Genomic DNA, 225,673 nt, shown 5'->3' on the forward strand with positions numbered 1-225,673 from the left:
AAAGCGACGGGTCATGCTGGAATCGGCCTGGGTAAACGGTTCGAAAATCCTGTCGATGCGATCGGCAGAAATGCCAATGCCGGTATCCTCAACCCGGATAACGACCTTGCGCGCAGCCGGTTCCCGCACCTGCAGGGTGACGCCGCCTGTCTGGGTGAATTTTACGGCATTGCTTAACAGATTCAGCACCACTTGCTGAATGCGCAAGGGATCGCCCTGATAGTATTCTCCGGCCTGGTAATCCAGTGTCAGATACAGCCCTTTGCGCGCGGCATTCAGGGATTGGGTGGCAATCACCTGGTCACAGAGGCGGCGCAGGTTGAAATCTTGCAATTCGAGTTCGGTATGACCACCGTCCAGTTTGGCGGTGTCCAGAATATCGTTGAGCAGGTTAAGCAGAGACCGGGCCGAGGTTTTTACCACGCCAAGATGCCGTGCTTGAGTTTCATCCAGCGGTGCGTCCAGTACCAGGTCGGTGAAGCCGATAATGGCGTTCATCGGGGTGCGGATTTCATGGCTCATGTTGGCCAGAAACGCACTTTTGGCGGCGGCAGCCTGTTCTGCGTCCTCTTTTGCCTGGCGCAGATCGGTTTCCATGCGATGCCGTTCGGAAATATCAGTGATGAAGCCTACAAAGGTGCTGATGCCGCCCAGCCGGGATTCACCAATGCCCAGACGAACCGGAATCTGGTGGCCATCCTTATGTAGCGCCCAGACTTCGCGACCAGAGCCGATGATTTTACGTTCCCCGGTGCGCAGGTAGTTTTTCAGATAGCCGTCGTGGGCATCACGATGGGGGTTCGGCATCAGCATGCTGATATTTTTGCCCACGACCTCATCGGCGCGGTAACCGAAAATGCGCTCAGCCGATTCGTTAAAGGAAAGCACAATGCCCCGGTCGGAAATTTTGATAATGCCATCTACGGCGGCATCGACAATGGTGCGCAGTTCGCTGGCGGTTTCCTGACTTCGCCTCATCAGGGCGCGATAACGGGCTACCGCGTTGACCCCGGATGCGAGCAGGCTGAGGGTTACCGTTACGAATGCAATGGTCAGTGCCAGAACGGTGTGGCTGTTGCTCCCGGGCAGAAAATCCGGGGCGGGCTGGCCGATAAACCGGGCGGCTTCCATCGCAGTGTAATGCATGCCGGCGATGGCCAGCCCCATCACGGTACCGGCGAGTAAACGGCGCTTGTACCCACGCAGGCGAGTTCTATGGCGCAGCCCGAAGCTGATCCACAGCGCCAGGGTGCCCAGCATCACCGCCACCACAATCGACAGTGCGAATAACGTTGGGTCGTAGCGAAGTGCCGGCCCGATCTCCATAGCGGCCATGCCGAGATAGTGCATGGCACCGATGCCGGCCCCGACCACCACGCCACCACCGATCAGTCGCGGCCCGGTCAGTTCGTGCCGGGCCAAAAGGCTGAGTGCCACCCATGAAGCAAACAGACTTGGGACGGCGGATAGTGCGGTAATCCAGGGGTGAAAATGCACATGGGTAGGCATTTCAAAGGCTAGCATGCCAATAAAATGCATGGTCCAGATGCCAAAGCCCAAAGCGGTTGAACCGCTGAACAGATGGAGGCGCTGCATATAGAGGGTATTGCTGCGGCGCGCAGCGGCAACCAGGGTTAGCCCCAGGTAGGAAGCGCCCACAGAGATCAGCAGAGACAACATCACCAGGCCATAGTCGTATTGGCCCGATACCAGTTTGTCAGTCTCGGGATTCAGAACAAAGAAATGATCAAGCGTCAGCAAGCGAGATTCCTGTAAAAGTCGGGGAAAGCTAAGGTGTGTACGGTATCAGTACGGGAATGGCTCAAGTATCGTCTTTTTGTTTAACTTGTATACGCCAGGTCACGGTTGATACTGACAGTATTCACCGGGGTAATGTGGAACATTCACGGGACTGCAGTTGAACTCTCGCCATTCGATGCAATAGTTAAAGGAGATTTCCGACGAGGAGGCATAGCATGTCGAGTTCATCCCTGAGTAAAGACAGCCTGAATACCCTCTCCACCCTGAACGCGGGTGGCAAGACCTATCACTACTACAGTCTGTCCAAGGCGGCCGACACCCTGGGCGACCTGAACCGCCTGCCGTTCTCCTTGAAGGTCCTGTTGGAGAACCTGCTGCGCAACGAAGACGACGTCACGGTGGACCGCTCCCATATCGATGCCATGGTGCAGTGGCTGAAAGACCGAAGCTCCGACACTGAGATTCAGTTTCGCCCGGCCCGGGTATTGATGCAGGATTTCACCGGCGTGCCCGGGGTGGTGGACCTGGCCGCCATGCGCGAGGCCGTGAAGCAGGCGGGTAAAGACCCGGCCCTGATCAACCCCTTATCCCCGGTAGACCTGGTCATCGACCACTCGGTAATGGTGGACAAGTTCGGCAATCCATCTGCCTTCAAGGAAAACGTCGCCATCGAGATGGAGCGTAACCAGGAGCGTTACGAATTCCTGCGCTGGGGCCAGCAGGCCTTTGATAACTTCAGGGTGGTGCCGCCGGGCACCGGCATTTGTCATCAGGTGAACCTGGAGTATCTGGGTAAGACCGTCTGGCAGAAAGAGATCGACGGCAAGAACGTGGCCTATCCAGACACTCTGGTGGGCACCGATTCTCACACTACCATGATCAACGGCCTGGGCATTCTCGGCTGGGGTGTCGGTGGCATTGAGGCCGAAGCCGCGATGCTGGGCCAACCGGTTTCCATGCTCATACCCGAGGTGATTGGCTTCAAGATCACCGGCAAGCTGCGGGAAGGCATCACCGCCACCGACCTTGTGCTGACGGTCACTGAAATGCTGCGCAAGAAGGGCGTGGTGGGCAAATTCGTTGAATTCTACGGCGACGGTCTGAAGGACATGCCGGTGGCTGACCGGGCCACCATCGCCAATATGGCGCCCGAGTACGGCGCTACTTGCGGCTTCTTCCCGGTTGATGAGCAGACCATCAATTACATGCGTCTGACCGGCCGGGATGAGGAGCAGCTTGCGCTGGTGGAAGCCTACGCAAAGGCCCAGGGGCTTTGGCGGGAGCCAGGCCATGAACCGGTCTATACTGATAACCTGGAACTGGACATGGGCGATGTCGAAGCCAGCCTGGCCGGTCCGAAGCGGCCCCAGGATCGCGTGGCTCTGAAGAATATGAAGTCGTCCTTTGAACTGCTGATGGAAACCTCGGAAGGCCCAGGAGAAAACCGCAAAGCCAACCTGGAATCCGAGGGTGGCGGCACTGCCGTGGGCGCCCAGGATGCCTATTTTGAGCACCCGTCGAGCCAGCCGTTGCATATGAATGGCGAGAAGGCCCGGCTCGACCCCGGGGCGGTGGTGATTGCCGCCATTACCTCCTGCACCAACACCTCGAACCCAAGTGTGATGATGGCCGCAGGCCTGATTGCCCAGAAGGCCGTGGAAAAGGGTCTGAACACCAAACCCTGGGTGAAGACCTCGCTGGCGCCGGGTTCCAAAGTGGTCACCGATTACCTGCGCGTCGGTGGCTTCCAGGACGACCTGGACAAATTGGGGTTCAACCTGGTGGGTTACGGCTGTACCACCTGTATCGGTAACTCCGGCCCGCTTCCGGAGGAGGTAGAAAAAGCCATTGCCGACGGCGACCTGACCGTTGCCTCGGTGCTCTCGGGCAACCGGAATTTCGAAGGCCGGGTGCATCCGCTGGTGAAAACCAACTGGCTGGCGTCCCCGCCTTTGGTGGTGGCCTATGCCCTGGCGGGCAATGTGCGTCTCGATCTCGAGAAAGAGCCGCTCGGAAATGACAAGGCTGGCAATCCTGTCTACCTGAAAGACCTCTGGCCCAGCCAGCAGGAGATTGCCGAGGCTGTGGAGAAGGTGAAAACCGACATGTTCCGCAAGGAGTATGCGGAAGTGTTCGATGGTGACGCCACCTGGAAGTCCATCAAGGTGCCCGAGAGCAAGGTGTACGAGTGGAGCGACAACTCCACCTATATCCAGCATCCGCCGTTTTTCGAAGGCATGGGTGAGCAGCCCGAGGCCATCGAGAACATCAAGGATGCCAACATCCTGGCTCTTTTGGGTGATTCGGTCACCACCGACCATATCTCCCCGGCCGGTTCCTTCAAGGCCGACACTCCTGCTGGCAAATACCTGCAGGCACACGGTGTGGAGCCGAAAGACTTCAACTCCTATGGCTCCCGCCGGGGTAACCACGAAGTGATGATGCGCGGCACCTTCGCGAATGTGCGCATCCGAAACGAGATGCTCGATGGTGTGGAAGGCGGTTTCACCAAGTTTGTGCCCACCGGCGAGCAGATGGCCATCTACGATGCCGCCATGAAGTACCAGGAGCAGGGCACGCCGTTGGTGGTGATTGCTGGCAAAGAGTATGGCACGGGCTCAAGCCGCGATTGGGCGGCCAAGGGTACCCGGCTGCTGGGCGTCAGAGCCGTGGTGGCGGAATCCTACGAACGTATCCATCGCTCCAACCTGATCGGTATGGGCGTGATGCCCCTGCAGTTCCCGGAGGGTAGCGATCGCAAGAGCCTGAAACTGACGGGTGAGGAAACCATCAGCATCGAGGGGCTGTCTGGCGAGATCAAGCCGGGCCAGACCCTGACCATGACGGTGACCTACAAGGATGGATCAACACAAACCTGTGAGCTGAAATCACGGATTGATACCGCCAACGAGGCGGTGTATTTCCAGCATGGTGGCATTTTGCACTATGTGGTTAGGGAGATGCTGAAAAACGCCTGAGATACAGGTGCTAAGGCAGGAGGCTGGGGCTCTGTTCTCAGCCTCCTTTGTTCAAGTTTTTCCGGGCCCTTCGTCGTCCGATGATGCGCTCGTTGTCTGTTCCTCTTCGGTTAATTCCAGCCAGAATGTGGCGCCGTGTCCAGGTCGGGAGATGAAGCCAACCGCCCCATGCATTTTGAGCATCAACTCACGGGTAATGGCCAGTCCGAGCCCGGTTCCGGCTTTTGAACACCGGCCATCGGTCTCGGCCTGGGCGAACTTTTCGAACACCAGGGGCTCGAATTCGGGTGGTATCCCTTTACCAAAATCCTGCACCAGGATTCTTACTTTGCGGCCCTCCCGTTCCGTGTAGACGTGCACATCGGAATGCTCTGGTGAAAACTTGATGGCGTTGGAAAGCAGATTGTTCAGGGCCTGCATCAGTCGTCGCTTATCGGCGGTCACTTTCACATCTGCAAGTTGCCGGATATCCACGGTCACCTGATGCTCCGAGGCGTAGTTCCCGATGTTCTCGACACACTCACGCACGACATCAAAGACTTGAAGTGTCTTCATCTCGAGCGTCATTTTACCGGCGATCAGTTTTTCAATGTCGAGCAGATCATTGACCAGATAGGTTAGTTGCTCACTGTTTCTGTGGGCAATCCGGGTCAGTCGAAGCGCGCTATCAGGAAGCGTTCCCGCAGCCTCGTTGGCCAATAGCCCGAGGGCCCCGGAGATGGATGTCAGTGGCGTTCGCAGTTCATGGCTTACCGTAGAGATGAACTGATTCTTTAGCCGTTCTGCGTTTTTCTGCGCAGAAACATCCTCAACAATCAGCCAGACAACGGGCTTTCCATCGGTGGTGATAAGTTTCAGACCGTGCAGCATAATCGGCTTGAGTGAGCCAGTACTATCCTTAACAAGGCTCTGCCGGCCGGTTAGTTTCTCTGACCTGGCCAGCGTCTGTGTTACACCCTCGAACTCGATAATGGGGTCTCCATGCTCGTCAAACGTTCTGTTGAAAAAAGCCAGGGAGCGTGGATGATCACCAAGGATGCTTTTCAGGCTCGGGTTGGCCTGCAGTAGTTTGTTGTTTTCTGCATCGAACAATGCGATCCCGACCGGTGCAAGTTCGAACAGCCCTGAAAACCATTGTTGCATCTGCCGATCCTTAAGCAGCAGCCTGGTCAGCCAGAAGGTTGCAGAGGTTACCAGTAACACCAGCAATGCGAGAATCCCGCGTAACAACCAGGGCTGTGGTGGTTGGTCTGGCCACCCCGCCTTGGGTTGAGCGAACAGGTGCCAACTGGTGCCGTGCATGTCCAGAGCGTTGTATACCGGCTGCTGCCAGCTAACATCTCGGGTTCCGAAAAAGATGCTCTCCGAGGTGGCCAGGTCAGATGAAGTGGACAGCACGAGCTGTGCTTCCTGCAACCTGCTGCCCAGGTTGACGGCTTCGTAAAGGCTTTGAAGGTCCAGGATCACGGAAACCACGCCCCAGAACTCATCGGAGTCGGAGATAAAAATCGGAATTCGGGCTGCCAGTCCCTGGCCTCCTTGCACCAGATTAATGGGGCCACTGAACACCGCGCGTTCCGTTTCCATAAGCATGAGAACCTGTTCGGCCGGGAGGCTTTGCGTCCTCAAGTCCAGGCCAATGGCGGCTTCATTGCCCTCCAGGGGGTATATGTTGTTAATGACAAAATCAGGCGCCAGGCCGATGTTTCTTAATTCAGTGGCCAGCCGAAAAATAACGGCGGCCAGTTCCTGAAAACGAGCCTCGCCCAGTTCTGGTTCCACCGAGACACTTGCTGCCAAGCCCCACACCGTTGTTATGTTCTGCAGAATCCTGCCTTGCAGATCCAGCGCCAGGTCATCGATCTTTGCCTGCCATTCCTGCCGAACCTCGGTTCTGATGCGTTCCGTGCTGACCCTGTCCACGGTGATGGCAACCGACACCATGAGTATCAGAACCATGCAGCGGGCAATCCGTATGAGCGATCGAAACATCTGATCGTTGCCCCTTTTCACTCGGACGCCTCAGGCTTCGACGGCTGCGCCAGCGGCAGTTCAAGCCAGAAGGTTGCGCCTTTTCCTTCTGTCGACTCGAAATCAACGCTGCCACCCATCTGAGCCATGATCTCTCGGGTAATCGCCAGCCCCAGCCCCGTCCCCTGCTTGCCCCTTGTGCTTGAACTGTCGGCCTGGGCAAATTTCTGGAAAATGCGCGCGCGGAAGCTGTCGGGAATGCCGATACCGTGGTCTGTGACCGAAATCCTGACGTGATCGGGGAATAGTTTGGTGGAGACCCTTACGCTGGCACCTTGCTCTGAAAACTTGGCGGCATTGGAGAGCAGGTTGCTCAGTGCCTGGCTAAGGCGTTGCGGATCGAACCAGGCGGTTACACCCGGATGATCCTGTTGGTGGACAACCTGTATTCGCCGGTGTTCCAGGTAAGGCGCCAGGCGCTCGATTGATTCCTCGATAACAGGGGCGACAGGCTGATTGGTTGGGTGCATGGGCATGCGACCAGACACCAGTTTTTCAATGTCGAGCAAATCATTGATCAGGTGTTTGAGTTGCTCTGTATTTCTGAGGGCGATGGACACCATCTGTTGAGATTTCTCGGGCAAATGGCCCAGAGAACTGCTGCTTATGAGGCCCAGTGAACCGGCGATTGAAGTCAGCGGTGTGCGAAGCTCGTGACTGACCGTGGAAATGAACTGGCTCTTCATTTCCTCGATTTTGTGGCGCTCATCAATATCTACAATGTATCCGTGCCATAGCACACTGCCATCGGGCAGTCGCTCAGGCCGTGCCTTGCCCTCTACCCAGTGCCAGCTGCCGTCCTGCCAGCGAATACGATATCTCTGTGTCCAGGGCGCCAGACGGTCGGCAGATGCTTGTATTGAATCAGCGACAACAGCCAGATCATCCGGGTGAATGCGTTCAAAGACTGGCGAAGCATCTTTGGCAACCTGTTCTGCGGTGACCTGGTAAATGGCCTGAATCCCACCGCTGGCGTAGGGAAAGGTACTATGGCCGTCTGGCCACAAGCGGTATTGGTAGAGCATGCCCGGCGCGTTGGCGACCAGTTTGTCGAGTACTTCCGTGTGCTTTTGCTGCTGAATGATGTCGGCGATCCAGCGGCCAAGAAGGTTGACGAATGTCTTTTCTGTTTCCGTAAATCCGGGGCGGCGGGGGGTGGGCGAGGAGAAGTTCAGCGTACCGAACAGCTCATCATCGATCCACACCGGCGCTGCCAGATAACTCTCCAGTCGGAATTGCCGATAACACGGGTGTTCGCTGAAGCGTGACCGCGCCATGTGGTTGATGGCAAGGACGCTACCCTGGGCCGCCAGGAGTGAGCAGTAGGTCTGCTCAAGCGGGAATGTGGTGCCGTTCTCCAGAGACGTCGGATGCCGCTCGTGGTGCCAAAGGATCGTGTAAACGCCGCCGGTGATATTGCTGACAATGGCGGTTTCCAACTTGAGATACTGAGTCGCAATGGCCAAAGCGCGCTCGATTCTCTCAGACACGCTGCCGCTGGAATCCAGAGAAATGTCATTCAGGATATTCAGCGCCTGCGTTCTCCCCGAATAGTAGGTCCCGAGCTCCTGATATTGAAACTCCCGCTCGACCAGGTCTGCAAAATCGCGGAGCGTCTTTTGATCGTCGCTGGAAAAGGTTCTCGGCTTCTTGTCGATCAGGCACAAGGTACCCAAGCGAAAGCCATTCCGGTCCTCCAGTGGTGCACCCGCATAGAAGCGGATGTCGGGTTCGCCGGTGACCAGGGGATTGTCTGCAAACCGTTCGTCTTGCAACGCATTTTCAACCACAAAGGTATCAGCGCCAAGAATGGCATGGCCACAGAAGGAAATGTCGCGGGCGGTTTCCCGTACACCCAGGCCGTAGCAGGATTTGAACCATTGGCGATCCTTGTCTATCAGCGATACCAGGCAAATGGGCACGTCAAAGGTTCTGGCGGCGAGCCTGGTAATTCGATCAAATCGCTCTTCCGGCGGTGTGTCCAGAAGCTGAGCTGCCTCGAGGGCAGACAGCCGCAAAGTTTCGTTTTTGGGGTGGTCAGGCGTTCTCATAGATGGTCCTCGCCCTGGCGTTCTTTCGCACACAGTTCCAACCAGAAGTGGGCGCCGTTTGAGTAATCGTAGCCGACCTTTCCGGACATCAGGCCGGCAAGTTCCCGGCATATCGCAAGCCCTAACCCGGTTCCCGCTTTGGCCCGATTGCAACCAGCCTCTGCCTGGGCAAAGCGTTGGAACAAGTGGGGTAAAAAGTGCTCGGGTACGCCCTGGCCTTGATCTGAAACCATGATGCGAACAATCCCGGGGGCTGTCGAGCTCGCGCTGACGGCTACAACACCATCGCTGGGGGAGTGTTTGATCGCATTACTGATGAAGTTATCCAGTATTTGACGAAGCCGGTCAGGATCTGCAAAAACGCTGAGCATGCTATCGGTTTTGGCAACAAGTTTGACGGAGTAGTGCCCTGCCATCGGCCGGTTTCCGGCGCAGGCGGCCTCTATAGCTTCACTCAGATCAATGTCACGCATCTGGACGTTGAGCTTTCCCGCTACTGCCTTCTCAAAGTCCAGAAGGTCGGTAATCAGTGCCTGAAGCTGCTGGCCGTTGCGTAAGGCCAGCTCAACCATAGCTGATGCTTTCGGCGGCAACTCGCCGGCGGAGCCTGATTGCAGCAATCTGAGAGATCCGTTGATAGAGGTCAGCGGCGTGCGCAGTTCATGACTGACGTTTGACACAAACTGGTTTTTCAAAACATCCAGCGCTTCTCGTTCCGCCATCAGGGTATTGAACGCTTTGGCCAGATTTCGGGTTTCGGCGGGCCCTTCGGTGGTTAACCGCTGGGCAGAAGAGCTGTCTGCCGCCATTCTCGTGATCTTTTGAGACATCCCGCCCAGTTGTCGCGTAGCAGCCCTGGACACAAAGTAAGTCATGACCAATAGCGGGAGCATTGCCAGCACGCTGATCCAGAGAAAACTGCGAAACGAAGCTCTAGCGGGCTGAATGGCGCGCTCATAAGGCGCTGCACTCAAAAATAGCCAGCCGAGTCGCTCCAGATGTCGGGTACTGTATACCCAGCGTTGCCCGGAGAGATCTGTGACCACGCCGAAGGGGACGCCGGATAGGGCCGCGTCGATCAGAGGGTCTTCGCCCGGGTGGGGAAGCTCGGGTGCCGGTTGGTCCTTCTGAAGGGCGTCCACCTGAATAAAGTTTCCGGAGTCCAACACCTTGAGAATGGTGCCTTCATCAGTCTTGATCTCTTCAGGAAGAAGGCCTGCCTCTGCCAGGTTGATGGTGCCCCCGGCTAGTCCCAGTAAGTCGCCATGATCACTTTCAACCGGCGCGAGAAACGATAACAGTGGCAAACCGGTTGTCCGTCCTATAATTGGCCGGCTGACAATAGCCGTGCGGGATTGCATGGCTCGTTTAAAGTGAGGTCGATCCGCATAGGACGTGCCCAGCCGATCAGGCACAAAACGATTTTCAGCGATTGCGACGCTCTGGTTGTCGAAGACCAGCAGTCCGCCGCCAAACAACTTTTCCAGAGTGGGTTGGCGCCCGAGCAGCACTTCGAGCTCAGACAGCGGTAGAAGGTTGTCGCCGTCCGTCAGTACGCTGGCAAATGCCTCCAAGGCATTCAGACGAATACTCAGTTCCTCGTTTACCTTGCTGGCCACTGCGGCCGTTTGTAATGTCTGGCGCTCCGTGAGTACCTGCTCAAAATCGCGAACCAGCATGTCGTAGGCAATGAATAGAATCAGAGCTACGCTGATAACAATGCTTGAGCTGGCAATCAGGACAATGCGGGCGTTGAGGCTTAAAGTTCGCAAGAAAGGCCCTTATGCGAATGGCTGTTGTAGATAAAACATGCTTTGATGAGAATAGTGCACTAGATGCTGAGAATAAAATAGTGAGGAATGCCTTTTGAACAGTATAGCCGTTGACCAATTGCAGGAACGTTTGAGGCTTCTGCAGGAACGGTTTTTTGAACGTGCCCGGGGCGATATTGAAACACTCTCAGGATTTGCCCGTCTGATCGATCAGCAACAGCTGCCGCATTCCGAGCTAGAAAAATGTTATCAGTTGTTGCATCGAATGGCAGGCTCTGCCGGGACATTTGGCTTGCCTGAGCTCGGTCAGTCGGCCAGGGTGATAGAAAAGCAATTGAAGGCACTTCTTGAGTCGGCGGCCAGTGCCGATGTGGCCGGTGATGAGTTTGTCTCTGTTTCAGCTGAAGTTGCCAGTGAAATCAGGCAACTCGCTACGTTGCTGGAAAAAGCCCCTGATGTCGTCACCACGGCAGAGGTTTCTCAGGCCAAGGCCCCAGCCGCAGCGGAGTCATACGACGGGGCCCATGGCATGCAGGTCAATGTCATGGCGCTCGGACACAGTCTTGATTATCTGCCTGGCCTGGTGAAGTCATTAGCCGTCTACGGTTTTGTCTGTGAATCGGGCTCTATTGATCGCCCGGATGACGTTGCTGAGCGCCTCCGCGAGCGCGCCAACGCCTCGATTTTGCTGTGTGTGGACTCAGTGTTGGGCGACGTTATGGACTTTCGTGAGCAGCATTTACCGAAAGCCGAGCATCGTCGGTTCCCGGTGGTGTGCATTGGCCATGAAAGCTCGTTCGACAGCCTGTATCGGGTAGCACAGCAGGGGGCAACGGCCTATTTCTGTGAGCCGCTTGACCTGCCTGAACTGGCAGAGCGGATCGAATCACTGGCCCTGGAGCGGGGTTCGCGTCCCCAGGGCCGGGTGTTGATTGTTGATGACGATCTGGAGCTGGGAGAGCACTATTGTCTGGTGCTCAAGCAGGCTGGGATCATTGCCCGCCTGGTTTCTGACCCGGCGGACTTGATGTCGGAACTGTCGGCGTTTAAGCCTGACCTGGTTCTCATGGATGTTCAATTACGGGATTATTCAGGCGTTACGCTTGCCAGGCTGATACGTTACGAGCCGCGCTGGCTGGGCTTACCAATTGTGTATCTGTCATCGGAAGATAATCCTGAAAACCAGCTGGATGCGTTGTCCAAAGGTGCCGATGAATTTCTGGTGAAGCCGGTCACAGATGATTACCTTGTCCGGTCGGTACGCATTCGCTGTTACCGTGCCCGCCAGTTATCGGACCTGATGAACCGTGACAGCCTCACCGGGCTGCTCAAACACTCGCTGATCAAGCAGGAAGTCGACCGAGAGTTGTCCCGCTGTCGCCGCGCCGGTCACACTTCGTGTGTAGTCATGTTGGACCTGGATCATTTCAAGCGAGTAAATGATACTTGGGGGCATGGTCAGGGCGATATTGTTATTCGTACCCTGGCAAATTTACTGCGCAACCGGCTGCGTGAGTCTGATGTAATCGGGCGTTATGGTGGCGAAGAGTTTCTGTTGATTCTGCCCGATTGTGAGCCGACGGTGGCGGTGAAACTCATCGAGGCCATTGGTAAGAGTTTTGCCGAACTCGTTTTCTGGGCAGGGGATGTCAGTTTTCAGGTTACCCTGAGTGCTGGCGTTGCGTTAATCAACGATTTTCCTGTTTCCGATCAAGCCATCGAGGCCGCTGATCAGGCACTGTACCACCGAAAACGGGGTGGGCGTAATGGTGTGACGCTTTACGATCCGTCTCCTGTTGGGGTGAAATCTTGAGGGGTGCCTGTTGAAAACATTGATACTGGAAGACGACGAGCTGGTGGGTGAGCTGCTTGAGACGGTCGTCGCGGGTATTCATCAAGGCGCTGCCGTGAGTCTTGCGCGATCTTTGAGCGAGGCCCAACAACTGTTAGACAGTGGTAGCCGTTACCACTTGTATCTTATCGACTGGCAGCTGCCAGACGGTTCCGGGCTCGATCTGGTCAAGCGAGTACGCGCTGGTGATCGTGACGTGCCTATTGTGATGGTATCCGGGCGTTCTGATCGGGAATCGGTACTCAGGGCAGCCCATCATGGTATCAGCGGATATATTACCAAGCCCCTGGATGTACAGCTGTTGCACGAACGTTTGACCAAGCTTGTCCCTGCCGTCGAGCCTGGTCACGGATCTGCAGACGAGTATTTGAAAGAGTCGTTAAACTCGGTGGTTCAATTACCGACGGATATTGATCCAATCGATGTTCTGGACCTTATCGGCAGGCAGCAAGAACTGTCACCGGCTCAGCTGGCGGAGCGCTGGCGTGAGGACGCGGCGCTGACGGCCCGCCTGCTGGACGTGGCCAATAGCAGCTCATTTCGGCGCACGGGCAAGCCGGTTGAATTCCTCCGGGATGCCATCAGCAATATGGGCGTGGCCATGGCGTTGAATCAAGCCCTGGCGCTGGCACTGGATGTGGCCGGTAAGATAGATAATCCGGACCTGCAGGCTCAGGCCAGAGCTTTCCACGACATGGCATTGCAGGTGTCGCGTGAGGCTCAAAAACTTGCGATCAGGCTGGGGAAGTCGCCCTCGTTATTTCAACAGGCGGGGCTTCTGAGCCGCTTGGGAGAGATGGCAGTTCTGAAAGTGCTGAACCAGTTCACGGCAGAAGGAGGCTCGCTGAACGGTGCAGAGGTGGAGCAGTGCATTGGCCAGTGGTCTCAGGATTACGGCAATCGCTTGAAAGTACAATGGAAACTGCCCCTTAGCCTGAGAGACATGATTGGCGCCGTGCATTTCCTGCCGAAAGACAGTACCCGTGAAGATCGCCTCGTGATGCGGGCCGCCGCATTGATTGCAGGGGGGCAGTCGGATAGTGATGAATGTCAGCGACTTTTGCGGCGTATTGGTCTGGATCTGAAACCATCCACCGAGGAGCCGCAGCATGGCGTCCGTTCCTGAGGCATCGCTGAACAAAATCCTGTACGTGGAAGATGACCCGGATATCCGGGCCATTGCCGAACTGGCATTGCAGGATGTGGGTGGATTTAACGCAGCACTTTGCAGCTCTGGCCAACAAGCCCTGGAAGTGGCTCCTGAGTTCGAGCCGGATCTGATTCTTCTGGACGTGATGATGCCCGAAATGGACGGTCCTGAGACCATGCGGAGATTAAGGGCTCTGGACGCGACACGAGCCACTCCGGTGATTTTTATGACTGCCCGTATTCAGAGCACTGAAATTCAAGAATATCTGGCATTGGGGGCCATCGGTGTTATCCCCAAACCCTTTGACCCGATGACGCTGGCGGATGATATTCATCGAATAGCGAAAGACAATACGCAGGGGGCATGATGCAGCGCTGGCGGTGATGAGTGCGTGATTGGCCAATTTGCGTTAGGCTGGCGCGCCTGAATGAGTAGCTGCTTAGTTGAGGTGTTATGTCTTCTTCTGAATCCCCTGATGAAATCAAAGCACGGCTGAACCTGGAAACCTCCCGAATTCACTGGCATGAGCTGCAAACCTATTACGCCCGCGGCCAGGTGGTACGGGTAGCGCCGGAGCTGGATCTGTTGAACGTGGCGGCCGAACTGACCGCCGATAACAAAGCGCAGTTCGAGCACTGGATGTCGGGCGGCCAGGTAGGGGAGGTCGCGCCCGATCTCGCCCGCGCCTGGTACGATCGCAATGCCGAACTCTGGGCCGTGGTGATTGCCCCCTGGGTGCTGGTTCAGGACCGTTCTGGCCAGGGCCTGCATTGACCCAGGGCTGTTGCCGGCCCACGACGCCGGTTTCCGATATTGTCTAACCTGCCCGTGAGGGGTTTATGCTGACTGGTGCGTTGCTTGTTCTGGCGCCTTTGTTTCTGGGCTTTGCCATAGCGCTCTCTAACCGCCGTCTGATGACGGTAATACACTATACCGTGGAAGCCCTGGTCTATTTCATTCTGGCGCTGCTGGGTTTTGGCCTGGGTCAGATGGATGGCCTGCTGGACCAGTTAGGCACCATGGCTGCTCAGGTGGCGGGGTTGGTAATGGTGCTGCTGGTGGCCAACATGGTGGGCCTGTGGTTGTTCCACCGCTGGCAGCCCATGTCCACGGGAGAGGAAGCCGGTCAGGAGAGGCCGAGTTATCGCCGGTTGTTCCTTGCCGGCTTGAAACCGCTACTGGCGGTTGTCGCTGGGGCCCTGGCCGGCTACTTCCTGTTACCGCAACTGCCGCTGGTTGACGATGTGGCTACCTGGGCGCTGATGCTGTTGCTGTTCTTTATTGGGCTGCAGTTGCGTAATGCCGGGTTGTCGCTCCGCAAATTGCTGATGAACCGCCAGGGCCTGGGCATTGCGCTGGCGATGGCGTTGAGTTCCCTGCTGGCGGGCCTTTTGCTGATTCCTTGGCTGGATGTGCCCTGGCACCAGTCCCTGGCTCTGGCCTCCGGATTTGGCTGGTATTCGTTGTCTGGCATCGTGATCGGCGATGCTCTGGGGCCCGCCTGGGGTGGCGTGGCCTTCCTGAACGATGTGCTGCGGGAGATCATCGCCCTTGCCATCATTCCGCTGGTTATTGGTGCGCGCCCGGCCATGGCCATCGGTTACGGTGGTGCAACCGCCATGGATTTCACCCTTCCGGTCATCCGCAGCAGCGGTGGCCTTGCCTGTGTGCCGGTGGCCATCGCCTCGGGCTTCCTGCTGTCGTTTCTGTCGCCGGTGTTAATGGGGATCTTTCTGGCTTTGGGTTGAGCGGCAAGAATCCAATGACATTCAGAATCTGAAATTGACCCGGTGCAATGCTTTGGTCAGATTTACCGCTATAGTGGCTACGTATTAGTATCCGAATAAGCGATTCAATGGCGGGCCTGCTGGCCTCCAATCGCGTGGATTTCTTTCTGACCAACCCCAGCCACTTCCTGATGAACCGTAACGGGGAACTGATCAATTGCAACCGGGCCGCCGTGGATCTGGTGGGTGGAGCATGGCGACCAGCTGTTACGCCAGGCAGGCCAGGCCATGTATCGCGCCAAACGGGAGGGCAAAAACCGCTACTGCAGGTTTTCCGACTCCGGCAGCTGATGCTGGGCGCCATTGAGTAAATGGGTGGCCGGTTGCCATTTCAGGGCCTTGCTCCACTGGTCATTGAGCCGCCGTACAGAACTCAGGGTATCCAGAGCCTGGTCCCCCAGGGCGGTGCTGAAATCCCGCCGTACCATCATCTGCAACATCGCGTTTTTCAACCGGTGGTAAGTGCCCTCTGCCTCGGCAAGCAACGCCTCAGCCGGGCCTTCTGATGCGACCAGCTCCCGGATGGTATCCAGATAGTGCTCCAGTGTCTCAGCTTGTTCGGCAAACTCGGTCCGGTGGCTTAGCTGCCGCAGCTGCAATAGCCGGGTGGTCAGATCGGTGGCTTCGGCCAGGTAGCGGCAGGTGCGGATACTGATGGTCAGGGCATCCACCACAGACGGGTGCATTTTTTCTGCCTTCAGCCGGCCGATATAGTCAGTGATCGCCCGGTTCAGGTTGCGGATGGCATCGGCTTTCGGTCGGATATCGGCTTCGGTCAGGCTCTCCCGATCAAGACACACCCTCAGCAGGCCCCGGCTATGGCCGATCAGTCGTTTCATTTCCTGGTCCACCGCCCCGATCGCCAGTTCTGGCGTGGTGATCAGGGTATCGTCCAGATAACGGGGCACGGCATTATCTTCCTCCTTGCTTCGGAACATCCGGCCCAGAAACCGGGCAAAGGGTTTGGTAAATGGCAGCATAATGGCCGCCCCCAGGACATTGAACAGGGTGTGGAACAGCGCCAGAGAAACGGCGGGGTTGGCTTCCAGGTTCAGCCAGTCGGTCAGCATCGCCACGGTCCATAGCATCACCGGCAGTATCATCAGGGCGATGGCGCCGGTAAACACGTTGAACAGGATATGGCCAATCGCCAGCCGGCGGGCATTGGCAGTGGCTTTGAGGGCCGACAGGGCAGCCGTAGAAGTGGAGCCCAGGTTGGCGCCGATCACCGCCGCTGCCGCATTGTCCAGACTGATCAATCCACCGGCTGCAGCGGTCAGAACAATGGCCAGGGCGGCGCTGGAGGATTGCGTCAGAACCGTGGCCAGAAACCCGATGGCCAGAAACGTAAACAGGCCATAATCCGGGCTGATAATACCGCCGTCGGTAAAGCCCCCGGCCAGGGATTCCAGTGCCGTCTTGAGAATCGACAGGCCGAGGAAAAACAGCGCAAAGCCCGCCAGCGCTTCCCCCAGGAACTGATTCCGCTGGTTGCGGCTGATCATCTTGACGCCGACACCGGCCGCCAGCAGCGGCAGCGCCAGGGCTTCGATCTTGAACCCGAAGCCCACCAGGCTGACCAGCCAGGCGGTCATGGTGGTGCCTATGTTGGAACCGAAAATGACCCCGAGAGACTGAGCCAGGGTCAGCAGGCCCGCGTTGACAAAGCCAATGGTGGCAACGGTAACCGCCCCGGAATGCTGCACAATACCGGTGATGGCAAAGCCGGCCATCAGGCCCCGCAGGGGTGTCCTGGTCCAGGTACCTAACAGGTGTCGTAACTGGTGGCCAGCGGCGTTCTTCAGGCCGGTGGTCATCATTTCCATGGCCAGCATGAACAGCGCCAAGCCACCGAGAATCTGGAACACGGATGAGATCATGGTTCGGTTGTCGTTGTGGTTTGCGGATTAGTGGCGAGTGTAGCAGAGGTTGGCTGGCGCGATGCCTCAGGCCAGGAATTTGCGCACATCCAGTTTGTAGTCTTCCGGGTCCACCGCCCGGACAATCCGGTCCTGGTTGCCGGCGCGGGCAAGGTCGATGGTTTCCACCGTAATCGGTAGCCGGAACTTGGTGTGGTACATGACCCGCACCACCGGCAGGCGCTGATCCTGATCGTTGGTTTCCACCACCACGCCCAGCCGTCCACTCTCAAGCAGCACCAGCGAGCCCACCGGGTACAGGCCGATGCAGCGGATAAACTGTTTCACCAGGTTCGGGTCGAGATGGTCGCCGCTCCATTCGAGCAGCTTTTTCAGCCCCTGGGACGGCGTCATGCCCTTGTGGTATACCCGGTCGGAAGTGATGGCGTCGTACACATCGGTGATCGCTACCATACGCCCGTATTCGGTGATTTCTTCGCCCTTGAGACCCTCCGGGTAACCACTGCCATCCAGTTTCTCATGGTGCTGAGCAGCGGTAATCACGGCGATTTCGCCGATGCCTTCGGTGCTGGCAAGAATGTCCCTGGAGTGCCGGGCGTGCAGTTTCATCACCTCAAATTCTTCCGCCGTCAGGCGGCCGGGTTTATGCAGGATGTCATCCGGTGTGAGGATCTTGCCCAGATCGTGGAGCAGGGCGCCCACCACGGTTTGATGCAGTACGTCTGCCGGCAGGTTACGGTAGTTGCCGAACAGCGACATCAGCACACTGAGGTTAACGGAGTGTTCCAACAGGTAGTTGTCTTTCTCGCGGATGCGGCCAAGGCAACTCAGGGCGTTGGCGTTTCTCAGAACGGAGTTTTGCAGTTCGTCGGCCAGTTGGTGAATGGGCGCGATATCAATGGCGGCACCCATTTTGACGTTGTTCATGAAACTGCCTACCAGGCCTTGGGCCTGGCTGTGAATCCGCTGGGCGATGACAATCTCTTCAGTCAGGGCAACCTTGTGCTGGATGCCCGGGCGCTGTTCACCTGCCTTCTGCAGGGCCTGTTCATTGCGCCGGTCCACTTCCTGGGCGGTCTCAGCGTCCTGGGAGTCCAGCCCTTTCTCAACGTCGATATAGACGTATTGGACCCCCATCCTGCGGATTTTCTCGATGGTCTCTTCCCGCTTGATCACCCCTTTCTTGCGTTGGGTGTTATGGGGAATCCAGTCGTTATTCAGGTCGGAAATGTACATGCCGACCTTCAACGCAGCGATGGGAATGCGTTTGATCATGGTTGTGGGAAGAACGTCCTCAGGCTGTTCTGGTAGGTCTGGGTTAAGACCTGGTCGAGGGGGAGATCCTTCACCTCGGCGATTTTCTCGGCAACAAACGGCAGATAGAACGGGGCATTTTCCCGGCCACGGTAGGGTACCGGCGTCAGGAAGGGTGCGTCGGTTTCCAGCAGAATCTGCTCGATCGGGGCCATGCGTACGATATCCCGAACGTTTTCCGCCTTGTTGAAGCTGGTGATGCCGTTAAAGCCCAGGCACCAGCCCTGATCCAGCGCATAACGGGCCAGCCCGGGGCCGGAGGTAAAGCTGTGAATCACGCCCCGGCGGGTCAGGGTCTGCTCAAACTCCTGCAGGATGGCAATGGTGTCGTCGTCTGCGTCGCGGCTGTGAATCACAACGGGGCGATCGTTGTCGCAGGCAATCTGCAGCTGGCGACGGAATACCTCCCGTTGCACGCCCCGGTCGGCATTGTCGTAGTAGTAATCCAGACCGATCTCGCCAATGGCGACGATTTTGTCGTCCCGGGCGTGTTCGCGGATTTCCGCCTCCACTTCATCGGAATAGCTTTCCGCTTCGTGGGGGTGAATGCCCTGGGTGCCGTACACCCAGGGCTCAAGCTGGCTTAGTTCACGCACAGCAGCCAGGTTGTCCGGCGACACGGCAATGGTGATCACCCTTTCGATGTTCACCTTGCGGCTCTGTTCCAGGGTCTCGGCCAGCGGCCGATCCTTGAGGTAATCCAGATGGCAGTGGGTCTCGATGATCGGGTGATCAAATACGGGAATCTCACGACGTTTCTTACTCATGCCTGGGGTCTATGCTCCATCACAGCCGTCGCTTGGCTGCTATTCTGAGAATTGAATCACGTCAGTTTATCACCTTGGGTGATTGTTGCATTGCATCGTGCTGATAGGGAGTTTCCTTGATGGAGTATACGGCGTTCGCACGAACATGGTTTCTGGACCCGAAAAAACCGGCGCTGGGTCGATACCCCAGTCTGCTGGATGACGATGAAAAACTGCCGGCACTGGAGGCGAGCCTGGAAGATATCGGCGAGTACCAGCGCCGGCTTTGGGCCAATGGTCGGAAAGCCCTGTTGCTGGTGATACACGGCCCGGATACCAGTGGCAAAGACAGCCTGATTCGTACACTTGCTACCTATGCCGATCCCGCTGGCTTTCATGCCTGGTCGTTCAGCCGGCCCACAGCAACAGAATCCGCCCATGATTTCCTTTGGCGTGTCACCCCTTTGTTGCCGGCCTACGGGCAGATGGTCGCCTTCAACCGAAGCCACCACGAAGCGGTGATTGCGGAACGGGTTTGGCCTGTGCGGGCTGAGGAAACCTACGACTGGCAAGCCCGGTACCGGGCGATTCGGGATTTCGAGCAGCACCTGGTCAGTGAGGGTACCTTTGTGGTGAAGGTCTGGCTGAACCTGTCCGAAGACGAACACAAGCGAAGGTTGCTAAAGCGCCTGGACAAGCCTCGTAAACGGTGGAAGTTTGACCGCTCCGATATCGAGGGCTGGAAACTGCGAGACAAATACCAGGCGTATGCGGAGGAAGCGCTGGCAGCCACCCATTCCAATGAGGCTCCCTGGTTTATTGTGCCCGGAGATCGCAAATCCGAGGCCAGGGCCGTTGTCGCAGCCCTGGTGGCCGAAGTTTTGAAGCAGCTGGCACCGGATTATCCGGAGGAGCATCCGGATGTACTGGAAGAGTATCGGACCCTGCTGGCTGAGAATGGCGTGGAGTAACGGAGGCGAGTTATGCATATCGTGGTTGTAGGCGGTGGTGTGGTCGGCGTTACCACGGCTCGTGAGCTGCTGCGCCGTGGCCACCAGGTAACGGTGCTGGAGCGCCATCCGCTGGCCGGTAACGAGACCAGCAAAGGCAACGCGGCCCAGCGATCCTATGGTGTGGTCTATCCCTGGGCAGACCCCTCGATGGTGTTCAAGGCCTTGCCCTGGATTCTGCAGAAATCCGGCCCATTGAAACTGAAAGTGCCGCCGTCACTGGATGCCATGCGGTTCATGTTCGCCACACTTCGTTATGCCTGGTCGCCGGGTCTGTTCGGATTGAACAAACGGGCCATGTTGCGCCTGGGCATGCACAGTCGGGAGCGCTTCCTGGCCCTTGAGCAGGAACACGATCTGGCCTTCGACGGCCAGCATCGGGGGCTGCTGCACCTGGCCAGCAAGCCGGAGGCCATGGATGACTATCGGGCTATTCACGAACTGCTGAATGACATGGGTATTGCCTCCCGGCTATTGACGCCTGTACAGGTCAGGGAAACGGAACCGGGCATGACCGGTGATGGCCCCCTGTACGGTGCCATCAGCTACGACACGGATGGCACGGGCGACTGCCATCTGTTTTCCCGCTCACTGGCAAGGGTGTGTGAGCAACTGGGCGCAAACTTTCGATACGACGTGAAAGTGGAGCGGCTGGTTGCCGACGAAACTCGGGTAAACGCGGTGCAACTGACCAACGCGGACGGCCGGCTGGAAACTCTGGAGGCAGACGCCTTTGTAGTCTGCGCTGGTTGCTGGTCACCGCAACTGGTACAACCACTGGGGCTGCGTTTGCCAATCTATCCGATCAAGGGTTACAGCATCACCGTACCCCTGCGTGATGCGGCCAAGGGGCCGGTCAGTACGATTCACGATGACAACTTCAAGGTGGTGTCTACCCGCCTGGGTGACCGGTTGCGTGCAACCGGATTTGTCGAGCTGGCGGACTTCAACCGGGACATTCCGCAAGCGAGGATTGATACCATCAAACGGTCCGTTGAATCCCGTTTTCCGGGGTGTGCGGACCTGGCGGCGGCAGAGACGTGGACCGGGTTCCGCCCGATGACGCCGGATGGCCCAGCCATCATCGGCAAAGGCCCCAGGGACAACCTGTTCCTGAATACCGGCCACGGCACGTTCGGCTGGACCCTGTCTGCCGGCAGTGCAGACGTGATTGCGCAGGTAATCGATGGTGAAGAGCCGGCAGTGGTACTGGACCCCTTCCGGCCCGGACGCTTTTCGGAATAGCGTCAGAGTTTGCGCTCGATATTGCCGCACAGGGTGTGAACGAAGCCGATATCCCGGTCAGACAGCAGCGGCAGTTTTTCGAACACCCACTGGGACAGCTTTTCGTCCGCCGGAGCGTCCAGTTCTGGCAACAGGCCCTCCAGCCGCGAGCGCAGTGCCGCCAGTCCTGATGTGCTGGCCGCAGTTTCCGACTGTTCACTGGTTTTTTGCAGCCCGGACAGCTCCCAGGCGTAAAGCATCACCGCCTGGGCCAGGTTCAGGGAGGGATACGTCACCGCCATCGGGAAGCCGGTCAGCAGATCGCACAGGGCCAGCTCCTCGTTGGCCAGGCCCCGGTCTTCCCGCCCGAATACCAGGGCAGCCGTGGCTGCTGTGTCCCCCTTGTTAGAGATCACCGTGCGAAGTGCGGCGGGCTCGTGCCAGTCCTGCCGGTTATGCCGGGGCTTGGCCGAGGTGCCCATCAGCAGATCCGCGGAGTTTCTTACCGCGGCCAGATCAGGGAAAATGCGCGCATTGTCGAGAATGTGATCACTGCCATGCGCCAGCCAGTGGGCTTCCGGCCGGGTATGCAGGTCGGAATTGACCAGCCACAGCTCGGAAAAACCCATGGTACACAGGGCCCGGGCAGCCGCGCCGACGTTCTCCGGAACTTTTGGTTCAACCAGTACAAAGGCCAGTTTCATGACGTTACCTCCGGCGGCGAGTGTACACCAGTCGCCCGTGACTTTTTACAACCGCTGGCAGGCCGTGAACGACTGGCTTGCCCGGCATCAACCCCTCTGGCGTCCGATTCCTTTCATGGAGCCCGCGCCGGCGTGGATCCGGGATTATCCGGAACTGGCGGGCTGGCTGGAAGCGCTGGATGACCATGCCTGTGAGTATCTGGAAGAGAATCTGGCGGAGCTCTCGCAGAACGTCGCCCGTTTCGTCCCGGACCTCGCCGGTTACCCTGACCTGATAGCGGTGCCGGCCCTTGCCACCACCGAAGAAAGCCGGGCGGCGGCGCTGGCCGAAGTGGCTGCGGTGGATATGCCGGGGCGCAAGCGCGAGCAAGCGGGCGCCTTTTCAGCATCGGTGCGGCCACTGACTGGGCCGGTACTGGACTGGTGTTGCGGCAAGGGCCATCTGGCCCGCACTCTGGTTGGGCAAGGGGCGCCTTCGGTGCTGGGGTTTGAATGGAATCCGGAACTGGTGGCGGATGGCAATCGCCTCGCGCAGCATTACCAGGATCCTGTCACCCTGCGCCATCAGGATGTCATGGCTGAAACCCTGACCTGGCCCGGCAAGGTTCATGGTGTTGCCTTGCATGCCTGCGGAGACCTGCACCGCCAACTGATTCGCCGAGGCAGCGCGGAACAGACGTCGCGCCTGAGCTTTTCACCCTGCTGTTATCATCTGACGGATCATGAAAACTACCGGTTGATGTCTGATCAGGCATCGCAATACACCGGTGCGGTCACTATTGACCGGAATGGCCTGCGACTGGCCGTTCAGGAGACTGTTACGGCGCCGGCCAGGGTGCGCGAGCAAACCTGGCAAATCAGTATCTGGCGCCTGGGCTTTGATGCTCTTCAGCGGCACCTTCGCAGCGTTGATAGCTACCTTCCAGTACCATCCCATCCCGGGCGTTTGAATGCGGGTGATTTCAGAACCTTCTGTGCCTGGGCGGCCGATAAAAAGCGCCTGGAGCTGCCGGAAAATCTGGACTGGCAGCACTGGCTGGCGGAAGGGGGGCGCCGGTTCCAGAAGGTACGCCGGCACGAACTGCTGCGGCACCTGTTCCGGCGGCCGCTGGAGCTCTGGCTGGTGTTCGATTATGCGGTGTTTCTTGAGGAGCAGGGCTATCGGGTGCGGCTGGGGGCCTTCTGTGAGCGCTCACTGACTCCGCGCAACCTGTTGCTGGATGCGGTCAGGGTATCGGACTGATGTTTTTCTGAGGAGCGTTGGCCCGGAAACAAACAAGGCGCCAGAGGGCGCCTTGTTTGCTCATTACCTTATGTGTTGGTCTTAGCGACTAACCTGAATGCGTGCTTCAACACGGCGGTTCTGGGCACGGCCAGCGGCCGTGTCGTTGCTGGCAATCGGCTCGGCTTCGCCATAACCCATGGCGCTTACGCGATCCGGGTCAACGCCCAGAACAGTGGTCAGCCGGTTAGCAACGGCCTCGGCACGACGCTGGGACAGGAAGCGGTTGTACTCGGCGTCACCAATGCTGTCGGAGTGACCCGCGATTTCCACGGTGGTTTCCGGGTACTCGGCCATGAAGTCCGCCACGCGACGGATTTCGTTATCGAACGTGGCATCAATCACGGAGCTGTTCGTGGGGAACTGAACCCGCAGCTCAATGGTTTCCACGGTTTCAGTCACACCTTCGCAGCCGCGCTCGTCAACGGTGGCACCGGCAGCGGTATTCGGGCATTCGTCGCGGTAATCCGGCACGCCGTCACCGTCGCTGTCCACCGGGCAGCCCCGGCTGTCTACCTGAACACCGGCTGGCGTGTTCGGGCACTGATCGCGGTTATCGGGCACACCATCACCGTCTGAATCTGCAGGAGCCGGTGCTGGCGCGGGTTCAGGGGCAGGAGCGGGCTTCGAGGAAGCAACAGTGCGGGTGAAGGCCCAGCTCAGGCCAAGTGAGGCCATGGTGTCAAAGGTGCTTTCGTCAATACCGTGGAACTCGCGGAGATCACCACGGATGGAAATGCCGTTGCTGACGTTGTAGCGGAAGCCCACGCCAACATTGACCCGGGTTTCTTCGTGATCGGTGCCTGCAGTGGTGTAAGAAATGGTATCACCCACACCAAATTCTGCATGGCCGGCACCCAGTGATACATACGGGTTCCAGGCCGCATCCGGCCCCGCGAAATAGTAGGTGCCGTCAATTCTCAGTTCCTGAAAGTCAGATTCTCCCGGCACGTATTTGCGATCGGCGTTAGCCCGGGAATACACAGCTTCAACAGACCAGCGCGGCAGGAAGCGGTACTCAACACCAACACCAAAGGTGCCGGTTTCGCTCAGATCCCGTTTGTCATCAAACAGTTGGAAGCCGGCGAACGGGTTCAGGTAAATGGTTTCCTGGCGGTCGGCCAGAGCGGGAGTGGCAAGGGATGCTGTAAGGGCGGCCAGAGCGACCGGGCGCATGATCTTCATGCAGAACCTCCTGTTTAGTTGTTATTTCCTGCAGTTCTCTCAGGAATGAAAACTCCGAAAAACACCTGTATTACTCGGAATTTAGGCCAGTAAGCCAAAAAAAACAAAAAAATGACAGTAGTTGGTACGTCGGGAATTGTACGCAGTTCACTGACAGCGTCGTTTTAATCTGATGTCGCCGTGAAATACAGATGAGCGCTCTTCTTGCTGAAGTTCAGGGTATCGCCATTGGCAAAACGCACTTCAAACGAACTTTCATCCTCTGACGTCACGTCGCCAGCGCCAAAGATGGCGTGGACAACACGCGTATGGTGCCAAACTGGTTCCGTGGTATCAGCCTGAGGCGCAGTCTGGCCTTCAATGACAATTCCCTCCCGGCCTGCATAACGCAGGCTGACCGGTGTCAGCGGGACGCTCAGGCTCAGTGACCCTGTTCCTGTCGGATAGTTCCCCTCCAGTGCGGCACCCAGTTCCCTGGACAGCTCAAAGCACAACTCGGCCACAAACCGGCTGGGACCCTGGTCGCCCTCAAGGTGGGGTTGTTGACTGGCTGGCCGGGTGATCAGATGCAGGGCCTGTCGGGTTCGTGTCATGGCCACGTAGAGCAGGCGCCGTTCGCTTTCCAACAGTGCCCTGGCATCGTCCTGGGGCCTTGGGCTGTAGGGCAGGTATTTCTCCTGCAGGCCAGGAATAATCACCACTGGCCACTCAAGCCCCTTGGTGCGATGGATGGTGGACAGCAGCACCCCGTGATCTTGCTTCTCTCCAGCTTGCTGCTTCAATGCCTTGAGATGATCCAGCGCGCCCTCAGGCGTCAGATCCAGTCCTTTCAGGTAATCCCGGAAGCCCTGTACCGTATCAATGCGCTCCTCGGCACTGTCGTGGGTCAGCGCCAGGCTGCGAATGCCCTCGTAGAGCTCCATGTGCTCCGCATACACACTGATCAGCCCGGCCACCGGCCCCTTGTATCGCTCAAGCTGCGCCAGCACCTCCCCCAGCTTGCGAAGTTTGCGGCCCGCCATCGGGGCAAGCGCGTCAAAATCCATCGCAAGCAGCCGCTCATGCCAGGCCCCGTCAAACGCCGCCAGGAACTGTGCCAGGTTCTCCAGTTCAGGCTCTTTCAGGCCCACATGGGGAAACCGGAGCAGCAGCCGCGCCAGATCCAACCGGTCGGTATCCGGCAGCAACTTCAGCCGGCCGGTCACCACCATCAGCAGGGCGGTGATGGCCTGCACCTCGCGACTGAAAAGCGCACCCTTGCCGGCGTCAATCCGATAAGGCACCTGTTGGGCCAGCAACTTCAGCTCAATCGGCACACTCTGGCTCCACACCCGGAACAGAATCGCCGTCTGGCTGTTCTGCTCCGGCGTTTGCTGCTGCAGAATACGCAGCACCTGATCACCGTCATTCTCCGCCCGATGCAGGTCCACGGTGGTCGCCGGCGTGGACGGATGCGAATGACACATCACATCCTTACGCCCGGTGTTGTGACAGATCAGATGATTGGCCAGCAACGCTACCCGGTGGCCATAACGAAAGGTGAAACTCAGGGTCTGCTCCAGCGGGCTCTCAAACTCATCGCTGAACCGGCGCAAAATAAACTCCGGCTTGGCCCCGCGAAACTCGTAAATGGTCTGGTCCGGATCTCCCACCACCGTCACCCGCGCCCGGTCACCGGCCACGTAGCGCAACAATAGATGCTGAATTTCATTGGTATCCTGGTACTCATCCACCAGAATCAGATCCATCTTGTTGCCGACCAAGCGCTGCAACGGCGGGTTCTGATGAATCGCCATCACCGGCTCATACAACATATCGGCATAACTGATCCGCCCCTGGCCCTTGCGCCACTGCTCGAAACTGTGGAACAAATCGATCAGATACCGGTGCTTATCGGAATACCCCAACTCCTCAAACACCACCTCCGCCGGCGACAACCCGGTCTTCACCCGATCAATAAACCCGGTGGCCGTCTCCACAAACTCCTTCTTGTTGCGCCGAATCTCATCCGCCAGATCCTCCGGCGCCAACCGCCGGGTCAACAACCAGGCCTGAAACGCAATCTCCTGCTCGGTCAGAATCTTCTCCGAAAACCCGGGCAGATAACCCTCTCGAACAAACCGCTTGTACAGCCGCAGCCCCATGGCGTGATACGTCCGAATCTCCGGCAACGCCAGCCCGGACTGATCACACACCTCCTGCAACTTCCGCTCGAAATCCACCCGGGCACTGCGATTGAACATCAACACCAGCATCCGGCCCGGATCGTGGCCCTGCTCCAACAGAAACCGAATCCGCCAGGCCAGCGTTGAGGTCTTACCACTGCCCGCCACGGCAGTGATCACCGCATGCTCATAGCCGGCAGTAATAATCGCCCGCTGCTCATCGGTGAGAAACTCGGGCAGGTGAGAGGTATCCGGGATTTGGGGTTTGGTAGGCATGCGGGCTATTGTACTGGCCAACTGGTAGCGGGAATAGCGCTCCCGCATAATTGACGAGTCGATCTTTTGCGCTTTTGACTACACCACCTGTGGTTGAAAACAGGGTTCGGGTAGCCTTTCCAAAACTGTGCGGAGCCATGGATGGCGGAGCCCAAGCGTCACATGGATGTGCCGTAAGGAGCGTGTTTTGGAAAGGCTACCCGAACCCTGTCAACTCCGAAACTGGAAGGCATAGGAAATGCAGAACTCTGAAGCACTGAACGTACTGGGTGAAAAACTGGAAACCTGCGGCAACAACCCGAAAACCGGCTTCTATCGCGACGGCTGCTGCAACACCGGCCCCGATGATCTGGGCAACCACACCGTCTGCGCCATCGTCACCGCCGACTTCCTCGACTACTCCAAAGCCCAGGGCAACGACCTCTCCACCCCCAGACCCGAATTCGGCTTCCCCGGCCTCAAACCGGGCGACAGCTGGTGCCTCTGCGCCGGCCGCTGGCAACAAGCCTTCGAAGCCAACAGTGCCCCACGGGTCAAACTGCGCGCCACCCACCAAAGAGCCCTCGAAGCTTGCGAACTTGCTGACCTAAAAGCCCATGCTGCGGATCTCAGCTGAATGACTGACGCAAGCCGGGAGCATCCGACCGCAGACTGGCAAAGCCTGCAAACCAGGCTCAGAACCATCGGCCACCGCCGCCTGATTCTGGTGGAGGGCTCGCAGGAAAACACCTGCACCTGGATGCACCGGCAACTGTCCCGGATGAATACCAGCCACAGCTTGTGGGTTGGCCGGGCCGAACACGCCGAAGCCGTGGGCCTGCCACACCTTCAGGCCAACCATTACCAGCAATGGCTGGGCCGGGAAACCAGCCTGCTGGTTTGGGACGGCTGGCAAGGCAATCCGCCAGATGCCTTTGCGGCACTGGCAGGCACGCTGCAGGCCGGAGGGTTACTGTTCTGGCTGGTGCCGCCCCTGGATCGGTGGCGTCACTACGGCGATCCGGATTATGTCCGCACCGGCCTTGATCAAGCCGAAGAGCATCCATTTGCCGCCAGGCTGGCGATGGTGATCGGTGGCGATGCCTCCATCATCCGGGTACAGGCAGACGACTCAGGCTTGGCTAACTGGCCGGAATTGCCGGCACATACTGCCGGTTTCACCCCGCAAACCACCGATGAACAGCAACAACTGCTGCAACACCTGGTGCGGTTCGGCCAGGGCCGCCGCCGACGCCCCCTGGTGATCACCGCCGACCGGGGCCGTGGCAAGTCTGCCGCCATGGGCATCGCTGCGGCCCGTCTGCTCCTGGCCGGTCGCGAGCAGGTGCTGGTGACGGCACCTTCCCGGGATAACGTGGATACCCTGTTCAGGCACGCAGTGCTCGAACTTGGCGAAGAACTGGCTGAGCAATCGGAATCGGAACTTGTGACCCGTACAGGCCACCGCCTGAGCTATATGCCAGTGCCAGAGCTGCTTGCCGCCCGCCCGGCCGCCGAAGTGGTTCTGGTGGACGAAGCTGCCGGCCTGCCGGCGCACTGGTTACGCGACATACTGTTGGGCTGGCCGAGGGTGGCTTTTGCCACCACGGTTCATGGCTATGAAGGCACCGGGCGTGGTTTTGCTATCCGGTTTCGCGAGATTCTCGACCGGGAAACGCCCCACTGGCGCGGAATCCCGTTACACCAGCCGGTACGCTGGGCTGGTGATGATCCTTTGGAACAGCTGGTGTTCAGGCTGTTTCTGCTGGCCGCCGAGGGTGCGGTAGAACCCGTGCCGGAGGTTGCTGACGTTGATATTCAGCCCTGGGTACCGGCTGACGCCAGCGAGCAGGAGCTGTCACAGGCTTTCGGCCTGCTGGTTGATGCTCACTACCGGACAACGCCCGCAGACTTGCGGCAATGGCTGGATGACCCCTGCGCGCAATCCTGGCGCGCAGAGTACCGGGGGCAAACGGTGGGTGTGCTTTGGGGCACCGTCGAAGGCGGTATCGAAGCAGGATTGGCCGAGGAGATAATGCAGGGCCGCCGCCGGGTAAGGGGCCACCTGCTGGCACAATCTCTGGCCAGCCATGGTGGCTTCCCGGAAGCGGCCAGCCTGAAAACCCTGAGAGTGGTCCGCATTGCAGTTGTGGAACAGGCCCGCCATCTGGGGATAGGTCGCCAACTGGTGGATGCTGCCGCCGCGGCTTGCCGCGGGCAGAGCCTGGACGCGATCGGTACCAGCTTTGGTGGCAACGACCCGTTGGTCAGATTCTGGCAGGCTTGTGATTTTCGGGTGGTTCGTCTGGGTTTGCGCCAGGAAGCGAGCACCGGCGAGTTTCCGGTGCAGATGATGCGCGGCCTGTCCGATGCCGGAGCCAGTCTGGAAACGCAACTGAGAACCCGGTTTGCCCGCCACTGGCAAGTGTTGGTTCCTCGCCACTGGTCGCAGCTTGAGCCGGTACTGATCGGCACCCTGGGCGCAGACTTGCCGCCAGACACCGGCCCGGATAACAACGACCGGCGTGACCTGAACAGTTTTGCCCATGGTTATCGCGGGTTCGAGCTGAGCTTGCCGATGCTGCAAGCGGTAAGCGCCGCCCCGGGAGTGATGGCCTGGCTTTGCCAGCAACCGGACTTTCCGTTGTGGTGCCGGGCGGTGCTTCAGGGTTGGTCGTGGGCAGCACTGCAGGCTGCGTTACTGTGCAGCGGTCAGCGGGATGGTGAGCAGCGGCTCCGGGGGTTGGCCTGTCAACTTCTGCAAAACGGGCCCGAGTTGTGAACGGTTCGATTTAATTCTTGCCATCGGCTGCTCAGAATAGCTGCAAAAATCACACAAGAGATTGCTCATTATGGCCAGGGAAGCAGGCAAGGTTGTTCTTCTATTCGTCACCGTCACATTAGCGTTGCTGTCTGGCTGTGCGTCAACGGGCGCCGGAAAATGTGCAGCCGACAATCCCGGAGATCCGGGCCAGCTAATGGCAGCGGTCAAGGCCGATGAAGACCGGGCAGTGCTCAACCTGCTGTCGCAGGGAGTCAGTCCGAATGTTCAGGCTGATGCCGGGGAAAGCCCGCTGATGGTGGCCTCAACTAACGGTAATCGCCGGATTGTGCGCCTGCTTCTGGCGGCGGGTGCAGATGTGAATGCCCGGGATGCCCGTGGTTATACTGCCGTTATTCACGCGGCGGAAAACGGCCACCTGGCGGTGGTCAGGGCCTTGCTGGCGGCCGGAGCCAATGTGAATGTCAGCCAGGACGGGCAATCCCTGTTGATGAAAGTGGTGGAAAGCGGCGACTTGCTGACCGCCGAAATGCTGCTGGCGGCTGGGGCCGATGTTCACTTCCGGAGCGCCGATGGTCGCACCGCCCTGGACCTGGCCCGGGCCAGTAACAACCAGGACCTGGAAATGTTGCTGGTCCAGGCGGGCGCTGCGCGGTAGCCGGGCCGGGTTAGTCCAGGCCCATCGGGTCGTCGGTATCATCCCACACCGGCTGAAAGTGCCGCTCGATAACGTCCTCAGGCACATCCGCTACCGACGGGTAGGACCACACCGGCGACCGGTCTTTATCGACCAGCAGCGCGCGAATGCCTTCCACCAGATCGGGGCGGCGCGTGCACTCCTGTGCCATTGCCAGCTCCATTCGGAAGATGTCCTTCAGCGACATCTGCTGACCTTTTTGCAGTTGGTGCCAAACCAGCCAGGCAGTGACCGGTGAACCCTGCCGGAGGGTTTGCTGACAGGCTTGCCACCAGGGGTCTTCATTGCGGGCAGACAGCAGTTGGTCCACCACGGCTGGCAGCTCATCGCCAGCACTCAGGCGCGCAATGGTCTGTTCGTGCTGCTCCAGGTGGCCGGCCGCCAGACTGCGATAGTCCAGCGCTTCAATCTGACTGAGCAGGCGGAACAGACGGTTGTCGTCTGCCGCCGCTTCACCGGTCCAGCGTTCGTCCTGTAGCCGAGAGAGCAGGGCGCTAGCCTGCTCAGGCTCGATAACCAGGTCGGCCAGGCCCACCCGAAGTGCGTCGCTGACGTTGAGCCGCGCTCCGGTCAGGCCCATGAACAGGCCCAGGCGCCCTGGCAGGCGGTTAAGGAACCAGCTGGCACCGACATCCGGAAACAGACCGATGCTGATCTCGGGCATGGCCAGGGTGACATCCGGGGTTACCAGGCGGTAGCGGCAGGCCGATAACAGGCCCAGCCCACCCCCCATGACAATGCCGTGTGCCAGGCCAATCACAGGCTTAGGGAAGCGGTGAACACTGTAATCCAGGCGGTATTCACTGGTAAAGAAGCGGGCCGGGGCCTCGGCGTCGCCTTGGCCTTTCAGGGCATCGTAGAGAGTACGGATGTTACCGCCGGCGCAGAATGCGCGGTCACCAGCCCCCCGTAGTACCACCAGGCAGATCCGATCGTCCTCGGCCCAGGCATCCAGGGCCTCCTGAGCCTGAATGATCATCTCTTCGGTCAGTGCATTCAGGGTATCGGGTGAATTCAGTGTCAGCAGGCCAATATGGCCTTCCCGGCAAGGGAGTTCCTGAACCTCTACAGGCATGAAGTGTCTCTCCGGCAATCACATTGTTCCGTTACAGGTCGCAGTTAGCGGTTTGTTCGTACTGTCCTTTACCCGGTCCGAGAGTAAAAGAGGACCATGGTCGCACGAATGTCCTTGATCTATCACAGATCTATCACATTTGAGGCAGGGGCCGCCTGTGCTATAAGTGAAACCTGAATTACTGTCCGGCATCATCGCCGGTGAGTGAACGTTAAAACGATGAGAGGGTGAACACAATGAATCTGAAGCACTTCGCAGTTGCTGGTCTGTTTGCGCTGGGCGCAGCCGCTCCGTTTGCGGCTGTTGCGGGCGATGCCGCTGCTGGCAAAGCCAAAGCTGCAGTCTGCGCCGCCTGCCACGGGCAAAACGGTATCTCCCAGATCCCGATGTACCCGAACTTGGCCGGTCAGAAAGAACAGTATTTGGTTGCTTCCATGAAGGCTTACAAGAACGGCCAGCGCCAGGGTGGTCAGGCTCCGGTGATGCAGGGTCAGGCTACTGGCCTGAGCGATGAAGACATCGCCAACCTGGCAGCCTATTACGCCAGCCTGCCGGCTGACGGCGGCAAGTAAGACTTTCTGCTCTGTCTGCTCTGAAAGTGGTGCGGCTCAGGCCGCACCACTGACAATCCGGTAGCAGGGCCGATAGGCCGACGTGCCGGGCAGTTTCATCCGGTTCTGCTCCACAAACTGCTCCAGCATGGCCTCCAGGGGCCGGATTAGCGTCGGATCACCGGCGATCTCAAACGGACCCTTCTCCTGGATCTGCCGGATACCACTCTCTTTGACGTTCCCCGCCACAATGCCGCTGAAGGCCTTGCGCAGATTCGCTGCCAGCAGATGCACCGGCTGGTCTCGGTGCAGCTCCAGTGCCCGCATGTTGTCGTGATTCGGTTCAAACGGTAACTGGAACACCGGGTCGATCTTCAGCATCCAGTTGAAATAATAGGCATCCTGCATCGCGCGCCGGAAGGTTTCCACGTCTTTCATGCCCTGTTTCATGGTTTGTGCCACTCGGCCAGGGTCATCAATGATGATCTCGTATTTGTTGGCCGCCTCGTCGCCCAGAGCATTGCGGATGAACTTGTCGATCATTTCGAAGTATTCGGCATTCTCCTTGCGCCCGGTGAAGACGACCGGGAAGGGCAGGTCGGCGTTGTCCGGGTGTAGCAGGATGCCCAGCAGGTACAGAATTTCTTCCGCAGTACCTACGCCACCTGGGAACACGATCACGCCGTGGCCGCAGCGGACAAAGGCCTCCAGGCGTTTTTCAATGTCTGGCATGATCACCAGCTCATTCACAATCGGGTTTGGGGCTTCGGCACCGATAATGCCTGGTTCGGTAATGCCGATGTAGCGGCCGTTCTTCACCCGTTGCTTGGCGTGGCCGATGGTGGCCCCCTTCATCGGCCCCTTCATGGCTCCCGGCCCGCAGCCGGTGCAGATGCTGAGCCCGCGCAGGCCGAGTTGATGGCCTACGTCTTTGCTGTACTGGTACTCATCGTGGCTGATGGAGTGGCCACCCCAGCACACTACGAGATCTGGCTGGCGACCGGCCTCCAGCACCCGGGCGTTGCGTAGGATATGGAACACCAGGTTGGTGATGTCTTCCGGGTTGTCCCGGCGGAACCCCGCGACGGTGTTGGGAATGGAATGGCTATATACGATGTCCCGCAACACTGAAAACAGGTGCTCACGGATTGCCCGCAGCATTTCGCCATCCACGAAAGCGTGGCCGGGCGCGTTGATCAATTCCAGCTTCAGGCCGCGGGGCTGGGGCACCAGGCGAACATCGAAATCGGCATGGGCCTCCATCAATTCCTTACAGTCGTCGGTTTCAACGCCGGTGTTGAGCACGGCCAGGGCGCACTGGCGGAACAGACGGTACAAACCACCCTCGCTCTTGTCCTTGAGCCGGTTGACCTCGTGGTTGGAGAGGATTTCGAGGCTGCCCTCCGGGGAAACCAGGGCATTCATGGTGGATTCGGTCATCGTTGATGGAGCTCCTGATGGTTTCGGCAATGACGGATTTTGAGCCACTCTGGCAAAAGGGTACACTAAGGCCTTTCTGCTTATTACGCTACCCGACGTTATTCCGATCAAAGACTTTTTTATGAAACTGCTTATTCGTCCCGCCCCGGAAGTGGCCATCAAGAGTAAACCCGTTCGCCAGCAGCAAATGCGCCAGTTGCGGCAGAATATTCGTAAGTTGCTGTCCCGGCTGGACCCTGAGATTCGGGTGGACGTCAGTTGGGACCGGGTGGATGTGGAGGTTCCCGATGACCGCAGCCTGGAGGGCCCGGTGATCGATGAGCTGACCCGTATACCGGGTATTTCGACCATCCAGGAAATTGGCGTCTTTCCCTTTGTCGACATGGACGACGTCGGCGAAAAGGCGGTGCAGGCCTACGCAGACCGCCTTGCGGGCAAAACCTTCGCCGTGCGGGCCCGGCGCCATGGCAGTCATTCGTTCCGGTCCATTGATCTTGAACGCTCAGTGGGTGCCGCATTGCTCCAGGCTTCGAACGCCCGGGGAGTTGACCTGAAGAATCCGGACCTGGAAGTGCGGATTGAGCTCAATGAGGAACAGTTCCATATCGCCCATCGCCGCCATGAGGGCCTTGGGGGCTATCCTCTGGGTACCGTGGAAACGGTGATGACCCTGGTGTCTGGCGGTTATGACTCCTCTGTTGCTGCCTACCTGATGATGCGCCGAGGTATCCGCAGCCACTTCCTGTTCTTCAATCTGGGCGGCACCGCCCATGAGGTGGGTGTGCGCCAGGTGGTGCATTACCTTTGGCAGCGGTATGGGGCCTCCCATGGCGTGAAGTTTATTTCGGTACCCTTTGAAGGTGTGGTGGCCGAGATCATGCAGTCAGTGAATCACCGGCATTGGGGTGTGGTACTTAAGCGCCAGATGCTCAAAGCCGCGGCGGAAATTGCCCGGGATTATACGGCTACCGGCCTGGTGATGGGCGATGCCGTCGCCCAGGTGTCCAGCCAGACCCTGACCAACCTGAACGTGGTTGACCGGGCCAGTGACGAAGTGGTGTTGCGCCCGCTGATTGCCATGGACAAGCAGGAAATCATCCGCATTGCCAAAGAAATTGGCACCGAGCCCTTCGCCCGGACCATGCCGGAGTACTGCGGGGTTATTTCCAGCAAGCCGGTTACCCGCGCCAAGCTGCACCGGGTTGAGGAAGAAGAAGCCAACATGAACCCGGAGGTGCTGGCGCAGGCCATTGCCAATCAGCAGGGCACCATGGTGAGCCAGTTGCTGGATACCATCACCACACCGGAAGAAGTGGAGTTGGTGCAGACCCCTGCGGTGGAAGACGTGATCATCGATGTGCGGCACCCGTCGGAGGAAGAACGTTCACCGCTGACACTGACCAACAATGAAATCCTGAAAATTCCGTTCTACGAACTCAACCAGCAGATGTCTGATCTGCCGGCCAACCGCCAGTACCTGCTGTACTGCGACCGGGGCACCATGAGCCGGATGCACGCCGGTCACCTGAAGGCGGAAGGGCATGGCAATGTGAAGGTTTACACGCCTGCGGCCTGAGTCAGCCCGCCAACCCCTTGAAAAACTGCTGGACATTCTCGCTGAGGGTGTCCAGGTCATACCCGCCTTCCTGCACCACCAGCGTCGGCAGGCCCAGCTGGCGGATGTGGGTGCTTAATCTGCAGAAGCCCTCGGATGTTACCGAGACCTTGGCCTGCGGGTCGTTTTTGTAGATATCAAAGCCCAGGGTCAGGATCAGTGCATCCGGCTGGTACAGCCGGATTGCGGCCAGGGCCTCCTCAACCTTGGCAAAGAAGTCGTCCTCGCTGGCGCCATGGGGCATCGGCATATTGATGTTGTAGCCGTAACCTTCGCCCTCGCCCCGTTCATCCTCAAAACCACTGACCACCGGATAGAAGTTGGTGGGGTCGCCGTGAATGGAGATGTACAGCACGTCGCTGCGGTCGTAGAAAATCTCCTGTATGCCCTGGCCGTGGTGCATATCGGTATCCAGGATGACAGTGCGCGGAAACCGGCTTTTCATATGCTCGGCGGCAATGGCCGCATTGTTCAGATAACAGAAGCCCCCTGCCGCGTCTTTGCGGGCATGGTGGCCTGGTGGGCGACACACCGCATAGGAGGTGCGTTCACCTGCAATCAGGGCATCCGCCGCGCCCAGGGCGGTCTGGGCCGACCAGTAGGCCGCTTTCCAGGTGTTTTCGCCAATCGGGCAACTGCCATCCGCCAGATAACAGGCCGCCTCAGCCAGTATGCCGCGCATGGCATTGGGCGAGCGCACGAAGATATTGGACATCACCTCATCGCCCCAGTCCTCGTTTTCCATCCATCGACGATGGGCAGACTCCAGGAAACGAAGGTAGCCCAGGTCGTGCACCTTTGATATCGGCGCCGCGCCCTGATCGGCCGGCTGAAGAACCGGAATCCCCATCGCCTTCAAGCCTTCCAGCATCTGGCTGGTGCGGTCGGGAACCTCCTGAGGCTGACGCATTTGGCCACGGGTGAAATACGTTTTGGGAATATGCAGATCCTGCGCCGGATGAAAAAATGCCTTCATTGAACCGCCTCCTCGGGAGTCTGGAAATACTCTTCCGAGTATAGGCAGTGACACTGAGGGGTCAACGAATCGCCGGCCGCGTTTTTTACACGCTGCCTTTACAGGCCGGCGATCAGCATCCACTATGAAAGACGTTCCAATACACCCGCGCCCCGTCGCACCCGGGCGCACCCAGGTTATTGAAGAGGAGCCGAAATGATCGAGTCACCACTGCTGAAAAACCTGACAGGCTACATCGGTGGGCGCTGGACCGACAGTGCCGGCGGCAACACCTTTGATGTGTTCAATCCAGCCACCGGCGAAGTGGTTGCCAAAGTGCCGTCCATGTCAGAGCAGGATGTGCTGGATGCCGTTGAGGCAGGCAAGTCTGCGCTCCGGCTCACCAACCCCTGGCCCATCGAGACCCGGCGCAAGTGGCTGGAAGACATTCGCGATGGTTTGAAAGAACATCGCGAGGAAATTGGCCGAATCCTGTGCATGGAGCACGGTAAGCCGTTGAAGGAAGCCCAGGGCGAGGTGGACTACGCTGCGGGTTTCTTCGATTACTGCGCCAAACACGTCAACGCCCTGGATGCCCATACCATCCCTGAGAAGCCCAAGGATTGCACCTGGACCGTTCATTACCGGCCTGTTGGTGTGACCGGCCTGATCGTGCCCTGGAATTTTCCCATTGGCATGATTGCCAAAAAGCTCTCGGCTGCCCTGGCGGCCGGCTGCCCGTCTGTGATCAAGCCGGCCAGTGAAACGCCGCTGACGATGGTGGCCTTCTTCAGCGTGATGGACAAGCTCGGGTTGCCGGATGGCATGGTCAATCTGGTCATGGGCAAGGCCAGCATGATCGGCAAGGTGCTGTGCGAGCACAAAGATGTGCCGATGCTCAGCTTTACCGGTTCCACCGAAGTGGGCCGCCGGTTGATTCTCGATACGGCGGAGCAGGTGAAAAAACTGGCGCTGGAGCTGGGCGGTAATGCACCGTTTATCGTCTTTGACGACGCCGACCTGGACGCCGCTGCTGACAACCTGATCGCCAACAAATTCCGTGGTGGCGGCCAGACCTGCGTGTGCGCCAACCGGATTTTCGTGCATGAAAAGGTCGCGGAAGCTTTTGGCCAGAAGCTGGCTGAGCGGGTTAACAAGATAACCGTTGGCGATGGCATGAAAGACGGGGTCGACATTGGCCCGCTGGTTAACCAGGCCGGTTTCGACAAGGTCAAACGCCACCTTGAAGATGCCCTGGAGAAAGGCGGCAAGCTGGTGGCCGGCAAGCAGCCGGCGGAGTTGGGCAAGGGTCTGTTTTTCCCGCCCACCGTGGTCATGGGCGTCAATCGGGACATGTGTTGTTATCAGGAAGAAACCTTCGGCCCATTGGTGCCCATGGCGCTGTTCCGTACTGAGGAAGAAGTCATCGATGCCGGTAATGACACCGAGTTCGGCCTGGCGTCCTACGTGTTCACCGCCGATGCCGAGCGTGCCCAGCGAGTCGCCGCCGGCCTGCGCTTCGGTCACGTTGGCTGGAACACTGGAACCGGCCCCACGCCGGAAGCGCCTTTTGGTGGCATGAAAGCCTCCGGTATTGGCCGTGAAGGGGGTTTGGAGGGCTTGTTCGAGTTTGTGGAAGCTCAAACCGTACCGCGTGGTTTCTAAGACATAAGCCCTCATCTTTTGAGGTGTCGCACGGGGGAGGTGCCCCTTCGTTGCCAGGCAGCGCAGGAACGGGGACTTCTTCCCAGGACTGTCTGTGGTCATGGATGGCCACAGTCAAGCGCACAGGGATGTGCTCGTAGCGTGTCCTGGGAAGAAGTCCCCGTTCCTGTGCGTTAACCCCAAAAGAGTGGCGCCAATCCCTGCCCGACAAACCGGCTTTTCTCCTGTTATACTCTCAGGCCTGTTTATTTAACCAGTAAAAGCCAGGTGCCATGGACGTTTCCCACATTATCGACCCCCTGAACGACGCCCAGCGCGAGGCCGTTACCGCCCAGAACGATCACCTGCTGGTGCTGGCCGGCGCGGGCAGTGGTAAAACCCGTGTACTTGTGCACCGGATTGCCTGGCTGATGACGGTAGACCGGGTACCGCCCACCGGTATCCTGGCGGTGACCTTTACCAACAAGGCCGCCAAGGAGATGCGCTACCGCATTGAGGAGATGATGAATATTCCCTCCCGCGGGTTATGGTTCGGCACCTTTCACGGCATCGCCCACCGCCTGTTGCGCTCCCACTGGAAAGACGCCGGCCTGCCGGAGAATTTTCAGGTGCTGGACAGCGACGACCAGCTGCGCATGATCAAGCGAGTGATGCGGGAGTTTCAGATTGATGAAAGCCAGTGGCCGCCCAAACAGGCCCAGTGGTTCATCAACAGCCAGAAAGACGAAGGCCTGCGCGCGGACCACATCCAGGAAAATCCCGGCGACCACTTCACCAGCACCATGCTCAAGATCTACCGCCAATATGAAAAGCTCTGCCAGCAGGGCGGCCTGGTGGATTTTGGTGAGCTGCTGCTGCGCTCCCACGAACTGTGGTTGCATCGGCCGGAATTGCTGAAGCATTACCAGCAGCGTTTCCAGCACATTCTGGTGGACGAGTTCCAGGACACCAACACCATTCAATACGCCTGGTTGCAGGTGCTGGCCAGTAACCGCGTTCCGCTGACCGTGGTGGGTGATGACGACCAGTCCATCTACGGCTGGCGTGGCGCCAAGATCGAGAACATACAGCAGTACCAGCGGGACTTTCCCAATGCCCGGCTGGTCAGACTGGAGCAGAACTACCGATCCACCCAGATGATCCTGAAGGCCGCCAACTCGGTGATCGCCAACAACCAGGGCCGTTTGGGCAAGGAATTGTGGACCGACGGCCCGGATGGCGAGCCCATCAGCCTGTACGCCGCGTTCAACGAGCAGGATGAAGCCAACTACATCGCCGATTCCATCAATGCCTGGGTTAACGACGGCAATCTGCGCAGCGAATCCGCCATCCTGTATCGCTCCAATGCGCAATCCCGTGTGCTGGAAGAGGCGCTGATGCGCCAGGGTATTCCTTACCGGGTATACGGCGGCCTGCGCTTCTATGATCGCCAGGAAATCCGCAACGCCCTGGCATACTTGCGCCTGGTGCAGTACCACCGGGACGACGCCGCCTTTGAACGGGTAGTAAACATTCCCACCCGGGGCATCGGAGCCAAGAGCCTGGCGGAATTGCGGGAATACGCCACCGAGCAAGGCATTTCCCTGTGGGAATCCGCCGAGCGCCTACTGGCGGCGGGCCAGGTCAAAGGCCGGGCGAAAACCGGTTTGCAGTCGTTTATGGAGATCATCAACGGCTTGTCTGAAATGGTTGGTGAGGCGTCATTGCAGGGCCTGATGAAACAGGCCATCGAAGCCAGTGGCCTGAAGGACTACCACGCCAGCGAAAAAGGCGAGAAGGGCCAGGCGAGGGTAGAGAACCTGGAAGAACTGGTGAGCGCGCTGTCGGATTTCGAGGTGGAAGACGGTGTCGATCCGCTGGCGGAATTCATCGCCCAGGCCGCGCTGGATGCTGGCGAAGCCCAGGCCGATGCCCATGAAGACAGCGTGCAGTTGATGACTCTGCACTCTGCCAAGGGCCTGGAATTCCCGCTGGTGTTCCTGGCGGGTGTTGAGGAAGGTTTGTTCCCCCACAGTATGTCACTGGAAGAACCGGGGCGCATGGAAGAGGAGCGGCGGCTGGCCTATGTGGGCATTACCCGGGCGATGAAAAAGCTGGTGCTTACTTACGCGGAATCCCGCCGTTTGTACGGGCAGGAGAAGTTCCATGCGTTGTCGCGGTTTGTGCGGGAGATTCCGGCGGATTGCCTGCAGGAAGTGCGGTTGCGCAATACGGTGACGCGCCCGGCGATGGTCGGTCGTCCGAATGAGAGCATGTTCAGCCAGGATTCGGCCCAGCAGTCCGGTTTCAGCCTCGGCCAGCGCGTTCGTCATCCGAAGTTTGGGGAGGGCATCGTGATGAACTCCGAGGGGACCGGGCACCATACTCGCGTGCAGGTGAACTTTGATGAGGGGGCCAAGTGGCTGGTGTTGGCTTATGCTCCGTTGGAAGCCTGTTAGTTCAGGAGTGTCGCACAGGGTTGGGTAGGCCTTTCCAAAACACGCTCCTTCGGCACATCCATGTGACGCTTGGGCTCCGCCATCCATGGCTCCGCACAGTTTTGGAAAGGCCTACCCAACCCTGCGCCCCAGCAATGTGTTGGCCGCCGTTACATCAGAACCGCGTAAATCACACCCGCCAATGCGATGCGGTAGAGAACGTAGGGCCACATGCCTACCGTGTTCAGCCACTTCAGGAAGAAATGGATGGCGGTAATGGCGGTGATAAACGACGTAACACCACCCACCAGAAAACCGCTCCAGTCGACAATCACATTCGATGAAGCCACATCCAGCAATTTAACCGCAGACGCCAGCGTGATAATTGGAATCGCGAGCAAAAACGAGAACCGGGACGCCGCCTCCCGGGACAGGCCCAGGAACAGGCCGGCAGTGATAGTGGCCCCGGAACGGGAAGTGCCGGGAATCAGGGCCAGGGCCTGGGCACAGCCGACCAGAACGGCGTCTTTCCAGGTCAGGGAGTCCATCGTGCGCCCCTTGTTGGGACGCCAGTCAGCCCAGCCCAACAGCAAGCCGAAAATCAGGGTGGTGAAGAACATCACCTCCACCGCCCGCAATTCGTTGTCGATCATGTCCAGCAGGGCCAGGCCAGCCAGACCCGCGGGGATGGTGCCGATTACCAGAAACCACGCCAGGTTGCCCTGGCCAATCATCCGGCGCTGGCTCAGGGAAAGCAGGCCGTCCCGGGTGATGCTGAACACGTCCCGGCGAAAGTAGATCACCACGGCCAGCAGCGTACCCACGTGGACGGACAAGTCGAAGCCAACGCCCTGGTCGGTCCAGTCAAAAAAGGCGGGTACAAGGATCAGGTGGCCGGAGCTGGAGATGGGGAGAAACTCTGTCAGCCCCTGAAGAATGCCGAGAAAAAACGCCTGAAAGAAATCCATGTTGTCCTGTCCGTTTGCTGGGAGAGGCCCCTCCCGGTTTGCCAGCGAGCGATAGTATCAGGCGCGGGCGGGGCTGAACAGGCAGTTGAGATTACCCGCAGGACAGGCGTCGCGCGGGCAGGTTTCCGTTCGCTCAGGCAGGAAAGTGGCCTCGGGTCTTGTTGGCAATGCGCACCAGCATGAGCATCAGCGGTACTTCCACCAGCACACCAACCACCGTGGCCAGCGCTGCGCCGGACTGCAAGCCGAACAGCGCTATGGCGGCGGCCACCGCCAGTTCAAAGAAGTTGCTGGCACCGATCATGGCGCCGGGTGCAGCAATACAGTGGCGTACCTTCCACAATTTTGCCCAGCCGTAGGCAATAAAGAAGATCAGCACGGTCTGGATGATCAGCGGCACGGCAATCAGGGCAATGTGCAGCGGGTTTTCCAGAATAACCTCGCCCTGGAACGCGAACAGCAGTACCAGTGTGACGATCAGGGCCGCCGGCGTCACCGGGCCGAGGCGTTTCATGAACACCTCGTCGTACCAGCGCTGGCCGTGGCGTGCGATCAGGGTTCGGCGGGTCAGGTAGCCGGCGGTGAGCGGAATCACGATGTACAACACGACTGAGAGAATGACCGTATCCCAGGGCACCTGGATGTCAGAAATACCCAGCAGGAACACGACAATCGGCGCAAAGGCAAACAGCATGATGATGTCGTTCAAAGACACCTGCACCAGGGTGTAGGCGGCGTCACCACGGGTCAGGTAACTCCAGACAAACACCATGGCAGTGCACGGAGCAGCACCCAGCAGGATAGCGCCGGCCAGGTATTCGCTCGCCAGCTCGGGCGCAATGAAGGGCTCGAACACCACCATCAGGAAGAACCAGGCGATGGCAAACATGGTGAAAGGCTTGATCAGCCAGTTCACCGTAGTGGTGATAGCCAGCCCCTTGGGCTCTTTGCGCACCCCGACAATGGCGCTGAAATCAATCTGGGCCATCATTGGGAAGATCATTGCCCAGATCAGGATAGCGATGGGGATGGATACCTGTGCGTATTCAAACCGGGACAGGGTTTCCGGCACGGAGGGCGCCAGTTGGCCCAGCGCTACGCCGGCAATAATCGCCAGGGCTACCCAGACAGACAGATAGCGCCCGAAAATCCCCATGCCGCTGGATGAGGCTTCCGCGGCCAGTTCGTTACTGCTCATTGCACTTCCTTATATGGAACGTTGGTTCACGCGCTTGGACAATTGTTCTGCACTTTCCCTGCGCTCGGAATAACGATCGGTCAGATAGTCGCTGCGGTCCTGCCGTGCTGGGCTGACTGGGGTTTCATGATTCCGGTTTCGTCCTTTACGACATCATCTTGTCACACTATTATGCATAAAATTAGATATTCGTAAAAACGTATATTTCGGGATGTGAATATGAAGCGCCGAGTTCTGTTTATCTGTACCGCAAACAGTGCCCGTTCCATCATGGCAGAGGCCTTGCTGCGGCACATGGCCGGAGACCAGTTTGAAGTGGCCAGCGCCGGCACCCAGCCCACAGAGCCGCATCCGCTGGCGCTGCAGGTATTGTCCGAGGCCGGTATTGCCACCGAAGGGCTGTATAGCAAACAGCTGGCCGAGCTGAAGGGTCAGTACTGGGATTACGTGATCACCCTGTGTGAAAAAGCCGCCCGGGAATGCACCGCCGCTTGCCAGGGTGCCCAGCAGATTGCCTGGGACTTTCCGGACCCGGCAGAGACCAACCGCCACGCTACGTTTGCCCTGACGTTGAAAGATCTGAAGGAGCGCCTTGGCCTCTTTACCCTGGTGCACCAGAAAGAAACCGGCCTGAAACCCGCCGACTACAGCCCGGTTGCGATCTTCAAGGCCATGGCCGACGACCTGCGCCTGGCCGCCCTGTTACTGATCAAGGATCAGGAAAAGCTGTGCGTATGTGAACTGACCGAAGCCTTCGAGGTGTCGCAACCAAAAGTCAGCCGCCACCTGGCGAGTCTGCGGGATGCCGGGCTTCTGGAAACCGAGCGGCGTGGCCAATGGGTCTATTATTACCTTAACCCCCGGCTACCGGCCTGGGTGGCGCGGGTGCTGGATGAGACCGCTCAGAGTAACAGGGCATTGATTGAGCGTCCCTTGGCGCAATTGCTGGCGATGGCAGACCGGCCTGTTGTGCAGTGCCCCTGATCATTTCATAAATACACGGATTGCGAACGTCGCAAGGAGATCACGATGAGCAAGATCAAAGTAGGTATTAACGGATTTGGACGCATTGGTCGGCTGGCGCTGCGGGCTGCCTGGGACTGGCCGGAACTGGAGTTCGTTGCCATCAATGACCCGGGAGCAGGTGCGGCAAGCCTCGCGCACCTGCTGAATTTCGACAGTATCCATGGCCGCTGGAGCCATGAAGCCAGTGCCGATGGCGACGACATGGTGATTGAAGGCCAGCACCTGCGCGTTACCCGGAATCGGGCCATTTCGGATACCGATTGGTCGGGTTGTGATCTGGTGATTGAAGCCAGCGGCGTGAACAAGAAAGTCGAGGTTCTGCAGGCCTACCTGGACCAGGGGGTGAAGCGGGTGGTCGTCACCGCGCCGGTAAAGGAAGCGGGCGCCAAGAACATTGTGATGGGGGTGAACGAACACATCTTCGACCCGGCCACCGATCGAATTATCACCGCGGCCTCTTGCACCACCAACTGCCTGGCCCCGGTGGTTAAAGTGATCCATGAGAAACTGGGCATCAAGCACGGTTCCATCACTACCATTCACAGCCTGACCAACACCCAGACTATCATTGATGCGCCCCACAAGGATCTACGCCGGGCCCGGGCCTGTGGCAGTTCACTGATTCCCACCAGTACCGGTTCCGCCACCGCGATTATCGAGATCTTTCCGGAGCTCAAGGGCCGGCTGGGCGGCCACGCGGTGCGGATTCCGCTCACCAACGCATCACTGACTGACTGTGTGTTCGAGGTGGAAAAGCCCACAGATGTGGAGACGGTTAACCGGCTGCTGAAAGAAGCCGCCGAGGGCGAGCTGAAAGGCATCCTGGGGTATGAAGAGCGTCCATTGGTGTCCATCGATTACAAAACCGATCCCCGTTCATCCATCGTTGATGCGCTGTCCACGTTGGTTATCAACGGCACCCAGGTGAAGATCTACGCCTGGTACGACAACGAGTGGGGTTATGCCAACCGTACCGCCGAGCTGGCGCGCAAGGTGGGCCTGGCCTGATATGAATGCCGCCATTCGCCAGTATCTGGTCATCACCGGCAACTACTGGGCCTTCACCCTCACGGATGGAGCCCTGCGGATGCTGGTGGTACTGCATTTCCACCAGCTGGGTTACTCACCCCTGGAAATTGCCCTGCTGTTCATCTTCTACGAGTTCTTCGGGGTGGTAACCAACCTGGTGGGCGGTTATCTGGGGGCCCGTATGGGCCTGAACCGCACCATGAACATCGGGCTGTTCCTGCAGATTGTGGCGCTGGCCATGCTGGCGGTGCCGGCGGCCATGCTGACCGTGCCCTGGGTGATGGCGGCACAGGCGTTGTCTGGCATCGCCAAAGACCTGAACAAAATGTCCGCCAAGAGTGGCATCAAGTTGCTGGTGCCGGATGAGCAACAGGGCACCTTGTACAAGTGGGTGGCCATTCTCACCGGCTCCAAGAACACCCTTAAAGGGGTAGGTTTCTTCCTGGGTGGCGTGCTGCTGGTAGCGGCCGGCTTTACCGGTGCCGTGGTGATCATGGCGGTGGCTCTGGGGTTGGTATGGCTGGCCAGCCTGTTCCTGCTTAAACAGGAGCTGGGCAAGAGCAAGGCCACGCCCAAGTTCACTGATATTCTGTCCAAGAGCCGGGCGATTAACGTGCTGTCTGCCGCCCGGATGTTCCTGTTCGGCGCCCGGGATGTGTGGTTTGTGGTGGCGTTACCGGTATACCTGCACACCGTATTTGGCTGGGACCACTGGAAAGTCGGCGGCTTTATGGCGAGCTGGATTATCGGCTATGGCTTTATCCAGACCATAGCCCCCAGGATTACCGGCAATATGGAAGGCAAGAAACCGGCGGTACTCTGGGCGGCGTTCCTGGCGCTTATCCCGGCAGCCATTGCCAGTGGCCTGATGGTGGGCTGGTCCCCACAGGTGATCATTGTCGGGGGGCTGCTGCTGTTCGGCGTGTTGTTTGCCATCAACTCCTCCCTGCACAGCTACCTGATCGTCAGCTACGCCCGGGGCGATGGCGTCTCACTGGATGTAGGGTTCTATTACATGTCCAATGCCGCCGGCCGGTTGTTGGGTACTATCCTGTCCGGTTGGGTGTATCAGGTGTATGGGTTGGAAGCCTGTTTGTGGATTTCGGCGGGGCTGGTGGCCATGGCGGCTTTGCTATCAATCATGCTACCTGAACGGCGGCAGGTGGTGGCCTGAGCGGGTATTAAAAACGCACCACCAGGCCAGCACTGGCTTCTACCTGCAGGTATCCACTGCTGCGGAACTTGAGCTCACATCCCCCGGAGCAGAACACCGAGCCGCCCGAATCCAGGGCGGTGTAGACACCCCGCAGGTCCAGTCGCAGGCGCAATTGTTCACTCAGGAAAAACTGGTAGCCGCCGCCGAGTGACAGGGCGGCTCGGTGATGTGTGTCGTAACTGGAATCGTCCGGCTCCAGCCGGGTAACGCCCAGCACGCCAGAGACAAACCCGCCATAGGTTTTACCGCCCGGAAAGTAGAGCCCGCCAAACTGCAGCTGGTAGATGGTCAGGTCGATGGACCGGGTGCCCGGTGCGAATAACCCGTTGTCCAGCCTGGCCGAGGTGTTTTGCCGGCCAAAGTAGAGCTCCCCCTGTTTGCCGGCTTCCGGCAGGTCGAAGTTGACCACGAGCCCATGGCTGACGGAATCGCGAAAGCGGATCTGGTCATCGGTGCTGGCGCCGGCCGTCTCGATATCCACCGAGCCACCCATGCGGTAACCGGCAAACGGTGACAAACCGATGTCTGCCGTCGCCGGTGATGAGGCCAGCGCCAGGGTGAGTGTGACAGCTGTGAGGGTTCGAATGTTCATGGGCGCCGATACTTTGCGGTGGGTTACTGGCAAGATGGTGTGCAATGGTGTAACCATTACAGATTCGGCAGACCCTGCCAATAGGGCTGAACAAACCGTGTAGAAGGGAGGTGTTATGTCTGAACCCCAAGTGGTTGTTATTACCGGTGCCAACCGTGGCATTGGCCTGGAGCTGGCCCGGCATTATGCGGGGCAGGGCTGTGAAGTGATCGGGGTGTGCAGGCAGTCCTCGGATGAACTGTCAGAAGTGGCCAAGCAGGTGATTGACGGGGTGGATGTCACCACCGATGCCGGTATTGAGAAACTCACGTCGGCGCTTGTGGGTAAGTCCATCAGCCTGCTGATCAACAACGCCGGGCTGTTGCAGGATGAGCAACTGGGTAACATCGATTTCGATTCTATTCGCACCCAGATGGAAATCAACGCCTACGCACCCCTGAGGGTCACCGAAGCTCTCGTGCCGCTAATCCGTGAAGGTGGCAAGATCGCCAACATCACCAGCCGCATGGGTTCCATTGCCGATAACGACTCCGGCGGCCGCTACGGCTATCGCGCCTCCAAGGCGGCCCTCAACGCTTTTGGCAAATCACTGGCAGTAGACCTGAAACCACGGGGCATTGCGGTGGCTCAGTTGCATCCCGGTTATGTGAAGACCCGTATGGTGAATTTTGGTGGTTTGATCACTCCGGAAGAGTCCGCCAAAGGGCTGGCCGAGCGCATTGCCAACCTGAACCTGGAGAACTCCGGTTCGTTCTGGCACAGCAACGGTGAGGAACTGCCCTGGTGAGCCGGTTTTGACGGGCCTGTTGCTGGATCAGGTCAGCGTTGGTGCCCTTACCGGGGTGTCACTGGCGGTACCCGCTGGCCGGGTAGTCTGTGTGTCCGGGCCATCCGGCAGTGGTAAAAGTCGGTTATTGCGGGCAGCGGCAGACCTGGAACCCCACGGTGGAGAGATTTCCCTGAATGGCACCAGCCAGGGCGCGGTGCCGGCCCATCAGTGGCGACGCCAGGTGGTGATGGTGCCGGCGGACAGTCAGTGGTGGTTTGACGAGGTGAGTGCCCACTTTCCCGAAGGGGGCGGCGAACGGCTGCCTGCCGCTTTGGGGTTCCCTGCGGACGTGATGGCCTGGTCGGTCAGCCGGCTGTCATCCGGTGAACGGCAGCGGCTGGCATTGTGGCGGGCATTGGCCCTTAAGCCACAGGCGCTGTTGCTGGATGAGCCGACGGCGAATCTTGATGGCGACAGCACCCTCAACATTGAAAACTGGCTGCTGGACGAGATTCACCGCCAGCAGATTGCAACTTTATGGGTAGCCCACGACCCGGCCCAGATTCGCCGCGTGGCGGATGCCCACTATCGGATTCGCGGAACGGCACTGGAGCCCGAACATGGAAGTGATTGATCTGGCCTGGTGGAAGCTGGTGCTGGCGGCGCTGCTCATCCTGGCGTTGGCATTAACCAGTCATATGGCCCGGCTGGGTGTGTCCCGCAGTCTGTTGATTGCCACTGTCCGCACGGTTATCCAGCTGGCCCTGATCGGGCTGGTACTGGAAGCGCTCTTTGCCTCTTCGGCGTTCTACTGGATTGCCCTGCTGGCGCTGATCATGCTGTTGGTGGCTGGCCGGGAGGTGGTGGCGCGCCAGGGCCGGCGCCTGCGTGGCTGGTGGGCGTTTGGCATCGGTACCGGGGCCATGTTTGTGTCCTCTTTTACGGTGACGGTGCTTGCGCTGACGGTGGTGATAGGCCCCGACCCCTGGTATGCGCCCCAGTACGCCATTCCGTTGCTGGGAATGATGCTGGGCAACACCATGACCGGTGTCAGCCTGGCCCTGGATCGCCTGAATGACTCGGTGTGGCGCCAGCGGGCAGTGATCGAGAACCGGCTAATGTTGGGCCAGACCTGGCAGCAGGCGTTGGAGGATATCCGCCGGGACGCCATGCGCAGTGGCATGATGCCGTCCATCAACGCCATGGCTGCGGCCGGGATTGTCAGCCTGCCGGGCATGATGACCGGTCAGATTCTGGCGGGCAGCCCACCGGCGGTGGCGGTGAAATACCAGATTCTGGTGATGCTGATCATTACCGCCGGCACCGGTTTTGGAGCCGTCATGGCGGTGGGCTGGGGTGGTCGCCGGCTGTTCGATGAGCGGGAGCGGCTGCGGCTGGATCGTTTGATAGAATCCTGACCGGGCACCAAAGTAGCATGGGTACTCGAGCGGCTTTGGGGCTAGGCTTGGGCTTCACCCGCAATAAAGACAACAAGATGATCGGACTACTGCAACGTTATCCCCTGCCAGTGATTGTATTGGCACAACTGTTTGGCACGTCCCTCTGGTTCAGTATCAATGGGGTCTGGTTATCCCTGGCTGGTGAGCTGGGGCTGGCGGAATCGGACCTGGGGCGGCTTACCCTGTCGGTTCAGGCCGGTTTTATTGTCGGTACGCTGGCTCTGGCGGTGACCGGGCTGGCCGACCGTTTTGGCGCCAGTCGTATTTTTCTGGTTTCCAGTGTGCTGGGCGCCCTGGCCAATGCCGGTTTTGTACTGGTTGCGGGGGTGTTTCCGGTGGACAGCCTGTTGCGATTCGCCACTGGTCTGTGCCTGGCTGGTATCTACCCCCTGGGCATGAAGCTGGTCATTGCCTGGACGCCCAAGCACGCAGGCGCCGCTTTGGCGTGGCTGGTGGGCATGCTCACGCTGGGGACTGCACTGCCTCATCTGATGCGGGGTGCTACGCTGGGCCTACCGTGGGAATGGCCGTTGCTGGCGGCGTCGGTTCTGGCGCTGGCCGGCGGTTTGCTGGTGTTCCTGCTCGGCGATGGCCCGCACCTGCCCAAAGCCAAGGGTGGGCTACCCATCACTCAGGGCCTGGCAGCCCTGCGAATTCCCCGGTTCCGGGCGGTTGCCGGCGGTTACTTTGGCCACATGTGGGAGCTCTATGCGTTCTGGACTCTGGTGCCGTTACTGATTGCCCGGGAGTTAAACCGCCTGGGGCAGGGTGAGGCTCTGGTGCCCTGGCTATCGTTCGCGGTCATCGGTATCGGCGCGGCCGGCTGTATCGGCGGTGGCCGGCTCAGTCGAACCCGGGGCAGTGAGTGGGTGGCGCGGCGGGCGCTGGTGGCCTCCGGGGCGCTGTGCCTCCTGTACCCCTGGTTGAACGGCCTGTCGCCAATACTGCTGATCGCGTTACTGATGATCTGGGGCATTGCCGTGGTGGCGGATTCGCCCCAGTTCTCGGCTCTGGCGGCGGCTACCGCACCGAAAGAAACGGTTGGTTCCTCACTGGCGGTGATGAATGCCGTCGGGTTTGGTCTGACGCTGCCGGCTATCTGGATCACCAGCGGGCTCTGGAGTCCCTGGAGTGTGTGGGTGGCGTTACTGTTGCTGCCGGGCCCGGTGTTCGGATTGCTGTCGCTGGGCCGAGGCAAGGCGCCAGCCTGATACAATAGCCCGATTCCAGCCGCCCCATCTGTTACGGACCGCCATGACCCCGCGAATTCTTCTGTTATCCGCCTACGACGCCGCCAGCCACCAGCGCTGGCGGAACCAGCTGGTGGCGATGTGCCCCGACTATCACTGGCAGACCCTGACGCTTCCTCCCCGGTTCTTCCAGTGGCGCATTCGCGGTAACCCGGTAAGCTGGCTGGCCGAGCCATGCCTGTCACAACCCTGGGACCTGATAGTCGCCACGTCCATGGTGGATCTGGCCACCCTGCGGGGCCTGCATCCCCAGCTGGCAACCACTCCCTGCCTGCTCTACATGCATGAAAACCAGTTTGCCTTCCCGGTGAGCGAACAGCAGCAGGGTCGGCTGGAGCCGCAGATGGTGAATCTATACAGTGCGCTGGCGGCAGACGCGGTGGCGTTCAACAGCGCCTGGAACCGGGACAGTTTCTTGCGGGGCGTTGACGCCTTACTGGACAAAATGCCCGATGCTGTGCCGCCGGGGGTGGTGCAGGCATTAACAGAGAAATCCCGGGTGCTGCCGGTGCCGATTGAAGACCGCCTGTTTGTCGACCAGGGGCGCGCCTTGAACTGGCGGTGCCCACACCTGCTCTGGAACCATCGCTGGGAATACGATAAGGGGCCGGATCGCTTGCTGACGTTTTTGCAGACGCTGGCGGGCCGGTCCATGCCCTTTCGTTTGAGTGTGGTGGGTGAGGGCTTCCGCCGTTACCCGGAGGCATTTGACCGGATCCACCATCAATTTGCTGGTTACATCGAGCACTGGGGTTATATGGACAGTCGCGATGAGTACGACCGGTTGCTGCGCGAGGCAGACGTTGTTTTGTCCACAGCTTTGCACGACTTCCAGGGCCTGGCGGTGCTGGAAGCCATGGCGTCGGGCTGTGTGGCCCTGGTGCCGGACCGGCTGGCGTACCGGGAGTATGTGCCCGAGCATTGCCGTTACCGGAGTGATGAATCGAGCCCGGAAGAGGAAGCCAGGGCTGGGGTTAACTGCCTGGAACAGATCATGGTGGATAAACCCGCTTCTACTTCCCCTGATGCCTGGCGGGCGTCTCGGTTGGCGGGGCGTTACCAGGCCCTGCTGGATGACCTGATTGCTGGCCGTTAGGTTGGTCTGGCGCCAACTTGCGGGCCTCACAGGCCCTGCCTAGACTGGATATTATCCCGCCGTTTCAACAAGGATGGTATCCATGGAGTTCCGCACCCTCGACGGCAACGAAGCCGTTGCCTCAGTGGCCTATCGGTTGAGTGAAACCATCGCCATCTATCCGATTACTCCGGCCTCTGTCATGGGGGAGCATGCCGACGACTGGGCGGCCCTGGGCAAAACAAACGTTTGGGGCCAGGTACCGGGTGTGGTGGAAATGCAGTCCGAAGCCGGCGCGGCCGGCGCCATGCACGGCGCCTTACAGGCGGGCTCACTGGTGACTACGTTCACTGCCTCCCAGGGCCTGCTGCTGATGTTGCCCAACCTGTATAAAATTGCTGGCGAGCTGACGCCGTTTTGCATGCACGTGGCCGCCCGCAGCCTGGCCACTCACGCCTTGTCGATCTTCTGTGACCATTCCGATGTCATGAGTGCCCGGGGTACCGGCTTCGCCCTGCTGGCCTCGGGTTCAGTGCAGGAAGCCCAGGACATGGCCGCGATTGGTCACGCAGTTACGCTGGAAAGCCGGGTGCCGGTGATGCACTTTTTCGACGGCTTTCGTACCTCCCATGAAATCGCCAAGATTGTTCCGCTCAGCGACGATGAACTGAAAGCATTGGTGCCTTATCAGGGCATCGAGGCACATCGTAACCGCCGGATGACGCCCGACCACCCGGTGCTGCGAGGCACCTCACAGAATCCCGACGCCTTTTTCCAGTCCCGGGAAGCGGCCAACCGGTTTTATCAAGCCTTCCCGGATCATCTCGAAGCGGTGATGTCCCGCTTTGCCGACATTACCGGCCGGCGGTACAAGCTGTTCGATTACGTTGGGCATCCGGAAGCCGAGCGGGTGCTGATCCTGATGGGTTCCGGGGCGGAATGTGCCCATGAAACCGTGGAATGGCTGATGGCCAAAGGCGAAAAAGTGGGTGTGCTCAAAGTGCGCCTGTTCCGGCCGTTCGCCACCGAGCGCTTCCTGAAGGCGCTGCCGGATACCGTGCAACATCTGGCCGTGCTGGACCGCACCAAGGAACCCGGCGCCCAGGGTGAACCCTTGCTGCTGGAAGTCAGTGGCGCGCTAATGGAAGCGTTCAGCCGGGGCGATCGGCCCAATCTGCCCCGGGTGATCGGCGGGCGTTATGGCTTGTCCTCCCGGGAGTTCACCCCGGCCATGGTCTGCGCGGTGTTTGAGCAACTGCAGGAGCCGGCACCAAAAACCCGCTTTACCGTGGGAGTGCGGGATGACGTTACCCATTTGTCGCTGGAGGTGGACAGCGAGCTGGATATCGAATCGCCGGAAACCCGGCGGGCGCTGTTTTTTGGCCTTGGTGCCGATGGCACGGTCAGCAGCAACAAGGCCAGCATCAAGATTCTGGGCGAGGGCACCGATCTGTTCGCCCAGGGGCACTTTGTTTACGATTCCAAGAAATCCGGTGCCACCACCGTCTCCCATCTGCGCTTCGGGCCGCATCCCATTCGTTCCAGTTACCAGATTAGTCAGGCCCAGTTTGTGGCGGTGCACGCGCCGCAGTTTCTGGAGAAGTTTGACGTGCTCGAACACGCTGCGCCCGGGGCGACGGTGCTCTTGAATGTGCCCTGGCCAGCGGAGCAGGCCTGGGACCAATTGTCGGTGGAAGCCCAGCGGGTACTGGTGGAGCGCAAAGCCAGATTGTTCGTGATCGACGCCGCCAGCGTAGCCGAACAGGCCGGGCTGGACCGGCGAATCAACACGGTGATGCAGGTGTGCTTCTTTGCCCTGGCCGATATCCTGCCCCGTGACGAGGCCATTGCCCATATCAAGGAATCCATTCGCCATACCTGGGGCCGGCGCGGGCCGGAGGTGGTGCGGCGCAATGTGGAGGCGGTGGATTCCGCCCTGGATAACCTGCATGAAGTGCCGGTGCCCGGTTCAGTAACCGCCACCCGGACCCGGCCCCCGAGAGTGCCGGAGCATGCCCCGGACTTCGTGCAGAAAGTTACTCGGCTGCTGATGGATGGCCAGGGCGATAAACTGCCGGTCAGCGCCTTCCCGGTGGATGGCACCTGGCCCACTGGCACCAGCCAGTACGAGAAGCGCGCCATTGCCCAGGAGATTCCGATCTGGGAATCGGACCTGTGCGTGCAGTGTAATTTCTGCACCATGATTTGCCCGCATACCGCCATTATCAGCAAGGTATTCGAGCCGGACAGTGCTAAAGATGCTCCCGATAGCTTCCTTGCGGTGCCGGAAACCCACACGCCGGAGCTGGAAGGGCTGGACTACCGGGTTCAGGTGGCGCCGGAAGACTGCACCGGCTGCGGCTTGTGCGTGGAAGTCTGCCCGGCGAAGGATCGTACCCAGCCCAAGCGCAAGGCCATCAACATGCGCCCCATTGAGGAACATGTGGAGGGTGAGGCTACGAACCTGGCCTTCCTGCGCAGCCTGCCGGATATACCCCGAGACCGAGTTCCCCGGGACTTCAAATCCTTACCGCTGCTGATTCCCCTGTTCGAGTATTCCGGAGCCTGTTCGGGCTGCGGCGAGACCCCTTATATCCGGTTGCTCACCCAGTTGCTGGGCGACCGGCTGATGATTGCTAATGCCACCGGCTGCTCCTCCATCTATGGCGGCAACCTGCCCACCACCCCTTACACAGTCAATGCCGATGGCCGGGGACCCACCTGGAACAATTCGCTGTTCGAGGACGCCGCAGAGCTGGGCCTGGGTATGCGTATGGGCCTGGGCAAACTGGCTGGCCGGGCCAGGCAGTTGCTGGAAGATATGAAAGCGCAGCTCCCTGTTGAACTCTACCAGGCCCTGACCAGCCCCTGTGTCACTCTCGACGAGAGCGCCATGGCGTCCCGGCGCGAAGCCGTAAGCCAGTTGCGTGACTGGCTCGAAGGTCAACAAGGCTCTGAGGCACAGGAGTTGGATAACCTGGCGGATGAGCTATGCCCCAAGAGCGTCTGGGTGATTGGTGGCGACGGCTGGGCCTACGACATTGGCTACGGTGGGCTGGACCATGCCCTGGCTTCGGGCCAGAACATCAAACTGCTGGTACTGGATACCGAAGTCTATTCCAACACCGGTGGCCAGCAATCCAAGGCCACGCCCATGGGGGCGGTGGCCAAGTTTGCGGCGGCGGGCAAGGAAACCCGCAAGAAAGACCTGGGGCTGCTGGCCATGAGTTATGGCCATGTGTACGTGGCCCAGATTGCCATGCAGTCTCACAGTAACCAGGCCACCAAGGCCCTGCAGGAGGCCGAAAGCTTTGATGGCCCGGCGTTGATCATCGCCCACAGCCCCTGCATTGCCCACGGCTACGACCTGGTGCACTCCCCGGCTCAGCAGAAGCGGGCGGTGGACAGCTGGGCCTGGCCGTTGTACCGGTTTGATCCTCGCCGAATAGAGCAAGGCCTGCGTGCAGGCCGGCGCCGGTGCAGTGGTGATGCATTCGCTGTTTGAGGAGCAGCTGGTGGCCGAGCAGATGGCCGCGCACCGGTTTATCGATTCCCGTATCAACATGGATGCTGAGGCTCGCTCGTTTTTTCCGGAATCCGAGATCTTCGAGATGGGCTCCGGCAGTTACCTGCAACGATTGCAGCAGCTGAAAGTGGAGCTGGGCGTGCCGGTGATTGCCTCCCTCAACGGCGTTTCCCCCGGTGGCTGGACCCAGCATGCCACGGAACTTGAGCAGGCCGGCGCTGAAGCGGCAGGGGCCAGGGGCCTGGTGCTGTTCAACCGGTTCTATCAGCCGGATATTGATCTGGAGCAGCTGGCATTGAGCCGGGAGGTGGTGTTGTCTACCAGTGCCGAGCTGCCTTTGCGCCTGCACGCCATGGCCAGGCTGTATAACCGCACCGGCATGGACATGGCAGCGTCTGGGGGCGTTCACACGGGCGACGATGCCGCCAAAGCGATCCTCTCTGGTGCCACGGTGGTACAGCTGGTTTCGACGGTTCTGCAACACGGCCCTGCCGCCTTCGAACGGCTGGGGGGTGAACTCACCACGCGCCTCGCCAGCATAGGCTATCAATCCCTGCAGGAGGCCCGTGGCGCCTTGTCACTGGATAATGTGCCGGATGCCGGCACCTGGGAGCGATTGAACTATGCCCGGCTGCTGCACGGATGGTAGTCGTCCCGATAGGGAGCCAGGCCGGGATGCATACCGGCCCTGAGCCATCAGCGGAACATCAGTGGCTCTGGTCCGGTACTTCCCGGATGCGGCCATGCTCATCTATGGCTACGTACACGAACAGGCCTTCAGTCACCTTGCGCGGGTTCTTCGAGGTGCGGTCGAGGGTCCACACCTCTACATTGATTTTCATGGAACTGCGGCCGATATCCACCAGCTCGCAGTAACAGCCCACCTGGGAGCCCACCCGCAAGGGTGAGAGAAATTCCATCCGATCCATGGCCACGGTGGCATTGCGGCCCTGTGAAATACGCCCGGCCATGGTGGCGGCGGCGATGTCCATCTGCTTGACCAGCCAGCCGGCGAACACATCGCCGTTGGGGTTGGTGTCTGAGGGCAGGGGTACCACCTGCAGGGTGAGTTCCCCGCGGGGTTTGGGTTTGTCGTCATCGTATGCAGTCATGGGAGTCGCCTGTAGATACTTATGAGTTGTTTTCCCTGCATGGTAACGGGCTGGCGGCGTGCTGCAAGAAAATTTGAACAATGACGTCTATATTTCAAATGCTGTAACAAAGTTGTCACAGACACTCCTTAGGATGCACTCATCGGTAAAGCAGATCCATACACAACGTCCACCGATATTGGAGACTTAACGTGATGAAACTGAAAGCAGCTCTTGCCTCTGTTGCCCTGGCTGGCAGCATTGCGGCGGTATCTACCCCGGCCATGGCCCGTGATACCGTAAACATCGTGGGTTCTTCCACGGTTTACCCGTTCGCCACTGTGGTTGCCGAGCGTTTTGGTCGTAACACCGACTTCCCGACCCCGAAACTGGAATCTACCGGTTCCGGCGGTGGTCTGAAGCTGTTCTGCGCCGGTGTTGGCACCCAGCACCCGGACATCACCAATGCTTCCCGTCGCATGAAGACCAGTGAGTTCCAGGACTGCCAGAACAACGGTGTGAAGGACATTACCGAAGTTCGTATCGGTTCAGACGGCATTGTGCTTGCTAACTCTTCACAGGCTGAGAAGATGGATATCTCCCTGCGCCAGCTGTTCCTGGCCCTGGCGAAAGACGTTCCCAACCCGCAGGGTGGCGAGAATCTGGTACCGAACCCCTATAAGAAGTGGAGCGATATCGATTCCAGCCTGCCGGATATGGCCATCAGCGTAATGGGTCCGCCTCCGACTTCCGGTACCCGTGACGCCTTCGTCGAAATCGCTATGGAAGGTGGCTGCAAGACTTACGATTGGATCAAGTCCAAGAGCAAGGGCGATATGCGCGCCATCTGCCACAACATCCGTGAAGACGGTGCCTTCATTGAAGCTGGCGAAAACGACAACCTGATCGTTCAGCGTCTGGCCCGCGACACCGGCACCTTCGGTATCTTCGGCTACAGCTTCCTGGACGAAAACCGTGGTCAGATCCAGGCCAGCACCATCGGTGGCGTTGAGCCGACTCAGGAAACCATCGGTGACGACAGCTACCCGGTTGCCCGTTCCATGTTCTTCTACGTGAAGAAAGCCCACGTGGGTGTGGTTCCTGGCATCCAGGAATACGTCAACGAATTCACCAGCGAAGGCGCCTGGGGTGACAACGGCTACCTGGTAGACGTAGGCCTGATCCCGAACCCGCGCAACGTTCGTATGCAGGCGGCCAAGGATGCCAAGGCTCTGAAGTCCATGACTGGAAACGAGCTGTAAGATTCTGCAGCGAAAGGTCAGGGATGATCGAAAATGAGAGGAACGCAGCCGGCAGGCTGCGTTCCTTTGTTGTATTCCGTAAAGATCCTTCGGGTTTGCTGGCACAATAGGTCAGCGTGAAACCCTTTCAGGAAAGAGACAGTTATGCAATCGGCCAATTTGTTGCCTATCGTTCTGGTGCTCGCAGTGGTGGCGTACAGCCTCGCCTATATGCGATCGCGCGCCGTGGCGGAGCCTCTCGGTGGTATACGCAATCTCAAATCACTGCCGTTTTACTATGCTGCACGGGCGGCATTGTGGTGCGGAATCCCCGCGTTGATTACGCTCGGATTGTGGGCGGGCTTTGAAGGCAAGGTTATCCAGAATATTGTTATCGGGTCCCTGCCTCCGGAGGTCATTCCCCAGTCGGCCGGGCATGCCAGCCTGGTGGTGTCCCAGATTGGCAATGTCGCGGCGGGCAAGCTCAACCCGGAGTTCGTACCGGAGCATATTGCTGGTGCTGCGTCGTTATTAGAGACGTTGCGTGACCAGAGCAAGAATTTCAAAACGATTCTGGTGCTATTGATTGCGGTGCTGGGTGCTGTTGTGGCCTGGTTCCGGGTAGCGCCTCATATTAACGCCCGTGAGAGTGTCGAAACCACTCTGCGGAGAATCTTCTTTGTGTGCGCCGCAGTAGCCGTAATGACTACAGTGGGCATCATTTTTTCGGTGATCTTCGAGACCATCCGGTTCTTTGGCAAGGTGCCTTTCTGGGAATTCTTCCTGGGTGCCAACTGGAGTCCCCAGACTGCGCTCCGGGCCGACCAGGTAGGTGCCGATGGCTCCTTTGGCATGATTCCGCTGTTTACCGGTACGTTGCTGATTTCCGCCATTGCATTGATTGTGGCCGTGCCGGTTGGTTTACTCTCGGCGGTCTTCCTCTCCGAGTACGCCGGTAAAAAGGCCCGATCTGTGATCAAGCCACTGATGGAAATGCTGGCGGGTATTCCGACGGTGGTTTACGGGTTCTTCGCCGCCTTGACCGTGGCGCCGTTTATCCGGGACCTGGCCGAGACCGTGGGCCTCAATGCTTCGTCCCAGAGCGCACTGGCCGCTGGTCTGGTGATGGGGGTAATGATTATCCCGTTCGTGTCCTCGTTGTCTGACGATGTGATCAACGCGGTGCCCCAGACCCTCCGAGACGGATCTCTGGCTCTCGGTGCCACTCCATCTGAAACCATGAAGCAGGTGATATTTCCGGCAGCACTGCCCGGCATTATGGGCGGTATTCTGCTGGCCGCTTCCCGCGCCATTGGTGAAACCATGATTGTGGTGATGGCCGCAGGCCTGGCAGCCAACCTCACGGCCAACCCGCTGGATTCTGTCACCACCGTCACCGTACAGATCGTCACCCTGCTGACCGGCGACCAGGAATTCGACAGCGCCAAGACCCTGGCAGCCTTTGCCCTGGGCATGATGCTGTTCGTGGTGACACTGATTCTGAACGTGATTGCTCTCAAGATTGTGCGTAAATATAGGGAACAGTATGACTGATCAACGCTCCCAGGCGGAGATTGTCCGCCAGTCCCTGAAACGCCGGTATCGCAAGGAACGGCGGTTCCGCGCCTACGGTATGTTGGCCATTGCCATCGCCCTGTCGGCCCTGGTGATCCTGTTTGCCGATATCATTGGCAAGGGCTACACCGGGTTTATCAAAACCACCATTACGCTGGATGTGCATCTGGATGGTGAAGCCATGTATCTGGACGATCCTACCGATGCAGACCAGCGTTCCATGGCCGATTTCAATGCACCGATCATCACCGCCCTCGGTGACCTGATCCCGGGTGTTGAGGATCGTGCCGCCCAGCGTGAACTCAGCCGACTGGTGGGCAGTTATGGTTCGAGCCAGATTCGTGACTTGTTGCGCAGTCAGCCGGAACTGCTGGGCACGACCCAGACGCTGACCTTTCTGGCCCACGATCGTGTATCGGTGTATGTGAAGCATGCGGACAATGACAACTACAGCGTTCGCTTGTCTGACCAGCAGATCGAATGGGTAGATTACCTGGTGGAGCGAGGTGTTATTGAGACCGCGTTCAACGACGTATTCTTCCAGTCTGGCGATTCCCGGGAGCCGTCTAACGCCGGTATTCTGGGCGCTATCATCGGTTCATTACTGACCATGGTGGTGACCCTGCTGATTGCCTTCCCTGTCGGGGTGGCCGCAGCGGTCTATCTGGAAGAGTTCGCGCCCCAGAACAAGCTGACCGATTTCATCGAGGTGAACATCAACAACCTGGCGGCGGTGCCGTCGATCATCTTCGGTCTGCTGGGCCTGGCGGTGTTCATCGGGTTGTTTGGCATGCCCCGTTCGGTGCCGGTGGTGGGTGGTCTGGTACTGGCGCTGATGACGTTGCCTACCATCATCATCTCCAGCCGTGCCGCCATCAAGAGTGTGCCGCCCTCCATTCGCGAGGCAGCTGAGGGCATCGGGGCTTCCAAGATGCAGGTGGTGCTTCACCATGTGGTACCCCTGGCGATGCCGGGCATGATGACCGGTTCCATCATCGGTATGGCGCAGGCGCTGGGTGAAACCGCCCCGTTGCTGCTGATCGGTATGGTCGCGTTTATTGTGGAGATTCCAGACGGCTTCTTTAGCTCCGCCACGGTACTGCCGGTACAGATCTATCTGTGGGCAAGCAGCGCGGAACAGGGTTTTATCGAATTGGCGTCAGCGGGCATCATGATCCTGCTGACCTTCATGATCAGTATGAATGCACTGGCCATTTGGCTGCGCAAACGTCTTGAGCGCCGGTGGTAAGGAGAGTACTAATGAATACCATGAATCCGACAATCACGAGTGAGGCGGACATGCCGGCAGACACTATTATCCCGGTAAAAGACGAGCGGCCAGCGGAAACCGTCATTGAAGAAGGCGCGACCGTTGGGGTTCCTCTGTCTGATGATCCCAAGTTCAAGCTGCGTAATGTCGAAGTGTTCTATGGTCAGGATCGGGCCATAAAGAACGTCAGCCTCGACATTGGCCGTAACGAAGTCATTGCCTTTATCGGGCCTTCCGGCTGCGGCAAATCGACTTTTCTGCGGTGCCTGAACCGGATGAACGACAGCATTGATATCTGCCGGGTCAAAGGTCAGTTGATGATTGATGAGCATGATATCTACGACCCGAAGCGGGACGTAGTCGAGCTGCGGGCTCGGGTGGGCATGGTGTTCCAGAAGCCCAACCCGTTTCCCAAGTCGATCTACGACAACGTGGCTTACGGCCCCCGAATTCACGGCCTTGCCAACCGTAAATCCGATCTTGATGACATCGTTGAGAACAGTCTGCGCAAAGCCGGTCTTTGGGAAGAGGTGAAGGATCGCCTGGATGCCACCGCGACCGGCATGTCTGGCGGCCAGCAGCAGCGCCTGTGTATCGCCCGGGCCATTGCTGTTAGTCCGGAAGTGATCCTGATGGACGAGCCATGCTCGGCCCTGGACCCCATCGCCACGGCGAAAGTGGAAGAGCTGATTGCCGAGATGTCTGAGAGTTACACCATCGTGATCGTCACCCACTCCATGCAGCAGGCAGCCCGGGTTTCTAACCGCACCGCTTATTTCCATTTGGGACACCTTGTGGAGGTGAACGAGACTGACAAGGTATTCACGTCGCCGGAGCACGAGCTGACCGAATCCTACATTACTGGCCGCTTTGGTTAAGGGCACCGGGGAACACTGGAGATATCAGATATGCCGAATAAAAAGGATGATGTATACGGGGATCACATTTCCCACAAGTTCAACAACGAGCTGACCGAGCTGAAAACCCAGTTTCTGAACATGGGTGGTCTGGTTGAAAGCCAGGTTGAGCGTGCGGTTCAGGCGCTGGTAGACGGTGATGGCCACCAGGCCGAAGACGTCCGTGCCGGTGACAAGAAGGTCGACAAAATGGAAGTGGACCTGGACGAAGAGGCAACGTTGATCATCGCCCGTCGCCAGCCCACGGCGCGGGATTTGCGGTTGGTGATTGCGGTGATCAAAATGGTCGCGGACCTGGAGCGAGTTGGCGATGAGGCCAAGAAGATCGCCAAGATGGCCATCAAACTGTCCGAAGAAGGCCAGGCGCCCCGTGGCTATGTCGAGATCCGCCATATTGCCAGCCATGTTTTGAGCATGCTGCACGATGCGCTGGATGCGTTTGCCCGGTTGGATTCGGAGCAGGCGTTGCGGGTGATGAAGGAAGACAAGCGGGTGGATGAGGAGTATCAGGCTGCTGCCCGTACGCTCTTGACCTTTATGATGGAAGATACCCGCAATATTTCACGGTGTATGTCGGTGATGTGGGTGCTTCGTGCGTTAGAGCGGGTGGGTGATCACGCCTGTAACATTGCCGAGAACGTCATTTTCATGGTCAAAGGCGAGGATGTTCGCCATACGCCCGTGGAAGAAGCCGAGAAGGTGGTTGGCCGTTAACGTTAAAATCCCGTTCCCGTTGTCTTGGGGGCGGGCCGCTATGCCGTAGTGCCTTCCGGGACACGCTCGAGCCGTCCCTGGTCGCTCAGCTTTGGCCATCCCTGGCCAAAGATGGTCCCGGAAGGCACTACGGCACATCGGCCGACCTGACTCCAGAGCTGTTTTCACCAAAATCGTGTTTTAGTCTGTCAGCCTACCTCTCAAGCTTCGGGCACGCGGGCTGGTATGGCTGTTTGGGACTATCTTTGGCCATGGATGGCCAAAGCTAAGCGAGCATGGATGCCTTGAGCGTGTCCCAAACAGCCATACCAGCCCGCTTGCCTACTCCAAAGCCCTGGAACAGGTAAAAACTCAGGCCTGCTTCATCTTTTCAGTATAAGGCGGCCAGCCCAGCGGTTTGCCGGCAAGAACGTGAAGGTGGATATGGAACACTGTCTGCCCCGAATTTTCGCCGCAGTTCATGACAACCCGATAGCCATCGTCGGCAAACCCCTTCTCTTTGGCAATCTTCGCTGCCACCACATACAGATGCCCCACCAGTTCCCGATCATCCTCGGTGATGTCGTTGATCGTGGCGATGGCCTTCTTCGGAATAACCAGGAAATGCACCGGCGCCTGAGGGTTGATGTCGCTGAACGCCAGGGCAAGGTCATCCTCGTAGAGAATGTCGGCGGGGATTTCCCGGTTGATGATCTTGGTGAAAATCGTCTCTGACATGGTGGCTCCTTTTCGATTGTCTTTGGGATTATTGTTCGGTGTTAAAGCTGGTTCAGACCCGGAATCCGGGAAGTGATCTGCCTGACCACGGCCGGCAGCTCTTCATCCAGGCCCATGGCGTAGCGGGCTACACCGTTGCGGGCGAAGGGCAAAGCGCGGGCAGCGCCCAGGCCCAGGTTGCGAGCCAGGTGTACCGGCGGGATGGCGTTGCTGAACAGATGGTAGAACAGGTCCATGGCCAGCATCATGCGGCGGTTGGCGGGCCGGCGTTGCTGTTCGTATAGCGCCAGCCAGTGCTGGCTGGCCAGGTCATCGCCGCTGCGTCGGGCTTCTTTCAGCAGGCCCTGCAGGCATTGGGCGTCCTGGAAGCCCAGGTTCACCCCCTGGCCGGCCAGGGGGTTGATGGTGTGGGCGGAGTCGCCGGCCAGCACCACGCGGTTCTGGACATAGCGCTTGGCGTGCTGGCGGGCGATGGGGAAACTGGCTTTGGCGTCGATGTGGGTCAGCGGCGGCAGGCGTGCCGGGAAGGCCTTGCGGATTTCCGTCATCAGGGTGCTGTTGTCCATGGCTTTGAGTTCGGCCAGCCTTGCCGGGCTGTCGTACCACACCAGTGATCCCCAGGTTTCGCCGGGGTATTGCTCACCTGCACTGTGTAACGGCAGGAAGGCTCTGGGGCCGCTGGGGTAAAAGCCCTGCCAGGTAATGTCCTCGGGCTGGCCCAGGTAGCGGACTGAAATCACCATGGCTTGTTGTTCGTACTGGTCACGGGTCACGCCAATGCCGGCCAGTTCCCGCACTCTGGACATGGCGCCGTCCGCCCCGACAATCAGTTGGGCGCTCAGTTCTGTACCATCGTCCAGGGTTATCGTTGCACGCTCGGCATTCTGTGTCAGTGCCTTGAGCCCCTGGCCGGTAATCAGCGTGACGTCGGGTTCGTCCTGTAAGGTTTGCCACAGGGCGTTCTGGGTGATGCTGTTTTCGACGATATGGCCCAGATGGCCTGCGCCGAGATCGGTTGCGTTGAATTCCACTTCGGTCAACGAGCCGGGCAGCAGGCGGCTGAGTGGGTGCGGGGTCTCGTCCCACACGGCCAGGCGGCGATAGGGTGTGGCGCGCATGGCCTGAATGCGGGGCCAGGCGCCCAGGCTTTGCAGATAGCGCTCGCTGCCGGCACTGAGCGCTGATACCCGGATATCGGGGCTGGCATCCGCGTCAAAGTCCGAGGGCTCGGCCTTATCAATCAGGCCGACCTTGATGCCCTGCTGGCCAAGGCCATTGGCAAGGGCGGCGCCAACCATGCCGGCGCCAACGATGATGATGTCAAATGCTTGGTTCATATCCGGTTCCTGTCTGATGGCATCAGTTTACGCGATGCCACGGGCCAGACAAGCGACCGGGATCAATCCGCCGGGTTTCAGTACCCCGCGAGTCTGGAGACGGTCTTTTCCTCAGTGGTTTCCGGCCGTTGACGGCCTTTCGTCAGCCAGGCCGGTTTCTGGGCGCCTGGCCGGGTGAAGCCTTGGTTGATCACCATGGGGTGAACCAGTTGCAGGAAGTCTGCGGTTTTCATGTGAATGGATTCGGTGTGGGTGCCGGCGGCGAAGGCCAGTTCCGGCTGCTCCGTCAGCACTTCGGCGCAATAGACCGTCATGCCGAACAGGTTGCCGAACGGTGGCATGGCGCCCACCTCGCACTCGGGAAACCGGTCCTGGAATTCCTGTTCGTCGGCAAGATCCACGAAATCGGTGTCCAGCACCCGGGAAAGTCGATCCCAGCGCACCCGCCAGGTAGCAGGCATCACCAGCATGGCCATTTTGCCATCGAGTTCGATGATGACGGTTTTTACAACCCGGTCGCCGGCGATCTTGACGTGGTGGGCCAGCTGCTGGGCCGTGAAGGCAGGGGGATGGGAGAGGCACATGTATTCCACACCTGCCTCTTCCAGGAACTCTGTTAACTGCTTCACCGGCATAGTCACAACCTCCTGACAGCATGGTCGGTGTTGTGGAGCCATCCGCCGTCCCGGGCCTGGCCCCGATGGCAAGAGGGGCGGGCGCCCCTTCTTACCGTCAGCCTAGCCCAGGTTGAGCTGTTTGCGAGTATCCATCTGTATTTGTGTGTAACGGTTCCGCTCAATCGGCTTTGTACATGTGAACATCGCGCTGTGGGAACGGGATGGATACGCCCTCGGCATCAAACGCCTTCTTGACCTTTTCCTGCATATCCCAGTAGAACGGCCACAGGTCTGCAGATTTTGTCCAGGCCCTTACTGTCAGATCAACGGAGCTGTCTCCCAGGCCGCCAACCACAATCAGAGGTTCCGGGTCTTTCAGGGCGCGCTCGTCCTCCTCGATCAGGCGCTTGCAGATAGCTTTGGCCTTATCGATATCGTCGTTGTACCCGATGCCGAAAGTCATGTCGCAACGACGGGTTTCGTAGGCACTCATATTGACGAGACTGGCGTTCGAGAGGCTGCCATTGGGGATGACAATACGGCGATTATCGAATGTGTTTACCACGGTATACAGGATCTGGATTTCCACCACGCTACCCAGGAACCCCTGAGCCTCGATGACATCGCCAACTTTGAATGGTTTGAAAATCAGAATCAGTACGCCACCAGCAAAGTTGGCCAGGCTGCCTTGCAGGGCCAGGCCAACGGCCAGACCGGCGGCACCGATAACCGCGATGAATGAGGTGGTTGCAATGCCAATCATGGACGCGACCGAGATCAACAGCATGACCTTCAGAAGCGCGCTGATGAGGCCGCACAGGAATTTGTTCAGAGTGGGGTCTTTCTGCCCCAGTTTCTTGTCAAGTACGTCGACAAAACGGTTGATCAGCCACATACCCACGATCAGGGTTATGATGGCCAGCAACACCTTGGGGGCATAGGCCATGGTCAGGGCGACTGCCTGATCCATCCATTGGGTAGCCTGCCCGTCGGCACTGAAGAGGTCTTCCATAGGGGAGCTCCTTGTTCGTTAGTGTTTTTTGAGGTGTAACTGCCTGGACAATCGATTGCCGCAAGGGAATCTGACTCTACGCAGTATAGAGCACAAATGGATTAAACCTGCATTGCGTAGAGATGTTGTAATCGCTTTATTTCAGGAGCTTGTGGTGGTTTCTGGCGTAGTCGCGAATGGTTTCCGGATTGCCGCGCACAAGAATTCGCCCCTGTTTCTGGCTGAGCTGGTAGTCGTACATCGGGTCGTAATAGTCGTTGAGCAGGCTTTCAATCCAGGCATGGTGGCCGTCCAGGGCGCCGGTCGCCTGTTGCTGGTCGAGCGCCTGGGTCATCAAGTCTCGGAGCTGCTGGTAGCGTTCACCACCCAGGCGCCGGCGTATCCGGTCCAGGGCGCTGAGCAGGTAATCCCGGAAGTTGAGCCAGCCGGCCTCTTCACCGTCTCTTGAAAGGTAGTCCTGTAGCATGGCCTCGACATAGTCGGCACGTATAATCGCAACCCGTTCTTCCATGGGCTGTTCAAGGATCATCAGCGGCGATTCCGCCATTCGCGCCCGCAGGGATTCAGGCAGGGCGCAGCGGCCGATCAGTCGGCTTTCATCTTCCAGGTAGATTGAGCCACCAGTCAGATGATGCGCCTTCAGCATGGCAACCGCCAAACGGTTCTCGAAGTCTATCTGGGAAGGTTGCGGCGTAACCTGTCGGCCAAAACTGGAGCCTCTGTGATTAGCCAGTCCCTCAAGGTCGACCGGATTGGGCAGGTCAAGCAGCACGCGGGTTTTGCCAGTGCCGGTGCGGCCGCTGAGAATCCGGTAATCACCGTTGGCAATCAGTTGGTCCAGGCTGTCGATCAGGAAACGCCGAAGCGCCTTGTAGCCACCCTTCACCAGGGGGTAGTCAATGCCTGCGTCTTTGATCCATTGCTGGGTCAGCCGTGAGCGTAGCCCGCCACGAAAGCAGAAAAGGTATCCCTCGGGGTGTCTGGCGATGAAGCGGTTCCAGGCTTCTATGCGCTGCGCCTTGATGTCGCCTGAGACCAGCTGATGGCCCAGCTTAATGGCTTCGTCCTGACCTTTCTCCTTGTAGCAGATACCCACCCGGTGCCGTTCTTCATCGTTCATCAGCGGTGCATTTTCAGCACAGGGAAAGCTGCCTTTGGCAAACTCCACCGGTGCCCGCACATCCATTAACGGGATGTCGTTCAGGAACAGGTTGAGGTAGTCATCGGTGTCGGGTCTGCTGGCCATTTCCACGAGTCGCTGTTACTCAGAGTGAGGCGGCAGTATACCGGACTGTTGATATCCCGGCCAAAGGGTACAATGCCGCCTCGGAAACGGCCTGAAAGGACCAGTGATGAATCCGGAAACACTCAATCTGCACCTGCGCAAAACCCTTAGTCGCGGCCGGGTGGCCCAATCGGCGCCGGCCGGCTGCCCGAGTTTGCCGCTTTACCTGTTTGATCCGTCTGTGCTTGAGGGGCCAATAAGTCATGACGAAGCTCAGGCGGTCGTGGCGGAGCCGGCCTATTGGTCGTTTTGCTGGGCCAGTGGCCAGGTGTTGGCCCAGTGGATTCTGGACCACCCGATGCTGGTGGCGGGCAAGACGGTGCTGGATTTCGGCTCCGGGTCAGGTGTGGTCGCGGTAGCGGCAGCCCGGGCGGGGGCCGCGCGGGCCATTGCCTGCGATATTGATCCGGCAGCGCTGGATGCTGCTGCAGCCAACGCCGAGTTGAACGGCGTGCAGGTGGAGCTGTGCGCAGACTGGGCGCAGCGGCCCGGGCATCTGGACCTGGTCACCGCGGCTGATGTGTTGTACGACCCGGAAAACCGGCCGTTGCTGGAGGCCTTTCGTGCGTCCGCTGAACAGGTGTTGCTGGCAGACTCCAGAATCAGGAACCTGGCCAATCCGGCCTATAAAAAGCAGGCAGTGATTGAGGCCAGAACCTGGCCGGATCTGAATGAATTCGAGGAGTTCAACAAGGTGCGCATTTATTTCGCGCGGGGCAGGGTGTAGCCGCAAGCCGTCAGGCGTGGCAGAAAAAATAAAGGGCAACCCTCGAGCTGCCCTTTGCAGGTACTGAACCGCCATCCTGAGCAGTTCAGATTCGGAACAGGTTGGCGTCTCCGTGCGCGGTGGGCAACTGCCTTGTTGCCAGTCCTTGCGTCCGTTCCCTGGTGCCGGCGTCCGAGCCAGCCATCCAATTCGTTATCCCTTAAGCGAGGCGTCCCTGAGTCCTTGCCTCTCCCCACAATCCATGCAGGGGTGCGTCCGGTGCGTCGTCCTTTTCCCTGTCATCCTTGACGTTGAACATCATACCAATCCCACCTTTACAGACGTGTGAACTGTGCACGATTTGTTGAATACGAAACTGCGGGCATCAATATTTTTTGTTCAAAATCATTAATATGGATTAATTTTCTGGGTGAGCGCTCGCGTCTGCGCACGCTACGCGGCTACATGTTCTTACATGCTTGTAGGAAATGTCTCACACAGAGTCGGGCGAATTTCTCAAATCCACTTCGCCGGCATTGCGGATGCCCGGCCAGGGCAGCATGCCGATTGCAATGCCCAGGGCATCCGCCAGAACATCGGCCATGGAAAAATCCCGATAGGGGAGGTTGGCCTGGACCGCTTCGAGCGCCACGCCGAAGCCCAGCAGGGCAGGGGCGTACCAGAATGCACTCAGGCGAGGCCAGGCCAGCCGGGTGACAATGGTCAATTCAATAAACGCAATAATGTGGTTGACCTTGTCGTTGGCGGCTGCAGGGATGGGGTAGCTGGAGCTGGTTGTGGCCAGGTACAGGATGGCGGCCACCGAGATCAGCAAGACTGCCTGCCAGAGCCGGCGCATGCGCAGAAGGGTAGAGACGGTTTGCTGAAATGGGAGCATCAAGTCATCCGGGTGTGGTTGCAGGCTGTGGGAACGATCCTGACATGATATGCTTTGCGCCCCGTTTTTGTCATGGCAGCGGAGGATCATCGGTGATGCTCAAGGGTAACTTTTTCAGAGGACTGGGTTATCTGGGTGAAGGTTTCAGGCTGATCCGCCTGCCGGGCCTGCGCCTGTTTGTCATCATTCCCCTTGTGCTCAACATCCTCCTGTTTGGTGTGATGTTCTATTTCATGGCGGAGCTGTTTTCAGTCTTGATCGCCGGGGCCATGGCCTGGCTGCCGGATTGGGCCTGGTTGCAGGCACTGGACTGGCTGTTCTGGTTACTTTACGGCGTCGTGATTCTGCTGATGCTGGCCTACGGTTTCGTGATTGTTGCCAATCTTATCGGCTCGCCGTTCTACGGTTATCTGGCCGAACTTACCGAAAAGCACCTGACCGGCCAGGAAGTCAATCCGGACGAAGGCTGGGCGGCGCTGCTGAAGGATACCCCGCGAATTCTCTGGCGCGAGGTCCAGAAGATCGCCTATTACCTTCCCCGCGCCCTGGGCCTGTTCATCATAGGCCTGATTCCGGTCGTCAACCTGGTGGCGGCCTTACTCTGGTTCCTGTTCAACAGCTGGATGATGGCGTTGCAGTACGTGGATTATCCGGCTGACAACCATAAAGTCAGTTTTGCCCGTCTGCGCCGGGATCTTGCGGCCCAGCGGCTGTCAGCACTGGGTTTCGGCTTGCCGGTGGCCCTGGCTGCCATGGTGCCGGTGCTTAATCTGGTGGTGGTGCCGGCGGCAGTGTGCGGCGCAACCGCCTACTGGGTGCGGGAAAATACATCGAATCAACAGTAACTTGCTTGCGGAGGTTTCTTGGAAACATCGGAATTTGTCATCGGTCAGCGTTGGGTGAGCCACAGCGATACCGCTTTGGGTTTGGGTATCGTTACCGACATCTCGGGGCGCAGAGTTACCCTGGGGTTTCCGGCGGCCGATGAAGAGCGCACCTATGCCATCGATAATGCGCCTTTATCGCGCATTGTCTACCAGCTGGGTGAGGAGATAGAGACCTTTGACGGCGAGCGTTACATTGTTCGTGCCGTTGAGGATCTCCACGGTGTTCTGATGTACCACGCCGATGACGGCGAAAATATCCAGCAGATCTCCGAGGTAAAGCTGGCCGGTTCGGTCAATTTTTCGGCCCCGCACCAGCGCCTGTTCGCCGGTCAGTTTGACCGAAACGGCGCTTTCCGGTTGCGGGTGTCTACCCTTCAGCACCTGGACCGCCTGCGGGCCTCCCCGGCCCAGGGATTAATTGGTGCGCGCACCCAGCATCTGCCGCACCAGCTGTACATTGCCCACGAAGTGGCGCGCCGCCATGCCCCTAGAGTGTTGCTGGCCGATGAGGTGGGGCTGGGCAAAACCATAGAGGCTGGCCTGATCCTGCACTATCAGCTGCACACCGGCCGGGCCCGAAGGGCGCTGATTGTGGTGCCGGATTCGCTGATTCACCAGTGGCTGGTGGAAATGCTGCGCCGCTTCAACCTGCGTTTTTCTATTGTGGATCGTCGCCGCTACGACGACATCAAGGCCCAGGAAGACGATGTGGACGCGCTGGTAAACCACATCTTCGGTGACGACGACAGCGTCAACCCGTTCGAGGCAGACCAGCTGGTGTTGTGCAGTCTCGATTTTCTGGTTGAAAGCGAACAGGCCCGCAACCATGCCCTGGCGGCGGGTTGGGATCTGATGGTGGTAGACGAAGCCCACCACCTGGCCTGGTCGCCGGAGCAGGCCAGCCCGGAATATCAGGTGGTTGAAAGCCTGTCTGAGGCCAGCAAAGGCCTGCTGCTGCTGACGGCCACACCGGAGCAGGTGGGTGTGGCCAGCCATTTCGCCCGTTTGCGCTTGCTGGACCCCGCACGGTTCCACTCCCTGGACGCGTTCCGGGAGGAGGAACAGCAATACGAGACCATCAACAAAGTGGTGCGCCGGCTGCTTGAAACCCCAGGCCAAATTAGCCCTGAAGACGAAACGGCCCTTGCCGGCTGGCTGGGTGATGAACTGGAGGAGCTTCTGGCCCGGGATGATGCGCATCAGGCGGTGATCGATGCGCTGCTGGACCGGCACGGCACTGGCCGGGTGCTGTTCCGCAACACCCGGGCAGCGATTCAGGGCTTCCCGGAGCGCCAGCCGCTGCCGGAACCTCTGCCGTGTCCTGCCCTTTACGATGACTGCCGCTACGGCGATGTTGGCCTGGCGCCTGAACAGACAGTGCCGGAAGAACAATGGCTGGCGGACGATCCGAGAGTGGCCTGGCTGGAGAAAAAACTGGCCAGCCTGCGACCAGCCAAAGTGGTGGTGATCTGCGCCCGGGCTGATACCGCCATGGCGCTGGAGCACTACTTGCAGCTGCGGGCCGGCATTCGCAGTGCCGCCTTCCACGAGCACCTGAGCCTGCTGGAGCGGGATCGTGCCGCCGCCTATTTTGCGGACAGCGAGCAGGGCGCCCAGGCGCTGATCTGCTCGGAAATCGGCAGTGAAGGCCGCAACTTCCAGTTTGCCCATCACCTGGTTTTGTTTGATTTGCCCGCCAACGCGGACCTGCTGGAACAGCGAATTGGCCGGCTGGACCGTATCGGTCAGAACGAAGCCATCCGGATTCACATACCCTACCTGCAGGGCACCAGTCAGGAAGTGCAGTACCGCTGGTTCCAGGAAGGGCTCAATGCCTTTGCCGAGAGCTGTGCCGTCGGTGTGGCCGTTCACGACCTGGTGGGTGACGAGTGGCAGAAAGCGCTGGAGGGCGATGACGCCGCTCTGGAACCCATGCTGGCGAGCAGCGCCGAGGAAACTGCGCGGCTGAAAACCCTGCTGCACAATGGCCGGGATGCCCTGATTGAGCTCAACTCCTGCCGCCGGGATGAAGCCGAAGCCTTGATTGCCAGTATCGAACAGGAGGAAAGCTCGGCCCAGGTCCGTGATTACATGATGCAGGCGTTCGATATTCTGGGTGTGGATGTTGAAGACCACAGTGAGCATGCCGATGTGCTCAAGCCTGGCGAACAATACCAGGCTGGCCATGTTGCCGAGCTGCCGGAGGACGGCCTGACCGCCACCTGGGAGCGTGAACAGGCCCTGCAGCGGGAAGACATGGCGTTCATGAGCTGGGAGCACCCGATGGTGACCGGTGTGATGGATTCTGTCACCAGCTCGGGCCTGGGCAAGGCCGCGCTGGCCAATCTGTCCGTGAAGGCGCTGCCGCCCGGCACCCTGCTGCTGGAAGCCTTGTTTGCCGTACACTGCCCGGCGCCGGAGTCCCTGCAGTTAACCCGCTATCTGCCGGTTTCACCGCTGCGACTGGTGGTGGATGTGAATGGCCGGGACCTGTCCAACGCGTTACCTCATGATCGCCTGAATGAGCTGTGTTCCAACATTCGCCGGCGCACGGCACAGGCTATCGTTCCGAAAATCCGGGCCGAGGTGGAAACCATGGTGGACCACGTTGAGCGACTGGCAGAGCCGCATCTGGCGCAGCTGCAGGCGCAAGCGCTGGCGCAGGTTGAGGCGGGCTTTGTTCCGGAGGTGCGCAGGCTGGAGGCATTGCAGAGGGTAAACCCGGCGATTCGCAGTGAGGAGATCGATTTTCTGCGCGACCAGCTGGATGCTGCCCGGGAAGCGGTGGGCCACGCCAGCCTTGCGCTGGAAGGTATTCGGGTGATTGTTACCTCCTGAAGTGGACTAACTGGCTGAGTTGCGGGCGTTATCTGGCAACATGGCATCTGATAGAGTAAGTTGAACGTAACGAAGTGTTATAAGGCTTTGGTTATTGTCCAAAGACTCCAATCCACGGAAGACAGAGAGAACCTGTGATGACGTTGATACTGTTTCTGATCGCATTGGGCGGCCTGCTGTTTGTATTGCGCCGCGAATCCGGTGCAAAGCCTGCTATTGGTGTTATGGCGGTGGTGGGTGTGATCGCCCTTTTCTCGGGCTCTGGCTGGCTCGCGCTGGTGTTATTTGTCGGTGCTGCCATAACCGCAATGGCGGGGCTGCCGCAGTTCCGGATCAACTGGCTTACCCCGCGGGTGTTCGCCATGTTCAAGAAGGTGGCGCCCAAGGTCTCGGAGACAGAAAAGGTGGCGCTGGAAGCTGGCACCGTGGGCTGGGACGGCGAGCTGTTTACCGGCCGCCCGGACTGGCACAACCTGCTGATCAACCGCCATACCGGGTTGAGCGACGAAGAACAGGCATTCGTTGATAACCAATGTACCCAGGCGATCTCCATGTGCAATGCCTGGGATCTGGCGGTGGAGCGGGCTGACCTGCCGAAAGAACTGTGGGACTTCCTCAAGAAAGAGAAATTCTTCGGTATGATCATTCCGAAGGAGTACGGTGGTCTGGAGTTCTCGGCCAAGGCTCAGACAGCAGTATTGCAGAAGCTGGCGGCCAACGAGATGTTGATGGTGACCGTAGGTGTTCCCAATTCCCTCGGCCCCGGCGAGTTGCTGGTCAAATACGGCACCGAAGAACAGAAAAACTACTATTTGCCACGCCTTGCCGATGGCCGTGAGGTGCCTTGCTTTGGTCTCACTGGCCCGCGGGCAGGCTCGGATGCAACGTCGCTGCCGGATACCGGCATCGTCTGCAAACAGAAAGTGGATGGCAAGGAAGTGCTGGGCATCCGCCTGAACTTCGAGAAACGCTGGATTACCCTGGCGCCGGTGGCCACCGTGGTGGGTCTGGCGTTCCGGATGTTTGACCCGGACGGTCTGCTGGGTGACACCAAAGACTACGGCATTACCTGTGCCCTGATTCCCCGGGACACCGACGGCATGGAAATCGGTCGTCGCCACTGCCCGATCGGTACTCCGTTCATGAACGGACCCATCAAGGGCAAAGACGTGTTTATCCCGCTGGATTACATCATCGGTGGCCAGGAAATGGCCGGCCAGGGCTGGCGTATGCTGGTTGAGTGCCTGTCTGTCGGCCGCTGCATCACCCTGCCGTCTGGTGCGGCTGGTGCTGCCGCCTACTCCGTGGGCACGGCTGGCGGTTTCACCCGCATTCGCCGTCAGTTCAATACGCCGGTGGCGGATATGGAGGGTGTGCAGGCGCCCCTGGCCCGCATTGCTGCGAAAACCTACATTGCCCAGTCGGCGGTGAACCATACCGCCAACATGATCGACCGGGGCGAGAAACCGGCGGTGCCGTCGGCGATCCTCAAGTACCATCTGACCGAGTTCCAGCGTGAAATTCTGACCGACGCCATGGATGTTCACGGTGGTAAAACGGTTACCCTCGGCCCCCGTAACTATCTGGGGATTGGTTTCAGTGGTGCGGCGGTGTCGATCACCGTTGAGGGTGCCAACATCATGACCCGCAGCCTGATGATCTTCGGCCAGGGTGCGATCCGTTGCCATCCTTACGTTCTGAAAGAGCTTGCCGCTAAGGATAACGACGACATCAAGGCCTTTGATGAGGCATTCTTTGGTCATGCCGGCCTGATTTTCGGCAACGCCGCCCGTGCGTTCACCCAGGCCCTGGGCGTCGGCAAGGCCGATGTGCCGTTTGACAGCGCTTCGCGCAAGTATGCCCAGGCCCTGGCACGGTTCAGCTCCGCCTTTGGGCTGTGTGCCGATGCCGCCATGACCACACTTGGCGGTGAGCTGAAAATGCGTGAGCTGATCTCCGCCCGTCTCGGCGACATGCTGTCCAATCTCTACCTGGCATCCATGGTGCTGAAAAACTGGCATGAGACTCAGCCAGTGGAAGGCGAGAAAGAACTGATGCAGTACAGCCTGGCATTTTTGCTACACCGTACTGAACAGGCCCTGGATGAGTTCCTGCAGAACCTGCCGAATCGTCCGGTGGCCCTGGCCCTGCGGGCGGTAACCTTGCCGCTGGGATGTCGTTGGGATGCGCCTCATGATGATCTGGCACGCAAGCTGGCGCGGGCGATCTCTACCGATACGCCCATCCGCAACAAGCTGATGGCGGGTGCCTGGACCACCGACGGCGAAGGCACCGTGGAAAATCCGGTAGCCCGCTACAACGGTCTGCTCAAGGATTACGACAAGGCCGAGCAGCTCTACCGCAAAGCCACCAAGGCGTATGCCAAGGGTGAACTGCCGATGACGGCATTGCACCCGGAAGAGCGCTTTGAAGCGGCTCTGGAAGCGGGCATCTACACCAAGGAAGAAGCAGATTTCATGCGCCAGTATGAGCAGGTGGTGCTGGAGATGCTCACCGTGGATGACTTCCCGTTTGATGAGTTTGCCCGCAACAAGGACACCCTGATTGACCACAACCCTGCCTGACGGAGCAGGTTGCGGTGTGGCTCTCAGTGGTTGCAGTCAGCGTTGGCGCCGTGATCGGCGCCAACCTTCGATGGGCGCTCGGCTTATGGCTGAATGCCAGTTACCACGCGGTGCCCTGGGGCACTCTGGTGGCCAATCTCAGTGGCGGCTGGCTGGTTGGCTTGTTGATTGGTTTTTTTACCCAGAGTAACGCTCTGGCGCCGGAATGGCGTTTGTTTGCCATCACCGGGTTGTGTGGTGCGCTGACCACCTTCTCGACATTCTCGCTGGAAATGTTCGGTGCACTGCAGGAAGGCAAGTGGGCCATGGCACTCACCGGCATTGTCGCCCATGTGGTGGGGTCTATTCTTATGACTGCCCTGGGCTTTTATACCTTCAGTCTGATCAAGGGCTGAACAGTACGTAGGCGCCGCCGGAACTGGGTATGACTACCTACATAAATTATTGAAAAGCCCCTTGGCAAGCCGGGAATTCCAGAGTAGAGTGGTTCGTGTAGGAAAGATTAGCCAAGCAGTTCATGAATAAGACGTACCTCCGCAGTTAGTAGTGACCGTCCTGTTTTTGATCCCGCGAGTTCAGTTTTTCCGTCAAACGCTGATCAACACCATGAAGGTGTGTGGCAGCAGATAATATGATTGATTTCAGGAAGTTTAAGTATGTCTACTACTACCGGTACTGTTAAGTTCTTCAACGAAGCAAAAGGCTTTGGCTTTATCACTCGTGAAGGCGGCCCGGACGTATTTGTTCACTACAGCGCCATTCAGGGCTCTGGTTTCAAGACCCTGGCCGAAGGCCAGCAGGTCGAGTTCACCGTAACTCAGGGCCAGAAAGGTCCTCAGGCGGAGAACGTTGTTGCTCTGTAATCCCCATGGGATTCAGCAATAACCAAGAAAAAGGCAGCCTCGGCTGCCTTTTTTGTTGGCATTTCGGGCCGTTAACCTGGCCCGACCGGGTCAGCGAGCGAAGATCTCACTGTAGAATTGCATGGTGCCGTTCCAGGACCGGGCAGCAGCGGTTTCATCGTAGGCGATGGGCATCCCGAACTGTTCGGCAACCTTGTCTGCGCCAGGGTTGGTGAAAGCGTGGGTTACTCCGGGGAAGCTCACCAGTGTCAGGTCCACTTCCGCGTTCTGCATCTCCCGAACCAGGCTTGCTACCTGCTCTGAAGGCACCATCGGGTCGGCGCCACCGGTGTAAACCTGCACTTTGGCTTTTACCTTGCCAGCTTCTGCCTGAACCGGGCTGGACAGCGCGCCGTGGTAGCTGACCACCCCCGCCAGATCAACGCCAAGCCGAGCCATGTTCAATACCACGGCACCGCCGAAACAGTAACCCTGGGCGGCAATACGGCCGGCATCCACGCTTTCGTGGTTCTGCAGCAGTTCTTTTGCCTTCATGAAACGGGCTTTCACCTGATCTATGTTTTTGGTGGCTTCCTGCATGAATTCCTGGGCGGTATCCGGGTGTTCAGCCAGCTTGCCGTCACCGTACATGTCCAGGGCAAAGGCGGTGTAGCCGGCTGCGGCCAGCTTTTCTGCCTGCTCACGGGCGAAGGCATTATGGCCCCACCATTCGTGAACCACCAGAACGCCGGGCCGTTTGCCCTCGTCCTCATCATCCCAGGCCAGGTAGCCGCTGAAGGTCTGGCCATCCACTTCATAGGTGACCGTTTCGGTGCGAAGTTCGGCATTTGCACTGGCACCGGCAATGGCCAGGGCGAGCGCGGTAAGGTGAGTGGTTCTTTTAATTCCAGACATGTGGTTCATCTCCTTGTGTGATTTCGTGTTCCTTGTGATACGCGCGTTCAGACATACCCGATGAATACTGTTTACAGAACCAAATGATCTGATGACTTCGGATTAGCGAACAAAATAGCATCAGGCCCCGCTTTCAACCTGACCGTTCTTGACTATAGTTAAGAACAGGAACGGTGATAAGTCTGAACTTGTTCGGGCACCGTATCCACCCATACCAATAACATCAATAACGAGGGGGTGGTCTATGCTCCTGTCACACGCGTTTGGTCTGTTTACCCACCCGGACCAAGAGTGGGCATCCATAAAGAAAGAACACGAACATCCAACCCGGCTGTATGTTGCCTATGTGGTTATTCTGGCAGCCATCGCGCCGATCTGTGCTTACATCTCAACCGCGCATTTTGGCTGGTCCGTCGGCAACGAGCGATTGATCAAGCTAACGGAAATCAGTGCGTTGCAGCTGAGCGTCCTGACATACATTGCGATGCTGGTGGGCGTCTTTGCCCTGGGCTACGCCATTAACTGGATGGCAAAAACCTACGGTGCCAAAGAGGAACACGTACCTTCTAACGGTATTGCCCTTGCGGCTTATTCCTGCACTCCGCTGTTCCTGGCTGGCTTTGCGTTGTTGTACCCGGTGCCATGGTTCAACGCGGCCGTATTTCTGGCGGCAGCCTGTTACGGTGCCTGGCTGATGTATGACGGCCTGCCCATCGTGATGGGGATCGAGAAAGAGCGTGCGGTCATGTACGGCGGGGCCCTGCTGACCGTTGCCCTGGTGATTCTCGTTTCTACTCGTGTTGGCTCAGTCATTCTCTGGAACTTCGGTGTCGGCCCGGTGTTTGTCAGCGGGTAGTCGTAACCTGCCACAGGGATGTCGCAATCCGGCAACGCGGTTTTCATCTGAGCAGCCTAGCGTTTGGTCTGCGGTCGCGAATCGGGCGGCCTCGGTGTAGAGGTGGGCTGGGAAATTGCCAGGGACGCCGAGTTTGATGAGATCGTACACCCCGGCACCGCCGCGGCCAGCGCAGAGCATGATTACACGGTGAAGGTGGATGCCCGGGGCCTATCGGATGGCCAGCGCTACTTCTACCGTTTCCGCTCCGCCAACCGCACATCGCCTGTTGGTACTACCCGAACACTCCCTTCTTCATGATGCCGGCCCGGGCTCGGTGATTGCCCCGGGCCCGGTCGCGGGTTAATGTGATGAGGTCGCCGATGCGGTCTTATTTTCTGTCGGTACCTTGATCTGGCGCATTGGCAGTTTGTTCGTACTGGTTTGTAGTAGACGGTCGTTCATCAGCAGGGAGCATACATGTCCAACCCTCCATCGTTTTCTTCCGGACCAAGCGCCGCCCCTTCAGAGGCCGTCGGCCCTGCTTGGCACGCCATATCTGTTGCCGACGCTCGTCAGCACCTGAAAGCATCGGGCCCTTTATCGCGGGCCGACGTTGATGCACGGCTTGCAAGCTATGGTCCGAATCAGCTGCCGGAGACCCGGAGTGCCGGGCCTTTGCGGCGTCTGGCTCGACAGCTCAATAATTTCCTCATTTATGTGCTTCTGACCGCTGTGGTCATTACCGCTGCGCTTGGCCATTGGGTGGACTCCGGGGTTATTCTGGCGGTGGTGGTGATCCAGGCGCTGGTGGGGTTTATTCAGGAGGGCAAGGCCGAGCAGGCTTTGTCTGCCATTCGCCATATGCTGGCACCCAAGGCCAGAGTGGTTCGGGAAGATGGTCAGCATCAGGTGGATGCCGCCGGGCTGGTTCCGGGCGATACCGTACTGCTGGAGCCCGGCGACCGGGTGCCTGCCGATATCCGGCTGGAGAAGTGCCACAACCTGAAGGTTGAGGAAGCCATACTGACGGGGGAATCCGAGGCGGTAGACAAAGCCGTAGAGCCGGTAGCGTCAGATGCAGCCTTGGGTGATCAGGTCAGCATGGTGTTTTCCGGCACCATGGTGGCTACTGGCACCGGTCGCGGTGTGGTGGTTCGTACTGGAGCAAATACCGAGATCGGTCGAATCTCTGGCTTGCTGGCAACCACCACGTCACTGAAAACACCGCTGCTTGAGCAGATGGATCGCTTTGCCCGGGTGCTTTCCATTATTGTAATACTGGCCGGCATTGGTATTTTCCTTGGTGGCCTGGCATTCAGCGGTCTAGCGTTCCGGGAGTTGTTCATGGCGGTTGTGGGCCTGACGGTTGCCGCAATTCCGGAAGGGCTTCCGGCCATTCTGACCATCACCCTGGCTATCGGTGTTCGGCAAATGGCAAAACGCCAGGCGGTGGTCCGGCGTATGCCCGTGATAGAAACCCTTGGCGCGGTGTCGGTGATCTGCTCCGACAAAACAGGCACCCTGACCCGCAACGAAATGATGGTGACGGCGGTTGTTGCCGGTGGTCAGAGATTCGATGTTACCGGTGAAGGCTACAGCTTCGATGGCATGATCTGCCAGGACCAACAACCAGTAGAGAGTTCCGAGTTGCTGGCAGAAATGGCCAGGGCGACCGCCCTGTGCAATGACGCCAGCCTGGGTGAAAAGGATGGCCGCCCCGTTATCCACGGCGACCCGATGGAAGCCGCCCTCAAGGTCTTTGCCCGCAAGGCCGAATTCGATACCGAATCCAGTTCCGGAGACTGGCCCAGAATCGATGAGATACCGTTTGATACCCGCATTCGCTTCATGGCGACCCTTCACCATGATCATCATGGCCACGAGGTTGCCTACCTGAAAGGGGCGCCGGAGCGGATACTGGAGATGTGTACCAGTGAAGTGACCGGGGACGGTGGTGTGGTGGCACTCGACAGACAACGCTGGGATGACACGGTCACCGAGATGGCGTCGGAAGGGCTAAGGGTTCTGGCGATTGCCCGAAAGCCAATGGCTGAAGCGGGGCGCCAACTGGTGGTTGAAGACCTTGAACAAGGGGTGGAGCTTCTGGGTGTTGTCGGGTTGTTAGACCCACCCCGGCAAGAGGCCATTCAGGCCATTGAGGAGTGCCATAACGCCGGCATCAGAGTGAAGATGATTACCGGTGACCATGCCCTGACCGCAGGAGCGATCGCCCGGAAACTGGGTTTACGAAACAGCGAGCGAGTGCTCACCGGCAAGGAACTGGACGAACTGGATGATGACCAGTTGCGAGAGTTAGCCGGTGAGGTGGATGTGTTTGCCCGCACCAGCCCGGAACACAAACTGCGCCTGGTCCAGGCGTTGCAGGCATTGCACGGTGTGGTCGCCATGACCGGTGACGGAGTGAACGATGCGCCGGCCCTGAAACGGGCCGACGTTGGTATCGCCATGGGCGTGAAAGGCTCTGAAGCCGCCAGAGAAGCGTCGTCCGTGGTGCTGCTGGATGATAACTTTGCCAGCATCGCAGCAGCGGTTCGGGAGGGTCGAACGGTCTATACCAACCTACGCAAAGCCATTGCTTTCCTGTTACCGGTCAACGGGGGGGAATCCATCAGCCTGATCACCGCGCTGTTATTGGGGCTTGCCTTGCCGATTTCGGCTTTGCAGATTCTGTGGGTCAATATGGTCAGCTCAGTGGTATTGGCGATGACACTGGCGTTTGAGCCCCCGGAACCCGGCGTCATGAAACAGCCGCCGCGCCCCAAGGAAGAGTCACTGTTACAGGGCTTCGTGGTCTGGCGGGTTGTGTTTGTGTCGTTCCTGTTCCTGGCGGGGATATTCGGGGCCTGGTTCTGGGCCATGCATCGCTTCGATGATATGGCCGTGGCCAGTACCCTGGCAGTGAATACCCTGGTGGCGATGGAAGTGTTTTACCTGTTTGCCGTACGTTACCTGGATACGCCTTCCATCACCTTACGGGGAGTACTGGGCACGCCAATCGTGTTGCTGGCGGTTGCTTCGGTGATTGGCCTTCAGTTGCTGTTCACCTACACGCCCTGGTTCCAGGCAACTTTCGGTACCAGTGCGCTTTCGCTGGAATTGCTCGGCTTTGCCTGCGCGGCCGGTGTGACGGTACTGGTGTTGCTGGAAATCGAAACCGCTATTCGCCAGCGGTTGTTGGCCACGGCCACGGCACCTGGCTGACACCGTGGCCGTGGCACTCAAGGCAGGCCGCAAGTGATCACTGAAGGATCTCCGCGACCCTCCACGGCTGCCAGTTCTGCGCTGGACAGCCACTCGCCCGGTGGTTTGTCCATGACGTCGGCACAGGCCGCCAGGGCGTGGCCCCAGGAACACTGGTTGGCGAACAGCATGCCGGCTTCGTTCAGGGTGCCACCGCGGTTGATGTATCCCAATACCCGTGAATGGGCGGGCTGGGGGAACAGAGTGTGCAGGTGCCCCCGGAATACTTCCGGGCGCATGTGGGTGAGTGCCACTCGCCGCTGCATACGGTGCGGGAACAGCCGTTCCCGCTCGAACTCGGTCAGGCAGGCTGCCGCTTCGAGGGGATCCCGGGGCTGGCGGAACCGGCCCGGTTCCTGCAAGTAGACCAGACGGAACGGCGTTCCGGTTTCCCGCAAACGTTCGCAGGCGCGAATGGCCTCTGATAGTTGATAGGCACCATTGGCAATCAGCAGCAGGGGCTCCTCACCGGCGGAGGTGTCTTCGTCGACTACCAGGGCGCCGTGCCTGGCCAGGCGTTCAGCCTCGTTAGCATTGAACACACAGGGCCGGTCGCGCTTCGGGATAACCATGCAGCTGATTCTTCCGCGTTCGGTGAATACCGACGGCAGAACCGCCAGGGCGCTGTTGTAGTCAGCAGGGAAAAGCACCCGGGATACATCGCTCATTTCACCCAGCATGGCCTCGCAGAACGTGGTGTCCTGATGGGACTGCTCGTTCTTGCCGTTTTCCCAGGTGTGGGAGGTGGCTATGATCGGGAAGCCAAGCCAGCGGGCGGGCCTGCCCACCTCTTTCTGGTGCCTGGCAAAGATCAGCTCCTGCCGCACCGCACCGAGCATTTTTACGCAGAAGGCCTCGTAACTGGCGACCAGATTCAGGCCTGCCTTGTTCCCCAGGCAGGCAGAGACCACCGCTTCCTCGTTGAGGGCAGTGATGATATGGCCGTGAATGGATTCGTCATCGCTTTCCGGATCGTTTACCCGATGCCTGAGGTCCTTGAGAACACCCGTCAGCCGATTGCTTGCCAGTTCATCCGGATTGCCTACTCTGGGCCGAAGATCCGGATTGCTCTTGGTCAGTGCCCGGAAGAAGGCGTCCACTGCCGTCATCGGTGATGACTTGTCCTGACTGTAAGGCAATACCGGAACCTGGGGTTCACGTGGGTTGCGCAGTGCCAGGGGGTGATCCCGCTCAAGGGGGCGCTGTTGCTGACGGTGCTCACTAAGCGCAGCGACGGCCCATTCAAGTTCTTCCGGAGGTACCCACAGGGGCTGGATGTGCTCGTTGAACAGGTCCCGGGCCCGGGTGTCCAGCCGTGGGTTGCCCGGCAGGGGCAGGTTGTGGGCGGAATTCTGGCCGGCACCGTAGAACCCGAAACCCTTTGTGGTTTCGGCGATACCGTAGGGGATACGGACAGGGTAGCTGGCTTCACCCCGGCTGGCGGCGTCGCCGTGGGCCGCCAGTGTCCGTTCCATATCAAGCAGGGTGCAGACAAACGCCGCCGGGTCTTTGCCATCGAAACGTACCGGCTCAAATCCATGTGCCTCAAGCAGCTCGGCGAAGCGTTCCAGCCCTTCCCTGGTGCCCAGCTCGGTGCGCTGTTCAATTCTTCGGCCATTGGCAATCATGATCGGCAGAACCTGCCCGCAATCGTCTGCCCGCCACCAGCGCGGAATCCAGTCGCTGCCTCTCTGTTCCTCGGCGGCACCGTCCGAGAGGAAGGCCACCAGCGATTCGCCCGGTAGCGGCATGTGGGCGTACTGCAGTTCGGCAAAGCCCAGGTAGCCGCCCTCCAGGATGCCCCCGGCGGTATGCGGATTGACGTGGCTGCCGAGGGGGGAGGCCATGGCACCGTCGGGCTTCTGGCGGTAGCTGTAGAAGTCAGCGGCAAGCCGCGACAAACCTTCAGGTGCCAGGTAGCGCGCCCGCTGTTCCGGATGCAGGTTGCCCGTCAACACGTTGAGGGCGTCGACGGCGGCAACGCAATGGCCCTGGCCCATCAGCCAGCTCCGGGTTTGCCCGGTCAGGTTGTTCAAGGCCAGATAAGCGGCGTAGGCAGGCACCATATTGAGGGCGCCACCAGTATGGCCTTCAGGTGATGCCTTGAAATCCTGGGCAGCCAGGGGCGCCCCGGAAATGTCCACCCGGTTGCAGTAGGTCATGTGCACCACCAGCCAGAGCCCTGCGCTGGTTAGCCGGTCGAGGTACGCCAGTTTCTGGTAGACGGTATCGGTATCGGGCTGCAGGCCATCCGCCACCAGTTTTCGGGCCAGGGCCTGAACCCTGGCTTCGGTGTCTTCCGAGTGGCGGATAACACCATAGCCCTGCTGCCAGCGTTGGTAGGCTGCACTGTTGTCTGCAGCAGCCGGCGATGGAGCTTGTACGTTGGGCGATGGCATGGTGCGGCCTCCATGGCTTTCGAGCTTGAGAGTGTGAAAGAAGTGTAAAACGCCCGGCCCGGGGAGCCCTTGATTCAGGTCAGTCGTAATTGCATCTTTTCGGAAGCGTCACAAAGCCACGAGCGATGGGTTGGGTTATCGGTAGAAACGTTATAGGATGTTTCTTCCAAACTTGTCCTGAAAGGAATCAGACAATGAGCAAAGCTATCGTGCTGTTGGGAGATCTTGGTTCAGACCATCAGGGTTTCCCGCCCACCCCGGTTCTCGCCGGTTCTCCCGATGTACTCGTGGATGGCAAGCCGGTTGCCCGTCTGGGCGACCCCCTGGCACCCCATTCCAAGCCCAAGCACTCCAGCCACCCCAGAGTGATTGCAGAAGGGTCATCTTCGGTAATGATCAATGGCAAGCCGGCTGCCATCACTGGTAGCGCCGTATCCTGCGGCGGGGTGACGATCGGCAGCGGCTCTGTGATTATCGGGGGCTGACCAGCGCTGCTCTGACCCTTTCGGGGCGTGCCCAGTAGTAGCCCTGGCCGTGCAGGCCGGGGAACTGCTGAAGCCACAGGGCGATGGCTTCATCCTCTACCCCTTCAACAACCACATCAAGGTCCAGCGCCTCGCCTAACTCCAGGGCTGCTCTCAGAATTTTCTGGCGGACCGGGTAAAGCAGTACGTCTTGCAGGAAACTGCGGTCAATCTTCAGTTCATCCAGCGGGAAGCTGGCCAGGTTGCCCAGGGATGAGTGCCCGGAACCGAAGTCGTCAAGGGCAATGCGGAACCCCATGCTGCTCAGGGTGCGGATGGCGCGCCGGGCCACTTCCGGGTCGGCCATGGCGGCGGTTTCGGTAATCTCAAGAATGACTTGGTCGGGGCTGACCCCGTACCGGCGGGTGATGGCGCCGGCTTCCTCATGGAACAATGGATGGGCAACGTCTTTGGCAGAGATGTTAACCGCAACACCGATGCTATCTCCGTAACGCTGTCGCAAGGCTGTAAAATCCTGGCAGGCCTGGTCCAGTACCCACAAGGTCACGGAATGAATGATACCCACCTGTTCGGCCAGGGGAATCCAGTGATCCGGGGGAATCCGGCCAAATTCCGGATGTTGCCAGCGAATCAGCGCCTCGGTTGAGCGCACCTTGCCATCCCGAATGCTCACCTTGGGCTGGTATTCCAGCCACATGTCGCCGCAGCGCAGGGCATCTTCAACATCCAGCATCAGGATTTGCTGTTGGTACTGCCAGTCGGCAATGGCCGGGTCGTAGATCGCCATCGGGCGGGTTTCATCCAGTGATGCAAAACCGGCGGAGGAGAGCACACTGGCGGCATCGGTACCATGCTCAGGCGCATAGGCGACCCCCATCGATGCCGCCCAGGAGAACGAAAACCGCCCCTCACGGAAGTTCTCTGACAGCCAGTGACTGATGGTTTCCAGTAATTCGCGATCCTGTGCCGGATCACTGCCGCGATCCATGGCGAAGGCGTGGTTGACGGTGTCGAGTGTGGCAATGCCGTAGCCATTGATCATGATCAGCCGATCACCGAGAGTGCGTTTGAGGTAGCGGTTCAATAGACGCAGGTATTGTTTGAGCAGGTCTTCGGCTGTCCGGTAGCCCAGGGCCTGCTCCAGTTCGTTGAACCGCGCCAGGCGGATCAGGCACAACGTGTAGGGGGTTTGCTGACAGTCGATGTTGCCCAGGGCTTCTTCCAGCATCGGCCGGTTCGGTTTGCCGGTAACCCGATGGGTTTTCAGTACCCGGTCATAATCCCGCTCGATGCGGGCTCGCAGTTTCTGTTCCTCCTGCACCCGAATGTCTGAGCTCAGGCGACGCTTACGCTCTTCCAGCAGCAGACGGCCAACACCGCTGGTCAGTATCAGCGATCCGGCGGCTGCCCCCAGAAAGAAGGCGGAGTCGGTCAGCGGTGTGACCGGGAACCAGCCGATGGTCCTCAGGGAACTAATGACGGCACCCAGGACAATGGCAAGCACCGACAGTGCGTAATAGCGGGCGTAAACGTGTTTGCGAAGCTGGCTGAGGACCAGGGCCAGGATGAAGGCGCCACCGGCGGCGCTGATGATCAGAAAAACGTCTTGTCCGAGTAATGGCAGTGGTAACGGGGCGGCCAGCAAATGCAGCCCGGCAGCCATGCTGAAGCCCCGGAGAATTCTGCGGCCCGTGCGGTGGATGGCCATGAAATGGGGGGTGAATTCGCACAGCGCGATCAGGCACAGCGACAGGCTGACCGAGAGCAGTGAGTTGAGCTCTGGCATGCCCGGCCAGAATAACCATAGCCCGAGGCCATCCATAACCAGCTGGCTGTAAATGACGCCGATCATCAGCACACTGAGCCAGGCAAGCCCGGGGCGTTTCAGCTTGGCGACGATGCTCAGGTTGAGCAAAAGGGCGAACACCAGCAATCCGGTAACAAACGATTTCCACGCGGTGCTGAAGGTACCTTCGCTGACGACCTCATTGCCTCCTGCAACAGACAGCGGCAACATCACCGGGCCGCTGTTCCTCACCTCCATCAGCAACACGGTTTCGCCGGGCTGAAGAGTGACGGGCCAGATCCACTGGGGCAGTGCCACATAGCGGTTATCAAACGGGTATTGGTCACCCATCACCGGGAGCGTCTCGATGGTACCGTCCGGATGAATCAGAGCCGGCTGGAGGTGATCCAGATAGGGGGCCGGTACCACCAGTTGGCTGTCGACCGGTTCCTGTCCCTCGGTTGTCAGTGTCATCCGGAAAGTGGCGGGCATTCTCGGATAGCCGATGCCGGCACGGTCCTTTGACAGTGGTTCCCAGTTCCCGGAATGCCAGCGTTGCTGCTCAAGTACCTCGGCCAGTGGGGCGAGCAGGTAGTGGGACTGCGGGTGCAACCTGACTGGAGAAGCGCTGCCTATGGTTGCCGTCAGGGCCTGGTCGGGGGCGGCGGAAGGCGCACTGAGGAGCGCAGTGGTTAGGCCGTAGCCGGCGGCCAGAAACAGGATGAGGAAGGGGAGCCAGCGATTCAGTGATTGCAAAAAAGGCAGCCTGGTCAGCGGGGGGCGGCTGGTCTGGTTTGCGGGTTCGGAATCCATTCGGTGAACATCCTGGCAACGTGGTCGGCTGAAGATTACCTAAAATTACAACCGTTAACGCGTTGTAACAATATGAATTTCAACAAATTTTAATGTATTTGATCGTATTTTGCATTTGCTGTTTAAAACGCATGATTAAAATGAGACCTGCGCAACAGATGGTTGGCGCTGGTATAGTAGGCGTTTCGGCGAGGCGACAGGATAAGGTTCGGGAGTGCAACGCAGTATGATTTTCATCAAGCGGTTATTCATCATGCCGGTGCTGCTGGCGGTCACGTTGTTGTCGGCAAACCCGGTACTGGCGGGGAGTCAGGGAATGCCGGCACTGGCATCGGTCAATGCCGCCGCCGCGGTTGCCGGAGAAGACGCGCTGCTGTTTGGCAAGAATGCCGATCGGCCGGTTCCGATTGCGTCAATCACCAAGCTGATGACCGCCCTGGTGGTTGTGGAATCCGGCCAGGACATGAATGAATGGCTGACCTTCGAAGAGCGCCACGTGCCCGCAGCGGCAAACGCCTGGACCCGTATTCGCGTGGGCTCTCGATTGAAACGGAGTGACGTGCTGAGAATTGCCCTGATGTCGTCGGAGAATTTTGCCGCCTACACCCTGGCGCGATCCTATCCCGATGGTTTCGATGGCTTTGTCGCGGCGATGAACGCCAAGGCTGCCGAACTGGGTATGGATAACACGCGGTTTGTTGATCCTACCGGGCTGTCTGTCGAGAATGTCTCCAGCGCCTCTGATCTGGTACGGCTTGCCAATGCGGCACTGGCGCATCCGCTGATTGGCGAATACTCGACCACTGGCTATTATCGTGCTGAATTCAGGGGTCCCAGGTACAGCCTGTCGTTTGGTAACACCAATGCCTTGGTGCATCGTCAAAGCTGGGGAGTAGGGCTGAGCAAGACGGGCTACCTGACGGAGGCTGGCCGTTGCCTGATCATGGTGTCCGAAATGGACAGCAAGCCGGTGATTACGGTGCTGCTGGATTCGTTGGGCACCCGATCGCCGATGGGTGATGCCGGCCGAATCAAACGTTGGCTGGCGAGTGGCGATCCCGGGTCTGTGGCGGCTGCCGCCAAGCGCTACGAGCAGGAGAGAAACGCGGCCTGGGCGGCGACCGAGGGAAGCCAGACAGCGCGTATCAACCAATAACAGGGTTCAGGTGACGATGATCCAGATACTGACGACCGGCGGCACCATCGATAAGGTGTACTTTGATGCCAACAGCAAGTTTGAAATTGGTGAGAGCCTGCTCCCGGAGTTGCTCCGGGAGTCCAATATCCACGATGGCTACATCATCCGCGAGCTGATGCGCAAGGACAGCCTGGAACTCACTGACGATGACCGGGCGACCATTCTGGAGGCTGTTCGTACCTCGGACTGCTCCAGAATCCTGATTACCCATGGTACCGATACCATGGCCCAAACCGCCCAGGTTCTGAAGCCGTTGGCTGATCGCACCATTGTGCTGACCGGTGCCATGCAGCCCGCCCGCATGCGCCGTACCGACGCCATCTTTAACGTCGGTTTTGCCTGGGCGGCGGCGCAGCTCCTGCCATCGGGGGTCTATATCGCCATGAACGGTGAAGTTTTTGAGGCAGGTGCGGTGCGCAAAAACCTCGAGGCCCAGAAATTCGAACGTATCGCCGCTGACTAATCGGGCTCGACCACAGACTGTATTTCCTGCGCGGTCAATGAGCGGTAGTGTCCGGGTGCCAGGGCCGGGTCGAGAATGATATCGCCAATGCTCTGTCGGTGCAGTGACACAACGTGGTTGCCCACCGCGGCCAGCATGCGCTTTACCTGATGGTACTTGCCTTCCCGGATGGTCAGTTCGATCTCGGTTGCCGAGTTTTGCAGCACCTGGGCGGGTAGCGTCGGTTTTTGCTCGCCTTTCAGTTCGATGCCTTGCTCGAGTGCCTGGCAGGCATGTTCGTCCAGCGGTTCGGCCAGGGTGACCCGGTAGGTTTTCGGGCAAGCCCGGCGTGGTGACGTTACCTGATGAGACCACTGGCCGTCGCTGGTCAGTAGCAGCAGTCCGGTGGTGTCTTTGTCGAGCCGGCCAGCGATATGAACCTGTCTCGCCAGCTCAGGGGGCAGAAGGTCAATGGCGGTAGGCTGACTGCTGTCGTTGGTGGCACTGATAACGCCAGCCGGTTTGTTCATCATCAGGTACAGGCCGTCGGGAAGAGTCAGCGCCTGGTTGTCCAATGTCACCTTTGCGTGCTCCGGCACCCGGCTGTTGGCACTCTTGGTCATTTTCCCATCCACCCGGACCCGCCCGGCCGAAATCGCTCGCTTGCTGTCCTTGCGGGAAAGCCCGCTGCTGTTACTGACAAACTGATCCAGTCGCATCAGCAGCTGTGCCCTTGCGGAGGCGTAGACAAGGTTGCCAGGCAGAGCACCGGCGTTCGCCCTGTCAGTCTTGACCAGAGCAGTGGCAGGGCGTCTCGGTTAACCGAAGGTCGCGGCATCCGGCCGCTGGGGATGGGGGTTACGCCGGATTCGGAGGTTTCTGCCAGAATGAAGGTAAACGGGTGAGCGCCGGGAATGCCCAGGCGAATGTCTGTGGCGGTGATCTGGTTGCCGGCTAGCCGGTAGTCCAGAAAGCCTCGGGTAAACCATTCAAGACGGCGGGCTTCCGGCAAGGAGGCAACCGATTGCGCCAGTTCGGGCCGGCGGGGGAAGTGCTCCAGGGTCAGTTCATCGCTGCCATCAAGAAACCCGGTGACTATTTCGATCCTGTGTTTGTCCGTGATGGCGGTTACCCGCCATAAAATCGTGTTGAATGGCATCGGCTGAACCAGCAAGGACGCGTCCTTCATACCAACCTCCGCCAACGCTGGCTGAACCCTGTCGGTGATCCACTGCTGGGCAACCAGGGTCCAGCCGAGGTACAGGGTCGACAGCACCAGGCCCGCGGTAACGGCGTTTGTTGCCGGGGGGCGAATCAGGAGGGCCAGGCAGCCTGCCAGTAGGGGCAGGGTGTACAACGGATCGATAATAAAAATGCTGTGGAGGGCTACCGGGTCCCCCAGGGGCCAGAACAGTTGGGTGCCATAGGTGGTAAAGGCATCCAGCAGGGGGTGGGTGACGAGGATCAAGCCCACCAGGGCCAGCCACCGTTGATAGGAAAGCTGGGGTTTCCAGCGCCACAAGCCCCAGGCAATCAGAAACGACAGCGGGATCAGGATAAACAGGGAATGGCTGAAGCCCCGGTGTTGGGTGAAATTGGCCACGGCACTGCCGTAATCGATGACCACGTCGAGGTCAGGCAGGGTGCCCAGCAGTGCGCCGGTGAGCAGAACAGAGCGACCGAGTGTTTTGCCGGCAACCGCACCGGCAATGGAAGCGCCGAGAGCGGCTTGGGTAATGGAATCCATGAATCTCCGGGACAATATCGTGAGGGATATGCCAGATATTATGCGCTGATTCCGGAATCAGATCACTGGTTGGGAGGAAAGACACCGGCGGGCGGGCCGCCGGTGTGGGAGAATCAGACTTTACGGCGACGGGCCAGACCAAGACCAGCCAGGCCAAGGCCTAGTAGGGCCAGAGTGCCGGGCTCTGGCACGGAGCGAACGTTCAGTTTTGCCAGCAGGTTAACCGAGGTAGCCTTGCCTTCCGCGGTATAAATCTCATCAACGCCACCCTCAAAGCCCAGCAGGGTCAGCGAGTAGATACTGGAGCCGAACTGGAACTCTGAACTTTCAATCATGTTGTCCAGGCGCACAATGTCATCAACGTCTTTGGTTGAACAACCGAAGATAAAGGACAGTGGGCCACAATAGACATTTGGCGTCTCGTTATGGGAAAACTGGAAAGTATAGGGGCCAGTGACAGTGCCGTTGTCCGGGGTTGTCGAGAAGGTTGCATAAACGTCCAGATCTACGGCAGTGATGCTGTCGCCGGTAATCCGGTTGTTGAAGTGGGTGAAGCTGCCAAGAACAAACGGGTCGCTGGAAGTAATGGTTTCAGGCAGGTTGCTGGCACCCTCAAACCCATACCCGCTTTGCGGCCCTTGTGAACATTCTTTCCACCAAAGTTTGCCGGAACAGGTAACCAGACCTTCTCCCCAGCGCAAATTATCAGTTCCCACGCCCTGGATATTGCTGCCGCCAGTGGGGCTTCCCCAGGCACCGGATACGCTTTCCAGGTCAACCGGGAATGCTGCTGCTGTCGCCGCAAAGCCCATGGCTGCAGTTGCAACGAGTCCTTTCATCAATGTGTTCATGATCTTCACCTTGTTACCAGCTAGTCAGTTTCTCCCGTCGGCTCCGGGAATCGCTGGAACATGTAGCCAGATCTGTGCCAGGTGTATAACTGCCTGTTAATAGGGGATTAGTAGTCTGGCCAATGGAGGACGTGTAAAAAAAGCCGACGCAATGGGCGTCAGCTTTCATTGATCACGTTCAGTTTCTCTAGCAGGAGTTCCGACGGCATGCCGTCGGCAATCAGGCCCTGGGATTTCTGGAACTCGCGAATGGCCTTACGGGTGTTTGAGCCGAGGATGCCATCAGGGTTGCCGCTGGCAAAACCCTTGGTGTTGAGGTTCTCCTGAAGCTGGATGATCTGGTCACGGGACAGGGTGGGCTGATCTTCCGGCGGTGGATTCTGAAGCCCGCCGGCGCCAGCAATTCGATCGGCCAGGTGGCCAACGGACACGGCATAGAACTCCGAACGGTTCCAGCCCATGATGACCCGGAAGTTGCTGTAAACCAGGAACGCCGGGCCCCGATGGCCGCTGGGCACCACCAGTGCCGCTTCAATCGGTTCGTTTGCCAGGGCGTTGCCAAAGGCATCTGTGATGCCCATACCACGCCATTCGGCCAATGGTAAACGGCGGCCATCGGACAGGCTGAAGTCAAAGTTGGCTGGCAGAAGGACCTCCCGGCCCCAGCGATACTCGCCGTCCCAGCCCATGGATTGGAGGAACTTACCCGCAGACATCATGGCATCCGGCAGGCTGTTCCAAAGGTCCCGGCGGCCGTCGCCATCGGCATCGACCGCATGTTGCAGGAACACGGTGGGCATGAACTGGACGTGGCCCATGGCGCCGGCCCATGAGCCTTCCATCTGCTCCGCGGGAATGGCCCCTTCGTCAATGATCTTCAGGGCCGCAACGAACTGCTCGGTGAAAAATGTGCTGCGACGCTGGTCGCAGGCCAGGGTTGCCAGCGAGCTGGGCACCGGCATCTTGCCGAAGTAGCTGCCATAGTTGGTCTCAAGACCCCAGAACGCCAGCAGGTAGGGCGCCGGAACTCCGGTTTCCCGGGTAACCCGGTCGAGCAGATCCCGATGCGTTTCGAGTAACTCCCGGCCTTTGGTAATACGGGACTCATTCACGCGGCGGTTGAAGTAATCGGCAAACGTGGTGGTGAACTCCGGTTGCCGACGGTCGAGCTCAATCACCCGCTCAATATAGTTAACGTTGGCCAGAACGTCCCGGGCGGTAGCCTCGCTGACGCCGGCACCGACAGCCCTGGCCTCGAGGGATTGTTTGCACTCGGCAAATTGCTCGTCGGTCATGACCGGTATGCTCTGGCCCTGAGCGCCAAAGGCCAGGGCCGACAGTGACAGGGCAGCCAGGGTACGGCGGATGTTCGGCCGTGTAATCAGATGAGCCACAGTAAACCTCTCGGGACGAAGGTAAGCGATCGATGTCGCCATGTTAGCCTGTTTTCCAGCCGGGAAAACACTGCCTGAGGGCCAGGTGTGTGACAATTCTTTAATGCCTGATGGCATCTGTCGTGTTTGTCGTCTTTTTGTTGCGGGTGGGTCACGCTGAGCCCGTGATGTTCTATAGTTTACGGATGCACGCAAGCCCGGAGTGGATGGTTTTATGGCAACACTGAAAGCGCTGGTGGTGGACGACGCCAGTTTTGTAAGGGATCTGGTAAAGCGCACCGTACGCCAGCGATTCCCGGTGATCGAGACTACCGACGCCCAGAATGGTCGCCGGGCCCAGTCGCTGATGTCCCGGAGCAATTTTGATCTGGTTCTGTGTGACTGGGAAATGCCCGAGATGTCCGGGCTGGAACTGCTGCAGTGGATGCGCCAGCAGCCTCAGTACGAGAAAGTGCCATTCATCATGATTACCAGCCGGGGCGATAAGGACCATGTGATTGAGGCGGTCAAGGAAGGGGTGTCCGAGTACCTGGGCAAGCCGTTCAGTCCCGAAGGGTTGAGCAAGAAGATTATCAAGGTTATGGGGCGGCGCCTGAAAGACGCCATGGAGAGAGGCGGCAAATCCATGGAGGGGCCGGCGGATGCCTTCAAGGAATCCGCGGCGCTGCTAACCCAGAAACGGGATGCTCCGGAGCCTCGAAAAGACCCGGCCGCTGCTGCCGCGGAACAGGACAACCCGCTGTTGGCGGGGGGGCGGCGAGAAGCCTCGTCCAGACCGGCTGCTCGCGGGCCCATGAGCCTGGCCTCGGTCAGGTTTTCCGACAGCACGCTGAAATCTGTGGTGAAAGACGTCAACTTGACGGAAGTTCGGGTGATTGCCAAGCGGGACCAGGAGTTTCCCGGCATTCTGGATCAGGCGGTGGTGGATATTGATATTGGCGACGGGCAGATGGCTCGGCTGAATGGCTATGTGCACCAGTTGCAGGCAGTCGATAAACGCCAGGATACCGACTTTGTCAGCGTCACCATCCGGTTTGTCGATGAGGACCCGAAAAAACTGGAAGATCTGTCACGGTTTGTGGCGCGGTTCCGCGCCGGCAGGTAGTCGCTCGCGCATCCTGGTGTCTGGCGAATCAGCTGTCGTTGGTTTCCGGAACCCGCTCCACCAGTCGTTCCCGGGGGAAATGACAAATAAATTCGCTGCCTTCGCCAACCTTACTGCGAATCTCGAGATTGCCGTCGTGATTGATCAGTACATGCTTGACGATGGCCAGCCCCAGGCCAGTACCGCCAGTATCTTTGTGTCGGCTCGGGTCTGCCCGGTAAAAGCGCTCGGTCAGTCGGGGAATATGAACCGGGTCAATGCCGATACCTGTGTCCTTTACCCGCAGGTGCGCGCCGTCCCGGTTGGTACTCCAGGAGACTTCGATGCTGCCGTTGGCCGGGGTGTATTTCACGGCATTGAAAATCAGGTTTGAAAAGGCACTTCTGAGCTGACTCTCATCGCCCCGTAACAGCCGGTGGTCGGTGACCTCTACCAGAATTTTGTGATTTCTGTCGCCACTGAGCGCCCTGGCATCGTGGCAGATTTGATTGATTAGATGTTCGACATCGGTCAGGGCATCGTCGCCGGTGTGTTCTCCGGTTTCAATCTTTGACAGCAGGATCAAGTCGGTTATCAGGGCTTCCATGCGTGAGGACTGCGCCGCCATGGTGTTGATGGCCCGTCGCCACTTCGGGGGCAGTTCGTCACCGTGATCAACCAGGGTTTCCAGATAACCGCTGATGACGGTCAGGGGGGTGCGCATTTCATGGGAAACGTTGCCGACAAAATCCCTGCGCATCTGTTCCAGTTGATAAAGCCGGGTGACGTCCTTGGCGACGATCAGCCGGTCGTCATCGCCGAACAGGCTGATCTGTATCTGCAGGTGGATGTGGGGCCGGGCAGGCGAGTGAATTTCCAGCGGCTCCCGGTAATCCCGGGCGTCGAAGTAGGCTTTGAAGGCCGGTGTGCGAATCAGGTTGTGGATGTATTGCCCCTGGTCGGTGCTGCGCCTGAAACCGAGCAGGTATTCCGCTGAGCCGTTCCACCACTCCATGGCGCCCCGGGCGTCGGTCATGATGACCCCGTCGCGCATGGCGTTGGTGGATTCCTGCACTCGGTTGATCCGGGCACGCAGCCGGTCCTGGGTTAGCAGGTGGCCCTGGTGAAGTTTGTGCAGGTTGTCAAAGATGTCACCCCACAGGCCGATACTTTTGGGTGGCTCGCCGGTGGCGCTGGGGTTGGCCAGCCATTGGTAGAGGTGGCGTGCCTGGCCCAGCGTCCACCAGAGGTAGGCCATCAGTCCCGCAAGCAGGCCATACAATGGGTAGCCGAAATACCAGCCCACCAGGGTGGTGCCAGCAAGGCCGGCGATGATCAGCCGCAGATATCTTGACCAGTTGTGTTGCATCAAAGTCTGCCTTGTTGTGTGTCCGGCGCTGATGCGTGACGGCCGGTATGGATCAGGCGGCTCGTGTTGAGAAGCGGTATCCGGTGCCCCGTACCGTCTGAATCAGGTGATCGTACTTGTCGCCGAGCGCCTTGCGCAAGCGCCGTATGTGCACGTCAACGGTGCGTTCTTCAACATACACATTGCCGCCCCAGACCTGGTCCAGCAACTGGGAGCGGGTATACACCCGTTCCTGGTGAGTCATGAAAAACTGCAACAGCCGGTATTCGGTGGGTCCCATGGTCAGTGCGCCCTCAGGGGAAGTGACCCGGTGGCCGACCGGGTCCAGGGTCAGGCCTTCCACTTCAATGGGGCTGTCAACGCCGGCCGGCGTTGCCCGGCGGAGCACGGCCTTCAGACGTGCCACCAGTTCCCTGGGGCTGAAGGGCTTGGTGATGTAATCGTCGGCACCCACTTCAAGGCCCTGGATCTTGTTGTCTTCCTCAACCTTGGCGGTCAGCATGATGATCGGAATATCCGCCGTGGCCTCTTCTTTTTTCAGCCTTCGGGCCAGTTCAACCCCGCTGGTGCCAGGCAGCATCCAATCCAGAAGAATCAGGTCGGGCTGTTTATCAACGATCAGGGCATGCGCTTCTCGGGCATCCGCTGCCTCCAGGTAGTCATAATCAGCCATTTCGAGCGCGACCGCGATCATCTCGCGGATAGGTGCTTCGTCATCGACGATCAGGACAGTTTTTCCAGTCATGAGCATTAACCTGTGTCAGACCCTGGGAGCAATAATTGCTCCCCAGTAATGTTGCTGAGTCATTACAACGCGTCTTTGTTACAAGTATATGACATGGTTGGATGGTCAGATCATCAAATCCAGCGCCAGGCCGGCGAACACTGCAAAGCCCGCCCAGTTATTGTTGAGAAAGGCCTTGAAGCAGCCGTCCCGGGAGCGCTCCCGTGCCAGGTATTGTTGGTAGACAAACAGGCTGGCCATGGCGACCACTCCCAGATAATAGAAGCTGCCAAGTTCGGCCTGGTTGCCCACCATGATCAGGATGATAATCACCATCGCCTGCAAGCTACCGATAATGGCCCGGTCGGCCTCTCCAAACAGGATGGCGGTCGATTTGATGCCTACCTTGACGTCATCATCCCGGTCAACCATGGCGTAGAGAGTGTCGTAGGCGACGGTCCAGAGCACGTTGGCGGTGAACAGCAGCCAGGTGAGCTGGCTCAGTTCATTGGCCTCGGCGGCCCAGGCCATGGGGATGGCCCAGGAGAAAGCGGCGCCCAGGAACAGCTGGGGCAGGTGGGTATAGCGCTTCATGAACGGATAAATGAAGGCCAGCAGGGCACCGCCGAATGACAGGTACAGGGTCAGCGAGTTGGTGAACAGCACGACCATCAGGAACGACACCAGGCACAGGCCGGCAAACAGGGCGACGGCTTCCCAGGCCCGGATGCGGCCAGTGGTCAGGGGGCGGTCTTTGGTGCGTTTGACATGGCGGTCCCAGTCCCGGTCAGCGAAGTCGTTAATGGCACAGCCTGCCGCCCGCATGAAGAACACGCCCAGGGTGAAGATCACAATGTTGGCCAGGGACGGCATTCCGCCCGCGGCAAGCCAGAGAGCCCACCAGGTGGGCCAGAGTAACAGCAGGCTGCCAATAGGTCGGTCGATTCGCAGCAGCTTCGCGTAGTCGGCCAGACGGCTCTGGACGTGTTCTGGCAGGGCGTTCTGCAGCATGGCAAGGATCTTCCATCGGTCGGGTGCGTGGGCAGTGGCTGATTATAGCCAGCCTGGCGGCGCCGGTTAAACCCGCGTTTACCGTTGGTAGAGTGTTGGCAGCAGGTACTCGCCCACCATCAGGGCCTCGTTGCCTCGGTGAAACAGGGAGCGCCGGGCCAATTGTGGTTGCTGGTCATCGGTGTTCTGGCATAGTCCGGTTTCCAATGGGCCGCGCAGCCATTCAGGACGGCTGAAGAGATAGGCACCAAGAGGCTTGTTGCCAAGGTTGCGAAGGCGTCGGCCCTTGCCTTCGAGGCAGGCCAGGGGAATGACGGTGCGGGCAAGAACCCAGGGTTGGCTATCGCCGCACAGGCGTACTTCCCTGATCCAGGCCCGCTGCCGGGGCGCGAGGCCGAGGCGCCGTGCTTCCTCAAGTGTTGGCACGGCGAAGCCCTCGTTGCAGACTTCCACGTGAAAGCGGTAACGGCACTGTTGTTGGAGCGCCCGGGTAAACGAGCCCTCCACCTGGAGCCAGTGCCGGGCCGGGCCGTGCACCGCCGGATTGTGAAGCCCGGCGGCAGCAAGAGAACGGTACCAGCGCGTGGGGGGAATGATCGGCCCGTTGCGGTGGTCAGAGTCCTTTGACGGCATAGATTCCGGGCGCGTTGCGCCAGTATCCCTTGTAGTCCATGCCATAACCGAACAGGAATCGGTCTTCGACATACAGGCCGGTGAAGTCTGCTTTCAGGCCAGGGCGGGCCTTGCGATCGTGCTCCTTGTCGACCAGAACTGCGGTCAGGACTTCTTGGGCACCATGAGCCAGGCAGTAATCCGCAATGGCGCAGAGGGTCGTACCCTCGTCGAGGATATCGTCGACAATCAATACCGTGCGGCCTTTCATGTCGGCCTCAGGCTGGAGCTTCCATTCCAGGATGCCGCCAGTGGTTTCCTGGCGGTAGCGGGTTGCGTGCAGGTACTCCGCCTGGACCGGGAACAGAAGCCTGGGCAGCAGTTGCCCGGTCAGTATAAGACCGCCGTTCATCACACAGAACAGCAGTGGGTTGCTGTCTTTAAGGCGCTCGGTAATGGCAGTGGCCATTGTGTCGATGGCGGCACTCACCTGCTGCTCATTCACCAGGCAGTCGGCTTCGGCCATGACCTGGTTCATGTCGGCGACGGTATCGGTCATAACGGTCGGATCCTGTCGTAAAACCGGCGATTATACCGAAGTGGGGCCATTGAAGGGAGGGGGTGGCGCCCGGTAGCTATCTGTAGTTACTGCTATTGGCACAAATATACCGGGATGAGCGTCCGTGCTGGCATTGGTCATCGGCAATGGTACGAGTATTATGGCCCTTTGCGGTTGTCTGGCCTGTCCGGACAAATCTTTAAAGTGATGCTTGATTGTTGCATTGTCAGACAATAATATTCCGCCAACATTGATGGGAGAGATAGCATGAAGAAGTGGCAGTGTGTGGTTTGTGGCCTGATCTACGATGAGGCCGAGGGTTGGCCGGAAGATGGAATCGAGCCGGGTACAAAATGGGAAGACGTGCCCGAGGATTGGGTTTGCCCGGATTGCGGCGTTGGCAAAGAAGACTTCGAGATGATCGAAATCGGCTGATAAACGGAGCAGATGAATGACCAACCAGGCACCGATTGTGATTGTAGGCACCGGGTTGTCGGGCTACTCGCTGGTACGCGAATTCCGCAAGCTGGACAAAGACACCCCGATCGTTATGGTCACCGCCGATGATGGCGTCAGCTATTCCAAGCCGATGCTGTCTACCGGGTTTACCAAAGATAAAGACGCCCAGGGGCTGGCCCAGGCCGACACCGAAGCCATGGCTGAGCAGCTTGGGGTGGAAGTACGCACCTACACCACGGTGACCGGTATAGACACCGGCAAGCACGAGTTGATCCTGGGTGATGAACGGCTAGGTTACAGCAAGCTGGTGCTGGCCTGGGGGGCTGACGTGATCCGCCTTGGTCTGGCTGGTAATGGCCTGGACCGTGTGTACTCCATTAACGACCTGCTGGACTACCGGGCATTCCGCAAAGCGCTGGAAGGCGGTAAGCGGGTAGCGATCATGGGGGCCGGGCTGATTGGTTGTGAGTTTGCCAACGATCTTCGCAATGGTGGTTATGAGGTCGACGTGATTGCACCGGACGCCACGGTGATGCCCAGTCTGTTGCCGGAGCCCGCCGCTGAGGCTGTTCGCCATGAGCTGACGGAGCTTGGGGTTCGTTTCCACCTGGGAACCGTTGTCGAGCGGGTTGATGAGGACGGAGACGGCGTCCGGCTGACGCTGGGTAACGGTGAAACACTGCAGGCCGACCTGGTGATTTCAGCGGTTGGTTTGCGGCCGCGAACCGAGCTGGCGAAAGCCGCGGGGCTGGACACCGGGCGGGGCATACAGGTGAACCGTGCGCTGGAAACCTCGGCAGAGGATGTCTATGCCCTGGGCGACTGCGCTGAAGTGGACGGCCAGGTGCTGCTGTATGTACTGCCGTTGATGGCCTGCGCCCGTGCTCTGGCGAAAACCCTTACGGGCGAACGCACCGAGGTCCGCTATGGCACCATGCCAATCATGGTCAAGACACCTTGCTGCCCGACAGCCGTGTGCCCGCCACCGATCGGCGCCGAAGGGAACTGGCAGATTGAACAGGAAGCATCAGACGTGAAAGCGTTGTTCAAGTCGCCTGCCGGTGAAACACTCGGTTTTGCGGTGACCGGACGGTTTGCCGTTGAAAAACAGGCGCTGGCGCGGGAAGTGCCGCCTCTTCACCAGGATTGACCAGCCTGCCATCGGGGCCATCCGGCCCCGATATTCTTCCTTGCCTTGTTGTTGTCGTTGCGAAATTTTGCTGTCTGGGGTAGAAAACCCGTTCGTGAGCTAACAAAACACAGGAGCAGGCATGCTAGAGGTAACCCGTAAGCTGGTGGAGCTGTTGGACTTGTCCCCCATCGGTGATGATCATTTTCAGGGTGAAAGCGAAGACCTGGGATTCCCCCATGTGTTTGGTGGTCAGGTGCTGGGGCAGGCCCTGATGGCAGCCAGTCGCACCGTCGAGGACCGGCTGTGCCATTCGTTGCATGCCTATTTTCTGCGCCCGGGCAACCACAGCATGCCGATTGATTATGAGGTGCAGAGGGTGCGTGATGGCGGCACCTTCTCGGTGCGTCGTGTGATTGCCCGCCAGGATGGCAAGGAAATTCTGACCGGCTCCATGTCGTTCCAGGTGACCGAACCGGGGCTGGATCACCAGTTGGAGATGCCTGAGGCACCAGAACCTGAGTCACTGCGTTCCGAGCAGGACTGGGGCAAGATGATCGCAGAAAAGTTACCGGAAAAACTGCGGGATGTGATGACCAAGGATCGTCCGATTGAAATCCGCCCGGTCAATCCAATGAATCCGTTCAAGCCAGAGAAACGCCCGCCCCATCGGCAGAACTGGTTCCGGGCGGCTGGGCCCCTTCCGGACGATCCCGTGTTGCACCGGTGCCTGTTGACCTACGCCTCCGATTTCACCTTTCTCGGTACGTCGCTGAACCCCCATGGCCGAACGTTTATGAGCAAGGGGATGCAGGTGGCCAGCCTGGACCACGCTATCTGGTTCCACCGGGATTTTCGCATGGACGACTGGCTGCTGTATGACAAGGACAGCCCCAGCGCGTCCGGTGCGCGGGGGTTTAATCGGGGCAACTTCTTTACCCGGGACGGCGTGCTGGTGGCGTCAACGACTCAGGAAGCGCTGATTCGCGAGCGCCTGGGCTGACCAGACATCCAGTCAATCATCCCGTCAAAGGGCAGCGGCCTGGTCAGAATGTACCCCTGAATCAGGTCGCAGCCCATGTCTTCCAGCAGGCGCAGCGTTTCGTCATCCTCAACCCCCTCCGCAACCACCGTGTAGCCCAGGCTGTGACACATATCGATGGTGGTCCGCACGATCACCCGGTCTTCCTCCCGATGCGACAGTTCGGTAATCAGTGACCGGTCGATTTTGATCTCACTGGCCGGCAGCTGTTTGATGTACGACAGTGAAGAGTACCCGGAGCCGAAGTCGTCGATGGACAGGGGGATGCCCGCCGCGTTCAGGGCATTGAGTGCTTTCAGAGAGTTCACAGGGTCTTGCATCATCGAGGTTTCCGTTACCTCAAAGGTAATGGCACCCATATGGGCATGAAAGCTCTGCATCAGGCGCTGAACGAATACCGCGAAATCCGGCTCCCGGAGGTTGTTGGGCGAGATATTAACCGCTATGCCTGCGTCGAAGCCCAGCTCCAGCAACCGGCTGCGCATGTGTAGGGCTTCCTGCAGTACCCAGCGGGTCAGGGGTTTGATCAGTCCGCTTTGCTCCGCCAGGGCAATGAGCTCGTCCGGTGCGACCGGTTGTTCGCGGTCTGGCCAGCGGATCAGGGCTTCATATCCGACGATCTGGCCGGACTTGAGCGACAACTTGGGTTGTAGATACAGCGCCAGCGTGTTGTTGTCGATGGCGTGTCGGAGCTCAGATACCAGAGTCAGTCGTTCTGCACTGTAGGAATCCCGGGACGGCTTATAGTAGGCAATCCCCCGGTCCCGGGCACGGTCAGAGCCTTCGGCAATCACGGCGCGACGGATCAGGGTGTTGGCGTCTGTACCGTGTTCGGGATAGATCGCGACCCCGAGTTGCGGCGCCAATGGTACCTGCATACCCAGGAAATCCACCGGGTAACGGACTTCCTCAATGCTGCGAAGCACAGCCCTGGTGGCAGCTTCCGCTTCGCTGGCATCAACCAGAAAGGCAAAGGTTTGTGGATCCAGGCTGGCTACATAAAAGTTGCGGAGGTCGCTCTGCTCAAGGGCAATGGCACCGGGAACATCCCGAATCACCGCATTGTAGTGTTTGGAGGCCAGTTCCAGGATGCGATCGCTGTTGCGGTGGCCCAGGGTCTTGGTCACTGAGTTCAGGTTGTTAAGATGAATAATCACCACACCATAGCGTTTGCGGTCATTCGAGTGGGTGAGCTCACTCAGTTTCATTTCAAAGCTGCTGCGATTGGGCAGGCCGGTCAGTGGGTGGTGCAGGGCCTGGTCCATCAGCCGCAGCTCTGCCGATCTCCGGGCCTCCAGTGCCCGCAACTCGGCTTCCTGGGCCAGTACTTTGTCCTGGCGTTCCCGGTAAATACGCACGGCCAGTGCCAGGCTCAATAGAATGGCCTCCAGAGCAGAGCCTATCTGCATGCCGTAAGCGGTGATGAAGTTGTTGGGGATAAGGCCATACTTGTTGGCCGCAGTAATGGCACTGCCCAGCGTAAGTGCCCCCCAGGCCAGGGTGTAGTAGACCGCCTGGGGATTGCCGCGAACCCATTGGAGCGGTCCCACTACCGTCAGGAGCAGGCAGCTGGGAATGGCAAGCGCGACGGTCAGGCGGCTGCCGGTGCTGTAGTCGGTGAAAAAGGTGAGCGCTGCCACCAGTACATTGAGCGCAATGGTAAACAGAATCAGCCGGTCCAGCACCGGACTGGATCGCTTGAGTCTCAGGAACGAGCGTGAGAACAGCAGAGTGAAGACCATGGCAAAGGGCACGGTCAATAACATGGCGCGGTTCTGTATCTCTGGGACGTCTGGCCAGAGCAGTTGATAAGTAACGCCGTTAAGGCTTCCAACCAGGATCAGGTAACCGAAGGTGGACAGAACATAGAGCAGATAGACCGGCTCCCGTAATGCCAGAAACACAAACAGGTTAAAGCAGATAACGGTGATCAGAATGCCATAGTAACCGGCGTGCAGCTGGCTTTCGACAGAGGCCTTTTCAAAGTAGCTGCGGCTGTTCCAGAGCTTCAGGGGAATCTGCATGGCGCCCTGGGTCTCTACCCTCAGCAGGATCTGGTAATTGGCGTCAGGCTGAAGCTGAAACGGAAACAGGAAGTGAGGGTGTTGAACCGGTCGCTCCCGGAAGGGTTTCTGGTCGCCCGTGCTTTCATGGTGAACAATGTTGCTATCCCGGATCAGGTAAAAGTCGACATGATCCAGTTGCGGGTAGCTGATTTCCAGAAGGGTGATGAGTTCCGGGTTGCTGACCGGAAAGCGAAGCCAGATATGGTCTCGAATGTAGCCGAAATTGGGAGTTTTCTCCGGCAATACCTGCCACTCGACTGAGGCCATTGCTTGTTGGGGCGTGAGCTGAACGCCCGGCGTCAGGCGCAGATACTCCATCTCCGGGATATAGGAGACGCTTGCCGGCTGCGCCTGAAGCGGCAGAGTTATCACCAGAAACAGCAGGGCCAGTAGCTTAGCCGGGTTCATCAGAGTCACAGGTTACCGTTATTGTCATTATCCTGACGAGTATGGCCTGTCGCTGAAGGCGGCTCAAGCATCACAGGCCGTAGATTTGGTAACTTGTGTAAAGATTGGTCAAATCCCGTTAACCCAGTTTTTTGCCCAGGGCACGGCTTCGGTTTCCGGTTCCATGGTTTCCAGAGCGTCAACTCTCAGGGAATCGCCTACCTTGCGGGCACCGGTTTCGTAAAACGCTTCTTCGATCAAATTGCCGGCACCGCAGAAAGTGTCTCCGTATGAGCTGTCACCCAGCACAATCACGCCGAAAGGCCGGCCGGGCTGCTGAGGCAGTTGTTCCCGGAGGCCAAGGTAAAAAGGCAGCAGGTTGGCCGGTATCTCGCCCTGCCCGGTGGTGGAGGTGCAAACCAGGAGGGCGTCGTCATTATCGGTGATGTCATCAACCTGAGGGTTTTCCAGCACGACCACCTGGTGCCCGTCGGCTTCCAGTTCCTCGCGAATCTTGCGGGCGGTCAGCAGGGCACCACCATAGACACTGCCCACCAGAACTCGAATTGCTGCCATGTCGCTACCTCTGCGTTATCGTAACTTCGGCCCCATGGCCAACCGGGGCTGATCATAACGATGGTGTCCCGCAGGCTCAAGCCCGGGTTTCTGTTGGCTCCGTGGTGCTCTGGCTTCGTACCCGGGGGGCGATACGGTTCCTGCCCGCATCTTTGGCGTTGTACAACTGGATATCAGCCTGTTTTAGTAGCTCAGTTACTGAACCCGCCTTGGAAATGGAACAGACTCCGGCACTGATGGTGACCGGCAGGGTCTCGCCCTGATACTGGAACTGTGTACTGGCCACCTCCGCTCGAAGCCGCTCGGCCAGGGCCAGGGCCTGCAGCAGGCTGGTGTCTGGCAGCAGCAGGAGAAATTCTTCCCCGCCCCAGCGGGCCGCCAGGTCGGATTGCCGCACCACAGTATGGGTAAGGTCGGCGAACTGACGGAGCACCGAGTCGCCAGCGTTGTGGCCATGGTCGTCGTTGATGCGCTTGAACAGGTCCAGGTCAATCAGCACTACAGAGAAATGGTGGCCAGCGCGTTTGAAACGGGAGAACTCGGTATCCAGCCGGTTCTGCATTTCCCGACGGTTGGCCAGTCCGGTCAGCTCGTCGGTACGGGCTGCACGTTCATGGGTTTTGGCCAGCGCCAGGAGTCTGCCCCTGGCCCTCAGGCGCCCCGCCTCCAGGACAAAGCAGAAAATGGATTCGAATGTGAGAGTGGCGAAAAACCGGATCTTGAAATCGGTGGAGTATTCCGCGGTCACCAGCGGCAAACCGGGAAACTGGAAAACAATGACCGCCAACAGATAGCAGAACAGCAGGATGGCAGTCCCGCCTTTCAGACTTGTCAGGTAAAAAAGCAGTGGTGGGAAGACATAGAACCACAAAGGTCCGGTGTTGCCCTCGCCGCCTGAAGCCAGAAGATAGGCAAATAGCAGTCCCACAGTGATCAGCAGACCGGCTTTCTGCACTGCGCGATCCCGCTTCCAGGCGTACCAGATCATGTTGAACACGACGGGAACAATAAACAGCCAGAGTACCCAGGCATGAACCGGGTGCTCCGCGTACCAGGCTTTGGTGCCAATACCCGCCAGAAACAACGCAGCCATCACCGACAGGCCATTTAACAATCGGGAAATCTGCCGCTCTTCCTGTTCTCCGGAAGTGAGGTGATCAGCTGTAGCTTCATGAATCATGGCGGTTCTTATCATTTTTTTGGCGCTCATTTAAGAAGTATGCGCCAATTTATGTAGCATTTGCAGTCCCTCTTTACGGGAATGTGACGCCTGCCTTGCGTGTCAGTTTTGTTTCAATTTTATGGCAAAAATTTTATAGTTTGCCCCCCGTGGCAAGACTGCCCGATGTCCATTCAGCTCACAAGAGATGACATTGCTTATGGCCCGTTCCAGCAATTTTCTGGATACCCTGCTCACCAGCCCCGCCACGGAACGGTATCGGGTCGGTCTGAGTGTTCTGTTCCTGCTTATCGTCTGGCTTGTGGTTGGCTCCTTTAGCCAGGGCTTGCCCAATAATATGCTGTTGATGGCGGCGGCCGTGATTGGCGGTTACATGGCCATCAACATTGGCGCCAATGATGTTGCCAATAACGTGGGCCCGGCCGTTGGCTCTGGTGCCCTGTCGCTTGGTGCTGCGGTTTTGCTGGCGGCGGTGTTTGAAGCCGGTGGCGCGATCATTGCCGGTGGCGACGTGGTCTCTACCATCAAGGGTGGCATCATTGATCCCACCAGTCTTGATGATCCGCGCGCCTTTGTCTGGCTGATGACCGCTGCTCTGCTCGCAGGCGCCCTGTGGTTGAACCTGGCTACCTGGATGGGCGCGCCGGTATCTACCACCCATTCAATTGTTGGGGGTGTTCTCGGGGCCGGTATTGCCGCTGGCGGCTGGGCCATTGCCGACTGGTCGGTGATGGGCAAGATCGCTGCGAGTTGGGTGATTTCCCCGGTACTGGGTGGCGCCCTGGCGGCCTTGTTCCTGTTTGTGATCAAAAAGACCGTGCTGTACCAGAAGAACCTGGTGTCAGCGGCCCGCACCTTTGTGCCCTGGCTGGTGGCCATCATGGCGTGGGCCTTCGGCACTTATCTGATGATCAAAGGTGTGAGCAAGCTGGTGAAGCTGGACTTCACCCAGTCCGCCTTGATTGGTCTGGCATTGGCGGCAGTGGTGTTTTTCGCCATGAGAACCCTGGTTGGCCGCAAGGCGGCGACGATGGAGAACAGCACCGATGGTGTGAATATGCTGTTCACCTGGCCGCTGATTTTCGCAGCAGCACTCCTGAGCTTTGCCCACGGCGCCAACGACGTGGCCAATGCCATTGGTCCGCTGGCGGCCATTAATGATGCCATCCAGGCCGGTGGCGGTGTGGTCACCTCGGCCAGCATCCCGCTTTGGGTGATGTTGGTCGGTGCTCTGGGTCTTGCGGTGGGCTTGATGCTGTTTGGCCCACGCCTGATCAAGACGGTCGGCAGCGAAATCACCGAGCTGGATAAAACCCGTGCGTTCTGTATTGCCTTGTCTGCAGCACTCACCGTTATCCTTGCTTCCCAGTTGGGGCTGCCGGTCAGCTCCACCCATATTGCCATTGGTGGCGTATTCGGGGTTGGTTTCCTGCGGGAATACCTCAAATCCAACTATGCCACCCAGTTGCACAAGATTATGGAGCACCATGATCCGGCGGAGCAGGAGCGACTGAAGCCGTTCCTGGATGATTTCCGCAATGCCTCTGTCGAGGAAATGGAGAATCTGCTGAAGCAGGCCAAGAAAAAGAAGGATCAGGTGCCGCTGTCCAAGTCTGAACGCAAGCGCCTGAAGAAGATCTACAAGGAAGAAATGGTCAAGCGCTCGCACCTGTTCCGGATTGCTGCGGCGTGGATCATCACTGTGCCGGCTTCTGCCCTGATGGCGGCGTTCCTGTTCTTCGCCCTGCGTGGTTTGATGATCTGACGGTTTATGCGGGGCTGGTTACCGCCCCGCGGATTGGCCATACTATGGACATCAGGCCCCGAGCGGGCCGCATTGCTTTAACGCTATCCATAATCGGGGAGTCAGGAATGAGTTCATCTTCCGAGAGCCGTCAGGCCAAGATGATTGAAGAGTTGCGGGTGTTCATCAAGAAGGTGATGAGCGAGCCGACCATTGCGGTTAAATCCATGGATATTGCCCGTAAGTACAAGGGGCAGCCGAATTCCGATGAGTTGATCGCCCGCGAGATCAGTGCCAACACCACCATCCGGATTCCGGAGAACTGGAGTGAGGCAGATAAGATGTTTCTGGAGATCCTGCACGAGGTGCTGGATGACGAAGAGGCGCTTTACTGATTCTGGTTTTGGCTTCGGGCTTCGGAGTAAGTTCGTTTTCGGAGTAGGTTGGGGCTTGTGGGAGCCCTTTCCAAAACACGCTGTGAATACTTCCCTGTACGCTCTGCTCCGCCATCCATGGCTCCGCAAGGTTTTGGAAAGGGCTCCCACAAGCCCCGCCCCGCAGCCTTCCGTGGTATCGATTCGTTTCGCAGAACTTTGAAAGGACTTCCGCGGCCCGGTCTGAAGTAAGTTGGGCCACCTTCGGCTTCTTTTATGCTTGCTTTGCCTCTTTGCGATTCTGCGTTAAAACGGCCGCTGCCATCTGATGCAGGATTTCAATCTCATCGGCAATGCCGTCTTCCTTCGATAACTCCCGTTGTTCTTTCAGTATGTCTTCCAGAATGTCCGGTGTTGTTAACGGGTTGGCGAGGACCACTCGGAAGACGATGCACGGGAAGTGGTAGTAGCGGGCAGGCTCCAGTCGGGTTCGGGAGACGAATGCCTTGCCCCGCTCCCGCTGGGTTTTCTGGATGAATTTGGTGATTCGGTTCAGGCAGGTGTTCATTTTCTCTGCCTGTAGTTCGTCGGCCATGGCCAGTGCCTGACGTACGTCTTCCGGGCAATAGCGGTAGGTCAGGATGTTCAGTTCCGGCCGGGTGACCAGTTCGAAATCCGGTTGTTCATCGATCATGTTGGCAAAGGTTTTGGCTTTGTCTATGCCCTGGTCGATGAGGATTTCGTAGCCTTCTCTTGCGAGGATTTTCAGGCCGGAGTGAATCAGCATGGCCATGCCCGGGCGGGAGCCTTCCAGGGTGGTGCTGCCGAGATCCCGGGAGCCTTTCCGGATGATGTACTGGGCGTGGTGTTCTACCGCGCTGGCGAGGCTGGGGTCTTTGAAGACCACCAGGCCGGCGCCCATGGGTACGTAGAGCTGTTTGTGGGCGTCGAAGGTGACCGAGTCGGCTTTTTCGATGCCGCGCAGCAGGTGTTTGTGGGTGCGGGAGAACAGGGTTGGCCCGCCCCAGGCGGCGTCGACGTGGAAGTGGGCGCCGAATTCCCGGGCGATGTCGGCCATGGCGTCCAGCGGGTCGACGTTGCCGGTTTCGGTGGTGCCGGCCACGCCGCAGATGGCCATGACTTTGATTTTCTGTTTCTGCAGTTCCAGGCATTTGTCCCGCAGGGCATCGGGCTGGATACGGTTGAATTCGTCGGTTTCCACCGGCACCAGGGCGTCGCGGCCCAGGCCGAGTACGTCGGCGGCTTTGCGCAGGGAATAGTGGCCGCGCTTGGAGACAACGATGGCGGCGCCTTCGCAGCCGTAATACCTCAGTGCCCGGAACAGGCCTTCTTCGTGCAGGCCGCGGAAGCTGCCTTCGGCGGGGAAGGCGCGGTTGCGGGCGACCCACAGGGCGGTGAGGTTGGCAACGGTGCCGCCGGAGCACATGGCGCCCAGGGCGTGCCGGGGGTCGTGCATCCATTTGCGGTAGAAGGAGCCGTCCTGCTGGTACACCAGCCGGTGAATCATGCCCAGTACCTGGCGCTCCAGCGGCGTGAAGGCCTTGGAGGTTTCGGTTTTTACCAGGTTCTGGTTCAGGGCAATCATGATTTTGGACAGCGGCAGCATGAAGTAGGGCAGTGCCGAGGTCATGTGGCCGATGAATGCCGGTGAGGCGGTGTGCACCGAGTTGGCGACCAGTTTGTCGAGCAGGAATTGGGCCTGTTCGGAGACGAATACCGGCTTTTCCGGAATCACGGAGTCGGCGAAGTTTTTTTCGACATCGCTCAGGTCGCGTTCAACGGCGACGATGTGTTCCTGGAGGAAGCCCGCCAGGTTCCGGGAGATGTTCTGGTCGATGCGGCTCAGGGTGGATTCCGGCGCCTCGGGCACCGTGAATACGCGATACATGGCCTCAACGGAGGCCTGGGCGGATTTTTTCTTTCCGGTCATAGAGCCACACACTTCTTTCAGTGGTTATCCGCAAGGTCGGTTCCGGAAACCTGGCGGACGAAGCCGGGCGTTGCCCGACACTCGTAGTATAGCCTGCGTGCTTGCAGGTCATGTATTCCCTGAGGGGCGGTAGTATAAGGCCTGAACAGGAATGACGCTATGCCTCGAGGGCCATGGGGATTTTGGCCTCTGTTGGGGTCAGAGGATTTCCCGGTGGACGTCGAGGATGGCGGCGTCGATGCGGTCCTGGATGTCTTTTTCAATCTGGTCGAGGCGCTGGGTGATTTGCTGGGCGCTGGCGCCGAGGGCGGCGATGGTCCAGGTGGCGCAGTCGAGGGCGTCGTGGTCGGCGGTTTCGGCGACGGCGAGGTCGGGTTCTTTGCCCCAGATGGCTTTCATGGCGGTGAAGGCTTTGCGTTTGGCTTTGAGGTCTTCGCAGGCGTAGAGCTGGAAGTGTAGGGTGAGGACGCCTACGTGGGGGGTGATGTCCTGGTGCTGTTGTGGGTTTTTGCCTTCTTTGAGCAGTTTTCTCAGGGCTTCTGACATGTCTGGTTTGGCTCGTTTGGTGCAGGAAGCGGTGAGGGTGGGCTGTTCAAAACACGCTGTGGATACGTCCTTGTACGCTCTGCTCCGCCATCCATGGCTCCGCAAGGTTTTGAACAGCCCACCCTCACCGCTTCCCGAACGGTATACGGGGAGTCGCTTCAGCCGGTTGCCCTGGCTTTCGGGACGGGCTGTCTGGGTTTCCCCTAGCCTACTACAGGCGTCCCCCGTTTGATAATCGCCGCCGGGTTGGTGCCGGAGGGCAGGTTGCCGTAGTTCATGCCGCCGCTGGATTGCAGTCTTGAGGCGCAGAAGGCGTCTGCGACGTTTTTATCGCCAAAGCGCAGCAGCAGGGAGCCTTGCATGGTCAGGGCCATGCGGTCGACGAGGTTGCGGGCCCGGTACTGGAAGTCGCTGATGTCGGCGAAGTCGTGCTGGAGCTGGGCCAGGAACTGGTCGAAGCGGCGGTCGGTGCCACGGGCTTCGGCGGCTTCTTTGAAGAAGGCGTCCAGGGTTTCGGGTTCTTTCTGCAGGGCGCGGAGGGTGTCGAGGCATTGGACGTTGCCGCTGCCTTCCCAGATGGCGTTGACCGGAGACTCCCGGAACAGTCGGGGCATGATGCAGTCTTCCATCACGCCGCTGCCGCCGATGCATTCCATGGCTTCGTAGGCGTGGTTGGGGGTGCGTTTGCAGATCCAGTATTTGCCTACGGGGGTGGCCAGGCGGGCCAGCAGGCGTTCGTGTTCGTTGTTCTGGTTGTCCATCGCCCGGGCTACGCGCATGGTGTAGGCGAGGGCGGCTTCGTTTTCGATGATCAGGTCGGCCAGGACGTTCTGCATCAGCGGCTGGTCGCTGAGGGTTGCGCCGAAGGCGCTGCGGTTGTGGCAGTGGTGGCTGGCCTGGGCGACGGCCTGGCGCATGCCGGCGGCGCTGCCGATCATGCAGTCGAAGCGGGTCATGGCGACCATTTCAATGATGGTTCTGACGCCGCGCCCTTCTTCACCGACCATCCACGCCAGGGCGCCGCGGATTTCCACTTCGCTGGAGGCGTTGGCAACGTTGCCCATTTTGTTTTTCAGCTGCTGTACCTGCCAGGGGTTCTTTGTGCCGTCCGGGCGCCATCTAGGCATCAGGAAGCAGGACAGGCCGCTGGTGGTCTGGGCCAGGACCAGGAAAGCGTCGCACATGGGGGCAGAGACAAACCATTTGTGGCCGACCAGTTCGTAGGGCTGGCCCGGGCCTTCCTGGCCTGTCGGGTAGGCCACGGTGGTGTTGGCACGTACGTCACTGCCGCCCTGTTTCTCGGTCATGGCCATGCCGATGGTCACGGAGGTTTTGTCGGTGTCTGGTACGTTGCGGCTGTCGTATTCGTTGGCCAGGATTTTCGGGGCCCAGAGTTTGGCCAGGTCTGGCTGGTTCTGGATCGACGGGATGGCCGCGAAGGTCATGGTGATCGGGCAGCAATGGGCCGCTTCTACCTGGGAGTGCAGGTAGTATTTGGCGGCGCGGGCGACGTGGGCGCCCTTGCCGGGGTTGGTCCAGGGCGAGCTGTGCAGGCCGTTCTCCAGGGCCACGCGCATGAGTTCGTGGTAGGCCGGGTGGAAGGTCACCTCATCTACCCGGTGGCCGTAGCGATCGTGGGTGCGGAAGGAGGGTTTGTTGGCGTTGGCCTGGTTGCCCAGGTCAATGGTATCCGCCTGGCCGGCCCAGGCGCCAAACTGACTCAGGTCGTCGTTGGCGAAGCCGGCGCCCTCTCGCAGTACCGCCTCCCGCAGCGCGGTGTCCTGTTCGTAGAGGTTGTAGTTCTCCAGCGGTCGTGGCTGGTTGATCACCTCGTGGGTGGCCGACAGGTAGCGGTTGTCGGCGGTGGACTCGGTCTTGCGCTGCGGGCTGTTCATGGTTAGCTCCTGGTGCCGGTCAACCCCCGTATGCAGAAGCAGACGATGGTGTTGACCAGCTCATCTTCGTTGTTGTCTTGCCCCGGCGGTATGTCTGTCTGGGTTGGTGACAGGGGCCCCACCAGGGATTCTGATATCGCGCCCACCAGGCAGGTACTGGCGAGCCGTGCGTTCTGGTTCGGTATGCAGCCTTCGGCTATGCCATCCCGGATCGCTTGTTCAAACAAGCTGGCGTAAGCCTTTCGGTAAACCAGTCGCTCTTCTTCTACCTTCGGATCCACCGGTTCGGCGATCAGGGCCCAGGCTTTCATGGGGCCTTTGAGGGCCCTCTGGGCAAATTTCCTCAAGGCGTTGTCGAGGCGTTCAACGGCGTTCCCGGATACGTTGAGCGCTTCGGCCACTTTGTCGACTTCCCGCTGGGTGGCCAACCGGAAGATTTCGGCAAAAAGGTCCTCGCGGGACTCGAAATGCCGATAGATGGTGCCAGTGGCGACGCCGGCCAGGCCGGCAATCCGGGTGATGCGGGCGCTTCGGAAGCCACCTTCAGCGACACATTCCCAGGTGCGCTCGATGATGTTCTGGCGTGCCCGGGCTTTCCGTTCGCGCATCTTTTCGGTTTCACGATAGGCCATGCCGGCTCCTTACAAGTAGTGAATCATGGTTCATTCTTTGTGTCAATTTGCAGTTGTTTGTTTTGTCATACAAGACATCTTTAAAATCATGGGCTTGAGATTGGATACAAAAAGTTACAAAAAAGTGGTTGTCAGGAAATAGCGTCGTCACCAAAACCGGATTATAAAGACGCCAAGACGGGGCCGCAGGCGGCCGGCGGTCGAGACGGGGTGCTGTCAGGCGTAGAGCCAACAGTACTTGTAGTTCTGTTTTCGTTGATGGAGAAAATACCATGAGTGAATTCGACGAAAGCAATCTGGAGCAGTCCGGTAACTGGACCAGCGACAGTGACGATAACCATTCCATTGCCGGCAGGGCACGGGTCAGGGCCCAGTTGCAGGCTGATATCGAAGCATTCCTGCAAAGTGGCGGTCGGATACAGGAGGTGGACACCACCTTCCGTGCGGACTCCCCACGCAAGGTGGAAGTAGGGTTTAACAACCGATCCATCTGATTCCCTTCGTTGGCGGGCGGCGACTGTCATTCTGAGGCAGGGCCGTCCGTTTTTTGTCACTGGATTGTCATCGGTCAACGGCACACTGGGCTCAAACCTGCAATGCGTGGCCTCTGGGGTGTATGATGTCATCACTTTCCAAAGCCATCCATATTCAGGAGGTTATCCGTGTCCAAACAGCGCCCGCCGATCTCAAGCCGAGCCTATCCGTCGACCCGTTTGCGTCGTAACCGCGCCAGTGATTTTTCCCGCCGACTGGTTCGGGAAAGTCAGCTGTCGCCTGATAACCTGATCTACCCGGTGTTTGTGCTTGAAGGCGAGAACCAGCGTGAGGCGGTGCCGTCCATGCCGGGGGTGGAGCGCCTGAGCGTCGATCTTCTGGTGGAGCAGGCTGCGGAACTGGTGGAGCTGGGCATTCCGGCGGTGGCGCTGTTTCCGGTCGTCCCTGCTGAGAGGAAGAATCTGTCTGGCTCGGGTGCCTGGGATTCGGACGGTCTGGCTCAGCGGGCGGTTCGTGCCCTGAAGAAAGCTCAGCCGGAACTGGGCGTGATCACCGACGTTGCCCTGGACCCGTTCACCACCCATGGCCAGGATGGCATTATTGATCATAACGGTTATGTGTTGAACGATGTCACCGTTGAAGCTCTGGTGAACCAGGCGTTGTCCCATGCCGATGCGGGGGCTGATGTGGTTGCCCCTTCAGATATGATGGACGGTCGCGTGGCGGCTATCCGCGATGCCCTGGAAGGTGCCGGTTATGTGAATACCCGGATTCTGGCCTACTCTGCCAAGTATGCCTCCAGCTATTACGGCCCGTTCCGGGATGCGGTCGGTTCTGCCGCCAACCTGGGCAAGGCCGACAAGGCGACGTATCAGATGGATCCGGCCAACAGTGACGAAGCCATTCATGAAGTGGCGATGGATCTGGCCGAGGGTGCCGATATGGTGATGATTAAACCGGGCATGCCTTATCTGGATATTGTGCACCGGGTGAAAACCGAACTGCAGGTGCCCACGTTTGTCTATCAGGTGAGCGGCGAGTACGCCATGCATATGGCCGCTGCGCAGAACGGCTGGCTGGATGGCGATGCGGTGATGATGGAGAGCCTGATGGCCATGCGCCGTGCCGGTGCTGACGGCATCCTGACCTATTTTGCAGTGCGCGCGGCGAGACTGATGAGGGATCGTTCGCGGGCATAGAGGGGCTTGAAGGCGCCCGAAATAACCATGGATATAAAGAGTAATGACAACCGAGAATGCGCAAACCGCAGAGATCAGTGACCAGAGTGTGCCTGCGCCGGTAGATGTACCGCCGGTGGGTGAAGACATCAATCTGGACGCCAGTGAAAACTATTTCAACCGCGAGCTGAGTCAGCTTCAGTTCAACTACCGGGTGTTGAAGCAGGCGCTGGATACCACTCATCCGCTGATCAACCGGTTGATCTTCTGCTGCATTTTCAGCAGCAACATGGACGAGTTCTTTGAAATCCGGGTGGCGGGCCTGCGCCAGCAAATGAAGTACGGTCGGGAGACCGTGGGCGTGGACGGCATGCAGCCAGACCAGGTGCTGGCGGAGATCAGCCGGGTGGCCCACGACTACATCCACGAGCAGTACGACATCATCAATAACGTGCTGATCCCCGAGCTGGAGAAAGAGAACATTCACTTTGTCCGGCGCCGTGAGTGGACGCCGGCCCAGGCAGAGTGGGTGCGGAACTACTTCGAGGAAGAGATATTACCGGTGGTCAGCCCCATCGGGCTGGACCCGTCGCACCCGTTCCCTCGCCTGGTGAACAAGAGCCTCAACTTCATCGTTGAACTTGATGGCAAAGACGCCTTCGGTCGGGAAACCGGCATGGCCATTGTGCCTGCACCCCGCTCCTTGCCTCGTCTGGTTCGGCTTCCGGATGACGTCTGTGACGGCGGCGACAACCTGGTATTTCTGTCATCGATGATCCACGCCCACGCGGACGAGTTGTTCCCGGGCATGGAAGTGAAAGGCTGTTACCAGTTCCGGTTGACCCGTAACGCTGACCTTGAGCTGGAGGACGACCTGGAAGACCTGGCGTCGGCCCTGCGCGGCGAATTGTTGAGTCGCCGGTTTGGTGACGGAGTGCGTTTGGAGGTGGCCGACAACTGCCCGGAGGAGTTGGTGCAGTTTCTGTTGCGGGAGTTCGGTCTGACCGAGCGGGATCTGTATCAGGTGCATGGGCCGGTCAACCTGACCCGTCTGATGGCCGTTGGCAGCCTGGTGGATCGCCCCGACCTGACCTATTCCAGTTTTTCACCCTCGATTCCGCGCCAGATTCGCAGCAAGGAATCCATGTTTGATGCCATCCGCAAGCGGCCCTTGCTGTTATTGCATCCCTATGAAAACTTCAGCCCGGTGGTCGACCTGCTGCGTCAGGCGGCGAAAGATCCCCATGTGCTGGCGATCCGCCAGACCCTGTACCGTACCGGAGCCGACTCCGAAATTGTCGAGGCGTTGGCGGATGCCGCCCGGCGGGGCAAGGAAGTGACCGCCGTTATCGAGCTGCGGGCCCGGTTCAGCGAAGCCGAAAACCTGGAGCTGGCAAGCCGTCTGCAGGAGGCGGGGGTTATTGTGGTATACGGCGTGGTGGGCTACAAAACCCACGCCAAGATGATCCTGATTGTGCGCCGGGAAGAAGGCCGGCTGCGCCGTTATGTGCACCTGGGTACCGGTAACTACCATGCCGGTAACGCCCGGCTGTACACCGATTACAGCTTCATGACCTGCGACGAATCCATCGGTGACGATGTCAACAAGCTGTTCCAGCAGCTGACCGGCATGGGCAAGGCGTTGAAGATCAAGAAGTTGTTTCACGCCCCCTTCACCCTGCACAATCGCCTGATCAGCCTGATAGAGCGGGAAGCCGGGCTTGGGGAGAACGGGCGCATTATCTTCAAGTTCAACGCCCTGACCGAGCCGCAGGTGATCAAAGCCCTGTACCGGGCGTCCCAGGCCGGTGCCAGTATTGATCTGATCATTCGTGGTATCTGCTGCTTGCGTCCCCAGGTGCCGGGCCTGTCAGAAAATATCCGGGTGCGGTCCATCATCGGGCGCTTTCTGGAGCATACCCGGGTATATTACTTCGGCAACAACGGCAAACCCGACGTTTACTGTTCCAGCGCCGATGGTATGGAGCGGAACCTGCTGAGCCGGGTTGAGACCGCCTTCCCGATCGAAGAGCCGGCGCTGATCGAGCGGGTGACCGAGGATCTGGATACCTATCTTTCAGATAACTGCCAGTCCTGGGTATTGCAGTCTGATGGCAGTTATCTACAGAATCAGCCAGAAGAAGGTGAGGAGCGCCTGGCTTCGCAGCTGGTGTTGCTGGACCGGTTAACCTCTAAACCGAATTAATACGCTGGCCCCGGCCAGCAGGAAATAAAAACACAACAGGATTGGAACCTTGAATCTTAAACGTTGGACCATCGCCGGCACGGCGATACTGGTAGTGGCTGGCGTAGCCCCCTGGGGCGTGGGCTATCTGACTGAGCAACATTGGCTGAATGCGACCGAGGAAGTCAACAATGCCCAGCCATTCCTGCGCATGGAAACCGATCGGTACCGGCGCGGTGTGATGAGCTCCGAAGTGTCTGGCACAGCCACCTTTCTGGACCCGGCCACGGGCGAGAGTAACCGCATAGATTTTGAGGTTCAGGTTTCTCACGGCATTACTGGCAGCCACTTGAATTTCAGACCTACGGAAGGCTGGCAGCCGGAGGGGGCAGGCTGGTTCCCCAACGACGAACCAAAACTGACACTGGAAACCCGGGTTTGGGGTTCCGCCACGCTGGAATTGCAGGCCCCTGCTATCGAGATCAGCGAGCCACACGGTGGTGGTGTTTTGCGCAGCAGCGGTGGTCTGGCACGGATTGATATTGGCCGTTTGGGTGAAAAAGCCGACATGCTGGTGGTCTGGCCGGCGGTGGTGCTGTCCGGGCCGGAGATGAATGTCACCATTGAAAACGTGCACATGGAGCAGAGCCTTGCCTGGTTATCCGGTGATATCTGGACCGGCGCCGGTGCGGTCACGATTGATGCCTTGACCATGCAGGGTCCTCAGGTGCCACCCGTGGCGTTTAACGGTATCGCCCTGAGCAGTCATAGCGAGGCAGACCGAAAAGGCGAGCGACTGGATTCCTCGATTGCCCTGGAGCTGGACTCCGTTGTCTTTGATGACGGTACCTTCGGCCCGCACCGGATAGAGTTCGCTGTAGATGGTCTTGATGTTGCCAGCTGGAATGAGTTCAGTTCGGTGATGACCGACATGCAGCTGATGGCGGCGCAGGCCGGTCAATCCCCGCAGGCGGCGTTCGAGCAGCAGATGGCCCTGATGCAGCGGTTTAACGACTCGGTTCGCGGGCTGGCGGCCGCCGGATTTTCCGCCGGCATCCGGGAGTTGAGCCTGGATACGCCAGAGGGAGCCGTACAGGGAAGCCTGGATCTGTCCCATCCCGAGTTGTCTGAGAGTGAACGGGCCAACATGCTGATGGTGATGCAGGGCTTAACCGGGGCGCTGGACTTCCGTATGCCGTTGGCCCTGGCTGAGAACTATCCGGCCGTGCGCATGCAGGTGGCACCCTTGATCAAACAGGGGTTGCTGGTGGATGCCGGCGACCAACTGGTCATGACTGGCCGCCTGCAGGATCTGGTTCTGGATATCAATGGCATCGAGATTCCGATGCCGCCACTGCTTTAATCCCTTCAGGACTTGCTGAACTTCTCTTTCAGGGCATTTGCCACTGCGGGGTCGACGAATTCGGAGATGTCGCCACCGAGCGAGGCGATTTCCCGGATCAGGGTCGACGAGATGTACGACAGGTGGTTGGCGGGTGTCAGGAACACGCTCTCCACTTCCGGGGCCAGGCGGCGGTTCATGTCGGCGAGCTGGAATTCGTACTCGAAGTCGGAGACTGCGCGCAGGCCGCGGAGTATGACGGTGGCGTTCTGTTCCCGTACGAAGTCGGCGAGCAGGTTGCTGAAGCCGGTGACGCTGACGTTCGGGAGGTGGGTGGTGGCTTGCCGGACCAGTTCGCAGCGTTCTTCGAGGTTGAGCAGGGGCTGTTTCTTCGGGTTGTAGGCAACAGCGACGACGATTTCGTCGAACATGCGGCCGGCGCGTTCTATGAGGTCGGTGTGGCCGTTGGTGATTGGGTCGAAGGTGCCTGGGTAGATGACTTTGGGCATGCACAGCTCCTTTTGTTGATGGGCCGTAGGATAGCAGGAACCGTTTACATGCTGTAGTCCGCGTGGTGTACCGGGCCTTTTGCGAATGGTGCCTTGTTTCGGTGCTGGCGCCGGTCCGGGGTGGCCTCCCGGGAGACGCTACGAGCACTTCCCTGTGTGCTTCTTTCGGGCCGTCCATGGCCCTCAAGACTCCCGGGAGGACACCCCCGACCAGCGCTACCCAACTGAGTGCAGGTCTCCCCGGAATCTCTGGGAGTTTTCCACGTTTTCATCTTATTGCAGGAGCGAAGGCTAGCCTTGCTTTCTTAGCTTCTGCGCTAACCGGTTACTGTTCCTTGCCGCCAATGCATACACCGATAACTGCGGATTCGCACCGATGCTGGTGGGGAAGATGGACGCGTCGTGGATGCTCAGGTTGGCTACCTGGTGGTGTTCGCCGAAGCCGTTGACCACGGAGTTTTTCGGGTCGGCACCCATGCCGCAGCCGCCCATCTGGTGTGCGGTGAACAGGCGGGCGCGGTGGGGTTTCATGGGGAGTTGGTTGATGGCGTCTTTGGCCTGGTTCCAACTGGTGTACCAGCCGGAGTCCAGGTGCACGGCCTGGACGGCTTCGGCTCCGGCGGCGAACTGGATTTCGGCCATGTCGAGGTAGGCCTGGCGGATGCCTTGCCAGAGGTAGTCAGTGATGGGGTAGTCCAGTACCGGGCTGCCGTCGTCCCGCAGGCTGACGGTGCCGCCGGGGCTGTCTTCGTGGAAGCCGTCGCGCAGCAGGGCGATGACGGATTGCATCCAGGGCAGTTGGCCGAGGTTGTCTCTCTGTTCCTGGCCGTGGCCGGGGACGACGCCGGCGGCCATGGCCGGGTGTAGCGGCGGCACTTCCAGTTTGTAGCCTACCGGGCCGTCGACGCCGTGTTTGAAGTTGAATTCGTCGGAGTAGATCGACTGCGGCGCACCGTAGAAGGGATCAACCTTGGCGGGCATACGGGCGACGGTGGCGTTGACCGGGTGAATGAATGAGCGTTTGCCGACGCGCTTGTAGGGGTCCGGCAGCTCTGAGCGCAGCAGCAACCCGGGGGAGCCGATGGCGCTGGCGGCGACTACGAAGTGGCGGGCTTTGAGGGTGACGGTGACGCCGGAGGGCGTGACACCGTTCGGGCCCATGGCGCTGGCTTGCAGGTGGTCGATGCGGTCCTGGTTCATCACCAGCCGGTCGGCGCGCAGGCCATGGAACAATTGGGCGTTGTTGTCGAGGGCGCCAGGGATGGTGGTCATCAGCGCGCCCTGTTTGGCGTTGGTGGGGCAACCGACGCCACAGTAGCCCAGGTTCCAGCAGCCTTTGACGTTCCGGGGGATCACCTGCCAGGAGTAGCCGAGCTTTTCACAGCCTTGCTTGAGGATGTCGTTGTTCAGGTTTGGTGGTGTTACCCATGGCGCCATGGTGTGGCGTTCTTCCCGGCCCTGGAACCACGGGGCCATGGTGTCCGGGGCCAGATCGCTCAAGCCCAGGTTCTGGCTCCAGTAATTGAGGGTTTCGTCTGGCGTGCGGAAACTGCTGGTCCAGTTCACGGTCGTCGAACCGCCCACGCAGCGGCCCTGCAGAATGGCGATGGCGCCGTCGGCGGTGACCCGGCTCATGCCTTCCTGATACAGGCTGGCATAGGACGTCAGCTCATCCATCTTGAAGTCTTTCTGGTAATACAGCCGGCCTTCTTCCACCAGAATCACCGACAGCCCCTGCCGGGCCAGAATCTCCGCCGTGGTGCCGCCACCGGCACCGGTGCCGATGACCACCACATCCGCTTCCACGGTTTGATCGGTGGTCAGTTTGCTGGCATCAGTAACATTCCAGCCAGAAGCCAGGCCCCGGGCGATAGGATCGTTCATGGACATACTGCTCTCCGTAATCTGCGATGGGGTCAGGCGTTGTGGAACTGGGGCAGGGCATCAACCGCCCAGGTGGGTGGCCCGGGGTAGCCAGACAAGTGCCAGTGCGCGTCGTGGCCATAAAACGCCACGTTACTGATCTTGGTCAGCGCGATGTAGCCGTTGTTCAGCAGACCAATCCGGCTATCCCGCCACCGGTTGAGAAACGCCTCGGCACTCTCAGTACTGACCGACGGCCAGTCCGACCACACCCGCGCCAGGGTTATCCGGGTGGGCGCGAAATTCAGCAGATCAAACAGCTTGCGCAGCTCCTTCTGATTCGCCGGCCCGAACATCACAATGCCCTGATCAATCCGCTCAATGGTCCCGGCAATCGCATGTTGCCGCTGATTCGGCTCCTCCGGCAGCGCACCGGCAAACATCGCCGGCAACAGCGCCTCGAACAGGGCAATATCATCCCGGCTCAAAAACCCGAACTGGTAACTGGCGTCCATACGGGAATCAACGGCACTCACGCGCCCGGCGGGGGCCGTAGCACAGCCCGTGAGGCCGGCGGTCATACTGACGGTGCTCAGGAACATGGCGCCGCCGAGGCCGGTTTTCAGGAAACTGCGTCGGCTGATGTCAGAAGGGCTGGCATCAGTGTGTTCGGGGATTCGGTGTGTTGTCATGATGGATTCTTATAGTTTTAGTGGCGGATTGTTTGAGGTTGGCGGCCGGGAGGTGGGATGCCTTTCCGGGACTGTGCAAAACAGGGATGTTTTGCTCAAGCCTACATGGGTCAGTTCGAGCGATTATGAAGCGAAGCTTCATGCGACAAACTGACGACGGCAATCTATGATTGCCGGCCGGACCCCGCAGGGGTATTTACGGCGTGTCCCGGAAAGGCATCCCATCTGCCGGCCCGCACCCAACCCGAAGGCTGGGGCGAGCGGGGCTTCAGCGAATAAACAGCTTATAAACCATCCGATGGGCCGCCGTTCCGTGCGGCGCATAGACAAACTTACCGCTGTTGAACTTCTGCTTGGTAAAAATCGCCCGATGATGGGAGAAGGTCAGGAACCCTTCCTTACCATGGTAATGGCCCATACCGGAATCACCGATGCCACCAAACGGCAGATCATCCTGCGCCACATGCATCAACGCATCGTTTATGCACATACCGCCAGACAGCGTGTTATCCACCACAAACTGCTGATGCGACTTGTCATAGCCAAAGAAATACAGCGCCAGCGGACGCGGCCGATCATTGATGTAATGAACGGCTTCCTCCAGACCGCCGTAACTCACCACCGGCAGAATCGGACCGAAAATCTCATCCTGCATCACCTTCATATCCGGCGTGGTCTTCAACACCAGCGTCAGCGGAATCTTCCGGGTGCCGTCCTTCATGTTCTCATTGGCCGGATTGATCTCCACCAACTCGGCACCCTTGGCCCGGGCGTCCTCCAGATAGCTCTGCAGGCGATCGTACTGGCGCTCATTGATGATCGCCGTGAAATCATCGTTATCCCGCAGGCTTGGATACATCTCCGCAAACTTCGCGCGGAACTCATCCACAAACCCCTGAACCCGATCCGCCGGGCACAGAACGTAATCCGGTGCCACACAGGTCTGGCCCGCATTAAATGCCTTACCGAAAGCAATCCGCTGGGCCGCGTCTTCCATCGGCACATCCGGAGACACAATCGCAGGCGACTTGCCGCCCAGTTCCAGGGTCACCGGCGTCAGGTTTTCTGCGGCCGCGCGCATCACCAGTTTGCCTACCGAGGTGGAACCGGTGAACAGCAGATGATCAAAGGGGCGCTGGGAGAAATCAGCGGCCACGTCCGCCTCGCCGGTAATCACCGACACCAGGTCCTCCGGGAACATGGATTCAATGATTTCCTTGAACAGTGCGGAGGTGTGCGGAGTGAATTCCGACATCTTGATCATGGTGCGATTGCCGGCAGCCAGAGACGCCACCAGTGGACCGACAGCCAGATACAGCGGATAGTTCCAGGGCACGATCACACCGACCACACCCTTGGGCTGGTAATGCACCTTGTTGCTGGCGGGCTGGAACAGAACGGAGACGTGCCGCTTGGATGGCTTCATCCACTCGTTCAGGTGCTTGAGCGTGTAGTTGATACCCTGGATGGATGGCATTACCTCGGCAATCAGGGTTTCATCTTTGGAACGGCAGCTGAAGTCCCTGTCAATGGCCTCTACCAGACGGTCCTGATGGCTTAGTAAGGCACGCTTGAGCCGTTTCAGATTCTCCTTGCGTTCGGTCAGAGACGGCATCGGGTTGTTCCGGAACGCCTTCTTCTGGTCCTCAAACACGCGATGGGTGTGCTGAATCTGCTTTTTGCTCTCGGTGAGCTGGACGACAGTGGCTCCCATGTTTCTCTCCCCATTGGCTGCCGGGCGATACCCTGAGCCTGTTGTTTTTGGTTGGCTAAAATCTGGACGATTTGCACTTGAGGCTATTATTAGAGTATATACTCTAGGCAGTCAAGAAATGACGGTTGGCTCATCGGGCCATCCGTGATGCAGATAACAACAATCACTGGCGGGACGATGAAAACCAGAGACAAGATTCTGCTATCCAGTCTGGAGTTGTTTAACGAGCGGGGTGAAAGGAACATCACCACCAATCACATTGCCGCGCACCTGGCGATTTCTCCGGGCAACCTGTATTACCACTTCCGGAACAAGTCCGACATCATCTACGAGATCTTCCAGGAGTATGAAAAACTGGTGGATTATTACCTCGATATTCCGGAGGATCGGCTGCTGACGCTCGACGACCTGACCTTTTACCTGGAATCGGTGTTTGACGGTTTGTGGAGTTACCGCTTCTTTCACCGGGACCTGGAATATCTGCTGGACAGCGATACCCGGCTGCGCCAGGACTACCGGGAGTTCACCAATCGATGCCTTGCTGCCATCAATCGGATCTTCGGCAAGCTGGCGGAGGCGGGTATCATCGAGCCGCAGCCGGAAGATCTACGTTCGGCCATGTCGCTCAACGTCTGGCTGGTGATCACCAACTGGATGGCTTTTCTGAAGACCGCCCACGCCAGTGACGAGCCTGCCAGTCTCACCCTGACCGAACTCAAGCAGGGTATTTATCAGGTGCTGACTCTGGAATTGCCTTATCTGACCCCGGATTATCGCGAGCAGGTGCTGGCGTTACGTGAAAAGTATCGGCCAACGCTGCCGGAAAATCCGGAGCAGAACGGCGAGTCCTCACGGGCTGAAACCGGGGTTTCTGTCGGGATTGGTTAAAAATTGAACTTTTTTCCGCGATCGCGTTCAAAGGTAGTGACGTGGGAAACCGGACATTTCCTGCGTCTCCTGAGTGAGTTCTCAGGTACGTCGCAAACCCTGACGTTTCACCGGCCTGTCTGATGGCAGGCCGGTTTTTTCATCAGGGGGTTTCCGATTCCGGCGTCTCCAGCCAGTCTGTCAATGCTTCCCGGCATTCATCCACGCCTCGTTTTGAGGTGGCGGAAAACATAATCAGGTGTGCAACGCACGCAAAGGGTTTCAGTTTCTGGGCAATGCCCAGCATGGCCGTTTTCGCTTGCCCGAATTTCAGCTTGTCGGCTTTGGTGGCAAGAATCATCAACGGCAGGTTGTTATGCTCGCACCATTCCACCATCATTTGGTCGAAGTCGGTGAGTGGGTGCCGGATATCCATCACCAGCACCAGGCCTCGCAGGCAGCGGCGATCATTCAGGTAATGCCCCAGATGTTGTTGCCAGTCGTCTTTCATGTCCCGGGAGACCTTGGCGTAGCCGTAACCGGGCAGGTCGACCAGGCGCATGTTTTCTTTATTGAGTGTAAAAAAGTTTATCAGCCGGGTGCGGCCGGGTGTTTTACTGGTCCGGGCCAGTTTGCCGTTGGCAGTAATGGCGTTCAGCGCGCTGGACTTGCCGGCATTGGAACGCCCGGCGAAGGCAACTTCGGCACCGATGTCTGGCGGGCACTCGTCCAGTTTGGACGCGCTGATCAGAAAACGGGCACTGTTGAACGAAACGCTTTTTTGAGTCAGATCAGGGTCCACGATGGTTGGTATTCCTTTGGATTTCAGTTATCGGCGATTAATGTATAATGCTACACCAATTTCCGGCGGGACGCTGCGCGTTACCGCTGTCAGCCCCGGTGAAAAGCCAGACAGATTGGCGCCTGCCGGCTGCACAACGAAGAATACTTTCAAGATGCAAAGATGAGAGAAGCGGAGCGAGCATGAAAAGACTGATCGCAGGAGTTGTTCTCGGAGTTGGCCTGACGGCAATGGCTCACGGGGCAGGAGATCCGGCAGCGGGTGAACAGAACGCAGCGGTATGTGCCAGCTGTCACGGCCAGGGCGGCGCCAAGCCGATCATGGCGGTGTATCCGAAGTTGTCCGGATTGGGCGAGAAATATCTGTATCGCCAGCTGGTCGATATTAAAACCGGAGATCGTCCGATTCCGGAAATGACCGGTTTGCTGGACAACATGTCTGACCAGGATCTGTGGGATCTGGCTGCCTACTATAACGATCAGGAGATGGTTGTTGGTCAGGCAGATCCAGGTCTGGTTGAGCGTGGCCAGGCGCTGTTCCGTGGCGGTAACATGGCCTCCGGCGTTGCCGCATGTGCCGGTTGCCATAGTCCGAACGGTGCTGGCAACGAGCCAGCGGGCTACCCCCGCTTGGGCGGCCAGACCGCCGAGTACGTAGAGAAGCAGCTGAAAGCCTACCGTGACGGCGAGCGTGCAGGCACCACCAACGCCAACATCATGGTGGACGTGGCTACTCGTCTGACCGATGCTGAGATCAAGGCCTTGGCAAACTACGTTTCCGGCCTTAACTGAGTCCGGCTTCTGTAGCGAGTTGTAAAAACCCCGCCAAGGCGGGGTTTTTGCTGCTTACCTTTCCGTAACCATTCCCTTCTGGCCAGCAGTGGAACTTTCCCGGTTTGCTGGGTCATAATCGTGGTCACATCAGAACATCGAACTCGGAGATTCCCGATGATAAGAACACTAGGCACAGTTGTTGTTTTCGCGCTGTCTATGGCGGTTGGTGCTGTTGCGCAGGCTCAGTCATGGGTTGAGAACACCCATTACCGCACCCTGGATAATCCGGTTCGCACCGCATCCGACGAAGGCGTAGAAGTTGCTGAAGTGTTCTGGTATGGCTGCCCCCACTGCTATACCTTCAAGCCGTTGGTTGAGTCCTGGGCTGACCAGGCGCCGGACTACGTGAATTTCGTGAAGCTGCCGGCAGCACTGGGTCAAAGTTGGGAGCCTCACGCTTACGCCTTTTATGCTTTGGAGGCCATGGGCGAGCTGGACAAGGTGCATGACGCCCTGTTTACGGCACTGGCTGGCGAACGTCGCCCCCTGAATTCCCCCGAAGCTCTGGCGGATTTCGTCAGCGGGCACGGTGTTGATGCCGAGGAGTTCCTCAACAACTACCGCAGCTTCGGTGTTCGTGCACGGGTTCAGCAGGCCCAGGCCAAGATCCGCGGCGCGCGCATCACCGGTACACCGACTATGCTGGTAAATGGCAAGTACGTGGTCAGCGCCTCCATGGCAGGTGGTCATGAGGCCGTGCTGTCTGTGGTTGACTACCTGGTCGAGCAGGAACGTGCTGCGGCAGAATGAGCCGCCGGTATTGAGGGGCGCGTTCAGGTTCAGCGTGGGAATCCCCTGTTATGTATAAGCGTCTGCGCAATCAGATTAATGGCATTCTCCGGGGACCGGAAGGTCCCCGGGGGGCCTGTTCTGGTAGCGAGCATGTACCTGAGTTTGAGCCCCATCGTCATATCCGGCTGCTCACCTTCAATATCCAGGTGGGCATCAATACCTCGTCTTACCATCACTACCTGACCCGCAGCTGGCAGCACTTTCTGCCTCATCGTCGCCGCATCGAGAATCTCGACCGTATTGCCACCCTGTTGCGGCAATACGACGTGGTGGCGTTGCAGGAATGCGACGGTGGCAGTTTGCGCAGTGGCTATATCAATCAGGTCCAGTACCTGGCAGAAGCCGCTGGTATTCCCTACTGGTATCAGCAATTAAACCGCAATCTTGGTCAGATCGCGCAGCACAGCAACGGTCTGTTGAGTCGGTATCGGCCTCTGGATGTCACTGAGCACAAACTGCCCGGCCTGATTCCCGGCCGTGGGGCTATCATTGCCCGGTATGGTTCGGAAGACGATCCGCTCATACTGGTACAAATGCACCTGTCCCTCAGCAAGGCGGCACAGCAGCGGCAGCTGGGTTACGTGCGGGATCTCATTGCCGACTACCGGCATGTAGTCCTGATGGGGGATATGAATGCTCATGCAGAGCAGCTGCTGACCCAAACGCCCCTGAAAGAGACGGATCTGATACCCCTGCCGGGCACGGCTCACAGCTTCCCCAGTTGGCGGCCCGAAAAGGCCCTGGACCACATTATGGTCAGTCCTTCCCTGGAAATCCGACGTGCCGAGGTGATTAGTTATCCGGTATCGGACCATTTGCCCATCGCCATGGATGTGGCATTGCCGAAGGGGTATCTGGAAACCTTTTAAGGTCTGCGAGACCCTTTCGGTGCAGGGGTGTTTTGCTCAGGTATAAAAAAAACCCGGCTCGCTGGCCGGGTTTTTTTGTGGAGGCAGGATCAATTACTTGATCTTGGCTTCCTTGTACGCAACGTGCTTGCGGACAACCGGATCGTACTTTTTGATCTCGATTTTTTCCGGAGTGTTACGCTTGTTCTTTTTGGTCGTGTAGAAGTGACCAGTGCCTGCTGATGAAACCAGCTTGATTTTCTCGCGCATGATGCGGCTCCTTAAACTTTCTCGCCGCGGGCACGAAGATCGGCCAGCACAGCGTCAATGCCTTTTTTGTCGATGATGCGCATGCCCTTAGTGGATACGCGCAGCTTCACGAAACGCTTCTCGGTCTCAACCCAGAAACGGTGGTTCTGCAGATTCGGCAGAAAACGACGACGAGTGTGGTTCATCGCGTGGGATACATTGTTACCGGTAACCGGACGCTTACCGGTAACCTGACAAACTCTGGACATACTTGCCTCCGACCTGAGCAATGGTCTATCAATACGAATTCGTTTTTTAATGCGTCTCTGGTTGCTCCGGAGCAATAACTGCCACCGGTTCGCGCCTCTAAACTGAACGCTGCTCGCCAGACGCCGCCAGAAAGGGACGCTTTTATACCAGAACTGGCCGACCAACGCAAAAAATTGTTGGGAATTTGGCCAGTTTTCCGGAAGCGACCCTGCTGCAGCTACATCAACCCTCGTTCAGCCAGGGATATTACCTCACCGTGGCCGATAACCATATGGTCAAGAACCCTGATATCCACCAGTCCGAGCGCTTCTTTCAGTCTGCGGGTCAGGGAAATGTCCGCCTGGCTGGGCTCGGCGACGCCAGAGGGGTGATTGTGGGCAAAAATGACAGCGGCGGCGTTGTCTTCGAGGGCCTGGCGAACCACTTCCCGGGGATACACGGCAGCACCGTCAATGGTGCCGCGAAACAGCTCCCGGTACTGGATAACCCGGTGGCGGTTATCCAGGAACAGGCCGGCGAACACTTCGTGGGGGTAAGTGCCCAGCCGGCTGGTGAGAAAGCGGCGGGTGTCGGCTGGTGAGCGCAGCGGATCTCCCTGGCGCAGTGGTTCGTCCATCACCCGGCGGGCCATCTCCATGGCGGCCTGAACCTGGGCGTATTTGGCCGTGCCCAGGCCTTTGACCTCACAGAACTGCCTGCGGGAGGCAGTCATCAAGCCCCGCAGGCCGGAAAATTCAGAGATCAGATGGCGGGCCAGTTGCATCACCGGCATGCCGGTGGTGCCGGTGCGCAGGAAAATGGCCAGGAGTTCGGCGTCAGACAGGGCTTCCGGGCCGTGGGACAGAAGGCGCTCACGGGGCCGTTCATCGGTTGGCCAGGCAGGGTTGGTCATGCTGTGCTTCCTTGCGTGTCAGATTGTGATGCATCCTGCATCGGTTCTCAGAATTACAAAGGTTACTCCAAAAAGTAACATTTGGTAAACGAACGGGTGCTCTTGCAGGCTGCCTGCCGGGCCCGGGCGTGCTATCTTATAACCCTTTCATTTTACGGGATTACGGAGCCCTTCATGGCTGCCAAACGAATTCTGCTGGGAATCACCGGTGGCATTGCTGCCTATAAAAGTGCCGAACTGGTCCGGCTGCTCAAGAAAGCGGGCCTTGAAGTGCGGGTGGTGATGACCCGGGGCGCCGAGGCATTTGTGACGCCGCTGACGTTTCAGGCCCTCAGCGGCGAGCCGGTGCGTACATCGCTGCTGGACCCGGAGGCCGAGGCCGGCATGGGTCATATTGAACTGGCCAAATGGGCCGATCAGGTGGTGGTGGCGCCCGCGTCTGCGGATTTTCTGGCCCGTCTGGCCCAGGGCATGGCGGATGACCTGCTGACCACGGTTTGTTGTGCCACTGAGGCGCCCATTGCGGTGGCCCCCGCCATGAATCAGGCCATGTGGAAAAATTTCCGGACCCAGAGAAACATGTCCCTGCTGGCGGAAGACCCACAGATCACCGTCTGGGGGCCGGATCAAGGCGAGCAGGCCTGCGGTGATACAGGTCCTGGCCGGATGCTGGAGCCGGACGCCCTTGCCAGCCGGATTCTGGCTGATGCAGCCCGGGCCACTGTCGGAGCGCTGGCGGGAAAACGGGTGGTGATCACAGCAGGCCCTACCCGTGAACCCATTGATCCGGTGCGTTATATCTCCAACCACAGCTCCGGCAAAATGGGTTATGCCCTGGCTCGGGCGGCAGCAGATGCGGGTGCCCAGGTGGTACTGGTGAGTGGCCCGGTTAACCTGCCGGTGCCGGATGGCGTGGCAGTCCGACCGGTGATGACGGCACAAGACATGTTGCAGGAAGCCGAGCGGGTAGTGGCGGAGGGCTGCGACATTTTTATCGCCACAGCGGCGGTGGCTGATTACCGGCCTGCGGCCTGTGCCGGCGACAAGATCAAGAAAACGGACGAAGCGATGACACTGTCGCTGGTGCGCAATCCGGATACGCTGGCGACCATTGCAGCCCGCAAGAATCCTCCGTTTACCGTGGGTTTCGCCGCTGAAACCACAGATGTCGCCCGCTATGCCCACGATAAAATGCAACGCAAGAAGCTCAATATGATCGTGGCCAACGACGTGTCCGTCCCGAGCCTGGGCTTTAACAGCGATCAGAATGCCGTCACGGTATTCTGGCCGAGCGGGGAGCAGGCGATTGGCCCGGACAGCAAACAGGCCATCGCAGACACATTGGTGGCGTTGATCGCCGAACACAGCAACAAGGTCGGGAACTCATGACGCAAAAGAAACTGCAGGTACGAATCCTGGACGATCGAATTGGCACCGACATACCGTTTCCGGAGTATGCAACGCCGGGCTCGGCGGGCCTGGATCTGCGTGCTTGCCTGAATGCGCCATTAACGGTCGAGCCGGGCGAGACTCACCTGATTCCGACCGGGCTATCCGTGCACATTGCCGACCCGTCGCTGGCGGCAATGATCCTGCCGCGCAGCGGTCTTGGCCACAAGCACGGCATCGTACTGGGCAACCTGGTGGGGTTAATCGATTCCGATTATCAGGGTGAATTGATGGTGTCATGCTGGAACCGGGGCCAAACCGCTTTCACCATCGCCATCGGTGAACGTATTGCCCAGCTGGTTCTGGTGCCGGTTGTGCAGGCAGACTTTGAAGTGGTGTCTGAATTCGGCGCCAGTACCCGCGGCGAGGGCGGGTTTGGTTCAACCGGAACGCACTGAGTCGGTTACCGGAGGCTGGCAGCGTTTATGCAGGTCGGCGTCTATACTTTGCTGGTAACTGATTGTCCGGGACGTAAAAATCATTGCGGGAAGCACTATGAAACTCGGTAAAAAGAAAATCAAAGAGCCGTCGGTGGATGACAATCCCGAAAAGAAGCCGGGAAGGAAAAACAAGCGAAAAACAGAATCCTCAGGGTCTGGCCTCAAACGACTCAACACCGTTGCACTCAATCAGTCGCTGGTGGTGGTTCTGGCCGGCGTGGTTGCGGTGGCCCTGCTTCATTTCCTGGTGATTGTGCCCGCCGGTGAGCGCAGTTACCAGCAGGCCCGGGTGGTTGAGGCCGACGGCGCCCAACAGAGGCTGAACCAGTATTTTAGCGCCCAGCAGGAACAGGTGCGTGCCCTGGCCAATCAGCGCTATGTGAGCAATCAGCTTGCCGAGCAAGGTGACCGGGACGAGCTGGCGCGCCAGCTGCAGGCGGCGTTGCCCGGAGCCCAGGCGGTTTTTGTTTTCCGTTACCGTGATATTCCCCGCACCGGCAGCAGCGACGGCCTGCTCGGGTTTGCCGGCCTGGAGCTGGCCCGGCGGGCAGAGAACGGGCAGTCACTATTACCAGACGCCTTTCCCCGTAACGATCAGTGGTATCTTCAGTACGCCGCGCCAGTTCGACATCCGGTCAGCAACGCAGTGCAGGGCAGTGTGCTGGTGGTTTACGGCGCGGATCAGCTTCAGCCCCTTCTGACCGTTGGCAACCGCCAGTTGGGAGGCCAGTTGTCGCTGGTGCAGGCGGCATCAGGTTCCCAGCGTACCGTGGTCAGCACCGGCCGGGGTTCGGGCCCTTCTGAAACCAGAACCCTGTCGAATCCGGACTGGTCGGTGGTGTTCCAGCCAGCCCGGGCGCCAGAGGCGCCGGTCAATACCATCGTGGCCGCCGTTCTGGTCGGCATTCCGGCACTGGTGGCCGCAATTGTTGTCTGGGTGTTGTTGGGCGGCGCCCAGCGAGGCATTCGCCAGGATGTGACGGCCCTGATCCAGTGGTCGCACAAGGTGTTTGGCGGCGAGCGGGTGAAACTGCCGACCTTCCGTTGGGATATGGTGGCGTCTACCGGCGAGGTGCTGTTCCGCCTGTCGCAGATGGTTGATAAACGGCTGGCAAAAGCTGCCGAGAGCGCAAAACCTCAGCAGGTGGCAGCCGGTGCCAGAAAGCCTGCGTCCGGTGAGGAAGAACCCCTGTTCCAGGACAAGGACATGCCCGACATCGATATGCTCGATGGCGACGAGGATGTGCTTGGTTTTGGCAGTGGCGATGACGCCCTGTTCGATGAGGATATCCCCGAGGTGGTGGAAGCCGAGCTGCCATCCGTGGACGTTGCCGCCGAGATCTTCCGGGCCTATGACATCCGGGGAATTGTCGGTGAGACCCTGTCCCCCGAGGTGGTCCGGGTGATTGGCCGTGCTATTGGTTCCGAGGCTGCGGCTCGTGGTGTGACCTCGATCTGCATTGGTTACGATGGTCGCCATTCCAGCCCGGACCTGGCCGATGCGCTGGCCAGTGGCATCATGGCTACCGGCTGCAATGTAATCCATGTGGGGGCGGTGCCCACGCCGGTACTCTATTTTGCCACACACCAGTTGCAGACTGGCTCCGGCGTGATGGTGACCGGTAGCCACAATCCGGCCAACTATAACGGCCTGAAGATCATGCTCGGCGGCGAAACCTTGTCTGGCGAGGCGATTCAGAAACTTTACCAGCGTATTCAGACCGCCGACTTCACCTCTGGTCAGGGCGCCCAGTCCCGGGAAGATGTGCGCCGGGCCTATCTGGATCGGATTGTCGGTGACATCGCCGTGGCTGCCCCGCTCAAAGTCGTGGTGGATGCCGGCAATGGTATCGCGGGCGAACTCGGCCCCATGCTGATCGAGGAACTTGGCTGTGAGGTAACTCCACTGTACTGCGAGGTGGATGGCGACTTCCCCAATCACCACCCGGACCCCGGCAAGCCGGCCAACCTGCAGGATCTGATCGCCAAAGTGCAGGAAACCGGCGCCGATATCGGCCTGGCCTTTGATGGTGACGGTGATCGCCTGGGTGTGGTAACCAACACCGGCAAGATCATCTGGCCAGACCGGTTACTGATGCTGTTCGCCCGGGATGTGGTGTCCCGTAACCCGGGCGCGGACGTACTGTACGATGTGAAATGCAGCCGCCGCCTGGCGGGCGTGATTTCCGAAGCTGGCGGCCGGCCCATCATGTGGAAATCCGGCCACTCCCTGATGAAAGCGAAAATGAAAGAAAGCGGTGCCCTGTTGGCTGGTGAAATGAGCGGCCACGTGTTCTTTGGTGAGCGTTGGTACGGTTTCGATGACGGCCTGTATTCGGCAGCCCGGTTGCTGGAAATCCTGGGTATTGAGGATCGTCACAGTGACGATGTCTTTGCCGATTTCCCTGAGGATATCAGCACGCCTGAGCTGAATGTCGAGGTGACGGAAAGCGAGAAGTTCGCGATCATTGAGCGCCTCGGTGAACTGGGTGAATTTGGTGACGGCAACATCAGTACCATCGACGGCATTCGGGTAGATTATACCGATGGCTGGGGGCTGTGCCGGGCATCCAACACCACGCCGGTTCTGGTACTCAGGTTCGAAGCTGAAACCGACGAGGCGCTTGAACGAATCAAAGCCGTCTTCCGCGAACAATTACAGAAGGCCGCACCCGACCTGGTTGCGGACTTCTGACAAGACACATTCTCTGACAGTAAGGAATGCACATCACCATGGCGCTGGATCGTGAAACAGCAATGCAGGTGGCCTCGGTACTGAGCCGGGGCCTGCCCTATATCCAAAGATTTACTGGCAAGACCGTTGTGATCAAATACGGCGGTAATGCCATGGAAAACGAAGAGCTCAAAAGCAGCTTTGCCCGGGACGTGGTGCTGATGAAACTGGTGGGTATCAACCCCATCGTGGTTCACGGCGGCGGCCCCCAGATTGGCGAGCTGCTGGAGCGTTTGAACATCAAATCCCGCTTTGTGAACGGCATGCGCGTGACCGATGCTGAAACCATGGATGTGGTGGAAATGGTGCTGGGTGGCCAGGTAAACAAGGAAATTGTATCCCTGATCAACGCCCAGGGAGGCACCGCCGTGGGCCTGACCGGTAAAGACGCCAACCTGATTCGTGCCCGCAAGCTGGAGGTGGTTGACCGTTCACCGGAACTGGAACGACCGGAGATCATCGACATTGGCCACGTGGGCGAGGTTGCCAGTGTTAATGTCGACGTGATCGACATGCTCACCCGCAGCAACGTGATTCCGGTGATCGCCCCGATCGGTGTGGGCCCGGATGGCGCCTCCTACAACATCAACGCCGACCTGGTGGCCGGCAAGGTGGCGGAAGCCATGAAGGCGGAAAAGCTGATTCTGCTGACCAATGTCTCCGGCCTGAAGAGCAAGGAAGACAAGGTGCTGACCGGCCTGACCGCCCAGCAGGTCAACGATCTGATTGATGATGGCACCATCCACGGGGGCATGCTGCCGAAGATTCGCTGCGCGCTCAGTGCGGTGGAAAACGGCGTGCGCACCTCCCACATCATTGATGGCCGTGTTGCCCATGCCTGTCTGCTGGAAATCTTTACCGACGAAGGCGTTGGTACCCTGATTTCCCGGAACTAAACAACCTGACCCGGGAGCAACCGGATGAAGCGCCTGTTGTCATTTCTGATCACGTTGGGAATCGTGGCTTTTGTCGGTTTCAAGGCCGGCGTCTGGTGGCTGACGGATCAGCGCATGGCACAAGCGCGGTCGGAGCTCTCCGGCTATGGTGTGCTGGAGCGAGGCCAGATTGGCTCGGCCCTGGATGGCCGGGTGACCCTGAGGCAATCCCGCTGGGAAGATTTCCGACTGACCCAGCCGTTGCAACTGGGTCTGATTGAGTTTGATGCCGGTTCCCCGGTGACCCTGCTGACCACCCTGGCCAATCCGTCACCTCTGCCGGCGACCTGGTCGCTGGCGGCAGAGCAGGCCAGCATGGCTCTGGAGCCGACCATGTTCCGGAACTGGCTGACCGCGGGTACCGAGGCGCAATCACGGCTGCCGCCGCTGGTGTCGCTGGCCTGTGCGCCTGATCCCCGGCAGCAGTTGGGCAGTGGCGACCTGATGCGCATGGGGATTTCCGCTATTCGAGGTGATGTGCACCTGAAGCAGAGCCTTGAGGGGGTCCGGTTGGAGATCAACAGTGCAGAAACTGGCAGCCTGGAAGCGGAATGGCCGGGCGCCCGGGTTCACCTCTCCGGCCTGGCGGCCACCCTGGAGAGCAGTGCTGAACCGGTTCGTATTACCTTTCGTGATGCCGGCCTGATGCGCCGCCTGTCAGCTTACTGTGCCCGGGAAACCGGGCAGGACGTGAACCAATGGGCCCGCAACGCCGTCTCTGTGATGGAGGCAGGTCTGCAAGCCCGCGGTTACGATGGCAGCGATCAGTTACTGGCGCTCTATCGACAGTGGCTGATGGAAGGTGGCGAGTTGCAATTTGCCATTCAGCCCGGCGCTGGAACTTATGGAATACCGGTACGCTCCGAATCGGTGCCCGAAGCGGCCTGGCCCGTTGACTATAACGGTGCCGGGGTTCCCGACATCTACCTGACCGAAATGGAGGCCCCGGAGCCACAGCTGCCCCTGGAAGCTCTGGAACCTGTGATCCCCCGGGAGGAGCCCGGTGTTCAGCAATGGTACCCTGCGGACCTGGACGGGGCGCAGAGCTGGCTGGGGCGGCAGGTGAGGGTAACGCTGTCTAACGGCAATCAGGTAGAAGGCCGCCTGGTCAGCGTGGGTGAGCGTGAGCTGGAAGTGTCACGCACCGTTGCTGGCGGCGAAGTGGCCTATCCGATACTGATCCGTGCGATCACCCAATTCGATGTCTGGCGGCGGGGCAGGGCAGACTGAGATCAACAGCCGGGAGGCTACCATGGCGCACAGCACTGACAAGTTACAGACCGTACCGGGCATCCGGGACATGCTGACCCGGTTGATTTCGCTGCCCTCCATCAGCAGCGCATCACCGGACTGGGACCACAGCAACGAGGCGGTCGTGCGAACTCTGGCCGAATGGCTGGAGCCCATGGGGTTTGCGGTGGAAATCCTGGAAGTGCCGGGCATGCCGGGCAAGTACAACCTGATAGCCACGCTGGGCAGCGGTCCGGGCGGGTTGGTGCTTTCTGGCCACACCGATACCGTTCCGTTCGATGACAAGCGCTGGCAAAGTGATCCGTTCACGCTGACCGAAAAGGACAATCGCTGGTACGGCCTGGGCACCTGCGATATGAAAGGCTTCTTTCCACTCGCCATTGAAGCGGCCAAAGCCTTTGTTGACCAGACGCTTCAGCAACCGCTGATTATCCTGGCCACAGCGGACGAAGAAAGCTCCATGAACGGCGCCCGGGCCCTGGCCGAGGCCGGCAAACCGAAGGCCCGGTATGCGGTCATCGGCGAGCCGACCAATCTCAAGCCGGTTCGGATGCACAAGGGCATCATGATGGAGCGGCTGCGGTTTGATGGTCAATCCGGCCATTCCTCCAACCCGGACCTTGGTCGTAATGCCCTGGAGGGCATGCACGAGGCCCTGGGGGAACTGCTGAGCCTGCGCTCTGAATGGCAGGAAAAATACCGAAACCCCAACTTCAAGGTACAGGTACCGACGCTGAATCTGGGCTGCATTCACGGGGGTGACAACCCGAACCGAATCTGCGCTCAGTGCGAACTCCACTTCGATTTGCGACCGTTGCCCGGGATGAACATGGAAACCCTGCGCCAGGCGATCCTCAACCGGATGCAGCCCCTGGCCGAGCGCCGGCAGTTGAATCTGACTTTCGAGCCCTTGTTCGACGGCGTACCGCCGTTCGAAACGCCGGCCGACGCGGCCCTGGTCAAGGCCTGTGAAGCGCTGACCGGCCATACCGCCCATGCGGTTGCCTTCGCCACCGAGGCGCCCTGGTTGCAGAAGCTGGGCCTGGAAACCCTGGTGATGGGGCCTGGTTCCATCGACCAGGCCCATCAGCCGGATGAGTTTCTCGAGATGTCGCAATTACAACCAACCGTGGATATTCTGCGCGGGCTGATCAAGCAGTTTTGTCTGTGATGGAAGGGGAGAAAGGTTTGAAATCGAACGAATGGCTGCACGGATTCCGCCACTCATCTCCGTACATCAATGCTCATCGCGGCCGAACCGTTGTGCTGACCATGCCTGGCGATGCCATCGAGCACCGGAACTTCATCAATATCATCCACGATATTGCCTTGCTCAGCAGTCTGGGTGTGCGCCTGGTGGTGGCCTTTGGTGGTCGCCCGCAGATTCAGTCCCGGCTGGACGACGCCGGCCTGGAGTCCGCCTTTGCCCGTGGCCTGCGCATCACCCCGGATAACCACCTGCCCCTGGTTATGGAGGCTATTGGCGGATTGCGGGCCTACCTGGAGAGCCAGTTATCCATGGGCCTGGTTAACTCGCCCATGCACAATGCCAGAATCCGGGTCACCAGTGGAAACTATGTCACCGCCAAGCCCGTGGGCGTGCTGGATGGCGTGGATTTCGGCTACACCGGGAAAGTGCGCCGGGTGGATACCCGGGGCATCGAACAGCTGCTGGAACAAGGCCACATCGTTCTGTTGCCGCCGATGGGGTACTCACCCACCGGTGATGCTTTCAATCTGTCTTACGAGGACGTTGGCAGCCAGGTGGCGGCTGCCTTGCAGGCAGAAAAACTGATCGTGTTCATTGATGACGAAGGCCTGCTTGAGGAAGACGGCTCACTGATTCGGGAGCTGTCGGCCCGCCAGGCGTCGGAACGCCTCAATACCAATGTGGTGACCGGCCATGACGCGGCACTGCTCAAAGCAGCCTGTGATGCCTGTGTGAAAGGCGTGCGCCGGGCCCACATCATCAGCTACGTTGAGGATGGCGCGTTGCTGGAGGAACTGTTCACCCGGGACGGTTCCGGAACCCTGGTCAGCGGCGATAACTACGAGCAGATCCGCCAGGCCAGGGTGGAAGATATCGGGGGTATTCTGGAGTTGATCCAGCCCCTTGAAGAGCAGGGCATCCTGGTGCGCCGCTCCCGGGAAATGCTGGAAACCGAAGTGGACCGCTTCGTCGTGGCCGAGCGGGATGGCACCATCGTTGGCTGTGCTGCCCTGTATCACTACCCGGACGAAGGCACCGGTGAACTGTCCTGTTTTGCGGTCGACCCGTCGTACCGGCGTGCCGGGCGTGGTGACGACATTCTGGCGATGATTGAAAAGCTGGCGAAGGCCCAGGGTATCCGGAAACTGTTCGTGCTGACCACCCAGACCGAACACTGGTTCCGGGAGCGGGGCTTTCTGCCCACGGCGGTGCAGGATCTGCCCGGGCCAAAGCTGGCCTCCTACAACACCCAGCGCAACTCAAAGGTGTTCTACAAACCGTTGTGACAGGGCGCTGAGCTGTTGTTCCCGCTCCTCCGGCGTGGCCCTGGACAAGGTCTTGACCGAGTCATAGAAGCGCCCGAAGTCGTAGTGGTGATCCCGCAACAATTGCCTGAATGCCGGCACATGCTGGTTGTATTGCTGGAACAGAGCCAGGTTGGCGTTGTTCAGGCGCACCGGCGGTGTGCCAAATGGGCCAGGCTCCGGGTAGTCTTCTGATAGCTCGGCGTAGGCATGGGCCAGTTCCTCCAACAGGGTTGCCTTGCGGTCCCTTAGCACGTCTGCGGCCAGTACCTGTTTTTGCTGATAAAGCTGTCGGAGCTGTGCGCCGACGTCGTTGACCAGGTCCAGGGTCCGATTACGGTGCTCCAGCCGCTGCAGGGCGCGGTCAAAACCGGCTTCGGACGCCTGCTGTTCCAGCCAGATTCTCAGGCCTTCCAGTTCAACGGCGGTGGCAAAGCTTTCGTTGAACGCGGTGTCTTCCTTGATATACACCACCTGATGGGCCAGTTCGTGGAACATCAGTGCCACCATGCGGTCATCTGGCAGGCTGGTAAAACCGGTGTGCAGAGGGTCATTGAACCAGCCCAGGGTAGAGTAGGCAGTGACGGCGCCGATGAAGGTGTCGTAATCCTGTGCGTTGAACCGGGCCTGCTCCTTGCGCGCCCGCTCCAGATTGAAGTAGCCTCGGTAGGCTTGGCAGCCCACCACGGGATAACACCACTGGTGAGGATCCAGCGAGAATTCGGGTACAGCAACCAGGTTGACCACAACCCAGGGCTGGTCCAGTTCAACGTATTTGGTAAAGGCCTTGCCGACGGGTAGCTGAAGTACGTCATTTGCGAAGGTGCGTGCGGACTGTGCAACGGACAGTTTTCGTTTCAGTTCAGGGTCAGTTTGTGGGTCGCGGGCAACGGATTCCACGGGTTGTCCCCGCAGCATCAGTGAAAGATGGCCGCCCACTGCCTGGCCATAGTAGCCAATGGTCGAACACCCCTGGAGCCCCGGTAACAGTAGCAAAAGAAGATAGATCTGACTAAGCTGTCTCATGTATCCGTACGTTGTGATTGATGGTCTTTCCGGCTCCGCCCTGGTGCTCGTCGTGACAGGCTCGCTGGCTGTTTTCCGGGGCTGGCTATACTCTTTTTATCATAACAGCAGATCACAGCCACTAACTCAGGGATGTTCGCCAGGGCGACGGTCATTGGCGACCAGGCCGGCTTATCAATTGGTCAGGTAGTTCATGGATCCGAGAGAACGTCGTAGCAGTACCCGACAGCCCATTAAACTCGCAGCGCAGCTCGACGCAGGTGGCGGTAATACCTGGCCCTGCCAGATTGCTGATTTTTGCGCCGAAGGCCTGTTCATACGTTATTCCGGTGAAACCTCCCGAAAACTGGACCGGGTGTTCGATCAAAACCAGCCGTCCGAGCTGGTGGTTCGTTTTCGCGGTGCGGATGGTCAGCGTCGTTACGAACTGCACGTCAGTCCCGTTCGGCGTATCGACGGCGCCATGGGGGTAAACTTCACCCGCTCCAATCCCGACGCCCTGAATGCCATGCTGCAGCTTTGCGGCAGCAGTGGTGATCAGGCCAGGTCGTCGTTGCGGGCGCCGAGTGAGCGTGTGCAGTTTGTTCTCCATCAGTCCGCAAAAACGGTAACCAGTTTCATTGAGCCGCTGATGGATGCCTGTTTCGTGCAGATGGCAGAGGCGCTCCGCAAGGCTGCCCAGAAGGCACCCAGTGACCAGTTGGCCAACGAGTATATGGACGCCTCAGGGCAGCTCCAGGCACGCCAGAGGATTCTTTGGCACCATATGGCGAGGTTCCTGGAATCTCCTCTGAAGCCAGCCCAGAAGGGCGCGCCGGGGGCTGAGTTGTCTGTGGTCGACAAGAACGAGTTCGAAGACTGGCTGACCATCCGGGTAATGGTCACCCGGGCCGATACCCAGTACCGGGGCGACCTGCTTCAGCTCAAGCTGCGACTGGACAAGCTCGGTATCGCCAATCGCACCGGCCACCACAACCCGCTTGGGCCAGCGCTGGTCTGTGAGGCTTTCCATCATGCCCTGTTACAGCTCAAGGCAACCAGGGAGGTGGAGAAAGTCTGCCTGAAGACCTTTGAGCAAACCGTGCTTAAACAACTGGCGCCGCTGTACCGGGAACTGAACAACATTCTTATTCGCCATGGTGTGCTGCCAGACCTGGACCTGTCCAAATACCTCAGTGAGCAGGCACCGCCAAAGAACGAGCCCACGCCCGCGCCGACAGTCACCAGGCCAGAAGAGACCCCAGCCGAGAGCCCGGCCCAGCCCGCCGAGGAATCCCGCGCCACGACCGCAAGTCGAGCCCTGAAAAGCCGGTTATCCGGTGAATTCCGCGGCTACGCCCAGGCCGCCCAGACGGCGTTTTCCACCGTTCGCAATCTGCTCACAACCCTGCAGGCAAGCCGGGTTTCCCGAGGGGAAAGTCCCCGGGAGGACTTTGCCCCCAATGCGCGCCCACTGTCGACCGGTGAACTGCACCGGGAATTGCAGGAGTTGCAGGTGCGCGCGGCGGGCCAGGAAGAATCCGCCGCCCCGCTGAAAGAGCGTGTGGTCGAGAAGATCAAGGAAATCGGCGAAGCCCGGCTGGATGACGAGCAGCAGCAAACCCTGGATGTCGTTGATCGCTTTTTCAAAAGTGTCGTGGAAAGCCCCAAGCTCAGTGACTATGTGCAGGCCCGGATGCGCCAGTTGGAAGTCCCGGTGCTCAAGGTAGTGATGCGGGATCCGGCGTTTTTTGAGGATCAGGACAGCCCTGTCCGCGGCGTGATGAACCGTTTGGCCCAGCTGGGGGTGAAGGGTGGCCGCCTGAACCCGGTGGTCCAGCGACGGGTCGACGAGCTGGTTCAGCGCATTGCCACGGATTTCGAGCAGGACACCGGCGTGTTTGAACAGACGGTGACCGAGCTGGACACCCTGATTGACCGGCAGAATCTGGTCTACCGCCGGAACGTCGAGCGTGTAACGGCAGCGGCCGAGGGTGCCCAGAAGGTGTCTGAGTCCAAGGCGGCGGTGAGCGCCGCGATTGATCAGCGTATTGCCGGTCGCAAGGTACCCCGGGCGCTGGTCAGTTTGCTGGAAGGCGGCTGGCGGGACCTGTTGTCACTGACCTGGATTCGCCAGGGGCCAGACAGTCAGCTCTGGCAGGATTACCTGGCGGTGATTGATTCGCTGCTGGCCTTTGCCGATGATCCGGAGAGCAGTATCAACCTGCCGGAGCTTCTGCGGCTGATCCAGGACGGCCTGGCGTCGATATCCAGCAATCACATGCCGTCATCCCAGATTCGCGATGAATTGAAGCACTTCCTGGTTCGCCGGCCCGACAAAACCCCTGAGATGGTCGAAGTGCCGCCGGCAAAACCAGCCGAGAAAGACCCGCAAACCCTCAACGAGCGGGAACAGCGCAGCCTTCAGCGCTGGATCAACCGGTCACAGCAGCTGCGTACCGGGGACTGGCTGCGGGACCAGACCCGGCCTGATGAACCCCAGTATATCCGGCTGGTCTGGATTGCCCGGGGCTTTAGCCGCTTTGTCTTCGTCAATCATCAGGGCATGCGGGTGGTTGAGCTGGAGCTGGACGCGCTGGCCCGGCAGATGCGCAAAGGCGTCATCGTGCCTGATAACCAGTACGACCGACCACTGGTGGATGAAAGTATCGACCGCATGGTCCGCAACGTTTATGACCAGCTGTCCTGGGCATCCACCCATGACGAGCTGACCCGTTTGCTCAACCGCCGGGAGTTCGAACGGATGCTGGAGCAGCAGCTGGCCCGTCGTGAAGACAGCCGCACTCTGTTGCATCTGGACCTGCGTGGCTTCCGGTTGCTCAATGATACCGCTGGCTACCAGGCTGGTGATGAAACCCTCAAACAGGTGGCAGAGCTGTTGTGCCGCCATGTGGGTGATGGCATGCCGGTGGCGCGCCTGGCCGGCAATGAGTTCGCCATGCTGGTTGCGGAAGAGCAGGGCCAGGATGTGGCCGCGGCCCTGATTGAGGCCATTGAATCGGCAGAGTTTGCCTTTGGCGGCCGCCAGTATACGTTGTCGGCGAACGTTGGCCTGGTGGCCGAGTTGCCGGCTCTGGTGAGTGCTGAACGCTGGCTGAGAAGTTCGGAGCAGGCGTTATCCCAGGCCCGGAAAATGGGGCCGGGCAAGATCGCCGAATATACCCTGGATGCCGATGACCAGGCCCGCCAGGAGCAGATCGCCGCGCGCGTCGCCAGCCTGTCGGATCCGGATGAAGAACGCATGCTGCTGCGCTGCCAGAAGATCATACCGCTTCATGCTGAGGCCCGGATGACGGCCCAGTATGAGATTCTGATCAGCATGTACGATGACAGCGGCGCCCTGATAACCGGCCAGGATTTTGTGCGCATGGCTGAGCGCTATGACCGCATGCAGGCGGTGGACCGCTGGGTGGTCGGGCATATGCTGGACTGGCTGAGGGACCAGGCGCCGGACCCCCGACACGTCGGTGGCGTGTGTATCAACCTGTCTGGGTATTCGTTGAATGATCAGAGCTTGCTGGAATTTATCTATGAGAAGCTCAGTGAAAAAGACGCGCCCATCGAACGGCTGTGGTTTGAGCTGACCGAGGCTTCTGCCATCAGCGACGTGCAGGCGGTGGCCGATTTCATCATGGAAATGAAAGAACTGGGCTGCCGGTTCTGTCTGGGTAATTTCGGCAGTGGCCCCAGTTCGTTCCAGTTCATGCGTTCCCTGCCGGTGGATCTGATCAAGATTGACAGCGCCTTCACCAGCCAGCTGGTGTCGAGCCAGACTGACCAGGCAATGGTGAGATCCATGGTGGACATGGCGCACTACATGAACCGGGAAGTCATTGCCTCCCAGGTTGAATCCCGAGACGTTCTGGATATGCTCAGGCAGTTGGGTGTGGACTATGCTCAGGGCTTTGTTGTTGAAAAACCACGCCTGCTCACCAGCCTGACCTGATCCGGGGAATTTCTCATTATGTCCAAACGCCACCCTATCATAGCGGTGACTGGCTCCTCCGGGGCCGGCACGACCACCACCGGCCAGATTTTCAGGCGGTTGTTTGCCAGCGAGGAGTTGAACGCCGCCATGGTGGGGGGGGACAGTTTTCACCGGTACACCCGGGAACAGATGGCCCGGCTGGCGGCCAAGGGGCAGTTTGGCGAGCGTAACCACTTCGCCCTGGAAGCCAATCATATCGACCGTCTCGAAGCTTTGTTCTATGACTACAGCCATACCGGCAACGGACGATACCGCAAGTACGTTCACGATGAAGATCGCCAGCTGGTTGAGGCCGGTCATAAACCGGGGACCTTCACCCCCTGGGGACCACTACCGGCAGACACGGACCTGCTGTTCTATGAAGGGCTGCACGGGGGCGTGGTCAGCGAAAGCTTCAACATTGCCCAGTACGTTGACCTGCTGATCGGCGTGGTGCCCATTGTCAACCTGGAATGGATCCAGAAAATCCATCGGGATACCAACCAGCGGGGGTACAGTCAGGAGGCGGTAGTACAGACCATCATCAACCGTATGGAGGACTACGTGCACGATATCGTGCCCCAGTTTTCCCATACTCACATCAACTTCCAGCGGATACCGCTGGTGGATACGTCGAATCCCTTCATTGCCCGGGATGTGCCCAGTGAAGACGAAAGTATGGTGGTGATCCACTTTCGAGACTCCAACGAGGTGGACTTTTCCTGGCTGTTGCAGGCCATTCCCCAGAGCACGCTGTCACGCCACGACACGCTGGTGATTCCGGGGCCAAAGATGGCGTTGGCCATGGAGCTGATCATTCGTCCCATGATCCAACGCCTGATGGCGGGCCGAACCTTCGCCTGATGTTCAGGCGGCGGTTAAGCGACCGGTCTGGTAATCCCTCAGTGCCTGCTCGATTTCCTCACGGGTATTCATCACGAACGGCCCGTACTGAACAATCGGCTCACCTATCGGGCGGCCTGCAATCAACAGCAGCCGGGCACCGGATGGGCCAGCCGCCAGCAGGATCTCATCGCCGTCATCCAGCAGGTTGGCAGCCGATAGCCGAAGTTGGGTTTGTGCCTCACCAGTCACCAGGCTCGCGTTGCCCTCGTAGAGGTACAGCATGGCGTTCAGGGGCTGTGCCACGGGCAGCGAAAGCTGGGCATTGGGCTCAAGGTGAATGTCGGCGTATAGCGGTTCGGTAGTGCCGCCGGTCACGGCGCCGGATACCTGCACGCCGCTGACATTCATCTCGCCGGCAATCAGCTTTACCGAGGCTCCGGGCTGATTGAACACGGGGATGTCTTCGGGCTGAATATCCCGGTAGCCGGCTGGCTTCATTTTCTCGGCTGCCGGCAGGTTCAGCCACAACTGGAAGCCGCGCATGACACCGGATTCCTGTTGCGGCATTTCAGAATGCACGATGCCCCGGCCGGCGGTCATCCACTGCACGCCACCATTACGAAGGTTGCCACGGTTGCCCAGGTGGTCTTCGTGCAGCATGTGCCCTTCGATCATGTAGGTGACCGTCTCGAAGCCCCGGTGCGGGTGTGCAGGGAAGCCGGCGATATAGTCCTGGGGCTGGTCGGAGCCAAACTCATCCAGCATCAGGAACGGGTCCATGCGAATGGCCTGGCTTTGACCCAGTGAGCGTTTGATTTTTACGCCGGCGCCATCAGAGGTGCCCAGGGCGGGAATGATTTGTTTCAGGGAGCGAAGCGTCATGTCGTCCTCCTCTCGTTGATGATGGTTCTATTAAACCGGGGAGAGACGAAGGATGAAAACGCAGAATTCTGGCGGGGCAGATCAAAAAAACTGAAGAAGTTCAGCGGTGGCACGATGCCACCGCTGAACGAGCTTATTCCACGTTGCGGGAATAGAAGATTTCCAGCATTTCGCGGCGCAGTCGGTCTTCGATGGACTGGGCTTCGGCCGGGTCCAGTTCGCCGGCATTCACACCGAACACATAGTTATCCAGGTTAAACTCTTTCAGCATCATCTTGGTGTGGAACAGGTTTTCCTGATACACGTTCACGTCGATCATCTGATAGGCGTTCTGGGTGTCCTCGGTCAGGTAGTTCTGGATCGAGTTGATGTCGTGGTCGATATAGTGCTTGGTGCCATCGACATCACGGGTGAAGCCACGTACCCGGTAGTCCACGGTGACCACATCGGAGTCAAAGCTGTGGATCAGGTAGTTGAGCACTTTCAGGGGCGAGATCAGGCCACAGGTGGACACGTCGATATCGGCGCGGAAGGTGCTGACGCCATCATGAGGGTGGCTTTCCGGGTAGGTGTGAACGGTCACATGGCTCTTGTCCAGGTGCGCTACGATGGTGTCGGGCAGCGGGCCCGGAGATTCTTCGTTGTTGGCTTCGCTGTCGGTGAGTTCATGCTCGGCAATCAGCATGGTCACAGAGGCACCGTGGGGCTCGTAGTCCTGGCGTGCAATATTGAGGATGTTGGCGCCGATGATCTTGACCACGTCAGACAGGATCTGGGTCAAACGCTCGGCGTTGTACATCTCGTCGATATAGTCAATGTAGGCTTCACGTTGCTCTTCGGTCTGCGCGTAACAGATATCGTAGATGTTGAAGCTCAGGGATTTGGTCAGGTTGTTGAAACCGTGCAGCTGGAGTTTGGTTTCCATAATAATTGCTCACCTTTTGCGCAGACCTGCGGAGAAAGTTGCGTATTATGCATACCGTGTGTGTCAATGAATAGTATCTACAATGACATTTTTGGTTACAGTGGCCCCAACGGCGGCATGGGGTGCGCTGGCTACGGAAATCGCTTACTCTGCGGCGCGGATTTCGTGGCTGTGGGTGATCTCGACACCGGCTTTTCCGAGTATGATGGACGCTGAGCAGTATTTTTCAGCAGACAGGCTGACCGCCCGCTCGACCTGCTTCTCTTTGAGGTTGTGGCCGGTAACCACAAAATGCAGGTGTATTTTGGTAAAGACAGCCGGCACGGCATCGGCCCGCTCTGCTTCAAGTTCGGCATGGCAGGCGGTGACGTCTTGCCGACTCTTTTTCAGGATGCTCATCACATCAAAGGCCGAGCAGCCGCCCACGCCCATCAGCAGCATTTCCATGGGGCGTGGCCCGAGGTTTTCGCCGCCGTGATCGGGTGGGCCGTCCAGCTGCACGCTGTGGCCGCTGCCACTGGTAGCCCTGAAACTGGCGTTGCCGGTCCAGTCGACGGTTGCTTTCATCGGGTTCTCCCATGGGTGATGGTTCATGGCCGGATGTGATCAAGGTTGCTCCGGAGCCTGATGGAGGATGCTAGCACAGTCTGATAGTGGCGACAGCTACCCCTTGCGACCAAAGAGGCATTGATCCCAGATACATCTTGTATCCGCTTTCGAGTTGCCGAAAGATGACCTTCTTGTTATAAGTTGCGCTGCAAACAATAAAAATCGCGAAACCCGCAAGGAAATGCGGGGCAGAAAAACATCAGGAATCGCCAGACTCTGAGGAGGCATGTCCCGCACTATGGCTACCATCGTCAAGCCGGTTGAGCAGAAAACCAAACACCTGGATTATTTCCTTTCCCAATGCCACCGTCGGCGTTACCCCGCCAAAAGCACCATTATTTATGCCGGTGACAAAAGCGACTCCCTGTTTTACATCGTCAAAGGTTCCGTCACCGTCATCATTGAAGACGATGATGGCCGCGAGATGATTATGGCCTACCTGAACGCCGGAGACTTTTTCGGCGAAATGGGCCTGTTCGACAACATGGATTCCCGCAGTGCCTGGGTCAAGGCCAAGACCGAGTGTGAGGTGGCGGAGATCAGTTACACCAAGTTCCGTGAGATCGCCCAGCAGGACCCGAGGGTGCTGTATTTCATCGGCGAGCAGATGGCTTCTCGCCTGCGCCAGACTACCCGCAAGGTTGGCGACCTGGCGTTCCTGGATGTGACAGGCCGGGTGGCGCGCACCCTGCTGGACCTGTGCAAGGAGCCCGACGCCATGACCCATCCCGATGGCATGCAGATCAAGATCACTCGCCAGGAGATTGGCCGTATTGTTGGTTGTTCCAGGGAGATGGTGGGCCGCGTCCTGAAAACGCTGGAAGACCAGGGCCTGGTTCGGGTCAAGGGCAAAACCATGGTGGTGTACGGCACCCGCTGAATGATTCCCACCTGGCAACTGCCCAAAAGGCCGCTGAATTTCAGCGGCCTTTTGCGTTGTGGTGGTCGCCCATATCAGCGATGGGCTTCGACAAACTCCCGCACCGACCGTGATACGGCCGCCGGTTCGGTGATGGGCGCCCAGTGCGTGGTGTCCAGTTCCTGCAGGGTCAGCTTGCCGGTCCAGCGGGCCAGGTTCTCGGTGAGTTGGCGGCCCACATAGGCGTCCCGGGTGGGGATGATCACCTGCACCGGGCAGCCTGCCAGTCGCGGTTCTGGTCGCAGCAGCTTGCGGATAAAGTTGGCCCGGTAAAGTTTGACGCCATAGTGGCCGTCGGCTTTCTGGTATTCGCTGAACTGGGCATCGGCAATCTGTTCGTGTTTGCGAAGATACCCGGGCCACAAGCGGTCGAGGCCGGCTTTCCACAGGGTTTCTGGCAGCACCGGTAACTGGAACATGAACACGTACCAGGAGCTGGCCAGCTGCTTCAGGACTTTGGTGGTGCCCCCGGAGCGGGGTGCCATGATCTGGTCCCGCAGCCAGTAGCCCACGTGATCCAGGCAAGGTCCCGAAATGGCGGTGTAGGATCGAATGCGCCCGTCCAGGGCTCCGGTGGTCACCGTTTCCCAGCTCTGGATAGAGCCCCAGTCGTGGGCCACCAGGTGGAAGCTGCGATCCGGGATCACCGCGTTAGCCACGGCCTTGAGGTCCTGCGCGAGCCACTTCATGCGATAGGCGCTGGTTCTGGCAGGCTTGTCGGAGCGGCCAGCGCCCCGAACGTCGTAGCGGACGACCAGATATTCCTTTTTCAGTTGCTCGGTCACCTTGTCCCAGACACTGTGGTTGTCCGGGTAGCCGTGTACCAATACCAATGGCGTGGCCTGGGGATTACCTTCGACTCTGGCGTACAGGAGCAGGTCACCGCTGGTCACCCAATGTTCTTGTTCGATACTCACGCTGATCATTACCTTGTGGTGGCATTGAAGTCTGATCAGGTTAGCGGTATCCGGTGGCAGGCTCTGCGGCCAAACAGGCCAGAAACCATGCCGGTGATGTCAGCCTGCCAGGGCCTGGTCACGGCGGAGGCCCTGGCTTCGGCCGGGCAAGCATTGCAGCAGATGCTGCCAGACCACCTCAGCATTAGTTTCGTTCAGCGTTTCGTGACGCCCGCCCTCAAACAGCCGGAGGGTGACTTGTTGCACGCCGGCCTCCCGAATGGCCTGAAAGTGGCAGCGTATGCCTTTGCCCATTTCGCCCACCGGGTCATCGGTGCCGGCGAACAGGTGAACGGGCAGGTCCGGGCGCCACCGGGCGGGATTGATCGACAGCATACCCTGGATAAAGTCTTGCCATAGCCCGGTGGTGCATTCGAATCCACACCAGGGGTCGGCCAGGTACAGATCCACCTGATGCGGGTCCCGACTGAGCCAGTCACAGGGCGTGCGGTTGGGTTTGAACATCCGGTTAAATTTGCCAAACGTCATCCGGGCAAGGGTCTTACTGGCGTGCCGCTGCCCACGCAACGCCCGTATCAGGCGCACCAGTAGCAGCGAGAACCGAAGTTCAGCTGTGTGGATTCGGTTGGTTGCGCTGAGGATCAGCGTATCCAGGTTCTGGCCGTATTGCTGGGCGTAGCTTTGGGCAATGAACGAACCCATGCTGTGCCCCAGCAGGGCGACCGGAATACCCGGCATCTGTTCCCGGGCGCAGTGGACCACCTGGTTCAGGTCGTCCACCACTTTCTGCCAGCCGTCCGAGTCTGCGTAGTGTCCTGGGTGACCACTGCCCGGGCCATGGCCGCGATGGTGATAGCTGATGACCGCCACGCCCTGGTCGGCTAGCCAGGAGGCCAGGGCCGCATAGCGGTCGCCATGTTCGGCCATGCCGTGACTGATGATCAGGCAGCAGTTGGGTGACGGCTCTGGTTCAAACAGGGTCGCGTTGATCTGATGGTTGTCAGGGGTTGTCAGTAGCAGGGTCTGTTTGCGCATGGTCCTGGCCGGGTTCCTTTGCGGCCGGGCGTTGCCACTCCGGCGGTTTCCACAGGTGTTTGAGTCGAGACAATAGTCCGCCTGGCTGCTGCATGTCGCGGAACAGGTCCACGTATTCGTGGGTCCAGAGCACAATCAGGTTATTTGAGGCCACCGGGCGGGTGATGCCGTACTCGGGCGGGTCCTTGGCATCTTCGTCCACGAAGGTGCCAAACAGTCGATCCCAGATGATCAGCGTGCCGCCATAGTTACGATCGATATAACCGGGATTGCGGCCGTGATGCACCCGGTGATGGCTTGGGGTATTAAATACAGCTTCGAACCAGCCGGGCAGCCTCTTTACCAGCGTGGTATGGATAAAAAACTGGTAGACCAGGGAAAGCGCATAGGCCACGCCAATCCAGACAGGATTGAAACCGACCAGTGCCAGCGGCAGATAGAACATCCACATGCCGTTGAAAATATTGGTGGCGTTCTGGCGCATCGCGGTTGAGAAGTTCATCCGCTCTGACGAGTGGTGCACTACGTGGGCGGCCCAGAACCAGCGCATCCGGTGACTGGCCCGGTGCATCCAGTAAAAACAGAAGTCGACACCCAGGAAGGTCAGAAAGGCAGTGAGCCCGTTGAGCTCGAGGTCGAACAGTCGGAAGTGATAACACAGGGCATAAACCGGAAAAGCGATGATGCCTGCGAACAGCAGCTCTGTGGTCTGGTAGCCAGCGCCCAGGGCGAAATTCCGGACCGCCTCGCGGGTATCCATCAGCGCCGGGTCGTGGCGGATTTTCAGGTATTCCCACAGGGTAACGCCGATAAAAATCGGTGTGGCTACCACAAAAATAAGCTGGCGCTCATCCAGTGCCAGCCAAGGGGCTACGGTTTGCCAGAGTGCCAGCAGGCCGCTGTTTTCCAGCACCGCCTTCATCATGTCTATCAGTGCCATTAAGGAACCCGGTGTTGTTCTTGTTCAGGGTCTATCTTGGCACAATTACCGCCAAACACGTTGTCCTATTACGTCAGCGCAAGTGGCGGTTTCCGACACACGAACACCGTCAGCGATGCTTCTGGTAGAGGGCTTCGATCGGCTCGAGTTTGGGGCGCCACTCTTCCAGCCAGCTTTGTACCGGTTTGGGAATACGGGCGGGCTTTGGCCAGGGCACCGGATACTGGGGCGGTTGGAATAGCGGCGCCAGCAGGGCTGCAGCGGCCAGATCTGCCCGGCTGAACCGGTCGCCCACCAGGTAGGGCCGCTGGCGGTAGATGTCGGTCAGTTCCGTGACCAGCTGCTCCAGGGTCTGTTGCGCCGCATCTGCCGTTTTCTGGTTGATCTTCATCCACTTGCGCATGATCTCATCCACCCGGCTGAAGGCCAGGCTGAGCAGAATCCGGTTATAGAACGGGGTGCCGGCGGCGAGCAAAGGAACCACCACTTTGGGCCGTTGCAGAAAGTAATGATAGACCCAGGTGCGAATGGCAGGCCCAGCCTGTTCATCCAGCTTTTTTTCCCATTCCAGGGCTTGTTCACGAAGTATGGGGTCTTCCGGTGTCAGAGGGTTGTCGGGGAACATCTGGTCCAGATAATCCACGATCTGCGCTGAACCCTGAACGATCTGGCCGTCATGGTCCAGCACCGGCACCGAGGAATCCGCCCCGGTCATTTGGGTGATGGTTCGCGCGTGTTGGCCCGGGAGCAGATTGATCGGCTTGTAGTTGACACCTTTGTAGTCCAGTGCCCAGCGGGCTTTCTCCGAATAGTGGGAAATACAGAACTGATAGAGCTTGACGGTCATGGGTGTGCTCCCGGTGTTTTGATGACGCAAGATTAACTCTTCTGTCAGCGATTTCCCACCAGGCGAGGCGTAGACTGTGAGGGTTGTTCCATAAGTTTCAAGGGGTTATATGAGTCTTGCAAAGAATGTCCTCGCTATGTTGTTGGTCACCGGGTCGTTATGGGGATGTTCCCTGTCCCAGGAGCGGGCGACGGGAAAAACCATGAACCTGGCAGGGAGTCAGTGGCAGGTCGAAGAAATTGACGGCGACCCGGTGGCAGAAGAAAGCGATGTCACCATCGCCTTTACTGACGAAGGGCGGGTTTCCGGAAGTGCCTCCTGCAACCGCTACCAGGGTGGCTGGGATGCCAATGGCACCCAGCTTGAACTCTCTCGCATGGCGGCCACCCGCATGGCGTGCCCTGAACCTCTGATGCAGCAGGAAAACCGGTTTTTGAAGCTGCTGGGGGATGTACGGCATTATCAGTTCGAGCCTGACGGCCGATTGGTGCTTGAAACGGCCGATGGAACAAAAATGACTGCGGTACCACAGCCCAGCGGTCAGGAGTAATCCGCTCCGCTGGTTGTCTGAGACACGTCGAAGGTTGTTTTCCGGGATGCAAGGTTCCCGTGTCCGCAATGATGGTTAATCGGGCCGGGAATCTCTAAACTAGCGACCTGTAGTGTGGAACAACAGAGGATGTGTTCATGTTTTTGCGACGAGTATTGCCGTTGTCCGTCGTGGCGCTGACGGGCCTCACCCTGGCAGCCTGTGCCTCCCATCCACAAACCGAGGGCTTGTCCGATTTTGGCCAATATCGCTGCGGTCAGCTGGATGTTCGGATGACCAGCTCTGAAGGCAGTGATCTGGTGGGGCTGGAATACCTGAACAAGCGGGTACTTCTGAAGCCGGCAGTGGCTGCCTCCGGTGCGCTCTACAAGGCGCCGGGCGACCCGGATACCAGTTTCTGGGGCAAGGGAGAGCGGGGCACACTGACATTGCGCGGACAGGTCTATCCCGAGTGCCTGGAGCCGGGGGCGATCGAAAGTTCGTTTCGTGCCATCGGTACCGAGCCATTCTGGTCAGTGCAGATTGAGCAGAACCAGATGAGCCTGAGCCGTCCATACGATCAGCAGCTCAGCGAGCAGATCGTGCTGAATGAAACATTGGCCAACCGGCACGGGCGAACCTACGAGGCACGGTTCGACGGTCAGGCACTGGAATTCCGTATAGCCCACCAGCTGTGCGAGGACGACATGGCCGGGGCCCAGTATCCGGCGCAGGTTCGGTTGACTCTGGACGGTGAAACCTTCATGGGCTGCGGTGGTGACCGGGAACGTTTGTTCCGCGGTGCGGAATGGGTTGTTGAAGATCTTGCAGGCAGTGGGATCATCGACCGGTCCCGGATCACGATCGAGTTTCTTGACGAGGGGCGGGTTGCGGGCCGGGCCTCCTGTAACCGCTATTCCGGCGGTTTCCGGCTGACCGGAGAAGGCCTGAGCTTTACGCCGCCGGCCACCACACTGATGGCCTGCGCGCCGGCATTGATGAACCAGGAACAGCGGTTTCTTGACCTGATGTCAGAGGTGGTCGATGGCCGAATTGGCCGCCATGGCGAGCTGCTGTTGCGGACCGCGTCCGGTGACACTATTACCGCCTATAAGTCCGGGTCAGAGAGCCTGTAAGCCGACAGGATGGCGGCGAGCCTGCCATTGGCCGTCAGCCGGGCGAGGCCGCTGTCCAACAGGTTTGCCAGTTCGGCTGCGTCAGGGTTTTCCGGCGGGAAGGCAATAAACAGGGGGGCCTCGTAGGCCAGCCCCGCGTTTCTGGGGGCGGCAATGGACGTGTTTTGAGCCAGAAACCAGGACATCACGGCGCTGTCTTCAACAAACACGTCGGTGCGTTCGCGTTCCAGAAGCTGGAGGGCTCGGGCCAGTGGTGCCGGGCCAGACAGAATCCAGATCCGCTCGGAATCATCCGTGTATTCGCTGATATAGTGATCAAGTTCCGGAGAGTAGGCGTACCCGTTAATCACCAATAATGTCTTGCCCTGCAGGGAGTCAATGCCGTCATACTCCCATTGACTTTGTGGGTGGGTATATAGCGTAATTCGGGCTTCGCCAAGGCTGGTCTCGGGGAAGATGAAGTCCGGTGCATCGCCTTTCAGCGCGCCAACCACTCCGTCAATCAATTGCTCCCGTGCCAGCTGCAGCGAGCGTGCCCAGCCGAAATTCTGGTAATCGAATTCGTAGCCCGCCTCCGCGAAGATCTCCCTGGCAATATCCACCATGTAGCCCTCCTGCAGCGCGCCTGCCAGGCAGTTGTGGGGGCACCATGGGTCCGCGGCGAGAATCACTCGCCGAACGGGTATGTCGGTGGCTGCTGGGGATTCAGGCGGTGCATTGGACAGTTCTGGCTGGCTGGGTGGCTCAGTGGCGGGCAAACCCGGTGGGGGTTGGTCGGAACAGGCCGACAGCAGGAAAAACGCACAGAGCAGCAGGGTTCTGAACATGGAAGGTTAAACCGCCATCAGTATCGGGGCAGATGCTCTGATCATATCGCTTCCTGAATAGTTTGTATCGCATATTTTTGGCGCTGACGCACTGTCAATCTACTGCAGCATTTCGGGGGTAAACTCGGGCGTTCAGCGACCAGAGATTGCACCATGACCGAACTACGGGCACTGACTCCCCACAGCGTCATTCCGGCTGAGCAGGCCAGCCGGAATCGCCAGCAAAAGCGATTGCTCAGAACCTTTCTGCCGGAACTTGTGCAGCTGGAGCGGCAGTTGGCGGAAGCGCCGGAGTTAGTCAACACGGCGGTGGCTGGCCGAGTGGCGGTCGGCCCCATCGAATTGCCGATCTATCGGGTGGATTTAGGTACTCCGGCCACCAACGCGCCGGTGGTGCTGATCGTGGGTGGGGTGCATGGGCTGGAACGTATTGGCAGTCAGGTGGTGATGGCCTGGCTGGATTCCCTGTTGGCTCGCCTGGGTTGGGACCAGCATCTCAACGCCCTGCTTGAGAAAGTCCACATTACCCTGTTACCGATCATGAACCCCGGTGGCATGTATCTGAACCAGCGCAGCAATCCCAGCGGAGTGGATCTGATGCGCAACGCGCCCATTACCGCGCAGGATGGCAGTGCCTTTTTACTGGGCGGCCAGCAATGGTCGTCTCGACTACCCTGGTATCGGGGCCGGCCAGAGCAGGGGATGGAAGTGGAAAATCAGGCGCTGGAAGCAGTGATTCAGGACCTGTTGCCAAACCGACCGTTCAGTCTGGCACTGGATTGCCATTCCGGTTTTGGCTGGCAGGACCAGATCTGGTTTCCTTATGCCTATCGCCGCCGCCCGATGCGACGTATTGATTCGGTTATGGCGCTTAAACTGATTTGGGAGCAGGCCTACCCCAATCACAACTACCGGTTTGAGCCCCAGTCTGCCCACTACCTGACCCATGGCGATCTGTGGGACTATTTCTACAAACAGGTAAACCGGGAAAACAGTGGTGTGTTTCTACCCCTGACCCTGGAAATGGGGTCTTGGCGCTGGATACGCAAACGCCCACGGCAACTGTTCCGGCTGGATGGATTTTTCAACCCGCTGGTGCCACACCGGCATCAGCGCGTACTGCGCAGCCATCTGACCTGGATGGACTTTCTGATCAGTGCGGCGGCCAGTCACCTGAACTGGTTGCCCACCGGTGAGCAGCAGTCCATGCTGAGAGAAGCGGCCATCATGCACTGGTACAGGGATACCCGATGATATGCACTGGATACTGCTCAGGGGTTTGACGCGTGAACACGGTCACTGGGGCCCCTTTGCCGAGCAATTGCGAGCGGCGATGCCGGACGACCATGTGCATCTGGTGGATCTGCCTGGTACCGGTATTCACTATCGGGATGACAGCCCCGGCACTATTGCCGGTATCCGGCAGAAGGTGCTGGAGCAGGTTGGTCACATCCCGCGCCCGTTCTCCATCGTGGCGTTGTCCATGGGCGGCATGGTGGCGCTGGATTGGGCGCAGCATGCTGAGCCCGGTGAACTGCAGCATCTGGTTCTGATCAATACCAGTTCAGGGTTCAGCCCACCCTGGCGCCGGATGCGGCCAGGCACCTGGCCCCGGGTACTTCGATTGCTGGCGAGGCGGGAGCTGTTCCACCGGGAGCGGGATATCCTTGAGCTGACCTCCAACCGCGAGGTGCCGTTGTCTCTCTGTAAAGCCTGGTACAGCATTCAGCGTCAGCGCCCGGTGTCGTTCTACAACGCGATACGGCAGTTGGCGGCAGCGGCCCGCTATAAGCCTCAAACCAGGGCACCGATGGCCGATGCCTTGCTGTTGGCCAGCAAAGGGGACCGGATTGTGCACTGGCAGTGCAGTGCGGAGCTGGAAAAGCGCTGGTGTTGGACCCTGAAAGTGCATCCGGATGCGGGTCACGACCTGCCCCTGGACGAGCCCGCCTGGGTTATCAGGCAGATTCGGGAATGGTTGCCGGGCCAGTAGCAGTTGCTTGACGCAACCGTTTTTTCCGTTCACTCTCAAAGCCTTGACGTCACCCTGAACGGAGCCAATAACAATATGAAAATCTTTGAGACCAAGTCTGCCCCCAATCCCCGTCGCGTGCGCATATTCATGGCGGAGAAGGGCCTTCTGGATAAGGCCGAGTTTGTACAGGTGGATATCGAAAAGGGCGAGAACCTGACACCGGAATACGTAGCCCGCAACCCGATGAAGAAAGTGCCGGTCATGGAATTGGATGATGGCACCTGTATTGCGGAAACCATGGCCATTTGCCGTTACTTTGAAGAAGCCTATCCGGACACGCCAAAACTGCTGGGGCAAACCCCGGTCGAAAAAGCGCTGGTGGAGCAATGGCTGCGCTGGCTGGAATTCTACTTCTTTATGCCCACTGGCATGTGCTTCCAGCACACCACCGGATACTTCAAGGACCGGATGAACCCGATCAAAGAGTGGGGTGAGGAATGCGGGAAGGGTGTTGAGAAATTCATGCACTTCCTGGACAAGCATCTGGACGGCAAAGAGTACATCTGCTGCGACCGCTTTACCGCCGCCGACATCAATGCCTTTACCACCATCGCTTTTGCCCGGGTGGTGAATATCCGCATCAAGCCGGAACAGGCCAACCTGCAGGCCTGGTACGACCGGATCAAGGCCCGGGAATCGGCCCAGGCTTGATCAATTGCCGTAGCCTGCCAGTTCGACCCGGTTGCGGCCATTCTGCTTGGCCTGATACAAAGCGCCATCGGCCCGATTGACCAGGTGATCGATGGCCTCGCCCTGGCCGAATACCGCCACGCCCAGGCTGACGGTCTGGGTGTGGTGCACACCGTGCATGTTGATAGGGGTTTCCTGTATCTGTTCTCGGCATTTTTCTGCGACCACCCGGGCGCCTTCCGCGTCGGTCCCTGGCAACAGAATCAGAAACTCCTCACCGCCCCAGCGGCAAAGCGCATCCTGCTTTCTGAGGCAGTCGCGCATTCGGGCTGCCACCTCTTTGAGTACGTCATCCCCCGCCTCGTGGCCCCAGGTGTCATTCACCTTTTTGAACTTGTCCAGGTCGGCCAGTATGACACTGAAAGGGGCTTCGGCCCTCATGGCGCGGGCGTGTTCCTGTTGCAACAATGGCATGAATGCACGACGGTTCAGAAGTCCGGTCAACGGGTCTGTGGTGGCCACCTCGTTCACGCTTTCACGGGCGATAAATCCGTCAACGGCGACCTTGCGAACAAAGGCCATGAGGATACAGGTGACGAACATCAACAAAGCCGGAGCAATCAGGACGGCAACCAGGGTCATGATCGGCAGGCCCGCAACGACGGCAGCGATCAGGAAGATCGCCAGGGGCGACGCCACAATCAGTAACCACTCCCGAAAACTGCGCAGCCCCATGATGGTGGCACCGAACAGGGCGATGGTCATGGAGTCGGAAATCTGGGTGACAATGATGGGTTCGTACAGGGCGAACAAAAACAGCAAGGACAGGGCCAACCCACTGAGACAAATACCCATCAAACGCAGAAAATACCGGGCAGGCCAGCGGGGAAAGCCGATCCATCGGGCACTAAAGGCAAGGCCAATCGCCACCATTAAGGGTATTCTGAGTATCATCTCAAGATTGCCCAGGTCGGCTTCGTGCTGGTGAAAGTGGGTGTGGCTGAAATGATACAGTAAGACCGTCACCAGCAAGAGCCAGGCGCCGGCATAGGCCAGTGCAGCTTCCATGCGTTCCTGATAGCTTTCGAAAGCGGCTTGCCACTTCATGGGAACTGCGGGCCGGGATACTGCCATAGGCCGATTCCTTACTTGGGTGGAATATCAATATATTGCAATAATCACCGAAAGAGCTGCCCGCATCTATAAGGTAAATGCGCTACCTCTTTTGGGTTAACAAGGAATATCTGAATGACGGATGAGACCAGATTGCAGCAAGCTCTTGAAATGATTGATCGGGCCAATCTGGCCGATCCGAACCAGGAGTTGGTGGAAGGGGAGGCGCTACCCAGGGAATATGCCTACAGCCTGCACATGACGCGTTGGCTGTTCACGCTGGAACCGGCGCCTTCCGAGCGTATGCAGATTGCCTGCCGGGCCCAGCATATCGAGCGCTGGACCATACCCCGTAGTGATTACGGGGAGGGCCGGCAAAATTACTACCAGTGGCGCCAGGCCTGTGGCCGCATGCATGGCCGGCGGGCCGCGGAAATCATGGCCGAATGTGGCTACCCGCCGGAAGAATGCGAACGGGTGGAGCTGATTCTGACCAAGCGCAAGCTGCGGGAGGATGAAGACACCCAATTGCTGGAAGACGTGGCGTGCATGGTGTTTCTGGAACGCTATTTTGCGCAGTTCTTCGAGGAAAAGCCGGACTACGACAAAGAGAAGTGGCTGCGCATCGTGCGCCGCACCTGGGGCAAGATGACCCTCCGGGGCCACGAGGCGGCCCTGAATTTGGCCGGCAATCTGCCAGACCACCTTCAGGCATTGCTGCAGGAGGCCCTGGCCGAATGACGCCGGCTGCGGGTGCGGTTCAGAACCTGATAGCCTGGCTTGCTTCCATTTGTTCACCCTTCTGATCCTGCCAGACCAGCTTCAGTTCGCCTTCCTCTTCCGGCGTCAGTTGGAATTGGAGGTAAGGGTTGGCGGAGGTGCCCGTGAAAAAGCGGGCGGTCAGTACCGGCTCGTCGTTCAGGGTGGCGGTCAGCGATTCAACCAGTAGTTGTTCAATGCTGTTGTCGGCCTGACCATCCGGCCGCAGTCCGGTTTCCATCGGATGATTGATCAGCGAGCGCACGGTAACCGGTTGCCCCGGGCGAGCACTGCCAGCCAGCGCCAGGCGCGGATTGGCCATGGCCATCGCAGACGCATCACCGCCCCCCACCAGACAGCCGCTGACGGTCACTCTTACATCCCGGGTTGTGAGAAAGGCGCGATCCTGGTTGGTGATGGCCAGGGCCACCACCTGCTGGGTTTCGCTGAGGCGAATCCGGGTGGCAATGTTGGCGGGTGAAGCCAGCGGGCCCAGGGTAATATCGGCTACCTCTGGGCGTGGATTGCCGGGGGCAAACAGGCGGATCTTTTCGATGTGTTCGCCATCTTCCAGGCTACCGGTAAACGACACGGACAACGCAACACTGCTGCCGTCTTCCGCCACCAAGGGAAGCTCAAGGCTCAGGCCTTCCAGTTCAGGTACCCGGTTGTCGAGTGCCTGGGTCACGGCTTCTACCCTTTGCCAACGCTGATCGGCGTTGGCGGTACCCATCACGAACATCAGGGCAAGAGCAGCGAGCAGGAAACGGGATATCATGACTACCTCGAATTGATCAGAACCATTGGCCGTGCGCTTAGCGGCTGGCAGCACTGCCGCCACTGAAACGAAGCGCCAGGCGTGAGCCTGCTACTATACCGGCAAGGGCCAGAAAACTGGAAATTGCCAGGGTGGAAAAGCCACTGAGCCCCTGGCCCAGTGTGCAGCCTATCGACATGATGCCGCCCACGCCCATCAGGAATCCGCCGACGATGGCACGGCCATTGTGGCCCGGGCTGGTGAAGCTCTGCCAGACGAATTCCCGGGTGAGCAGCGACACCAGAAGACTGCCCGCTACAATGCCCGCCACCACGGTAACCCCAAAGCGCAGAGAGGTGCCGGTGGAGAGCATCAGGTACTGCAGGCTGTCGCCAACCGGTGCGACAAAGGTGAGAGACGCCAGCCGAACCGGGTCAAAGTCGTCTGCGCCCAGCACCCCGGTAATCCACCAGCCTGCAGCCACCAGAAGCCCGATCAGCAGCCCGCCCAGCCAGTCCCGGGGCGAGGTCCGGAATGCTCGGGAAGACAGTGCCCAGGCAATCAATGCCAGAGACAGAACACCGGACAGAGCCAGGCGACCGGTTGTGGTGTCGAGCCCCATGGGCGTCGTAATCAGGGTTAGATCGGTGACAGGGAGGGTAGGGCGGTAAAGATCTTCCATCCATAACCTGAATTCAGCCAGCACGCCGGACATGGTCATGTAGGCAGCAATGCCAAGCACCAGCAATACCAATAGCGACCGCAGATTGCCGGTGCCCAGTAACACCAGCGAACGGGCGCCACAGGCATTGGCCAGGGCCATGCCATAGCCAAACAGCAAGCCGCCGACAATCAGCGCGACCACCGGCAGGCTGCCAGGGTGGTAGGGGGTGCGGGTGAGGTTGATGCCGGCCTGCCAGGCCAGCCACTGGCTGCTGATTAATGCCACCGCCATGGCCAGGGCAAAGGCCCTGAGCCGGCGGCTGTCGTTCTGCTGCCAACGATTAAACAGGCCCCGCAGCAGGCAGAACCGGCTCCACTGGGCGATCATGCCGTACACTACGCCAAGCAGGGCGCCGGCCCAAAGCACGGCGCTCAGGTGGTCTGAGAACAGGTTGCCCATCGTCCCGGCCTAGCGGCGCGTGCCCCAGGTGTCCTGGGTGATGGCGCTGTACCAGCCGGAGGCGTAATCGGCTTCCAGTTTGCGGAAGGTGGCATTGGCATCGCTGGGGCTTACGCCGCTGGAGGACTCGTGAATCAGGCCTTCCTGAATCCGGTACACCGCAGCCACGGAAATGCCGTATTCCGGGTTGATCAGGCTGTAACAGGTGTTGGCCCAGGACGGCTCCAGCGGCCGCTGACCTTCCAGGGCGGCAATGATGGCCGCGGCGGCCACCTTGCCCTGGGCGTTGGCAGCAAAGCCGGACTTTGGCATCGGGGCGGCAATGGTGGCGTCGCCCACCACGTAGATATCTTTTACCTGGGTGGATTCGAAGGTAACCGGGTCCACCGGCACCCAGCCGGACTCATTGGTTACGCCCGCCCGGTCAGCAATAAAGCCGGCCTTCTGGGGTGGCACCACGTTCAGCACTGAGGCCTTGTGAATGGTGCCGAATTCGGTTTCCACTTCCCGCTTGCCGGCATCAACACGAACCACCTTGCCGTCGCCAGACAGCCCGACCCACTCAATGCGGTCGCCGTGCACGTCTTTCCAACCCTGCATGAACAGGCCCTGCTTGGAGAAGTTGTCCTTGGCATCCAGGATCAGCACCTTTGAGCGGGGTTTGTGCTGGCTCAGGTAATGGGCTACCAGGCTGGCGCGCTCATAGGGCCCTGGCGGACACCGGAACGGGTTGGCGGGGGCGGTCAGTACGAACACTCCACCATCATCCATGGCTTCGATCTGGCGACGCAGCAATCGGGTCTGGTCGCCAGCCTTCCAGGCATGGGGCGCCTGTTCTGCAGCAGCCTGGTCATAGCCTTCGATGGCGTTCCAGCGGATATCAATGCCCGGTGATAACAGCAGTTTCTCATAACGGATACTGCTGCCATCGCCGAGGCTGACCGTGCGGGAAACCGGGTCAACATCCTGGGCGGTGGTGTGTACTACCCGGACACCCAGCTCACGCAGCTCGTTGTAGTTGTGGCTGATGCTGTCCATGGTACGCATGCCCGCCAGTACCAGATTCGAGAACGGGCAGGTGTAGAACACCTTGTTGGGTTCAACCAGGGTAACGTCCAGATCCGGTGCGTTTCGCTTCAGGTACTTGGCGGCGGTGGCGCCACCAAAGCCGCCACCCACTACCACGACCCGTGCCGACAGATCTTTGCTGGCGGGCCCGCCAAGGCTGCTGCAGGCGCCCAGCAGAGGCAAGGCAGAGGCCGCGCCCATCAACTTGAGCAGATCACGACGGGACGAGTTCAGGCCCTGATTCTTGATGTTTGATTTGGTCATGGTCTCGATTCTTCTGTCGTGGTGATAATCAGCGCTGCTGGGCGGAGCCGATGCGCGAGAAATACTGGGCCAGGGCTTTCAGCTCGTCATCGGAATAGCCTTTGGCAATCCGCGGCATGACGGTGGCCCGGGTGGAGTCGCTGTGCTTGAACTCCATCAGCTGGTTTTCAAGCGCCGTGGCGGGCCGGTTGGCGATCGCCGGGATAACGCCGGCCAGCTTGCCATCGGTACCGTGGCAGTTGGCGCAGGAAGCGGCGAGCAGCGCGGTTTGCGCGGCGTTTGCCTGGTCGTCAGCCAGCGCCGGCAAGGCCGGCAGCAGCAAGGCAAAGGTCAGAGCGAATCTTGTTTTCATGGAGTGGTCTGCCCGGATTAACTGGATGATAGAACAGCTAATTTACTGGGCCAGACCTCGGGTAGGCCAATAATATGGCGGTATATGATATTCGCTTTGGTTATTAGAATTCCTGGTTATTTCGGGTTCTCGGGAATAAGTCTCAACGTTGGTAGTCGTGTGATTGATAAATGATAATCAACTGCATATGATAAGGTGAATTGATAAGTTAAGGTTGCCCGGTAATGTCCTCTGGTACCCAGTCCCGCCCAAGAATCCTGATTGTTGAAGACGACCAGACCCTGAGCGATCAGCTATCAGGGCTGCTGACCAGCAAGGGGTATCAGGTTCAACAGTGCTTTGAGGGCGACCAGGCCCTGCTTGACGCGCTCAGCCTGCGGCTGGACCTGATCCTGCTGGATGTGTTGTTGCCCAGGATGAACGGGTTTGATGTCCTGGAGCGCCTGCGAAAGACCCGCCAGACGCCGGTCATGATGTTGACCGCCTGTGGCGCGGAGGAGGAGCGTATCCTGGGTTACCAGCAGGGTGCGGACGATTATCTGCCCAAGCCGTTCAGCTTTACCGAATTGCTGCTCAGGATCGAAGCACTGCTCCGGCGCACCCTCAAGGCAGGCGACCAGCGTGCCGACCCCACGGAACTGGTGGTTGGTAATCTGACGCTCAATCGCGCAAGTCTGTCGGTGGTTTGCAACGGCGAGGCAATTTGCCTGACGCCCATCCAGTTTCGACTGCTTTGGATGCTGGTTCTGCACCAGTCGGAGGCTCTCAGCAAACCCTATCTGTACCAGGTGGTTCTGGAAAAGGAGTTCAGCCGTTACGACCGGAGTCTGGATATGCATTTGAGCCGGGTGCGCCGCAAGCTGGTTGAGGCCGGCATGGCGGCGGACCGCCTGCAGACTGTCCATGGCCGGGGGTACTGTTTTCTGTGAGCCGCAAACTCTGGTGGCGCCTTTGCGGCACCCTGGCCCTGGGTACGCTAGTGCTGGTCTGGGTGATCTCCTTTCTGGGGGCCACCACCGAACAGCAGATGAGTTTTATCGCCAAGCACCATCAGGACACTCTGAAGCAATGGGGGCGAACGGCCGAGCGGCTATACCTATCCGGCGATGAACGGGCGCTGGCAGACTGGCTGGAGAACCTTCAGGTGCAGGAGGATACCTGGGCGGCGGTGGTGCGGTCGTCGGTGCAGCCCCTGGCTGGAAGTGAGTTGTCCGGGCAGTTTATGGAAGGCTTTCGTCTTGGCCGGAACGTAGAGTGGAAAATCCATCTCTACTTCGCGGACAACCCGATCATGGACATGACCTTTGCCGATGGCCATACCCATTTTCTGATTACCCTGCCGCAACGGATGCGCCCGGGCACCTACCTGCCGGAGATGAAGCTGTTCCTGAAAGTGGCCTTGCCGTTAGTGGTGCTGTTGGTGCTGTCACTGGTCATTTACCGGCATGTGATGAATCCCATCCGGCAATTGGAACTGGCTACCCGTCAGTTCAGTGAAGGTAATCTGGGAACCCGGGTGCGTGCCCTGCTGGGCAATCGTAACGATGAACTCACCGCCCTGGCAGATACCTTTGACCGTATGGCGGAGCGTATTGGCGATCTGATCCTGTCCCAGCGCCGTCTGATTGCTGACCTCTCTCACGAGTTGCGAACCCCGTTGACCCGGATCGATATGGCCGTCAGTTGCGTTGAGGAAGGCATTGATACTCATCATTTCCTGCCGCGTATCCGGCGGGAGTGTGATCTGATGCGGGCGTTGGTGGAAGATACCCTGACCCTGGCCTGGCTCGAGAACGAACAGCCGGACCTGGGCAACGAAGACCTGAACCTGACCGACCTTGTGGACTCCATCGTTGAGGATGCCCGCTACGAGAACCCCAGCCGCAGGATTGTGGCCGAATTGCCTGATCAGGCCATGCTGGCGGGGAGCAGTCACCGGGCCATAGCCCAGGCGGTTGAGAATGTCGTGCGCAATGCCTGTCACTACGCCCCGGCGGAGGGCTGTATCCGGATCGTGCTGGAGCCCCAGGACAACGGATACCGGCTGTCGGTCAGCGACCAGGGGCCGGGCGTGCCGGCCGAGCAGCTTGAGCTGATCTTCAAGCCATTCTTTCGGGCCTCCCGCACGGGTCAGTCCGGACCTGGCGGGCATGGACTGGGGCTATCCCTGGCTCGTCGTCAGGTTGAGGCCATTGGTGGCTGGATTCAGGCCCGGAATCGGCCCGGCCGGGGGCTTCAAATGGATCTGTGGTTTCCTGCGTCACGTTTGTAACAAATGTAAAAGTCGTTCACTTCCTCGATTTTCTAATCGAGAATGCGCCCCAAATAGGAATCATTTTCAGTATTGGAGCGCAGTACCCATGGCAAATCTAGGAACTGAATCTCGAGTGGCTGGTTTTCGTCGCAACGCCTTGTGGCTTGCCCTGGCCGCATCCCCCCTGGCCCATGCAGACCCGGTGTCCCTGGAGGCAATACAGGTGACCGCTGAGCGGGAAGCTGCCAGCGATATCGTCATTGACCGGCAGAACCTGGATCGTTACCAGGCGGATGATCTGAACGATGTGTTTGCCGGGCGCCCGGATGTCAATGTGGGTGGTTCGAACAGCATTGCCCAGAAAGTCTATGTGCGGGGCTTTGAAGATCCCCTGCTGAACGTATCAGTGGATGGCGCCACCCAGGCCGGGGCGCTGTTTCATCATTCCGGTCGTCTGTCGGTGGAGCCTGAACTGCTCAAGCAGGTTGAGGTCAACGCCGGGGCCGGTCGGGCCACGGATGGTGCGGGTGCCCTGGGTGGTTCAATCCGTTTCGTGACCCGGGATCCGGAAGACCTGTTGCGACCGGGAGAAAACGCTGGCGCCCTGGTCAAGCTGGGTTCTTTCTCCAACACCGACGGCTACAAGGCAAGCGGAACAGCCTTTGGCCGCCTGAGCGATAACTGGAGCACCCTGGTGTCTGTCAGCCAGAGTGATCACGAGCCCTTCAAGGATGGGAATGGTGAGCGTGTTGCCGGCAGTGATGCCCGCCAACAGCTTGGCTTTGCCAAACTGGTAGGCCAGTTGCCGGCCGATCAGACCCTGAAACTCAGTCACGAAGTCCGCACCGACAAGGGCGAACGGCCCCAGCGCCCACAGTGGATCGTTAGTGGTTTCAATCGCCTGTACGACCTTGATGGCCGCCGGGATACCACCACACTGAATTACGGATATGCACCCTCCGGCAATGCCCTGGTGGATTTGGAAGCAACCGTTTACCACACCGAATCCGACATCGAGCAGAACGTTGAGGACCGCTGGGGTCGCTACTTTGGGTTCAGCAAGAACACCGGCGGCGACCTACGCAATACCAGCCGTTTCGGCGAGCACAGCCTCACCTACGGCGTGGACTATCGGGAAGACAATGTCAATGCCGGCTACGAGGACGACAAGAAGGCCGAACAGCAGACCGGTGAAGTGCTGGGTATCTACCTCCAGGGTGATGTATGGCTCACCAGCCGTCTGCTGTTCAGTGCCGGTGCCCGCTATGATGACTACCGGCTCAAGGACAACAATGACCAGCGCTTCAGTGAGGATGAGGTCAGTCCGAACGCCAACCTGGCCTGGGAGGTGGTCGACGGGTTGACCCTGAAGGCCGGCTATGCCGAGGCATTTCGTGGGCCCACCACCCAGGACTCCTTCAAACTGGAAGGCTCGGAAAACGATCCCGACCTGAAGGGGGAAAAGGCCCGCAATACCGAAGTTGGTTTCGACTACCGCTATGACCGCTTCCGCCTGTCTGCGGAGGTGTACCGTTCCGAGATCAAGGATGCGATTGCCGACCCGCTGCTGCCTTTCCGGGAGTCCATCTACAAGAACATCGGTGACCTGGAGTCCGATGGCTACCTGATTTCAACCGGTTACCAGTGGCAGGCGCTGTCCGCCGGGCTCAGTTTCCACAGTAACGATGCCGAAGTGGATGGCCAGCCGTTGACCGTTTACGAGCATAACCTGCTTGGCAACACCATGGGCGACACCTGGATTGCTGATCTGGCCTACCGCTGGGACCGCAACCTGGAGTTTGGCTGGCAGGGCCGGTTCGTCAAGGGTATTGATGGCCTGGAAACCTCTGTGGGTACCATCGACAAGCCCGGCTACGGCGTACACGACGTGTTTGTTCACTGGCTGCCTACCGGCAGTGAAGATCTGAGACTGACCCTCACGGTCAAGAATGTGGGTGACAAGCAGTACCTGGATCATGCCAGTAACGCCGATTACCAGCATATCGAGGACTACGAAGGCATTGTTGGTATGCCCGAACCCGGTCGTGACATTCGCCTTGGCCTGGCCATGCGGTTCTGAGGTCGCTGATGGCATTGTCACAGTTTGTCGCCGCCCTGCTGGGCGGCGTTCTTCTGATCCAGGCTGGCGTGGTCCATGCGGCGATAACCGTCACGGACCTGGCCGACCGGCAGGTGACCATTCCCGAGACCGTGGACCGGGTGATACTGGGTGAGAGCCGCTATATACCGGCGCTGGCCATTCTGGACGGCGATGCAACGATTGATCGCCTGGCCGGCATATTGCCGGATTTCGAACAGACCGACCCCGGTGGTTATGCCCAGTATCTGGAACGCTTTCCCGCATTGGCGGAGGTGCCCAAGGTGGGGCATGCATCTGCCGACAGTTTCAGTCTGGAATCGGTGCTGGCCATCGGGGCCGACCTGGCCATCTTCAGCCTGGAGGGCCATGGTCCCGGAGCCCACAACAGGGCGTTGATTGAGCGCCTTGAGCGGGCTGGCGTGGCGGTCGTGTTTGTCGATTTCCGGCAGCAGCCCCTGGTCAATACACCCCGAAGTATGGCCCTGCTGGGAGATGTTCTTGGCCGAGAGCAGGAGGCGCAGAGGTTCAACCGTTTCTACCGGGAGGAGCTTGCACGGGTCAGTGAGGTGGTATCTGACATCCCTCCGGACAACCGGCCCAGGGTGTTTCTCCACAGCCGGTTAGGCCTGCATGACAGCTGCTGCGAAACCATGGTCCGGGGAATGATGGGGCGCTTCATTGACGCAGCGGGCGGGCGCAATGTGGCGGCAGACCGGGTGCCCGGGGTTTCCGGTGTGATGAATCTGGAGTACCTGCTCAGTGACCCTCCCGATCGCTACCTGGCCACGGCCATTGGTTCGCGCAAGTACCAGGTGTCCGATGCCGATCAGCCCTATGTGATGCTGGGGGCAGGTGTTGATGGGCCGATGGCCCGCGAGTCGTTCCGGCGAGCGACGGATCGGCCCGGGCTTCGGGCCCTGGAGCCAATCCGGGAGCTGCGGGCCATGGCGATCTGGCATCACTTCTATAACACACCGATGAACGTAGTTGCGGTTCAGGCGCTGGCTCGCTGGCTGCACCCGGAGGCGCTGTCTGAACTGGACCCGGAGCAAACCCTGGAAACCTTTTATCGGGAGTTTCAACCGGTGCCCCTGGATGGTCGTTACTGGATCACGCTTGGCGAGGAAACGCTATGACGTCGCCGAGTGCAGGCGCTGCCGCCAGCCGGGCAGGCACACCGGCGGATGGCGGGCTGGCGAGCCAGTACCGCCGTTTTGTGTTCCGGCGGGTACTGTGTCTGGCTGGTCTGGTGACTGCGGCGGTGGCTGCATTGCTGGTAGACATCGCCTCGGGGCCGGCCATGCTGGGTTTGCTGGACGTGATTCGCGGGCTGTTGAATCCTGAAAGCCTTGATGCCGGCACCCGGGTGATCATTCAGGACATCCGGGTGCCCTACGCGTTGATGGCGGTGGTGGTGGGCGCCTGCCTGGGCCTGGCCGGGGCCGAGATGCAGACAGTACTGAACAACCCCTTGGCCAGCCCGTTTACCCTGGGCGTCGGCGCGGCTGCCACCCTGGGGGCATCGCTGGTGATCGCCTTCAATATCTCGGTATTGGGGCTGGCGGCCCATGTGCTGTTGCCTCTGTCGGCCTTTGTGTTCGCTGCGGCCGCCTCGCTACTGATTCTGGTGCTGTCACGCAGCCTGGGCGCTTCGGTGCATGCGGTGGTGCTGTTCGGTATTGCCCTGTTATTCGGTATCAACGCGGTGGTGGGCCTGATCCAGTTTATGGCCGATGCCGAGTCGGTCCAGCAGATTGTGTTCTGGACCATGGGCAGCCTGGCCAGGGCCAGTATGGACAAAGTGGCTATCGTGGCCCTGGTGCTGGCGGTGTGCCTGCCGTTTTCCCTTCGTAATGCCTGGGCCATGACCCTGTTGCGCAGTGGTGAAGAGCAGGCCCGCAGTCTGGGCATCCGGGTGGAGCGCATGCGCCTGGTGGTGCTGATGCGGGTGAGCCTGTTGACGGCGGCGGCCATGTGTTTCGTTGGGGAAATCGGTTTTATCGGCCTGGTGGCACCCCACATTGCCCGCTTGATGCTGGGGGAAGATCACCGTTTCCTGCTGCCGGGCAGCGCCCTGGCCGGGGCCGTCCTGCTGTCGTTGTCATCCATCGCCAGCAAGCTGCTGGTGCCGGGAGTGGTATTGCCTGTGGGTATTGTGACCGCACTGGTGGGTATCCCGCTGTTCATCACCCTGATCATTGGCCGCAGCAGGAGGGCCGCGTTGTGACCCTGAAGCTGCAATCCGTGACCGCCGGCTACCGGAATCGATCCGTCTTCACCGGCCTTACCCTGCCGGAGATACCCGCGGGCTCATTGGTGGCCGTGGTTGGCCCTAATGCTGTGGGTAAGTCCACGCTGCTGAAATCCATCGCCGGCCTGCTGCCGATTGCCGGCACCATGACCTTTGCCGGGGAGAATCTGGCGGCGATTACTGCCCACCAGCGCATTCGTCGTGTCGGCTACCTGCCCCAACCACTGCCCCAGGCCATTCCCCTGGTGGCCTACGAAACTGTGTTCAGCGCCTGCCGCTCTGCCCGCGGCGACTGGTCCCGGGAAGAGACCGAGCTGGCGATCGAAGAGATTTTCGACACCCTGGGTATCCGGCAACCGGCGCTTCGGCGACTGTCGGAAATGTCTGGTGGTCAGCGCCAGATGGTAGGGCTGGCTCAGGTACTGGTACGCCAGACACCATTGATGCTGCTGGATGAGCCTACCAGCGCCCTGGACCTGCACTGGCAGCTCAACGTACTCAATGCGGTGCGTGACGCCACCAGCCGGACCGGCTCGATTGCCCTGGTGGCCAGCCATGATCTCAATCTGGCCCTGCGCTATTGCGACCAGGTTCTGGTGTTGTCTCCCGGCGGCCAGGCCGTGCTGGGCTCACCGGCACAGGTACTGACGCCGGAGCTGCTGGCCCAAACCTATGGTATCGAAGCCAGAATCGAACAGTGCTCTCGTGGACACCCCATCGTGCTGGCGGATCGTCCGCTATCCGCCAGTGTTAATTGACCCACTGATGTCGAGGAATCTGCCATGCCAACCATGAACGCCCAAGTGGCCACCACCGATCCCGGTCGCCTGATCAATCGCCTGTGCAAACACTTTCGCCACAAGATTGAGGCTGAGTGGACCGGGACCGATGGCAGGCTGACTTTCTCCATCGGTGAATGCCGGCTCGAAGCAGCAGACGGTAAGTTGCTTATGCGGTGCCAGTCACCCACCGAGACGGAGCTGGAGGAGCTGGGCCAGGTGGTAGCTTCCCACCTCATCCGCTTTGCCGGCGATGAGGTGGATAAGGTTCACTGGCAGGCCGCCAGCGACTGAGGTTGATCGCCGGTTTCCGGAACCCGCAGCCTCAGCTGGCGAAGGTCGCTGGATAGCACCCGGTAGCTGTCCGGGCCGAACCATTCCAGGGAGATGTCCAGAGGGGCCGGGTTGGCCAGCGACTGTTGCCAGTTTGCCAGCGTGTCCAGCAGTGGTCGGTAATCACAGGCGCCCTCCATCACCGGCACCATGCCTTGCCTTGAGCCTGCGGGTGAGTACACATTGGCCGGGGCAAACACGCCAAGCTGATCCCGCTGGTGGATATTCTTGAAGTGAAAATGCCTGACCCAGGGCGCCATCTGTTGCAGGGCAAGCTGTGGGTCCGCACCGGCCTCCCAGACATGCAGGACATCGAAGTTGATGCCCAGCGCCGGATGGTCAATGTCTGCCAACATTTCCAGGGTAGAGTCAACCGTATCGGCCAGGGTGCCGGGGTGTGTTTCCACCACCAGGGTCAGGCCTTCGTCCGCGACGCAACGGGTGAGCGTCTGCAGGCGTCGGGTCAGTGCCTTGCGCTGCCCCCGGTCAAGCTCGGCGCTGCCCTGATGGCCGGCAAACGTTCGCACTTTGGGTGCCTGCCAGTGCCGGGCCAATTGGCAGAGGTCGCGGGTGTAGCGGGTGGCCTCCTGTTCACCACCCTCCAGTGGCAGATAGTCGCTGACCATGGGAATGCCCAGTCCCTGGCTTTTCAACCAGCGGCCATCCAGCCCGGGTTGCTGTACCAGATGCCGGGCATGCACGCCCCAGAGTTCAATGCCGTCGAAGCCGGTGGCCCCGGCCCAGGTGGCCAGTTCCGGTAACGACACCAACTGGTGGCGGAATGAGATGGTACACAGGTGGAAGCGGATCATGGCAATACCTCCAGGTCGGACATCCGGGTGTCGGCGGTGGCGCCGGTGAGGTCGGGGTGTTGCTGCTGCCATTCCTGGAACAGCCCCTGCAGGCTGTCCTTGATGGCGAACTCCCGCCGATCCTGCTCGTCCAGCAGCTGCTCGACCCCGGCCAGCAGGGCAGGGTTGCCTGACATCACCAGTTTCAGCGCCCGGTACTGGATTTGGGTGTAGGTTTTCACCAGCCGGTCAATGTCCTCGCACAGGGCCTCGAACCAAGGATCGCCCTCGGCGGTGCGGCCCTGATCCTCCAGAAGCCAGGCAAAGGCGTGCTCGTAGGCGTACTTGCGAATCGCCATCACCGGAATCTCCCGAAATGCCCGGGGCAGGTTCGCCAGTGGTTGTCTGGCATCGGGCCCGGTATGGGCGCGCAGAATCTGCCGCAGGGCATCGGTAAACGGATTGGTATCTGCTTTCATGCACTGGGCAAAGTAGGCGGCAACCGTTTCCGCGGGCGTATGCCGGATTTCCAGACCGTCGAAACAGAAACCACCGGCAGCGGCCGGGGATCGGACCGATTCCAGAATCCGGGCTTTGGGCAGCACACCCTCCCAGCGAAAATCCGGGTCCGACATGAACCACTGCTCCGGGTCGTCCGTGGCTTCCAGCATCACGTAGTGGGGAAACGGGTTCTGGTGAAACTTGTTCTCCCGTTCCGGCAACCGGTAAAGGTCCAGCATGACCATGACCTGACGATCGGCAGGGCGCGTTTCCACCAGTTCAATCAGCCGGTCGATGTTGGCCTCTTTCGATTGCTGGTGGTTGTACCAGGGCTCAATGGTGACGCCATACAGCAGCCGGTACCACTCCCGGAACTGGTCGTGGCGGGTATGGGGCGAGTGGTAAGACAGAACCTGCTCCTCACTGACCGAGAAGTCCGCATCCCAGACGCCAAAGTAGAAGGGGCGGTGGTCCACACCCGGTGTGCGTTTGATGATCTCGCAGACACAGCTGACAAAACAATGCACTTTGATCACAGGGAAACCTCCGGATGGCCGGTGGCGACCAATAGCGCTTCCAGATCCTCAACGGTCTCGAGCTGATGGGTCAGCAGCGCTTCCTCCGGAACATGCAGGCCGTGCTCAAGTTCCAGGTGCACAATCAGTTGCAGCAGCATGATGGAATCAATCGCCAGGTCGGCATTGAGGCGGGCCTTGGCCGAAAACACCGATAGCCGGGCGTCAGGTAGATGGTTTCGAATCACCGTTTCAATGGCGCTTCGGGTCAGGTTGGTTTTGCTCATGCCCGGACCTCCCGCTGACCCTTGTCAGCGAGGGATTCGCTTAACAGCCGGCGGCTGACCTTGCCGTTCGGGAGCCGGCTGATGCTTTCCACCTGTTCGATCAGTGACGGCACCTGGTGAGGTGACAGTCGGTCGCGGCTCCATTGTCGAAGCTGGTCGGTGTCGATGTCTGAATCCGCCACAAAACGCAGGCAAACCCGCTCACCGGCAAAGGCATCGGGTTGCTTGAAAGCCACCGCCTCGCGAATTCCTGGGTAGCCAAGGAACACGTCTTCCACCGCGCCCGGGTAGACGTTAATGCCGGCGACATTAATGGTGTCATCGGTGCGGGCCAGGAAGTGCAGCTGGCCCCGGTGGTCGAAATAGCCCAGATCCTTACTGTGGATGCGCTGTCCGGTGGCTTTTACCGTGATCAGGATTTCATCCGGTTGCCCGGCGGAGGCACCGGCCTGCACCGACAGGTGAGGCAGCGGGTGGCCCAGCAGGCCCGGCTCAGTCACGTCCGCGCTCACAGCCACGCAGCCGGCTTCGGAACATCCATACTGCTGGCACAGCCGCAGACAGCGGTCCCTAAGCTGAGTCAGCACCGGCGCGGGTAAAGGAGCCCCGGAAAGCATGACAGCATGCAGCATTTCCTGTTCCGGCAGCATCCTCATCAGCAGGCTAATCAGGGTGGGTGAGGCATAGAGCAGGTGCTCAGGCACCGCACGCAGTCGGGCAATAATGAATCGTGGGTTCAGATTGGTGACCACATGGGGTGCGATGCCCCGCTCCCGGGCAGCCAGCACACCACAGATCAGACCGTAGGAGTGGGTGACCGGACAGGCGACCACCGGTGTTAAGGCCCGGGCCTCAGTAAAATGGGCGACATAGGCGGCCAGTTCCCGGTCTATGTCGCGCCAGGGCCGGGCGATGGTCTTGGCCTTACCCGTGGTGCCGGAGCTGAGCTGAATCAGCTCACCACCCTCGGCCGAAGCCGTCCGTGTCACCCCGCCAAGAGTTTCCGGCGTTACCTCCTGCAGTTGCTCGCCGAACAGCAGGTAGCTGCAGCCGGTGTCCTCGGCGAGGGCTTTGGCAGCAGGGTAGGGTGTGCCGGGGTGAATGGGCAGTACACTGGCGCCAAGGGGCTTCAGCCAGAGGCACAGGGCCAGCCAGTGGGCGGTGTCTTGCAGGCAGACCGCAAATCGGCAACCGACCGGCGACTGGAACTCGGGCCGCTCCGCCAGGCCCCGGACAATATGATCACAGTCGGCCTGGCTGTAGGGGGTGTTGTCGACGTAAAACAAAGGTGCAGTCACGGTAACCTCTCGTGATGGTGATCGGTAGGGGACATCGATGTGGAATCCGGGCCCGAAGCCAGGGGGTTGGTTACCCGGAGGCAATGGCTTTGGTTGTCAGGCTGCAGCTTGCGGCGCAGCAGGGATTCGGTCTGAAGTGTTGACTGGTCCCAGGCCAGCCTGTGCAAGCGGGAGGTCAGATCCGGGTGTTGCCGTGCGTAATCGGTCAGGATCGTCCTGACCCGGTCCCAGAAGCGGGTTTCGTTAAATCCGTAGGCCTCATCCAGCAGCAGCGCCAGCTCACTCATATTGAAGATAAACAGGGTATCCATGACCAGTTCCCGCAGGGCTTCCGGGCCGCTCATACGGTAGTACTGGTCGTCTAGTGCCTGATCGTAGAGCGCCTGTCGCGGGCCAAAGTCTGGTTCAGGAGTGGCCGGGGGCAGGTAGTCACGGGCGTACTCGACGCTGTCATGGAAATCCCGAAGCATCAGCGCCCTGGGCCAGCCGTCGCGCACCACCAGCAGACTGTTCTGGGCATGGGCCTCGAGGCCGACACCGTGGGCCGCCAGCATATGCCAGACCGGCAGGATGACGGCTTTGAGCGTGGCTTCCAGCCAGGGGCCCAGGCCGTAGTGCTCTACCCACGGGTGGATGAACGGCATGCCGTCAGGTTGCCACTGGAACAGGGCGTTCAGGGGGATGGCCTGCTCACCGTCATTAAGCCGGGAGCGGATGCTGGCACGCCAGATGGCGGCCAGTTCTCCTTCAAGCCCTGCACTGCCTGTGCCCCGGTCACGCCCAGTGTTAACGCCCAGGCTGGCATATTCGGGCAGCAGGCGGAGAGGGTAGGCAGCGTCGAATTGCGAGTCAGCGGCCAAAATCGCTTCAAGCCAGCGGCTGATGGCCGGCGCTGAAGGCACCGAGTGGGGTTCCAGGTGCCTGCGGGACGAGGTGTTATGGATGCCTAGTGGCAGTTTGATGCAGGCGTTCGCCGGCCGGCTGACGTTGAACAGGGACCGCAGTGACTGCCCCGGCCGGTAACGGTCTCCCAGGGGCCCCAGGCTTCTGATGCCCAGTGCGGAGAGCCGGGAGGCCTGGGGCCCCTGGCAGAGTTGCTGCCATTGCCAGGGGTGGGTTGGCAAGGCACCGCAGTGTTGCCAGTCAACGCCCGCCCGGTGGAATGCGGCCCGCAGCAGATAGGCCTGTTCCCGACCGAGTTCCGACTGCCAGAACGCAAGGTCCGGAGCCAGCAACTGCGAATCCAGATAGCGTCGGGGAACCGCCACCCAATGGAGACGGAACCCGATGCTGGTTTCCGGGCTATAGCGCACCAGGTCATCGCCCTGGAATCCCAGTCGGCTCTTGTAACAGGGGTGGTAGGGGTGACCCTCGTGCAATGCACAGTCCAGCGCTTCGCCGTGCAGGGCCCGCCGTTCCCGCGGGCCACGGGCCCGATACAGGGCGTCGAGTCTTTCGGTGTTTTCGATGGTGGCGACAAGTTCTTTTAACAGCGCTTGCTGCTGCGTGCTCGTGGCCGGCAACTGGCCGACCAGCCTGGCCAGCGACGTTGAGGTTGATGGTTGTTCCTGCCCCAGGGTCAGGGTGCTCATATCCAGCCGCAACCGGCCAAAGCCACGAACCCGAGCGCGGCAGCGCCCGGGCAGGCCGCCGATCCGGAACGACAGCCATTGCCAGCCGGAGCGGTTGTCATTGCATGGGCGGTAGGGGATCAAACGCTCAAACAGCAGGGCTTCCAGCAGTTGCCGGAGCACGCGCTGTGTTGGCGACTCGGTCAGGGAGATGACCGGGCTTAGCCCTGTCATCGGTGACGGTGTTTGCTCACGCAGCGCCATGATCTGCCCCAACAGCCTGAACAGGAAAACTTGGCTGCGGCGCTGCGTGCGCCAGACCGCGAAGAGGATTGGCAATACTGGTGTACACCGCCATTTCCAGCTCGGCATTCAGCTCATCAACATCGTGTACTCGAGTCAGCAGGTTGCCCTTGTACGGCAGGCGACTGTCCTCGAGCAGGAGATTGACCAGTGCCCGGGCCGGGCCATGGAGCCGGGTGCGTTCGGAGCGGAGAAACTGCCGGAACTGCCGGATCAACACCGATTCCGGAATCAAGCCGTCCAGGCCGAACCGGGCGATCACGGAGAACACCTGGTTGACGATCAGGTAGTAGCAGAAGCGGTCCCGGATCATGGCATCCCGGTAGAACAGTTCCGGGGTTTCCGACAGGTCCGGGCACTGCTCTGTCAGTTGTTTGCGAAACGTTTCCGAAAGGTAGTAACCCTGATTGTCCCGGTAGTAATAGCAGCGAGGATAGCCACCACCAATATCCAGCAGGCTGTTCTGCTGGTGTGCCTCCAGGGCAATACCGTGGTCGTCATAAAGCCGGAGCGCCGGGCCAATGGCGCAGGCAAGATAGTGCTGGAACCAGTCCAGACTGACCGCGGCCATGCTTCGACTCTCGTTCAAAGCCAGGCCCTCGATCAGATCCATTAACCGGGAATTACGGCCGGGCATTGGATCCTGGGTCAGAGCGGCCATGCTGATCACACCCTGGTCCTGGCCTGGAGTGAAGGGATTGTTCCGGAAAATGACTTCAAAGCCGCTCTCGGCCTGCCCGGGTAGGGAAACCGTCAGATAGGCCGGGTCCTGCAGGATGCGGAAGCCGGGCTCAGACTCCGCGAACCCGGTCTGTCGGATCAGTCTGGACATCACCACACCCGCTTTCAGCTCGTGAGCCTTGTTGACCCGGAGCGAGTTGGTCACTTTCACCGGAATGGAAAACTTCAACATCCATTCTGCCTGTTCACTGTAAACCGTGCGCACGGAAGACGTGGCAGAGAACTCCGGCCCCAGAGCGCCGAGCGGATGAATCAGCCCCTGCTCGATGGCGACCAGCACCGACGGCTGTGCAAGTAACCACTGCGCTTGAAGTGGGTGTGCCGGAACCAGAGTATGATTGTCTGGCAGGTTCAGGGAGGCATGGCCACTGTTCAACAGGGTTTCCGCCATGGTGCTGGCGGGCAATGGACCGTCCGAGTCTTGCTCCACGTAGTCTTGATGGACCAGAAAATAATGAAGCCGGAATCGCCCGCTTAGCTCGGGCGCATAAGCCGTTTGCTGCCATTCCGACATGCCCTGGCGGCTTTTGGGGGTGGGGTGAGTGGCGTGGCCAAACAACAACGACTGTTCTGAATCGATGAATCGGTTGGTCAAAAGCCGGGGGTCGTGGCGGCGCTGTTCCAGGTAACGGGTCATCACCCCGTAGCTGTCTGTTAGTCGGTGCAGGAACTCCAGTTCCCGGAGTTTACGAAGCTCCGGGACCATACCGCCGGAAAGTGCATAGAGCTCGCGTACCAGAAGACACATGGCCTGGAACGGTTCGATGTCTGACCAGCAATGACGACCGTTTAGCCACTGGCGCACCTTGCCATAGCGGTGCCGGCCGACGGGGGAACGGTAAAGGATATCGACAGCAAGCCGGGCCCGCTGGGTGTTCAGGGGCAGTTCGCACACCCATGAGCCGGAGAAACAGCTGCCGGGGTCATGAAGGCGTTGGCTGGCGGCCAGCCAGTGGCCGGGATCAATTTCCTGAAGATAGCCATGCAGGAAGGCCTGAAAACTTGCCTGTTCGGCAATCGCCCGGGCAGACGGTCCCATGTCGACACTCCGATTCCAGAATTTGGAGTAAATCTAAATGAGAATCGAGTGCAGGTGAAATATTTTTACATTTTTTACATTTGGTTTGGTGCGTTGATCACCCTCTGAGGACGGAAACGCAAAAACAGCGCCACGGCCAGCCCGAACGTGAGCCATTCGGCAAGGGGCAGTGCCACCAGTAGCGGCCACTGTGGCGCGAACTGGGCAATGCCTATCAGTAACAGCGCAGGAAGAATCAGGCTTCGGGAAAAGGCCACCAGGGCGGAGGGGATGGGTTTGTGCATGGCGGTCAGGTAAACCGACAACAGTACGTTAATACCGTTGACCAGGAATAACGGCCAGAGGATGGTCAGGAACCGGTCGGCCAGTTCGGCGGTGGCGGGGTCTGCGGCGGTGTCGAGAAACAGCCGGACGACCTGGTTTCCGAACAGCCAGACCGTGGCCACCAGCGCCAGTGCCAGGCTCAGGATGACGGTTGCCCCACAGCCCATGAAGCGCCGGATACGCTCGGCGTTGCCGGCCCCCAGGTTGTGGCTGATCAGCACATGCATGGCATCTGAAATGCCGTAGAACACCATCAGGCTCAGGAAAATCAGATAGTTCACGACGGTGAAGGCGGCTACCCCGGCCACACCCTGAGTGGTCATCAGCAGCCAGTTGATCAGCAGCATGACCAGCCCCACCGAGAGCTCGTTGATCCACTCCGAAACGCCATTGGCAAATGCCTGGGGCACTTCCCGCCAGTGTTTTTGATAAAGCCCGAAGCGCAGCTTGCGCTCCGGCTTGAGAAAATAACGGGCCAGAACGCCGAACTGCAGCACCTGGGCCAGGCCAGTTGCGATGGCGGCGCCACGCAAACCGTAATCCAGATAGCCCACCAACAGGGCGTCGAGCAGGATATTGGCGGCGGCCCCCGTTACCAGGGCCGTGGTTGCCAGCCCGGGGAAACCGTCCACCCGCACGAAGTAATACAACACCATGGTGACAAGCTGAGCCACCAGCACCCAGATGATCACCAGAAAATACTCGGACATCAGCGGGTAGATGTCCGGGGAGGCACCCAGCACTCGATAGATCGCATCGTGGAACAACAACCCCGCCAGGGCCCCGGTTATGGCGAGGGCCAGCGTGGCCATCAGGCACTTGCTGAAGATCGCAGACGCGGCTTCCGTTCTGCCTTCGCCCAGATACCGGCCAGCCCGAACCGTACCACCAATGGCGAGGGCCAGTGCCATGCCAAACAGAAAGGTAAACCAGGGAATCAGCAGGTTCAGCGCCGCCAGCGCCTCGGCCCCGGCAAAGTTGCCAATAAAAATGCCATCAACAATGTTGGCGGTGGTCAGCGCCAACAGCCCCGCCACCGAGGGCAGTGCATAGCGGAAAAACACCGGCCAGAAGGGGCCAGTCAGTATAGGGTTGTCGGATTCCTTACCGGTATCTGCGTCCATCGTTCGCTTGCCCGTTACCTCAGTGAATCAGCCAAACAGCTCCTGCAGTTTCTCACCTGGATCTGGCGCGCGCATGAACGACTCGCCCACCAGGAACCCGTAGATGCCCCGGCTGGTCATGGCCTCCACGTCTGCTCGGGTCATGATGCCGCTTTCGGTGATGGTCAGCCGGTCGTGGCCAATGCGCTGATGCAGGTCAAACGTGGTGTCCAGCGACACCTCGAAGTTGTGCAGGTTGCGGTTATTGATGCCTACCAGCGGCGTGCTCAGGGTCAGGGCATCGTCCAGTTCTTCACCATCATGCACTTCTACCAGCACGTCCAGTCCTATGTCATGGGCGATGCCTTCGAGCTCCTGCATCTGGTCTTTGGTCAGGCAGGCAGCAATCAGCAGGATGCAATCGGCACCCATGGCGCGGCTTTCGTAGACCTGATAAGGCGCCACCATGAAGTCCTTCCGGATCACCGGCAGGCTGCAGGCCGCGCGAGCCGCTTTCAGATAGTCTTCATGGCCCTGAAAGAAGTCTTTATCAGTCAGCACTGACAAGCAGGCAGCGCCTCCTTTTTCGTAGCTTTCGGCAATGCGTTCCGGTTCAAACGGATCGCGAAGGATGCCTTTGCTAGGCGAGGCCTTCTTAATCTCGGCGATCACCGCTGGCCGGTGAGCCTCGATGCGTGTGCGCAACGCGTTGGCAAACCCACGTGCCGGCGCTTGATCACCCGCCATAGCCTTCAGGTCGGCCATGGAAATCTTTGGTTTTCGCTCGTCGATCTCTTCCCACTTCCGGTCAACGATCTTCCGCAGAATGGTGGGAGTTTTGTCTAAATGTCGTTCAGTCATTTCGTGCCTGCAAAATTGGGTGCTGGAGCCGATGATGGGGGCCTTTCCAAAACACGCCCACAAGTACGTCCCTGTAGGGCTTGGCTGTAGCCATCCATGGCTACAGACAGTTTTGGAAAGGCCCCCATCACCGGCTCTTCAAACTTGGTCAGGGCCTTTTGGAGTTAGTGGCCGTTAAAAACACTGTGAGAAATCAGCCAGCTCCGACATCTTGCCGGCCGCGAGTCCCGAACCCATGGCATCGAGTGCCATATCGACGCCTTCTTTGGCGGTCCTGGCCAAGCCAGCGATATAAATGGCCGCGCCGGCGTTCAGGGCGATCATGTCGCGGGCTTTTTCGGTGGTTTCGTCGTGGCTGCGGCCGAAAGCGGCCTTGATCAGTGCCAGTGACTCATCAGCGCCATCCACCGACAAGCCCACCAGCGACTGGCTCTTGATGCCCAAGTCTTCCGGGGTCAGGTCGTATTCGGTGATTTCGCCATCTTTCAGTTCCGCCACATGGGTGACGGTGGCCAGGCTGATTTCATCCAGGCCGTCTTTCGAACAGACCACCATGATGTGTTCGGCGCCCAGACGCTGCAGCACTTCCGCCATGGGCCGGCACAGTTCCCTGGTGAATACGCCAATCAGCTGACGGGTCACGCCGGCCGGGTTGGTCATGGGGCCAAGAATATTGAAGATAGTCCGGCAGCCCAGTTCCCGGCGTGGGCCAATGGCGTGTTTCATGGCGCCGTGGTGGGCCGGGGCAAACATGAAGCCAACGCCGATCTGCTCTACGCAGCGGGCCACTTCCTCCGGTTTCATGTTCAGGTTGATGCCGGCCTTCTCGATCAGATCGGCGCTGCCACTCTTGGAGGACACACCCCGGTTGCCGTGCTTGGCCACATACCCGCCAGCGGCGGCCACTACAAACGACGCGGCAGAGGATACGTTGAACAGGTTAGCGCCGTCGCCGCCGGTGCCGACGATATCCACCAGCGGGCTGGCGTTGACGGCGACCTTGGTGGCCAGCTCGCGCATCACTTCGGTGGCGCCGGTGATTTCATCGATGGTTTCGCTTTTCAGGCGCAGGCCCATCAGAAAGGCGCCGATCTGGGCGTCTGTGGCCTCGCCGTTCATCACGATGCGCATCACATCTTTCATCTCTTCCCGGGACAGGTCCAGGTTGGAGGCAATGCGGTTCAGGGCTTGTTTCATGTCCATGGGGTGGGCCTCTTGTTATGTTCTCAGGAAGTTGCGCAGCAGTTCGTGGCCCTGTTCGGTCATGATCGACTCTGGGTGGAACTGCACGCCTTCAATGGGCAGGGTCTTATGGCGCACGCCCATGATTTCTTCAACGGAACCATCGTCGTTGCGGGTCCAGGCGGTGACTTCCAGGCAATCCGGCAGGGTGTTCTTGTCGATCACCAGGCTGTGGTAACGGGTGGCCTGCAGGGGGTTGTTCAGGCCCCGGAACACGCCCACGTCATTGTGGTACACCGCCGACACCTTGCCATGCATCACCTTGCCCGCGCGGATGATGTCGCCGCCGTACACCTGGCCAATGGCCTGGTGGCCGAGGCAGATGCCCAGGATTGGCAGTTTGCCGGCGAAGTGGCGAATGGCGTCCATGGAGATGCCCGCCTCGTTCGGTGTACAGGGGCCCGGGGAAATCACCAGTCGCTCCGGTTTCAGGACTTCAATCTGCTCAATGGTGATTTCGTCGTTCCGGTATACCTGCACATCGGCACCCAGCTCCGCCAGGTACTGCACCACGTTGTAGGTGAAGGAATCGTAGTTATCGATCATCAGCAACATAATCTGTTCCTCCGCCTCAATGGTCGTAGTCGTTGTAGGTCATGGCCACGGCACGGAAAATCGCGCGGCCCTTGTTCATGGTTTCTTTCCATTCGAGGCGGGGAATGGAGTCTGCCACCACGCCGGCGCCGGCCTGGATGTGCAGGGTGTTGTCCTTGATCACCGCAGTGCGGATAGCGATGGCGGTGTCCATGTTGCCGTTGAACGACAGGTAGCCCACGGCGCCGCCGTAGACGCCACGCTTCACCGGTTCCAGTTCGTCGATGATTTCCATGGCGCGGATTTTCGGGGCGCCACTCAGGGTGCCCGCTGGCAGGGTGGCGCGCAGCACGTCCAGGCAACTGGTGCCCTGTTTCAGGCGGCCGGTGACATTGGAAACAATGTGCATGACGTGGGAATAGCGCTCCACGATCATCTTGTCGGTCAGCTTCACGGTGCCGGTTTCCGATACCCTGCCGGCGTCGTTGCGGCCCAGATCGATCAGCATCAGGTGCTCGGCGATCTCTTTCGGGTCGGCCAGCAGTTCTTTTTCGAGGGCCTTGTCTTCGGCATCGGTGGCGCCGCGTTTGCGGGTGCCGGCAATAGGACGAACGGTGACTTCCTCGTCTTCCACCCGGGCCAGGATTTCCGGAGACGAGCCGACAATGTGGAAGTTTTCCAGATCCAGGAAGTACATGTACGGTGATGGGTTGAGCACGCGCAGCGAACGGTACAGGTTTAGCGGCGGTGCCTCGAACGGGATCGACATGCGCTGGGAGATAACGGTCTGCATCACGTCGCCGTCCAGTACGTAGCCCTTGATCTTGTCCACCGCCGCTTCGAATTTGTCCTGGCTGAAGCCGGAGATGAAATCGCTTTCGTCCACCACCTTGCCGCGCAGATGTTCCGGGGTGCGCGGGGCGTTGGCAGTCTGGCGGTGTAGCCGGTTTTCCAATTCGTCGATGCGGGCCTGTGCCGTTTGGTAGGCACCGTTAAGTGATGGGTCGGCGTGCACGATCAGGTGCAGCTTGCCTCGCAGGTTGTCGAACACCACGATTTCATCGGACACCATCAGCAGGATGTCCGGGGTGCCGATTCTGTCGGGCGGGCAGCTGTGGCGCAGGCGTTTCTCGATGTAGCGCACGGTGTCATAACCGAAGTAACCCACCAGGCCACCATTGAAACGGGGCAGTTCCGGCAGGTCCGGGGCGTTGAACCGTTGCTGGTAGTCGTCCACGAAAACCAGGGGGTCGTCCACTTCGGCCTGTTCAACCACCTCGCCGTGGCGGCTGACCTCAATGCGGTGGTCAAAAACTTTCAGCACTTCCCGGCTCGGCAGGCCAATAATGGAATAACGGCCCCATTTCTCTCCGCCCTGTACCGACTCGAACAGGTAGGAGTAGGGCCCACTGGCCAGTTTCAGATAGGTGCTGAGGGGCGTGTCCAGGTCCGCCAGTACTTCGCGGTATACGGGGATACGGTTGTAGCCGGCTTCAGCGAGCTCGTGGAATTGCTCGGGTGTCATGGTTCGGTTTCCTGAATCTGATCTGCGTTTTGTCAGAACGGTGTTACACCGCTGTGACCGGTGGTGCGGGCAAGCAGGCATGCGCCATGGGCCCTGTGGCTTGCTCAGCCGGTGCGCCATCGCCACCATCGTGTTGCGCGGGTTGTCAGGATGCCTCGCGCTGCAGTCAGATTCAGTCCCTGCACGGCAGGAATCTCCCGAATGGATGTGTTCAAAGTAAAACGTCCTTGCGAGATTACAAAAGCTGGGCCAGCGAATCAACAACAGCGTCTGCGCCGAGGCTGTCTACCGGCCCGCCAAAATTGTAGCCATACCTCACGGCTACGCATGGGATGCCCGCCGCCAGGGCAGCTTTTACGTCGGCTTTGGAGTCACCGACCATCACCGTGGTACCACGGGTGCCGCCCAGTTGTTCCATGGCGTGCAGCAGCGGCGCTGGGTCTGGTTTCTTCACTGGTAGGGTGTCGCCGCCAACCGACAGCTCAAACCACCGGTCCAGGTCGGTTTTCTCCAGCAGTGGCTGAACGAACTGGTCCGGCTTGTTGGTCACCACGGCCATCCGGCAGCCCAGGCTTTTCAGGTGCTCAAGGCATTCGTTGACGCCGTCAAACACCACCGCATGGCGGCCGTTCAGTTGTCCGTAGGCGTGGTAGAAGATCGCCAGCGCGTCTTTAAACAGTGCGTCATCTTTGGGCGCGGCGGGTTCCCAGTCGGTTTTCCCGGCAAGGGCACGGCGCACCAGTACCGGGGCGCCATTGCCTACCCAGTTGCGTACTTTCTCAAGCCCGGCCGGGCTCCTGCCGAGGTGTTCCAGCATCTGGTCTACCGCAGCGGCCAGGTCGGGGGCGCTGTCCACCAGGGTGCCGTCCAGATCAAACAGGGCCACGCCCGGCCAGCGGGCGTTGAACAGACCTTTCAGGCTCATCCGCCAATCACCTTGCGGGCCTGCTCCAGTTCCTCGCGCATGGCGTCGATGGTGGCCTTGTAATCCGGGGTGTTGAATATGGCAGAGCCGGCCACGAAGGTGTCGGCGCCGGCTTCGGCGATTTCCCGGATATTGTCGGTTTTCACGCCGCCGTCGATTTCCAGGCGAATGTTGTAGTTGCTGGCATCAATCTTCTTGCGGGCTTCCTTGAGCTTGTCGAGGGTGCCGGGGATGAACTTCTGGCCACCGAAGCCCGGGTTCACCGACATCAGCAGCACCATGTCGAGCTTGTCCATCACGTAATCCATGTGGCTCAGGGACGTGGCGGGGTTGAACACCAGCCCGGCCTTGCAGCCGCCGTCGCGGATCAGTTGCAGGGAGCGGTCTACGTGGTTGCTGGCTTCCGGATGGAAAGTAATGTAGCTGGCACCGGCGTCAATGAACATGCGGATCAGGTCATCCACCGGGGAGACCATCAGGTGCACATCGATGGGTGCAGTCACACCGTGCTTGCGCAGGGCCTCGCACACCATGGGGCCGATGGTCAGGTTGGGGACATAGTGATTGTCCATCACATCAAAGTGAACCACGTCGGCACCAGCGGCCAGAACGTTGTTGACTTCCTCGCCCAGGCGGGCGAAATCAGCGGAGAGAATGGATGGGGCAATCAGGTAAGGGTTCATCAAAGGCTCTCTTGATCAGGTGAATTATCGGCGGCACAGGAACCCTGCTAGTCTATCAGTTTGCCAGGCATTTTCGCAGCGTGAGGTAAGCGGTTTTGATCACAGGTCGAGCAGGTATTGGGGTTCTCTGGTTGCTGTTGGTCGGTTTGGCGCTGACGGTATCGGCGCAGGAGAACGAGCCGGAAGCGGACCAGGGCGCGCCCCACGCTATGGAGCGCAGGGCGACGGCGCTGACGGGCCTGGGTGAGTGGTCGTTGGCCCGTCAGTTCCCTGAGCGAACAGTATGGCTGGATCTGGATGACGATAGCCGGGCACTGGCGTTGTTCCAGCCAGAGTTGAAAACACCGGCACGTGGCGCGCTGATTGTGCTGGCAGACGAGGGGCAGGCAGCGGCTGAAGGTCTGGCCGGCGGGCTTCTTGATACCCTGGCGGAGCGTGGCGTGGCAGTGATGACACTGGGGCTTCGGCCGCCTCCGGAAAGTGTGGTTCGGCGCCGACAACAACGGCTAGTGCCAGAGCCGCAGGAGACAGCTCCGCCTGAGGATGACCAGCTGCAATCCTCGGTGATGATTGACGTGGCTGAGGAAGAAGCCCTGGAGGAGGTGATGTCAGACTACCGCAACTCTATCCGCGAGCTGCTGGATGCTGCCGCCGGTGAGCTGGAGCGGCGCGGATACGAGCGGCCGGCGGTGTCGGGTATTGGCTGGTCGGCCGATTATGTGACGGCCTGGGCACTGGGCCAGGGGGCGTTGTCCGGGGTGATCTGGCTGGCGCCACGTTTCTCCGGTGACAGGTTGCCGGAATTGCCCGCGATGTTGTCGGCAGACAGGCCGTGGCGGGTTCTCGACCTGCACGCCATGGATGACGCCGGCCGGCATCCGGCGGTTGCGCGGGCGGCTGCCCTGGCGCGGGAGCAGGTCAGTGGTTATCGGCGTCAACCCATGGCGTTGTCAACTCCGCCGCAACGGGCCGATGCAGAGCGGGTGGCCAGCCGGATTCAGGCCTGGATGAATCGCTGAACGGTCCGGCGGCTGCGGCGACGGCTTATAGTGGGCGGTGGCGTTGTTTGATCAGTTCCCAGGCCTGCTGGTAGCGAAGCAGTCGGTCCTTGGCCATGGCCAGTTCTGATGGTGTCAGTTTCTGCTGGGCGAGTTTGTCCGGATGACATTCGGACACCTTCTTTCTATAGGTCCGTTTGATGGATTCAAGGTCGTCCCGTCGGGTCACACCGAGGATCTGGCAGGCCTGTTCATAGGTATCCGGCTTGGCGATAGCGCCGGCGTTACGGATCCAGACTTTGCTGGCGTAACTTTCAAAGATGTCGTCGCTGACCGCCACCGGCAGGCCGATGTGGTCGATGGCATCTTCGCAGCGGTAGCGCCGGGCTTTGCCGGGCTGGCCCAGTACCTGGGCGCCGTGGCACAGGCAGATGGCAGTCTTCAGGGCTGGTCCGGGCCATATCGCTGCCAGCAAACGGAACAGCAGGCCCTGCCTCAGGGGTAGCTGGCTGGCGGCCTTGCCCCGCTGGAACTGATCAATCGCCTTCTTGCGTTGGCGGTTGGAAAGGCCAAGGGCTTTCATCAGGGCCTCGGCGTAACGGATGTCTGCTTCCATCACCCGGCCGTCGGCCTTGGCAATGTAGCCGAGGAAAAAGAACAGGGGTTTGCGGCACCAGCGCGGCAGCCTTGCTCTCTCCATCAGGGTGCTGGCCTGGTGCCCGCAACTGGACAGCTCTTTGAGCAGGTCGGAGAACACCGACTCCAGTCTCGCGGGTAACGGTGGCGTGCTGGGTTTGCTCATGCCTGGTGCCTGCCGTCGGCGAGTTGCCTGTCCAGCTTGGCCAGTCTGGCCGGGGTACCAACATCCACCCAGCGGCCACCATGATACAGGCCCCGAACCTGATGGCTTGCCATGGCCTTGCGAAGCACCGGGCCCAGCTTGCCGGATGTGTCATCCAGGCCATCGAACAGCTTTCGATGCAGCAGGCTGATACCGGTGAATGTGAGTTTGCTGCCGCCGCTTGTGATCAGGGCGCCATCGGCTTCAAGGTGAAAATCCCCCTCCGGGTGGTGCTCGGGGTTATCCGTCATCACCAGAACGGCAAGGCAGTTATCCTGTTCCGGAGGCTGCAGGTCCGATAACGAGACATCGCTCCAGATGTCGCCATTGATCACCAGAAACCAGTCGTCTCCCCGGTCGGTAAGCAACGGCAGCGCCCGGACGATGCCGCCGGCGGTTTCCAGTGGCTCGCCCTCGGCCGAGTAGCGAATGCTCAGGCCAAACTGCTTGCCATTGCCCAATTGCTGCTCTATCTGCTCACCCAGCCAGGCGTGGTTGATGACGACGTCGCGGAAGCCCGCGTCACGCAGGTGTTCCAGGTGATGAACGATCAGCGGCTTGCCGCCGGCGACCAGGAGGGGTTTCGGGGTGGTCAGGGTCAGCGGGCGCATGCGTTCGCCCTTGCCGGCGGCCAGGATCATGGCTTTCACTGCTGGCTGCTCTCCTGCCCGGGAACGGGGCCAATACGCTGTTCAATGGCGGGCAGTACGCGGTCGCACAGCCATTCATGGAAGTGTCGGAGCGCCGGTTGCCGGGCGCTGGCGTCTCGCAGGTAAGAAACGGTGCGGGGGATGTCGTCCAGGTACCCGGTTTTACCATCCCGGATTGCCAGGCGGGCAAAGATACCGGCGGCCTTCAGGTGCCGTTGCATGCCCATCAGCTCAAACCATTGCCGGAAGGTATCCGGATCGGCGCGATGCAGGCCGGTCGCGAGGCCGGCGGTGCGGAAATATTCGAGCCAGTCGGCGATCTGGTGTTCGGGCCAGCGCACATAGCAGTCTTTCAGCAGGGAAACGACATCGTAGGTGACCGGCCCGCGCACTGCATCCTGGAAATCAATCACCCCCGGGCGCTTGCAGCCGGCAAGTACCAGCAGGTTCCGGGAATGGTAGTCCCGGTGCACCGTGACCTCCGGTTGTGCCAGGGCGCTCTCCTTCAGGAGCGCAAAGGTGGTGTCCAGCAGTGCCCGTTCCTGATTGCTGAGTGTCAGTTGCAGGTGTTGCTCCAGCAGCCAGTCGGGGAACAGCGCCATCTCCCTGTCCAGCAGGGCTTCATCGTAAGGTGGCAGCAGGTAATTGCCCGGCGAGGACACCTGGCCGATCCTGACCAACTCATCCAGTGCCTGCCGGTACAGTGTCTCGGCGTTGGTCTGGGCCAGGGCTGGCAGCATCAGCTGGTCGCCAAAGTCTTCCAGCAGCAGGAAACCCTGGGCCAGGTCTTCATCGGCAATGGCCGGGACCATAATGTCTTGCTGGCGCCAGTGCCGGGCAATAGCCACAAAGGGCTGGCAGTCTTCATGCTCGGGCGGGGCATCCATAACGATAAACGGCACCGGGGCTTTGCCAGTGGTGCTTTGCCAAACCCGGAAGTACCGGCGGAAGCTGGCGTCACCGGAAACCGGCTCGGGGCTGGCGGTTTCAAAACCGGGTATGTGCCTGACCCATTCGGTCAGCCGTTGCAGGCGGATATCCATGATGATGCTGCGCTTCCTGAGTTCAATGACTGAGTGCAAACGTTAGCAGAGCAGTATAAAGAGCGTAAAACGGATTTGCAGCGGTGTTTCCGTTAACAAGCCCGTGGGGCGCGTGTAAACTAGGCAGCTGTTTTTCTTCGAGCCCCCATTCACCCGGAACAGGAACTTCGCTACCGTGCCCAGCCGTTACCGTTACCTGTCGTGGCCCCAGCACCGGTTCGCCAGGCTCCTGTTGGCAATGGCGCTTTTGCCTGTTTCCGGAGTAGCAAATGCCCAGGAGCAGGCTCCCAGTGCGGCGGAAATCGACTGGCGCCCCCGCAGTGAGCTGCCGCCCGAGGTGAGGGATCGATTACCGGTATTTTGTGAAGGCGGATACCTGCCATCGTCGGCGGCTGGCGCCCAGATGCCCTTGCTGTCCGGAGCGGAGACCGGGGAAGCACCGCTGGAGGCCAGCGCCCTGAATGCTCGCTATCAGCTGGATTCCGAGCTGTTCCTGCAGGGCGATGTGCGCCTGCGCCAGGGTGAATTTCAGGCCACGGGCTCCGAAGCCCGCTATAACCAGCAAACGGGGCAGCTGGACCTTGTCGGCCCACTGGTCAGCCGTGGCGAAGGGTTTTTGCTCACCGGCGACAGCGCCCGCTACTCGGTGGAGTCCGGGCAGCTGGATATCAATACCGCCACCTTCCTGTTGCATGAGTCTGAGATGCGGGGCCGGGCTTCGTCCTTGTCCCGGGTCGGCGAGCATCAGGTGCTGATCACCGATGGCATGTTGACCACCTGTGGGCCCCATCAGAACGACTGGTCTATCGTCGCATCTGATATTGCCCTGGATCAGGAGGAAGGCTTTGGCAGCGCCCGCCACGTTCGCCTGGAGGTGCTGGATACCCCGGTGTTCTACTGGCCCTACATCACCTTTCCCATTGATGACCGCCGCAAAACCGGTTTCCTGTACCCCCAGTTCGGTTCCTCCAGCGCCGGCAGCGGCGGCTATCTGGCCTTACCGTATTACCTGAACCTGGCGCCCCATTACGATGCCACGCTGACACCCCAGTACATTCATGGCCGTGGGCTGTTCACCGAAGTAGAAGGGCGTTACCTGAGCCGTTTTGGTGAATCGGTCCTGCAACTGGGTTATATCGACAACGATTCTGCCTTCAAGACTGACAATCCAGGCGAGGGTGGCGATCGCTGGGCGCTGGATTTCACCACCCGAGCCCGGTTTGGCAGCGGCTGGACCGGTTACGGGGACTATTCGGTGGTCTCTGACCAGGACTACCTCAGCGACCTCAACCGCTCCCTGGAAATCGATCAGGCAACGCACCTGCAACGTCGCGGTGGTGTGCGTTATTCCGGCAATAACCAGTATTTCGACGCCTACCTGAACGGTTACCAGACCATCCGGGACCGGATTGCCGATGTCGACAAGCCCTACGCCCAGTTGCCGGAGATTCTCTACGCCGGAACCGGCGAATTCGGGCACGTTGAGGCCAATCTTGAGAGCCAGTACACCTGGTTCTATCGCGACAACGAGAATCTGACCGGCCTGGACCGGGCCAACGGCCAGCGGGTTCGAGCCATTCCGGAACTGGCCCTGCCTGTGCGCAGGCTCTGGGGTTTCACCCGACCGTCGGTCAGTCTGGATTACACCCGCTATGACCTGGAAGATTACACTCAGGGCAGCGGCAGCTTTGACCGAACGGTGCCGGTGTTTGAGTGGGATAACGGGCTGTATTTCGATCGCCGCTCCAGCCTGTTCGATGTGCCTTACAACCAGACTCTGGAGCCCCGGCTGTATTATGCCTGGGCCGATGCCGACGCTGACCAGAATCACATCCCGGACTTTGATACCGGGCTCAAGAGCTTCCGCTTCGACCAGTTGTTTGAGCGGGATCGCTTCACCGGCGGTGACCGGGTGGGTGACGCCAACCAGTTGACCGTCGCCCTGACCAGCCGGTTCAATGACTTGGTGACCGGGGCGGAGCGTGCCAGGGTCAGCATCGGGCAGGTGCGCTATTTCGATGATCGGGAGGTGGACCTGTTCGGCCAGGGCGCCTCCGACAGAAGCCGCTCACCGCTGGCCGGTGAGCTGGTATTGAATCCGCTGGAGAATCTGGAGATTCGCAGTGCCGGCCTGTGGGACCCCGACACCCAGCAAACCGAAGAAGGCCGAAGCCAGCTAATCTTCCACTCACAGGATTATCGTTACCTGGCCACTCTGGGCCACACCTACAGCCGACCAGACGAGCTGGAACAGAGTGATGTTGGTGTTGTTTTCCCAGTGACCAACCGTGTTAGCGGAATCGGTCGCTGGGTTTATGATTCCGGCCTGGAACGTACCGTTGGTACCCTGGCGGGTATTGAATACAACAACTGCTGCTGGAGCGTTCAGGTAGTTCACCAGAAGTACCTGACGGACGATGAACAGCTGGATAACCGTGTGCTGTTCCGCATTGAACTGAAAGGGCTCGGGGGTAGTGGTGGCGCCTCCGACAATATTTCTGATGCCATCTACGGCTATGACGAACGCGAGCGCCGCCGTTTTGGAACTCCGCGCCGTTAAAACGAACCAATGTCATCAGCCAGCCTGTTCTGAAGGCCTGGCTGGGAATGTACACATCAAGAGGTGATTATGAAGGCGACGTTACGCCACGGACTGACACTGCTGCTGACCATGGCCATGCTGGCTGTGTCGGTTTCTGCCCACGCCGAGCGACAAGTGCTGGACCGGGTGGTTGCCATTGTGGATGACGATGTCATCCTCCAGACCGAACTGGATGCGCGGGTAAATACCATTGTTGGCCGTCTCAGTGCCCAGGGCACCGGCCTGCCGCCCCGGCAACTGCTGGAAGAGCGAGTATTGGAACAGCTGATTTCCGAGTCTCTTCAGTTGCAGATGGCGGACCAGATGGGGATGCGCATCAGCGATAACGAGCTGAACGAGACCCTGGCCAATATTGCCCGTAGTAACGGCTTGAGCCTGGAGCAGTTTGAAGAGCAACTGGCGGAAGAGGGCGTTACCTACCAGCAGGCCCGGGAACAGATCCGTAATGAAATGTTGTCTGGCCGGGTTCAGCAGCGCCGGGTTGGCAACCGGGTCCGAATCACTGACCGGGAGGTTGAGAATTACCTGCAGGCCCAGGCCGGCCGGGGGCCGGATGCTGAGGAATACCGCCTGGCTTATATCTTTATCCAGGTAGATGACCCCGGTAACGAGGATTCCGTTGAGCAGGCTCGCGCAAAAGCGGAAAACCTGCGCCAGCAGATCATCGATGGTCGCGACTTCCGGGAAGTGGCGGTTGCCGAATCGGATGCTGGCAACGCTCTGGAAGGCGGCGATATGGGCTGGCGTACAGAGAGTCAGTTGCCATCACTGGTTGCACCGGTGGTGCCGAACATGGAAGTAGGCATGCCCTCAGAGGTGCTTGAGAACAACAGCGGTTTCCACCTGGTGACGGTGATGGACAAGCGCGGTGGCGAGCAGCAAACGGTGATCCAGCAGCACCGGGTGCGCCATATCCTGATTCGCCCCTCCCAAGCGGTAACCGAAACCCAGGCTGAAAACCGCATTCGCGATATCTACCAGCAATTGCAGGACGGCGCGAACTTTGCTGCCCTGGCCCGGGAGTTGTCGGATGACCCGGTGTCCGGCTCCGATGGCGGCAACCTGGGTTGGGTCAGCCCCGGCCAGATGGTTCCGGCTTTCGAGCAGGCCATGATGGAGGCCGATGTGGGCGAGATTTACGGGCCGGTGCGTTCCCAGTTTGGCTGGCACATTCTTCAGGTAGAAGAGCGCCGGCAACAGGACGTGACCGCTGAAAACCGGGAGTCCCAGGCCCGGCAAGCTATCTACCAGCGCAAGTTTGAAACCGAACTTCAGAACTGGCTCAGGGAAATTCGCGATGAAGCCTTTGTCGAGTTCAAAGGGGACTACGCCGATCTGAACCCGGCCAGTGAGGAAAACAACGCGTCATGACGACACCGGTGATTCTGGCTTTGACTGCCGGCGAGCCAGCGGGCATTGGGCCGGAACTGTGCCTGCAGCTGGCACTTGAACCGCGCCAGGCCGGCATCGTGGTGGTGGCCTGCAAAACGCTGCTGGCAGATCGTGCCCGGCAGCTTGGCCTGGCCGTAGAGTTGCACGACTGGCACCCGGGCCAGACGCCGGACACCCGGGCTGGCCATGTGTCGGTGCGCCATGTGGAAGGCTGCGAGTCCATAGTCGCGGGCCGGCTACACGCCGGCAACAGTCAGTATGTGCTCGATACCCTGACCACCGCCGCCAGGGGCTGCCTGGATGGCAATTTCGACGGTATGGTGACCGCGCCGGTTCACAAAGGCGTAATCAACGAAGCCGGAATCGCGTTCAGCGGCCACACCGAGTTTCTGCAGGAACTCTGCGGTGTTGAACGGGTGGTGATGATGCTGGCTACTGAGGAATTGCGGGTGGCGCTGGTAACCACCCACTTACCCCTGAAGGACGTATCTGCGGCCATTACCCCCGAACGGTTGACCCAGGTAACGCGCATTCTTAACGCCGACCTGAAAACCTTTTTTGGCATCGACCAGCCGCGCATTCTGGTAGCGGGCCTGAACCCCCATGCTGGTGAGGGTGGCCACCTGGGCCGGGAAGAGATCGAAGTGATCGAGCCGACCCTGGATAAGCTCCGGGCCGAAGGTATTAAACTGACCGGCCCGCTGCCGGCCGATACCCTGTTCACCCCACACTGGCTGGATAACGCTGATGCCGTGCTGGCCATGTACCATGACCAGGGCCTGCCGGTACTGAAATTTCAGGGCTTTGGCCGGGCCGTTAACATCACCCTGGGCCTGCCCATTGTCCGTACCTCGGTAGACCACGGCACCGCCCTGGACCTGGCCGGCACCGGCAAGGCCGACGCCGGCAGCCTGCACACCGCCATTCGCGTAGGCGAACACATGGCCCGCTGCCGCCGGGCGGCTATTGCCGGAGAGTCATCATGAGTAACCATCCGGGCCACAAGGCCCGTAAACGTTTCGGCCAGAACTTCCTTCATGATCCGGGCGTGATCGAGAAGATTGTCCGGTCGATCAATCCGAAACCGGACGATGCCATCGTCGAGATTGGTCCTGGTCTCGGTGCGATCACCGAAGAGATTCTGGCGGTTAATCCGCGCCTGCAGGTGGTGGAGCTGGACCGGGACCTGATTCCGGTGCTGCGCACCAAGTTCTTCAATTATCCCGAGTTCCGGATTCACGAAGCCGATGCCCTGAGTTTCGATTTCAGCCAGCTGGTGGTCGATGGTCGCCCACTTCGAATCGTCGGCAACTTACCCTATAACATCTCAACGCCGCTGATCTTCCACCTGCTGGCGCAGTCCGGGGTGGTTCAGGACATGCACTTCATGTTGCAGAAAGAAGTGGTGCAGCGGCTGGCGGCCACGCCGGGCGACAATAATTATGGCCGACTGGGTATCATGGCCCAGTACTTCTGCAAGGTGCAGCCGCTGTTTGAAGTGGGCCCGGGGGCTTTCCGGCCGGCTCCGAAAGTGGATTCCGCCATCGTCCGGCTGGTGCCTCACAAAGAATTGCCGCACCCGGCCAAGAACCTCAAGACCCTTCAGGCCGTGGTGCGCACCGCCTTCAACGCGCGCCGGAAAACCCTGCGCAAGGCACTGGCGGCCCTGGTGACGGTGGAACAGTTGCAGTCTGTGGGCATCAACGACGGCCTGCGGCCGGAAAACCTGAGCCTGGCCGACTACGTCAAGATTGCCGACCTGCTGGCGGACTCCGGCCCGCTTAACGTCGAGGTAGATGAGGTAAGTAATGACTGACTACGCCATTGGCGATATTCAGGGTTGCTATGAGCGGTTGCGGGATGTTCTGGCGAAAGTGGATTTTTCGCCCTCCCGGGACCGGCTCTGGGTGGCGGGCGACCTGATTAATCGCGGGCCCGCCTCACTGGAAACCCTGCGTTACATTGAAAGCCTGGGCGACGCTGCCGTGGTGGTGTTGGGGAATCACGATTTGCACTTGCTGGCGGTTGCCCTGGGGGGCCACAGCCCGAAGCGCAAAGACACCCTGCACGATATCCTGGATGCACCGGACCATGACCGCTTGATCCATTGGCTGCGTCAACAATATCTGTGCGTGCACGACGAGAAACGTAACCTGGTTATGGCCCATGCCGGGCTGCCTCATATCTGGAGCGTGGACCAGGCAGTGGCCTGCGCCAGGGAAGTAGAAGCGGTGATCCGGGGCGACCAGGCGCAGGACTATTTCAGCCAAATGTATGGCAATCAGCCGGAGCGCTGGTGTGATACCCTCACCGGTATGGACCGTTGGCGGGTGATCACCAACTACTTCACCCGGATGCGCTTTATCGCCGAAGACGGCAGCCTGGAGCTGGCCACCAAGGAGTCGGCGGATAATGCACCGCCGGGCTTCGCACCCTGGTTTACCTACCCCCGGCAAGATGACGTAAAGGTGATCTTCGGCCACTGGGCTGCGCTGGAAGGCAACACCGGCAGCGACCGGTTTATCGGCCTGGATACCGGCTGTGTCTGGGGCGGCGCCTTGACGCTGATGAACCTGGATTCCGGGGAGCTGATTCACTGTGACTGCGCTTAAACCCTCAGAAGCGGTGATTCGCTGGGCTCTGGTGATGGGTGCTGTGGGCGGCCTGTTGGCGGTGATGGCGGGTGCCTTCGGAGCCCACGGTTTGCGCCAAGTGGTGAGCGAGCGGGGCCTGGAAGTGTTCCAGACCGCCGTCAGTTACCAGATGTATCACGCCTTGATACTGGTGGCGGCGAGCCTGATGCCGGCCCTGGGCTTGTCCCGGCGACTGCTGGGTATTGCTTGCGGCTTCTGGCTCGCAGGCATTGTGCTGTTCAGCGGCAGCCTGTATCTGCTGGTGTTATCCGGCCATCACTGGCTCGGGCCGGTTACGCCCATTGGCGGTGTCTGCTTCATGATCGGTTGGGCCCTGCTGGTTGCTGCGGCCCTGAAAAAGTAACGGAGGTGATCCGAACCATGCAGGTTCAGGTAAATGGTGAGCACATGGAACTCCCCGGTGGAGCAACCATTGCGACCTTGATTGAGCATCTCACGCTGGCCGGAAAACGGGTCGCGGTTGAGGTCAACGAAGATATTGTGCCCCGCAGTCAGCACCCGAGTTTCACCCTGAGCGATGGCGACCGGGTGGAAGTGGTGCACGCCATCGGCGGCGGTTAAGTTTGCGTTCAGCTGAACGCGCCCCCTCTTTTCACTGAACTCAGGTAGGTTATGACAGATACCCCGGAAATCCAGCTCCCCGAAGACAAACCCCTGGAAATTGCAGGCAAGGTGTACCAGTCCCGCTTGCTGGTGGGCACTGGCAAGTATCACGACCTGATGGAAACCGGCCACGCCATCGAAGCCAGTGGTGCCGAGATTGTGACCGTGGCGGTGCGCCGTACCAACCTCGGCCAGAACCCGGACGAGCCGAACCTGCTGGATGTCATTTCCCCGAGCACCTACACCATCCTGCCCAACACAGCCGGCTGCTACACTGCCAAAGACGCGGTACGCACCTGCAAGCTGGCCCGGGAGCTGCTGGACGGCCACGACCTGGTGAAACTGGAAGTGCTGGGTGAACACAAAACCCTGTACCCCAATATGCCGGAAACCCTGACCGCCGCCGAAGAGCTGATCAAAGACGGTTTCAAGGTGATGGTGTACTGCTCCGACGACCCGCTGCTGGCCATGCGCCTGGAAGAAATGGGCTGCGTGGCCATCATGCCCCTGGGTGCGCCTATCGGCTCCGGCCTTGGCATCCAGAACCGCTACAACATCCGACTGATCGTCGAGAACGCCAAGGTGCCGGTACTGGTCGACGCGGGCGTTGGCACTGCCTCGGATGCCACCATCGCGATGGAGCTGGGCTGCGACGGCGTACTGATGAACACCGCCATCGCCCAGGCCAAAGACCCGATCAAAATGGCCAACGCCATGCGCCTGGCCATCGAAGCCGGCCGCGAGGCCTACCTTGCTGGACGTATGCCAAAGAAGCTGTACGCCAGTGCGTCGTCACCGATTGACGGCACTTTCTTCTAAAAGAATATAAAACCTTAGCCACGGACGGCACGGCCTGACACGGATAGAAAGAATATCCCAGTGTCCGTGCAGGTCCGTGTTGTCGGTGGCCAAAAAAACAGAGCGCTGTAGTACTGATATGACCACTCAGAAACCCAGCCGGCGGGACACCATCCTGCAGGCCCTTGTTGAATTGCTGCAAAACGACCCCGGGGCCCGGATCACCACCGCCGGCCTGGCTAAAACCGTGGGTGTCACCGAAGCGGCCTTGTACCGGCACTTTCCCAGCAAGCGGAAAATGTTCGAAGCCCTGATCGAATTTGCCGAGGAGGCGGTGTTCTCCCGTTGCCAGCTGGTGCTTCAGGAGCAGGAAGATGTGCGGGTTCGCCTTCAGCAGCTGGTGCATCTGGTGTTGGTGTTCGCTGAGCGTAATCCGGGTTTGTGTTGCGTGCTGACGGGCGATGCCCTGATGGGCGAGGATGAGTCCCTGCGCAAGCGCGCATCCCAGTTCTTCGAGCGTTTGGAAACCCAGTTTCGCCAAACTCTCAAGGAAGGCGAAATCCGCCAGAGCCTGCGGCCTCGAACCAGCGCGGCCCGTGGTGCAGATTTCGTGATGGTGTTTCTGGAAGGCCGCATCCAGCGGTTCGTCCGGTCCTCATTCGCTCGTTTGCCCTCTGCTGATTTCGACGAGGCTTGGAGCTTGGTTTCCGAGGCTGTTTGGGGTTGAGGCTTGGTGTTCGTCTACCCCTAGCCTGTCGAATTTGGGAGTGTTGTGTGCGGGGTTTGCCTTCGCAGAAACGCTACAAGCACGTCCGTGTGCGCTTCGCTCCGGCCATCCCTGGCCTTCGAGATTCTGCGAAGGCAAACCCCGCCCACAACGATCGGATTTCGGTGATATACCCAATTCACTGAAACCGAACTGGATTTATCGCTGGTTTACAGAGAAAAGTGGCGCTGTTAATGCGATTCCCGTGAAGTTCGAAAGGCACTGGCTGGAGGCCCTTTCCCGAAATCTCGGAGGCCAGGGATGGCCGGAGCGAAGCGCACATGGATGTGCTCGTAGCGTTTTCGGGAAAGGGCCTCCAGCCAGTGCCTAACCGCGCAAAATCGCAGGCTAGGCAGATCTAAACTCCCAACCCAAACCGGCAGAAACAAAAAAAACGGCCTCAGTCATAACCCGAAGCAGAACGGAGTATGGACCGCACGGGTTCCCATACCGCCGGTGCAGAGATCAGGATGTCGCGGCCCCATAGGTCGGCCGGGTAGCCATCGGGCACGTCGCCGAAGTGGCCGACGGTGGCGCCGGCTTCCCAGGCGATCAGGCGGGCGGCGGCGAAGTCCCAGGGGCTGACGTTCTCGTAGTAGATATCCAGACGGCCACAGGCCACCCAGCAGATGTCCAGGGCCGCCGAGCCGATGCGGCGCAGGTCCCGGCATTGGTGAATCATGGCATCCAGTCGGCGCACCAGCGGTTCCAGATTATCCTTGGTGTAGGGGAAGCCCGTGGCAAACAGGCTTTGCCGGGGGTCCGTTGCGCCGCTGTGGCGAATGGGCTGGCCGTTTAACGTGGCGCCTTCGCCCTTGGTGGCCCGAAAGGTTTCGCCCGGAAAAGGCGCGTGCACCACACCCACCTGAACCTGGCCGCGCTCCGCATAGGCAATGGACACCGCCACCTGCGGGTGACCGTAGGCGTAGTTTACCGTGCCGTCGATGGGGTCGATGATCCACAGCGGCGTGTCCAGCTCTTCTGCCTGGGACAGGTCCGGCATGGTTTCTTCAGACAGGATGCGGTGATTGGGAAAGCGTTCGCGGATGGCGCCGGTGATGAATTCGTCGGCCATCACATCAGCGTGGGTAACCAGTTCCGTTTGCTGCTTGTAGTCGGTGCGCAGGGTGTTTTCCTGGCGCTCGTGGCGGATCAGCTCGCCGGCCTCCCTGGCCAGGGCTTCGGCAAAATCGGTGATTTCGCGCAGAGAAACGGAATCAGACATGGCACCCCCAGTTGAACAACGTGAGGGTGCCAGTTTAGCACGGCGCGGCTTTACAGGCTGCTCAGCCACTTCTCCATCTTGTCCATGGCCAGCACAATGCGCGGGCAGGCCTGTTTGACGAAATCGTCACCCAGCGCCTGCTCGGCGTAGTCACCACCGGCCAGGCCCAGGGCCTGGGTGCCGTCGAAGTCGACGAACGCGAGGCGCGCGCCCAGGTGGTCCGGCACAAAGCCGAAGTCACTGGAGGGCAGGATGGCCACGCCGGTGTCCTCCAGCAGAGCGGTGCAGAACGCCTGGGCGGTCTTGATATCCCTCCGGGCCAGTCTGTCGCTGAAGCTGGAGAAATCCGGGAACAGGTAGAAGGCCCCCTCCGGCTTTTGCACCACGGCACCCATGGCGCTCAAACGGGTGTAAACGTATTCACCCACCACTTTCAGCACCCGACGGGACTGTTTCAGGTACTCGTCGATGTCTTCGCCACCGTCAAAGGCGGTGATGGCGGCATGCTGGATGGGCGCTGCGGTGGAGGTGAAGGTCTCACTGGCAATGATGGCCATGGCATCCTGTAGCGGGCGCAGTTCCGGCGGGAAGATGAAGGCACCAAGGCGCCAGCCGCCGGCACCCAGCCACTTGCTCATGCCGGTGCTGATGATGGTGCCTTCCGGGTAATAACGGGCGATGGATTTATGCTTGCCCTCAAAGTGCACTTCACCGTAGATCTCATCCGATAACAGTATCAGGTTGTACTTGCGCGCCACGTTGGCGATGGCCAGCAACTGGTCGTCGGTGTAGGTGCAACCGGTAGGGTTGGACGGGTAATTCAGGATCAGGATACGCGGGCGCGACGGGTCGTCCCGGCAGATGATGTCCAGTTCTTCCGCCGTCAGCTGCCAGTTGTTTTCCGCGTGGGTGGGCAGCCAGTGTACCGAGCGGCCGATGATTCGCGCCTGAGGCGCATAGGATACCCAGCTCGGGCGCGGAATCAGCAGGTCACCGTAGTAGGCCAGCTGCAGAATAAACAGCAGCTCTTTCGAGCCCGGGCCAATCAGCACGTCTTCCCAGGTGCAACGCATGCGCTCGGCCCGGTTAATGTAACCGGCAATGGCCTCGCGCAGGCCCTTGAGGCCTTTCACCGGCAGGTAATCTTTCTCGTGGGCGTGCTCTTTGAGGGCATCAACCACGCGCTCGGGCACCGGGAATGGCGACTGGCCCAAGCCAAGTTTGATGATGTCCTTGCCCTCGGAACGTAGCTGGTTGCTCAGCTCGTTGATCCGCAGGGTGGAAGAGGGCTGAATGCCCCGAACGTTCAGGTTGATGGCGAAGCGGTGGTCTTTTTTGATGTCCATTGTCCCGGTCTGTTGGTTGGTGGTGACAACGGCAGTATAGGAAACCCAAACATATCTGTGATACCGGTGCGGATAGGGGATTGCCGAAGGCTTGGGCGAAACTTTCGTCGAATCCCCTGACTATCCGGTGCTATCGGTCTTTGATCCAGACTTCCACTCGGCCGTTACGTTGATTGCCGGTGCCGCCCACCGGCATATAGTGCCCATAACCAGTGTAGGCGACCCGGGGCAGGCCTGCCTCGTTTAACGCCTTGCGCACAGAGAGCGCCCGCAGTTCGGAGATCATCTGGGCCCTCAGTTCATGGCTCTGGGTGTCGGCGAAACCGATCAGCAACAGGTCTTCCGCTGAGCGTCCTTGCGCTTCGAGATAACGCTTCACTCGCATCAGGTCCCGTTGTGCCTTGTTGTCCAGTTTGGTACGGCCTTCGGAAAACCGGAAGTTTACGGTCAGCCGTTGGTAGTTCTCGGTCAGGCGACGGAAGGTGAGCGGCACGGAGGCATCGAAGTCCGGTTTCACCGCAATCGGGTTCTGGGAAATAAAACCGGACTCGGCCACCAGCGCCTGGCCGTTGGTGCCCAGGGCAAACTCGATCAACTGGGCGGCCAATTCCGGCGTGCGATCACCCATGGTGTACATGAACAGCCGCCTGGATAACGGGTAGTCCTCACTGGCAACGGTGAGCTGGTTCGGTTTCAGGGCCGGTGCGTTGCCGTCGGAAACCGCCAACAGTTTGCTGTTGCGTACAGAGGCCAGGCCTGAGAAACCGATTCCACCCGGGTCTCTGGACACATCATCAGAGAGCTGGTCGTTGGATTCGTAACGCATTGCTTCAGGGTGCAGGGGGTAGGCTTTACCCAGCACCAGGGATTTGAAGGTGTCCCAGGTACCGGAGCGGTCGTCCCGCGCGTACAGGGTGATAGCCCGGTTACTGCCTCCGAGCTCTGACCAGTTGCGAATCTCACCGGCAAAGATCTGGCCGATGGTGTCGATGCTGAGCTGATTGATCGGATTGGATGGGTGCACCAGGATGGCGAGGCCATCAATGGCAATCACATGCTCGCTTTCCAGCGCGGTGAGATCGGCTTGCGCACGCACCTGGTCGGCCTCGGATGGCTTCACCGGTCGGGATGATGCCCAGATGCCGGCCCGGCCGCTGGCGAGGGTTCGAAAGCCGGTGCTCGAGCCATGCGCCGCCACCAGAACACTGAGATTCCGGCCGCCGGCGTTGGCACTGAGGATCTGTTCATTTTCCTCACCAGTGGGCCGGCTGCTGGGGTTGCCGTCGCCAAGCTGCTGTAGATACCCGGAGACCAACATGGGGGCCAGTGTGGCGCCAACGGTGTTCGACCCGTGAATTTCAAGCTCATGGGCGGATGCCGGAGACAGCATGACCGCCGCGAGAACGAACAGGCAGAGAGTGAAAAACTTCCTTGGTGGTTTCGCCATTAGTTGAAAAACCTATTTATAACAGATGGTTGAATAAGGGGAAGCATGCTTCAGAATTATGACATTTGTGTTTCAGTCGGTTGCAGTGAGCGGATAAGAACAGGCACCTATGTAATAAAGTGTTAAGCAGGCCGCTGAGTGATTGGTCTGGCTGGCTTATAGTGGCGTATCCCCGGAAACAAAAATAAACAGTGCGGGAGACTGTGAATGATTGCGACAACGCTTGGTCGGGGTGCCGAATCCGCCCCGGCATCGGCAGTATCACTCTTCGGGAGGGTGCTGTTGGTGGACGACCATGCGCTGTTTGCTCAAGGACTGGCGGGTCTGATTCAGCAGGAGATGCTGGCAGCGCAGGTGAACATTGTCTCGTCGGTTGAACAAGCTGCCGATGCCCTCAGGCACGATGACAACATTGATCTGGTGCTGCTGGATGTCGCCCTCAACGGTGAGGTGGGGCTATCTCTGTTCGCCCGGCTGTCTGGTCAGAGTGCCAAACCGCCCATTGTCATCATTTCCAGCAGCGATGACGAAGGGACGGTGCGGGCCGCCAGGGCCGCCGGTGCCAAAGGTTTTCTTGCCAAATCCGCAAGCAGGGCATCACTGGTGCGAATGATGCGAGCAGTGGGACAGGGGCAGAGCTACTTCCCCGGTGGCCTGACGGCTTTCGCTACTGACGACCTTCCCCTGACGCCAAGGCAGCGGGAGGTATTGGCCCTGCTGGCTCAGGGTTTCCCCAACAAACGCATCTGCCAAAGCCTGGACCTGACTGAACACACCGTGAAAACCCACCTGAAGGCGATCTTCACCCAGCTCGGTGTTCACAACCGGACAGAGTGCGTTAACAAGGCCCGGGCGCTTGGCTGGTTGTAGTGGCCGGTAGCTCAACCCAGAACACGCTACCCTGTTTAGGCCGGGAGTCGACACCGCACCGGCCATTCATCAGGCCGGTGAATTCCCGGACGATGGTCAGCCCCAAACCAAGCCCCGGGCAGGTCGCCGGGCTGGTGCCACGAACGTAGGGCTGGAACAACTGCTCCCCCAGCTCCGGCGCCACCCCTTTGCCGTTGTCGGCTACCTGTAGCCTTACCCTGTGGTCCTGGCATTGGCTGCTGACGGTGATGGTATTGCCACCGCTATGGTCGGCCGCATTGATCACCAGGTTCTGCAGTATACGCAGCAACAGGCCCGGGTCAGCCAGAACGGGATAACCGGCAGGCTGTGGTTCAATGGTCAGAGTGATATTGCGTTGGCCGAGCGTCTCGTTCATCAGGTCGTGTAGTTCCTGAACCATGGCTTCGAGGCTGACCGGCACTATTTCCGGTTGGATCATGCCTTCACTCAGGCGAGCGCTGTCGAGCACGGTTCCGAGCAGGCGGCGTAGCTGGGCCACCATATCTTTGACTTGAGCAATGACGGAGCTCTGGTGGTTATCCTGTTCGCCTGGATTCAGGTTTTCCAGGGTGATGTAAATAGCATTCAAAGGCTGGCGCAGATCGTGGCTGGCGGCGGTAATCAGTTCGGTCTTCCGCCGGCTCTCATCTTCGGTAGCCTGGTGCATCAGGTCCAATAACTGGCGGTCCAGGAAGTGCGCGCGATGCCGGTATTCACTGACCCAGGAGCCAATCATGCCGATGGCGTTTGCGGTCAACAGAAAGAAGCCATTGCTCAGGATGGCGGCGGTGGGCGTGCCGGCAAAGACCTCTGTGCTCAGATAGGCGATGACCAGCAGGCTGGAGGCCACCGCGGCAGTTTTGAAAGGAAGGCCCATAGCGAAATAGCCAAACATGAGCATCAGGATCATGCCCTCATAGGGCAGCGGATAGTCCTGTTTTCGGGCCGTAAGGATGATGGCGATCACGCCGACACCACCAACAAGGTAGGCGGCGGTATACAGTTTCTCGAACGTCTGGTCTGAAGGCTTGTCCTGATAGGCGAGGATGAGCACCAGGATGATTATCGGGCAGACCACGGCCAGGCGAACCCCGGCGGTTATACTGGCCAGCTCCGGAGGCAGGGTGAGAATGTCTACGATCGCATAGACCAGGTACAGGGCCAGGCCGGCAATCGATACCGGCCTTGCCCGTTGCCGGATCATGGCAGAACGGGAATCCCGATACGGGCTTTCCAGCTCGGGGGTAAAGTTCAGAGACCTGAAACCCAGGGTTTGTTGTTGTCGGATTTGCTCGGCGTTCATATCGGGTTCCAACTGCGTCTTCGCCCGATTGTAATACGCGGCAGCGCCGAGTTCAGGCGCTTCCGCACATTATGATCAGCTTTGATCCAGCAGCTTCAGTCTTGCCCAGGTCTGTTCCTGTTCATCCTGGAAGTGTTGCTGTAACAATTGTTCCTGATGTTGCTGTTGTTCGGCGTCCACGAGACCGCCGGCAACGCTGCTTTGCAGGTCCTTCCGGAAGCTTTCGAACCGAGCCTGGAAGGCTTCCTGTTGCTGGAGGTAACTGACCACGCCGTCAACGCTCTGGCGATCAAGCCCCAGCTCGGTGAGTCGTTGTCCCGCCGCTTCCGGGGAGGTGGCCGACTCCACCGCGAGAACCCGTTCCTGGTGCTGTTGTGCGCTGGCTTCCAGCCGTTGTTCGGTGGATTTCAGGGTGTCTGGCAGCTGGTTGCGGTGCCATTCCACCAGGGCCTGTTTACCCTGATCGGTCAGGTCGGCCCGCTGCTGAATGGCAAGCGTGGCCAGGGTATATTCGCTGTAGGCTTCTTCCATGCCGAAGAAGGCTTGATGAGCGTCGGGTGCGAAGGTTTGTTGCCGCAGACCCTTCAGCTGAGCCAGGGCATTACCCAGAGCAGAAAGCTGATAGGCCGGTTCATGCTGGCGGGCCGGGTCCAGTTCGGTTTGCATGACTTCCAGAGAAGCCTGTTTGTAAGCCAGATATTGATCCAGCAGGGCCAGGGCTTGCTGTGCGGCGGGTTCTGGCAGGTGTTGGCGGGCCATTTGCTGAATCTGGCCGATGGCGGTTTCCGGTGATACCTCGCCGACGGTGCTCAGGAAATAATCGAAGAAATCCCTGACCTCCAGATTCACGATCAGCTGACCGTTGTCGTCGGCCTGTAGAACGCCATCTATATCAGTGCCCTGCAACGACGGCGCAAATGGGTTTGGTCCGAGCGACTCGGGAGTTCGGGTTCCAGTAACCGATGGGGTGGGGGCGTCAACGGGTGCCGCGTCGTGGCTGGCTGAACCAGACTGCTGAGCGGTCTTTTCAGTTGCCTGCTGAGGTGTTGCGCTGGCGGTGACCATGTTTGCTTGCGGCGTCAGTGCCCACCAGAGGCCACTGCCGGCCACAACGGCCAGCAGTGCCCCGGGAAGCACCCATCGACGCAATGCGATGGGTTTGTTCGTCATACTGTTCTCACAATCCGCGGTTCTTCAAACGGTTGGCGTGGCTGCGGTACAGGCTGACCGGGTTGGTCCAGAGTGAGCGTGCACCCAGCAGGTGGTTGATGGCATCGACATGGTTCATGTCGTAGTGGGTGCCGATGACGTTGCCCATCATGGTGGAGCAAACGCCCACCAGGCCATCGCTCGGCTCACTGCCGAAAGCCAGAGAGGTGACTCCCAGGAACGGATCGGTGATGTCGAACACGTTGGTCCAGATGCCGCGGCCGGTCCAGGAGAAGAACTTCACCCGGTTACCGTTGATCCAGACGTCTTCAGCGGTGCCGGCGCAGGTGTTTCGGTTAACCCCTTTCCAGCCCAGGGCGTTGTTCAGGCTGGTTGTGCCCGGAGTGGTCAGGGTTTCCAGCGCGGCAACGCCGTCCTGCGGGTTGTTGGAACCAGACAAAGCGTTAATCAGGCCTCCAAGCGCGTTGGCGATGGCGTCAACCCCACCTTCCACGTAACTGCCGGGTGGCAGTACGCCCCGGATCACGTCAGCTACTTTCGAGCCTTTGTTGACACCATTGATGGAGGTAACGGAGGCAATACGGTGGGGGATCAGGGCTGCGGTGACCCGAGAGGTGGGCGCGCCCTGGCTGTGCGCCATCAGGTTGACCTTGGAGTGACCAAGACTGTTGACGTAGTTGGCCAGCTGCTGACCGCGCTGCTCACTGCTGTTTACGAATGAAACACTGGCGGTGTAGACCTTTGCGCCGCTGCGCTCCAGGTTCCAGGGGATGGTGTGGAAATAGTTGACCAGACCACCGATGGTGTTGAAACCGGTCACACCATGAACCAGCACAATCGGGTGGCGGGTCTGGGTGTAGCTGGCGTGGCTCACCATTGAGAAGACCAGCATGAGGGCCGCGGCCATCAGCCGGAGAGGCATGGCAATTCGCATAAAAGACTCCTGTTGTTTTTGTTGGTTGTCGTAATGCAACGAGGAGTATTGCCCGGCGGTCGGGTCTGGCGTAATCGCCCATTTGGGTGAGGTGAAAGGGTGTACGTGTGCTGGGCTCAGAACCGGTGGGGTTCCAGTTCCATGTGCTCAATCTGTCGGCCGAGCATGATGATGCGCCCGGTATAGCGTTCTTCGCCAGTGGTGGTGAAATCAAACAGGAAGCGGCGCCATACCCGGAGTTTTCCGTTGCGGTCGCGTTTGAACCAGAGTCCGCGCAGGTAAACGGCATCATCCAGTAGCAGCACATCCATGGTCTTACAGTAACGGTGTGCGGCCTGTAGCACGAAGTCTTTGATGTCCTTGGCTTTCCACCAGTACCAGATGGCAAAACCGGCGACAAACAGCCAGAAAAGATTTCCGAGGGTCAAGGTGCTGGCGATCCTGAGCTTTTGTGGGTTGGGCTGATTTCACCAGCCGACAGATCGCCAGACTACCCTATTGCGCCGCCTCGGGAAATTACTGTTCGTCGGTAACCGGTTCGTTTCTGCGCATGGGTCGCTCCTGGGATCTTTTTATCGAACTCGCTGGAACACTATCGACCTGTCGCCGTGTGCGGGGTATCCCAATATTGCAAATCGCCAAATACGAGTCACATTTTTCTCCTCCTTTGGTCAAAGGTAGGGCGTTTTTGCAGGATGTGGATAGGTTTGCGACAGTTTAAATCTATGCTGGGTTGAAAGCCTGTCGTTACCGCAGGCTCGGCGTGGAAGGAAACAAGACGATGCAGGCGTTGAGAGAACAGGATTTCAAGGCGTTGGTGGACAACCACCCCAGAGCTATCATGCTGGCTACGCCAGATGCCCGGATTGCCTACGTCAACCTCATGTTCCAGGCGGTGACCGGCTATCTGGCAGAAGAAGTCGTGGGGCAGAAGCCATCGGTGCTGAGCTCCGGGCTGCATTCGCACGAGTTCTATCAGACCATGTGGCGCAGCCTGAATCAGACCGGATGCTGGGAGGGACTGATCTGGAACCGGCGCAAAAATGGCGAGAACTATCCGCAGTGGCTCAATATCTACCCGGTAGACTACCAGGGACAGAGGCTGTTTGCCGGCGTTTTCATGGATGTTGGTGAGCTGACTGCCAGTAACGAGCGTCTGGCGTCTCTGGCTTACTATGATCCGCTCACCGAGCTGCCAAATCGCTCGCTGTTCCAGGAGTTTCTGAAAGCAAGGGTCGGACAACGCAAGGCAGGCAACGGCTGTTTCGCCGTAGTCTACATCGATCTGGATTTCTTCAAAGCAGTCAATGATCTGCATGGCCACGACTGTGGTGATCGAGTGCTTCAGCAGGCGGCGGCCTGCGTGAAGAGTGTGCTTCGAGATGGGGATGTAGTTGCCCGGCTATCCGGAGACGAGTTCGCAGCCATTGTTGAGCTGGAGGATGAGTCTGAGTTACCCGTGGTTTGCCAGCGCATGAGCGGGATATTCCAGGCGCCAATGCTGGTGGAGCACCGGGAGCATTTCCTGTCGGCCTCTGTGGGGGCTGCGGTGTTTCCAAAGCATGGGAAAACGGCTTCGGCTCTGCTGCAAAATGCTGATCGTGCAATGCACGCGGCCAAGCTCTCGGGCCGGATGGTCGCGACTCGCGCATCGTGTCAGCCATTGTAGCCATAGCCGAGGCGCTGGATCTGGAGGTCGTTGCCGAAGGTATTGAAACGGAAGAGCAGCGCCGCAGGCTGCGGGAACTGAACTGCCATCGTGGTCAAGGCTTTCTGTTGGCAAGGCCGACGCCACTGGCCGACCTGTCATTGGCCTGACTGCTTCTGCAGTTTTGACAACTATCAATAAAAACATAACTTTTGTTCAGCTTTTGCGCATTTTGCAAGATTTGGCTAGGGCTTTGTCCGCAGCTACTTTAAAACGGCAGGCTCATTAATTGCCTTTTTGAGCTATATGCGAACTCTGAATGCCAAACCGGAATTGGAAGCCTACCTGCGATTGAGCGGTGCAGGTTGTGGAGAGTGGCTGGCCGCCATGACAGAACTGCTCGGGTGCCGGGGAATAACCTGTGGCCTGACTCGTCCTCAGGGATTGGTGGGTTCGTTGTCAGCCCTTGATGTAGAGGCTGGTTTGGTCTGTGTACTTGATGTCGCTCAGGATATGCTGCTTGCCGACTGCTGTATGCCTCAGAGGCCTCTGGTAGCCACCATTCACGGGTCGGCGCAGATATCGTCGGAAGGTGGCCCTGGTGTATCCGCCTTTCCGTTGATCATGATTCCCGCTGGCCAAACATTTAGCTTGAGAATCAGTAAGAACAGTCGGCTGGTACTGGTGTATCCGGTGAGTGAGCTGGTTCCAGTATGGCCCCGGCCAGGCCTGGACGTGGCGTTGGCTGGTCATATCCATCGTTTTCTAATGAAGGCGGACTATTTTCAGGATCATCAGGATGCCAGCCGGGAGACACTCGCTCTGTTTGAACGCCTGGAACGGCAACTGGCAACGGGCAGGGTAGAACTGCCCGAAGAGCTGCCAGTACTGGACCGGAGGCTGGCGAGGGTGATTGAGAAAATTCGTAGCGAACGGGACTGGGATTTTGATCTGCAGGAGCTGGCCAACCATTCCGGGGCCAGCGAACGTAACCTGTATTACCTGATGAAGCGGGAAACCGGCATGACCCCTTATCGCTTCTATCAGCGCTGTCGTCTGATACGCGTGCGTAAACGCCTGGTGGATTGCCAGTGCGACGTGCCACACATCTCCTGGTATGCCGCTGACGAGGGCTTTACCCATCTGGGCCGCTTCGCCGCGCTGTATCGGGAACACTTCGGCGAGCTACCCAGTGAAACTGTGCAGTGGCGACGGCGGCTGCTGGTTGAGCCAGTGATGGAACCCGCCGACTTTGCCATGACCTGACGCCACATAGCCCGCAGCGGATGACCGGTGCGGGCTATGTGTTAACATCAGTCAGCGTTTAATGGCTGCTGGATGTGGTCGGAGCCCCGTCGTTGTTGTCAGCTTCCGTATACTCATCGGCCGCAGTTCCATGATGGTCTCGCGCCAGCAGAATGTAGAAGGCCGGCAGTACGAATACGGTAAACAACGTGCCGATACCCAGTCCTGCACTGATGGTCAGGCCAATCGCAAACCGACTCTCGGCCCCCGGGCCCACCGCAATCAGCAGCGGCACCATGGCGAAGATCAGTGCCAGGGAGGTCATGATGATCGGGCGCAGACGAATGGCCGCAGCCTCAATCACCGCATCCACCTTGTTCAGGCCTTTCTCTTTCTGCAGCAGGTTGGCGAACTCCACGATCAGGATGCCGTTCTTCGACACCACACCAATCAAGGTAATCAGGCCCACCTGGGTGTAGATGTTCATGGAGGCAAAGCCGAGCACGATAAACGCCATGGCACCGGCGACGGACATGGGCACCGACACCAGGATGATGAACGGATCGCGCCAGCTTTCGAACTGTGCCGCCAGTACCAGGTAGATAACCAGCAACGACAGGAAGAAGGTTACCATCAGAGCGCTGCCCTGGGTGGCCAGCTGCCTCGACTCGCCGGTATAGTCAAAGCTGAAGCCTTGCGGGAATACCTCGGCTGCGGCCTGTTCCATAAAGTCCATGGCGGAGCCAGCCGCCACGCCGGGCATGATAACGCCCTCGAGAGTCAGCGAGTTCAACTGGTTGAACTGGGTCCGGTTGGAAGGCTCCACCTCTTCACTGAAGCTGACCACACTGGATAGGGGCACCAGTTGGCCATTGCCGGCGCGGATGTAATAGTCGTCCAGTGCTTCACGGCTGGCACGGAAGTCATTACCCACCTGCGGAATCACCTGATAGGAGCGGCCTTCCATATTGAAGCGGTTGATGTATCCGCCGCTGAGCATACTGGCGAGCGACTGGCCGACATCACGCATGGACAGGCCCAGGTCTGCCACCCGGTCCCGGTCTACGTTGATGCGGGTAACGGGCTTGTCGAAGTTGATGGACTTCTGCAGGAACATGAAGTTGCCACTTTGCATGGCTTTGCCAAGAAGCTCGTCGGCGACTTCATTCAACTGTTCGTAGGTGCCTCCGGTGGTCACTACAAACTGGAACGGCAGGCCGCCACCCGAACCAGGCAGGGCCGGTAACGGGAACACCGCCGTCTGCAATCCGGTTACTTTTTTGAGTTCGGAATCCAGCAGGGGCTGTACCTCGAACTGGCTGATCTCCCGCTCACTCCACGGTGCCAGCTTGAAACCACCAAACACGGCGTTCGGGCTGGTGATACCAAGAATCATGAAATCCTCGTTGTAGCCGGGCACGCCGGACATCCGCTCCTGAACCTCCTGGCCATGATCAAACAGATACTCCAGCGTCGAGGTCTGCGGCCCCAGCCCCTGGTAAAACAGAATGCCCTGGTCCTCGGTGGGTGCCAGCTCATTCTGGCTCATCATCACCATAAAATAGATAGAACCCAATACCACGACGGCGAAGAACACCACCACCGACTTGGTCTGCATCAACGAGGTAAGAGCAGCTTTGTAGGCATTGGCGAGGCCATTGAAGGTTTTTTCAACCAGCACCTCGAAGCGCCCGGGATTGCCATGGGGTTTCAGCACCTTGCCGGAGAGCATGGGTGAGAGTGTCAGGGCAACAATGCCGGAGATCACAACCGTACCCGCCAGGGTGAAGGCAAACTCAGTAAACAGCGAGCCCACCAGGCCGCCCATAAACCCGATTGGCGCATACACCGCCACCAGCGTGGTGGTCATGGCAATGATGGGTGTGGCCATTTCACGGGCGCCATTGAGGGCAGCGTCAAACCGTGATTCGCCCTGCTCAATGTGTCGGTGCACGTTCTCCACCATGATAATGGCATCGTCCACCACCAGACCGATGGCAAGCACCATGGAGAGCAGGGTCAGCAGGTTCAGGGAGAAACCGAAGATCAGCATGATAAACGCGCCGCCAATCAGCGACAGCGGCACTGCCACAGACGGCACGATGGCCGCTCGAATCGAGCCGAGGCAAAGGAACACCACCACCAGGACAATCAGCATGGCTTCCAGCAGGGTACGGATGACTTCGTTGATGGAATCTTCAATGAAGTCGGAGGCATCGTAGGCCAGGCGCACATTCAGGCCGCTGGGTAGCTGGCTTTCGATGTCCGGTAACTCGTCTTTCACCAGGCCGGCGACGGTCAGCGGGTTGGCCCCCGGCGCCAGTTCGATGGCGACATAGGTTGCGGGCTCGCCCTTATAAAGCGCCAGCTGATTGTAGGTTTGAGAGCCAAGCTCCACCTCGGCAATGTCCCGCAACCGAATCAGGGTGCCGTTTTGCTGCTTGACCACCAGGTTACGGAAGGCTTCCGGATCGGCAATGTCGGTATCACTGGTCAGGGCAATCTCGGTGTACTGGCCCCGGGTAGTGCCGACAGCGGCCTGATAGTTGTTGGCTCGCAGCTTGTCTGCCACTTCGACCGGAGTCAGATCCACCGCGGCCAGCCGCTCCGGGTCCAGCCACACTCGCAGGGCGAAAGTACGCCCCAGCAGCTGGGCCTTGCCAACGCCAGACAGCGCCTGCAGCTTGGGCTGAACCACGCGGGTCAGGTAATCGGTAATCTGGGGGACTTCCAGCTCGGTACTGTAGAAAGCAATATACATCAGGGCCGTGTCGTCACCGGTGGTGGAGGTGATCACCGGGTCTTCTGCATCGCCGGGCAGCACGTTGCGCTGGCTGGCAACCTTGGCCTGAATTTCAGCGAGGGCGTCGTTGGCATCGTAATTCAGAACCATCTTGGCCTGAATCGTTGACACGCCCTGGGAACTGGTAGAGGTCAGATAGTCGATGCCGCTGGCCTCAGCAATGGCCTGTTGCAGGGGCGTGGTGATAAAGCCCTTGATCAGGTCAGAACTGGCCCCAGGGTAAGCGGTTGTGACCGTTACCGTGGTGCTTTCCAGTTTCGGGTACTGGCGGACTTCCATTTCCATGGCTGCCCGGGCACCGATCAGCAGAATCAGCAGGCTGACCACGGTGGCCAGCACCGGCCGGTGGACAAAAATGTCGGTGAATTTCATTACTCAGACGCCTCCTGCCCGGACTCGTCCTGGATTTCTACCCGCTGGCCTGCCCGCAACCGCAGCAGACCCTTCGAGACCACGGTCTCGCCGGGTTCAAGGCCTGAAAGAACCGCAGCCCGTTCGTTCCGGACCTCGCCCGTGGTGACGGTACGGCGCTCAACGACCAGTTCGCCGTCATCATTCTCCTTCACGGCGAACACAAAGTTGCCGTAAGTGTTATAGGAGATGGCGGTCCTGGGGACCGTGACCACTTCGTTGTCCCTGGGCTGGCCTGTTTGAATCGTTGCGAACATTCCCGGGCGCAATTTGCCATCTTCGTTGTTGAGGGTGGCGCGGATGCGAACCGTACGAGTCTCCGGGTTGACCGATGTGTTGATGGCACTGACTTCACCACTGAATGCCTCATCCGGCACCGCGGCCACCGTGACCGTTACCGGGTAACCCCGGTCAACCTCAGGCAGGTACTTCTCGGACAGCGTGTAATCCACGTAGATCGGGTTCAGCATATTGATCTCGACAATCGGCGTACCTGTAGGGATGTACTGACCCTGGTCGACCATGCGGATACCGAGGGTGCCGTCAAACGGTGCCCGGATCACCTTTTTGCCCAGTTGTGCCTCGGCTTCGTTTACCCGCGCCCTTGCGGCGTCGTAGTTGGCTTTGGCCTCATCGAACTGTGATTGTGATACCGCGCGTTTGGGCAGCAGGTCAGACACCCGCTTGAACTCCTGCCCAGCCAGTTGGGCTTCTGCCCGGCGGGTACGTAGCGCCGCCTCGTCGATGGCGGCATCCAGGCGAATCAGTACGTCACCTTTCTGCACGGTATCGCCGGATTCAAAGTTAATGGACTCAATGACCCCCGGCACCTCGTTGGCCACCTCGATACCGTTAATGGCGTTCACACTGCCCACGGCCTTGATACTCGGCTGCCAGTTTTCCGTGGTGGCGTCGGTCACGGAAATGATGGCTGGGGGCTGTGGCTGGGAGAACATCTCCTGCATCTGGCCGAATTCATAGAACTTGTAACCGAAGATGCCGCCGAGGACGACACCCAGAAAAATGATGACGATGACAAAACGGGATGCGGTACGCATAGGTCTGTTCCTGGGCTAGGTTTCTTTAAACGGATAACGTCGCCGGGATGGGAAGGCTGACAGCTTTCCTTGCGCATCAGGGGGCGGCGACAGGCGGACGCTTGTTGAGAATGCGTCGGCTTAACGATAACCAATAGGATGCTACAAAAAGCACTTCGGTTTGTCACCAGTTTGCCTCTAAATCTCAGTATATCTACTGCTATGAAACTACGATGACGCCGTCTGGCCGGATCTTGTGCTTTACGGATGTAAAATCGCAGTTTCGCATACATAATGGCACGGGAGTGTATCTGTTATGCTCCTGTCACGATGTGAACGGGTGAGAGGATGTAATGCAGCTAATTCTCGGCCTGGCCCTGGCGGCCGCCGTGTTTGTCATCTTGAAAAAATGGGGTGCCCTGTCACCGGAAGGCCAGAAAGCCGCCATCTGGAAAGCGGTTCTGGTGGTGGGCGGCGCCCTGTTGTTGTTTATGGTGCTGACCGGGCGGGTCCATGTGTTGACGGCAGCGGTTGCCGCGATCATTCCGTTGCTGCGCAAGCTGCCGGCGCTGTTGAAGTTTGCCCCCCTGGTTCGCCGGGCGATGGGTGATAACGAAGGGCCAGCTCCGGGTGGAGCGTCAGGTGCCCGAGCCAATGTGGCGACTCAGGGCCCGATGACCGAACAGGAAGCTTGTGACATCCTCGGTTTAAAGCCCGGCTGCAGCCGGGAGGAAGTGACCGCGGCCCACCGGCGGCTGATGCTCAAGGTACACCCGGACCGGGGTGGTAACGATTACCTGGCGGCCAAGCTCAACGAGGCCCGGGACCTGCTGCTCGGTAAACGGGCAGCGTAATCAGGGCAGAATGTCCACTTTCACGTCCACCGACTGGTTTTCAGAGCGGTTGCCGGTTACCCGGTAAGTAATGCCATCCTGACGATGATTCTGGGACGTGCTGGTGCCACCCAGGGACACCCACTGACCGGGTTCAACCCGTCGAATGGTCATCAAGGCTTCGGTTTCATAGCCCTGGATACTGGCCGGATCTTCCTCAAACGAGACGATATTCAGCTCTACCGTCTGGTCGGATATGGCCTGGGGTGTCACGATAAAGCCGCTGCGGGTTTCTACCTGTTCGAGTATCGCCGCCGGGTTGCGCCCGCCCTGGACCGCAAACGGTATGGTGCGCACATTGCCGGAGGTGATGTGGGCGGACTGGCCATCCTGGACCACCAGTTGCCGTTCAGTGCTGGAATTGGTGCTTATGGTGCGGCGTTCGACATTGGCGCCGGCCCGGTTGTCGGAAATCGTCACGCCACCGCCGGACTGCTTGCCGCCGATGTCCTGCCGGTAGCGAACGCTGATACGCATCTGCACGGGTGGTACGTCGATGGAGTCAATCAACATGCCAATCTCATCCAGCAATCCCGGCTCACCACGAACCACCAGTTGCTGTCCCCGGGCGGAGACTGAGACGGGAGCCTGCTGATAGAGTTCTTTAATCTGGTTGGCAACGTCAGCAGAGGTGCGGTTGTTGAGCTGGTAAACGCGAGACTCCTGGGCGAGGGCAAGGGTTGAAAACAGGGCAAACACCAGTGCCAACAGGCTGGTTGTGATGGAGTGGGTCGTGCGTTCAGTCATCGGGGCCTCCGGAGCCGTTACACATACCCGCCAAAAATATTCCGGATTGCGGGTTGCCAATCTGAAAACCGCGGGGTTATAGTGAAAAGCATGAAGACCACACACGCAGCCTGTCAATTGAATGTTTTGAAAGCTTTCGGTGAGAAACTGAAGGCCGCAGGTTCTGCTGTGTATTTTTGGTGGTTTGGTTATGGCTTTTATTTTAGCCAGAGCCCGGGCCGCCCGTAAGATCTTCATCGACCGAATTTAACGAGGAAGGCAGCCCGGCAAGCAACCCAGGCTGCCACCGGACTCAAAAAAGCCCCGACTGGTAGCCCAGCCGGGGCTTTTTTGATTCTGACACAGGGAAACGGGAACACAGACATGAACATGCCGCTGAAATCCGAAACGCTGGGCGAGCAAATCGCAAGTGCCTGCCAGCACCGACAGGAAGCCACACTGCCCACCGCGGGCGAGTTGCGCCAGCAGTTTCCTGCCGGTGAGCACCTGGTTCGGGCCATCGCCAGTTACCGTGAGCAGATCCGCGCCGTACTGCACGGTCAGGACGACCGAACCCTGATTGTGATGGGTCCGTGTTCGATTCACGATGAACAGGCCGCCCTGGATTACGCTACCCGTCTGAAAACCCTGACGGACGAGGTGAGTGATCGCTTCCTGATAGTAATGCGCGCCTACCTGGAAAAACCACGCACCACGGTGGGTTGGAAAGGCCTTTTATACGATCCCGAGCGCACCGGCCAGGGCGACCTGAAGCAGGGCCTGGAACGTTCCCGCAAGCTGTTGCTGGCGCTCTCTGAGCTGGGTTTGCCGCTGGCGACGGAAGCCCTGAGCCCGTTCATGATGGATTACCTGGGTGACCTGGTGAGCTGGACCGCCATCGGTGCCCGCACCACCGAATCCCAGATCCACCGGGAAATGGTCAGCGGCCTGCCCATGCCCACCGGCTTCAAGAACGGTACCGATGGCGGCATTACCGTGGCCAGCCATGCCATGAAGTCTGCCTCGCACCCACACCACCATATGGGTATTTCCCATAACGGCGCGCCGGTGATGATCTCTACCTCCGGTAACCCGGACACCCACCTGGTGCTCCGCGGTGGCCGGGGCGTGACCAATTACGATGAGTTGAGCATCGCTAAGGCGGTGGCGGAACTGGAGAAAGCCGGCTTGTCGACGGCAGTGATGGTGGACTGCAGCCACGACAACGCCTGCAAACAGGCTGAGCGGCAAGTGGATATCGCCCGGGAGGTGATGGCCCAGAAGCGCAGCGGCAACCGGCACATCAAGGGGCTGATGCTGGAGAGCTTCCTGGAATTCGGCAGGCAGGATGACGGTGAAGAGCTGATCTACGGCTGCTCGATTACCGATCCGTGCCTGGGCTGGGAGCAGACGGAGGCTCTGATCCGCTCACTGTAGACAGCAACAGCTGCCCAGCCAGCAGCACCAGGATGCCCCCCATGGCCCGGTCGAGCCAGTGTCCGAACCGGTTGAAACCCCGGCGGACACGGGGGTGGGTAAAGAATATCGCGACCAGGGCAAACCAGAGGCCGGTGGCGAAAGCCATATAAAGGCCGTAGCCCGCCTGCAGCAGCACCGGGGTGCCGGGGTTAATGATGACCGAGAATAGAGATACGAAAAACAATGTGGCCTTGGGGTTCAGCACGTTGGTCAGGAAGCCGAGCCGGAACGCCGCCCAGCCGGTTTGCTCGTTGCTACCCCTGGCATCCACATGAATGCCGCCGGGTTTTGCTCGCAGGCAATGCCAGGCAATCCACAACAGGTACAGGGCACCCACCACCTTCAGTACGGTGAACAGCATCACCGACTGCTGAATAATGAAACCAATGCCCAACAACGAATAACCCACATGCAGCAAGATACCAATGCCAATGCCGGTTGCGCTCAGCAAGGCATTACGTCGGGACTGGGTGAGCGCCTGGCGCAAAACGATCGCGAAATCCGGGCCCGGGCTTGCCACCGCAAGTAAGTGAACCAGTGCCACCGTCATAAATTCCAGCCAGTAATTCTGCACCTGAGATCTCCGGGTATAGTCATTGCGAGACGAACGTACTGAAGGTAAACCTGCACACTGCTGAGGATTTTTTGCCAGCTTCACCTGTCAGGCAATGATAAGGTTTCTATACTTTCAGTTTAACTGCCGAATTCTAGCTTACCGGGAGGCAAAATGAACAAGCGTGAAGTGGATGTGGCCATTATCGGTGCCGGGACTGCCGGCATGGTGGCATACCAGCGGGTTCGTAAAGCCACCGACAATGTGGTTTTGATCGAGGGAGAACGGTACGGCACCACCTGCGCGCGGGTGGGCTGCATGCCCAGCAAACTGTTGATTGCCGCTGCTGAAAGAGCCCACGACCTGAAAACCGCCGATGAGTTCGGTGTGCTGGCGGGTGATGTACGGATTGATGGCCGGCTGGTGATGGAGCGGGTGCGGGCAGAGCGGGACAAGTTTGTGGCACCGGTGGTTCGGTCCATGGAAAAACTGCCGGAGGAACACCGATTGATGGGCCATGCCCGGTTTGTCGACAGCCACCGGCTGGTGGTTGGCGAGCATACCGAGGTGCACGCCGATCGCATCATCATTGCCACCGGCTCCCGACCTAACGTGCCGGGCATCCTGAAAGAAGCCAAGGACCGGTTAATCGTTAACGACGATGTGTTTGACTGGCAGGACCTGCCGGAATCTGTAGCGGTATTCGGCCCTGGTGTCATCGGCCTGGAATTGGGCCAGGCACTGAGCCGGCTGGGCGTGCGGGTTCGGCTGTTTGGGGTCAGCGGTGGTATTGGCGGCCTGCGGGACGAGAAAATCCGTGACTATGCGAAGGGCGTGTTTGGTGAAGAACTAGCATTGAGCCTGAAGGCGGAGACTCGTCGGGTCGAGCGCACGGGTGAAGGCGTTCACATCACCTGGCTTGAGAATGGCGAGGAGCATCAGGAAACCTTTGGCTACCTGCTGGCGGCCACAGGCCGTCGCCCCAATGTGGATAACCTGGATATCCAGAATGCCGGCATTGAGCTGGACGACCGGGGCATGCCGGAGTTTGATCCCTTCACACTGCGCTGTGGCGACAGCCATATTTTTATTGCCGGTGATGTGAATAACCACCGGCCCTTACTGCATGAGGCGGCAGATGAAGGCCGTATCGCCGGGGATAACGCCGCTGCCTGGCCCGATGTACGCACCGGCTTGCGCAAGACGCCGTTGGCCGTGGTGTTCTCTGACCCACAGATTGCCTCGGTCGGGCTGACCATTCATCAGGTGGACGAGAAGTGTCAGAGTTGCTTTGCAATCGGGGAGGTCAGCTTTGAGGACCAGGGCCGTAGCAAAGTGATTGGCAGGAATCGCGGTTTGCTGCGTGTGTATGGTGAGCATGGCAGCGGCTTGTTCATGGGCGCGGAAATGTTCGGGCCGGCGGCGGAACACATTGCCCACCTGTTGGCCTGGTGTGCCCAGAAGCGAATGACCGTCAGTGAAATGCTGGAAATGCCTTTCTACCACCCGGTGATTGAAGAAGGGTTGAGGACCGCCCTGAAAAACCTCAACAGAAACCTCAGGCTGGGGCCGGAACCCGCTGAGGGTTGTATGGATTGCGGGCCTGGTGTCTGAGCCGGCCCGCTTCTGTTATATCCGTAATTGATCTGAATCAGCCGTTTCAGGGCGTGTTGTGCCGTACGATCAAGGGCCTGGCGGTTGCATTTCGCTGATACCGTGCCCATATCTTCTCATGGAAGAAGTAGGCAACGGTGTTGATGGTCGGCTCAACCATGGCGATCAGGCTGCCGATCAGAATGTCGCCGGTCAGCAGATAGGCTACGGAGAACGCCACCACGAAGTGCGTGATTGCAAAGGTGATGGTTTTTAACAGTGACTGGTCACCGTTGGCACTGTGGTTGTGAACGAACAGTTTCAGTGCGCTCATGATCAACTCCGTTTTCGTAGGGTCTATGGGTGTATTGAAGACCAAACGAGAATTATTTCCAAATAGATCTTATGATTATCGTCGATAGCATCGGCCTATGGGTTTTTGGTTTTTGATATAATCTTATGCTATCGCAAGTATTGAAGAACTAAACTTCAGCTATAGCCGACGACTGAGTAGAGTGGTTGGCAGATAAACCCAAAACGCGAATCAGGAGGTTCAATATGGGTAAGAACTTTATTGGTCTGGACACGGAAAAGACCCAGAAACTGGCAGACTCGCTTAATGAGTTGCTGTCCAACTACCAGATTTTTTACATGAACGTTCGTGGCTATCATTGGAACATCAAGGGCGACAATTTCTTTGAGCTGCACGCCAAGTTTGAAGAACTGTATGATGACCTGTTGCTGAAGATTGATGAGATCGCCGAGCGTGTTCTGACCTTGGGCCACCGCCCGGCGCACGCTTACAGCACCTACATCGAGAAGTCCGATGTGCCCGAGCGTAAGGATGTGTCTGATGGCAAAGAAGCCGTGGGCAACATCGTAGAGAGCTTCGGGAAACTGATCGCCAAGCAGCGTGATCTGCTGAATTTGGCCGGCGAGGCTCAAGACGAAGGCACCGTTGCCCTGATGAGTGATTATATCTCCCAGCAGGAAAAAACGGTGTGGATGTACCGGAGTTACCTTGGTCAGTAGATCGTCATAATACGTCCGTAAGGGCACGTGGTGGTATCAGGCCGCCATGTGCCTTTCATCAATATGTCATTGTCCTGTCTTATTTCCTTCCCGATCCTGTAACAGCGGTGAAATAGGTTTCTTTGCTACCGAGTTAGTTTTCTAACAAAGCAAAGGAGCGTTCCGTGCAAAACCCAAAAAACATTTTCAAACCATCACTGCTGGCTATCAGTATCACGGCTACCTTGCTGAGCGGCTGCCTGTCATCCGATAACGACAATACCCCGCCAGTAGAGGCACCCCCTGCAGTCACCGGCCTGACTCTCGAATTCGTAGGGCGCTATAGCTCCGGTGTATTTGGTGAAAGCGCTGCAGAAATCACCGGGTATGACGCCGACAGCCGCAGAGCGTTTGTTGTGAACGCCCAGGAAGGGTCATTGAACGTGTTGGATATGAGTGATCCATCAACACCAACGCTGATTGATACCCTGACGGTTGGTGACATTGCTGATGATGCGGTTGTTAACAGTGTCGCGGTCCGTAATGGACTCGTTGCCGTTGCGATCGAGTCTTCACCGAAGACTGAACCGGGATTCGCTGCCATATACGATGCTGCAACACTGTCCCTGCGCGGCTTTGCAGAGGTTGGTGCTCAGCCGGATATGCTGACGTTCACTCCTGATGGCAAATACCTTCTGGTAGCCAATGAGGGCGAGCCTAGTGACGACTACCAGATTGATCCGGAAGGCTCTGTTTCAGTCATTGATGTGACTGACCCTGACAACCTGCAGGTCAGGACGGCAGACTTTACCGCCTTCAATAGCCAGAGAGCGCAGCTGGTGGCGGATGGTGTTCGGGTATTCGGGCCGGGTGCCAGTGTTGCCCAGGATATGGAGCCGGAGTACATCACCGTGAGCGCCGACAGCACCACTGCATGGGTGGCGTTGCAGGAGAACAACGCACTCGCGAAAGTGGACATCGCCTCGGCCACCATCACTGAGATCCTGCCGCTGGGCTACAAGGATCATGGTGCTGAAGGTCAGGGTCTGGATGCCAGCGATAGCAACAATGCCATCGACATCAAACCCTGGCCGGGGATTCTCGGTATGTACCATCCGGATGCCATCGCCAGCTTCAGTAACAACGGCGAGACATACATCCTGACCGCCAACGAGGGGGATGCCCGAGCCTGGGGTGAGGATAACCCAGCCTATTGGGGGCCTGAAGATTCGGAAGACCCTGCCTTTGGTGGTGATGCCAATCAGGGCTTTGTCGAGGAAATACGATTCAAGCACTTGTTCCACAAGAACGGTTTTGAGCGCCGCCTGGGTGATGACATGCCGCCACAGCTCTATGCCCTGGCCAAAGGCGCACTGTTGAATCCCGAGGTGTTCGACTACTGCGGAGCCAGTGCCGGTGAGCCGGGCGGCTGCCGGGAAGATGAACAGTTGGGCCGCCTCACGGTGACCTGGACTATGGGCTACCGTACCGATGAAAACGGCGACCCTGTGATGTTCAACACCTCCGGTGTTGAGGATCCTGCCGGTGACCGACTGATGTATGACGCGGTTTACGCGTTCGGTGGCCGCTCCATGGCGATCTGGTCGGCTGATGGTGATCTGGTGTGGGATTCCGGCGACATGGTTGAGCAGTATCTGGCCAGTGATGCCTGCCTTGCCGGGTCGCAGCGAGATATCCCCTGTGCTGAGTTCTTCAACTCGAACCACAGTGCCGGTGATTCGTTCCTGAACCGTTCGGATAACAAGGGGCCAGAGCCGGAAGCGGTAACAGCGGCCACCTTTGGTGATCGCACGTTCGCCTTCCTCGGTCTTGAGCGTATGGGTGGTGTCATGGTGTTTGACATCACCAATCCGCAGTCGCCGTCGATTGTGGACTACCTCAACACCCGAGAGGAATGGGTGTTGGACCCGGAAACCAACCTGGCTATCGCCGGTGACCTGGGGATTGAGGACATCACTGTGATACCCGCGAACCAGTCACCAAATGGCGACGTGCTCTTGCTTACCGGTAATGAAGTGAGTGGCACAACTGCTGTGTATAAGGTGGTCCTGCAATACGCCGAGTAATCCGCCAAAGCAGTCTGTTAAAACAACCCCGCCGTGAGGCGGGGTTTGTCTTTGTGCATCGCAACCCTTTGCTGAAAGTCAGGTTTCACACAACTGACATATATAGTTAACAAATCGTTCATAAACCATCGCCATAGTGACATCACGAAATTCAACACCGATCAAGAATGATCACTGATGGAGAAGAACGTAATGAAAAAGCAATTGCTGGCACTGGCTATCGGTTCCATGGTTGTCGCGCCGTCTGTGGCGATGGCAGACAAGGGCCCGACTGTTTACGGTAAAGTGAATGTTTCCTATGAGAACCAGGATCGTGATCGCGCCTCTTTCTCTAACGATGCCTGGCGTTTGCAGAGCAACAATTCCCGTCTTGGCGTAAAAGGTGAACTGGACCTGAACATTGAAGACGTGGTTGCTGTTTACCAGGCGGAATACCAGATCAACGTTGATGATGGCGGAACACCTTTCAGCCAGCGCAACATTTTTGGTGGTTTCAAACACGCCAACGCGGGCACACTGATCGCCGGTAACTTTGACACCCCGCTCAAGCGCGCCGAGATGAGCGTTGACCAGTTCAACGATACCCTGGGCGACATCGATTTCCTGATGGCCGGCCAGCTGCGTGCAACCAACATCATTCAGTACAGCACCCCGAAACTGGCAGACATGCTGACCCTGAATGTTGCGTTTATTCCGGGCGAAGAGTTTGATAACGTTGCTAACCCGGATGCCAATGACGGCCCAGCAGATGCGATTTCCGCCTCACTGACGTTCCAGAAAGACATCTTCTACGGTGCGATTGCCTACGATTCTGAAACGACTACTCGTACCCGTGGTAGCAGCACTCCCCGCCGTTTTGTGGATTCTGACGGCGGTGCACAGGATCCGCAGAACGATATCCTTCGTTTTGTGGCGGGCGTCAACACCAGCGCATTTGAAGCCGGTTTCCTGTACCAGTTGGCTGAAGGCGCCAACAACAACATGGAAGACACCAGCTACCTGGTTAGCGGTGCGTTTAAGACCGGCAATCTGAAGCTGAAGGCCCAGTATGGTCTGACCGAGGGTGATCTGACAGACGAAGAGCGCAGCTTGTGGGCGCTGGGTGCTGATTACAAGGTTGGCAAAAACAGCAAGGTGTATGCGGTCCTGACCGAGGTAGAGGAAGACCTGAGCGAAGACAAAGACACCACCTTCGGTATCGGCTTCGATCACAAGTTCTCCATGTAATACCCTTTTCATGTCGCGTCACTTCGCCGGGCCCCGCAAGGGCCCGGCTTTTTGCGTTTCAGCCGGCGGCTTTAAGTGGCGGCACATCCTGATGCAGGAACCATTTTTCGGTCACTACCTTTCGGGTAAACCAGTGCGAGCGCATTAACGTGCTGGCGAGGGGCTGTTTCAGCCATTCAGGCAGTTCCCAGCCGGGGTCCTGCTCGCTGGCACGGTTGCCAAAGCGTTCCGCAATGCGCTCACCGTAGCGCTGTAGCGCAGCCCCGGAAAAGTCGGGCGCGTGAAGAATCACGTCGGCCGCCATCAAGGCGGATTCGATGCCAGGGCGGATGCCCTCACCGCTCTGGGTGTAAGCCAGGCCCGCTGCATCACCGATCAGTAGTACGCCGTCGTCTACCAGTGGCCGGTCGGCATGGGCGTACAACAGATAGGCATGACCCTTGAACCGGCCTGGCATGTCCGCAGGGATTCGCCCTTCCTGCTTCATATCATCCACAAATGCTTCCAGGTGATCCGTTAGCCTGTGGTTGTCTTCCCGCCCCAGGCCAATGTTCAGGTAGCTGCCTTTTCGGAACACCCAGGCATAGCCCTTGAGATCGCGGCAGAACCAGAGTTCGGGGGTATCGCCCCGGGCTTCGCAAGAGCGGGCCTGTTCCGGAGTCATCTCGAACTCTACTTCCTTGGCCGCAACCACGGTTTCATGCTTGCCGGGGCCGTTGCCCAGCTGCCGGGCTACCGGGCAGAAGTGACCGCCGGCGCCCACCAGTAACGGCGCCTGCCATTGTTCGTTGATTACCCAGTTGCCGTTGTCACGGGTAATGGATTTTACCGGCGTACCCAGCTGTTTGGTGCAGGACACCCGGCCAAGCAGGTAGTCATCAAACTCGCAGCGGCGGATGCCGTAACTGACCACTTCACCGTGGTTGTTCTCCACCGCGTCCTGGCCCATCATGCCGATGCGGAAGCGGCGAATGGGTTGCAGGGTGCGGCCATTGCCATACTCGTTGGCATCAATATCCAGGCTTGCCAGTACCGCGGGGGTTACCCAGCCTGCGCAGGTTTTATCCCGGGGGAATTCGGCCTTGTCGATAATCAGCACCTGCTTGCCCGCGCCCTCCAGCGCCCGGGCCAGGGTAGAGCCGGCGGGTCCGGCGCCGACAATGATCACATCGTAGTAATCCATCAAATGCCCTCCGGTGTGGCTGGGAAGGTATAAAGATCCTGCCGGCTCCGGGGCAGCTGATTGTTATCGCCGTGGGTGAATACCACCTGGAACAGCTGCAATGAGCCGGCCCGGAAGGCTGCAATGGAGCCGGCCAGGTACAGCCGCCATGCCCGGGTGAAGTGCTCGTCGTACATCTCCGTTACCTTGTCCTGGTTGGCGGTGAAATTGTCCATCCAGTGGTTCAGGGTCTGGGCGTAATGCAGGCGCAGGTTTTCCACGTCCAGCACCGAAAAATCGCTGTGTTCGCAGATGGCCATGAACTCACCGATGCTGGGCGGGTAGGCGCCTGGGAAGATCCGTTTCTCGATCCAGGCATTCATCAGCATGGCGCGGTTGCGCCCGATACTGTGGAGCAGAGCAATACCGCCGGGCTTGAGGGTGCGTTTGATCAGCTCAGACAGCGCGGGATAGTTCTCTTTGCCCACGTGTTCGAGCATGCCGATGGACACGAAGGCATCGTATTGACCGTGGATGTTGCGGTAATCGTCTTCAACATAGCTGATCAGGTGGTCCAGGCCCTGGCGCTCGGATTCTGCCTGCGCATAAGCCAGTTGTTCCCGCGAGATGTTGTACGAATGCACCTTTACGCCTTTATGGCGTGCCATATAGCGAGCCAGACCGCCCCAGCCGCAACCGGCTTCGACCACCGTCATGCCGGGTTTCAGGCGTAGCTTCCGGCACACATGCTCCAGCTTGGCCAGTTGTGCCTGTTCCAGGGTGTTGTCTGGGCTTTCGTAATAGGCGCAGGTGTATTGCATCTCAGCCTGATCCAGCCACAACTGGTAAAACTCATTGCCCAGGTCGTAATGGTGATGGATGTTTTCCTTGGCTTCGGTAATGCCAGTCGACCGGGGGTTGTGGTTGCGCCAAAGCGCTTCCAGCCAGCGGGGCCACTTTTGGCGGGCGGCGTGTACCGATCGGTACAGGCATTCCATCAAGTCGGGCAGGTCGCCCTCCACGTCAAGGCGACCTGCGCTGTACAGATCGCCAAAAGCGAGATTGGGATTGGCAACCAAGGCGTAAAGCGCCTTGTGATCTTTCAAATGCAGGGTAAAGCGGGCGGGCGACTGCTCTGGCTCGATCACGTCGCCGTTCCAGAGGCGGAAACGGATCGGGGGTGTGCCTGCCATGCGCATCAATTTGTTAATTAGCCAGCGTTCGTAGCCATGGGGCTCCCGCTCTGCCTCACTGGCGTCCAGCGGCAAACTCAGGATGTTAGCCTTGGCGGATTTGTCTGAATAGTCGGCTTTTCGGGCTGTCCCTTGTGGCATGAATGCTTGCTCCCTGTATTTCGCGTTGTTCGGCGTCGTCCCGAATGCAGAACTGAGAGTCGCGTTTAGCCTTTAGTATAGAAAATGATCAGGGATTGTCAGGTAGCGAACGCAGAACAACTGGTAATGCAGAAAAGCGAGAGGAAAAGAGGATCGGGCCAGTGGCCCGATCCTGACGGTTTTAGTAGCTAGAGCTCATTCCGAACCATTCCGGGAACACGATGATCAGTCCAAGCACCAATAACTGGATCAGAATAAAGGGAATAATACCTTTATAAATATCCGTCGTTTTCACGTTCGGCGGTGCCACCCCTTTGAGGTAGAACAGGGCAAATCCGAACGGTGGTGTCAGGAAGCTGGTTTGCAGGTTCATGGCCACCAGAATGGCAAACCAGACCATGTTGATGCCAAGGGCTTCTGCAACCGGAGCCAGAATGGGCACGATGATGAAGGAGATTTCCACGAAGTCGATAAAGAACCCGAGGATCAGGATCACCAGCATGGCGAGGATGATAAAGCCCCACTGCTCACCGGGTAGCATCAGTAGCCACTCTTCCAGCAGGTAGTCACCGCCGGTGTAGCTGAATACCATCGAGAATGCCGTGGCGCCTATCAGAATGGCAAATACCATGGCGGTCACTTTGACGGTGTCCTTCGACGCGTCCCACACCATTTTAAAAGTAAACTGGCGGTAAATGATGGCCAGGATAACCGCGCCCACACCGCCCAGGGCTGAAGACTCGGTGGGTGTGGCAATGCCGGTAAAAATTGAGCCAAGTACCACCACGATCAACGCCAGAGGCGGGATAATGGCGAGCAGGGCATCGCGGATTTCTTTACCACGGCTGATGCTGTCGTCCGGTGGCATGGCGGGCGCCGTCTGCGGTTTGAACCGGGTAAGGATCAGGATGTAAACAATGTACATGCCGATCAGTACCATGCCAGGCCCGACTGCGGCTTTAAACAGATCACCGACCGGCAGGCCCAGCACATCACCCAGAATGATCAGGATAATCGACGGGGGTACAATCTGACCGAGGGTGCCAGACGCACAGATGGTGCCGGTGGCCAGACGCTTGTCGTAGTTGTGCGCAAGCATGACCGGCAGCGAGATCAGACCCATGGCGACAACGCTGGCACCCACCACGCCGGTCGAGGCCGCGAGCAGAGCACCAACCAGAATGGTTGAAATGGCAAGGCCGCCGGGCAGACCGCCAAACAGCCGGCCCATGGAGGTCAGCAACTGTTCCGCAAGCTTGGTGCGTTGCAGCACTACGCCCATGAAAATAAACAGGGGTACCGCCATCAGCACGGTGTTTTGCATCACACTCATGATCCGGTAGGGCATGAACGCGAACAGATCCATGCCCTCGGCAAAGATGCCAAAAAACAACGCCACGCCGGCGAAGGTAAACGCAACAGGAAAGCCAAACATCAGCATGATCAGGGCCACGCCGAACATAATCATACCAATCATGCGAGGCCTCCTGCGCTGTGCTCACCAACGTATTCCTTCTCTCCGGATAATACCCGGATGGCATAGGTGACCATGTTCAGTCCTGCGGTTGCCATAAAGACAGCGCTGAACGGAATAATGGCCTTTATAACCCATCGGTGCGGCAGCCCACCGGGGTCGCCGCTGCCTTCACCCATCTGGAACGAGTCCAGCGCAAAGCTGTAGCCGTAGTGACCGATCAGGTAGGCAAAAGGAATCACAAACGCGACAGCGCCAATGATGTTGATCCAGGCCTTGGCTTTGTTGCTCCATCGGGTATAAAACACATCAACCCGTACGTGCCCGTCCGTGCGCAGGGCGTAGGGAATGCCCAACAGGAACACCACTGAGTACAAATGCCATTCCATTTCCTGCATCGCGATGGACACTTCATTGAATGCATAGCGTGCGACCACGTCATAAAACACGTTCAGAGCCATCAGAATCATGGCCAGGCAGGCGATCCAGCCACACATTTTGGAGAGCCAGGCCAGGCTCTTGTCGAGTTTGATAATCCAGCGCATGGAGCTTGTTCCTCCGCAAAGCGGATGTCAGTAATTGTGAAACGAAAAAGCCGGGATCACTATGTTGAGCGATCCCGGCTCTGTTACTTCCAGGCCTGAGTTTACTCGACTTCGGCCATGGTGTTCAGGTAAGCACGCTCAGAGATGTCAGTATAGGCTCTGCTCTGGCGCAGATACGTGTCCTGGGACTCCACAATACGGGCCGACAGATCGTTACTTTCAGCGGCAGCTTTCAACAGCCGCTTGTTGGCGTCGTACATGGTCTGGAAGATGTCATCCGGGAACTGCTTGATCTGCACGTTCGGATACTCTTCCTTGATGTTGGCCCAGGCTTCAGCGTTGGCGTGCTGGGAGTGTACCAGCATGTCATAGGAAGCGGTGCGCATGGCAACGCGCATGATTTCCTGAAGGTCCGCCGGCAGGCGTTCCCAGACACGCTTGTTGACCAGGAACTGCAGCTCGGTGGCAGGCTCATGCCAGCCAGTGTAGTAGTAGTCGGCAATCTGCTGGAAACCAAGGCGCAGATCCAGTGCCGGGCCTACCCACTCAACCGCATCAATGGTGTTGCGTTCAAGGGCGGTGTAGAGCTCGCCCGGGGCAATGTTGGTGGGGTTAACACCCACTTCGGCGAAGACTTCGCCGGCAAAGCCCGGAATACGCATTTTCAGACCTTTCAGGTCATCCAGGGATTTGATTTCCTTGCGGAACCAGCCACCCATTTGCACACCGGTGTTGCCGCCGGGGAACGACAGCATGTTGTGGGGCTCATACACTTCCTGCATCAGCTCCATACCGCCGCCATGATAGAACCAGGCGTACTGTTCCATGGCGTTCATGCCAAAGGGCATGCTGGTAAAGAACAGGGTTTCGGGTACTTTGCCTTTCCAGTAGTAGGAGGCCGAGTGGCCCATGTCGTACTGACCGGCCTTGACCATGTCAAACACGCCCAGTGGGGCTTTGTGCTTGTTGGCGGAGTCGATGCGAATGACCAGTCGACCGTTGGACATCTTTTCAACGGTTTCGGCGAAATTTTTGGTGGTGTCACCAAAGATTGGAAAGTTTGGGCCCCAGGTTTCGGCCAGTTTCAGGGTGAACTTCTCTTGCGCGAGCGCCTGAGTGGCGGCAAACGTTGTTGCTACTGCCAGCACAGCCGCGGAAAGAACAGAACGGATTTTCATTGCTCTTCTATCCTCTTGTCTTTGTTGTAATTGTTTCTAATGATCAGAACGGGCTTTTATTAAAAAGCGCAATGTGTTCTGCAAGTCTAGTTCAGGTTAGCAACTACAGCGGTCCTGTCGCAGTAAAAATGTGGCTATCTACGACATAGGTCTAACCTCAAAGGTCTTCCATTCGACCGATCTGGCTGGCCATGCGCATGGCTTCGTGTTGCTCCACGGCTTTTGCCAGCAGGTCTTCATGGCGGCTGATGTAATCCAGCAGGGCGCTGGCCCGTTCGTCCTTGTTCAGGGCGGCGGATTGGTGAAGGCAGCGGGCAAGGTGGGCGTGCAGCTGCCGGGTCCAGTCGATCAGGTCGGCAAAGGTTTTGATTTCCATACCGGTAAACTCCCTTCAAAATGAAGTGGTTCTCGATGTTCCTTTCAGTCTAGTCGATATTTTCCAACTTCCTTGCCTTCAGCTTGCTGATCGAGCCAGGCTGATCGTCGCGTCGAAATCATTCTTGAGGGCGCTCCGTCGCGCTGACCGGCAGGGTGGCCGGTGTCGCGCGGTTGGCGCGCCATTGCCGGAAATAAGCCAGGGCTGGTTTCTCGATGCCGTAGTGCAGAACAGCGGCCAGGGCAATCGCCGCCGCCAGCGCCAATATCACTCCCAGTTGTCCCGGAAGGCCAGCCTGATAGGTCAGGTCGATCAGCCCATAGCCAATGTTCTGATGAACCAGGTACAGCGTGTAGGAAATGCTTCCCAGCCAGAGCAAGCTGGGGCGTGACAGCACGTTCAGGTAGCCGGCGACCGCCAGCGCGAAGATGCCGTAGCAGGCCAGCACGAAGATATTGAACGGCGCTTTGTAGGCGACCAGGCAATGGCCGATGCTGAGGGCCAGCAGGGCGATATCGATGGCCGGCAAGCGACGGTCACGATAGGCCCGGTAAATCAACATGCCGCTGATAAACAGTGGCGCGTAGCGAACAAATAACAGGTCTTTGAGTAGAAAATCCAGGGCGTCCGGGATGGCTTTCCACCAAATGACGCCGGCATAACTGATGGCCACCCAGAGCCAGAGTGCGGGCCGAACCCTGCGCCAGTCACCCAGCCCATAGAACAGCAAGGCAATCCATACGTAGTAGGTGGCTTCAATCACCAGGCTCCAATAAGCTCCGTCAACATGGGGGTAACCGAGGTATTCGTGCATCAGCGTCAGGTTCATCAGGGCGGCCTCGAAACTGACGGTTCTGTCTGTCGGCCCAAGCCAGTGAACCGCCAGATAGGTGAGGGCGATCCCTGCCCATAAAGCGGGGAGCAGTCGGAACGCGCGTGCCAGTGCAAACTGGCCGGAAGTACGCGTGCGCTCAAGGGTCATGAAAATCACGAAACCGCTGAGCATGAAAAACAGATGTACACCGTACCGGCCGAAATCCAGTATCCCGGGGCTGCTGAAGGAATGGCCATATAACTGATGGTAGTACGGCAGATAATGGAACAGAACGACAGCCAGAGCCGCGAGGCCGCGCAGGGCGTCCAGAGCTGTCAGGCGATTTCGGGCATCGTGCATGGTGTGCCGGGTTCCCTTTAAAGTGAGCCGATAGTTTAGCCCTCCGGTGCCCGGGCGCCTATCGCCGGAGTATACGATTGCCTTTCCGGCCACTGACGTTTCGTTCATGGTGATTCGCCCGATCCGGAGTACACTTGAGGATACGATGAGTGAATGTGGTAATCAGGGAGCGAGCAGGTCATGACAGTTGAGCTGGGTGTTATCGAAGGTTTCTATGGCCCAATGTGGAGTTGGGCAGAGCGGGGGCGCCTGATGACCTCGCTGGCGGCCCATGGTTAC

Annotated in this window: 201 protein-coding genes and 1 pseudogene (2 of these 202 only partly in view); 101 read left to right on the forward strand and 101 right to left on the reverse strand. The window is 59.1% G+C overall.

Going from position 1 to position 225,673, the window contains the following annotated elements; all coding sequences use genetic code 11:
* Nucleotides 1–1,761 carry the 5' portion of an MHYT domain-containing protein gene (locus tag ACZ5Q2_RS05660; protein ID WP_374787219.1) on the reverse strand. Its footprint begins 1,131 nt before the window's first position, so the window shows 1,761 of its 2,892 coding nt (coding positions 1–1,761); its start codon is at nt 1,759–1,761; its stop codon lies beyond the left edge, outside the window.
* 215 nt (nt 1,762–1,976) lie between these two features.
* Here ACZ5Q2_RS05660 and acnA point away from each other — a divergent pair, with 215 nt between their 5' ends.
* Nucleotides 1,977–4,739 (forward strand): aconitate hydratase AcnA, encoded by a 2,763-nt coding sequence (acnA, locus tag ACZ5Q2_RS05665; protein WP_230712772.1) that lies wholly within the window; start codon nt 1,977–1,979, stop codon nt 4,737–4,739.
* Between the two features lie 51 nt (nt 4,740–4,790).
* On the opposite strand, the gene ACZ5Q2_RS05670 is transcribed toward acnA, so the two are convergent.
* Genes ACZ5Q2_RS05670 through ACZ5Q2_RS05680 form a run of 3 tightly spaced genes read right to left on the reverse strand, consistent with a single transcriptional unit; the run spans nt 4,791 to nt 10,593 of the window.
* Nucleotides 4,791–6,698, reverse strand: coding sequence for an ATP-binding protein (locus tag ACZ5Q2_RS05670; RefSeq protein WP_374787221.1), 1,908 nt, complete (start codon nt 6,696–6,698; stop codon nt 4,791–4,793).
* Nucleotides 6,699–6,748: 50 nt separating this feature from the next.
* Nucleotides 6,749–8,821, reverse strand: a complete 2,073-nt coding sequence (locus ACZ5Q2_RS05675; protein WP_374787222.1) for a GAF domain-containing protein — start codon at nt 8,819–8,821, stop codon at nt 6,749–6,751.
* The gene (locus tag ACZ5Q2_RS05680) at nt 8,818–10,593 is read right to left on the reverse strand and encodes a sensor histidine kinase (protein WP_374787223.1); all 1,776 of its coding nucleotides are present in this window, start codon (nt 10,591–10,593) and stop codon (nt 8,818–8,820) included. Before ACZ5Q2_RS05680 ends, ACZ5Q2_RS05675 begins: the two co-directional genes overlap by 4 nt.
* 94 nt (nt 10,594–10,687) lie before the next feature.
* Between ACZ5Q2_RS05680 and ACZ5Q2_RS05685 the strand changes: the two genes are divergently transcribed.
* The 5 genes from ACZ5Q2_RS05685 (at nt 10,688) to ACZ5Q2_RS05705 (ending at nt 15,343) form a co-directional block, all read left to right on the forward strand.
* On the forward strand, nt 10,688–12,406 hold the full coding sequence (locus tag ACZ5Q2_RS05685) for a diguanylate cyclase (RefSeq protein WP_374787224.1): 1,719 nt from the start codon (nt 10,688–10,690) through the stop codon (nt 12,404–12,406).
* A gap of 10 nt (nt 12,407–12,416) precedes the next feature.
* Entirely contained in the window at nt 12,417–13,571 is a 1,155-nt protein-coding gene (locus ACZ5Q2_RS05690; protein WP_374787225.1) for an HDOD domain-containing protein, read from the forward strand.
* Complete coding sequence (locus tag ACZ5Q2_RS05695; RefSeq protein WP_152439329.1) at nt 13,555–13,962, forward strand: response regulator; 408 nt, start codon at nt 13,555–13,557, stop codon at nt 13,960–13,962. Before ACZ5Q2_RS05690 ends, ACZ5Q2_RS05695 begins: the two co-directional genes overlap by 17 nt.
* A gap of 86 nt (nt 13,963–14,048) precedes the next feature.
* The gene (locus ACZ5Q2_RS05700; protein ID WP_061330908.1) at nt 14,049–14,369 is read left to right on the forward strand and encodes a DUF2288 domain-containing protein; all 321 of its coding nucleotides are present in this window, start codon (nt 14,049–14,051) and stop codon (nt 14,367–14,369) included.
* Between the two features lie 65 nt (nt 14,370–14,434).
* Nucleotides 14,435–15,343 (forward strand): LysO family transporter, encoded by a 909-nt coding sequence (locus ACZ5Q2_RS05705; protein WP_374787226.1) that lies wholly within the window; start codon nt 14,435–14,437, stop codon nt 15,341–15,343.
* Between the two features lie 104 nt (nt 15,344–15,447).
* Here the strand turns inward: ACZ5Q2_RS05705 and ACZ5Q2_RS05710 are convergent, their stop codons facing one another.
* The 4 genes from ACZ5Q2_RS05710 to ACZ5Q2_RS05725 form a co-directional block, all read right to left on the reverse strand.
* Complete coding sequence (locus tag ACZ5Q2_RS05710; protein ID WP_374787227.1) at nt 15,448–15,612, reverse strand: hypothetical protein; 165 nt, start codon at nt 15,610–15,612, stop codon at nt 15,448–15,450.
* Nucleotides 15,613–15,642: 30 nt separating this feature from the next.
* A complete protein-coding gene (locus tag ACZ5Q2_RS05715) occupies nt 15,643–17,262 on the reverse strand; it encodes a Na/Pi cotransporter family protein (protein ID WP_374787228.1) in 1,620 nt (539 codons plus the stop codon).
* 66 nt (nt 17,263–17,328) lie between these two features.
* Complete coding sequence (locus tag ACZ5Q2_RS05720; protein WP_432210375.1) at nt 17,329–18,537, reverse strand: HD-GYP domain-containing protein; 1,209 nt, start codon at nt 18,535–18,537, stop codon at nt 17,329–17,331.
* The gene (locus ACZ5Q2_RS05725; RefSeq protein ID WP_061330902.1) at nt 18,534–19,343 is read right to left on the reverse strand and encodes a TatD family hydrolase; all 810 of its coding nucleotides are present in this window, start codon (nt 19,341–19,343) and stop codon (nt 18,534–18,536) included. Before ACZ5Q2_RS05725 ends, ACZ5Q2_RS05720 begins: the two co-directional genes overlap by 4 nt.
* Nucleotides 19,344–19,462: 119 nt before the next feature.
* Between ACZ5Q2_RS05725 and ACZ5Q2_RS05730 the strand changes: the two genes are divergently transcribed.
* Nucleotides 19,463–20,293, forward strand: coding sequence for a polyphosphate kinase 2 family protein (locus ACZ5Q2_RS05730; RefSeq protein WP_061330901.1), 831 nt, complete (start codon nt 19,463–19,465; stop codon nt 20,291–20,293).
* 12 nt (nt 20,294–20,305) lie between these two features.
* A complete protein-coding gene (locus tag ACZ5Q2_RS05735) occupies nt 20,306–21,577 on the forward strand; it encodes a D-amino acid dehydrogenase (RefSeq protein ID WP_061330900.1) in 1,272 nt (423 codons plus the stop codon).
* A 2-nt stretch (nt 21,578–21,579) separates the two neighbouring features.
* Here the strand turns inward: ACZ5Q2_RS05735 and ACZ5Q2_RS05740 are convergent, their stop codons facing one another.
* Nucleotides 21,580–22,260, reverse strand: a complete 681-nt coding sequence (locus ACZ5Q2_RS05740) for a tRNA/rRNA methyltransferase (RefSeq protein ID WP_058091586.1) — start codon at nt 22,258–22,260, stop codon at nt 21,580–21,582.
* On the opposite strand from ACZ5Q2_RS05740, the gene ACZ5Q2_RS05745 reads away from it, so the two are divergent.
* Nucleotides 22,259–23,503 (forward strand): methyltransferase, encoded by a 1,245-nt coding sequence (locus ACZ5Q2_RS05745; protein ID WP_061330899.1) that lies wholly within the window; start codon nt 22,259–22,261, stop codon nt 23,501–23,503. The genes ACZ5Q2_RS05740 and ACZ5Q2_RS05745 overlap by 2 nt on opposite strands.
* Nucleotides 23,504–23,584: 81 nt before the next feature.
* Here ACZ5Q2_RS05745 and ACZ5Q2_RS05750 read toward each other — a convergent pair whose 3' ends face one another.
* Together ACZ5Q2_RS05750 and ACZ5Q2_RS05755 are read right to left on the reverse strand one after the other, a co-directional pair.
* Complete coding sequence (locus tag ACZ5Q2_RS05750; protein WP_061330898.1) at nt 23,585–24,727, reverse strand: OmpA family protein; 1,143 nt, start codon at nt 24,725–24,727, stop codon at nt 23,585–23,587.
* 164 nt (nt 24,728–24,891) lie between these two features.
* The gene (locus ACZ5Q2_RS05755) at nt 24,892–27,216 is read right to left on the reverse strand and encodes an ATP-dependent helicase (protein WP_432210374.1); all 2,325 of its coding nucleotides are present in this window, start codon (nt 27,214–27,216) and stop codon (nt 24,892–24,894) included.
* A 190-nt stretch (nt 27,217–27,406) separates the two neighbouring features.
* On the opposite strand from ACZ5Q2_RS05755, the gene ACZ5Q2_RS05760 reads away from it, so the two are divergent.
* The 3 genes from ACZ5Q2_RS05760 to ACZ5Q2_RS05770 all read left to right on the forward strand — a co-directional run bounded on the left by ACZ5Q2_RS05760 (nt 27,407) and on the right by ACZ5Q2_RS05770 (nt 30,587).
* A complete protein-coding gene (locus ACZ5Q2_RS05760) occupies nt 27,407–27,784 on the forward strand; it encodes a DUF2237 family protein (RefSeq protein WP_061330896.1) in 378 nt (125 codons plus the stop codon).
* Nucleotides 27,785–29,929: a tRNA(Met) cytidine acetyltransferase TmcA gene (locus tag ACZ5Q2_RS05765; protein ID WP_432210373.1), complete on the forward strand. Its 2,145-nt coding sequence runs from the start codon at nt 27,785–27,787 to the stop codon at nt 29,927–29,929.
* A gap of 70 nt (nt 29,930–29,999) precedes the next feature.
* Entirely contained in the window at nt 30,000–30,587 is a 588-nt protein-coding gene (locus ACZ5Q2_RS05770) for an ankyrin repeat domain-containing protein (RefSeq protein ID WP_432210372.1), read from the forward strand.
* 10 nt (nt 30,588–30,597) lie between these two features.
* Here the strand turns inward: ACZ5Q2_RS05770 and ACZ5Q2_RS05775 are convergent, their stop codons facing one another.
* Nucleotides 30,598–31,701, reverse strand: a complete 1,104-nt coding sequence (locus tag ACZ5Q2_RS05775) for an enoyl-CoA hydratase/isomerase family protein (protein ID WP_061330893.1) — start codon at nt 31,699–31,701, stop codon at nt 30,598–30,600.
* Nucleotides 31,702–31,937: 236 nt separating this feature from the next.
* Here ACZ5Q2_RS05775 and ACZ5Q2_RS05780 point away from each other — a divergent pair, with 236 nt between their 5' ends.
* A complete protein-coding gene (locus tag ACZ5Q2_RS05780; RefSeq protein ID WP_061330892.1) occupies nt 31,938–32,273 on the forward strand; it encodes a c-type cytochrome in 336 nt (111 codons plus the stop codon).
* A 36-nt stretch (nt 32,274–32,309) separates the two neighbouring features.
* On the opposite strand, the gene ppnN is transcribed toward ACZ5Q2_RS05780, so the two are convergent.
* A complete protein-coding gene (gene ppnN / locus ACZ5Q2_RS05785) occupies nt 32,310–33,692 on the reverse strand; it encodes a nucleotide 5'-monophosphate nucleosidase PpnN (protein WP_072676079.1) in 1,383 nt (460 codons plus the stop codon).
* A 121-nt stretch (nt 33,693–33,813) separates the two neighbouring features.
* Here ppnN and thiI point away from each other — a divergent pair, with 121 nt between their 5' ends.
* A complete protein-coding gene (thiI, locus tag ACZ5Q2_RS05790) occupies nt 33,814–35,268 on the forward strand; it encodes a tRNA uracil 4-sulfurtransferase ThiI (RefSeq protein WP_432210371.1) in 1,455 nt (484 codons plus the stop codon).
* Nucleotide 35,269: 1 nt separating this feature from the next.
* Here the strand turns inward: thiI and ACZ5Q2_RS05795 are convergent, their stop codons facing one another.
* Entirely contained in the window at nt 35,270–36,283 is a 1,014-nt protein-coding gene (locus ACZ5Q2_RS05795) for a histone deacetylase family protein (RefSeq protein WP_061330889.1), read from the reverse strand.
* 195 nt (nt 36,284–36,478) lie between these two features.
* Between ACZ5Q2_RS05795 and ACZ5Q2_RS05800 the strand changes: the two genes are divergently transcribed.
* Both ACZ5Q2_RS05800 and uvrD read left to right on the forward strand, forming a co-directional pair.
* Entirely contained in the window at nt 36,479–37,927 is a 1,449-nt protein-coding gene (locus ACZ5Q2_RS05800; RefSeq protein WP_374787234.1) for an NAD-dependent succinate-semialdehyde dehydrogenase, read from the forward strand.
* Between the two features lie 272 nt (nt 37,928–38,199).
* Nucleotides 38,200–40,365: a DNA helicase II gene (gene uvrD, locus ACZ5Q2_RS05805; protein ID WP_374787235.1), complete on the forward strand. Its 2,166-nt coding sequence runs from the start codon at nt 38,200–38,202 to the stop codon at nt 40,363–40,365.
* A 149-nt stretch (nt 40,366–40,514) separates the two neighbouring features.
* Here uvrD and ACZ5Q2_RS05810 read toward each other — a convergent pair whose 3' ends face one another.
* From ACZ5Q2_RS05810 to ACZ5Q2_RS05820, 3 genes and pseudogenes are all read right to left on the reverse strand, one after another.
* Nucleotides 40,515–41,312, reverse strand: a complete 798-nt coding sequence (locus ACZ5Q2_RS05810) for an undecaprenyl-diphosphate phosphatase (RefSeq protein WP_432210370.1) — start codon at nt 41,310–41,312, stop codon at nt 40,515–40,517.
* 133 nt (nt 41,313–41,445) lie between these two features.
* Nucleotides 41,446–42,510, reverse strand: a complete 1,065-nt coding sequence (gene arsB / locus ACZ5Q2_RS05815; RefSeq protein WP_432210369.1) for an ACR3 family arsenite efflux transporter — start codon at nt 42,508–42,510, stop codon at nt 41,446–41,448.
* A 9-nt stretch (nt 42,511–42,519) separates the two neighbouring features.
* Nucleotides 42,520–42,612 (reverse strand): annotated as a pseudogene (locus ACZ5Q2_RS05820) (arsenical resistance protein ArsH); the annotation flags it as partial.
* A 117-nt stretch (nt 42,613–42,729) separates the two neighbouring features.
* On the opposite strand from ACZ5Q2_RS05820, the gene ACZ5Q2_RS05825 reads away from it, so the two are divergent.
* Genes ACZ5Q2_RS05825 through arsJ form a run of 3 tightly spaced genes read left to right on the forward strand, consistent with a single transcriptional unit; the run spans nt 42,730 to nt 45,739 of the window.
* Nucleotides 42,730–43,494, forward strand: coding sequence for a metalloregulator ArsR/SmtB family transcription factor (locus ACZ5Q2_RS05825; protein ID WP_432210368.1), 765 nt, complete (start codon nt 42,730–42,732; stop codon nt 43,492–43,494).
* A 45-nt stretch (nt 43,495–43,539) separates the two neighbouring features.
* Entirely contained in the window at nt 43,540–44,544 is a 1,005-nt protein-coding gene (locus ACZ5Q2_RS05830) for an ArsJ-associated glyceraldehyde-3-phosphate dehydrogenase (RefSeq protein WP_432210367.1), read from the forward strand.
* Between the two features lies 1 nt (nt 44,545).
* Entirely contained in the window at nt 44,546–45,739 is a 1,194-nt protein-coding gene (arsJ, locus tag ACZ5Q2_RS05835; RefSeq protein ID WP_432210721.1) for an organoarsenical effux MFS transporter ArsJ, read from the forward strand.
* Nucleotides 45,740–45,746: 7 nt separating this feature from the next.
* Here the strand turns inward: arsJ and ACZ5Q2_RS05840 are convergent, their stop codons facing one another.
* Nucleotides 45,747–46,373, reverse strand: coding sequence for a porin family protein (locus tag ACZ5Q2_RS05840; RefSeq protein WP_432210366.1), 627 nt, complete (start codon nt 46,371–46,373; stop codon nt 45,747–45,749).
* 115 nt (nt 46,374–46,488) lie between these two features.
* Here ACZ5Q2_RS05840 and ACZ5Q2_RS05845 point away from each other — a divergent pair, with 115 nt between their 5' ends.
* The 7 genes from ACZ5Q2_RS05845 (at nt 46,489) to ACZ5Q2_RS05875 (ending at nt 55,102) form a co-directional block, all read left to right on the forward strand.
* Nucleotides 46,489–47,160: an SDR family oxidoreductase gene (locus tag ACZ5Q2_RS05845; protein WP_432210365.1), complete on the forward strand. Its 672-nt coding sequence runs from the start codon at nt 46,489–46,491 to the stop codon at nt 47,158–47,160.
* 7 nt (nt 47,161–47,167) lie between these two features.
* Nucleotides 47,168–47,776, forward strand: a complete 609-nt coding sequence (locus ACZ5Q2_RS05850) for an ABC transporter ATP-binding protein (RefSeq protein ID WP_432210364.1) — start codon at nt 47,168–47,170, stop codon at nt 47,774–47,776.
* A complete protein-coding gene (locus ACZ5Q2_RS05855; protein ID WP_432210363.1) occupies nt 47,763–48,560 on the forward strand; it encodes an ABC transporter permease in 798 nt (265 codons plus the stop codon). The genes ACZ5Q2_RS05850 and ACZ5Q2_RS05855 overlap by 14 nt, the downstream gene beginning before the upstream one ends.
* 17 nt (nt 48,561–48,577) lie before the next feature.
* Nucleotides 48,578–49,813, forward strand: a complete 1,236-nt coding sequence (locus tag ACZ5Q2_RS05860; protein ID WP_432210362.1) for an MFS transporter — start codon at nt 48,578–48,580, stop codon at nt 49,811–49,813.
* Nucleotides 49,814–49,856: 43 nt separating this feature from the next.
* On the forward strand, nt 49,857–50,948 hold the full coding sequence (locus ACZ5Q2_RS05865; RefSeq protein WP_432210361.1) for a tRNA-queuosine alpha-mannosyltransferase domain-containing protein: 1,092 nt from the start codon (nt 49,857–49,859) through the stop codon (nt 50,946–50,948).
* A gap of 82 nt (nt 50,949–51,030) precedes the next feature.
* Nucleotides 51,031–54,432 carry a pyruvate:ferredoxin (flavodoxin) oxidoreductase gene (gene nifJ / locus ACZ5Q2_RS05870; RefSeq protein ID WP_432210360.1) on the forward strand — a complete coding sequence of 1,134 codons (3,402 nt, stop codon included), beginning with the start codon at nt 51,031–51,033 and terminating at the stop codon, nt 54,430–54,432.
* Complete coding sequence (locus ACZ5Q2_RS05875; protein WP_432210359.1) at nt 54,416–55,102, forward strand: beta/alpha barrel domain-containing protein; 687 nt, start codon at nt 54,416–54,418, stop codon at nt 55,100–55,102. Before nifJ ends, ACZ5Q2_RS05875 begins: the two co-directional genes overlap by 17 nt.
* A gap of 58 nt (nt 55,103–55,160) precedes the next feature.
* Here the strand turns inward: ACZ5Q2_RS05875 and ACZ5Q2_RS05880 are convergent, their stop codons facing one another.
* Nucleotides 55,161–55,565 carry an acyl-CoA thioesterase gene (locus ACZ5Q2_RS05880; RefSeq protein ID WP_061330874.1) on the reverse strand — a complete coding sequence of 135 codons (405 nt, stop codon included), beginning with the start codon at nt 55,563–55,565 and terminating at the stop codon, nt 55,161–55,163.
* Between the two features lie 191 nt (nt 55,566–55,756).
* Between ACZ5Q2_RS05880 and ACZ5Q2_RS05885 the strand changes: the two genes are divergently transcribed.
* The 5 genes from ACZ5Q2_RS05885 to phoU all read left to right on the forward strand — a co-directional run bounded on the left by ACZ5Q2_RS05885 (nt 55,757) and on the right by phoU (nt 61,261).
* Nucleotides 55,757–56,806: a substrate-binding domain-containing protein gene (locus ACZ5Q2_RS05885; RefSeq protein ID WP_061330873.1), complete on the forward strand. Its 1,050-nt coding sequence runs from the start codon at nt 55,757–55,759 to the stop codon at nt 56,804–56,806.
* 144 nt (nt 56,807–56,950) lie between these two features.
* Nucleotides 56,951–58,339 (forward strand): phosphate ABC transporter permease subunit PstC, encoded by a 1,389-nt coding sequence (gene pstC, locus ACZ5Q2_RS05890; protein WP_432210358.1) that lies wholly within the window; start codon nt 56,951–56,953, stop codon nt 58,337–58,339.
* On the forward strand, nt 58,332–59,609 hold the full coding sequence (pstA, locus tag ACZ5Q2_RS05895) for a phosphate ABC transporter permease PstA (RefSeq protein WP_432210357.1): 1,278 nt from the start codon (nt 58,332–58,334) through the stop codon (nt 59,607–59,609). The genes pstC and pstA overlap by 8 nt, the downstream gene beginning before the upstream one ends.
* Nucleotides 59,610–59,620: 11 nt before the next feature.
* A complete protein-coding gene (gene pstB / locus ACZ5Q2_RS05900) occupies nt 59,621–60,508 on the forward strand; it encodes a phosphate ABC transporter ATP-binding protein PstB (protein ID WP_432210356.1) in 888 nt (295 codons plus the stop codon).
* Nucleotides 60,509–60,538: 30 nt separating this feature from the next.
* The gene (gene phoU, locus ACZ5Q2_RS05905; protein ID WP_432210355.1) at nt 60,539–61,261 is read left to right on the forward strand and encodes a phosphate signaling complex protein PhoU; all 723 of its coding nucleotides are present in this window, start codon (nt 60,539–60,541) and stop codon (nt 61,259–61,261) included.
* A gap of 351 nt (nt 61,262–61,612) precedes the next feature.
* Here the strand turns inward: phoU and ACZ5Q2_RS05910 are convergent, their stop codons facing one another.
* From ACZ5Q2_RS05910 to mnmH, 5 genes are all read right to left on the reverse strand, one after another.
* Complete coding sequence (locus ACZ5Q2_RS05910) at nt 61,613–61,978, reverse strand: histidine triad nucleotide-binding protein (protein WP_432210354.1); 366 nt, start codon at nt 61,976–61,978, stop codon at nt 61,613–61,615.
* A 41-nt stretch (nt 61,979–62,019) separates the two neighbouring features.
* Nucleotides 62,020–63,315, reverse strand: coding sequence for an FAD-dependent monooxygenase (locus ACZ5Q2_RS05915; RefSeq protein WP_230712836.1), 1,296 nt, complete (start codon nt 63,313–63,315; stop codon nt 62,020–62,022).
* A gap of 77 nt (nt 63,316–63,392) precedes the next feature.
* The gene (locus ACZ5Q2_RS05920) at nt 63,393–63,950 is read right to left on the reverse strand and encodes an aminoacyl-tRNA deacylase (protein WP_230712838.1); all 558 of its coding nucleotides are present in this window, start codon (nt 63,948–63,950) and stop codon (nt 63,393–63,395) included.
* Between the two features lie 160 nt (nt 63,951–64,110).
* Nucleotides 64,111–64,944, reverse strand: coding sequence for a mechanosensitive ion channel family protein (locus tag ACZ5Q2_RS05925; protein ID WP_432210353.1), 834 nt, complete (start codon nt 64,942–64,944; stop codon nt 64,111–64,113).
* A 136-nt stretch (nt 64,945–65,080) separates the two neighbouring features.
* Nucleotides 65,081–66,190, reverse strand: coding sequence for a tRNA 2-selenouridine(34) synthase MnmH (mnmH, locus tag ACZ5Q2_RS05930; RefSeq protein ID WP_432210352.1), 1,110 nt, complete (start codon nt 66,188–66,190; stop codon nt 65,081–65,083).
* A 106-nt stretch (nt 66,191–66,296) separates the two neighbouring features.
* On the opposite strand from mnmH, the gene ACZ5Q2_RS05935 reads away from it, so the two are divergent.
* On the forward strand, nt 66,297–66,956 hold the full coding sequence (locus ACZ5Q2_RS05935; protein ID WP_432210351.1) for a 50S ribosomal protein L11 methyltransferase: 660 nt from the start codon (nt 66,297–66,299) through the stop codon (nt 66,954–66,956).
* A gap of 472 nt (nt 66,957–67,428) precedes the next feature.
* On the opposite strand, the gene ACZ5Q2_RS05940 is transcribed toward ACZ5Q2_RS05935, so the two are convergent.
* A complete protein-coding gene (locus ACZ5Q2_RS05940) occupies nt 67,429–67,833 on the reverse strand; it encodes a VanZ family protein (protein WP_432210350.1) in 405 nt (134 codons plus the stop codon).
* Between the two features lie 95 nt (nt 67,834–67,928).
* Between ACZ5Q2_RS05940 and cysZ the strand changes: the two genes are divergently transcribed.
* The 5 genes from cysZ (at nt 67,929) to ACZ5Q2_RS05965 (ending at nt 75,006) form a co-directional block, all read left to right on the forward strand.
* Nucleotides 67,929–68,678 carry a sulfate transporter CysZ gene (gene cysZ / locus ACZ5Q2_RS05945; protein ID WP_072676103.1) on the forward strand — a complete coding sequence of 250 codons (750 nt, stop codon included), beginning with the start codon at nt 67,929–67,931 and terminating at the stop codon, nt 68,676–68,678.
* Between the two features lie 18 nt (nt 68,679–68,696).
* Complete coding sequence (gene rapA, locus ACZ5Q2_RS05950; protein WP_432210349.1) at nt 68,697–71,558, forward strand: RNA polymerase-associated protein RapA; 2,862 nt, start codon at nt 68,697–68,699, stop codon at nt 71,556–71,558.
* Nucleotides 71,559–71,695: 137 nt separating this feature from the next.
* On the forward strand, nt 71,696–74,143 hold the full coding sequence (locus ACZ5Q2_RS05955; protein ID WP_197463800.1) for an acyl-CoA dehydrogenase: 2,448 nt from the start codon (nt 71,696–71,698) through the stop codon (nt 74,141–74,143).
* 14 nt (nt 74,144–74,157) lie between these two features.
* Nucleotides 74,158–74,538 (forward strand): fluoride efflux transporter CrcB, encoded by a 381-nt coding sequence (gene crcB / locus ACZ5Q2_RS05960; protein ID WP_058091547.1) that lies wholly within the window; start codon nt 74,158–74,160, stop codon nt 74,536–74,538.
* A 261-nt stretch (nt 74,539–74,799) separates the two neighbouring features.
* The gene (locus tag ACZ5Q2_RS05965; protein ID WP_008172950.1) at nt 74,800–75,006 is read left to right on the forward strand and encodes a cold-shock protein; all 207 of its coding nucleotides are present in this window, start codon (nt 74,800–74,802) and stop codon (nt 75,004–75,006) included.
* 90 nt (nt 75,007–75,096) lie between these two features.
* Here the strand turns inward: ACZ5Q2_RS05965 and ACZ5Q2_RS05970 are convergent, their stop codons facing one another.
* On the reverse strand, nt 75,097–75,900 hold the full coding sequence (locus tag ACZ5Q2_RS05970; protein WP_432210348.1) for a dienelactone hydrolase family protein: 804 nt from the start codon (nt 75,898–75,900) through the stop codon (nt 75,097–75,099).
* A gap of 244 nt (nt 75,901–76,144) precedes the next feature.
* Here ACZ5Q2_RS05970 and ACZ5Q2_RS05975 point away from each other — a divergent pair, with 244 nt between their 5' ends.
* The 3 genes from ACZ5Q2_RS05975 to ACZ5Q2_RS05985 all read left to right on the forward strand — a co-directional run bounded on the left by ACZ5Q2_RS05975 (nt 76,145) and on the right by ACZ5Q2_RS05985 (nt 79,960).
* Complete coding sequence (locus ACZ5Q2_RS05975; RefSeq protein ID WP_072676108.1) at nt 76,145–76,756, forward strand: Yip1 family protein; 612 nt, start codon at nt 76,145–76,147, stop codon at nt 76,754–76,756.
* 102 nt (nt 76,757–76,858) lie between these two features.
* Entirely contained in the window at nt 76,859–77,056 is a 198-nt protein-coding gene (locus tag ACZ5Q2_RS05980; RefSeq protein WP_432210347.1) for a PhoD-like phosphatase N-terminal domain-containing protein, read from the forward strand.
* Between the two features lie 159 nt (nt 77,057–77,215).
* Nucleotides 77,216–79,960 carry a cation-translocating P-type ATPase gene (locus ACZ5Q2_RS05985; RefSeq protein WP_432210346.1) on the forward strand — a complete coding sequence of 915 codons (2,745 nt, stop codon included), beginning with the start codon at nt 77,216–77,218 and terminating at the stop codon, nt 79,958–79,960.
* A 17-nt stretch (nt 79,961–79,977) separates the two neighbouring features.
* Here ACZ5Q2_RS05985 and ACZ5Q2_RS05990 read toward each other — a convergent pair whose 3' ends face one another.
* Entirely contained in the window at nt 79,978–82,398 is a 2,421-nt protein-coding gene (locus ACZ5Q2_RS05990; protein ID WP_432210345.1) for a phosphoketolase family protein, read from the reverse strand.
* A gap of 194 nt (nt 82,399–82,592) precedes the next feature.
* On the opposite strand from ACZ5Q2_RS05990, the gene ACZ5Q2_RS05995 reads away from it, so the two are divergent.
* Nucleotides 82,593–82,883 (forward strand): type VI secretion system PAAR protein, encoded by a 291-nt coding sequence (locus tag ACZ5Q2_RS05995; protein ID WP_061330853.1) that lies wholly within the window; start codon nt 82,593–82,595, stop codon nt 82,881–82,883.
* Here the strand turns inward: ACZ5Q2_RS05995 and ACZ5Q2_RS06000 are convergent.
* Nucleotides 82,870–85,482 (reverse strand): EAL domain-containing protein, encoded by a 2,613-nt coding sequence (locus ACZ5Q2_RS06000; protein WP_464597172.1) that lies wholly within the window; start codon nt 85,480–85,482, stop codon nt 82,870–82,872. The genes ACZ5Q2_RS05995 and ACZ5Q2_RS06000 overlap by 14 nt on opposite strands.
* A 226-nt stretch (nt 85,483–85,708) precedes the next feature.
* On the opposite strand from ACZ5Q2_RS06000, the gene pbpG reads away from it, so the two are divergent.
* Nucleotides 85,709–86,638, forward strand: coding sequence for a D-alanyl-D-alanine endopeptidase (gene pbpG, locus ACZ5Q2_RS06005; RefSeq protein ID WP_227510039.1), 930 nt, complete (start codon nt 85,709–85,711; stop codon nt 86,636–86,638).
* A gap of 16 nt (nt 86,639–86,654) precedes the next feature.
* Nucleotides 86,655–87,143, forward strand: coding sequence for an asparaginase domain-containing protein (locus ACZ5Q2_RS06010; RefSeq protein WP_061330852.1), 489 nt, complete (start codon nt 86,655–86,657; stop codon nt 87,141–87,143).
* Here the strand turns inward: ACZ5Q2_RS06010 and ACZ5Q2_RS06015 are convergent.
* The 4 genes from ACZ5Q2_RS06015 to ACZ5Q2_RS06030 all read right to left on the reverse strand — a co-directional run bounded on the left by ACZ5Q2_RS06015 (nt 87,140) and on the right by ACZ5Q2_RS06030 (nt 91,015).
* Entirely contained in the window at nt 87,140–87,841 is a 702-nt protein-coding gene (locus ACZ5Q2_RS06015; protein ID WP_061330851.1) for a pseudouridine synthase, read from the reverse strand. The genes ACZ5Q2_RS06010 and ACZ5Q2_RS06015 overlap by 4 nt on opposite strands.
* Complete coding sequence (locus ACZ5Q2_RS06020) at nt 87,841–88,869, reverse strand: metal-dependent hydrolase (RefSeq protein WP_061330850.1); 1,029 nt, start codon at nt 88,867–88,869, stop codon at nt 87,841–87,843. Before ACZ5Q2_RS06020 ends, ACZ5Q2_RS06015 begins: the two co-directional genes overlap by 1 nt.
* Nucleotides 88,870–88,982: 113 nt before the next feature.
* Complete coding sequence (locus tag ACZ5Q2_RS06025) at nt 88,983–89,720, reverse strand: THxN family PEP-CTERM protein (RefSeq protein ID WP_061330849.1); 738 nt, start codon at nt 89,718–89,720, stop codon at nt 88,983–88,985.
* A 158-nt stretch (nt 89,721–89,878) separates the two neighbouring features.
* The gene (locus ACZ5Q2_RS06030) at nt 89,879–91,015 is read right to left on the reverse strand and encodes a lytic murein transglycosylase (RefSeq protein ID WP_413772201.1); all 1,137 of its coding nucleotides are present in this window, start codon (nt 91,013–91,015) and stop codon (nt 89,879–89,881) included.
* A gap of 313 nt (nt 91,016–91,328) precedes the next feature.
* Between ACZ5Q2_RS06030 and ACZ5Q2_RS06035 the strand changes: the two genes are divergently transcribed.
* Nucleotides 91,329–92,219 (forward strand): response regulator, encoded by an 891-nt coding sequence (locus ACZ5Q2_RS06035; protein WP_061330847.1) that lies wholly within the window; start codon nt 91,329–91,331, stop codon nt 92,217–92,219.
* 28 nt (nt 92,220–92,247) lie between these two features.
* Here the strand turns inward: ACZ5Q2_RS06035 and phoR are convergent, their stop codons facing one another.
* The 5 genes from phoR to ACZ5Q2_RS06060 form a co-directional block, all read right to left on the reverse strand.
* Nucleotides 92,248–93,567 carry a phosphate regulon sensor histidine kinase PhoR gene (gene phoR, locus ACZ5Q2_RS06040; protein ID WP_061330846.1) on the reverse strand — a complete coding sequence of 440 codons (1,320 nt, stop codon included), beginning with the start codon at nt 93,565–93,567 and terminating at the stop codon, nt 92,248–92,250.
* Between the two features lie 52 nt (nt 93,568–93,619).
* A complete protein-coding gene (gene phoB, locus ACZ5Q2_RS06045; RefSeq protein WP_058091532.1) occupies nt 93,620–94,312 on the reverse strand; it encodes a phosphate regulon transcriptional regulator PhoB in 693 nt (230 codons plus the stop codon).
* A gap of 105 nt (nt 94,313–94,417) precedes the next feature.
* Entirely contained in the window at nt 94,418–95,302 is an 885-nt protein-coding gene (ubiA, locus tag ACZ5Q2_RS06050) for a 4-hydroxybenzoate octaprenyltransferase (protein ID WP_061330845.1), read from the reverse strand.
* Nucleotides 95,303–95,380: 78 nt separating this feature from the next.
* Entirely contained in the window at nt 95,381–95,935 is a 555-nt protein-coding gene (locus tag ACZ5Q2_RS06055; RefSeq protein WP_061330844.1) for a chorismate--pyruvate lyase family protein, read from the reverse strand.
* Nucleotides 95,916–96,473, reverse strand: a complete 558-nt coding sequence (locus tag ACZ5Q2_RS06060; protein WP_061330843.1) for a hypoxanthine-guanine phosphoribosyltransferase — start codon at nt 96,471–96,473, stop codon at nt 95,916–95,918. Before ACZ5Q2_RS06060 ends, ACZ5Q2_RS06055 begins: the two co-directional genes overlap by 20 nt.
* 267 nt (nt 96,474–96,740) lie before the next feature.
* Between ACZ5Q2_RS06060 and ACZ5Q2_RS06065 the strand changes: the two genes are divergently transcribed.
* From ACZ5Q2_RS06065 to tesB, 3 genes are all read left to right on the forward strand, one after another.
* Nucleotides 96,741–96,908 (forward strand): rubredoxin, encoded by a 168-nt coding sequence (locus ACZ5Q2_RS06065; RefSeq protein ID WP_008173532.1) that lies wholly within the window; start codon nt 96,741–96,743, stop codon nt 96,906–96,908.
* 16 nt (nt 96,909–96,924) lie between these two features.
* Nucleotides 96,925–98,082 carry an NAD(P)/FAD-dependent oxidoreductase gene (locus tag ACZ5Q2_RS06070; protein WP_061330842.1) on the forward strand — a complete coding sequence of 386 codons (1,158 nt, stop codon included), beginning with the start codon at nt 96,925–96,927 and terminating at the stop codon, nt 98,080–98,082.
* Nucleotides 98,083–98,203: 121 nt separating this feature from the next.
* Nucleotides 98,204–99,064, forward strand: a complete 861-nt coding sequence (gene tesB, locus ACZ5Q2_RS06075) for an acyl-CoA thioesterase II (protein WP_061330841.1) — start codon at nt 98,204–98,206, stop codon at nt 99,062–99,064.
* On the opposite strand, the gene ACZ5Q2_RS06080 is transcribed toward tesB, so the two are convergent.
* The 3 genes from ACZ5Q2_RS06080 to ACZ5Q2_RS06090 form a co-directional block, all read right to left on the reverse strand.
* Nucleotides 99,031–101,577, reverse strand: coding sequence for an EAL domain-containing protein (locus ACZ5Q2_RS06080; RefSeq protein WP_061330840.1), 2,547 nt, complete (start codon nt 101,575–101,577; stop codon nt 99,031–99,033). The genes tesB and ACZ5Q2_RS06080 overlap by 34 nt on opposite strands.
* Nucleotides 101,578–101,685: 108 nt before the next feature.
* Nucleotides 101,686–102,132 carry a flavodoxin gene (locus ACZ5Q2_RS06085; RefSeq protein ID WP_061330839.1) on the reverse strand — a complete coding sequence of 149 codons (447 nt, stop codon included), beginning with the start codon at nt 102,130–102,132 and terminating at the stop codon, nt 101,686–101,688.
* A gap of 76 nt (nt 102,133–102,208) precedes the next feature.
* A complete protein-coding gene (locus ACZ5Q2_RS06090) occupies nt 102,209–103,312 on the reverse strand; it encodes a GGDEF domain-containing protein (RefSeq protein ID WP_061330947.1) in 1,104 nt (367 codons plus the stop codon).
* Nucleotides 103,313–103,511: 199 nt separating this feature from the next.
* Between ACZ5Q2_RS06090 and ACZ5Q2_RS06095 the strand changes: the two genes are divergently transcribed.
* Both ACZ5Q2_RS06095 and ACZ5Q2_RS06100 read left to right on the forward strand, forming a co-directional pair.
* Nucleotides 103,512–105,077 carry an inorganic phosphate transporter gene (locus ACZ5Q2_RS06095; protein WP_061330838.1) on the forward strand — a complete coding sequence of 522 codons (1,566 nt, stop codon included), beginning with the start codon at nt 103,512–103,514 and terminating at the stop codon, nt 105,075–105,077.
* Between the two features lie 107 nt (nt 105,078–105,184).
* Nucleotides 105,185–105,451, forward strand: a complete 267-nt coding sequence (locus ACZ5Q2_RS06100) for a hypothetical protein (RefSeq protein ID WP_058091522.1) — start codon at nt 105,185–105,187, stop codon at nt 105,449–105,451.
* A 253-nt stretch (nt 105,452–105,704) separates the two neighbouring features.
* Here the strand turns inward: ACZ5Q2_RS06100 and panP are convergent, their stop codons facing one another.
* The 4 genes from panP to ACZ5Q2_RS06120 form a co-directional block, all read right to left on the reverse strand.
* Complete coding sequence (panP, locus tag ACZ5Q2_RS06105; RefSeq protein ID WP_061330837.1) at nt 105,705–107,381, reverse strand: pyridoxal-dependent aspartate 1-decarboxylase PanP; 1,677 nt, start codon at nt 107,379–107,381, stop codon at nt 105,705–105,707.
* 198 nt (nt 107,382–107,579) lie between these two features.
* Nucleotides 107,580–107,927 carry a DUF503 domain-containing protein gene (locus tag ACZ5Q2_RS06110; RefSeq protein ID WP_061330836.1) on the reverse strand — a complete coding sequence of 116 codons (348 nt, stop codon included), beginning with the start codon at nt 107,925–107,927 and terminating at the stop codon, nt 107,580–107,582.
* 203 nt (nt 107,928–108,130) lie between these two features.
* Nucleotides 108,131–109,822 (reverse strand): isovaleryl-CoA dehydrogenase, encoded by a 1,692-nt coding sequence (locus tag ACZ5Q2_RS06115; RefSeq protein WP_061330835.1) that lies wholly within the window; start codon nt 109,820–109,822, stop codon nt 108,131–108,133.
* Nucleotides 109,823–109,824: 2 nt separating this feature from the next.
* Entirely contained in the window at nt 109,825–110,454 is a 630-nt protein-coding gene (locus ACZ5Q2_RS06120) for a TetR/AcrR family transcriptional regulator (RefSeq protein WP_061330834.1), read from the reverse strand.
* Between the two features lie 272 nt (nt 110,455–110,726).
* Here ACZ5Q2_RS06120 and ACZ5Q2_RS06125 point away from each other — a divergent pair, with 272 nt between their 5' ends.
* The 4 genes from ACZ5Q2_RS06125 to ACZ5Q2_RS06140 all read left to right on the forward strand — a co-directional run bounded on the left by ACZ5Q2_RS06125 (nt 110,727) and on the right by ACZ5Q2_RS06140 (nt 115,675).
* Nucleotides 110,727–110,948 (forward strand): hypothetical protein, encoded by a 222-nt coding sequence (locus ACZ5Q2_RS06125; protein WP_061330833.1) that lies wholly within the window; start codon nt 110,727–110,729, stop codon nt 110,946–110,948.
* A gap of 168 nt (nt 110,949–111,116) precedes the next feature.
* Nucleotides 111,117–112,148: a porphobilinogen synthase gene (gene hemB, locus ACZ5Q2_RS06130; RefSeq protein ID WP_171039992.1), complete on the forward strand. Its 1,032-nt coding sequence runs from the start codon at nt 111,117–111,119 to the stop codon at nt 112,146–112,148.
* A gap of 43 nt (nt 112,149–112,191) precedes the next feature.
* Nucleotides 112,192–114,333: a polyphosphate kinase 1 gene (ppk1, locus tag ACZ5Q2_RS06135; RefSeq protein ID WP_061330832.1), complete on the forward strand. Its 2,142-nt coding sequence runs from the start codon at nt 112,192–112,194 to the stop codon at nt 114,331–114,333.
* Between the two features lie 49 nt (nt 114,334–114,382).
* On the forward strand, nt 114,383–115,675 hold the full coding sequence (locus ACZ5Q2_RS06140; protein WP_061330831.1) for a DUF945 family protein: 1,293 nt from the start codon (nt 114,383–114,385) through the stop codon (nt 115,673–115,675).
* Nucleotides 115,676–115,680: 5 nt separating this feature from the next.
* Here the strand turns inward: ACZ5Q2_RS06140 and coaD are convergent, their stop codons facing one another.
* From coaD to ACZ5Q2_RS06160, 4 genes are all read right to left on the reverse strand, one after another.
* Nucleotides 115,681–116,163, reverse strand: a complete 483-nt coding sequence (gene coaD, locus ACZ5Q2_RS06145; RefSeq protein WP_061330830.1) for a pantetheine-phosphate adenylyltransferase — start codon at nt 116,161–116,163, stop codon at nt 115,681–115,683.
* A 291-nt stretch (nt 116,164–116,454) separates the two neighbouring features.
* On the reverse strand, nt 116,455–118,053 hold the full coding sequence (locus ACZ5Q2_RS06150) for a GMC family oxidoreductase (protein ID WP_061330829.1): 1,599 nt from the start codon (nt 118,051–118,053) through the stop codon (nt 116,455–116,457).
* Between the two features lie 26 nt (nt 118,054–118,079).
* Entirely contained in the window at nt 118,080–118,718 is a 639-nt protein-coding gene (locus ACZ5Q2_RS06155; protein WP_432210342.1) for a hypothetical protein, read from the reverse strand.
* A 268-nt stretch (nt 118,719–118,986) separates the two neighbouring features.
* Nucleotides 118,987–120,432, reverse strand: coding sequence for a coniferyl aldehyde dehydrogenase (locus ACZ5Q2_RS06160; protein WP_061330827.1), 1,446 nt, complete (start codon nt 120,430–120,432; stop codon nt 118,987–118,989).
* A gap of 177 nt (nt 120,433–120,609) precedes the next feature.
* Between ACZ5Q2_RS06160 and ACZ5Q2_RS06165 the strand changes: the two genes are divergently transcribed.
* The gene (locus ACZ5Q2_RS06165) at nt 120,610–121,320 is read left to right on the forward strand and encodes a TetR/AcrR family transcriptional regulator (RefSeq protein WP_072676133.1); all 711 of its coding nucleotides are present in this window, start codon (nt 120,610–120,612) and stop codon (nt 121,318–121,320) included.
* Nucleotides 121,321–121,462: 142 nt separating this feature from the next.
* On the opposite strand, the gene yihA is transcribed toward ACZ5Q2_RS06165, so the two are convergent.
* Nucleotides 121,463–122,101, reverse strand: a complete 639-nt coding sequence (yihA, locus tag ACZ5Q2_RS06170; protein ID WP_432210341.1) for a ribosome biogenesis GTP-binding protein YihA/YsxC — start codon at nt 122,099–122,101, stop codon at nt 121,463–121,465.
* Nucleotides 122,102–122,283: 182 nt separating this feature from the next.
* Between yihA and ACZ5Q2_RS06175 the strand changes: the two genes are divergently transcribed.
* The 3 genes from ACZ5Q2_RS06175 to ACZ5Q2_RS06185 all read left to right on the forward strand — a co-directional run bounded on the left by ACZ5Q2_RS06175 (nt 122,284) and on the right by ACZ5Q2_RS06185 (nt 124,595).
* Complete coding sequence (locus tag ACZ5Q2_RS06175; RefSeq protein WP_432210340.1) at nt 122,284–122,892, forward strand: c-type cytochrome; 609 nt, start codon at nt 122,284–122,286, stop codon at nt 122,890–122,892.
* Between the two features lie 156 nt (nt 122,893–123,048).
* Nucleotides 123,049–123,684, forward strand: coding sequence for a thiol:disulfide interchange protein DsbA/DsbL (locus ACZ5Q2_RS06180; RefSeq protein WP_106693972.1), 636 nt, complete (start codon nt 123,049–123,051; stop codon nt 123,682–123,684).
* Nucleotides 123,685–123,734: 50 nt separating this feature from the next.
* Nucleotides 123,735–124,595, forward strand: a complete 861-nt coding sequence (locus ACZ5Q2_RS06185) for an endonuclease/exonuclease/phosphatase family protein (protein WP_061330822.1) — start codon at nt 123,735–123,737, stop codon at nt 124,593–124,595.
* 93 nt (nt 124,596–124,688) lie between these two features.
* Here ACZ5Q2_RS06185 and rpmG read toward each other — a convergent pair whose 3' ends face one another.
* The 3 genes from rpmG to radC form a co-directional block, all read right to left on the reverse strand.
* Nucleotides 124,689–124,844 carry a 50S ribosomal protein L33 gene (gene rpmG / locus ACZ5Q2_RS06190; protein ID WP_008173465.1) on the reverse strand — a complete coding sequence of 52 codons (156 nt, stop codon included), beginning with the start codon at nt 124,842–124,844 and terminating at the stop codon, nt 124,689–124,691.
* Between the two features lie 11 nt (nt 124,845–124,855).
* Nucleotides 124,856–125,092 carry a 50S ribosomal protein L28 gene (gene rpmB, locus ACZ5Q2_RS06195; RefSeq protein WP_058091504.1) on the reverse strand — a complete coding sequence of 79 codons (237 nt, stop codon included), beginning with the start codon at nt 125,090–125,092 and terminating at the stop codon, nt 124,856–124,858.
* 218 nt (nt 125,093–125,310) lie between these two features.
* Nucleotides 125,311–125,985: a RadC family protein gene (radC, locus tag ACZ5Q2_RS06200; protein ID WP_432210339.1), complete on the reverse strand. Its 675-nt coding sequence runs from the start codon at nt 125,983–125,985 to the stop codon at nt 125,311–125,313.
* A gap of 174 nt (nt 125,986–126,159) precedes the next feature.
* On the opposite strand from radC, the gene coaBC reads away from it, so the two are divergent.
* The 7 genes from coaBC (at nt 126,160) to argA (ending at nt 135,290) form a co-directional block, all read left to right on the forward strand.
* Nucleotides 126,160–127,374 (forward strand): bifunctional phosphopantothenoylcysteine decarboxylase/phosphopantothenate--cysteine ligase CoaBC, encoded by a 1,215-nt coding sequence (gene coaBC / locus ACZ5Q2_RS06205; RefSeq protein ID WP_432210338.1) that lies wholly within the window; start codon nt 126,160–126,162, stop codon nt 127,372–127,374.
* Nucleotides 127,371–127,832 (forward strand): dUTP diphosphatase, encoded by a 462-nt coding sequence (gene dut / locus ACZ5Q2_RS06210; protein ID WP_058091501.1) that lies wholly within the window; start codon nt 127,371–127,373, stop codon nt 127,830–127,832. Before coaBC ends, dut begins: the two co-directional genes overlap by 4 nt.
* Before the next feature lie 97 nt (nt 127,833–127,929).
* Nucleotides 127,930–130,569 carry a phosphomannomutase/phosphoglucomutase gene (locus ACZ5Q2_RS06215; RefSeq protein ID WP_432210337.1) on the forward strand — a complete coding sequence of 880 codons (2,640 nt, stop codon included), beginning with the start codon at nt 127,930–127,932 and terminating at the stop codon, nt 130,567–130,569.
* Nucleotides 130,570–130,607: 38 nt separating this feature from the next.
* Nucleotides 130,608–131,504, forward strand: coding sequence for an acetylglutamate kinase (gene argB, locus ACZ5Q2_RS06220; protein ID WP_058091499.1), 897 nt, complete (start codon nt 130,608–130,610; stop codon nt 131,502–131,504).
* A gap of 24 nt (nt 131,505–131,528) precedes the next feature.
* Nucleotides 131,529–132,773 carry an acetylornithine deacetylase gene (locus ACZ5Q2_RS06225; RefSeq protein ID WP_432210336.1) on the forward strand — a complete coding sequence of 415 codons (1,245 nt, stop codon included), beginning with the start codon at nt 131,529–131,531 and terminating at the stop codon, nt 132,771–132,773.
* Between the two features lie 22 nt (nt 132,774–132,795).
* Complete coding sequence (gene argE, locus ACZ5Q2_RS06230) at nt 132,796–133,965, forward strand: acetylornithine deacetylase (protein WP_432210335.1); 1,170 nt, start codon at nt 132,796–132,798, stop codon at nt 133,963–133,965.
* Between the two features lie 17 nt (nt 133,966–133,982).
* A complete protein-coding gene (gene argA, locus ACZ5Q2_RS06235; RefSeq protein WP_354444765.1) occupies nt 133,983–135,290 on the forward strand; it encodes an amino-acid N-acetyltransferase in 1,308 nt (435 codons plus the stop codon).
* Here argA and ACZ5Q2_RS06240 read toward each other — a convergent pair.
* Nucleotides 135,264–136,334: an aminopeptidase gene (locus ACZ5Q2_RS06240; RefSeq protein WP_432210334.1), complete on the reverse strand. Its 1,071-nt coding sequence runs from the start codon at nt 136,332–136,334 to the stop codon at nt 135,264–135,266. The two genes, argA and ACZ5Q2_RS06240, sit on opposite strands and share 27 nt — an antisense overlap.
* Nucleotides 136,335–136,527: 193 nt before the next feature.
* Here ACZ5Q2_RS06240 and ACZ5Q2_RS06245 point away from each other — a divergent pair, with 193 nt between their 5' ends.
* Both ACZ5Q2_RS06245 and ACZ5Q2_RS06250 read left to right on the forward strand, forming a co-directional pair.
* Nucleotides 136,528–140,280, forward strand: coding sequence for a DUF1631 family protein (locus ACZ5Q2_RS06245; RefSeq protein WP_432210333.1), 3,753 nt, complete (start codon nt 136,528–136,530; stop codon nt 140,278–140,280).
* An 18-nt stretch (nt 140,281–140,298) separates the two neighbouring features.
* Nucleotides 140,299–141,165 (forward strand): phosphoribulokinase, encoded by an 867-nt coding sequence (locus ACZ5Q2_RS06250; RefSeq protein WP_061330814.1) that lies wholly within the window; start codon nt 140,299–140,301, stop codon nt 141,163–141,165.
* A 3-nt stretch (nt 141,166–141,168) separates the two neighbouring features.
* On the opposite strand, the gene ACZ5Q2_RS06255 is transcribed toward ACZ5Q2_RS06250, so the two are convergent.
* The 3 genes from ACZ5Q2_RS06255 to ACZ5Q2_RS06265 all read right to left on the reverse strand — a co-directional run bounded on the left by ACZ5Q2_RS06255 (nt 141,169) and on the right by ACZ5Q2_RS06265 (nt 143,521).
* On the reverse strand, nt 141,169–142,029 hold the full coding sequence (locus ACZ5Q2_RS06255) for a pirin family protein (RefSeq protein WP_061330813.1): 861 nt from the start codon (nt 142,027–142,029) through the stop codon (nt 141,169–141,171).
* A gap of 133 nt (nt 142,030–142,162) precedes the next feature.
* The gene (gene speD / locus ACZ5Q2_RS06260; RefSeq protein WP_061330812.1) at nt 142,163–142,954 is read right to left on the reverse strand and encodes an adenosylmethionine decarboxylase; all 792 of its coding nucleotides are present in this window, start codon (nt 142,952–142,954) and stop codon (nt 142,163–142,165) included.
* 144 nt (nt 142,955–143,098) lie between these two features.
* The gene (locus ACZ5Q2_RS06265) at nt 143,099–143,521 is read right to left on the reverse strand and encodes an OsmC family protein (RefSeq protein WP_374787444.1); all 423 of its coding nucleotides are present in this window, start codon (nt 143,519–143,521) and stop codon (nt 143,099–143,101) included.
* 280 nt (nt 143,522–143,801) lie between these two features.
* Here ACZ5Q2_RS06265 and crp point away from each other — a divergent pair, with 280 nt between their 5' ends.
* Nucleotides 143,802–144,443, forward strand: a complete 642-nt coding sequence (gene crp / locus ACZ5Q2_RS06270) for a cAMP-activated global transcriptional regulator CRP (RefSeq protein WP_007153756.1) — start codon at nt 143,802–143,804, stop codon at nt 144,441–144,443.
* A 74-nt stretch (nt 144,444–144,517) separates the two neighbouring features.
* Here crp and ACZ5Q2_RS06275 read toward each other — a convergent pair whose 3' ends face one another.
* The 4 genes from ACZ5Q2_RS06275 to ACZ5Q2_RS06290 form a co-directional block, all read right to left on the reverse strand.
* Nucleotides 144,518–145,408: an alpha/beta fold hydrolase gene (locus ACZ5Q2_RS06275; RefSeq protein WP_432210332.1), complete on the reverse strand. Its 891-nt coding sequence runs from the start codon at nt 145,406–145,408 to the stop codon at nt 144,518–144,520.
* A 90-nt stretch (nt 145,409–145,498) separates the two neighbouring features.
* Nucleotides 145,499–146,434, reverse strand: a complete 936-nt coding sequence (locus tag ACZ5Q2_RS06280) for an alpha/beta fold hydrolase (protein ID WP_061330810.1) — start codon at nt 146,432–146,434, stop codon at nt 145,499–145,501.
* Nucleotides 146,400–147,374 carry a sterol desaturase family protein gene (locus ACZ5Q2_RS06285; protein WP_061330809.1) on the reverse strand — a complete coding sequence of 325 codons (975 nt, stop codon included), beginning with the start codon at nt 147,372–147,374 and terminating at the stop codon, nt 146,400–146,402. Before ACZ5Q2_RS06285 ends, ACZ5Q2_RS06280 begins: the two co-directional genes overlap by 35 nt.
* A 109-nt stretch (nt 147,375–147,483) precedes the next feature.
* Nucleotides 147,484–148,221, reverse strand: a complete 738-nt coding sequence (locus ACZ5Q2_RS06290) for a glutathione S-transferase family protein (protein ID WP_061330808.1) — start codon at nt 148,219–148,221, stop codon at nt 147,484–147,486.
* 109 nt (nt 148,222–148,330) lie between these two features.
* Between ACZ5Q2_RS06290 and ACZ5Q2_RS06295 the strand changes: the two genes are divergently transcribed.
* Entirely contained in the window at nt 148,331–148,771 is a 441-nt protein-coding gene (locus ACZ5Q2_RS06295) for an META domain-containing protein (RefSeq protein WP_061330807.1), read from the forward strand.
* 137 nt (nt 148,772–148,908) lie between these two features.
* Nucleotides 148,909–149,886 (forward strand): META domain-containing protein, encoded by a 978-nt coding sequence (locus tag ACZ5Q2_RS06300; RefSeq protein WP_061330806.1) that lies wholly within the window; start codon nt 148,909–148,911, stop codon nt 149,884–149,886.
* On the opposite strand, the gene ACZ5Q2_RS06305 is transcribed toward ACZ5Q2_RS06300, so the two are convergent.
* Nucleotides 149,859–150,713, reverse strand: a complete 855-nt coding sequence (locus tag ACZ5Q2_RS06305) for a substrate-binding periplasmic protein (RefSeq protein WP_061330805.1) — start codon at nt 150,711–150,713, stop codon at nt 149,859–149,861. The genes ACZ5Q2_RS06300 and ACZ5Q2_RS06305 overlap by 28 nt on opposite strands.
* A 153-nt stretch (nt 150,714–150,866) precedes the next feature.
* Here ACZ5Q2_RS06305 and ACZ5Q2_RS06310 point away from each other — a divergent pair, with 153 nt between their 5' ends.
* From ACZ5Q2_RS06310 to ACZ5Q2_RS06320, 3 genes are all read left to right on the forward strand, one after another.
* The gene (locus ACZ5Q2_RS06310) at nt 150,867–151,967 is read left to right on the forward strand and encodes a M14 family zinc carboxypeptidase (RefSeq protein ID WP_061330804.1); all 1,101 of its coding nucleotides are present in this window, start codon (nt 150,867–150,869) and stop codon (nt 151,965–151,967) included.
* 1 nt (nt 151,968) lies between these two features.
* Nucleotides 151,969–152,706, forward strand: a complete 738-nt coding sequence (locus tag ACZ5Q2_RS06315) for an alpha/beta fold hydrolase (RefSeq protein WP_061330803.1) — start codon at nt 151,969–151,971, stop codon at nt 152,704–152,706.
* Between the two features lie 75 nt (nt 152,707–152,781).
* Nucleotides 152,782–153,399, forward strand: a complete 618-nt coding sequence (locus tag ACZ5Q2_RS06320; protein WP_061330802.1) for a glutathione S-transferase family protein — start codon at nt 152,782–152,784, stop codon at nt 153,397–153,399.
* On the opposite strand, the gene ACZ5Q2_RS06325 is transcribed toward ACZ5Q2_RS06320, so the two are convergent.
* Nucleotides 153,400–154,512 (reverse strand): GGDEF domain-containing protein, encoded by a 1,113-nt coding sequence (locus tag ACZ5Q2_RS06325; protein ID WP_061330801.1) that lies wholly within the window; start codon nt 154,510–154,512, stop codon nt 153,400–153,402. It abuts the gene before it with no gap.
* A gap of 114 nt (nt 154,513–154,626) precedes the next feature.
* On the opposite strand from ACZ5Q2_RS06325, the gene ACZ5Q2_RS06330 reads away from it, so the two are divergent.
* Nucleotides 154,627–155,232 carry a DUF4202 domain-containing protein gene (locus tag ACZ5Q2_RS06330; RefSeq protein ID WP_061330800.1) on the forward strand — a complete coding sequence of 202 codons (606 nt, stop codon included), beginning with the start codon at nt 154,627–154,629 and terminating at the stop codon, nt 155,230–155,232.
* Between the two features lie 19 nt (nt 155,233–155,251).
* Here ACZ5Q2_RS06330 and soxZ read toward each other — a convergent pair whose 3' ends face one another.
* From soxZ to ACZ5Q2_RS06350, 4 genes are read right to left on the reverse strand one after another with little or no spacing between them, the layout of a single operon-like run.
* Complete coding sequence (soxZ, locus tag ACZ5Q2_RS06335; RefSeq protein ID WP_156471708.1) at nt 155,252–156,028, reverse strand: thiosulfate oxidation carrier complex protein SoxZ; 777 nt, start codon at nt 156,026–156,028, stop codon at nt 155,252–155,254.
* Nucleotides 156,029–156,065: 37 nt separating this feature from the next.
* The gene (locus tag ACZ5Q2_RS06340; RefSeq protein ID WP_061330798.1) at nt 156,066–157,130 is read right to left on the reverse strand and encodes a YeeE/YedE family protein; all 1,065 of its coding nucleotides are present in this window, start codon (nt 157,128–157,130) and stop codon (nt 156,066–156,068) included.
* A gap of 9 nt (nt 157,131–157,139) precedes the next feature.
* Nucleotides 157,140–158,462, reverse strand: a complete 1,323-nt coding sequence (locus ACZ5Q2_RS06345) for an FCSD flavin-binding domain-containing protein (protein ID WP_061330797.1) — start codon at nt 158,460–158,462, stop codon at nt 157,140–157,142.
* Nucleotides 158,463–158,490: 28 nt separating this feature from the next.
* Complete coding sequence (locus ACZ5Q2_RS06350; RefSeq protein ID WP_058091478.1) at nt 158,491–158,814, reverse strand: c-type cytochrome; 324 nt, start codon at nt 158,812–158,814, stop codon at nt 158,491–158,493.
* A gap of 224 nt (nt 158,815–159,038) precedes the next feature.
* Between ACZ5Q2_RS06350 and ACZ5Q2_RS06355 the strand changes: the two genes are divergently transcribed.
* The 7 genes from ACZ5Q2_RS06355 (at nt 159,039) to ACZ5Q2_RS06385 (ending at nt 166,493) form a co-directional block, all read left to right on the forward strand.
* Nucleotides 159,039–159,743 (forward strand): response regulator transcription factor, encoded by a 705-nt coding sequence (locus ACZ5Q2_RS06355; RefSeq protein WP_061330796.1) that lies wholly within the window; start codon nt 159,039–159,041, stop codon nt 159,741–159,743.
* Nucleotides 159,740–161,086: a sensor histidine kinase gene (locus ACZ5Q2_RS06360; protein WP_061330795.1), complete on the forward strand. Its 1,347-nt coding sequence runs from the start codon at nt 159,740–159,742 to the stop codon at nt 161,084–161,086. The genes ACZ5Q2_RS06355 and ACZ5Q2_RS06360 overlap by 4 nt, the downstream gene beginning before the upstream one ends.
* An 88-nt stretch (nt 161,087–161,174) precedes the next feature.
* Nucleotides 161,175–163,148, forward strand: coding sequence for a TonB-dependent receptor domain-containing protein (locus ACZ5Q2_RS06365; RefSeq protein WP_061330794.1), 1,974 nt, complete (start codon nt 161,175–161,177; stop codon nt 163,146–163,148).
* 8 nt (nt 163,149–163,156) lie between these two features.
* Nucleotides 163,157–164,305: an ABC transporter substrate-binding protein gene (locus tag ACZ5Q2_RS06370; RefSeq protein ID WP_061330793.1), complete on the forward strand. Its 1,149-nt coding sequence runs from the start codon at nt 163,157–163,159 to the stop codon at nt 164,303–164,305.
* Nucleotides 164,302–165,396 (forward strand): FecCD family ABC transporter permease, encoded by a 1,095-nt coding sequence (locus ACZ5Q2_RS06375; RefSeq protein ID WP_230712877.1) that lies wholly within the window; start codon nt 164,302–164,304, stop codon nt 165,394–165,396. The genes ACZ5Q2_RS06370 and ACZ5Q2_RS06375 overlap by 4 nt, the downstream gene beginning before the upstream one ends.
* Nucleotides 165,393–166,178: an ABC transporter ATP-binding protein gene (locus ACZ5Q2_RS06380; RefSeq protein ID WP_230712879.1), complete on the forward strand. Its 786-nt coding sequence runs from the start codon at nt 165,393–165,395 to the stop codon at nt 166,176–166,178. The genes ACZ5Q2_RS06375 and ACZ5Q2_RS06380 overlap by 4 nt, the downstream gene beginning before the upstream one ends.
* 24 nt (nt 166,179–166,202) lie before the next feature.
* On the forward strand, nt 166,203–166,493 hold the full coding sequence (locus ACZ5Q2_RS06385) for a DUF2218 domain-containing protein (RefSeq protein ID WP_061330791.1): 291 nt from the start codon (nt 166,203–166,205) through the stop codon (nt 166,491–166,493).
* Here the strand turns inward: ACZ5Q2_RS06385 and ACZ5Q2_RS06390 are convergent.
* The 13 genes from ACZ5Q2_RS06390 to rpe form a co-directional block, all read right to left on the reverse strand.
* Entirely contained in the window at nt 166,469–167,344 is an 876-nt protein-coding gene (locus ACZ5Q2_RS06390; protein WP_230712881.1) for a sugar phosphate isomerase/epimerase family protein, read from the reverse strand. The two genes, ACZ5Q2_RS06385 and ACZ5Q2_RS06390, sit on opposite strands and share 25 nt — an antisense overlap.
* On the reverse strand, nt 167,341–168,360 hold the full coding sequence (locus ACZ5Q2_RS06395) for a DUF6005 family protein (protein WP_061330789.1): 1,020 nt from the start codon (nt 168,358–168,360) through the stop codon (nt 167,341–167,343). Before ACZ5Q2_RS06395 ends, ACZ5Q2_RS06390 begins: the two co-directional genes overlap by 4 nt.
* On the reverse strand, nt 168,357–168,626 hold the full coding sequence (locus ACZ5Q2_RS06400; protein WP_230712883.1) for a phosphopantetheine-binding protein: 270 nt from the start codon (nt 168,624–168,626) through the stop codon (nt 168,357–168,359). Before ACZ5Q2_RS06400 ends, ACZ5Q2_RS06395 begins: the two co-directional genes overlap by 4 nt.
* Nucleotides 168,623–169,924 carry an AMP-binding protein gene (locus tag ACZ5Q2_RS06405; RefSeq protein ID WP_230712885.1) on the reverse strand — a complete coding sequence of 434 codons (1,302 nt, stop codon included), beginning with the start codon at nt 169,922–169,924 and terminating at the stop codon, nt 168,623–168,625. The genes ACZ5Q2_RS06400 and ACZ5Q2_RS06405 overlap by 4 nt, the downstream gene beginning before the upstream one ends.
* Complete coding sequence (locus ACZ5Q2_RS06410; RefSeq protein ID WP_230712886.1) at nt 169,921–171,759, reverse strand: IucA/IucC family protein; 1,839 nt, start codon at nt 171,757–171,759, stop codon at nt 169,921–169,923. Before ACZ5Q2_RS06410 ends, ACZ5Q2_RS06405 begins: the two co-directional genes overlap by 4 nt.
* Nucleotides 171,746–173,578, reverse strand: a complete 1,833-nt coding sequence (locus ACZ5Q2_RS06415) for an IucA/IucC family protein (RefSeq protein WP_230712888.1) — start codon at nt 173,576–173,578, stop codon at nt 171,746–171,748. Before ACZ5Q2_RS06415 ends, ACZ5Q2_RS06410 begins: the two co-directional genes overlap by 14 nt.
* 74 nt (nt 173,579–173,652) lie before the next feature.
* A complete protein-coding gene (locus tag ACZ5Q2_RS06420) occupies nt 173,653–175,026 on the reverse strand; it encodes an MATE family efflux transporter (RefSeq protein ID WP_061330784.1) in 1,374 nt (457 codons plus the stop codon).
* Nucleotides 175,027–175,053: 27 nt separating this feature from the next.
* On the reverse strand, nt 175,054–175,866 hold the full coding sequence (gene trpC, locus ACZ5Q2_RS06425) for an indole-3-glycerol phosphate synthase TrpC (RefSeq protein ID WP_230712890.1): 813 nt from the start codon (nt 175,864–175,866) through the stop codon (nt 175,054–175,056).
* A 174-nt stretch (nt 175,867–176,040) separates the two neighbouring features.
* Entirely contained in the window at nt 176,041–177,069 is a 1,029-nt protein-coding gene (trpD, locus tag ACZ5Q2_RS06430; RefSeq protein WP_230712892.1) for an anthranilate phosphoribosyltransferase, read from the reverse strand.
* Nucleotides 177,070–177,084: 15 nt separating this feature from the next.
* Nucleotides 177,085–177,663, reverse strand: coding sequence for an aminodeoxychorismate/anthranilate synthase component II (locus ACZ5Q2_RS06435; protein ID WP_061330781.1), 579 nt, complete (start codon nt 177,661–177,663; stop codon nt 177,085–177,087).
* Between the two features lie 16 nt (nt 177,664–177,679).
* Nucleotides 177,680–179,167, reverse strand: coding sequence for an anthranilate synthase component I (gene trpE / locus ACZ5Q2_RS06440; protein ID WP_230712894.1), 1,488 nt, complete (start codon nt 179,165–179,167; stop codon nt 177,680–177,682).
* A 235-nt stretch (nt 179,168–179,402) separates the two neighbouring features.
* The gene (locus ACZ5Q2_RS06445) at nt 179,403–180,092 is read right to left on the reverse strand and encodes a phosphoglycolate phosphatase (RefSeq protein ID WP_230712895.1); all 690 of its coding nucleotides are present in this window, start codon (nt 180,090–180,092) and stop codon (nt 179,403–179,405) included.
* The gene (gene rpe, locus ACZ5Q2_RS06450) at nt 180,089–180,775 is read right to left on the reverse strand and encodes a ribulose-phosphate 3-epimerase (RefSeq protein WP_230712897.1); all 687 of its coding nucleotides are present in this window, start codon (nt 180,773–180,775) and stop codon (nt 180,089–180,091) included. Before rpe ends, ACZ5Q2_RS06445 begins: the two co-directional genes overlap by 4 nt.
* A gap of 95 nt (nt 180,776–180,870) precedes the next feature.
* Here rpe and ACZ5Q2_RS06455 point away from each other — a divergent pair, with 95 nt between their 5' ends.
* Entirely contained in the window at nt 180,871–181,794 is a 924-nt protein-coding gene (locus ACZ5Q2_RS06455; protein ID WP_230712899.1) for a DUF3530 family protein, read from the forward strand.
* A 25-nt stretch (nt 181,795–181,819) separates the two neighbouring features.
* On the opposite strand, the gene ACZ5Q2_RS06460 is transcribed toward ACZ5Q2_RS06455, so the two are convergent.
* From ACZ5Q2_RS06460 to ACZ5Q2_RS06470, 3 genes are read right to left on the reverse strand one after another with little or no spacing between them, the layout of a single operon-like run.
* Nucleotides 181,820–182,575 (reverse strand): DnaJ domain-containing protein, encoded by a 756-nt coding sequence (locus ACZ5Q2_RS06460; RefSeq protein WP_138435873.1) that lies wholly within the window; start codon nt 182,573–182,575, stop codon nt 181,820–181,822.
* Nucleotides 182,572–183,264 (reverse strand): N-acetylmuramate alpha-1-phosphate uridylyltransferase MurU, encoded by a 693-nt coding sequence (gene murU, locus ACZ5Q2_RS06465; protein WP_061330775.1) that lies wholly within the window; start codon nt 183,262–183,264, stop codon nt 182,572–182,574. The genes ACZ5Q2_RS06460 and murU overlap by 4 nt, the downstream gene beginning before the upstream one ends.
* Nucleotides 183,261–184,307, reverse strand: coding sequence for an aminoglycoside phosphotransferase family protein (locus ACZ5Q2_RS06470; protein ID WP_342631280.1), 1,047 nt, complete (start codon nt 184,305–184,307; stop codon nt 183,261–183,263). The genes murU and ACZ5Q2_RS06470 overlap by 4 nt, the downstream gene beginning before the upstream one ends.
* Before the next feature lie 238 nt (nt 184,308–184,545).
* On the opposite strand from ACZ5Q2_RS06470, the gene ACZ5Q2_RS06475 reads away from it, so the two are divergent.
* From ACZ5Q2_RS06475 to slmA, 9 genes are all read left to right on the forward strand, one after another.
* On the forward strand, nt 184,546–186,867 hold the full coding sequence (locus ACZ5Q2_RS06475) for an LPS-assembly protein LptD (protein WP_342632558.1): 2,322 nt from the start codon (nt 184,546–184,548) through the stop codon (nt 186,865–186,867).
* 69 nt (nt 186,868–186,936) lie between these two features.
* Entirely contained in the window at nt 186,937–188,280 is a 1,344-nt protein-coding gene (locus tag ACZ5Q2_RS06480; RefSeq protein WP_342631279.1) for a peptidylprolyl isomerase, read from the forward strand.
* Nucleotides 188,277–189,287 carry a 4-hydroxythreonine-4-phosphate dehydrogenase PdxA gene (gene pdxA / locus ACZ5Q2_RS06485; protein WP_058091459.1) on the forward strand — a complete coding sequence of 337 codons (1,011 nt, stop codon included), beginning with the start codon at nt 188,277–188,279 and terminating at the stop codon, nt 189,285–189,287. The genes ACZ5Q2_RS06480 and pdxA overlap by 4 nt, the downstream gene beginning before the upstream one ends.
* Nucleotides 189,284–190,117: a 16S rRNA (adenine(1518)-N(6)/adenine(1519)-N(6))-dimethyltransferase RsmA gene (rsmA, locus tag ACZ5Q2_RS06490; protein WP_072676171.1), complete on the forward strand. Its 834-nt coding sequence runs from the start codon at nt 189,284–189,286 to the stop codon at nt 190,115–190,117. Before pdxA ends, rsmA begins: the two co-directional genes overlap by 4 nt.
* Nucleotides 190,110–190,913 carry a symmetrical bis(5'-nucleosyl)-tetraphosphatase gene (locus ACZ5Q2_RS06495; RefSeq protein WP_230712905.1) on the forward strand — a complete coding sequence of 268 codons (804 nt, stop codon included), beginning with the start codon at nt 190,110–190,112 and terminating at the stop codon, nt 190,911–190,913. Before rsmA ends, ACZ5Q2_RS06495 begins: the two co-directional genes overlap by 8 nt.
* 34 nt (nt 190,914–190,947) lie before the next feature.
* Nucleotides 190,948–191,298 (forward strand): DUF423 domain-containing protein, encoded by a 351-nt coding sequence (locus ACZ5Q2_RS06500; protein WP_106694074.1) that lies wholly within the window; start codon nt 190,948–190,950, stop codon nt 191,296–191,298.
* A gap of 17 nt (nt 191,299–191,315) precedes the next feature.
* Entirely contained in the window at nt 191,316–191,516 is a 201-nt protein-coding gene (thiS, locus tag ACZ5Q2_RS06505) for a sulfur carrier protein ThiS (RefSeq protein WP_058091456.1), read from the forward strand.
* Nucleotides 191,517–191,567: 51 nt separating this feature from the next.
* Nucleotides 191,568–192,377, forward strand: a complete 810-nt coding sequence (locus tag ACZ5Q2_RS06510; protein WP_058091455.1) for a thiazole synthase — start codon at nt 191,568–191,570, stop codon at nt 192,375–192,377.
* A 118-nt stretch (nt 192,378–192,495) separates the two neighbouring features.
* On the forward strand, nt 192,496–193,083 hold the full coding sequence (gene slmA, locus ACZ5Q2_RS06515; protein ID WP_152439215.1) for a nucleoid occlusion factor SlmA: 588 nt from the start codon (nt 192,496–192,498) through the stop codon (nt 193,081–193,083).
* 439 nt (nt 193,084–193,522) lie between these two features.
* Here the strand turns inward: slmA and ACZ5Q2_RS06520 are convergent, their stop codons facing one another.
* The 3 genes from ACZ5Q2_RS06520 to ACZ5Q2_RS06530 all read right to left on the reverse strand — a co-directional run bounded on the left by ACZ5Q2_RS06520 (nt 193,523) and on the right by ACZ5Q2_RS06530 (nt 197,140).
* On the reverse strand, nt 193,523–194,347 hold the full coding sequence (locus ACZ5Q2_RS06520) for an inositol monophosphatase family protein (RefSeq protein ID WP_230712906.1): 825 nt from the start codon (nt 194,345–194,347) through the stop codon (nt 193,523–193,525).
* A gap of 50 nt (nt 194,348–194,397) precedes the next feature.
* On the reverse strand, nt 194,398–195,693 hold the full coding sequence (locus ACZ5Q2_RS06525; protein ID WP_138435865.1) for a pyridoxal phosphate-dependent aminotransferase: 1,296 nt from the start codon (nt 195,691–195,693) through the stop codon (nt 194,398–194,400).
* 130 nt (nt 195,694–195,823) lie between these two features.
* A complete protein-coding gene (locus ACZ5Q2_RS06530) occupies nt 195,824–197,140 on the reverse strand; it encodes a substrate-binding domain-containing protein (protein WP_432210331.1) in 1,317 nt (438 codons plus the stop codon).
* A gap of 207 nt (nt 197,141–197,347) precedes the next feature.
* Here ACZ5Q2_RS06530 and ACZ5Q2_RS06535 point away from each other — a divergent pair, with 207 nt between their 5' ends.
* Entirely contained in the window at nt 197,348–198,010 is a 663-nt protein-coding gene (locus tag ACZ5Q2_RS06535) for a response regulator transcription factor (RefSeq protein ID WP_106693921.1), read from the forward strand.
* Here the strand turns inward: ACZ5Q2_RS06535 and ACZ5Q2_RS06540 are convergent.
* From ACZ5Q2_RS06540 to ACZ5Q2_RS06555, 4 genes are all read right to left on the reverse strand, one after another.
* On the reverse strand, nt 197,979–199,334 hold the full coding sequence (locus ACZ5Q2_RS06540) for a sensor histidine kinase (protein WP_230712910.1): 1,356 nt from the start codon (nt 199,332–199,334) through the stop codon (nt 197,979–197,981). The genes ACZ5Q2_RS06535 and ACZ5Q2_RS06540 overlap by 32 nt on opposite strands.
* A 75-nt stretch (nt 199,335–199,409) precedes the next feature.
* Nucleotides 199,410–200,504, reverse strand: coding sequence for a lipase secretion chaperone (locus ACZ5Q2_RS06545; RefSeq protein ID WP_230712912.1), 1,095 nt, complete (start codon nt 200,502–200,504; stop codon nt 199,410–199,412).
* A 7-nt stretch (nt 200,505–200,511) separates the two neighbouring features.
* Complete coding sequence (locus tag ACZ5Q2_RS06550; protein WP_230712914.1) at nt 200,512–201,438, reverse strand: esterase/lipase family protein; 927 nt, start codon at nt 201,436–201,438, stop codon at nt 200,512–200,514.
* Nucleotides 201,439–201,554: 116 nt separating this feature from the next.
* Complete coding sequence (locus ACZ5Q2_RS06555; RefSeq protein ID WP_058091449.1) at nt 201,555–201,866, reverse strand: DUF3301 domain-containing protein; 312 nt, start codon at nt 201,864–201,866, stop codon at nt 201,555–201,557.
* 353 nt (nt 201,867–202,219) lie between these two features.
* On the opposite strand from ACZ5Q2_RS06555, the gene ACZ5Q2_RS06560 reads away from it, so the two are divergent.
* The 3 genes from ACZ5Q2_RS06560 (at nt 202,220) to ACZ5Q2_RS06570 (ending at nt 204,352) form a co-directional block, all read left to right on the forward strand.
* Nucleotides 202,220–203,107, forward strand: coding sequence for a diguanylate cyclase domain-containing protein (locus ACZ5Q2_RS06560; RefSeq protein WP_432210330.1), 888 nt, complete (start codon nt 202,220–202,222; stop codon nt 203,105–203,107).
* Nucleotides 203,092–203,256: an EAL domain-containing protein gene (locus ACZ5Q2_RS06565; RefSeq protein ID WP_432210329.1), complete on the forward strand. Its 165-nt coding sequence runs from the start codon at nt 203,092–203,094 to the stop codon at nt 203,254–203,256. Before ACZ5Q2_RS06560 ends, ACZ5Q2_RS06565 begins: the two co-directional genes overlap by 16 nt.
* Nucleotides 203,257–203,392: 136 nt before the next feature.
* Nucleotides 203,393–204,352: an AraC family transcriptional regulator gene (locus tag ACZ5Q2_RS06570; protein WP_061330761.1), complete on the forward strand. Its 960-nt coding sequence runs from the start codon at nt 203,393–203,395 to the stop codon at nt 204,350–204,352.
* Nucleotides 204,353–204,410: 58 nt separating this feature from the next.
* Here ACZ5Q2_RS06570 and ACZ5Q2_RS06575 read toward each other — a convergent pair whose 3' ends face one another.
* Together ACZ5Q2_RS06575 and ACZ5Q2_RS06580 are read right to left on the reverse strand one after the other, a co-directional pair.
* A complete protein-coding gene (locus ACZ5Q2_RS06575) occupies nt 204,411–207,506 on the reverse strand; it encodes an efflux RND transporter permease subunit (protein WP_061330760.1) in 3,096 nt (1,031 codons plus the stop codon).
* On the reverse strand, nt 207,506–208,603 hold the full coding sequence (locus ACZ5Q2_RS06580) for an efflux RND transporter periplasmic adaptor subunit (RefSeq protein WP_061330759.1): 1,098 nt from the start codon (nt 208,601–208,603) through the stop codon (nt 207,506–207,508). Before ACZ5Q2_RS06580 ends, ACZ5Q2_RS06575 begins: the two co-directional genes overlap by 1 nt.
* Before the next feature lie 332 nt (nt 208,604–208,935).
* Here ACZ5Q2_RS06580 and ACZ5Q2_RS06585 point away from each other — a divergent pair, with 332 nt between their 5' ends.
* Nucleotides 208,936–209,436 (forward strand): DnaJ domain-containing protein, encoded by a 501-nt coding sequence (locus ACZ5Q2_RS06585; RefSeq protein WP_061330758.1) that lies wholly within the window; start codon nt 208,936–208,938, stop codon nt 209,434–209,436.
* Here the strand turns inward: ACZ5Q2_RS06585 and ACZ5Q2_RS06590 are convergent, their stop codons facing one another.
* A complete protein-coding gene (locus ACZ5Q2_RS06590) occupies nt 209,437–210,222 on the reverse strand; it encodes a secretin N-terminal domain-containing protein (protein ID WP_058092600.1) in 786 nt (261 codons plus the stop codon).
* A gap of 363 nt (nt 210,223–210,585) precedes the next feature.
* On the opposite strand from ACZ5Q2_RS06590, the gene ACZ5Q2_RS06595 reads away from it, so the two are divergent.
* Complete coding sequence (locus tag ACZ5Q2_RS06595) at nt 210,586–211,638, forward strand: 3-deoxy-7-phosphoheptulonate synthase (RefSeq protein WP_061330757.1); 1,053 nt, start codon at nt 210,586–210,588, stop codon at nt 211,636–211,638.
* On the opposite strand, the gene ACZ5Q2_RS06600 is transcribed toward ACZ5Q2_RS06595, so the two are convergent.
* Nucleotides 211,583–212,254, reverse strand: coding sequence for a LysE family translocator (locus ACZ5Q2_RS06600; protein WP_082780480.1), 672 nt, complete (start codon nt 212,252–212,254; stop codon nt 211,583–211,585). The two genes, ACZ5Q2_RS06595 and ACZ5Q2_RS06600, sit on opposite strands and share 56 nt — an antisense overlap.
* Nucleotides 212,255–212,407: 153 nt before the next feature.
* Here ACZ5Q2_RS06600 and ACZ5Q2_RS06605 point away from each other — a divergent pair, with 153 nt between their 5' ends.
* The gene (locus tag ACZ5Q2_RS06605; protein ID WP_061330756.1) at nt 212,408–213,847 is read left to right on the forward strand and encodes a dihydrolipoyl dehydrogenase; all 1,440 of its coding nucleotides are present in this window, start codon (nt 212,408–212,410) and stop codon (nt 213,845–213,847) included.
* Between the two features lie 46 nt (nt 213,848–213,893).
* Here the strand turns inward: ACZ5Q2_RS06605 and ACZ5Q2_RS06610 are convergent, their stop codons facing one another.
* Nucleotides 213,894–214,160: a DUF2061 domain-containing protein gene (locus ACZ5Q2_RS06610; RefSeq protein WP_197463799.1), complete on the reverse strand. Its 267-nt coding sequence runs from the start codon at nt 214,158–214,160 to the stop codon at nt 213,894–213,896.
* A 224-nt stretch (nt 214,161–214,384) separates the two neighbouring features.
* Here ACZ5Q2_RS06610 and ACZ5Q2_RS06615 point away from each other — a divergent pair, with 224 nt between their 5' ends.
* From ACZ5Q2_RS06615 to ACZ5Q2_RS06625, 3 genes are all read left to right on the forward strand, one after another.
* The gene (locus ACZ5Q2_RS06615; RefSeq protein WP_072676187.1) at nt 214,385–214,858 is read left to right on the forward strand and encodes a Dps family protein; all 474 of its coding nucleotides are present in this window, start codon (nt 214,385–214,387) and stop codon (nt 214,856–214,858) included.
* 164 nt (nt 214,859–215,022) lie between these two features.
* Nucleotides 215,023–216,924: a choice-of-anchor I family protein gene (locus tag ACZ5Q2_RS06620; RefSeq protein ID WP_432210328.1), complete on the forward strand. Its 1,902-nt coding sequence runs from the start codon at nt 215,023–215,025 to the stop codon at nt 216,922–216,924.
* 192 nt (nt 216,925–217,116) lie between these two features.
* Nucleotides 217,117–218,151, forward strand: a complete 1,035-nt coding sequence (locus tag ACZ5Q2_RS06625; RefSeq protein ID WP_152439201.1) for a porin — start codon at nt 217,117–217,119, stop codon at nt 218,149–218,151.
* A 58-nt stretch (nt 218,152–218,209) separates the two neighbouring features.
* Here ACZ5Q2_RS06625 and ACZ5Q2_RS06630 read toward each other — a convergent pair whose 3' ends face one another.
* The 7 genes from ACZ5Q2_RS06630 to ACZ5Q2_RS06660 all read right to left on the reverse strand — a co-directional run bounded on the left by ACZ5Q2_RS06630 (nt 218,210) and on the right by ACZ5Q2_RS06660 (nt 225,502).
* Nucleotides 218,210–219,334, reverse strand: coding sequence for an NAD(P)/FAD-dependent oxidoreductase (locus tag ACZ5Q2_RS06630; RefSeq protein WP_432210327.1), 1,125 nt, complete (start codon nt 219,332–219,334; stop codon nt 218,210–218,212).
* Entirely contained in the window at nt 219,334–220,647 is a 1,314-nt protein-coding gene (locus ACZ5Q2_RS06635; protein WP_432210326.1) for a class I SAM-dependent methyltransferase, read from the reverse strand. The genes ACZ5Q2_RS06630 and ACZ5Q2_RS06635 overlap by 1 nt, the downstream gene beginning before the upstream one ends.
* Before the next feature lie 181 nt (nt 220,648–220,828).
* Nucleotides 220,829–222,124 carry a TRAP transporter large permease gene (locus ACZ5Q2_RS06640; protein ID WP_432210325.1) on the reverse strand — a complete coding sequence of 432 codons (1,296 nt, stop codon included), beginning with the start codon at nt 222,122–222,124 and terminating at the stop codon, nt 220,829–220,831.
* Nucleotides 222,121–222,666 carry a TRAP transporter small permease subunit gene (locus tag ACZ5Q2_RS06645; protein ID WP_432210324.1) on the reverse strand — a complete coding sequence of 182 codons (546 nt, stop codon included), beginning with the start codon at nt 222,664–222,666 and terminating at the stop codon, nt 222,121–222,123. Before ACZ5Q2_RS06645 ends, ACZ5Q2_RS06640 begins: the two co-directional genes overlap by 4 nt.
* A gap of 101 nt (nt 222,667–222,767) precedes the next feature.
* Nucleotides 222,768–223,844, reverse strand: coding sequence for a TRAP transporter substrate-binding protein (locus ACZ5Q2_RS06650; protein WP_432210323.1), 1,077 nt, complete (start codon nt 223,842–223,844; stop codon nt 222,768–222,770).
* Nucleotides 223,845–224,001: 157 nt separating this feature from the next.
* Nucleotides 224,002–224,220, reverse strand: a complete 219-nt coding sequence (locus ACZ5Q2_RS06655) for a hypothetical protein (RefSeq protein ID WP_432210322.1) — start codon at nt 224,218–224,220, stop codon at nt 224,002–224,004.
* 118 nt (nt 224,221–224,338) lie between these two features.
* Nucleotides 224,339–225,502 (reverse strand): acyltransferase family protein, encoded by a 1,164-nt coding sequence (locus tag ACZ5Q2_RS06660; RefSeq protein ID WP_432210321.1) that lies wholly within the window; start codon nt 225,500–225,502, stop codon nt 224,339–224,341.
* A gap of 72 nt (nt 225,503–225,574) precedes the next feature.
* Here ACZ5Q2_RS06660 and ACZ5Q2_RS06665 point away from each other — a divergent pair, with 72 nt between their 5' ends.
* Nucleotides 225,575–225,673 carry the beginning of a beta-N-acetylglucosaminidase domain-containing protein gene (locus ACZ5Q2_RS06665; protein WP_432210320.1) on the forward strand. The gene runs 969 nt beyond the window's last position, so only the first 99 of its 1,068 coding nucleotides appear in the window; the start codon lies at nt 225,575–225,577; its stop codon lies off the right edge, out of view.

The organism is Marinobacter alkaliphilus (assembly GCF_055394375.1).

What these genes read in the sequence shown, in the direction of transcription:
- acnA (WP_230712772.1), top strand. Translation starts at nt 1,977, where the DNA reads ATGTCGAGTTCATCCCTGAGTAAAGACAGCCTGAATACCCTCTCCACC.
- ACZ5Q2_RS05670 (WP_374787221.1), bottom strand. Translation starts at nt 6,698, where the DNA reads ATGGTTCTGATACTCATGGTGTCGGTTGCCATCACCGTGGACAGGGTC.
- ACZ5Q2_RS05675 (WP_374787222.1), bottom strand. Translation starts at nt 8,821, where the DNA reads ATGAGAACGCCTGACCACCCCAAAAACGAAACTTTGCGGCTGTCTGCC.
- ACZ5Q2_RS05695 (WP_152439329.1), top strand. Translation starts at nt 13,555, where the DNA reads ATGGCGTCCGTTCCTGAGGCATCGCTGAACAAAATCCTGTACGTGGAA.
- ACZ5Q2_RS05700 (WP_061330908.1), top strand. Translation starts at nt 14,049, where the DNA reads ATGTCTTCTTCTGAATCCCCTGATGAAATCAAAGCACGGCTGAACCTG.
- ACZ5Q2_RS05705 (WP_374787226.1), top strand. Translation starts at nt 14,435, where the DNA reads ATGCTGACTGGTGCGTTGCTTGTTCTGGCGCCTTTGTTTCTGGGCTTT.
- ACZ5Q2_RS05710 (WP_374787227.1), bottom strand. Translation starts at nt 15,612, where the DNA reads ATGGCCTGGCCTGCCTGGCGTAACAGCTGGTCGCCATGCTCCACCCAC.
- ACZ5Q2_RS05715 (WP_374787228.1), bottom strand. Translation starts at nt 17,262, where the DNA reads ATGATCTCATCCGTGTTCCAGATTCTCGGTGGCTTGGCGCTGTTCATG.
- ACZ5Q2_RS05720 (WP_432210375.1), bottom strand. Translation starts at nt 18,537, where the DNA reads ATGATCAAACGCATTCCCATCGCTGCGTTGAAGGTCGGCATGTACATT.
- ACZ5Q2_RS05725 (WP_061330902.1), bottom strand. Translation starts at nt 19,343, where the DNA reads ATGAGTAAGAAACGTCGTGAGATTCCCGTATTTGATCACCCGATCATC.
- ACZ5Q2_RS05730 (WP_061330901.1), top strand. Translation starts at nt 19,463, where the DNA reads ATGGAGTATACGGCGTTCGCACGAACATGGTTTCTGGACCCGAAAAAA.
- ACZ5Q2_RS05735 (WP_061330900.1), top strand. Translation starts at nt 20,306, where the DNA reads ATGCATATCGTGGTTGTAGGCGGTGGTGTGGTCGGCGTTACCACGGCT.
- ACZ5Q2_RS05745 (WP_061330899.1), top strand. Translation starts at nt 22,259, where the DNA reads ATGACGTTACCTCCGGCGGCGAGTGTACACCAGTCGCCCGTGACTTTT.
- ACZ5Q2_RS05740 (WP_058091586.1), bottom strand. Translation starts at nt 22,260, where the DNA reads ATGAAACTGGCCTTTGTACTGGTTGAACCAAAAGTTCCGGAGAACGTC.
- ACZ5Q2_RS05750 (WP_061330898.1), bottom strand. Translation starts at nt 24,727, where the DNA reads ATGAAGATCATGCGCCCGGTCGCTCTGGCCGCCCTTACAGCATCCCTT.
- ACZ5Q2_RS05755 (WP_432210374.1), bottom strand. Translation starts at nt 27,216, where the DNA reads ATGCGGGAGCGCTATTCCCGCTACCAGTTGGCCAGTACAATAGCCCGC.
- ACZ5Q2_RS05760 (WP_061330896.1), top strand. Translation starts at nt 27,407, where the DNA reads ATGCAGAACTCTGAAGCACTGAACGTACTGGGTGAAAAACTGGAAACC.
- ACZ5Q2_RS05765 (WP_432210373.1), top strand. Translation starts at nt 27,785, where the DNA reads ATGACTGACGCAAGCCGGGAGCATCCGACCGCAGACTGGCAAAGCCTG.
- ACZ5Q2_RS05770 (WP_432210372.1), top strand. Translation starts at nt 30,000, where the DNA reads ATGGCCAGGGAAGCAGGCAAGGTTGTTCTTCTATTCGTCACCGTCACA.
- ACZ5Q2_RS05775 (WP_061330893.1), bottom strand. Translation starts at nt 31,701, where the DNA reads ATGCCTGTAGAGGTTCAGGAACTCCCTTGCCGGGAAGGCCATATTGGC.
- ACZ5Q2_RS05780 (WP_061330892.1), top strand. Translation starts at nt 31,938, where the DNA reads ATGAATCTGAAGCACTTCGCAGTTGCTGGTCTGTTTGCGCTGGGCGCA.
- ppnN (WP_072676079.1), bottom strand. Translation starts at nt 33,692, where the DNA reads ATGACCGAATCCACCATGAATGCCCTGGTTTCCCCGGAGGGCAGCCTC.
- thiI (WP_432210371.1), top strand. Translation starts at nt 33,814, where the DNA reads ATGAAACTGCTTATTCGTCCCGCCCCGGAAGTGGCCATCAAGAGTAAA.
- ACZ5Q2_RS05795 (WP_061330889.1), bottom strand. Translation starts at nt 36,283, where the DNA reads ATGAAGGCATTTTTTCATCCGGCGCAGGATCTGCATATTCCCAAAACG.
- ACZ5Q2_RS05800 (WP_374787234.1), top strand. Translation starts at nt 36,479, where the DNA reads ATGATCGAGTCACCACTGCTGAAAAACCTGACAGGCTACATCGGTGGG.
- uvrD (WP_374787235.1), top strand. Translation starts at nt 38,200, where the DNA reads ATGGACGTTTCCCACATTATCGACCCCCTGAACGACGCCCAGCGCGAG.
- ACZ5Q2_RS05810 (WP_432210370.1), bottom strand. Translation starts at nt 41,312, where the DNA reads ATGGATTTCTTTCAGGCGTTTTTTCTCGGCATTCTTCAGGGGCTGACA.
- arsB (WP_432210369.1), bottom strand. Translation starts at nt 42,510, where the DNA reads ATGAGCAGTAACGAACTGGCCGCGGAAGCCTCATCCAGCGGCATGGGG.
- ACZ5Q2_RS05825 (WP_432210368.1), top strand. Translation starts at nt 42,730, where the DNA reads ATGAAGCGCCGAGTTCTGTTTATCTGTACCGCAAACAGTGCCCGTTCC.
- ACZ5Q2_RS05830 (WP_432210367.1), top strand. Translation starts at nt 43,540, where the DNA reads ATGAGCAAGATCAAAGTAGGTATTAACGGATTTGGACGCATTGGTCGG.
- arsJ (WP_432210721.1), top strand. Translation starts at nt 44,546, where the DNA reads ATGAATGCCGCCATTCGCCAGTATCTGGTCATCACCGGCAACTACTGG.
- ACZ5Q2_RS05840 (WP_432210366.1), bottom strand. Translation starts at nt 46,373, where the DNA reads ATGAACATTCGAACCCTCACAGCTGTCACACTCACCCTGGCGCTGGCC.
- ACZ5Q2_RS05845 (WP_432210365.1), top strand. Translation starts at nt 46,489, where the DNA reads ATGTCTGAACCCCAAGTGGTTGTTATTACCGGTGCCAACCGTGGCATT.
- ACZ5Q2_RS05855 (WP_432210363.1), top strand. Translation starts at nt 47,763, where the DNA reads ATGGAAGTGATTGATCTGGCCTGGTGGAAGCTGGTGCTGGCGGCGCTG.
- ACZ5Q2_RS05860 (WP_432210362.1), top strand. Translation starts at nt 48,578, where the DNA reads ATGGGTACTCGAGCGGCTTTGGGGCTAGGCTTGGGCTTCACCCGCAAT.
- ACZ5Q2_RS05865 (WP_432210361.1), top strand. Translation starts at nt 49,857, where the DNA reads ATGACCCCGCGAATTCTTCTGTTATCCGCCTACGACGCCGCCAGCCAC.
- nifJ (WP_432210360.1), top strand. Translation starts at nt 51,031, where the DNA reads ATGGAGTTCCGCACCCTCGACGGCAACGAAGCCGTTGCCTCAGTGGCC.
- ACZ5Q2_RS05875 (WP_432210359.1), top strand. Translation starts at nt 54,416, where the DNA reads ATGCATTCGCTGTTTGAGGAGCAGCTGGTGGCCGAGCAGATGGCCGCG.
- ACZ5Q2_RS05880 (WP_061330874.1), bottom strand. Translation starts at nt 55,565, where the DNA reads ATGACTGCATACGATGACGACAAACCCAAACCCCGCGGGGAACTCACC.
- pstC (WP_432210358.1), top strand. Translation starts at nt 56,951, where the DNA reads ATGCAATCGGCCAATTTGTTGCCTATCGTTCTGGTGCTCGCAGTGGTG.
- pstA (WP_432210357.1), top strand. Translation starts at nt 58,332, where the DNA reads ATGACTGATCAACGCTCCCAGGCGGAGATTGTCCGCCAGTCCCTGAAA.
- pstB (WP_432210356.1), top strand. Translation starts at nt 59,621, where the DNA reads ATGAATACCATGAATCCGACAATCACGAGTGAGGCGGACATGCCGGCA.
- phoU (WP_432210355.1), top strand. Translation starts at nt 60,539, where the DNA reads ATGCCGAATAAAAAGGATGATGTATACGGGGATCACATTTCCCACAAG.
- ACZ5Q2_RS05910 (WP_432210354.1), bottom strand. Translation starts at nt 61,978, where the DNA reads ATGTCAGAGACGATTTTCACCAAGATCATCAACCGGGAAATCCCCGCC.
- ACZ5Q2_RS05915 (WP_230712836.1), bottom strand. Translation starts at nt 63,315, where the DNA reads ATGAACCAAGCATTTGACATCATCATCGTTGGCGCCGGCATGGTTGGC.
- ACZ5Q2_RS05920 (WP_230712838.1), bottom strand. Translation starts at nt 63,950, where the DNA reads ATGCCGGTGAAGCAGTTAACAGAGTTCCTGGAAGAGGCAGGTGTGGAA.
- ACZ5Q2_RS05925 (WP_432210353.1), bottom strand. Translation starts at nt 64,944, where the DNA reads ATGGAAGACCTCTTCAGTGCCGACGGGCAGGCTACCCAATGGATGGAT.
- mnmH (WP_432210352.1), bottom strand. Translation starts at nt 66,190, where the DNA reads ATGGCCAGCAGACCCGACACCGATGACTACCTCAACCTGTTCCTGAAC.
- ACZ5Q2_RS05935 (WP_432210351.1), top strand. Translation starts at nt 66,297, where the DNA reads ATGAATCCGGAAACACTCAATCTGCACCTGCGCAAAACCCTTAGTCGC.
- ACZ5Q2_RS05940 (WP_432210350.1), bottom strand. Translation starts at nt 67,833, where the DNA reads ATGCTCCCATTTCAGCAAACCGTCTCTACCCTTCTGCGCATGCGCCGG.
- cysZ (WP_072676103.1), top strand. Translation starts at nt 67,929, where the DNA reads ATGCTCAAGGGTAACTTTTTCAGAGGACTGGGTTATCTGGGTGAAGGT.
- ACZ5Q2_RS05955 (WP_197463800.1), top strand. Translation starts at nt 71,696, where the DNA reads ATGACGTTGATACTGTTTCTGATCGCATTGGGCGGCCTGCTGTTTGTA.
- ACZ5Q2_RS05965 (WP_008172950.1), top strand. Translation starts at nt 74,800, where the DNA reads ATGTCTACTACTACCGGTACTGTTAAGTTCTTCAACGAAGCAAAAGGC.
- ACZ5Q2_RS05970 (WP_432210348.1), bottom strand. Translation starts at nt 75,900, where the DNA reads ATGTCTGGAATTAAAAGAACCACTCACCTTACCGCGCTCGCCCTGGCC.
- ACZ5Q2_RS05975 (WP_072676108.1), top strand. Translation starts at nt 76,145, where the DNA reads ATGCTCCTGTCACACGCGTTTGGTCTGTTTACCCACCCGGACCAAGAG.
- ACZ5Q2_RS05985 (WP_432210346.1), top strand. Translation starts at nt 77,216, where the DNA reads ATGTCCAACCCTCCATCGTTTTCTTCCGGACCAAGCGCCGCCCCTTCA.
- ACZ5Q2_RS05990 (WP_432210345.1), bottom strand. Translation starts at nt 82,398, where the DNA reads ATGCCATCGCCCAACGTACAAGCTCCATCGCCGGCTGCTGCAGACAAC.
- ACZ5Q2_RS05995 (WP_061330853.1), top strand. Translation starts at nt 82,593, where the DNA reads ATGAGCAAAGCTATCGTGCTGTTGGGAGATCTTGGTTCAGACCATCAG.
- ACZ5Q2_RS06000 (WP_464597172.1), bottom strand. Translation starts at nt 85,482, where the DNA reads ATGGATTCCGAACCCGCAAACCAGACCAGCCGCCCCCCGCTGACCAGG.
- pbpG (WP_227510039.1), top strand. Translation starts at nt 85,709, where the DNA reads ATGATTTTCATCAAGCGGTTATTCATCATGCCGGTGCTGCTGGCGGTC.
- ACZ5Q2_RS06010 (WP_061330852.1), top strand. Translation starts at nt 86,655, where the DNA reads ATGATCCAGATACTGACGACCGGCGGCACCATCGATAAGGTGTACTTT.
- ACZ5Q2_RS06015 (WP_061330851.1), bottom strand. Translation starts at nt 87,841, where the DNA reads ATGCGACTGGATCAGTTTGTCAGTAACAGCAGCGGGCTTTCCCGCAAG.
- ACZ5Q2_RS06020 (WP_061330850.1), bottom strand. Translation starts at nt 88,869, where the DNA reads ATGGATTCCATTACCCAAGCCGCTCTCGGCGCTTCCATTGCCGGTGCG.
- ACZ5Q2_RS06025 (WP_061330849.1), bottom strand. Translation starts at nt 89,720, where the DNA reads ATGAACACATTGATGAAAGGACTCGTTGCAACTGCAGCCATGGGCTTT.
- ACZ5Q2_RS06030 (WP_413772201.1), bottom strand. Translation starts at nt 91,015, where the DNA reads ATGACCGACGAGCAATTTGCCGAGTGCAAACAATCCCTCGAGGCCAGG.
- ACZ5Q2_RS06035 (WP_061330847.1), top strand. Translation starts at nt 91,329, where the DNA reads ATGGCAACACTGAAAGCGCTGGTGGTGGACGACGCCAGTTTTGTAAGG.
- phoR (WP_061330846.1), bottom strand. Translation starts at nt 93,567, where the DNA reads ATGCAACACAACTGGTCAAGATATCTGCGGCTGATCATCGCCGGCCTT.
- phoB (WP_058091532.1), bottom strand. Translation starts at nt 94,312, where the DNA reads ATGACTGGAAAAACTGTCCTGATCGTCGATGACGAAGCACCTATCCGC.
- ubiA (WP_061330845.1), bottom strand. Translation starts at nt 95,302, where the DNA reads ATGCTGCAGAACGCCCTGCCAGAACACGTCCAGAGCCGTCTGGCCGAC.
- ACZ5Q2_RS06055 (WP_061330844.1), bottom strand. Translation starts at nt 95,935, where the DNA reads ATGCCGTCAAAGGACTCTGACCACCGCAACGGGCCGATCATTCCCCCC.
- ACZ5Q2_RS06060 (WP_061330843.1), bottom strand. Translation starts at nt 96,473, where the DNA reads ATGACCGATACCGTCGCCGACATGAACCAGGTCATGGCCGAAGCCGAC.
- ACZ5Q2_RS06065 (WP_008173532.1), top strand. Translation starts at nt 96,741, where the DNA reads ATGAAGAAGTGGCAGTGTGTGGTTTGTGGCCTGATCTACGATGAGGCC.
- ACZ5Q2_RS06070 (WP_061330842.1), top strand. Translation starts at nt 96,925, where the DNA reads ATGACCAACCAGGCACCGATTGTGATTGTAGGCACCGGGTTGTCGGGC.
- tesB (WP_061330841.1), top strand. Translation starts at nt 98,204, where the DNA reads ATGCTAGAGGTAACCCGTAAGCTGGTGGAGCTGTTGGACTTGTCCCCC.
- ACZ5Q2_RS06080 (WP_061330840.1), bottom strand. Translation starts at nt 101,577, where the DNA reads ATGAACCCGGCTAAGCTACTGGCCCTGCTGTTTCTGGTGATAACTCTG.
- ACZ5Q2_RS06085 (WP_061330839.1), bottom strand. Translation starts at nt 102,132, where the DNA reads ATGGCAGCAATTCGAGTTCTGGTGGGCAGTGTCTATGGTGGTGCCCTG.
- ACZ5Q2_RS06090 (WP_061330947.1), bottom strand. Translation starts at nt 103,312, where the DNA reads ATGATTCATGAAGCTACAGCTGATCACCTCACTTCCGGAGAACAGGAA.
- ACZ5Q2_RS06095 (WP_061330838.1), top strand. Translation starts at nt 103,512, where the DNA reads ATGGCCCGTTCCAGCAATTTTCTGGATACCCTGCTCACCAGCCCCGCC.
- ACZ5Q2_RS06100 (WP_058091522.1), top strand. Translation starts at nt 105,185, where the DNA reads ATGAGTTCATCTTCCGAGAGCCGTCAGGCCAAGATGATTGAAGAGTTG.
- panP (WP_061330837.1), bottom strand. Translation starts at nt 107,381, where the DNA reads ATGACCGGAAAGAAAAAATCCGCCCAGGCCTCCGTTGAGGCCATGTAT.
- ACZ5Q2_RS06110 (WP_061330836.1), bottom strand. Translation starts at nt 107,927, where the DNA reads ATGTCAGAAGCCCTGAGAAAACTGCTCAAAGAAGGCAAAAACCCACAA.
- ACZ5Q2_RS06115 (WP_061330835.1), bottom strand. Translation starts at nt 109,822, where the DNA reads ATGAACAGCCCGCAGCGCAAGACCGAGTCCACCGCCGACAACCGCTAC.
- ACZ5Q2_RS06120 (WP_061330834.1), bottom strand. Translation starts at nt 110,454, where the DNA reads ATGGCCTATCGTGAAACCGAAAAGATGCGCGAACGGAAAGCCCGGGCA.
- ACZ5Q2_RS06125 (WP_061330833.1), top strand. Translation starts at nt 110,727, where the DNA reads ATGAGTGAATTCGACGAAAGCAATCTGGAGCAGTCCGGTAACTGGACC.
- ppk1 (WP_061330832.1), top strand. Translation starts at nt 112,192, where the DNA reads ATGACAACCGAGAATGCGCAAACCGCAGAGATCAGTGACCAGAGTGTG.
- coaD (WP_061330830.1), bottom strand. Translation starts at nt 116,163, where the DNA reads ATGCCCAAAGTCATCTACCCAGGCACCTTCGACCCAATCACCAACGGC.
- ACZ5Q2_RS06150 (WP_061330829.1), bottom strand. Translation starts at nt 118,053, where the DNA reads ATGTCCATGAACGATCCTATCGCCCGGGGCCTGGCTTCTGGCTGGAAT.
- ACZ5Q2_RS06155 (WP_432210342.1), bottom strand. Translation starts at nt 118,718, where the DNA reads ATGACAACACACCGAATCCCCGAACACACTGATGCCAGCCCTTCTGAC.
- ACZ5Q2_RS06160 (WP_061330827.1), bottom strand. Translation starts at nt 120,432, where the DNA reads ATGGGAGCCACTGTCGTCCAGCTCACCGAGAGCAAAAAGCAGATTCAG.
- ACZ5Q2_RS06165 (WP_072676133.1), top strand. Translation starts at nt 120,610, where the DNA reads ATGAAAACCAGAGACAAGATTCTGCTATCCAGTCTGGAGTTGTTTAAC.
- ACZ5Q2_RS06175 (WP_432210340.1), top strand. Translation starts at nt 122,284, where the DNA reads ATGAAAAGACTGATCGCAGGAGTTGTTCTCGGAGTTGGCCTGACGGCA.
- ACZ5Q2_RS06180 (WP_106693972.1), top strand. Translation starts at nt 123,049, where the DNA reads ATGATAAGAACACTAGGCACAGTTGTTGTTTTCGCGCTGTCTATGGCG.
- ACZ5Q2_RS06185 (WP_061330822.1), top strand. Translation starts at nt 123,735, where the DNA reads ATGTATAAGCGTCTGCGCAATCAGATTAATGGCATTCTCCGGGGACCG.
- rpmG (WP_008173465.1), bottom strand. Translation starts at nt 124,844, where the DNA reads ATGCGCGAGAAAATCAAGCTGGTTTCATCAGCAGGCACTGGTCACTTC.
- rpmB (WP_058091504.1), bottom strand. Translation starts at nt 125,092, where the DNA reads ATGTCCAGAGTTTGTCAGGTTACCGGTAAGCGTCCGGTTACCGGTAAC.
- radC (WP_432210339.1), bottom strand. Translation starts at nt 125,985, where the DNA reads ATGACCAACCCTGCCTGGCCAACCGATGAACGGCCCCGTGAGCGCCTT.
- coaBC (WP_432210338.1), top strand. Translation starts at nt 126,160, where the DNA reads ATGGCTGCCAAACGAATTCTGCTGGGAATCACCGGTGGCATTGCTGCC.
- dut (WP_058091501.1), top strand. Translation starts at nt 127,371, where the DNA reads ATGACGCAAAAGAAACTGCAGGTACGAATCCTGGACGATCGAATTGGC.
- ACZ5Q2_RS06215 (WP_432210337.1), top strand. Translation starts at nt 127,930, where the DNA reads ATGAAACTCGGTAAAAAGAAAATCAAAGAGCCGTCGGTGGATGACAAT.
- argB (WP_058091499.1), top strand. Translation starts at nt 130,608, where the DNA reads ATGGCGCTGGATCGTGAAACAGCAATGCAGGTGGCCTCGGTACTGAGC.
- ACZ5Q2_RS06225 (WP_432210336.1), top strand. Translation starts at nt 131,529, where the DNA reads ATGAAGCGCCTGTTGTCATTTCTGATCACGTTGGGAATCGTGGCTTTT.
- argE (WP_432210335.1), top strand. Translation starts at nt 132,796, where the DNA reads ATGGCGCACAGCACTGACAAGTTACAGACCGTACCGGGCATCCGGGAC.
- ACZ5Q2_RS06240 (WP_432210334.1), bottom strand. Translation starts at nt 136,334, where the DNA reads ATGAGACAGCTTAGTCAGATCTATCTTCTTTTGCTACTGTTACCGGGG.
- ACZ5Q2_RS06245 (WP_432210333.1), top strand. Translation starts at nt 136,528, where the DNA reads ATGGATCCGAGAGAACGTCGTAGCAGTACCCGACAGCCCATTAAACTC.
- ACZ5Q2_RS06250 (WP_061330814.1), top strand. Translation starts at nt 140,299, where the DNA reads ATGTCCAAACGCCACCCTATCATAGCGGTGACTGGCTCCTCCGGGGCC.
- ACZ5Q2_RS06255 (WP_061330813.1), bottom strand. Translation starts at nt 142,029, where the DNA reads ATGACGCTTCGCTCCCTGAAACAAATCATTCCCGCCCTGGGCACCTCT.
- speD (WP_061330812.1), bottom strand. Translation starts at nt 142,954, where the DNA reads ATGGAAACCAAACTCCAGCTGCACGGTTTCAACAACCTGACCAAATCC.
- ACZ5Q2_RS06265 (WP_374787444.1), bottom strand. Translation starts at nt 143,521, where the DNA reads ATGAAAGCAACCGTCGACTGGACCGGCAACGCCAGTTTCAGGGCTACC.
- crp (WP_007153756.1), top strand. Translation starts at nt 143,802, where the DNA reads ATGGCTACCATCGTCAAGCCGGTTGAGCAGAAAACCAAACACCTGGAT.
- ACZ5Q2_RS06275 (WP_432210332.1), bottom strand. Translation starts at nt 145,408, where the DNA reads ATGATCAGCGTGAGTATCGAACAAGAACATTGGGTGACCAGCGGTGAC.
- ACZ5Q2_RS06280 (WP_061330810.1), bottom strand. Translation starts at nt 146,434, where the DNA reads ATGCGCAAACAGACCCTGCTACTGACAACCCCTGACAACCATCAGATC.
- ACZ5Q2_RS06285 (WP_061330809.1), bottom strand. Translation starts at nt 147,374, where the DNA reads ATGGCACTGATAGACATGATGAAGGCGGTGCTGGAAAACAGCGGCCTG.
- ACZ5Q2_RS06290 (WP_061330808.1), bottom strand. Translation starts at nt 148,221, where the DNA reads ATGACCGTCAAGCTCTATCAGTTCTGTATTTCCCACTATTCGGAGAAA.
- ACZ5Q2_RS06295 (WP_061330807.1), top strand. Translation starts at nt 148,331, where the DNA reads ATGAGTCTTGCAAAGAATGTCCTCGCTATGTTGTTGGTCACCGGGTCG.
- ACZ5Q2_RS06300 (WP_061330806.1), top strand. Translation starts at nt 148,909, where the DNA reads ATGTTTTTGCGACGAGTATTGCCGTTGTCCGTCGTGGCGCTGACGGGC.
- ACZ5Q2_RS06305 (WP_061330805.1), bottom strand. Translation starts at nt 150,713, where the DNA reads ATGTTCAGAACCCTGCTGCTCTGTGCGTTTTTCCTGCTGTCGGCCTGT.
- ACZ5Q2_RS06310 (WP_061330804.1), top strand. Translation starts at nt 150,867, where the DNA reads ATGACCGAACTACGGGCACTGACTCCCCACAGCGTCATTCCGGCTGAG.
- ACZ5Q2_RS06315 (WP_061330803.1), top strand. Translation starts at nt 151,969, where the DNA reads ATGCACTGGATACTGCTCAGGGGTTTGACGCGTGAACACGGTCACTGG.
- ACZ5Q2_RS06320 (WP_061330802.1), top strand. Translation starts at nt 152,782, where the DNA reads ATGAAAATCTTTGAGACCAAGTCTGCCCCCAATCCCCGTCGCGTGCGC.
- ACZ5Q2_RS06325 (WP_061330801.1), bottom strand. Translation starts at nt 154,512, where the DNA reads ATGGCAGTATCCCGGCCCGCAGTTCCCATGAAGTGGCAAGCCGCTTTC.
- ACZ5Q2_RS06330 (WP_061330800.1), top strand. Translation starts at nt 154,627, where the DNA reads ATGACGGATGAGACCAGATTGCAGCAAGCTCTTGAAATGATTGATCGG.
- soxZ (WP_156471708.1), bottom strand. Translation starts at nt 156,028, where the DNA reads ATGATATCCCGTTTCCTGCTCGCTGCTCTTGCCCTGATGTTCGTGATG.
- ACZ5Q2_RS06340 (WP_061330798.1), bottom strand. Translation starts at nt 157,130, where the DNA reads ATGGGCAACCTGTTCTCAGACCACCTGAGCGCCGTGCTTTGGGCCGGC.
- ACZ5Q2_RS06345 (WP_061330797.1), bottom strand. Translation starts at nt 158,462, where the DNA reads ATGACCAAATCAAACATCAAGAATCAGGGCCTGAACTCGTCCCGTCGT.
- ACZ5Q2_RS06350 (WP_058091478.1), bottom strand. Translation starts at nt 158,814, where the DNA reads ATGAAAACAAGATTCGCTCTGACCTTTGCCTTGCTGCTGCCGGCCTTG.
- ACZ5Q2_RS06355 (WP_061330796.1), top strand. Translation starts at nt 159,039, where the DNA reads ATGTCCTCTGGTACCCAGTCCCGCCCAAGAATCCTGATTGTTGAAGAC.
- ACZ5Q2_RS06365 (WP_061330794.1), top strand. Translation starts at nt 161,175, where the DNA reads ATGGCAAATCTAGGAACTGAATCTCGAGTGGCTGGTTTTCGTCGCAAC.
- ACZ5Q2_RS06370 (WP_061330793.1), top strand. Translation starts at nt 163,157, where the DNA reads ATGGCATTGTCACAGTTTGTCGCCGCCCTGCTGGGCGGCGTTCTTCTG.
- ACZ5Q2_RS06375 (WP_230712877.1), top strand. Translation starts at nt 164,302, where the DNA reads ATGACGTCGCCGAGTGCAGGCGCTGCCGCCAGCCGGGCAGGCACACCG.
- ACZ5Q2_RS06385 (WP_061330791.1), top strand. Translation starts at nt 166,203, where the DNA reads ATGCCAACCATGAACGCCCAAGTGGCCACCACCGATCCCGGTCGCCTG.
- ACZ5Q2_RS06390 (WP_230712881.1), bottom strand. Translation starts at nt 167,344, where the DNA reads ATGATCCGCTTCCACCTGTGTACCATCTCATTCCGCCACCAGTTGGTG.
- ACZ5Q2_RS06400 (WP_230712883.1), bottom strand. Translation starts at nt 168,626, where the DNA reads ATGAGCAAAACCAACCTGACCCGAAGCGCCATTGAAACGGTGATTCGA.
- ACZ5Q2_RS06410 (WP_230712886.1), bottom strand. Translation starts at nt 171,759, where the DNA reads ATGGCGCTGCGTGAGCAAACACCGTCACCGATGACAGGGCTAAGCCCG.
- ACZ5Q2_RS06415 (WP_230712888.1), bottom strand. Translation starts at nt 173,578, where the DNA reads ATGGGACCGTCTGCCCGGGCGATTGCCGAACAGGCAAGTTTTCAGGCC.
- ACZ5Q2_RS06420 (WP_061330784.1), bottom strand. Translation starts at nt 175,026, where the DNA reads ATGGACGCAGATACCGGTAAGGAATCCGACAACCCTATACTGACTGGC.
- trpC (WP_230712890.1), bottom strand. Translation starts at nt 175,866, where the DNA reads ATGACTGAACGACATTTAGACAAAACTCCCACCATTCTGCGGAAGATC.
- trpD (WP_230712892.1), bottom strand. Translation starts at nt 177,069, where the DNA reads ATGGACATGAAACAAGCCCTGAACCGCATTGCCTCCAACCTGGACCTG.
- ACZ5Q2_RS06435 (WP_061330781.1), bottom strand. Translation starts at nt 177,663, where the DNA reads ATGTTGCTGATGATCGATAACTACGATTCCTTCACCTACAACGTGGTG.
- trpE (WP_230712894.1), bottom strand. Translation starts at nt 179,167, where the DNA reads ATGACACCCGAGCAATTCCACGAGCTCGCTGAAGCCGGCTACAACCGT.
- ACZ5Q2_RS06445 (WP_230712895.1), bottom strand. Translation starts at nt 180,092, where the DNA reads ATGAGCCTGAAAGGTCTGTTCAACGCCCGCTGGCCGGGCGTGGCCCTG.
- rpe (WP_230712897.1), bottom strand. Translation starts at nt 180,775, where the DNA reads ATGAACCCTTACCTGATTGCCCCATCCATTCTCTCCGCTGATTTCGCC.
- ACZ5Q2_RS06460 (WP_138435873.1), bottom strand. Translation starts at nt 182,575, where the DNA reads ATGAGCAAACCCAGCACGCCACCGTTACCCGCGAGACTGGAGTCGGTG.
- ACZ5Q2_RS06470 (WP_342631280.1), bottom strand. Translation starts at nt 184,307, where the DNA reads ATGGATATCCGCCTGCAACGGCTGACCGAATGGGTCAGGCACATACCC.
- ACZ5Q2_RS06475 (WP_342632558.1), top strand. Translation starts at nt 184,546, where the DNA reads ATGGCGCTTTTGCCTGTTTCCGGAGTAGCAAATGCCCAGGAGCAGGCT.
- ACZ5Q2_RS06480 (WP_342631279.1), top strand. Translation starts at nt 186,937, where the DNA reads ATGAAGGCGACGTTACGCCACGGACTGACACTGCTGCTGACCATGGCC.
- pdxA (WP_058091459.1), top strand. Translation starts at nt 188,277, where the DNA reads ATGACGACACCGGTGATTCTGGCTTTGACTGCCGGCGAGCCAGCGGGC.
- rsmA (WP_072676171.1), top strand. Translation starts at nt 189,284, where the DNA reads ATGAGTAACCATCCGGGCCACAAGGCCCGTAAACGTTTCGGCCAGAAC.
- ACZ5Q2_RS06495 (WP_230712905.1), top strand. Translation starts at nt 190,110, where the DNA reads ATGACTGACTACGCCATTGGCGATATTCAGGGTTGCTATGAGCGGTTG.
- ACZ5Q2_RS06500 (WP_106694074.1), top strand. Translation starts at nt 190,948, where the DNA reads ATGGGTGCTGTGGGCGGCCTGTTGGCGGTGATGGCGGGTGCCTTCGGA.
- thiS (WP_058091456.1), top strand. Translation starts at nt 191,316, where the DNA reads ATGCAGGTTCAGGTAAATGGTGAGCACATGGAACTCCCCGGTGGAGCA.
- ACZ5Q2_RS06510 (WP_058091455.1), top strand. Translation starts at nt 191,568, where the DNA reads ATGACAGATACCCCGGAAATCCAGCTCCCCGAAGACAAACCCCTGGAA.
- slmA (WP_152439215.1), top strand. Translation starts at nt 192,496, where the DNA reads ATGACCACTCAGAAACCCAGCCGGCGGGACACCATCCTGCAGGCCCTT.
- ACZ5Q2_RS06520 (WP_230712906.1), bottom strand. Translation starts at nt 194,347, where the DNA reads ATGTCTGATTCCGTTTCTCTGCGCGAAATCACCGATTTTGCCGAAGCC.
- ACZ5Q2_RS06525 (WP_138435865.1), bottom strand. Translation starts at nt 195,693, where the DNA reads ATGGACATCAAAAAAGACCACCGCTTCGCCATCAACCTGAACGTTCGG.
- ACZ5Q2_RS06530 (WP_432210331.1), bottom strand. Translation starts at nt 197,140, where the DNA reads ATGGCGAAACCACCAAGGAAGTTTTTCACTCTCTGCCTGTTCGTTCTC.
- ACZ5Q2_RS06535 (WP_106693921.1), top strand. Translation starts at nt 197,348, where the DNA reads ATGATTGCGACAACGCTTGGTCGGGGTGCCGAATCCGCCCCGGCATCG.
- ACZ5Q2_RS06540 (WP_230712910.1), bottom strand. Translation starts at nt 199,334, where the DNA reads ATGAACGCCGAGCAAATCCGACAACAACAAACCCTGGGTTTCAGGTCT.
- ACZ5Q2_RS06545 (WP_230712912.1), bottom strand. Translation starts at nt 200,504, where the DNA reads ATGACGAACAAACCCATCGCATTGCGTCGATGGGTGCTTCCCGGGGCA.
- ACZ5Q2_RS06550 (WP_230712914.1), bottom strand. Translation starts at nt 201,438, where the DNA reads ATGCGAATTGCCATGCCTCTCCGGCTGATGGCCGCGGCCCTCATGCTG.
- ACZ5Q2_RS06560 (WP_432210330.1), top strand. Translation starts at nt 202,220, where the DNA reads ATGCAGGCGTTGAGAGAACAGGATTTCAAGGCGTTGGTGGACAACCAC.
- ACZ5Q2_RS06570 (WP_061330761.1), top strand. Translation starts at nt 203,393, where the DNA reads ATGCGAACTCTGAATGCCAAACCGGAATTGGAAGCCTACCTGCGATTG.
- ACZ5Q2_RS06575 (WP_061330760.1), bottom strand. Translation starts at nt 207,506, where the DNA reads ATGAAATTCACCGACATTTTTGTCCACCGGCCGGTGCTGGCCACCGTG.
- ACZ5Q2_RS06580 (WP_061330759.1), bottom strand. Translation starts at nt 208,603, where the DNA reads ATGCGTACCGCATCCCGTTTTGTCATCGTCATCATTTTTCTGGGTGTC.
- ACZ5Q2_RS06585 (WP_061330758.1), top strand. Translation starts at nt 208,936, where the DNA reads ATGCAGCTAATTCTCGGCCTGGCCCTGGCGGCCGCCGTGTTTGTCATC.
- ACZ5Q2_RS06590 (WP_058092600.1), bottom strand. Translation starts at nt 210,222, where the DNA reads ATGACTGAACGCACGACCCACTCCATCACAACCAGCCTGTTGGCACTG.
- ACZ5Q2_RS06595 (WP_061330757.1), top strand. Translation starts at nt 210,586, where the DNA reads ATGAACATGCCGCTGAAATCCGAAACGCTGGGCGAGCAAATCGCAAGT.
- ACZ5Q2_RS06605 (WP_061330756.1), top strand. Translation starts at nt 212,408, where the DNA reads ATGAACAAGCGTGAAGTGGATGTGGCCATTATCGGTGCCGGGACTGCC.
- ACZ5Q2_RS06610 (WP_197463799.1), bottom strand. Translation starts at nt 214,160, where the DNA reads ATGAGCGCACTGAAACTGTTCGTTCACAACCACAGTGCCAACGGTGAC.
- ACZ5Q2_RS06615 (WP_072676187.1), top strand. Translation starts at nt 214,385, where the DNA reads ATGGGTAAGAACTTTATTGGTCTGGACACGGAAAAGACCCAGAAACTG.
- ACZ5Q2_RS06625 (WP_152439201.1), top strand. Translation starts at nt 217,117, where the DNA reads ATGAAAAAGCAATTGCTGGCACTGGCTATCGGTTCCATGGTTGTCGCG.
- ACZ5Q2_RS06630 (WP_432210327.1), bottom strand. Translation starts at nt 219,334, where the DNA reads ATGGATTACTACGATGTGATCATTGTCGGCGCCGGACCCGCCGGCTCT.
- ACZ5Q2_RS06635 (WP_432210326.1), bottom strand. Translation starts at nt 220,647, where the DNA reads ATGCCACAAGGGACAGCCCGAAAAGCCGACTATTCAGACAAATCCGCC.
- ACZ5Q2_RS06640 (WP_432210325.1), bottom strand. Translation starts at nt 222,124, where the DNA reads ATGATTGGTATGATTATGTTCGGCGTGGCCCTGATCATGCTGATGTTT.
- ACZ5Q2_RS06645 (WP_432210324.1), bottom strand. Translation starts at nt 222,666, where the DNA reads ATGCGCTGGATTATCAAACTCGACAAGAGCCTGGCCTGGCTCTCCAAA.
- ACZ5Q2_RS06650 (WP_432210323.1), bottom strand. Translation starts at nt 223,844, where the DNA reads ATGAAAATCCGTTCTGTTCTTTCCGCGGCTGTGCTGGCAGTAGCAACA.
- ACZ5Q2_RS06655 (WP_432210322.1), bottom strand. Translation starts at nt 224,220, where the DNA reads ATGGAAATCAAAACCTTTGCCGACCTGATCGACTGGACCCGGCAGCTG.
- ACZ5Q2_RS06660 (WP_432210321.1), bottom strand. Translation starts at nt 225,502, where the DNA reads ATGAACGAAACGTCAGTGGCCGGAAAGGCAATCGTATACTCCGGCGAT.